Here is a 166,337-nt window from a genome sequence, read left to right on the forward strand (position 1 = left end):
CTCCACCGCCTCGCGGCAGGTGTGCAGGGATTCCTCCGGCCGCCCCGCGTATTCCTGTACGCGTGCGACCTCGCTCAACGCCCGTGCCTGGGACGCCCGCCGGCGTTTGAGGCGCGGCGAGGTTGGGGGTCCCCCCGGACGGAGTCTGGGGGAGGGCGGGGAGGGGACAAAGCCCGCCGCAGGCGCGTCCTGGCTCATGCGCGGACCTCCGCCGGTCGCAGCGGCAGGCGTACGGTGAACTCCGCGCCGCCGTCCGGGCCCTCGGCCAGCAGCACCGTGCCGCGGCTGCGGTGTGCCGCCTGTTTGACCAGGGCAAGGCCCAGGCCGCGACCCGCGCCGTGTGTGGACCAGCCGCGGCGGAAGACCTCGTCCGCGGCCGCCGGGTCGACTCCCGCGCCGGTGTCGGCGACCCGCAGCAGCAGTTCGTCGTGATCCGCCCGCGCGGTGACCGTGACCCGGGCCCGCTGCGGCCGCGCGGAGGCGGCCTCCGACGCCGCGTCGACCGCGTTGTCGATCAGGTTGCCCAGGATCGTCACCAGGTCGCGCGCCGGAAGCGACGGCGGCAGCAGACCGTCGTCGATACGGCTGTCCTCCGCGAGGACCAGCTCGACGCCCCGCTCGTTCGCCTGCGCCGCCTTGCCCAGCAGCAGCGCGGCCAGCACCGGCTCGCCGACCGAGCCGACGACGCGGTCGGTCAGGGCCTGCGCCAGCTCCAGCTCCGCCGTGGCGAAGTCGACCGCTTCGTCCGCGCGGCCGAGTTCGATGAGCGAGACGACCGTATGGAGGCGGTTGGCCGCCTCGTGCGCCTGCGAGCGCAGTGCCTGCGTGAAGCCGCGCTCGGAGTCCAACTCGCCCGAGAGCGCCTGGAGTTCGGTGTGGTCCCGCAGCGTGACCACCGTTCCGCGCTGCTCGCCGCCGACGACCGGGCTGGTGTTCACGACGATGACCCGGTCCGCGGTCAGATGGACCTCGTCGACCCTCGGCTCGGCCGACAGCAGCGCGCCGGTGAGCGGGGCGGGCAGGCCGAGGCTGTCCACGGACCGGCCGACCACGTCCTCGTCGAGCCCCAGCAGCTCCCGGGCCCCGTCGTTGACCAGCGCGATCCGTCGCCGGCCGTCGAGCATGACCAGCCCCTCGCGCACGGCGTGCAGCGCGGCCTCGTGGTAGTCGTGCATGCGGCTCAGCTCGGCCGCGTTCATGCCGTGCGTATGCCGCCGCAGCCGCGCGTTGATCACGTACGTACCGAGGCCGCCCAGCGCGAGTGCCAGGCCCGCGACCCCGAGCAGCCCGGCGACCTGCTTGCTCACCTGCTCGCTGATCTTCTGGATGGTGATGCCCGCGCTGACGAGCCCGGTGATCTTCCCGTTGTCGTACACGGGCGCCACTGTCCGTACGGAAGGCCCGAGCGTGCCCAGGTGCTTCTCGCTGTAGATCTTGCCCTTGAGCGCCTCGTCGATGCTGCCCAGGTACTTCTTGCCGATCTCGCCCGGCTCCGGGTGCGTCCACCGGGTGCCGTCCGGAGCCATGATCACGACGAAGTTGACGCCCGCGTCGCGGCGCAGCCGTTCCGTGTACGGCTGGAGCTGCTCCGTCGGATGCACGGAGCGCGCTGCCGCGATCACCGAGGGCGACCGTGCGACGGCGGTGGCGGCGGCCCTGGACTGGCGGCGCGCGGTCTCCTCCGCCTGGGAGCGGTCGGTGACGTACGTGAAGAGGGCGCAGCCCGCCACGATCGCAGCGACCAGCACGACCTGCATCGCGAAGAGCTGGCCTGCGAGGCTGCGTGGACGGGGTATGCGCATGGAGTAAGTCTGCCTGGCCGATTTTGTGTGAACGAAACGAACGTAAGGGTGACCGGGGTCACAGGGTGGGCGATAGTCACGGCATCCATAGGGACATGGATGAACCTGAACAAGGAGGACCCCGTGGCTACTGGAGCCGTCAGGCGGGACCGTACGCACTATCTCTATTTCGCCGTGATCATCGCGGTGGTGCTGGGCATCGTCGTGGGCCTGGCAGCCCCTGAGTTCGCCGTCGAGCTCAAGCCGCTGGGTACCGGCTTTGTGAACCTGATCAAGATGATGATCTCGCCGATCATCTTTTGCACGATCGTGCTGGGTATCGGTTCGGTACGCAAGGCCGCCAAGGTCGGCGCCGTCGGTGGCATAGCGCTGGGCTACTTCCTGGTCATGTCGATGGTTGCGCTCGGCATCGGACTGGTCGTCGGCAACATCCTTCAGCCCGGTGAGGGCCTGGCGCTGACCGACGCCGTCAAAGACGCGGGCCAGAGCCAGGTCTCGGCGGAGGCCAAGGACACGACCGAATTCCTGCTCGGGATCATCCCGACCACGATCATCTCCGCCTTCACCGAGGGCGAGGTCCTGCAGACACTCCTCGTCGCACTGCTCGCCGGTTTCGCGCTGCAGGCAATGGGCTCGGCCGGTCAGCCGGTGCTCCGCGGTGTCGAGCACATCCAGCGGCTCGTCTTCCGCATCCTTGCCATGGTGATGTGGGCCGCGCCGATCGGTGCCTTCGGCGCGATCGCCGCCGTGACCGGGTCGGCCGGTCTGGACGCTCTCAAGAGCCTGGCCGTGCTGATGCTCGGCTTCTACGTGACCTGCTTCCTCTTCGTCTTCATCGTGCTCGGCACGCTGCTCCGGGTGGTCGCGGGTCTCAACATCTTCACGCTCTTCAAGTACCTGGGCCGCGAGTTCCTGCTGATCCTTTCCACCTCCTCGTCCGAGTCCGCGCTCCCGCGGCTCATCGCGAAGATGGAGCACCTGGGCGTGAGCAAGCCGGTGGTCGGCATCACCGTTCCGACCGGCTACTCCTTCAACCTCGACGGCACCATGATCTACATGACCATGGCCTCGCTCTTCATCGCCGACGCGATGGGCAACCCCATGTCGATCGGGGAGCAGATCGCGCTCCTGCTCTTCCTCTTCGTCGCCTCCAAGGGCGCGGCGGGCGTCACCGGCGCGGGCCTGGCGACGCTGGCGGGCGGACTGCAGTCGCACCGGCCCGAACTGGTCGACGGCGTCGGCCTGATCGTCGGCATCGACCGCTTCATGAGCGAGGCGCGCGCCCTGACCAACTTCGCGGGCAACGCGGTGGCGACGGTGCTGGTCGGGACATGGACGAAGGAGATCGACAAGTCCCGGGTCGACGAGGTGCTGGCCGGACGGTTCCCGTTCGACGAGAAGACCCTGCTCGACGACACCCGCGGCGACGCGGCGCCGGAGGCCGGCGCCGAGGTGCCGGAGCCGCGCGAGGACGACGGGGTGCCGGTGAAGGTCTGAAGGCCCGCCATTCATGAGGGCGTGGCTTTTATGAGGGCCTGACATTCCAAGGGCATGACCTTCAGGTCCGACAGGAGCAGGGGCCGGCGCGCTCGGGGCGCCGGTCCCTGCTCTGCCGTATGGCCGGCCAACACCGGGCGGCAGCGCATACGGTGAGGCAGGTGAGCGAGACCTGGCAGCCGGCCGATCCCGGTGTTCTTCGGCTTCCCTCCGGGCGGCTCGTTCGGGGGCGTGGCCTTCGGCGCCCCCTTCCTGACGGGCCGCTGCCCGCGTACGGCGTCCATCTGCTCGGGAAGCAGCCGCCCGAGGTCGACTGGGAAGCCCGCTGGCTGCGCTGGCCGGACTTCCGGCTGCCGAGCAGCCCGGCCGATGCCCGTGCCGTTCTCGGCGAGGCATGGGAGCGGGCCGCGGAGGAACGCGTCGAGGTCGCCTGCGGCGGCGGCCGCGGGCGCACCGGCACGGCGCTGGCGTGTATCGCCGTTCTCGACGGGGTGCAGGCCGAGCTGGCGGTGGACTTCGTACGCCGGAACTACGATCCCCGCGCCGTCGAAACCCCCTGGCAGCGCCGCTACGTTCGCCGTTTCGCGGACTGACCGGGACGCCCTGACCCGCAGGCTGCTGGGCGTCCCGGACCCGGAGGTACGACCGGAGTAATCACTGCCGGCCCGTCACTGCTGGATCGGATTGCCGTCCGTCCCGCAGACGTATCCCGCGACAATGCAGTTGGCCACCCGGCGCTTCAGCTCACCGTCGTCCCAGGCGTTGAAGAAGTCGCCGTGGAAGGTGTAGCCGGGCTGATCGGTGACGTTGACACCGTTCCTGGTGCCGGCGAGCGTCAGCCCGCCGCCGTTCACCGGCCAGGTGATCAGCAGCTCGAGGCGCGGTACGACCACGGGGTGCGAGGCGGGACAGGTCTGCCCCACCGCGTACGCCATATGGTCCCGGTGGTTGGCGCTGTCCAGGTTCTTCCCGTCCCAGCAGGTGGGGAAGTCCAGATAGTTCTCCAGCTTGGTGCCGGGCGGGCAGTTGATGAAGTCCCGGCTGGACTCGGGCCGGCCCACGCACGACCAGCGCGCGGCGGGGTTCTGGTCGGGGTTGGCGGCCAGGGCGTTGCCGACGACGTACCGCAGACCGCGCGGGTGGGCCACGGCCCTGGTGTGATCGGTGATGCCCTGGTAGTAGACGGTGACCCGCTCGGGGGCCACGGGGGCTCCGTTCTTGTAGAGGGTGGGCGTCCAGTACGAGGAGAGGTCCACGGCGGGCGTGCAGTTGGTGGTGCCGGCGGCCAGCGACTGGAGCGTCGAGGAAGCGTTGGCCGTGCGGTTTCCGTAGAACTCATGGATGTGCGAGCGACCCGCCTGGCCGGGGAAGACGATCGGGTCGTCGCCCTTGCGGTGGCTGGAGAGGCAGTCCGCGCGGAATTCGCTTCCGCGCACCGGGGCCGCCGCCTGGGCGACGATCGCGGCGGCCTGTTCAGCGGTGAAGGTGTACGCGTGCCCTGAGTGCCCGCTGTGCCCTGTGTGGCGCGGGGCGGCATCGGGGGCCGGTAAATCGGTGCCTCTCGTGGTCAACCAGCCCGCCGTGACCAGGAAGATCACGGCAGCGGTGCTCGCGAGCAGTCGACGGAGCATGGTCGGGTCCTCCTGGTCGGTTCAGTCGAAGGGGATGCGTACGACGGACTGGTTGCCGACGCCGACCGTGCTGGCGCCGTTGCCGATGGCGTTCCAGACCTCGACCTGCACCTTGCCGCCTGCCAGGTCGCCGAGCGATCCGGTGGCCGACTTGAGTCCTCTGGCCTGGGTGTAGTGCTCGTAGCCCGTGACGGGATCGGTGGCGAAGTAGCTGTACGTCTCCGTCCGGTCCCAGGTGCCGTCGCCCTTACGGTCGTAACTCACCCTGATCTGCTGGCCGTTGGCGACCGTGGAGCCCGCGTCGACGAAGAGGTCGAACTGGGTCGAGCCGCCGTTGTACTTCCGGGTGATCCCGGTCGAGGTGAAGACCTGCGGGTTGTGCGGGGTGCCGTCGTAGTTGGCGCCGCCCGCCGAGGCCAGGCTCACCGAGGCGGCCGATGCCGCCGGATCGCCCGCGCCGCCTCCCGTACGCAGATACAGCTGCGAGGAGCCGGACGGCGGCGGGGTGGTGGGCGGTTCCGTGGTGGGCGGGGTGGTGGGGCCTCCGGCGCCCTTGGTCCAGACGGCGATGTAGTCGACGAGCATCGGGCGTCCGGGGACGGTCGCGGCGGTGGGCGTCTTGCCCGCCAGCGCGTCGGGGAACGCGCCGCCGATCGCGACATTGAGCAGGACGAAGTAGCCCGCGTGGTTGGTCATGTTCGCCCAGGTCCCGGCGTCCACGCGGTTCTCGGCGACGCTGTGGAAGAGCTGGCCGTCCACGTACCAGCGCAGCTCATTGGGGGAGGCGGAGCGGTCCCACTCGAAGCGGTAGGTGTGGAAGGCGGACTGGCAACTGGCCCCGGGGCAGGCGCGGTTGTTGGCGACGCCGCTGGTCTCGTTGCAGGGGCCGCCGGGGTTGACGCCGCAGTGGAGCACGCCCCAGACGGAGTTGATCCCGTTGACGTTCTCCATGATGTCGAACTCACCGATGGACGGCCAGTTCCAGTAGTTGCCGCGATAGGGGGAGCCGAGGGCCCAGAACGCGGGCCAGTAGCCGAGTGCGGCCTGGCCGGTGACATTGGGCATCTGGATCCGGCCCTCGATACGCAGGGTGCCACCGGCCGGGGCCTTGAAGTCGGCGCGCTTGGTCTCGATCCGACCGGAGCTCCAGTTGCCCGCGCCGTCGCGGAGCGGGGTGATACGGAGGTTGCCGCCGCCGTCGAGGGAGAGGTTGTCGGGGTTGTTGGTGTAGTTCTGGATCTCTCCGGTGCCCCAGTTTCCGGGCCCGTTGGGGTAGGCGTGGCCGAGGTCGATCTGCCAGTTGGCAGCCGAGGGCAGGGTGCGGTTGGCGCCGTTGAAGTCGTCGCTCCACTGGAGATTCCAGCCGGGCGTCGGGGGTACGTCGCCGCGCGCCTGCCCGGCGCCGGTGACGGCGATAAAGCCGGCGAGGGCGACGGCAAGGGCGACGATCACGGTGAACAGGGGGGTGCGTCTGATGCGGCTCGTGCTCAAGGAACACCTCCGGGAGGGTGGTGCCACGGGTCATTGAGAGCGCTCTCAGAGAGTTTTGTAGATGTAGACAGTGCGGGCGTCAATGGCTGCACACCCTTAACTTCCTGAATGCAGAACCCACTTGGGTTACGTGCCTGATGGGAGGGGGTCGGGCTCAGCTCCCGACCGGAAGCTGTTCATCCGGTGAGTTGCGCGGGCCCTCGCCCGAGGCGTCCAGGACCGTCAGTTCCGACTCGCTCAGGACCAGGTCCGCGGCCGCCGCCGAGTCGCGGATGCTCTCGGGGCGGCTCGACCCCGGGATCGGGATCACCGAGGGAGACCGGGCCAGCAGCCAGGCGAGGGCGACCTGTTGGGGGCTCGCGCCGTGATCGCGTGCCACCTGGTGGAAGGCGGCGTACGGGCCCGGGGTGGACGGGCCGCCCGAGGGGCCGTCCAGGGAGCTGCGGGAGATGCCGCCGAGCGGGCCCCATGGCAGGAAGGCGATGCCCAGCTCCGCGCAGAGCAGCAGCTCGGCCTCGCTGTCGCGCACCGCCGGGGAGTAGCGGTTCTGGACCGAGACAAGGCGGTCGCCCAGCATCCGGCGGGCCAGGCGGATCTGGTCCGCGTTCACATTGGAGATCCCGGCCAGCCGGATCGTGCCCTCCTCCAGGAGGTCGTGGAACGCTCCCAGCGAGTCGGCGAAGGGGACGGCCGGGTCCGGCTTGTGCAGTTGGTAGAGGCCGATCGTCTCGACGCCCAGCCTGGCCAGCGAATTTCTGGCGGCCCGCTTCAGATGGCGCGGGTCCCCGTCGACCGTCCAGTCGCCGTCGGGCGTCCGGCCGCGGCCGCCCTTCGTGGCGACCAGGACGGCGTCCGTGTCGCCCCTGTACAGGGCGAGCGCGCGGGCGACGAGCAGTTCGCCCGGACCCGGCTCGCCGCCCGGGGCGTAGTACGAATCGGCCGTGTCGATCAGCGTCACGCCCGCGTCGAGCGCGGCATGCACCGTGGCCAGGGCCTGTCGCTCATCGGGGTGCCCCTCGATGGACAGCGGCATCGCGCCGAGCCCGATCGCGCTCACCTGAAGATCACCGAGTGCGCGGTACCGCATTACCGGACCTCCTTGCCGAAGCCAAGGGTCTCCGCGACGGCGTCCCGCAGCCATTCCGAGGAGTGGAGGAATGTGTAACCGAGCTCCGCTGCCCGCGAGTTGTCCATTGCGTACGAGCGCGCGAAGGAGAACGGCGAGGTCGCACCCACCTCGACCGGAAGGAATTCCGCCGTTCCTCCCACCTCGTGCTCTATCGCCGCGCAGATGTCGTCCGTCGTGAGCGTTCCGTACGCATTCGCATTCACCGGTCCTGTGAATTCCTGGCCGGCTGTCCACGCCAGGAAATCGGCGATCTCCTCGACGTACACATACGTCGCCGGATGATTCTCGGCGGGCACGGCGATCGGCTCGCCCGCCCGGATCCGGCGGGCGTAGTGGTCCACGCGCCCGGTGAAGTCGTCGTCCCCGCCCAGCACATGCGCCACCCGTACCGACACAAACGGAAACGCAGGATCCCGAGCGAGGACCGCCTCCGCCTGCCGCTTCCCCTCGCCGTAGTGCGCATCACGGAACTCCGCATCGTCCCAGGGTGCGTGCAGATCCACCTGCACCGTCAGCGGGTCGACCGCCTCCTCGCGCACCAGGGCGGTGGAGTGCTCGTACTCGTACACCTCGACCGTGGAGGTCATCACAAAGCGCCGGGTACGGCCCGCGAAAACCCGCCGGGCGATCTCCGCCTGCCGCGGTGTATAGCAGACCTGGTCGAAAACGACATCGAAAGTACGCGAACCGAGCGCCGCCCGCAGCGAATCCTCGTCGTCGCGGTCCGCGATCAGATGGACAACCGTCTCGGGCGGGGTGGAGGACCCGCGATTGATGACCGTCACCCGGTCGCCCGTATCCAGCAGCCGCTTGATCAGCCGCTTTCCGAAATAGCGGTTGCCGCCGATGACGCATATCTCGCGCATTCCCAACTCCCTCTCGTCGTACGTCAAGTGTTACGTTTACGAACCACATCCTGAAGGGGGAGTCATGGGAGATCCGGCCGCTCTGCCGAAAGAACCACGGCATCTGCGTCCCGCCACCAGCGAAACCTCGGCGGCCGCCTTCGACCCTGTCGACCGGCAGATCCTGGAGCTCGTCCAGACCGACGGCCGGATCAAACTCAGCGAGCTCGGCCGCCGCGTCCGGCTGAGCCCGGCGGCGGTGACGGAACGGGTCCGCCGGCTGGAGGCCTGCGGCGCGATCACCGGATACGGCGCGCATGTCTCACCGGCCCGCCTGGGCTTCGGCATCCAGGCCTTCATCCGCGTCAATCCCCACGGCGGCTACAACCTGAAGCACCCGAGGACTCTGGAGCTGCTGGCCCGCCCAGAGGTGATCGAGGCGCACCATGTCGTGGGCGAGGACTGCTGGATCATCAAGGTCGCGGTGACCGACACCGTCCATCTCGAAGACGTACTGGAGCAGACCTCGGCGCTGGGACGTACGACGACATCGATCGTGCTGACGTCGCCGCTGGAACGGAAGCCACTGCTCCCACCCCACTGACCTAGGGCCTGTCGTTCGGATCAGGCCCTAGATGGTTACCTGTTGGTGAGTACCTGACTTATTTGTCGGTACTTGTGGGTGAGTGTGCGGGCGAACAAGCATGGCGGCCATGTCCACCACGAACACCCCGCTCCCTTCCGTCACCGTCCTCGGCCTCGGCGCCATGGGCCAGGCCCTCGCCGGCGCCCTCATCGGCGCGGGCCACCCCACCACGATCTGGAATCGCTCTCAGGGCAAGGGCGATGACCTTGTGGCACGCGGCGCGGTCCGCGCCGCGACCGCCGAAGAGGCCATACGTGCAAGCGAGTTGATCGTCGTCTGCGTCGTCGACTACGACGCCTCCGTCGCGATCCTCGCCCCGCTCGCCAACGCCCTCGCGGACCGCGTTCTGGTCAACCTCACCTCGGACACCCCCGAGCGCTCCCGCGAGGCGGCCGCCTGGGCGGACACGCACGGCATCGCCTACCTCGACGGCGCGGTCATGGTGCCGACCCCGCTCATCGGCTCGCCCGACGCCCTGCTCTTCTACTCCGGCTCACAGGAGGCGTTCGAGCGCTACGAGCCCACACTGAAGGCGCTGGGCGGCAAAGCCGCCTTCGTCGGCACGGACCCCGGACTCGCTGCGCTCTACGACCTCTCGCTGCTCGACTTCTTCTACGGCAGCATCTCCGGCCTGGTCCACGCGTACGCGCTGGCCACGGCCGACGGGGTCAAGGCCGCCGACATCGCCCCGTATCTGAGCACCATCGTCCAGATCCTGCCGCCGATCGCGGAGTACACGGCGGCCAACATCGACGCGGGCAGTTACCCGGGGGCGCAGGCCAACCTCGGCATGATGGCCGCGGGGGTCGAGCACATCCTGCACGCGGCGCGGACCCGCGGGCTCGACGTCTCCCAGTTGGAGGCCGTCAAGTCCGTCGCCGACCGGGCGATTGCGAAGGGCCACGGCTCCCACGACTGGGCGAGCACGTACGAGGCGGTCACCGAGCCGGTCACCGAGCCGGTCACCGAGCCGGTCACCGGGTAGTCCTGCGCACTTACGCCGAATGGCCTTCCCAGTTGCCCGCTCCCCACCCCCGCCGCAGTGTTACCGGCGTACCAACTCCCGGCCCTGGGCTCTCGGCGAGGACTGATCATGCAAGGACGCCTGGCGCTGGACTCGGTGCTGTACCCCTTGTGGGACCAGCCCCGGAGGACCGCAGTCGGCCGTCCGCTCCCGTGGCTGCTGACAGTCGCGGTGGTTTTCACCGCCGCTCAGCTGATCCTGGTGGTTCCCGGCTCAGGGCTCGGCTGGGACGAGACCGTCTACGTCAGCCAAGTCGGAGGGAACGCCCCGCCCGCGTACTTCAGCGCGCCGCGCGCGCGGGGGATTTCCTACCTCGTCGCTCCGGTGGCAGCCCTGACCGCCTCCACCACCGCGATCCGGGTCTACCTTGCCCTGCTGTCCGGCGGCGGGCTGTTCGTCTGCTTGTGGATCTGGCGCAGGCTGCTGCCCGTCCCCGTGCTCGCCTGCGCGGGTGCACTGTTCTCCAGCCTGTGGATCACTCTGTTCTACGGCCCCCAGGCGATGCCCAACCTGTGGTGTGCGCTCGGGGCACTGGCCGCCGCCGGCTGGTTCCTCCGCGCCGTGCCCCGTCCCGTGGAACGCCGGGCGGTCATCGGTGTCGGGTCCGCTGTTGCCGTCGTTGTGCTCATGCGCCCTGCCGACGGGCTGTGGCTGGCGCTGCCGCTGGCCGCGTCGGCCCTGCTGGTTCCGGGGTGGCGCCGTCCGGCGGTGTTCGCCGCGGTCGTGATCGGGTTACTGACCGGGGCCGCGCCCTGGGTCGTCGAGGCGTACGCGCACTACGGCGGTCTGAGCGCCCGGATCCACCGGGCCGGCGAGATCCAGGGCGGCCTGGGCTGGCACATGGCCGTGGACGACCAGGTGCGGGCCCTGGACGGACGTTCGCTGTGCCGCCCGTGCGACGTGCCCTGGAAGCACCCGGTGGCCGCTGCGTGGTGGTTCGCGCTGCCGGTACTCACGGCGGTGGGCATCGCGGCGGCCTTCCGCGCACACCTGGGCTCACGCACGCGCCTGCTCCCAGGTACCCACCTGGGCTCCCGCGCGCGCCCGGTCCCGGGTACGCACCTCGGCTCACGCACGCACCGAGGCCCGGCCGCGGTGCTGGCGACCTGTACCGCGGCATCGCTCGCGCTGCCGTACCTCTTCCTCATCGACTACGCCGCGCCGCGTTTCCTCCTTCCCGCCTACGCGCTCCTGGCGCTCCCGGTGGCCGAGTGCCTCGCCTTCCTGGTCGTCTTCCTGTTCACCGCCATCCGGCCGTCACTTAGGCCGGTCGGCGCCGGAGTCCTCGTCCTGGCCCTCACCTGCCACCTCGCGGTTCAGTACGGGGTGCTCCGCCACATGCTGGACGTCAATCGCACCTTGCGTGCCCAGTACTCGGCGACCGCCGCCGGGCTGCACCGGCTGGGCGTACGACCGCCCTGCATGGTCAGTGGTCACGACGCCGTCCCCATCGCCTATTACGCGGGGTGCGCCTCACGCCAGCCCACCGGCCACGACGCCAGCATCACGCCCGCCGGAATCGAAGCCGCTGCCCGCCGCATGCCCGTGGCCGTCGTCGTGGCGGGCGGCAGCGCGCCTCCGCCGTACGCGCGCATGTGGCGGGCGACGGCCTTGCCTCACGTACGCGGCCGTGAAACCTACCGCGTCTATCTGCCGCCAACCCTGGCCGGCACCTCGACGAAGAAGGAGCCGCTCCCGTTGCCTTGACGCCGACGTCAAGGCTTACGGTCGAGGACATGCGAATCGGCGAGCTCGCGGAGCGGGCGGGAACCACCACCCGCACCCTGCGCTACTACGAGTCCCGCGGGCTCCTGCCCGCCCGGCGCGCGGTGAACGGCTACCGCACGTACGACGAGGACGACCTGCGGCTGCTCCAACAGATCCGGACCTTGCAGGACTTCGGGTTCGACCTGGAGGAGACACGGCCGTTCGTCGAGTGCCTGCGCGCCGGGCACCCGGCGGGGGACTCGTGCCCCGCCTCGATCGCCGTGTACCGCGCCAAGCTCGGCGAGCTGGACACGCTCATCGAGCAGGTCCAGTCGGTACGCGCCCAGGTGGCCGCGCAGCTCGCGCGTGCCGAGGCGGAGCTGCCGGGCGGGCCCGAGCCGCTTTGTGAGCTGACCCATGTGACCGACGGAGGGGAAGACGAATGATCCACGCAGCAGGCGTCGCCGAAGTGACGGACGCCGACTTCGACGAGGAGGTCCTGGGGGCCGACCGCCCGGTCCTGGTGGAGTTCACCGCGGACTGGTGCGGCCCATGCCGCCAACTCGCCCCGGTGCTGAGCGCCCTGGCGAGCGAGGAGGCCGACCGGCTCAAGGTGGTCCAGCTCGACGTGGACACCAACCCGGAGATCACGACGCGGTACGCCGTGCTGTCGATGCCGACGCTGATGGTGTTCCGCGAGGGCGAACCGCTGAAGTCGATGGTGGGCGCCCGCCCCAAGCGCAGGCTCCTCCAGGAGCTGGAGGACGTGATCTAGGTCCTGTCCGTCACGGTGTTCCGCGCTACTCGCCGCGCGGGACCAGCACTTCACGCGCGTCGGCCCACGCGGCCTCGCTCAGCAGCGGCTGCCACCGCGTGAACAGCCGGAGCAGCGGTCCGCCGTGCCGGGACCAGAACGTGGCGTCCGCCCGCGCCAGGTCGAGTTCGTTGACCGCCGTCAGTTCGGCGAAGTCCTGACGGCGGCGCAGGGGCGGCGTGTACGTCTCGCCCGTGAAGCGGTCCCGGAAGGCCGCGTCCTCGTCCGCGAGCGTTGCGTACGACGCCCCGCGGTCGCAGCTCGCGTAGAAGTACACGAGCTCTTCCGCCTCCGTGCCGATCACCGCAGCCAGCTCCGACCGCCTCTCCAGTGGCAGCAGACTGGTCGCGAAGCCGTCCGTTCCGTAGAACGCATGGCACAGGCCCGCCAGTTGGAGTTCCGGCCGTGCGCCCCACTCCGACAGGCGCTGACGGACCCGGTCCAGGTGCGCCAGCAGCGTGCCGCCCGGATGCTGCATCCCCTCGGCGCCGTGCTCCCGCAGCAGTGCGACCGCTTCCTCCGTGCTCCCCGATATGTCCACGGACAGAAAAATACCCCGGAACCGAATTGACGGCCGGGGTCTTTCTCTGCGTATATTAAGTGTTTCCGTGTTCACGCGCACTGAATACGCGGAGAAGTAGAATAAGGGCACTGTATCGCGTCAGGAGCTGAATTGTCAAGCGAGGAATTGCGGCAGGAACAACAATTCGTCTCCCTCGCCCACGAGCGGCTCGACCAGCTCAGGGCCGGGGCCGAAGCCGCCATGAGCACCACGATCGCCCAGGTCAGCACCGGTCTTCAGGCGCGCGTGGAGCGCGATGTCGGCGTGCGTGAGCACTCCGCATCGCTCGCCGCGCTGAATGCCGCCGACTCCGGGCTGTGTTTCGGGCGAATCGACCGGCGCGACGGCATCACGTACCACATCGGGCGTACGGGAATCCGGCGGGACGACGCCGAACGGACTCCGTTGCTGATCGACTGGAGGGCCCCCGTCGCGCGGCCTTTTTATCTCGCGACCGGATTTGAGCCGATGGGTCTGCGCCGCAGGAGGCACATCACCACCCAGGGGCGCACCGTCACCGCGCTGCACGACGAGATCATGGATCTCGCCGACACCACCCGCACCGGATACGAGTCCCACGACGCCGACGAGGTGCTGCTCGCCGCGCTGAACAGCGCCCGGACGGGCCGGATGGGCGACATCGTGTCGACCATCCAGGCCGAGCAGGACCACATCATCCGCGCCCCCCAGCGCGGAGTGCTCGTCGTCGAGGGCGGGCCGGGGACCGGGAAGACCGCGGTCGCTCTGCACCGGGCCGCGTATCTGCTGTATGCGAACCGGGAGCAACTGGCCAAGCGTGCCGTGCTGATCGTCGGGCCCAACCCCGCCTTCCTCGGCTACATCGGCGAGGTGCTGCCCTCGCTCGGTGAGACGGGCGTGCTGCTTGCGACCGTCGGCGAGTTGTTCCCCGGTGTCAAAGCCACCGGCACGGACAGCCCCGCCGCCGCGGCCGTCAAGGGCCGGGCGGACATGGCCGGTGTACTGGCGGAGGCCGTACGGGACCGCCAGCAGGTGCCCGAGAAGGACGCGCCGATCGTCATCCCGCACGACGACGGGGAACTGCGGCTCGACTGGGACATGGCCGTCGAGGCACGGCACAAGGCCTGGGAGACCGGCCTGCCGCACAATCTGGCGCGCCCGCACTTCGTCTTCCGGATCATCGACGACCTGACCACCCAGCTCGCCGACCGGATCGGCGCCGACCCCTACGGCGGCCCCAACTTCCTCGGCCCCGACGACATCGCCCAGCTCGGCAAGGGCATCGCCGCCAGTGCCGAGGTGCACGCCGCCATCGCGTCGCTGTGGCCCCCGCTCACCCCGCAGGACTTCCTCGCGGACTATCTCGCGAATCCCAGGCATCTGGCCCAGGACGACGCCGAGTTGATCCGGCGCACCGGCGGCGGCTGGACCGCGGCCGACGTTCCCCTCCTCGACGAGGCCGCCGAGCTCCTCGGCGAGGACGACTCCGCCGCCCAGGCCGCAGCCGAGGCCGAGCGGGCGCTGCAGATCGCCTACGCACAGGGCGTCCTGGACGTCTCGTACGCCTCTCGTACCTACGAGTTCGAGGACAAGCACGACGACGAGTCCGAGGTCCTCGCCGCGCACGACATCATCGACGCCGAGCGCATGGCCGAGCGCCAGGAAGAGGCCGACCACCGCAGCGCCGCCGAGCGCGCCGCCGCCGACCGGACGTGGGCCTTCGGGCACATCATCGTCGACGAGGCGCAGGAGCTGTCGGCCATGGCCTGGCGGCTGCTGATGCGGCGCAGTCCCACCCGTTCGATGACTCTGGTCGGCGACCCGGCGCAGACCGGCGACCTGGCCGGATGCGATTCCTGGCAGAAGATCCTCGCTCCGTACGTCGAGGACCGCTGGGAGCTGGCCCGGCTCGGCGTCAACTACCGTACGCCCGCCGAGATCATGGAGTACGCGGCCGAGCGGCGCCGGGCCACCGACCCCGCCTTCGAGCCGCCGCGCTCCATCCGCGCGACCGGGGTACGGCCCTGGGAACGCACCGTGCCGCTCGCCGAGGTGGCCGGGATCGCCGCCGACGAGGCCCCGGAGGAGGGCAGGCTCGCGGTGATCGCCCCGCGCGAACTGCACGCCCGGCTCGCGGACATCGGCGACGACGGGCCGCTGGATCTGTCCCGGCCCGTCGTCCTCATCGACCCCCGCCAGGCGAAGGGCCTCGAATTCGACACCGTTCTCGTCGTCGACCCCGACCGGATGAGCCCCAACGACCTCTATGTGGCGCTCACCCGGGCAACCCAGCGGCTCGGAATCGTCAGACCGGCCGCAGCCACACCGTAGCCAGCGGCGGCAGCGTCAGCTGGATGCTGGTCGGCCGGCCGTGCGACGGGACCGACTCCGGCTTCAGCGGGTCCGGGTTGAGCACGTCGCTGCCGCCGTAGCGTGCCGCGTCCGTGTTCAGGACCTCCGTCCATGCCTGGACCGCTTCCGGCACGCCCAGGCGGTACTCGTGGCGCACCACGGGGGAGAAGTGGCTGACGGAGAGCAGCGGCGCGCCCGTGGCGTCGTAGCGCAGGAAGGCGAAGACATTGTCCTCGGCGGCGTCGCCGTCCACCCAGGCGAAGCCGACGGGGTCGGTGTCCTGCTGCCACAGCGCGGGGGTCGCCCCGTACACGGTGTTCAGATCGCGTACGAGGTCCCGTACGCCGCGGTGGTCCGCCTCCGCGGCGTACGAGGGATCCAGCAGCCACCAGTCCGGGCCGTGGCCCTCCGACCACTCCGCGCCCTGGGCGAACTCCTGGCCCATGAAGAGGAGTTGCTTGCCGGGATGCGCCCACATGAAGCCCAGATAGGCGCGGTGGTTGGCGCGCTGCTGCCACCAGTCGCCGGGCATCTTGCCGACCAGCGACCGCTTGCCGTGGACCACCTCGTCGTGCGAGATGGGCAGGACGTAGTTCTCGCTGTACGCGTACACCATCGAGAACGTCATCTCGTTGTGGTGGAACTTGCGGTGCACCGGCTCGTGCGTGGCATAGCCCAGCGAGTCGTGCATCCAGCCCATGTTCCACTTCAGGCCGAAGCCGAGGCCGCCGAAACCACCCGGGCCCACATGGTGGGTGGCGCGGGTGACGCCGTCCCAGGCCGTGGACTCCTCGGCGACGGTGACGACGCCGGGGCAGCGCCGGTACACCGTCGCGTTCATCTCCTGGAGGAAGGCGACCGCGTCCAGGTTCTCCCGGCCGCCGTGCTCGTTCGGAGTCCATTCGCCCTGCTCGCGGGAGTAGTCGAGATAGAGCATCGAGGCGACCGCGTCCACCCGCAGCCCGTCGATGTGGAACTCCTGGCACCAGTACGTGGCGTTGGCGACCAGGAAGTTACGCACCTCCTTGCGGCCGTAGTCGAATTCGAGGGTGCCCCAGTCGGGGTGCGCGGCACGGGCCGGATCCTCGTGCTCGTAGAGCGTGCGGCCGTCGAACTCGGCGAGCGCCCAGTCGTCCTTCGGGAAGTGCGCAGGCACCCAGTCCACGAGCACGCCGATCCCGGCCCGGTGCAGGGCGTCCACCAGATGGCGGAAGTCGTCGGGGGTGCCCATCCGGGAGGTCGGGGCGTAGAAGCCGGTGACCTGATAGCCCCAGGAGCCGCCGAAGGGATGCTCGGCGACCGGCATCAGCTCCACATGGGTGAAGCCCAAGTCCTTGACGTACGCCGGGAGTTGGACGGCAAGCTGGCGGTAGGTGAGGCCGGGCCGCCAGGACGCGAGATGCACCTCGTAGACGGAGAACGGCGCCTCGTGCACCGGCCGGTCGGCGCGATGCGCCATCCACTCCTCGTCGTGCCACACATGGTGGGACTCGGTCACGATCGAGGCGTTCGCAGGCGGTACCTCCGTGCGCCGCGCCATCGGGTCGGCCCGCAGGGTGTGCGAGCCGTCCGGGCGGGTGATGTCGAACTTGTAGAGCGCGCCGTCGCCGACGCCCGGCAGGAACAGCTCCCACACGCCCGAAGAGCCGAGCGAGCGCATCGGACACCCGGTGCCGTCCCAGTAGTTGAAGTCACCGACGACCCGCACCCCGCGGGCGTTCGGCGCCCACACCGTGAACCGGGTGCCTGTGACCTGCTCGTGCGCCATCGGGTGCGCGCCGAGCGCCTTCCACAGCTCCTCGTGCCGTCCTTCGCCGATCAGATGCAGATCGAGCTCGCCGAGCGAGGGCAGGAAGCGGTACGGATCCTGCACCTCGATCTCGGTGCCGTCATCGTCGTAGGTGACAAGGAGCTGGTACTCGGGGACGGTACGCAGCGGCAGCACACCCGAGAAGAAGCCGTCGCCCTCCTCGTGCAGCTCGGCGCGCAGCCCCTTGGCGAGCACGGTCACCGACTGCGCGTACGGACGCAGTACGCGCAGCTCGAGACCGCTCCGGACCAAGTGCGCCCCGAGCAGGGAGTGCGGATCGTGGTGGGAGCCGGTCAGCAGCCGCTCCCGGTCCCCGTCCGTGAGCGGCCGCGCGGCCCGTACACCATGGCTGCCGCCCGCCCGCGGCCGTGGCGCGGCCGTCTGCTTGCGGGGCCCGGCATCGGCCACCGGCTTGGGGCGGTGGGGGTCGGAGGAACTGCGGGACGGGGGTCGGGCGGTCACGGGGGTCTGCCTCCTCGGGCGGAATCAGTTGGTGGCGGCCAGGCGGTCGACGGCCGCCATCGGCACCGGAAGCCAGTCGGGGCGGTGGCGGGCCTCGTAGACGACCTCGTACACGGCCTTGTCCGTCTCGTACGCACGCAGCAGTTCGGGTTCGGTGCGCGGATCGGCGCCCGCGGCCTCGGCATAGCCCTCGCAGTACGCCGTACGGCAGCGTTCCGCCCAGGACGGGTTCCATGGCCGGTGGGTGCGGGCCGCGTAGTCGAAGGAGCGCAGCATGCCCGCGACATCTATCACCGTGGGCTGCGGCCTGCGGCGCTCGGCGAGCGGGCGCGCGGGCTCGCCCTCGAAGTCGATGACCGACCAGTGACCGTCGGCGTGGGAGCCGCCGCCGCGCAGGGTCTGCCCGAGATGGAGGTCGCCGTGGACGCGCTGGGCGCGCCAGACCCGGCCGCGCCTGCCCAGTGCGGCGATCGCGTCGAAGGCGGCACGCAGCCGCGGCACATACGGCAGCAGTGCGGGCACCGCCTGTGCGGCCGCGTCGAGACGCGCCGTCATGGCCGCCGCCAGATGTTCGGTCTGCGGCCGCCGGAGCATCACGGTGGGCAGCTCTTTCGCCAGAGCCGTGTGCACCTCGGCGGTGACCCGGCCGAGCGCGCGGGCCTCTTTGGCGAAGGAGTGCCCGCCGGCCAGTGAGTCGAGCGCGAGCAGCCAGCCGTCCCGCGAGCCGCGCAGGAACGGCTGCAGCACACCGAGCGTGTACGGCTCCGGTGCGGTGGCCTCGTACCAGGCGACGGGCGCGGGCACCCGGCCGCACCCGGCGCGGGCCAGCGCGAGTGGCAGCTCCAGATCGGGGTTGGCGCCCGGGTGGACCCGGCGGAAGAGCTTGAGGATGTACGCGTCGCCGTACACCAGCGAGGAGTTGGACTGCTCGGCCTCCAGCGGGCGCGCGGCGAGCCCGCCGGGGATCACCGGAGCCTGGTCGAAACGGTCGAAGCGCAGGGGTCCCAGGGCGCCGGGTGTGCGCAGCCGCTCCAGGATCAGCTCGGCCAGCCGCGGGTCGTGCAGACCCTCGTAGACCGTACGCCCGGCCAGCGGGCCCTCGGTCACATGGCCGATCAGGGCGGGCGCGAGATGCGGCGGCAGTGTCGCGCGTACGCCGAGGAGGAGTTGGTAGCAGTCCTGCGAGGACGGGGCGGGCAGGCCGGGCTGCTGGACGCGTACGAGCAGATGCAGGAGTCCCGGACCGGCTTCGGTGTCCAGCGGCAGCAGCTCGGTCGCGGAGACGAGCGAGAAGCCGGTGACGGGATGGCCCTTGCCGGCGAACCAGCGCTGTCTCGGCAGCCAGGCGTGCAGCAGGGGCGCGAGTGACGGGAGAAGAGCTACGGGAGTCCGGGTGGATGCAGCCTCCGACATGGCATCGCGTCCTTTCCCCGGGTACACCACGAATGCGCAGAGTGTCCCGGATTACAGCTGTGGCTGTCCGGCGGCGCGCGGGGATGAGGAGGAGAGTGCCCGGTGCGGGGCGGGGGAAACCGCCCCGCGGGAGGCACCTCTCGTTACCTGTGGGTCAGGTGGCAGCTGCTTCCTTCCGCAGCCGGAACCAGTAGAAGCCGTGGCCCGCGAGAGTCAGCAGATAGGGCCACTGGCCGATGGCCGGGAAGCGCACCCCGCCGATCAGCTCGACGGGATGCCGTCCGCTGAACGCCCGCAGATCGAGCTCGGTGGGCTGCGCGAACCGCGAGAAGTTGTGCACGCAGAGGACGAGATCGTCCTTGTACTCGCGGGTGAAGGCGAGCACCGCCGGGTTCGACGAGGGCAGTTCGGTGTACGAGCCGAGACCGAAGGCGCGGTTCTGCTTACGGATCTCGATCATCCGCCGCGTCCAGTGCAGCAGCGAGGACGGCGAGGCCATCGCGGCCTCGACATTGGTGACCTGGTAGCCGTAGACCGGATCCATGATCGTGGGCAGATAGAGCCGGCCGGGGTCGCACGAGGAGAATCCGGCGTTGCGGTCGGGGGTCCACTGCATCGGGGTGCGTACGGCGTCGCGGTCGCCCAGCCAGATGTTGTCGCCCATCCCGATCTCGTCGCCGTAATAGAGAATCGGCGATCCGGGCAGCGAGAGCAGCAGCGCCGTGAAGAGCTCGATCTGATTGCGGTCGTTGTCGAGCAGTGACGCGAGCCGGCGGCGGATGCCGATATTGGCGCGCATCCGCGGGTCCTTGGCGTACTCCGCGTACATGTAGTCGCGCTCTTCGTCCGTGACCATTTCGAGGGTGAGCTCGTCGTGATTGCGCAGGAAGATGCCCCACTGGCAGTTCTTCGGGATCGCCGGGGTCTTGGACAGGATTTCCGAGACGGGGTAGCGGGACTCGCGCCGTACGGCCATGAAGATGCGCGGCATCACCGGGAAGTGGAAGGCCATGTGGCACTCGTCGCCGCCGGCCGGGAAGTCGCCGAAGTAGTCGACGACGTCCTCAGGCCACTGGTTGGCCTCAGCCAGCAGCACGGTGTCGGGGTAATGGGCGTCGATCTCCTTGCGCACCCGCTTGAGAAAGGAGTGGCTGGCGGGAAGGTTCTCGCAGTTGGTGCCCTCCTGCTGGTACAGATACGGCACGGCGTCGAGGCGGAAGCCGTCGATGCCCAGGTCGAGCCAGAAGCGCAGCGCCGAGATGATCTCCTCCTGCACCGCCGGGTTCTCGTAGTTGAGATCGGGCTGGTGGGAGAAGAAGCGGTGCCAGTAGTACTGCTTGCGCACCGGGTCGAAGGTCCAGTTGGACGTCTCGGTGTCGACGAAGATGATCCGGGCGTCCTGGAACTGCTTGTCGTCGTCCGCCCAGACGTAGTAGTCGCCGTACGGCCCGTCCGGGTCGCTGCGGGACTCCTGGAACCACGGGTGCTGATCGCTGGTGTGGTTCATGACGAAGTCGATGATGACGCGCATGCCGCGCTGGTGCGCGGAATCGACGAACTCCACGAAGTCGGCGAGGTCGCCGAAGTCGGGGAGGACAGCGGTGTAGTCGGAGACGTCGTAACCGCCGTCCCGCAGTGGGGACTTGAAGAACGGTGGCAGCCAGAGGCAGTCGACCCCCAGCCACTGCAGATAGTCCAGTTTGGCGGTGATGCCCTTGAGGTCGCCGATGCCGTCGCCGTTGCTGTCCTGGAAGGACCGCACCAGGACTTCGTAGAAGACGGCCCGCTTGAACCAGTCGGGGTCGCGGTCCTTGGCGGGTGTGTCCTCGAACAGGTCGTGGACGGGCTCATTGACGATCATGATGTGGGTGACCCTCCGATCGGCGGGGACGGTCGCAGGACGACGATGTGCGCGGGCGTGACGCCCGGCTCTAGGCGCACATAGGTGGCTCTGCCCCAGTGATAGGTCTCGCCGGTGAGCTCGTCGCGCACCGGTGCGCTCTCGTGCCAGTCGAGGCCGAGGTGCGGCATGTCCAACGAGACCGTGGCCTCCTGGGTGTGGTGGGGGTCGAGGTTGGCAATCACCATGACGGTGTCGCCGGTGTTCGAACCCGAAGGGCCCTCGGCGGATTTCGAGTACGCGATGACCGCCTCGTTGTCGGTGGGGTGGAAGTGGATGTCCCGCAGCTGCTGGAGCGCGGGGTGGCGCCGCCTGATCCGGTTGAGCGCCGTGATCAGGGGCGTGATGGTGCGGCCCGCGCGCTCGGCCGACTCCCAGTCGCGCGGCCGCAGTTGGTACTTCTCCGAGTCCAGATACTCCTCGCTGCCGTCCCGCAGGGGAACGTTCTCGCACAGTTCGTATCCCGCGTACACGCCCCAGGACGGCGACATCGTCGCGGCCAGCACCGCCCGCACCTCGAAGGCCGGGCGACCGCCGTGCTGGAGATAGGCGTGCAGGATGTCGGGGGTGTTCACGAAGAAGTTGGGACGCATGTACGAGGCGGCGTCGCCGGAGAGCTCGGTGAGGTAGTCGGTGAGCTCCTGCTTGGTGGTGCGCCAGGTGAAGTACGTGTACGACTGCTGGAAGCCGATCGCGGCGAGGGTGTGCATCATCGCCGGACGGGTGAACGCCTCGGCCAGGAAGAGCACGTCGGGGTCGGTGCGGTTGATGTCCGCGATCACCTTCTCCCAGAACACGACGGGCTTGGTGTGCGGGTTGTCGACCCGGAAGATCCGTACACCGTGGTCCATCCAGAAGCGCAGCACGCGCAGGGTCTCGTTGACCAGACCGCGCATGTCGGTGTCGAAGGCGATCGGGTAGATGTCCTGGTACTTCTTCGGCGGATTCTCGGCGTAGGCGATCGTGCCGTCGGCGCGGTGGTGGAACCACTCGGGGTGCTTGTCCACCCAGGGGTGGTCGGGCGAGCACTGGAGCGCGAAGTCCAGGGCCACCTCCATGCGCAGGGCCCGCGCGGTCTCGACGAAGTGGTCGAAGTCTTCGAAGGTGCCGAGGTCGGGGTGGAGCGCGTCATGGCCGCCGTCGGGGGAGCCGATGGCCCAGGGGACGCCGACATCGTGGGCGCCGGGGGAGAGGCTGTTGTTCGGGCCCTTGCGGTAGGTGGTGCCGATGGGGTGGACGGGCGGCAGATAGACGACGTCGAAGCCCATCGCGGCGACGGCGGGCAGCCGCTCGGCGGCGGTGCGGAAGGTGCCGGAGGCGGGCGGCGCGCCCTCCTCGACGACGGCGCCCTCGGAGCGGGGGAAGAGCTCGTACCAGGAGCCGAACAGGGCCCGCTGCCGCTCGACAATCAGGGTCAACGGGCGGGATGCGGTGACCAGTTCGCGCAGCGGGTGGCGGTCGAGCGCGGCGGTGGCGTCGGGGGCGAGGGCCGCGGCGAGCCGGGCGGCGGCGGAGCGCTCCTCGTCGCGCAGGGCGTCGACGGCGGCGAGCACGGCCTCGCGGCCGTCCCGCTTGGGCACCCCGGCGGCGGCGCGCTCGTACAGCTCGGCGCCCTCGGCCAGCACCAGTGCGGTGTCGATACCGGCGGGGATTTTGATCCGGGCGTGGTGCCGCCAGGTGGCGACCGGGTCGCTCCATGCCTCGACGGCGTAGGTCCAGCGCCCCTCGGTGTCCGGGGTGACGTCGGCGCCCCAGCGGTCGGTGCCGGGGGCGAGTTCCCACATGGGGGTCCAGGCGCCGGGGCGTCCGGTGGGGTCGCGCAGGACGACATTGGCGGCGACCGCGTCATGCCCTTCGCGGAATACGGTGGCGGTGACCCGGAAGGTCTCACCGGCCACCGCTTTTGCGGGCCTCCTCCCGCAGTCGACTTGGGGACGTACGTCCAGGACGGGGATGCGACCGATCATGGGATCACCTGAGGGCTGTGCGGGCAGGGCGGATTGAGCCGGTTGTGCATTCATGCGTGGTTTGTGGGTTCTTTGTAGCTGCTCAGTCGACGACTGGCGGGCTGCGGGCATGGCCGCTCCTGTCCGCGTTCACTCGGGTGGGCGGAAAGAATGTCGAGAAGGGGTGCGGTGGCCTGCGTACCGGATGAGCCTTCCCACGGTCGTCGGGTGGGCAATCCGGTGGTTTGTTAACTACTAGGACGTAGGTGCTCGCACAAGAGAGGCGGGACTCGGAGAGGGCCCCGTGCACAAGACGGGGCGCGGGCCCCGACGCATCTCGCGTCGGGGCCCGCGCCCCGCACCGCCTCACTGCACCGAGCCTCAGCTCGGGCGCGCGCCCCAGCTGGGCTCGGGCCTCCTCGCCGCGCTCATGACTGCTCTCCCGACCACATCTGCCACGGCTGCCGCGCCACCCACTCGTCCACCGGCGCCGGCTTCACCGACAGCGCCGCCGCCAAATCGCTCTCGTCGCCCGCCATCAGGCAGGGCTCCAGGCCCGCGGCCATGTAGTGGTAGATCCCCGAGACTCCGGCCGCCGACTCCGTGCCCAGGATCTGGGCGAGCCCCTGCTCGAAGATGCCCGGCTCCAGGGGCACATAGCGGATCTCGCGCCCCAGCCCCTGCCCGAAGGCCTTCGCCAGCTGGTCGCCCGTCAGCGTCTGCGCACCGCCGATGTCGAAGGTACGGCCCGCCACGCCGTCCACGGTGAGCGCCGCGTAGACCGCCTCCGCCATGTCCCGGTGCGAGATCCACGCGGTCGGCGTGTCGGCAGGCAGCGGATAGGCGAGCACGCCTTCGTTCACCAGGGCCGGGCCGTTCCACGGGCTGAAGAGGTTGTCCAGATACACCGGCGGGCGTACGACGACGACCTCGACGCCGCTGTGGGCGAGGCTCTCGCGGAACACCGTCTCGGCGAGCCGGCGGGTCTCGAAGGCCACCACATTCGTGCTGCGGTCAGGGATACGGGTGTTGGTGTTGTAGACCAGCCGGCCCACCCCGGCCTCGCGGGCCGCCTTCGCTATGTGCTGGGCGTACCGCATGACCTTCTCGGCCTGGTACACCAGCGGCATCACCACCGCCGCGTGCGTGGCCCCTTCGAAGAGCTGGCGTACATCTTCGTAGCGCCCGAGGTCGCCGCTCGCGACGGAGATGCCGGGCAGCTCCGGGCGATCGGCCTCGGGCTTGCGGCTCAGCGTGCGGACGCGGTGCTTCCGTTCGGCCAGCAGGCGGGCTGTCGCACCTCCCTGGAAACCGGTCGCCCCCACGACCGCTACGCGCATCGGAATGTGATCGGACATAAGTCTGAAGAGCCCTTCGATAGGGTGTGGCTGCTGCCGTGAACGGCTCTTCCAGGCTCGCTTCGGCGGCTTCGGCCGATCAATTAACAAACCGGGGCGGGGGTTGAAGGATCGTCCAATGGAACCGACGGGGATGGAACCGAAGCGCGAAGGCGACGACCTCCTCAGCGAGCTGCTCAAACCCCTGCGTCTGACCGGGGTCTTCGACAGCCGCTGGCATGTCAGCGCCCCCTGGGCCATCGAGGGCGACGCGGAACAGAGCTGCGCCGTACTCCACTTCATCACCGAAGGCGGCTGCTGGATCACCGCAGAGGACCAGACCCCGCTCGAACTCCACGAGGGCGACCTCGCCGTCTTCCCCACCGGCACCGCGCACCGGCTCTCGGACCGGCCCGAACGGCGGGGCGTCGCGCTCGGCACCGTACTGCCCGAGCGTGCACCCGGCACCTCCGGTGAGATCAGGATCGAGGGCGAGGGACCGGAGAGCCGGCTGCTCTGCGCCGGGCTGCACTACGACGCGTCCGTGGCCACCCATCTCTACACCGCGCTGCCCTGGGCACTGGTGCTCGACCGCTCCCAGGTGGACAAGGAGCCGCTGCTCCGCGACACGCTGCGGCTGCTCGCCGCCACCGACCGCCCGGTCGGCCCCGGCGACCGGCTGATCACGCTGCGCGCCTTCGAGATGGCGCTGGTGCTCGCACTGCGGCCGCTTCTGCGCGAACTGGCCCGCAACCCCTCCGCGCTGCCGGTTCTGCGCCATCCCGGTATCAGCAGGGCCATGGTGATCATCGCGACCCGGTTTGCCGAGCCCTGGACCATCGAGTCGCTCGCCCGCGGGGTCGGCATGTCCCGCTCCGCGTTCACCGCGGCTTTCCGTGAGCTGGTCGGGGAGGCGCCGGCCCGGCATCTGACGGGGCGACGGATGCAGGAGGCGGCCCGGCTGCTCGGCGAAACTTCGCTGCCCCAGTCGGCCGTGCCGGAACGCGTCGGCTACCAGAGCTCCGTCGGTTTTCACCTGGCCTTTCGCAAGTGGTACGGCATGACGCCGGGAGAGTACCGATCGGGAAGCCCCTCAGCTGCATGACTGGCCGGTTCTTAATCACCGCTGGACGGTCGTTCATTGCCCGCCGTCCATGGCTGGAGCGAGGCTCAGCTCTGTCGGGGGACATTCCGTTTGAGGAGAGACGTTGACCAGGTCCGGCCAGGAATACCTCGCATCGCTGTGTGACGGGCGTGAGGTGTGGCTCGACGGCGAACGGGTCAAGGACGTCACCCGCCATGCCGCCTTCCGCAACACCGCGGCGTCGGTCGCGCACCTCTACGACCTGGCGCACGACTCCGAGCACACCGCCGCCCTCACCGCCGGCGGCGTCCACCGCGCCTTCGCCGTGCCGCGCTCCTACGACGACCTCGTCGCGCGCCGCACCGCGTTCAAGGTGTGGACCGAGTCGAGCTTCGGCTTCCTCGGGCGTACGCCCGACTACATGGCGGGAGGGGCCGCGGGCTTCGCCGCCGTGCCCCAACTCTTCACCACCGACTCCTTCGACGGCGCCGACAACGCTCTCGCGTACCACCGCAGGCTCGCCGAGGGGGACCTGTACTCGGCCTTCACCATCACCAACCCGCAGTCCGGCGAAGGCGACGACGACCTGGTGGTGCGCGTCGTCGCCGAGAAGGACGGCGGGATCGTGGTGAGCGGCGCCAAGATGATCGGCACCGGGGCCGTCTTCGCGGACGAGGTGCTGGTCGGCACGATCGAGCCACTGGCTCCGGAGGACGTCGAGCACGCGCTCTGCTTCTCGGTGCCCGTCGACACACAGGGCCTGAAGTTCGTCTCGCGCACGTCGTACGAGGCACAGGCCCGCAGCGTCTTCGACAACCCGCTCTCGTCCCGCTTCGACGAGAACGACGCGCTGCTCGTGTGCGACAACGTCTTCGTGCCGTGGGAGCGGGTGCTGACCTACCGCAATGTCGATGCGACCGCGGCGATGTGGTGGGGAACCCCCGCGTTCCTCAACTTCGGCCACCAGGCCGCCACCCGTTTCTGGACCAAGCTCGAATTCCTCACCGGCCTCGCCATCCTGCTGACCCGCGCCAACAACACGTACCAACTCCCGGCCGTCACACAGTCGGTCGGGCGGCTGCTCGGTATGGTCGCCCAGGCCAAGGCCTTCGTGCTGGCGGCCGAGGCCAGTCACGAGCAGGTCGACGGCGGCCGCGGCGGTGTCATGCCCGGCCGGGAGATCTCCTTCGCCCAGCGCATCATGGCCGGTGAGCTCTACCCCCGCGCCGTCCAGGAGATCAAGCTGCTCGCGGGCGGCGGCGTCATCCAGCTGCCCGCGTCCGGCGCTGATCTGCTCCACCCCGAGCTCGGCCCCGTCGTGCGGAAGTATCTGAGCGCGCCCGGCAGCCCGGCCGAGGACCGGGTCAAGCTGCTCAAGCTGGTGTGGGACGCGCTCGGTTCGGAGTTCGCCGGACGCCATGAGCAGTACGAGCGCTTCTACCACGGCGCACCGCACGTCTATCTGACCATGCAGACGTGGGCGGGCGGCGCGGAGAGCTGCGAAGAGCTGGCCCAGGCCTGTCTCGACGGCTACGGACTGGACTCAAGGACCGGCCAGTGACCTCGGCGCGACCGGGCGCCGCGCTCGCGCTGCTCGCCTCCACCCAGCTGCTGCTGATCATGGACACGGCGATCATCAATGTCGCGCTGCCGTCTGTGGGGGACGAGCTGGGCTCCGGCTCGGCCGGACTGTCCTGGGTGGCCAACGCCTATCTCATCACCTTCGGCGGGCTGCTGCTGCTCGGCGGGCGCATGGCCGATCTCCTCGGCCACCGGCGGCTCTACCTGTCCGGCCTGGGACTGCTGGCCGCCGCCTCGGCGGCCGGTGGGCTCGCGGGGACGGCGGGCGCGCTGATCGCCGCGCGGGCCGTGCAGGGCGTGGGGGCCGCCCTCGCCGCCGCCGCCGCGTTCGCGCTGCTGCTCAACCTCTTCCCGGACGGGCCCGGAAGGCACAAGGCGCTCGGGGCCTTCGCCGCGATGGGCGGACTCGGCGGGGTCCTTGGCACCGTGCTCGGCGGAGTGCTCACCGATCTACTCGGCTGGCGCTCCACGTTCTGGCTCAATGTGCTCCTCGCCCTGGTTCTCGGGCTGCTCGCACTGCGCGTTCTCAACGGGGGGATGCGCAGCGCACAGACCGGCTTCGACCTGGGCGGAGCACTCACGGCCACCGGCGGCCTCGGGCTGGTGGCGTACGCACTCGTCGGCGCGGGCGAGTCCGGGTGGACCAGCACCCGGACCCTCTCCGCCGGCGGTGCGGGTCTCGTCCTGCTCGCGGCCTTCGCCGTACTGGAGTCGAGGATCGCGAGCCCGCTGGTGCCCCCCGCCGTGCTGCGGCGGCCCGCGCTGCGGGACGCCAACATCCTCAGCGCACTGGCCCAGATGGCGCTGTTCCCGATGTTCTTCCTGGTCAGCCTCTATCTGCAGCGCGTTCTCGAACAGTCTCCGCTGACCGGCGGACTCGGACTGCTGCCGCTCTCGCTGGTCGTCGTCGTCGTCGCCCCGCTGACCGGCCGCCTCATCTTCCGGATCGGGCTCAGGGCCACCATGACCGCCGGGTTCGGGCTCCTGTTCGCGGGCATGGTGTGGCTGGCGCTCGCACTGACCGCCGACGGCACCTTCGCCGGTACGGTCCTGGCACCCAGCCTGGTTCTCGGCGTCGCCCTGCCGCTGGTCATGGTCACCACCAATGTGGCCGCCACCGCCGAGGCCGCGCCCGAGGAGACCGGGCTGGCGTCCGGACTCATCAACACCAGCCAGCAGTTCGGCTCGGTGCTCGGCCTCGCCGTCCTGGTGGCTGTCGCCACCGCCGGGGGCGGACCGTCGGCCGCCGCCCAGACCTCCGGCTTCCGCTCCGCGCTCCTGGCAGGTGCCGCCGTCGCGGCACTGGCCGCCCTGCTCTGCGTACGACTGCGGCTGCCGGGGCCCGCCATGGCGCCACCGCGCCGGGACCGTGTGGGCGGCGCCGTGGAGTGACCGTATGCGGCGAGTGCGTGCGGCGTACGCGTACGCATGCGGCGAAAGCGTCCGGTGACCGCGTGACGCGAGCAACTTCGCCGCATCCCACCCACTGACCGATGTTGCCCGAGGGGGGCATTCCGTTGACCCTGTACGACCTTGTCGCGCCCGGTCTCCAGTTGCGCTGCGACCCGCGCTACCGGATATCCGAGATACGCGAGGCCGACCCGCTCGGCGCCGACGCGTTGCTCGCCGCGCTGCCCGCGATGAACGCCGATGCCGATGTGGCCGCGCTCACCGTCGCCCTGCGCACCCTGGTGCCCGACCCCGACCGGGTCGCCGCACTCGGCGTCACCGATGCGCTCGCGGCCATGCGTGACCTCGGCATCCTTCTCGGCTCGCTCAAACGGCACGGCACCGAGCCCGTGGCCGCGGTGCCCGAAGTCCTGCCGGTGCTCGAAGAGCTGAGCCGGCGCACCGACATGGTGCCGCGCGACACCGTGCACCACTACACGACCTGGAACCCTCTCGGCGCCCGTCGGCGGATGTACACCGGCGACATCATGGAGAGCAATCTCCAGGACGCGGTCCGGATGGTCTTCCCCAGCCTGGTGGCAGCACTGGACACCTGCGCGGAACTCGCCCGCAGGGAGCCGTACGAACCGGGCTTCGCCCTCGCGCTCGACCGCACCGCCCAGCATGTGCAGTCCATGGTCGACTCCATCGACTTCACCGTCGCCAATGTCTCGCCGGTCTTCTTCGCCCAGGAGATGCGCTCCTACTTCGAGGAGATCGACATCGCGGGCGTCGACTACCTCGGCCCGGCCGCCGCCCAGGTCCCGCTCTGGCTGGTCGATCTGACGCTGTGGCAGTGCGACCGCAGCGGCCCCGCCTACGACGCCTTCCTCGACGACTCGGTGCGCTACAGCCTCCCGTCCTGGCGCGACCACTACGCCGCGCACAAGGGCGGTACCTCCGCCGTCTCCAAGCTTTCGGCCGCCATCAGCTGGGAGGCGGCCGATCGGCTGCCGCCGCAGCTCGCCGCATCCGCCGTCTCCCTCGCGCGCGTGCTGCGCATCCTCAAGACCTTCCGGGCGCGCCATATGACCATCGCCCGCAAGGCGTACAGCGAGGACGTGCGGCTGTACGAGGTGGGCAGCGGCGGCGCCCCGATCGAGCTGCTCCGCTCCGTGCTCGATCTGACCCGGGACAACGAGACCCTCGTGCGCCGTTCCATCGAGCGATCACGTACCCCCGTTGCCTGACCGTCCCTGGAGGTCCCCATGACGCACATCATGATCGCCGGCGGTGGAATCGCCGGGCTCAGCGCGGCACTCGCCCTGCACACCGCCGGATTCGAGCGGATCACCGTCGTCGAGACGGTCCGCGAGATGCAGCCGGTCGGCGCCGGGCTCAACATCATGCCCAACGCGGTGCGCGAACTCGACGCGCTCGGGCTGCTCGACCGGCTGGAGGAATGTTCCGTACCCACCCGCGAGCTGCGCTACTACCACCGCAGCGGCGGCCTCATCTCCCGCGAGCCGCGCGGCCTCGGCGCCGGATACCACTGGCCCCAGCTCTCCATCCAGCGCGGCGAACTCCAGCTCGCGCTCGCCGACGCGGTGCGCACCCGGCTCGGCCGCGGCGCGATCGTCGGCGGTGTCAAGGTCACCGGCGTCGACCCCCTCGCCGACGGCCGCCCCCGCGTCCAGCTGGAGCACCGCGACGGCGCCCGGCGCGGCAGGGCCTCCCTCGAACCCGACGTCCTCATCGGCGCCGACGGCATCCGCTCGGCGGTGCGCGCGGCGCTCAACCCGGGCGAGGGCGAGCCGCCGTGGAACGGCATGCTCGTCTGGCGCGGCGTCTCGTGGATGCCCGTCCACCAGATCGGCACCTTCATGTTCATCGCGGGCGACGACCGGCAGAAGGCCGTGGTCTACCCGATGACCGAGCCCGCCGGGGACACCGGCGACGTGCTCGTCAACTGGGCACTTGCGATGCCCGCCGACTCCGCAGGCGACGCTACGCGCGGAGACTGGAACCGGCAGGTCCCCGTCGAGAAGTTCCTGCACCACTACGAGGGCTGGGACTTCGACGGCGTCAGCGTCCCCCAGGTGCTCCGGGCAGCCGAAGGCGCCTACGAGTACCCGATGGTGGACCGTGAGCCGCTGGAGCGCTGGTCGGTCGGCCGTACGACGCTGATCGGCGACGCGGCCCACGCCATGTACCCGATCGGCTCCAACGGCGCTACCCAGTCCGTCGTCGACGCGCGCGCACTCGGCCACGCCATGGCCCTGCACACCGACCCGGCCGACGCGCTGGCCGCGTACGAGGCCGAACGCAGACCCGCCATGACCGAACTCCAGCAGGCGAACCGCCGTCTCGGCCCCGAGGTCGTCATCAACCTCGCCCACGAGCGCGCCCCCGGCGGCTTCACCGACATCGACGAGGTGATCCCGAAGTCGGAACTCGAAGAGATCGCCGCCCGGTACGCGGCGACCGGGGCCTTCGACCCGGGGACCGTCAACCAGGGCTCCCCCTACCATTTGGCGGTGCGTTCGCCGCGTTGAACTGCGCCGAATGCCCCGGCGCCCGCCCGTGGGCCGGGCGCGCGCCGTGTTGAGGAGGGCGGGGTACCACTACCGTCTGTGGGGACGGAAAAGGACGCACACCGTCGTGCGTCCCCTCGGATGCGTACCTCCCCTGCGAAGGTGGAACCCGTGAAGGCCATTCGTCGATTCACCGTCCGCCCCGTCCTCCCCGAACCACTCCTCCCGCTCAGCGAACTCGCGCGCAATCTGCGCTGGTCCTGGCATACCGAGACCCGCGACCTCTTCCAGGCCGTCGACCCCGAAGGCTGGCAGGCGGCGGGAGGCGATCCCGTGCGGCTGCTCGGATCGGTGTCCGCCGCACGGCTGGCGGAGCTGACCGGGGACCGGCGCTTTCTGCGCAGACTCGCCGCCGTCGCCGACGACCTGGACGACTACCTGCACGGTCGCAGGTGGTACCAGGCACACAGTGGCGCCCCTGGGGACCATGACCCCGAGGGCTCCGAATTCCCCACAGCGGTCGCCTACTTCTCACCCGAATTCGGCGTCACCGCCGCACTGCCCCAGTACTCCGGCGGCCTGGGCATCCTGGCCGGCGATCACCTCAAGGCCGCCAGCGACCTCGGCGTGCCGCTGATCGGCGTCGGGCTGCTCTACCGCCACGGCTACTTCCGCCAGTCCCTGTCCCGCGAGGGCTGGCAGCAGGAGCACTATCCCCTCCTGGACCCCAACGAACTGCCCGTCAGCCTGCTGCGGGAGCCCGACGGGGCACCGTGCCAGGTCTCCCTGGCGCTGCCCGGCGGTCGCTCGCTGCGCGCGCACATCTGGATGGCGCAGGTCGGCCGCGTACCGCTGCTGATGCTCGACTCGGACGTCGAGGAGAACGGCCCCGGCGAGCGCGATGTCACCGACCGGCTGTACGGCGGCGGCAGCGAGCACCGGCTGCTGCAGGAGATGCTCCTCGGCATCGGGGGCGTACGGGCGGTGCGCGCGTACTGCCGTCTCACCGGCCACCCCGCGCCCGAGGTGTTCCACACCAACGAGGGGCACGCCGGCTTCCTCGGCCTGGAGCGCATCCGCGAACTGGGCGAGCCCCCCGAGCGCGGCGGCCAGGACCTCGACTTCGACGCAGCGCTCGAAGCCGTACGTGCCGGGACCGTGTTCACCACCCACACTCCCGTGCCCGCCGGGATCGACCGCTTCGACCGCGAGCTCGTCGCCCGCCACTTCGGTGACCGCGGCGAACTGGCCGGGGTCCCGGTCGAGAAGGTGCTCCAGCTCGGCATGGAGACCTACCCAGGCGGCGAGCCCAACCTCTTCAACATGGCGGTGATGGGGCTGCGGCTCGCGCAGCGCGCCAACGGCGTCTCCACCCTGCACGGGGCCGTCAGCCGCGGCATGTTCGCCGGTCTGTGGCCCGGCTTCGACGCCGCGGAGGTGCCGATCACCTCCGTCACCAACGGAGTGCACGCGCCGACCTGGGTGGCGCCCGAGGTGTTCCGGCTCGGCGCGGGCCAGATCGGCGCGAGCCGAGCCGAGGACGCCCTGTCCGTCGGCGGCTCGCAGCGCTGGGACGCTGTCGCGGACATCCCGGACGCCGACATCTGGGAGCTGCGGCGGGAGCTGCGCGAACAGCTGGTCCTGGAGGTACGGGAGAGGCTGCGGGCCTCCTGGCGCCAGCGGGGTGCGGGAGCCGCGGAACTGGGCTGGATCGACGGGGTGCTCGACCCCGACGTGCTCACCATCGGTTTCGCGCGCAGGGTCCCGTCGTACAAACGGCTCACGCTCATGCTGCGTGACCGCGACCGGCTGATGGAGCTGCTGCTGCACCCCACCAGGCCGGTCCAGATCGTCGTCGCGGGCAAGGCGCATCCGGCGGACGACGGCGGCAAGCGTCTCGTCCAGGAGCTGGTGAAGTTCGCCGACGACCCGCGGGTGCGTCACCGGATCGTCTTCCTTCCCGACTATGGCATGGCGATGGCGCAGAAGCTCTATCCGGGCTGCGACGTCTGGCTGAACAATCCGCTGCGGCCGCTCGAGGCGTGCGGCACGAGTGGGATGAAGGCCGCGCTCAACGGCTGTCTCAACCTGTCCGTGCTCGACGGCTGGTGGGACGAGTGGTTCGAGCCGGACTTCGGCTGGGCGATCCCGACGGCCGACGGCTCGGCGACGGACGACGACCGGCGTGACGAGCTGGAGGCGGGCGCGCTGTACGAGCTGATCGAGAACCGGGTGGCGCCGCGCTTCTACGACCGGGGTGCGGGCGGGCTGCCGCAGCGCTGGATCGAGATGGTCCGCCGCACGCTGACGACGCTGGGCCCCAAGGTGCTCGCGGGCCGCATGGTGCGGGAGTACGTGGAGCGTCTGTACGCGCCGGCCGCCCGGGCGCACCGGTCCCTGAATGCCGATACGGCACGGGAGTTGGCGTCCTGGAAGGGCCGGGTGCGGGTCGGCTGGCCGCATGTGGCCGTCGACCATGTGGAGGCACTGGAGCAGTCCGCGGCCGGGGGCACGGCGGAGCTGGGTTCCACGCTGGCGCTGAGGGTGCGGGTCGCACTCGGCGCACTCCAGCCGGACGACGTGGAGGTGCAGGCGGTGTCCGGCCGCGTCGACTCCGACGACGCGATTGCCGACGCCCAGGCCTTCCCGCTGAAACCGGCGGGCGGACCGGACCTGGAGGGCCGCTGGGTCTACGAGGGCCCGCTCTCGCTGGACCGTACGGGCCCGTTCGGCTACACGGTGCGCATCCTGCCGGCCCACCCGCTGCTCGCGACCAGCGCTGATCTGGGTCTGGTTGCGCTGCCGACGGAGGGGACGGGGGAGGGCGCGGGTGTGCTGATGCGCTGAGGCGGCGTTCCGGGGCGGCACGGTGCACGGCACCGTGCCGCCCTTTTTTCACGCCGTGAACTCAAAGTCTTGACGTGTTCATGGGATGCCTTTAGTTTCCTCACCCATTACGGGTTCACTCCCACGCTCAACGTTCATATGGGTGAACCCGTTGGAGAGCGACCCCCCACCGGAAGGCAATCCCACCCATGCGTACCGGATCACGCGCGCTGCGCAGACCAAAAGCGCTTCTGCTCGCCCTCGCCGCCGTCCTGGCGTCAGTGCTCGCCGCTGCACTCATATCCCCGGCCTCGGCCGTGAAAGACACTTCCGGAGCGGCCCAACAGGCCGCCGCACCGGCGAACTTCACCCACCCCGGCGTGCTCGTCAGCCGCCCGCAGCTCGACTTCGTGAAGACCAAGGTCCAGGCCGGCGCCCAGCCCTGGAAGGCCGCCTACGACCAGATGCTCGCCAGCAAGTACGCCTCGCTCACACGCACCGCCAAGCCCCGCGCCGTCGTCGAGTGCGGCTCGTACTCCAACCCCAACTACGGCTGCACGGACGAGCGTGAGGACGCCATCGCCGCGTACACGCTGGCGCTGGCCTGGTACATCGGCGGAGACAGCCGCTACGCCAAGAAGTCGATCGAGATCATGGACGCCTGGTCCGCCGTGATCAAGGACCACACCAACAGCAACGCCCCGCTGCAGACCGGCTGGGCGGGCTCCTCCTGGCCGCGGGCCGCGGAGATCGTCAAGTACACGTACAGCTCCTGGCCGAACTCCGGCCGCTTCGGCACGATGCTGCGCAACGTCTATCTCCCCAAGGTCATCAACGGCTCGCACTCCAACGGCAATTGGGAGCTGAGCATGACGGAGGCGGCAATCGGTATCGCGGTCTTCCTGGAGGACCGGGCGTCGTACGACAAGGCCGTCACCAAGTTCCGAGGCCGCGTCCCGGCGTACATCTATCTGACCACCGACGGGTCCCTGCCCAAGACCGCGCCCGGCTCGGGCCTCGACACACGTGACAAGATCGTCAAGTACTGGCAGGGCCAGTCGACGTTCATGAACGGGCTCAGCCAGGAGACCTGCCGCGACCTGACCCACACCGGCTACGGCTTCTCCGCCATCTCGCACATCGCCGAGACGAGCCGCATCCAGGGCCAGGACCTCTACCCGGAGATCGCCGACCGGCTCCGCCATGCGCTGGGCCTCCACGCCAAGTACCAGCTCGGCGAGCCGGTTCCGTCGAACCTCTGCGGCGGCAGCCTCAAGGACAAGCTCGGCCCGATCACCGAGGTCGGCTACAACGCCTTGCACAACCGGATGGGCTTCGACATGAGCAACACGCAGCGCCTGACGGAGCAGCAGCGGCCCGCGGGCTCGAACAACCTGTTCGTGGCGTGGGAGACCCTGACGCACGCGAACAACCCCGCCTAGAACGCATGAAAGCTGCCCGGGGGCTCGGCCCCCGGGCAGCTTTCATGCGTCAAGGCTCAGATGGTTCGGTCGGTTCAGAAGGTGAGCTTGACGCTGTTGATGTAGCCGGTGTCGTAGGCTGCCTTGTCCTGGACGCGGAGCTTCCAGGTGCCGTTGGCGACCTCGGAGGCGGCGTTGACGGTGTAGGTGGTCTGGACGTTGTCCGCCGAGTCGGAGGAGCTGAACGGCTTCAGGTTGTAGACCGTTCCGTCCGGGGCGAGCAGGTCGACGACCAGGTCACCGCGCCAGGTGTGGATGATGTCCACGCCGACCTTGAGGGTGCTCGGGGCGTTGCCCGTGCGCCCGGTGACGGTGACCGAGGAGGTGACCGCCGCGCCGTTGTCCGGGATGGCGACATCAGCGGTGTTCTCGAAGACCGTGCCCGGGTTGGGGTCGCCGCCGCCGGGGCGGGCGCCGACGTTGATGCCGGCCCACGCGTCGGTCACGGACTTGACCTCGGCGCTGGTGGCTCCGTACAGCTCCGTCGCGACCGCGATGGTGCCCGCACGCGCACCGGCGTAGTCCGTGGTGGAGTTGAACTTCGTGGTGAGCGCCTTGAACCAGATCAGCGCGGCCTTGTCGCGGCCGATGCCGGTGACGGGCAGGCCGTCGGAGGTCGGCGAGTCGTAGTTGACCCCGTTGATGACCTTGGCGCCGCTGCCCTCGGATGCCAGGTAGAACCAGTGGTTCGCCGGGCCCGAGGAGTAGTGGACATCGATGTTGCCGATGCCCGCGTACCACGAGTCCTTGGACGCGCCGTCCTTGCTCGGCTTGTCCTGGTAGCGCAGCGGGCTGCCGTCGCCGTTGATGTCGATCTTCTCGCCGATGAGGTAGTCGCCCTTGTCCGTGGCGTTGTTGGCGTAGAACTCGACGGCGGAGGCGAAGATGTCACTGGTCGCCTCGTTGAGACCACCGGACTCGCCGCTGTAGACGAGCTTGGCGGTGGCGGCGGTGACGCCGTGTGTCATCTCGTGCCCGGCCACGTCGATCGACGTGAGCGGCTTGGCGTTGCCCGAGCCGTCGCCGTACGTCATGCAGAAGCAGCTGTCCTGCCAGAACGCGTTGACGTAGTTGTTGCCGTAGTGGACCCGGGAGTACGCGCCGACGCCGTCACCGCGGATGCCGGAGCGGCCGTACACGTTCTTGTAGTAGTCCCAGGTGAGCCCGGCGCCATACGCGGCATCGGCGCCCGCGGTCTCCAGGTTGGAGGCCTGGCCGTTGCCCCAGACGTCGTCGGGGCCCGAGTACAGCGTCCCGGTGCCCGAGCTGCCGTGGTTGAGGTTGTACGTCTTGTGGCTGCCGCGGCCGGTGTCGGTCAGGTTGTACGTCGACCCCGACTGTGTGGAGCCGAGCGTCACCGAACCGCTGTACTGCGTGTTGCCGGTGCCGTTCTCGATGGCCTGCCACTCGAAGAGCTTCGCACCGGTGGTGGCGTCGGTGACGACATGCAGCTCGTTCGGGGTGCCGTCGTCCTGGAGGCCGCCGACGACGGTCTCGTACGCGAGAGTCGGCGTGCCCTTCGCCATCCACACCACCTTGCGCGGCGCGCGGTCGGCCTTGGTCTTCTGTGAGCCTTGCGCCTTGGCCGCGCCGAGTGCCTGCTTCTCGGCGGTGGCGGGGGCGACATCGGCGCTGGTTTCCACGTTCTTCAGGGTCGCTCGCGACGCTTTGCTGACCGACTCGGTGGCGCCCGCCTTGGTCTCGGCGACCACCAGGTCACCGCCGAGGACCGGTAGTCCGGCGTAGGTGCGCTCGTAGCGGGTGTGCGTGGTGCCGTCGCGGTCCGCGGTCACGTCCCGGACGACGAGCTTCTCCTGGGCGGTCAGGCCCAGTTCCTTGGCGGTGGCCGCCGTGGTGGCGCTCTGCTTGCGTATCAGCTCGGCGCGCTGGGCGGGGGAGAGATTCAGCGGCAGGGCGCCGGGGTCGGCCTTCCCCGCTTTCGCCGCCGCCGGCACGGCGGTTGACGCCGGGTCGGCCGAGGAGGTGCCGGTCTGGAATCCGACCGCCAGGAGGGCGGCGGTGGCTATGAGAGCTCCGGTCGCGGTGGTGCGCCGGCGAGGCGTGGGTCTCACGCGAACTCCTTCTGCGAGGGGGGTACCGGCGACTGGGTAGGTCGGCCGGGCAGAGCATGCGGAGCATGTGGAGCGTGGATCGGGGGAAGAGTGCCAGCAGAGAACGCCTGCTGTCAGGACCGCGTCAACAGGTTGGCCGGAAATCGTCCGTTGCCCGAATGGTCATGTTCGTTAAGCGGACGTTTCGCCGATCATCACCGCGAAGCCGTCGAGCGTTCGAGCCAGCCCGAATTCGAAGAGCGTTTCAAGGTCCAGATCGAACTCGTCCTGTGTGAACAGCGTGTTGAGCAGGGGATAGCTCCCCGTCGCGGTGATCACATCGAACTGTGGCTCGTTCCGGGCCATCCACTGCTCGTCGGACATGCCCGTGTCCTGCTGGGCCTGCATCTCCAACTCGACGGCCATGGCCATCCCTTGGACATAGGCGAAGAGCACCAGGTGCGTATGGATCATCTGATGCGGCGTCAGGCCGGTGTTCCGCAGGGCACCCAGCATCCACTCGGTGTACTTCATCGCGTTCGGCGAAATGACCGGCCGCGTGAACGACGCCATCGCCTGCGCCATCCACGGATGGCGGCTGTAGACGGCCCGCAGCCAGCGCGCCGCGTGCTCAAGCCCCTCGCGCCAGTCGGCCGGAACCGGTCCCATCACTTCCTCGCCGCAGACCGCGTCCGTCATCAGCCGCACCAGCTCCCCCTTGCCCGGGACATGCCGGTACAGCGCCATCGTGGAGGTGGAAAGCGAGGTGGCGATCCGCCGCATGGAGAGCGCGGGCAGTCCCTCGGCGTCGGCCAGCGCGATCGCGGTACGCACGATCCGGGCCCGGGTCAGCCCCGGCTCGACGGGGACGCCCGGCGGGTGCGCGGCGGCCTGCGTGACGACCGTGCCGACGCCGGGCACGGCCCGTACAAGACCCTCCTGGCGCAGGGCCGCGAGGGCCTTGGTCGCGGTCGCCATCGCCACGCCCCACTCCTTCGTGATCGCCCGCGTGGAGGGGACGCGATCGCCCGGGCGGAGGGTGCCGGCGGCGATGCGCCGGCGGAGCTCGGCGGCGATACGGAGGTAGGGCGGCTCGGTCTGCATGGCGCGTCAGTGTACTAGTGCGCCCTTGACGTCGTACGCCCCTGTGAACTGAGCCTTTACCGGCCCTTGCCCCGGACCGCACTAGGGTGCACCAGCCACTTGTTTGCGGTGTACGCAACCGGCTGCTTCGCTCCGGGCATGACACCCGACGTACCCACCGCGGGCCGCCGTGAATGGACCGCCCTCGGCGTTCTGATGCTGCCCCTCCTGCTCGTCTCGATGGACGTCTCCGTCCTCTACTTCGCGATCCCCGCCATCAGCGAGGACCTGCGGCCGGGCTCCACGCAGCAGCTGTGGATTCTCGACATGTACGGCTTCGTGCTCGCCGGACTCCTCATCACCATGGGGGCGTTGGGCGACCGCATGGGCCGACGCCGGGTCCTCCTCGCGGGCGCGGGGATCTTCGGTATCGCCTCCGTGACCGCGGCGTACGCGCACTCACCCGGCGCGCTGATCGCCGCGCGTGCACTGCTCGGCGTCGGCGGTGCGTGCCTGATGCCGTCCACGCTCGCGCTGATCCGCAACCTCTTCCGCGACGACAAGCAGCGGGCCACGGCGGTCACCCTGTGGACGACGGTGATGGCCACCGGAATCTCCCTCGGCCCGGTCGTCAGCGGCGCGCTCATCGAACACTTCTGGTGGGGCTCCGTCTTCCTGATCAACCTGCCCGCGATGGGGCTGCTGCTGGTCCTCGCGCCGCTCCTGCTGCCGGAGTTCAGGACGGCGGCGCACGGGAAGTTCGACGTGCTGAGCGCCGTCCTGTCGCTCGGGGCGCTGCTCCCCGTGATCCACGGCATCAAGGAGCTCGCCAAGCACGGCTACGCGCCGCTGTCCGCGCTCGGCGTCACGGCGGGCCTCGCGGTCGGCGTCCTCTTCGTCCGCCGCCAGGCCCGGCTCGAGCACCCGATGGTGGACCTGGCGCTCCTCCGCCGCCGGGCGTACGGGGGTTCGGTGCTGGTGAATCTCCTCGCGATGGCCGCGACGGTGGGGTTCGCCGTCTTCATCACGCAATACCTCCAGTCGGTGCTCGGCAAGTCCCCCTTCGAAGCGGCGCTCTGGAGCCTCGTCCCGTCGGCGGGCGTGATGCTCGCGGCCCCCACGGGCGCGGTGCTCGCACGTCGCGTCGACCGGGCGTACGTGATGGGCGGCGGCTTCCTCGTCTCGGCGGCGGGCTTCGCGTGGCTGACGCAGGTGCGTACGGACTCGGCCTTCTGGTGGGTCCTGACGGCGTGCGCGGTCTACGCGTCGGGCCTCGTCACCGCGATGACCCTCGCCAACGAACTGGCCCTCGGCGCAGCCCCACCGGAGCGCGCCGGCGCGGCGGCCGCGGTCCTCGAATCGGGCCAGGAGTTGGGCGGGGCGCTGGGCATGGCGATCCTGGGCTCGATCGGCGCGGTGGTGTACAGCCGCGACATGACGGGCGGCCCGGGTCCGGTCCGCGAAACCCTGGGCGGCGCCCTGTCGGTGGCGGACCACCTCCAGCCCGGCCCGGCGTCAACGCTGCTCGCAACGGCGAGGGATGCCTTCACCCACGGCATGGGGTTCGCGGCGGCGGGGGCGGCGGGGCTGATGGCGGGGGCGGGGGCGGTGTCGGTGGGTCTGCTGAGGTCGAGGAGGCGGGTGGCGTGAGGGTGGTTTGTTCCCCCACCCCGCCCCTTCCCGAAACCCTGCGGGCCTGGACGGGTACGGGGGCTGACGCCCCCACGCCCCTGGGCGGCAGCTTCGCGCCGCAGGGGGGGGCATCCCCCGCCTTGCGGCGGCATCGCGCCGCAGGGAAAGCAAGCCCCAAGCCCTGCAGTGCTGCACGCCTGTGCACCGGGCTCGTTCAGCGAGCAGGGGGACGCGTAGGGGTCGTGTTCTGGACGTAAAGCGGCGCAGCTCGCGCGGAGCGCGGTGAGGAAAGCAGTCCAGGACACGAGCCCCGTAGCGGCCCGAGACGGCACCCACACGGCACCGGGTCACCGGCGCCCCGAACCCCCGCGCCCAGCGGACGCGCCCGGAACCCGCGCCCCGGCAGACGGCGCCCGCGCCCCGGACCCCGCCCGGCCGTTACCCCACCACGCTGTCCCGCCACGCCCTGTGCAGCCCCGCGAATCTGCCTTCCCCCGCGATCAGTTCGCCCGGCTGCCCGTCCTCCACCACCCGGCCGCCTTCCATCACCAGCACCCTGTCCGCGATCTCCACCGTCGACAGGCGGTGCGCGATCACCACCGCCGTGCGCCCGTGCAGCACCGTGTCCATCGCGCGCTGCACCGCCCGTTCGCCCGGGATGTCCAGCGAGCTCGTCGCCTCGTCGAGGATCAGCACCGCCGGGTCGGCGAGCAGCGCCCGCGCGAAGGCGACCAGCTGCCGCTGCCCCGCCGAGATGCGGCCGCCCCGTTTGCGTACGTCCGTGTCGTAGCCGTCCGGCAGGTCCGCGATGAAGTCGTGCGCGCCGATCGCCTTCGCCGCGCGCTCGATCTCCTCGCGGCTCGCGTCCGGCCGCCCGATCGCGATGTTCTCGGCGACCGTCCCGGAGAAGAGGAACGCCTCCTGGGTCACCATGACCACCCCGCGCCGCAGTTCGGGCGTGGCCAGATCCCGCAGGTCGACGCCGTCCATCAGCACCCGCCCCTCGCTCGGGTCGTAGAAGCGGGCGAGGAGCTTCGCGAGGGTGGACTTGCCCGCCCCGGTCGAGCCGACGACCGCGACCGTCTGCCCGGCCGGGATCGTCAGATCGAAGCGGGGCAGCACCTCGCCGCCGGTGCGGTAGGCGAAGCGGACGCCGTCGAAGACGACCTCGCGCCCAGGGTGGTCGGAGGCCAGGGCGGGCAGCACCTTGGGGCTGCGGGCCTCCGGTACGGACGGGACCTGGGCCAGCAGCCCCGCGATCTTCTCCAGCGAAGCCGCCGCGGACTGGTAGGAGTTGAGGAACATCCCGAGCCGGTCGATCGGGTCGTACAGCCGCCGCAGATACAGCACGGCCGCGGCCAGTGCACCCAGCTCCAGCGTGCCCGCCGCGACCCGGTAGGCACCCCACAGCACGATCCCGGCCACCGCCGTGTTGGCGACGAGCCGCGAGCCGACGACATAGCGCGCCATCTCAAGGAGCGCGTCACCGTTGCTGCGCTCGTGACGGTGGTTGAGGACCCGGAACTCCGCGTCGTTGGCCCGCTCGCGCCGGAACGCCCGCACCGGCCGGATCCCGTTCATCGTCTCCGCGAACTTCACGATCACCGCGGCGATCGCCGTGGAGCGCGTGCTGTAGACGGCCTTGGCGCGCCGCTGGTAGAGCCGTACGAGCAGATACAGCGGTACGAAGGAGAGCACCGCGAGCGCGCCGAGCCCGAGGTCCAGCCACAGCAGCATCGCCGAGATGTAGACGAAGGCGAGGATCACCATGATCAGCTCTTCGAGGCCTTCGCTGAGCAGCTCCCGCAGGGATTCCACATCGGTGGTCGACCGCGAGATCAGCCGTCCCGAGGTGTAGCGCTCGTGGAAGTCGACGCTCAGTGCCTGGGAGTGGCGGAAGATCCGGCCGCGCAGGTCGAGCAGCACGTCCTGGTTGACGCGGGCCGAGGTGCGGATGAAGGCGTAGTGGAGCACCCCGGCGCCGAGCGAGCACACGGTGTACCCGGCGGCGACGGCGATCAGCGGCCCGTAGTCGTCCCGGCGGAAGGCGGGCACGCCCCGGTCGATGGCGTACGCGATGAGGAGCGGCCCGGCCTGGACCGCGGCCTGCTGGAGCAGCAGGAGCAGCCCGGTGACGACGACGCGTGCGCGGCGGGGTGCGAGAAGCGACCTCAGTAGCGCACCGGTCGCCCCCTTGGGCGCGGGCAGGGCGTCCCGGTCGAAGGGATCGCCCCCGCCGGGCGCGCTCACGGGCCCCGGTGCGGTGGGCGCGGAGCCGGTACGGGCCGTCTCCTCGCCGTCGTCGGCATACGGCGTCGTGGTCGTCGACGACGTCATCGAACCTCCTCCTCGGCGTCGGCACGGACGGCGTCGGCGTCCGCCCCCGACATCAGCCACGCGTACTCCGCGTTCGTACGCAGCAGTTCCTGATGCGTACCGACCGCGGCGATCCTGCCCTCCGACAGCAGCGCCACCCGGTCCGCCAGCATCACCGTCGACGGGCGGTGCGCCACCACCAGGGCCGTCGTGTCCTCGAGCACCCGCCGCAACGCCGCCTCCACCAACGCCTCCGTATGCACATCGAGCGCCGACAGCGGGTCGTCGAGCACCAGGAAACGCGGCCGGCCGACCACCGCGCGGGCCAGGGCCAGCCGTTGCCGCTGACCGCCCGAGAGGCTGAGGCCCTGTTCGCCGACCTGGGTGTCGACTCCGTGCGGCAGCGAACCGACGAATCCGGCCTGCGCCACCTCCAGCGCGCGCCCCAACTCACCTTCGGCCGCGTCCTCCGCGCCCATCAGGACGTTCTCGCCGACGCTCGCCGAGAAGAGCGTCGGCTCCTCGAAGGCCACCGACACCAGCTCGCGCAGCCGCTCCCGCGGCATCGCCGCGATGTCGTCCCCGTCGAGCGTGATCCGCCCGGCGGTCACCTCGTGCAGCCGCGGTACGAGCGCGGTCAGCGTGGTCTTGCCGCTGCCGGTCCCGCCGACCAGGGCCATCGTCTCGCCGGGCCGTACGCGCAGATCGATGCGGGCGAGCACGGGCGGCGCGTCGGCGGGCGCGTCCGGGTAGCCGAACTCGACGCCCTCGAACCGCAGCCCGGCCTCGCCCTTGCCCTTGCCCTCATCCCCGTCCTCGGCCACCGCCCCGGCCGGGACCGCCGCGTCCGACTCCTCCTGCGCGTCCGACTCCTCCTGCGCGTCGGACTCCTCGTCCGCGTCCATCACCTCGAAGTACCGCTCCGTCGCCGTTGCGGCCTCCTGGCTCATCGCCAGCAGAAAGCCGATCGACTCCACCGGCCATCGCAGGGCCAGCGCGGTCGACAGGAACGCCACCAGCGTGCCCGCCGACAGAGCACCGTCCGCGACCTGGACCGTGCCGAGCACCAGCGCCGCGCCGATGGCCACCTCGGGGATCGTCGTGATCAGCGCCCAGATCCCGGCCAGCAGCCTCGCCTTGCCCAGCTCCGTGCCGCGCAGCCGCTGCGCGAGCGCCCGGAAGGCGTCCGCCTGACTGCGGTGGCGGCCGAAGCCCTTGACGATGCGGATGCCGAGCACGCTCTCCTCGACGACTGTCGTCAGATCGCCGACCTGGTCCTGCGCCCGCCGCGCGACGAGCGCGTACCGCGACTCGAAGCGCGAGCAGAGAATCACGAGCGGCACGAGCGGCGCGAGGAGCACCAGGCCCAGGCTCCACTGTTGCCCCAGCAGAATGATGAACCCGACCAGGATCGCGGTCGCGTTGACCAGCAGAAAGGTCAGCGGGAACGCCAGGAACATCCGCAGCAGCATCAGATCCGTCGTGCCGCGCGAGAGCAGCTGGCCCGATGCCCAGCGGTCGTGGAAGGCCACCGGCATCCGCTGGAGATGCCGGTAGAGGTCGGCCCGCATCGCCGCCTCGACCCCCGCGAGCGGCCGGGCCACCAGCCACCGTCGCAGCCCGAAGAGTCCCGCCTCGCAGAGGCCGAGCAACAGCAGCGCCAGCGCCCCGAGCCAGACCCCGCCTGGATCCCGCTCGGCCACGGGGCCGTCGACGATCCACTTCAGTACGAGTGGAATGACCAGGCCCAGACAGGAGGCCACTATGGCGACAAATGCCGCACTGAACAGTCGGGTTCGGATGGGGCGTACGTACGGCCACAGCCGCAGCAGTGAACGTACGGCGGACCGGTCCTCGGCAGTTGAATGTTGTTCGGACATCAGGCGCGAGCCTACGGTTCACCACTGACATCGCTCATCTGGTTTTGGTGCCCGCGGGGGCAATTATGGCCACTGACTCCCCGGTGTGTACCGAACACGGAAAGTTGCCACAACGCACGCGCCGACGCTCTAATCTCGGTCTCTCCTGTCGCTGCACCGCACACCGGCTACCGGGGGAAAGCATTGGATGTCGCAGCCATTGGCGCCCGCCTCGCCACCGGCATCGTCCTGCCACTGGTCAAGAAACTCTTCGTCCAGGACGGCAAGGGCGCAGGGCTCGTCGACAAGCCCGTGCGGATATCGAAGATCATCTCCTTCAGGGGCGAACAACAGACCGTCAGCAAGCCCGAGGTACGCAAGATCTGCGCCGCGCTCGTGGCACGTGCCTGGCCGCGTGCCGACCTTCCGGGCACGACTCAGGTGGACCTCACCGAGGCACTGACCGAGACGGTGTACGCCCTCGGGGATCTCGACATGGACGACATCCAGGCCGTACAGCTCGGACATGAGAGGCTCGCCCGAAGGCTCCGCACCACCGCGGCCGCCACACCTGAGGGACGGCGGGCGACAGGTGACCTCGAGCCCTCCGCGCAGCGTCTCCTGGAGATCCTCACCGAGCAGGTCTGCCTGCACATCCTGCACTTCTTCACGCAGCGGTCCGCGTTCGTCCCCAGGACCCTGGTGCAGCAGAGCCTGCTGCTCGCCGAAGCGATCGCCAAGATCGACGCGCTCGGCCCCGACGCCCGTGACGAGGCGTTCGAGCAGGACTACGCGCGCTACATCGTCGCCAAGCACAGCAATCTGACGATCTACGGCCTCAAGGTGGAGAACGCCGACGAGTGGCCGCTCGACGACGCGTATCTGCCGCTGGAGGCCGAGCTCTCCGGGCCGCGCGCCGACGACAGCCGCATACCGATCCCGGCCGACAAGTCCCTGGTCGGCCGCAGCCGTGTCATGGTGCGCGGGGTCGCAGGCTCGGGCAAGTCGACACTCGTCCAGTGGCTGGCCATCACGACGGCCAGGCAACGTCATCTGGAGGGCCGCGCCCATCTCACCGACCGTGTCCCGTTCGTGCTCCCGCTGCGTACCGTCATGCGCGCTGGCGCTGCCCTGCCCAGGCCGGACCAGCTGCTGCCAGCCGTCGGGGCCCCCATCACCGCGCCGCAGGGCTGGGCGGAGCGGGTGCTGCGGGCCGGGCGCGGACTGCTACTGATCGACGGCATCGACGAAATCCCGGACGAGGACCGGGAGTCGGCGCGGGTGTGGCTGCGCGACCTGATCGCAGCGTTCCCCGGCAATCAGTGGCTGGTCACCGCGCGGCCCTCCGCGGTGCGCGAGGCCTGGCTGGCCCGCGACGGATTCATCGAGCTGTCGCTCACCCCGATGCGGCATGCGCAGGTCGCACGCTTCATCAGACGCTGGCACCAGGCGGCCGGGGCCGAGGAGGAACTCGGCCGGCGGCTGCTCGAGTTCGTACGCACCCGGCAGGACCTGAGCCAGCTGGTCACCAACCCGCTGATGTGCGGGCTCATCTGCGCTCTGCACCGGGAGAACCCCAACTATCTCCCGTACGGGCGAAAGGAGTTGTACGAAACCGCGCTCTCCATCCTGATCGCGGAGCGCAACGCCAAGAAGCCCGACGGCGCTCAGCCGTACGGCAATCTGCAGCTCACCAAGGAGCCGCAGATCGAGCTGCTGCAGGCACTGGCGTACTGGATGATCCGCAACGGCCGCTCCGAGATTTCGCAGCCCGACGCCGTCACGCTGATCGAGAAGACCGTGCAGTCGATGCCGCAGGTCGCGGAGAAGGGCACCGCGGGGGAGATCTTCCAGTTCCTGCTGAAGCGCTCGGGCCTGCTGCGGTCTCCCGAGGAAGGAGCCGTCGCCTTCGTGCACCGGACCTTCCAGGACTTCCTCGGTGCCAAGGCCTTCGTGGAGAACCGCGACTTCGGTGTCCTCGACCGGCACGCCCACGAGGACCAGTGGGAGGACGTCATCCGCATGGCCGTCGCCCACGCCCGCCCTCACGAGCGCGACGAGATGCTGATGCGTTTGCTGTACGAGCACGATCCCAGGTGGCTGGCCATCGGGGAGGCGCGCCGTGTGCTCATCGCCGCTGCCTGCCTGGAGCAGGCGACGAAGCTCCACAACCCGGACGTGCTCGACCAGGTCCGCGCCCGCACCAATGAATTCCTGCCGCCGAGGGCGGCGCAGACACAGTGGATTGCCTCGCTCGGCCCGATCGTCCTGTCGCTGCTCACGGGACCCGACCAGCTCGCGAACGAAGAGCAGGCCATGAATGTCGTCATCACGGCGTCGCTCATCAGAACGGACGCCGCCATAGCTGTGCTGTCCCGCTTCCGCGAGCACAGCTCGATGCCTCTGCGCACCCATCTGGCCTGGTCCTGGGACAAGTTCGACACCCGGCTGTACGCGGACGAGATCATCGCCCATCTTCCGCGCGAGGGCGTTTTCGCGGCATCCGATGTCGAGCAGCTACAGATCCTGCGCGACCTGGGCGGTCGCGCCCACATTCACTACCTGGAGACCTACGAGCCCGACGACCTCACCGAGAACATCAACCCGGAGGTGCTGACCAGGCTGGGCCTGCAGACCGGCTACCGCACCATGAGGGGCCGCCGCTGGCTCTACGCCTTCCCGAAGCTCGAAACCCTGATCCTGCCGCAGCAGCCCGACGACGACCTCAGGCGCTCCATCCCCGAGCAGGTGCGGATCGTGATCCAGCCGCCGTCGAGCGCGACGCCGGTCTTCTGACCTCACTGCCTGACCCTCAGCAGCAGCACCGACCGCGCCGGCACCGTCACCGTCTCCCCGCCCCCGAACACCGTCCCCGGCGCGGACTCCTGGTCCTCCCGCGAGGTGTCGACCACCAGCTCGTACGCCTGCGCCCATGGGGGGCCCGGCAGCCGGAAGTCCGTCGGCCCCTCCGCCGAGTGCAGGACCGTCAGGAAGCTGTCGTCCGTCACCTCCGCTCCACGCGCGTCACGTCCCGGGATGTCGCGGCCCGACAGATACAGCGCGAGCGCCGACGCCGGGGCGTACCAGTCCTGTTCCGTCATCTCCGTGCCGTGCGGGGTGAACCAGGCGAGGTCCCGCAGGCCGTCCGCCGGGTGGGCGCGGCCCGAGAAGAAGGCGCGGCGGCGCAGTACCGGGTGGGCGTGGCGCAGGGCCAGCAGCCGGGTGGTCAGTTCCAGCAGTCCGTGCGGGCCCGGGCGGTCGAGCAGGGACCAGTCCAGCCAGCTGACCTCGTTGTCCTGGCAGTACGCGTTGTTGCTGCCGCCCTGCGTACGGCCCATCTCGTCGCCCGCCACCAGCATCGGCACGCCCGTCGACAGCAGCAGCGTGGTCAGCAGATTGCGAACCTGGCGCCGCCGCAGCGCGTTGATGCCAGAATCGTCCGTCTCGCCCTCGGCGCCGCAGTTCCAGGACCGGTTGTCGTTGGTGCCGTCGCGGTTGCCCTCCCCGTTGGCCTCGTTGTGCTTCTGCTCGTAACTGACGAGGTCGCGCAGGGTTAACCCGTCGTGCGCGGTGACGAAGTTGATGGAGGCGTACGGCCGCCGTCCGCCCCACGCGTACAGATCGCTCGATCCCGAGAGCCGGTACCCCAGGTCTCGTACGTCGGGCAGCGCGCCGCGCCAGAAGTCCCGGACGGCGTCGCGGTAGCGGTCGTTCCACTCCGTCCACAGCGGCGGGAACGCACCGACCTGGTAGCCGCCGTTGCCCACGTCCCACGGCTCGGCGATCAGCTTCACGCGCCGCAGCACCGGGTCCTGGGCGATCACCGCGAGGAAGGGGGAGAGCATGTCGACGTCGTGCATCGAGCGGGCGAGCGCCGCCGCCAGGTCGAAGCGGAAGCCGTCGACGCCCATCTCGGTCACCCAGTAGCGCAGTGAATCGGTGATCAGCCGCAGCACATGCGGCTGCACCACATGCAGGGTGTTGCCGCAGCCGGTGTAGTCCGCGTACGTGCGCGCGTCCGACTGCAGCCGGTAGTAGCCACGGTTGTCGATGCCGCGCAGAGACAGTGTCGGACCCAGCTCACCCGCCTCCGCCGTGTGGTTGTAGACCACGTCGAGGATGACCTCGATCCCGGCGGTGTGGAGCGCCTTCACCATCCGCTTGAACTCGCCGACCTGCTCCCCCCGCGTGCCGCTCGCCGAATACGCCGCGTGCGGCGCGAAGTAGCCGATGGAGTTGTAGCCCCAGTAGTTGCGCAGCCCGCGCTTGAGCAGATGGTCCTCGTGCGCGTACTGGTGCACCGGGAGGAGTTCCACGGCGGTGACCCCGAGCCGTACGAGATGGTCGATCGCCGCCGGGTGCGCAAGCCCCGCGTAGGTGCCGCGCAGCCCCTCGGGGATCCCCGGATGGAGCTTGGTGAAGCCGCGTACATGCAGCTCGTAGATGACCGAGTCGGCCCATGGGGTCTTGGGCCTGCGGTCGTCCGCCCAGTCGTCGTCATCGTGGACGACGACACCCTTGGGCACATACGGAGCCGAGTCCCGGTCGTCGCGCACGGTGTCCGCGACATGCTGCTGCGGCCAGTCCCGCACATGCCCGTACACCTCGGCGGGCAGCTCGAAGTCTCCGTCCACCGCCCGTGCGTACGGATCCAGCAGCAGCTTCGCCGGATTCCAGCGGGCGCCCGTCCACGGGTCCCAGCGTCCGTGCACCCTGAAGCCGTAGCGCTGCCCGGGCCGGATTCCGGGCACGAAGCCGTGCCAGATCTCATGGGTCAGCTCGGTGAGCGGCAGCCGCGTCTCGACGCCCGCGTCGTCGAACAGGCACAGCTCGACCGCCTCCGCGCCGCCCGCCCAGAGCGCGAAATTGGTCCCCGCGACCCCGTCGGGACCGACCCGGAAACGTGACCCGAGCGGCGTCGGCGCCCCCGGCCACACCGCCGGCCTGCGGGAACCCGGCTCCCGATGGAGGCCGTTGACCCCGGCTGCGGTTCCGGCTGCAGTTCCGGCCGTGTCCACCGCCGTTCCGGCCGCGGTTCCGGCCGCGGTTCCGGCCGTGTCCCCGGCCGCCAGGAGTGGGCCGGGCACATCGCCCCGCGCCCCCTCCTGCACTGTCTCCTGCTCGGCTGCGCTCGACACCTGCCGGCCTCCCGCGGCTCGTCGGGCCCCGCTGACCCCAGGGTTGCCCACGGCGTCCCGGCCGTGTCACCCCACGCGTGGTCCTCCCACCTGTTCTGCCCGCAGCGCTCTTGTCCCAACATGGCCCCGCACTCACGTTTCCCCTGGAGGGGCGCTGTCGTTGGGCGGTACGTGAGACACGTACTGAAGCGGGCGGGGCGCGGCGCGGCCGTCGTCCTGACATGGGCAGGACTGATCGCCGGGCTGACCGGCTGCACGGGCGAGGCGCTCGACATCGGCAACAAGCCGCGGTCGCCGCAGGACACGATCCGCGTCACCCCCGAGGACGGGACCAAGGGGGTCGGCCCCGACGGCCCCGTCGAGGTGCGGCTGCCCAGCGGGCGGCTGGAGCGGGTGAAGGTGACCCAGGTCGAGGACGACCGGCCCACCGAAGTCCACGGCGCGATCTCCGAGGACGGCCTGCGCTGGAACCCGGACCAGGGCACCCGGCTCGAACTCGCCGCCAAGTACAGCGTCGACGTGGTCGCGCTGGACGGGCACGGCCGCCGCTCGGCCCGGCACACCACCTTCACCACGCAGGTCCCCGGCCGCCGCTTCATCGGCTACTTCAAGCCGGAGAACCGCTCGACCGTCGGCACCGGCATGATCGTCTCCTTCGGCTTCAACCGGGAGATCGAGGACCGCGCGGCCGTCGAGCGCGCCATCCGCGTCACCTCCGAGCCGCCGGTCGAGATCGCCGGCCACTGGTTCGGCAAGGAGCGGCTCGACTTCCGCCCGCGCGAGTACTGGAAGCCGGGCACCAAGGTCACGGTCGATCTGCGGCTGCGCGACATCCAGGCGGCGCCGGGGGTGTTCGGCATCCAGCAGAAGACCCTGTCCTTCACCATCGGCCGCTCACAGGTCTCCCTGGTCGACGCCGCGGCGCACACCATGGAGGTACGGCGCGAGGACGGGATCCTGGCGATGCTGCCGATCACGGCGGGTGCGCCCAAGGCGACCACGTACAACGGGAAGATGGTGGTCACGGAGATGTACGACGTGACCAGGATGAACGGTGCGACGGTCGGCTTCAAGAAGAAGGACGGCAAGGGCGAGTACGACATCAAGGATGTGCCGCATGCGATGCGGCTGACCGACTCGGGCACCTTCATCCACGGCAACTACTGGGCCGCGCCCGAGACCTTCGGCTCGGCGAACGTCTCCCACGGCTGTGTCGGGCTGCGCGACGAGAAGGGCGGCAGCGCGGACGCACCGGCCGGCTGGTTCTTCGACCGGACCCTGATCGGCGATGTGGTCGAGGTCGTCAACTCGAAGGACAAAAGGGTCGATCCCGCCAATGGTCTCGGCGGCTGGAACCTCGACTGGAACGCCTGGACGGCGGGCTCCGCGCTGCACTGACCCTCGCTGACCTGCTGGGCCCGTACCCCTATCAGTTGAGCTCGCCGGACAGTTGGGACTGAACGGTGACATTCGCGGGGAGATTCAACCACCAGGGGTGTGATTATCTATCGCCGTGCGTGCGTGAGGCGCGCGGGGGTGCGGGCCGTGGCGGGGCCAGGCCGTGCGAGGGGAGAGACCATTTTGAACGGGCAGCCGATATCGGGGGCATCGGCCCGGGCCGGTCGTGGACGAGGGCGTGGGGGCGCCGGTCTGCTGGCTCTGGTGCTTGGCGTTTTGCTGCTGCTGGTCACGGCCTGTGGGGGCGGGGACGACAAGAGCAGTGACGACAAGGGCAAGAAGGACAGCGGGAAGGTCGAGAACGCGGCCTCCCAGGCGGTGGTGACCATAGCGCCCAAGGACGGCGCCTCCTCGGTCGCCACCAGCGGCGCGCTGAAGGTCAGCGCCGCGAAGGGCAAGCTGACCGCGGTCACGGTCGCGGACGACAAGGGCGCCGCGGTCGAGGGCAAGATCTCCGCGGACGGTGCCAGTTGGCAGCCGCTGCAGCATCTGGCCGGCTCCACCAAGTACAAGGTGCATGCCGTCGCCAAGGACACGGACGGCCGTGAGTCGGCGAAGGACACCAGCTTCACCACGCTCGTACCGAAGAACACCTTCATCGGGCAGTACACGCCCGAGGAGGGTTCGACGGTCGGCGTCGGCATGCCGGTCTCGATCAACTTCACCCGTGGCATCACGGACCCCGCGGCCGTCGAGAAGGCCATCAAGGTGACCGCGGAGCCGTCAGTGCCGATCGAGGGCCACTGGTTCGGCAACGACCGCCTCGACTTCCGCCCGGAGAAGTACTGGGCCGCGGGCACCAAGGTGACCGTGAAGCTCAACCTGGACGGCGTCGAGGGCCGCCCGGGGGTGTACGGCAAGCAGTCCAAGACGGTGAAGTTCACCATCGGCCGCAGCCAGGTCTCCACAGTGGACGCCAGCGCGCACCGGATGAAGGTCGTCCGTGACGGCAAGCAGATCAAGGACATCCCGATCACCGCGGGCGCGCCGTCGACCACGACGTACAACGGACAGATGGTGATCAGCGAGAAGTACGAGGTCACCCGGATGAACGGCGCCACCGTCGGCTTCGGCGGTGAGTACGACATCAAGGACGTGCCGCACGCGATGCGCCTGTCCAACTCGGGCACCTTCGTGCACGGCAACTACTGGGCCTCGTCAGGGACCTTCGGCTCGGCGAATGTCAGCCACGGCTGTGTGGGCCTGCGGGACGCACGGGGCGCGGGGGACAGCAGCACGCCGGCGGCCTGGTTCTACAACACCTCGATCACCGGTGACGTGGTGATCGTGAAGAACTCCAAGGACAAGCAGATCTCGCCGGAGAACGGCCTCAACGGCTGGAACATGCCCTGGGCGGAGTGGATCAAGTAACGCCCTTCGCGTACGGGCCCGGTGCTGTGAGGCTGGATTTCCTGGGGGAAGCCCTCAGACCCCCCACGCACCGGGCCCGCCGCCGTTAACGGGGGCTAACCTCGCCCTCATGACTGTTTCTCTCGAGGTCTCCGAAGGCGTCGGCACCATCCGTCTCGACCGCCCGCCGATGAACGCACTGGACATCGCCATCCAGGACCGGCTGCGCGAGCTCGCCGAGGAGGCGACCCGCCGCGAGGACGTACGGGCCGTGATTCTGTACGGCGGCGAGAAGGTGTTCGCGGCCGGTGCGGACATCAAGGAGATGCAGGCCATGGATCATGCGGCGATGATCGTACGGTCCCGGGCCCTGCAGGACTCCTTCACCGCCGTCACCCGTATCCCCAAGCCCGTCGTCGCCGCCGTCACCGGCTATGCGCTGGGCGGCGGCTGCGAGCTGGCGCTGTGCGCCGACTTCCGGATCGCCGCGGACAACGCGAAGCTCGGCCAGCCCGAGATCCTGCTCGGCCTGATCCCGGGCGCCGGCGGCACCCAGCGGCTCTCGCGGCTGATCGGCCCTTCCAAGGCCAAGGACCTGATTTTCACCGGCCGGATGGTGAAGGCGGACGAGGCCCTCGCGCTCGGTCTCGTGGACCGTGTCGTGCCCGCAGACGAGGTGTACGAGCAGGCGCACGCCTGGGCAGCGAAGCTCGCGCAGGGGCCCGCGCTGGCGCTGCGTGCCGCCAAGGAGTCCATCGACGCGGGTCTGGAGACGGACATCGAGACGGGTCTCGCCATCGAACGCAACTGGTTCGCGGGCCTGTTCGCGACAGAGGACCGCGAGCGCGGGATGCGCAGCTTTGTCGAGGAGGGCCCCGGTAAGGCCAAGTTCCTCTGAATTCAGGCCGGTTGGGCACTTCCGTCTCCGGCGTCAACCCCGTGTGTGGCTTAGCTGAGCCTTAAAGCAGCCTTAAGCGGCGTCGGCCCGCTGCGCTTGGCGATCATTTGTAAGCGCAGCGTTAATGCAGCTCAAGGTGGGTATGAGAGCTAGCATGCGGCCAGAGTCATATGCCATCAGCTCTCCCCGGAACGGCCGATTCCGGGGGCCCTATTCCAACGGAACGGCCCCGGAAGCCGCTTGTTACGGCCATGATGGGGGCATGGCGGGCCTCGAAGGTGTGGAGCAACCGCGGCAGCGCGGCAGCGCTACCGCAGCGCGGTGGGTGCCTGCCGTCGAGGACGAAGAGGCGCTGAGGGCGCTCGACTTGTTCGGCAATCCCACGGACGAGGAAGTCAGGCTGCCCTCCCGCCCCGAGTCCGCCGCCACCGCACGCCGGCTGACCCAGTCCGTGGTGCTGCGCCAGTGGGCGCTCTCCGCGCAGACTGCCGAGCACGCGGTTTTACTGGTCTCGGAGCTCGTCGGTAACGCCGTCCGCCACACCGGAGCCCGGGTCTTCGGGCTGCGGATGCTGCGCCGCCGCGGCTGGATCCGGATCGAGGTCCGCGACCCCTCGCGCGGTCTGCCCTGCCTGATGCCGGTTCAGGAGATGGACACCAGCGGCCGCGGGCTCTTCCTCGTCGACAAGCTCTCCGACCGGTGGGGCGTGGACCTGCTGCCGCGCGGCAAGACCACCTGGTTCGAGATGCGCGTCTCCGACCGCTGACGCCGCCGGCGAAACCGGCATCGGGAAACACAGAAGCCCCCTGAGCGGGGGCTTCTGCGGAGCGCCGTGGATTGGGGGGGTGTATCCACGGCGGCTTACGACGACCTGGCCCGGGTCAATGGGGGTCGTGTCACCGACTATGGCAGACGGGGGGCGCCGCCGCCAAAAGTCCTCACTGGGGCATATGGCGCAAAGAGGTGCATCTCCAAAGTGGATCGTAGGTGAGATGGACCACCCGCCTGGAAAATAGTGCATGAGCATGCGCTCTGACGGGTGTTTCAATGATCCACTGATGGGTGGAGTGGCGCTGTCGGTCACGACCTGCGGGCGTCCCGAGTTGGGTCAATCGTTATCTTTCGGGCATTTCGCCCCTACTGTGCTTTCCCGTGACCTCGATCGACCGCCGCAGCGCACTGCGCGCCGCCGCGGGGGCAGCCGCCGCGGGCGCCCTCGCCACGAGCTGCTCCGACGGCGGTCCCGCACCGGCGCCACCCGCCGCCCCGACGCTGCCGACCCGCGATCCGAGTCCCGCCCCTGCCCCTCGTGCCCCTCGCCGCTTCCCGGGGCAGCCCGCCCAGATCACGCACGGCCCGCGCGACCGCGACCGGGTGGCCCTCAGCTTCCACGGCCAGGGCGATCCGGCCATCGCCAAGGCCGCACTCGCCGAGGCCGAACGTGCCGGAGCCCGGATCACCGTGCTCGCCGTCGGCAGCTGGCTCGACCAGTACCCGGACCTCGCCCGCCGCATCCTCGACGGCGGCCATGACCTCGGCAACCACACCCAGCGCCATCTCGGCATCTCCCAGATGTCCGAAGCCGACGCCTACGCCGAGATCACCGACTGCGCCGAGCGGCTGCGGCGCCTCACCGGCTCGATCGGCACCTGGTTCCGTCCCTCCCGCGCGAAGGACGCGACTCCTCTCGTCACCCGGCTCGCTGCCCGGGCGGGCTACCCGCATGTCCTCTCGTACGACGTCGACTCGCTCGACTTCACCTCGCCCGGCGCCACGGCCGTCGTCCGCAATGTCACCGGGCAGATCCGGCGCGGATCGGTGGTGAGCCTGCATTTCGGTTACCCGGACACGGTCGACGCACTGCCCGCCCTCCTCGACGACCTCGACCGCCGCGGCCTGCGCGCGGTGACGACCACGGAGCTGCTGATCTGATGCACTCGATGACTCCCCCCGCCAAGCGGACCACCGTGCTGCTCGCCGGCGTCTTGCTCGCCCTCCTCGCGGGCTGCGGCTCACCCACCGACCGGACGGAGGCGCACGGCACCAAGCCCGCGGCGCTGCCCGCCAGGCCCAAGCAGGCCGCCCCGGCCGGGCTGCCCGGCATGCCGCCGGTCCTCGACCCGAAGGACATCTACTCCGCCGACCGGCCGAACCAACTCTCCGCGGCCGTCCGGGGCTTCCCCTCCCGGGTGTACGTCCCCAACACCAACTCCAACACCGTCTCGGTCATCGACCCCGCGACGTACAAGGTCATCGAGACCATCCGGGTCGGCGTCCAGCCGCAGCACGTCGTCCCGTCCTGGGACCTGAAGACGCTGTGGGTCAACAACAACCGCGGCCACACACTCACTCCGATCGACCCGGCAACGGGCGTCGCGGGCAAGCCGGTCTACGTGCACGACCCGTACAACCTCTACTTCACGCCCAACGGCAAGTACGCCATCGTCATGGCGTCCATGGACCGACAGCTCGTCTTCCGCGACCCCCACACCATGCGCAAGATCAAGACCACTCCGGTGTCCTGCTTCGGTGTCAACCACGCGGACTTCTCGGCCGACGGCCGGTACTTCGTCGTCTCCTGCGAGTTCTCCGGCGAGCTGCTGAAGGTCGACACGGAGAAGATGGAGGTCATCGGCCAGCAGAAGCTGCCCTTCCGCGGCGCGATGCCGCAGGATGTGAAGCTCTCGCCGGACGGGAAGACCTTCTACATCGCCGACATGATGGCCCACGGCGTGTGGGTGCTGGACGGCGAGAAGTTCACGACCCCCGCGCTGCTGCCGACGGGCAAGGGAGCCCACGGCGTCTACGTCAGCCGCGACTCCAAGGTGATGTACGTCTCCAACCGGGGTGAGGGATCCATCTCCATCTTCGACTTCGCGCAGAACAGGCTGACGAAGAAGTGGTGGCTGCCGGGGGGTGGCAGCCCGGACATGGGCGGTGTGTCGGCGGACGGCAAGGTGCTGTGGCTGTCGGGGCGTTACAACTCAGAGGTGTACGCGCTCGACACCGCGACCGGCAAGGAGCTGGCCCGTATCCCTGTGGGCGCGGGCCCGCACGGCCTCGCGGTCTTCCCCCAGCCCGGGCGCTACTCACTGGGCCACACGGGCGTCTTCCGCTAGTGCGGGTGCCGGGGCTCCGCCGGGCCTTCCGGCGGAGCCCCGGTTACGGGAGCTCCGCAGGGCACCGGCTCACCACAGCACCGGCAGCCGTTCCGGCAGCCGCTTGATGAAGCCCGTACGCCACACCAGCTGCTCCTCCGGCACCGCAAGCCGCATCCTCGGCAGCCGGTTCACCAGCGCGGACAGCGCCGTCTCGGCATGCAGGCGGCCCAGCGCCGATGCAGGGCAGAAGTGGCGGCCGGCCCCGAAGGAGAGGTGCGGGTTGTGCTCGCGCTCCAGGTCGAGGCGCTCGGGGGCATCGAACACGTCGGGGTCGAAGTTCGCCCCCTCGACCAGGACCAGCACCAACTCGCCCTTGCGGACCAGGACATCACCGAGCTGTACGTCGTCGAGGGCGAGCCGCGGCAGTCCGTCGCCGATCGACAGATTCCAGCGCAGCAGTTCGTCGACGGCGGGCCCCATCCGCTCGGGGTGGTCCCGCAGATGGCCGATCTGCTCGGGGTGCTGGAGCAGTGCGAGGACCGCCAGGACCAGGAAGGCGGATGTGGAGACCGCGCCCGCGCCGAACAGTGACACGGCGACGGTCGCGAGCATCTCGTCCGTCAGATGCGCGGACTCCTCGTCCGCGCGCAGGGCCGCCAACTGTCCGAGCAAGCCCGAGCGTTCCGCCTCGGGGGCGTTGAGCCGCTCGACCATGTAGTCGAGGTCCTTGTACCAGTTCAGTCCCGCGCCGTCGAAGGACTGGGGGCTGGTCATGAAGGCGATGTCCAGGCCCGACATCAGCCGTCGCCAGTCCCTGAAGGGGACCCCGATCACCCTGCAGTGCAGCGCGGCCGAGAACGGGTCGGCGAAAGCGGCCCGCAGATCGACCGGTGGGCCCTCGGTGAGCAGACCGCCGATCAGCTCGTCGGCGCGACTGCGCAGCCAGCCCCGCAGCCCGTCGTTGGCGCGCGGGCTGAGCGCCCGCATCACGGCGCTGCGCAGACCGGCGCTGTCGATGTTTCCCATGTTGTTGACGACTTCGGGCGGGATCGTCAGCGCGTACTGCCGGGGCGCCCCGCGGGCGGCGGTGTCCTTGAGGCTGAACCGCTCGTCCTCCAGGACCTGTTTGGCCAGTCGATGGCTGCTGACCAGCCACGCTCCGTCGCCGGCGATCGTACGCACCCGGGCCACGGGCTCCTTCTCGCGCAACCGGGCACACTCCGCGGGGAGTACATCGCCCCGCCGGGAGAACGGGATATCAAGCTGCTCGCTGTCGGCTGTGACCGTCACTGTTGACATCACCCTTGCGCCGCTTGTCCCTGGGAGCCCTGTGCTCCTGGTGTGGCGACGACGCCATGAAGTTATCGTCCGGCGGCGGAGAGTGACGAAGGCTGCCCACGGATTTGGCGGGAACAGATTCCAGCGGGGCTGAAAAATATCTTCCACCCTGCGGAAGGGTAGTTGAAAGCTTTTCTGTCAGCCGGCCACGAACAGGGCCTCGGAACCCACCGGCCGGAAGCCCGCCGTCTGGAAGGTGCGCACGCTGCGGGCGTTCCCCGGCGACTGCTGGGACCACACCACCGAGTCCGGCACCAGATGGCGCGCCGCCAGCGCCAGCGCGAGTCCCAGGCCCTGCCCGCGCGCCGACTCGTCCACCTCTATGGCGGTCTCCCAGCGCCCGGCGAGCCCCCGGCCGAGGAGCACCACCCCGCCGTCGGCGGCCCAGACCCGTACGCCGTCGCGGTACTTCAACGCCCGGGCGACGCGGGGATGATCGGGGTCCTCGATCTCGCGCAGCTCCATGTCTGGCCTGCCCGGCAGCGCCTCCGCGACCGTCACCAGGTCGATGGTGTTCATCGAGCGGCCGGTGCGTGCCAGCATCGCGGCCAGGAACGACGGGTTCATTGCGGCGGCCAGCCGGTCGGAGTCGGTGGCGGCGAGCTCGGCGCGTACCCAGTCGGGATCCTCGTCCGTGAAGATCACCGAGTGCGCGGTGAAGGCCATCACCCCGGCGTCGCGGGGGTTCGGCTGCGCGATCACGGTGGTACAGCCGTCCGAGGGCGGGAATTCCCCGGCAGCCGCCGCAGCCATGATCCCCGCCAGTGCCTCGCTCATACCGTGCCCCTCTTCCTTGCGTGTACCAAGTCTCGCCCTTCAGGACGTACGAAGGGTGCGTGCGGGTGAGACGAACGGGCCGATAATCTGACCTCGTCAGTAATGCACCAAGAAGGGGCGGAAGCAGTGGTGGACATCGAAGAGGCGCGCAAGGCGTTCGAGCGTTACGACCTGGACGGCGACGGCAAGATCACGGCGGCCGAGTACAAGAGCGTGATGGCGCAGCTGGGCGACTTCAATGTCACCGAGCCGGTCGCCGAGGCAGTGATCAAGTCGAAGGACGCCAACGGCGACGGTCAGCTGACCTTCGACGAGTTCTGGGCCTCGCTGAACAAGGCCTGACCCTCCCCGAGAGCCGGCGCGGCGGTCCTGGGCGCGGGTCCCGGGTGTCAGTCCTGGGCCGCCAGGGCCGCCTCCAGTGTCGGCAGCGTACGGAACACCTCCAGCACCCCGCCCGCCCGGAACACCCGCAGCACCGGGGGCTGGTCACACACGACCCACAGCCGTCCGCCGCTCTCCGCGATGCGCCGCCGTGCCCGGCACAGCAGCGCGAGGCCGGAGCAGTCGAAGAACGCGACATGCGTCAGGTCGACCACCACCTCGTGGTCGCGGATGGCGGTGACCACATCCAGATACGCCCCGACCAGGGTGGCCGCGGCAATGTCGATCTCACCGTGCAGTTCGACGACCGTACGGTCGCCGCTGCGACAGACCTGTCCGTAGGGACCGGGAAGCGGAGCGCGTAAGTCGGACGGCCTGGATGTCAGCCCCTCGGTCATGGCTGTGTCTCCTTGGTGCGACTAGCCGGTACGGGCCACCGGGGGCCTGGATGAACAGGCTGTGACGTTAGTGCGAAGGCTCGGGCGGCCGGAGGAGAAAAAACGTTCGGAGCTCGAAAAACTCCCCCGTGCGGGTGAACTCCTGTGAACTTCCTTGACTTACTGAGGACTTGGCTGACGCGGCTCAGCACTCGATGATGTTCACCGCGAGCCCGCCGCGTGCGGTCTCCTTGTACTTGACCGACATGTCGGCGCCGGTCTCCTTCATCGTCTTGATGACCTTGTCGAGGGAGACCTTGTGGCTGCCGTCGCCGCGCATCGCCATCTTCGCCGCAGTCACGGCCTTGACCGCCGCCATGCCGTTGCGCTCGATGCACGGGATCTGGACCAGACCGCCGACCGGGTCGCAGGTCAGGCCGAGGTTGTGCTCCATGCCGATCTCGGCGGCGTTCTCGACCTGCTCGGGGGTGCCGCCGAGCACCTCGGCGAGCGCGCCCGCGGCCATCGAACAGGCCGAGCCGACCTCGCCCTGGCAGCCGACCTCGGCGCCGGAGATGGAGGCGTTCTCCTTGAAGAGCATGCCGATCGCGCCCGCGGCGAGCAGGAAGCGGACCACGCCCTCCTCGTCGGCGCCGGGCACGAAGTTCATGTAGTAGTGCAGCACGGCCGGGATGATGCCCGCGGCGCCGTTGGTGGGGGCGGTGACGACGCGGCCGCCCGCGGCGTTTTCCTCGTTCACGGCCATCGCGTAGAGGGTGATCCACTCCATGGCGTGGGCCAGCGGGTCGCCCTCGGCGCGCAGCTGGCGGGCGGAGTTGGCGGCGCGGCGGCGGACCTTGAGGCCGCCGGGCAGGATGCCCTCGCGGGACATGCCGCGCGAGACACAGGCCTGCATGACCCGCCAGATCTCCAGCAGGCCCTCGCGGATCTCGTCCTCGGTGCGCCAGGCCTTCTCGTTCTCCAGCATCAGCGCGGAGATCGACAGGCCGGTCTCCCCGGCGAGCCGCAGCAGCTCGTCGCCGGTGCGGAAGGGGTGCTTCAGCACGGTGTCGTCGAGCACGATCCGGTCCTCGCCGACAGCGTCCTCGTCGACGACGAAGCCGCCGCCGACCGAGTAGTACGTCTTCTCCAGGACGAGGGTGCCCTCGGCGTCGTACGCGAAGATCGTCATGCCGTTGGCGTGGTACGGCAGCGCCTTGCGGCGGTGCAGGATCAGGTCCTTGTCGAAGTCGAAGCCGATCTCGTGCACACCGAGCAGGCTGATCCGGCCGCTGGTGCGGATGGCCTCGACCTGGGCGTCGGCGGTCTCGACGTCGACGGTGCGCGGGGAGTTGCCCTCGAGGCCGAGCAGGACGGCCTTGGGGGTGCCGTGGCCGTGGCCGGTCGCGCCGAGCGAGCCGAAGAGCTCGGCGCGTATGGAGGTCGTGTGGGCCAGCAGGCCCTCGTTCTTGAGGCGCCGGGCGAACATACGGGCCGCCCGCATAGGGCCGACCGTGTGCGAGCTGGACGGGCCGATGCCGATCGAGAACAGGTCGAAGACCGAGATGGCCACGGGGAACTCCTAGCGAGGGTTGGTAGACGCCGTTGTCTGCCGGGTATTGCAGAACGCGGTACGCGGTGCGGGGCACCGCGCTCACGTCCAGTGTGCGCGGTGCCCCGTTTGTTTTGCTTAGGGCTGTTACAGCCCAGGGTAAAGCGGGTGCTTCGCGGCGAGCGCCGAGACCCGTGCGCTCAGCACCTCGGTGTCGTACGAAGGCTTCAGCGCCTCGGCGATGATGTCCGCGACCTCGTGGAAGTCCTCGTCCTGGAAACCGCGGGTGGCCAGCGCGGGGGTGCCGATCCGCAGACCCGAGGTGACCATGGGCGGTCGCGGGTCGTTCGGAATGGCGTTGCGGTTGACCGTGATGCCCACCTCGTGGAGGCGGTCCTCGGCCTGCTGGCCGTCCAGCTCGGAGTTGCGCAGGTCGACCAGGACCAGGTGCACGTCCGTGCCGCCCGACAGGACGGAGACGCCGTGCTCCTTGACGTCGTCCTGGATCAGGCGCTCGGCGAGGATGCGGGCACCGTCCAGCGTGCGCTGCTGGCGCTCCTTGAAGTCCTCGGAGGCCGCGACCTTGAAGGAGACCGCCTTCGCCGCGATGACGTGCTCCAGCGGACCGCCCTGCTGACCGGGGAAGACCGCGGAGTTGATCTTCTTGGCGAGCTCCTGCGTCGACAGGATCACACCGCCGCGCGGACCGCCGAGGGTCTTGTGCGTGGTGGTGGTGACGACATGCGCGTGCGGCACCGGGTTGGGGTGCAGTCCGGCGGCGACGAGACCCGCGAAGTGGGCCATGTCGACCATCAGATACGCGCCGACCTCGTCCGCGATGCGGCGGAAGGCGGCGAAGTCCAGCTGACGCGGGTACGCGGACCAGCCGGCCACGATCAGCTTCGGCTTGGACTCCTTGGCGAGGCGCTCGACCTCGGCCATGTCGACCTGGCCGGTCTGCTCGTCCACGTGGTAGGCGACCACGTTGTAGAGCTTGCCGGAGAAGTTGATCTTCATGCCGTGCGTCAGGTGACCGCCGTGGGCCAGGCTCAGGCCCATGATCGTGTCGCCCGGCTTGAGCAGCGCGAACATCGCGGCCGCGTTCGCCTGGGCGCCCGAGTGCGGCTGCACGTTGGCGTGCTCGGCACCGAAGAGGGCCTTGATGCGGTCGATGGCGATCTGCTCGACGACATCGACGTGCTCGCAGCCACCGTAGTAACGGCGGCCGGGGTAGCCCTCGGCGTACTTGTTGGTGAGGACGGAGCCCTGGGCCTCCATGACCGCGACCGGAGCGAAGTTCTCCGAGGCGATCATCTCGAGGGTGGACTGCTGGCGGTGGAGCTCGGCGTCGACAGCGGCGGCGACGTCCGGGTCCAGCTCGTGGAGAGGGGTGTTGAGAAGCGACATCAGGCGATCCCTACGGTCGTGGTCAGCCGGAGAACTCGGTGTACTCGTCGGCGGAGAGCAGATCCTTCGGCTCCTCCGCGACGCGCACCTTGAAGAGCCAGCCACCCTCGAAGGGGGCGGAGTTCACCAGGGACGGGTCGTCCACGACGTCCTGGTTGGCGGCGACGATCTCACCGGTGACCGGGGAGTACAGGTCGCTGACGGACTTGGTCGACTCCAGCTCGCCGCAGGTCTCGCCCGCGGTCACCGTGTCACCGACCTCCGGGAGCTGTACGTACACCACGTCGCCGAGCGCGTTGGCCGCGTGCTCCGTGATGCCGACCGTCGACACGCCGTCCTCGGCGGCCGACAGCCACTCGTGCTCCTTGCTGTAGCGCAGCTGCTGGGGGTTGCTCATGGCCTGAATTCTCCTGTACGCGGGGGAGTGCTGGTGAACGGGCGGGGTGGTGCTGAAGATCACTTCTGGCGCTTGTAGAACGGCAGCGCGACAACCTCGTACGGCTCATGCGTACCGCGGATGTCGACGCCGACGCCCTCGCTGCCCGGCGTGGCGTGCGCCGCGTCCACATAGGCGATGGCGATCGGCTTGCCCAGAGTCGGCGACGGGGCGCCCGAAGTGACCTCGCCGATCACCTCGCCGCCGGCGACGACGGGCATACCGGCGCGCGGGACCCGGCGGCCCTCGGCGATCAGACCGACGAGCTTGCGCGGCGGGTTGGTCTCGGCGCGCTCGGCCGCGGCCTGCAGGGCCTCGCGGCCCACGAAGCGCCCGTCGTTGCTGGTCTTCTCGAACTTCACGACCCGGCCCAGGCCAGCGTCGAACGGGGTCAGCGCGGTCGTCAGCTCATGCCCGTACAGCGGCATGCCCGCCTCCAGGCGCAGGGTGTCGCGGCAGGAGAGTCCGCAGGGGATGAGACCGACCGGGGCACCGGCCTCGGTCAGCGCCTGCCAGAGCTTCTCGGCGTGCTGGGGCTCGACGAAGAGCTCGAAGCCGTCCTCGCCGGTGTAGCCGGTGCGGGCGATCAGGGCGGGGACGCCCGCGACCGTGCCGGGCAGACCCGCGTAGTACTTGAGACCGTCGAGGTCGGCATCGGTGAGCGACTTCAGGATGCCGGGGGACTCGGGGCCCTGGACGGCGATCAGGGCATACGCGTCACGGTCGTCGCGGACCTCGGCGTCGAAGCCCTGCGAGCGCTCGGTCAGCGCGTCGAGGACGATCTGGGCGTTGCCCGCGTTGGCGACGACCATGTACTCGCTCTCGCCAAGGCGGTAGACGATCAGGTCGTCGACGATGCCGCCGTCCTCGCGGCAGATCATCGTGTAGCGGGCGCGGCCGACGCCGACGGAGCCGATGTTGCCGACCAGCGCGTGGTCGAGGAGATCGGCGGCCTTGGGACCGGTGACGGTGATCTCGCCCATGTGGGAGAGGTCGAAGAGTCCCGCCTTGGTGCGGACGGCGTTGTGCTCGTCGCGCTCACTGGCGTACCGCAGCGGCATGTCCCAGCCCGCGAAGTCGGTCATGGTCGCGCCCAGCGACCGGTGCAGGGCGTCGAGGGCAGTGAGACGGGGGGCGTTGCTCATAGATGTGGCTCCCAGGGCAGGCCGACGAGGACGATCCTCCCCATCTGTCATCGGAACCTGAGAGGTTCGTCGCAACCGCACGTACAGGTGGTTGCGACTTGCACCTTGGGTGGAGCCGCTCGGTGGCGGCTCGCTTTTCAGATCTGCCTCATCACACGCGGTACGGGGCCTGAGAGATTCAAGGGAGGGACTTGCTCCTTCGGCGCCCGGCGCACACAGTGGCCAGGACTCTCCCGCGTGGATTCAAGCGGCCGGTATGCAGTTGGCGCGCACATCATTGCACGCATCGTGGCGGAGCGGGGTCCGAGGCTCTCGGCCGGTCCCCGGCGGGCCTCGGCTGCAAAACGGTTGTGCCGCATTACCGTTTCTTTACACTTCATGGGCAAGGGTGGGTGACCCGGACATGGGGGAGGGTGATGACGTTGCGGCGGTCCGAGGCCTATGCGACGACCGCGGGGGTGTCGGCCCGGCCGGACGTGCCCGCCCGGCGGCTGCTGGGGGCGCCCGCGCCCGTGCTGCGTGATCTGAGGGACCGCTCGGGGCGCGGCCCGCGCACCCTCGTCTTCGCCGCCGGTGACGTGGTGGTCGTCTCCGGTCTGCCCGGCAGCGGAAAGTCCACGCTGATCCGGCGTGCGGCGAGCGGCCGCGGCATCGACTCGCAGGACACCCGCGACCGGTGGGACGCCCGGATGCCACGGCTGCTGCCGTACGCCGTCTACCGCCCGCTGGTGCGGATCGCCCACTACGCCGGACTGCGGCGCGCGCTGCGCTCCGGCGAGAGCGTCGTCGTGCACGACTGCGGTACCCAGGCCTGGGTACGGCGCTGGCTGGCCCGCGAGGCGCGCCGCCGCGGCAGCGGACTCCATCTGGTGCTGCTCGACGTGACCCCCGCGGTCGCCCGCGCGGGGCAGCGGGAGCGCGGCCGGGGAGTCTCCGGCTATGCCTTCGCCCGGCACCGGCGCGCGGTGGGCCGCCTGATCGCCGCCGCGGAGGCGGGCCGGCTGCCGGCGGGCTGCGCTTCGGCGGTCCTGCTCGACCGCGACGCGGCGGGCACGCTGGGCCGGGTCGGCTTCCAGTAAGCCGGGGGAGGGGGCGCCTAAAATCAGCCCAGCCGGCGTTTGAGGCGCGGGGTCCGGGGCGGAGCCCCAGGCGGGTCCACCGGCGCGCGGCATTAGGGTCGGTGGCGCAGACCGTACGACGCCGGGGGAGAAGGACCGCACATGCAGACACCGGAGCACGCCCATCCGCATCCCTACGGCGGCTGGCCGGTCAACGAGCTCGAAGAGGTGCTCGCCGCATCCCTCGGCAATGCCTCCGCCGGTGGCCGCCTCGTCGAGGTGCTCGGCCGCAGCCAGGTCTGGGTGCCGCTGCCCAGCGGCGGCAGCCCCGACCACCCGAATCTCGATCTGCCCACGATGGAGATCGAGGGGGCCGCATACGTCCCGGTCTTCAGCTCCGAGCAGCAGTTCATGGCCTGCGTCGGCAGCCATATGTCCTTCACCGTCGCCCCCGCCCGCGAGTTCGCCCGCGGACTGCCCCCGCAGCTCGGCATCGCCGTCAACCCGGGCGGCACCGTCGGCGCCCCGCTGCCGCCGCCCGCCGTCGCCGAACTGTGCCGCGCCGGCCGCAATCCCCTGGACGGTCCCGCGAGCGGCGGCCGGGTCCGCCTCTTCGAACCGGACTGGCAGGAGGAGCCGGTGGACTTCCTGGCCGCCGCGGCCGGCGAGTTCGAGTCCTCCGGGGTCGTGCTGACGGCCCGCCGCGCGCTCGCTTCCATCGAGGGCGACGCGCCGACCCTGTTCATCGGCGTCCAGGTCTCCTCCTGGGAGGGCGCGGACCGCAACGCCCCGATGGACGCGCTCGGCCGGGCGCTCGGCCGGGTCCAGGTGCCCTGGGCGGTCAATCTCGTACTTCTGGATGTCGCGCAGGACCCAGTCGGAGAGTGGATGCTTGAGCGAGTGCGGCCCTTCTACCTACGACAGCACGTGTAGTGGTCAAGTCGTTGTCAGGACTGCCGTTTAAGCTGGATCGGTCGATCTAAGAGGGGCGGAACCCAGGGTGAGTGCGTCAGGCACCGCGGCGGCGGGGCAGGTCGAGCACATGCTGCGGCAGGTGACACCCGGACGCTATGACGCGTACGAGGCCCTGCTGCAGGCGATCGCCGACCCCGCGGGCAGCAGACTCTGGATGCTGCTCTGGCACGGCCAGGCCGGCTCGCCCGACGCCCAGTACGGGAACATGGAGGTCGACGGCATCGGCTACGCGCCGTGCGTGACCTCCGCCCAGGAGCTCTCCGTCTCCGGCTGGAACCGCGCGCACGAAGTCATCAGCGGCCCCGACATCGCCCGCGCCCTGTACCCCGAGCGCTGGGGGATCTGGCTCAACCCGCACGCCCCCGGCGGCGGCGTCGGCATCCCCTGGCTCGATCTGCGCCGGATCGCCACGGGCCTCGACCGGATGCCCGCCGGCCCGCTGCGGCTGTCCGAACCGGCCATCGAGATCCCGCACTTCTACGGCCTGCTCTCGCAGAACGCCCACCGCACTTCCGCGGTCCGCTCGCTGCGCCGCGCCTGGGTGCAGCCCGCGCTCGGCGCTCCGTATCTCGCCATCGGGCTCGATCTGTACGACACGAGCAGGCAGTCCGTGGACACGGTGCGGGCGATGATGCAGCAGTCGATCGCCGCGGTCCCGGACGGGCTGCCGGTCTCCACGGTCGCGATGTCCGACGAGTACGACCCGGTGACGATGTGGCTGCGGGCGAACGCCCGGCCCTTCTACGACCGCGACGCCCACGGCGGTTCACCGGCCGGCGGCGGCTACGGCTACCCCCCGCCCCACGCTCGCTGAGACTGACCTATTTCTATGCTCCGCACCGTTGTTCGGGATGGGATTGTGCGCTCCCAAGGTTCATAGGGCCTTGCAATCGAATGAATCGCCACTGTCCGCATGGCAGGGCATCCGTCAACTTTTGTCCTGTATGCGGTATTTGGCGTTCCGCTCAGTCGGTGGCTCCGTCCGTATAACGGAAACCCCCTCCCCTCATCACGTTTGAGCAAACATTCCCCGGGGGGGCTGGCGGGTGATCGCGAGAGCGTTGAAGACTCCCGGCAGGCGCGGGGCGTCGGACATGTGTGCAGTTGAGTTCTATGGCTCACAGCGCCCCTCCCACCTGAACTACCCGCACCACACGTAATACGGCAGCCAGACGCCCGCACCGTCGACCCGGTGCGGGCGCCAGCGCACCGTCGGCAACCGCCGACACGGGCAAGCACGAGGGACGATGACCGCACCCATAGACACCACTGGATCGCAGACCGACGTTGCGCCCGAGGCAGTACTGAAGGGCGTCGAGGCCAAGCAGATCGAGGGCCGTTCGCTCGGGCAGATCGCCTGGACGCGTTTCAAGCGCGACAAGGTTGCCGTCGCAGGCGGCATCGTCGTGGTGCTGCTCATCCTGATGGCCGCGCTCTCGAGACCGATCCAGTCGATGCTCGGGCTGGACCCGAACCAGTTCCACCAGGACCTCATCGACCCGAACACCACCCTGCCCAAGGGGGACTTCGGCGGAATGAGCTGGGATCACCCGCTGGGTGTGGAGCCGAAGTTCGGCCGCGACATCTTCTCCCGCATCCTCGAGGGCTCCTGGGTGTCCCTGGTGGTCGCCTTCGGTGCCACGGTTCTCTCCAACGCGATCGGCACCATCCTCGGTGTCGTCGCCGGTTACTACGGTGGACGGGTCGACACGGTCATCAGCCGCCTGATGGACACGTTCCTCGCGTTCCCGCTGCTGCTGTTCGCCATCGCCATCTCCGCCACGCTGCAGGGCGGCGCCTTCGGCCTGGAAGGCCTGCCGCTCCACCTCCTCGTACTGATCTTCGTCATCGGCTTCTTCAACTGGCCGTACATGGGACGGATCGTCCGGGGTCAGGCGCTGGCGCTGCGCGAGCGGGAGTTCGTGGACGCCGCGCGCGGGATGGGGGCACGTGGCCCGTACATCCTCTTCAAGGAACTGCTGCCCAACCTCGTCGCGCCGATCATTGTCTACTCGACGCTGCTGATCCCGACCAACATCATCTTCGAGGCTTCGCTCAGCTTCCTCGGCGTCGGGATCCAGCCGCCCCAGGCCTCCTGGGGCGGGATGCTCAACCAGGCAAAGGACTTCTTCGAGGTCGACCCGCAGTACATGGTCGTGCCCGGCCTTGCCATCTTCGTCACCGTGCTGGCGTTCAACCTGCTCGGTGACGGCCTCCGGGATGCGCTCGACCCACGCAGTCGCTGACGTCTGCCGGGCTGAGCCCCAACCAAGTTTCCGACAACGAAGGGGAACCGACCATCATGCGAAGGTCAGCAGTGGCCGCACTCGCGGTCATCAGCAGCGCGAGCCTTTTGCTCGCGGGCTGCAGTAAGGCCGATGACAAGTCCGGGGGCGACGGCAAGGCCGCAGGTGCCAACGCCGCCACCAAGGGCATGGTCAATGTCTCCGACAAGAAGGGCGGCACGGTCACCTATGCGATGGCCGACGCCCCGGAGTCCTTCGACCCCGGCAACACGTACTACGCCTTCATCTACAACTTCAGCCGGCTGTACGCCCGTCCGCTGATGACGTTCAAGCCCGCTCCGGGCGAGGCGGGCAACGAGCTCGTCCCCGACCTGGCCGAGGGCAAGGGCACGCCGTCCGAGGGTGGCAAGACCTGGACGTACAAGATCCGCGCAGGCGTCAAGTACGACGACGGCACCGTGGTGACCTCGAAGGACGTCAAGTACGCCGTCGAGCGCTCCAACTTCGCGCGTGACGTGCTCTCGCTCGGCCCGAACTACTTCCAGCAGCTGCTGGCCGACCCGGCCAAGTACAAGGGTCCGTACAAGGACAAGAGCGACAAGGGCCTCGCCTCGATCGAGACCCCGGACGACAACACCATCGTCTTCAAGCTCAGCAAGCCCTTCGCGGACTTCGACTACCTGGTCAGCGCCCCGCAGACCGCTCCGGTGCCGAAGGCCAAGGACAAGGGCGTGGACTACACCAAGTCCGTCGTCTCCTCCGGCTCCTACAAGTTCGAGAGCTACCAGGAGGGCAAGCAGGTCACCCTGGTCCGCAACCCGAACTGGGACGCCAAGACCGACCCGCTGCGCAAGCAGTACCCGGACAAGATCGTCCTGAACCTGAAGGTCTCGCAGTCGACCATCGACAAGGACCTGCTGGCCGGCACGATCCACGCCGACCTGGCGGGCCGCGGTGTCGACACCCAGACCCAGGCTCAGGTCCTCGGCAAGCCGGACCTGAAGGCGAGCACCGACAACACCGCCGGTGGCCGTCTCGTCTACACGGCGATCAACACCCAGGTCGCGCCGTTCAACAACGTCGAGTGCCGCAAGGCCGTTCAGTACGCGATCGACAAGGTCTCCGTGCAGACCGCGATGGGCGGCTCGATCCGTGGTGACGTCGCCAGCACCGTGCTGCCGACCGACGTCAAGGGCTACGAGAAGGCCGACATGTACGCCACCGAAGGTGGCAAGGGTGACGCGGCCAAGGCCAAGGAGCACCTGAAGGCCTGCGGCCAGGAGAAGGGCTTCAAGACCGTCATCTCCGCCCGCAGCGACCGTCAGAGCGAGGTCGACTCGGCCACCGCGATCGTCGAGGCCCTCAAGAAGGTCGGCATCGAGGCGAGCATCAAGCAGTACCCGTCGAGCAAGTACTTCTCCGACTACGCGGGCGTCCCGACGTTCACGAAGAAGGAGGGCATCGGCCTCATCATGATGCAGTGGGGCTCCGACTGGCCGACCGGCTACGGCTTCCTGCAGCAGATCGTGCACGGCAAGGCCATCGGCAAGTCCGGTAACACGAACCTCTCCGAGCTGAACGACCCGGCGGTCAACAAGCTCCTTGACGACGCCATCGCGAACACCGACGAGGCGGCCCGTAACAAGGCCTACACCGAGGTGGACAAGAAGGTCATGGAGCAGGCGGTCATCGTCCCGCTGTCCTACTTCAAGGTCCTGCTGTACCGCTCGCCGAACGCCACCAACCTGGTGTCCACGGCTGCCTTCAGCGGTCAGTACGACTACCTCAACATCGGCACCACGAAGTAGCAGCCCCGGAAGGCAGGTGAAGGCATTGGTGCCCGCGGGCTTCGCAGCCCGCGGGCACCAGCGCCGGTCCCCGTGATCTCGTACATCCTCCGCCGGATAATCGCAGCAGTGATCCTGCTGCTGGTTGTCACCGCGGTCACCTTCGGCATCTTTTTCGTGCTGCCGAAGCTGGCCGGCCAGACCGTCGATCAGCTTGCCCAGCAGTACATCGGCAAGAACCCCACGCCCGAAGACATCGCGGCGGTCAAGCAGAACCTTGGTCTGGATCAGCCCATTTACGTCCAGTACTGGGACTTCATCAAGGGGATCGTCGTCGGCGCCGACTATGACCTCGGCCCCACCACCGCGCACTGCGGCGCGCCCTGCTTCGGCTACTCCTTCAAGGACCACGTCGAGGTCTGGCCCCAGCTGACGGACCGTCTGCCGGTCACCATCTCGCTGGCCAGCGGAGCGGCCGTGATCTGGCTGCTCTCGGGTGTCACCGCGGGTGTCATCTCCGCGCTCAAGCCCGGATCCATCTTCGACCGCGCCGCCATGGGCATCTCGCTCGCCGGTGTGTCGCTCCCCATGTTCTTCACCGGCCAGCTCGCGCTGCTGCTCTTCAGCTACAAGCTGGAGATCTTCGGCAGAACGTATGTGCCGTTCACCGAGAACCCGGCTCAATGGGCCAACACCCTGTTCCTCCCGTGGTGTTCGCTCGCCCTGCTCTACTCCGCGATCTACGCCCGGCTCACCCGCTCGGGGATGCTGGAGACGATGAACGAGGACTTCATCCGAACCGCGCGTGCCAAGGGTCTGCGTGAGCGCAACGTGATCGCCCGGCACGGGCTGCGCGCCGCGCTCACCCCGATCATCACAGTGTTCGGTATGGACCTCGGTCTGCTGCTCGGCGGTGCGCTGATCACCGAGCACGTGTTCTCGCTTCACGGCATCGGCGAGTACGCGGTCCAGGGGATCACGGCCAACGACCTGCCGCCGATCCTCGGCGTCACCCTCGTGGCCGCTTTCTTCGTCGTGATCTGCAATCTCCTGGTGGACCTGCTGTACGCCGCCGTCGACCCGCGCGTGAGGCTCTCGTGACCGAACTGTCCAAAACCGGTGCCGCCGTGGGCGAGCCGGTGCAGTCCGGGGACTCGCCCGCCCCGGACGCCTTCCTCGAAGTACGCGACCTCAAAGTGCACTTCCCGACCGACGACGGCCTGGTCAAGTCCGTCGACGGGCTCAGTTTCCAGCTGGAGAAGGGCAAGACGCTCGGGATCGTCGGCGAGTCCGGGTCCGGCAAGTCCGTGACCTCGCTCGCCGTGATGGGCCTGCACCGCCAGGGCGCCCGCGGCAAGAACGTGCAGATGTCCGGCGAGATCTGGCTCGGCGGCCAGGAGCTCGTGTCCGCCGACCCGGACGAGGTGCGCCGGATGCGCGGCCGCGAGATGGCGATGATCTTCCAGGATCCGCTGTCCGCGATGCACCCGTACTACACGGTCGGCGCGCAGATCGTGGAGGCGTACCGCGTCCACAATGACGTGAGCAAGAAGATCGCCCGCAAGCGAGCGATCGAGCTGCTCGACCGGGTCGGTATCCCCGAGCCCAACAAGCGCGTCGACAGCTATCCGCACGAGTTCTCCGGCGGTATGCGCCAGCGCGCGATGATCGCGATGGCGCTGGTCAACAACCCCGAGCTGCTCATCGCGGACGAGCCGACCACTGCCTTGGACGTCACCGTCCAGGCGCAGATCCTCGACCTGATCCGGGATCTGCAGAAGGAGTTCGGCTCCGCGGTCATCATCATCACCCACGACCTGGGCGTCGTCGCCGAGATCGCCGACGACATCCTGGTGATGTACGGAGGCCGCTGCATCGAGCGCGGTCCGGTCGACGACATCTTCTACGCCCCGCAGCACCCCTACACCTGGGGCCTGCTGGGTTCGATGCCGCGTATCGACCGCGAGCAGACCGAGCGGCTCATCCCGGTCAAGGGCGCGCCGCCCAGCCTCATCAACGTCCCCTCCGGCTGCGCCTTCAACCCGCGCTGCCCGTACGCGGATGTGCCCAAGGGCGGGATCACCCGCACCGAGCGCCCCGAGCTCCACGAGGTCGGTGCCCGGCACTTCTCCGCCTGCCACATGTCGCAGGAGGACCGCACGCGGATCTGGACCGAAGAGATTGCGCCGAAGCTGTGACCGATACGAAGAAGACCGCTGACGACGTCTCCCTCCCGGAGCAGGCCACCGAGTCCCCCGAGCCGCTGCTCAAGGTTCAGGGCCTGGTCAAGCACTTCCCCATCAAGAAGGGGCTGTTGCAGCGACAGGTCGGCGCCGTGAAGGCCGTCGACGGCATCGACTTCGACGTACGCCGCGGCGAGACCCTCGGTGTCGTGGGCGAATCGGGCTGCGGCAAGTCGACGATGGGGCGGCTGATCACCCGGCTGCTCGAACCGACGGGCGGCAAGGTCGAGTTCGAGGGCACGGACATCACGCACCTCGGCACCGGCGGCATGAGGCCGCTGCGCCGCGACGTGCAGATGATCTTCCAGGACCCGTACGGCTCGCTGAACCCGCGCCACACGGTCGGCTCGATCGTCAGCGCGCCGTTCCGGCTGCAGGGTGTCGAGCCCGAGGGCGGGATCAAGAAGGAGGTCCAGCACCTCCTCGAGCTGGTGGGCCTCAGCCCCGAGCACTACAACCGCTATCCGCACGAGTTCTCCGGCGGCCAGCGCCAGCGCATCGGCATCGCGCGGGCGCTCGCACTGAAGCCGAAGCTGGTCGTGGCGGACGAGCCGGTCTCGGCGCTGGACGTCTCCATCCAGGCGCAGGTGGTGAACCTGCTGGACGACCTCCAGGACGAGCTGGGCCTCACGTACGTGATCATCGCCCACGACCTGTCGGTCATCCGGCACGTCTCGGACCGTATCGCGGTGATGTACCTCGGCAAGATCGTCGAGCTGACCGACCGCAAGTCGCTGTACGAGGCGCCTATGCACCCGTACACCAAGGCTCTCCTCTCCGCGGTCCCGGTGCCGGACCCGCGGCGACGCGGCGGCAAGAGCGAGCGCATCCTGCTGCAGGGCGATGTCCCGTCGCCGATCTCCCCGCCGTCGGGGTGCCGCTTCCACACCCGGTGCTGGAAGGCGACGCAGGTCTGCAAGACGCAGGAACCGCCGCTGATCGCGCTGCGCACGGGCCACCAGGTGGCCTGCCACCACCCGGAGAACGCGGAGGACCAGGCGCCGCAGGACGTGGTGCTGCTGTCGTCGCGCGAGGCGATCGAGGTCGTGGAGTCGTCCCCGAAGACGGCCGTGGCCACGGACGAGGACGCCGCTGAGGCGGGCCTTGCCAAGGCCGAGACTGCGCCTGCGGCGGGCGTTGCCAAGGTGGACGACGCCGCGGACAAGGCCGCCGCTGCGGCCGACGAGGCCGAGGCTGCGCCTGCCGCGGATGCGGAGGCGACGGCGTCCGACGCCGACGAGGCCGAGCCCGCCGAAGGCGAGACCGCCGAGGTCAAGGCCGAAGGCGACGCCGCCGACAAGGCCGAGCCCGCCGAAGGCGCGGAGACGCCCGACGGGGGTGCCACCCCCACCTCCGGGGACGCGGAGGGCAGCGGCAAGGAGTAGACCCGGCACAATCGTCCGGTGCTCCTAGAACTGTTCACGCCCTCCGTCCAGCACGCGCTCGACCTCGCCGGGATCTTCGTATTCGCGATCTCCGGCGCACTGCTCGCCGTACGCAAGAACTTCGACGTCTTCGGCATCGCAGTGCTCGCCGAGGTCACCGCGCTGGGCGGAGGGCTTCTCCGTGACCTGATCATCGGGGCCGTCCCGCCGGCGGCCTTCACCGATACCGGGTACTTCCTCATGCCCCTCGTGGCGACGGTCCTCGTCTTCTTCCTGCACCCGCAGGTCGAGCGCATCCAGGTCGGCGTCAATGTCTTCGACGCCGCAGGACTCGGCCTGTTCTGTGTCACCGGCACCACCAAGGCGTACGAGTACGGGCTCGGCCTGACCTACTCAGCGGTCCTCGGTCTGGCGACAGCCGTCGGTGGCGGTGTGCTGCGCGACGTGCTGGCCAACGAGGTGCCCTCGCTGCTGCGCTGGGACCGCGATCTCTACGCCGTCCCCGCCATCGTCGGAGCGACGATGGTGGTGCTCTGCATCCAGTTCGACGTACTGAACTCGGTCACCAGCGGACTCGCCGTGGTGACGGCGTTCCTCCTGCGCCTGCTCGCGATGCGTTTCCACTGGCGGGCACCACGCGCCTGGAACCGTCGCTCGTCGGCCGTCGAAGAGGGCTAGCGGAGCGCAAAAAGCTACCGCTCAGTAATTTCTTGTTGTACGGTTACTGCTATGGCACAGGCAGTTCAGGCATCCATCGGGGACAGCGAGTTCGACCGCGACACCGCCGTCACCCTGCGCGCACCGGGCGTCTATGACGCGGAGCTCTCGGCGGGCTGGACCATCCTCCAGGCCGTCAACGGCGGCTACCTGCTGGCCCTGCTCGGCCGTGCGCTGGGTGACGCGCTGCCGCACCCCGACCCGTTCACGGTCTCGGCGCACTATCTGAGCGCGTCGCAGCCGGGCCCCGCGGTGATCCGCACCGAGACCATACGTACCGGGCGCACGCTCTCGACCGGCCAGGCCTCGCTCGTCCAGTACGACGAGGACGGTGCCGAGGTCGAGCGCATCCGCGTCCTCGCGACGTACGGCGATCTCGTCGCGCTGCCCGACGACGTACGCACATCGGCGAAGCCGCCCGCCATGCCGGCGCTTCAGGACTGCCTCGGGCCGTCCGACGGTCCCGCGCCGAGGATTCCCGGCAGTTCGGCGATCACCGAGCGCCTGAACATCAAGCTCGACCCGGCGACCGTCGGCTGGGCCGTGGGCGCGCCCTCGGGCAAGGGGGAGATGCGCGGCTGGTTCTCCCTCGCTGACGGCCGCGACGCCGACCCCTTCTCTCTGCTGCTCACGGTCGACGCGCTGCCGCCGACGTCGTTCGAGCTGGGACTGAAGGGCTGGACCCCGACCGTCGAACTGACCACGCACGTCCGCTGCCGTCCGGCGCCGGGGCCGCTGCGCGTGTCGATCACGACGCGGAATCTGGCGGGCGGTTTCCTGGAGGAGGACGCGGAGGTGTGGGACAGCGCGGACCGCTTGGTGGCGCAGTCGCGGCAGCTGGCGAAGGCGCCGCGGGGCTGACGCAGGCGGGAGCTGGGAACTTCATTCCCTTGCGGTTATATAACCATCAAGGTATGTTGAAGGCATGCCCATACCGTTCGACGTGCTCGCGGAGCCGAGTCGGCGCAGGATCCTCGATCTGCTGCTGGAGCGTCCGCACCTGGTCGGGGAGCTCACCGACCGGCTCGGCCTCAGCCAGCCCGGCACCTCCAAGCACCTGCGGGTGCTGCGGGAAGCGGGTCTGGTGCGGGTCCGGCAGGACGCACAGCGCCGCTGGTACGAGCTGACGCCCGAGCCGCTCGCGGAACTCGACGCCTGGCTCGCGCACTACCGCCACCTGTGGTCCGGTCGCCTCGACGCCCTCGAACGGCATCTCGACGCGATGGAGGACGACTCCTCATGAACCCGCACTCCGACACCCTCACGACGGCGGACGGGCGGACCGCACTGCGGATGGAGCGCCGGCTGGCGCATCCGCCGCAGCGGGTCTGGGACGCGATCACCCAACCCGCCCACCTCGCCCAGTGGTTCCCCTCCGAGGTGACCGTCGACCTGCGGCCCGGCGGGACGATGGGCTTCTTGTTCCCCGGCGACACCGAGCCGGCCATGAACGGCCGGGTCACCGACGCGCAGGAGCCGCACGTCTTCGCCTTCACCTGGGGCGAGGACCATCTGCGCTGGGAGATCACCCCCGAGGGCGAGGGCTCGCTGCTCACCCTCGTCCACACCTTCGGCGACCGCTTCGGCGGGGCGAGCTTCGCGTCCGGCTGGCATCTGTGCATGACCGCGCTGGCGCAGCTCCTGGACGGCGAGAAGGCCGACGTCGCGGGCGACCGCGGCGGCGAACTGCACGAGGCGTACCTCGCACAGTTCGACCTGGGCCGCGGCGTGGTCGAGGACACGGCCGAGGGCCGCCGCGTCCGTATCGAACGCCAACTGGTGCGCCCGGCGGAGAAGGTCTGGGCCGAACTCACCGCAGGCGCAAAGCCGCAGAAGGGCTCGCCGGCGCCGGAGGGCTTCGCCTCCCCGAAGACCCCACCGGGCCCGGTCACCGAACTCCACGCCCCGGACCTGCTCGCCTACGCCTCCCACCCGGACGGCGAGGTCCGCTGGCACCTCACCAAGGGCACGGGTCACGGCCCCCGCCTGATCCTGACCCAATCGGGCCCACGCGACTTCGACGCGGAGGCGGCGCTGTCGGCGTGGCAGACCCGCGTCGACGACCTGGCCTCGCGCCTACTGAAGCCCTAGGTCCTGTCGTTTGGATCAGGCCGGATCAGTGAGCGGGGTCTGGGGCGTGCGATCGCAAGGCGGAGGAGGGAGCCGACGCGGAGCGTCGGCGACTGACGACAACGCGGCGAGCGTGCGTGCCAGGGCACGCGAGCCCGGCAAGATCCGAAAGACACCCCCCAGGGGATGGACCCCCGTCACACCGTCCGCCCCAGCCACGCCGCCAGCCTCCCGTACTCGTCCGCCCCTTCCGGTGCCTCCCGGACCTCTCCGAACGGCACATCACCGCCCCGGCTATCCGCCGGGAGCACCTCGCGGGCGATCGGGAGAATGATCCGGGCCAACTCCTCGTCCAGGGGCAGCGGATGGCCCAGTGCCTTCGACAGGTCCCATGTGTGGGTCAGCGTCTCCATCACATAGCCGCCGACCGCCCCCGCACCCGGCACCGAGCCCCAGGGGACCGTGACCTCTTGGGACAGCTTCGCGCCGTCCGCCCACGCCGACGTGAAGCGGGCGCGTGCCGCCTCGTACGCCGTCGTCCAGGCGTCGTCCGCGACGCCGTCAACCCGGGCCGGCACTGACAGGCCGTCACCGCCCTCGCCGATGAGGGCGATCCGGTGCGTACCGCCGACGACATGGGACAGCAGAGCCCGTACGTCGTACTCCGTACACGGCGTCGGATCGCCCAGTCGCTGCGGCGTCACCAGCTTCAGCAGGCTCGCGAACTGCTCGGCCGCACGCTCGTACAGGGGGCGCGGATCGTTCATGGTGTCCAACTCCTCATCACCGGTCTCGCTGACGAACCGCACTCTCCACGGATAACCTGACATCTCCCGTCAAGTTTTCCGGAGACCCTCACACCCGTGAAATCAGACCGGCTGCTCTCGATCCTTCTGCTCCTCCAGACCCGCGGTCTGGTCCCCGCCGCCGAGCTCGCCGAGCGGCTCGAAGTCTCCGTACGCACCATCTACCGGGACATCGACGCGCTCTCCGCTTCCGGCGTTCCCGTCTACGCCGAGCGCGGCCGCCACGGCGGCATCGCGCTGCTGCCCGGCTTCCGTACCGACGTCACGGGACTGACCGCCGACGAGTCCCGTGCCCTGTTCGTCCTGGCGGCCCAGGGCGCGCACGCGGCACTCGGCCTCGACGAGGCGCTCGGCTCGGCCCTGCGCAAGGTGATGGCCGCGCTGCCCGAACCGCACCGGCCCGCCGCCGAGTTGACGAGCCGGCGGATCCTCGTCGATCCGGCCCGCTGGATGAGGACGCCGCGGCCCGCCGTGGACCTCGACATACTGAACTCCGCCGTCTTCACCGACCGGCGGCTGCGGCTCCGCTACCGCCACAGCGGTGCGACCGAGCCGCGGACGTACACCCTCGATCCGTACGGACTCGTTGTGAAGGCGGGTGTCTGGTACCTGGTCGCCGACCACCGGACCCGGCCCCGGCTGTTCCGCGCGGACCGGGTGGTTGCCGCCAGGCTCACCGACGCGCCTGTGCGGCGCCGCGCGGGCCAGGAGCTGGCAGACGTCTGGGAGGTGCTGCGCCGTCAGGTCGAGGAGCGCCCCGCCGGCGTACGGGTGAGGGCGCGGGTGAAGGCCGACCGCCTGGACCTGTTTCTGCGGATCCAGGCGAGCCAGGTCGCCGCCGAGCCGGTCACCGAGGGGGAGTGGGCGTACGTCGAACTCGCACTCCCGGCCGTCATGGCGGCCCGCGCACTGCTCGCCTTCGGCGAGGGCGTCGAGGTCCTTTCACCGCCCGAGGCCCGCGAGGAGCTGGCCCGCGCCGCTGCCGCGGTCGTCGAGCTGTACGGGCCGGGTGCCGTCAGTCCAGCCAGTGCCGGCGGCCCAGGCTGATCAGCCGCAGCTGACGGCGCGCCACCGAGGCGACGTGCTCCTCGCCCTCCGGCCCGGCCTCCAGGAAGTTGCTGGCCGTGATCACCATGTGGTCCACATACACACTGGCAAGCATCGTCAGATCCGCCTCGCTCCAGCCCGCACCGTCCGACTCCCGGGCGAACGCTGCCGCCACCTCGTCTGCGAACCGCCGCAGTTGCGCGCCGATCGCCTCCCGCACGGGCTGCACACCGCCGTGCCGCTCGCGGGCGATGAAGCGGACATGCCCGGGGGACGTACGCACCAGGCCGGCGATGAGCGCGACGGTCCTGTCGATACGTACATCGTCACCGGTCTCGGCGAGCGCCTCGCCGATCGTGGCGTGCAGGCTGCCGAGCGCCTCCTCGACGAGCGCGACGCCGAGGTCGGCCATGTCCCGGAAGTGGCGGTAGAACGCGGTCGGTGCCACACCCACGGCCCGGGTCACCTCGCGCAGGCCGAGGCTGCTCAGGCTCTGCTCCTCCAGCAGCTGCAGCGCGGCGTCCAGGAGGGCCTGACGGGTCTTCTGTTTCTGGGCCTGGCGGATCCCGATGGTGTGACTCATGCCATTCAGTAAACAACCGTTCTCCAAAGAAGGGAAGTGTAGACTCAGGAGTCAGTGAACAATCGTACTCACAAGTGTTCACCGAAAATTCGAAAGGAAGACGATGATCGCCCTCGTCGCAGCGCTTCTCCTCCTGGGAATCATGCTGGGCGCCGTGGCCCAACTTCCCCTCTCCGTAACCGTCGTGGCCTGCACCGTCATCGGTGTCTGGCTGCTCGTCTTCGCCGTGCGCGAGCGCCGCGCGCGCCACAACTGACCCGGAAGGAGCCGAACCACCATGCAACTCACCGCAACCGCACGCCCGGCATGCATCGAGAGCACCGAGGGGGATGCCGCCGCCCGGGAGACCTCCCAGACCGCCAAGCCTTCCGAGCCCGGCGCCAAGCCCGTGGCCCGGCGGGACGCCGACGGAATGGCCGTCGCCGCCTTCGTCCTCGGTCTCGTCGGCCTGCTCGTCATGAACATCGTGCTCGGCCCGATCGCCGTCGTCCTGGCCGCTCTCGCCCTCTGGCGCGGCACCGCGCGCCGCGGTCGTGCCCTGCTCGGACTCGCCCTCGGCCTGGCCGACCTGGCCGTACTCGCCGTACTGGTCACCGTCAACGGAACCGTCGTCTGGGGCATCGGCGGCTGACACCCGCAGCAGCGGAAGCAGCACCCGCGGCCGGGGAAAAGGGCACCCGCACGCCCGTGCACCCCTGCGCCGCGTCCGCGCCCCCGCCATGCCTCGTAGAATCGGGGCCACCATGGCTTACCTCGACCACGCTGCGACCACTCCGATGCTGCCGGAGGCCGTCGAGGCGCTGACCGCGCAGCTCACCGTCACCGGCAACGCCTCCGCCCTGCACGCCGCCGGCCGCCGGGCCCGGCGCGCGGTCGAGGAGGCCCGCGAGAACCTCGCCGAAGCGCTCGGCGCACGGCCCAGCGAGGTGGTCTTCACCTCGGGCGGCACGGAGGCCGACAACCTCGCCGTCAAGGGCCTGTACTGGCAACGGCGCGACGCCGAACCGGCCAGGACCCGCGTCCTGGCCAGCCCCGTCGAACACCACGCGGTCCTCGACGCCGTCGACTGGCTCGGCGAGCACGAGGGCGCGACCATCGAGTATCTGCCGGTCGACGCGTACGGGCGGGTGCACCCCGAGGCCCTGCGCGAGGCCATCGAGCGCAATCCCGACGATGTCGCGCTCGCCACCGTGATGTGGGCGAACAACGAGATCGGCACCGTCATGCCGGTCACCGAACTCTCCGCCGTGGCAAGGGAGTTCGCCATCCCGCTGCACGCCGACGCGGTCCAGGCCTTCGGTCAGCTCGACATCGACTTCGCCGCGTCGGGCCTCGCCGCCATGACCGTATCCGGACACAAGATCGGCGGCCCGTACGGCATCGGCGCCCTGCTGCTCGGCCGTGAATACACCCCCGTCCCCGTCCTGCACGGCGGCGGCCAGGAGCGCCATGTCCGCTCCGGCACCCTCGACACCCCCGCGATCGCCTCCTTCGCCGTCGCCGGGCGCATCGCCGCCGAACGCCGCGAGGACTTCGCCCGCGAGATCGGCGCCCTGCGCGACGAACTGGTCGACGCCGTGCGTACGGCAGTCCCCGACGCGATCCTCGGCGGCGACCCGGACGACCGCCTCCCGGCCAACGCCCACTTCACCTTCCCCGGCTGCGAGGGCGACTCCCTGCTGCTGCTCCTCGACGCCCAGGGCATCGAATGCTCCACCGGCTCGGCCTGCACGGCGGGCGTCGCGCAGCCCAGCCATGTCCTCCTCGCCACCGGAACCGACCCGGACCTGGCCCGCGGGACGCTCCGCTTCAGCCTCGGCCACACCTCCACCAAGGCCGATGTGAAGGCGGTCGCGGAGGCCATCGGCCCGGCGGTGGAACGGGCCCGTACAGCAGGACTCAGCTAGGGCCTCGGCGGCTTTCGAGGCCTGCGCGGCCTACTCGGCCTTGCGCGCCGTCGGCATCGCCTGGCGTACGAGCGCGAGATAGCGGTTCCAGTCCCAGTGCGGCCCGGGATCGGTGTGGTCCGTCCCCGGCACCTCCACATGCCCGATGATGTGCTCCCGGTCGACGGGTATGTCGTACCGCGTACAGATCCCGGCCGTGAGCTGCGCGGACGCCCGGTACATCGCGTCCGTGAAACCGGACGGGCGGTCCACGAAGCCTTCGTGCTCTATGCCGATGCTGCGTTCGTTGTACGAGCGGTTGCCCGCGTGGAAGGCCACATCCAGCTCGCGGATCATCTGGGCCACATGCCCGTCCTTGCGTACGACATAGTGCGCCGCGGCCCCGTGTCCCGGGTCCTTGAAGACCCTCAGCGCCGTCGGATAGCTGCCCTGGACGACATGGATGACCACCATGTCGATGCGGTAGTCGTCGGGCCGGTCCGCGAGCCGCCAGTTCGCCCGGGACGCAGCAGTCCACTCCGCGCCCGGGTGGTCGAGCTCGCCCTCCTTGCGCGGCTTCGCCATCCCCGGCAGCCGCCACCAGGCACGCCGCAGCTCGTCGTGCGCCAGCACGCCGACGCCCACCACCACGGCCCCGCCGCCGATCAGCACGGCCCGTCGGCTGACGCCCCGCCCCTTGTCCGGCCCCTTGCCCCGCTTGGTGCCGGGCTTCGATTCACTCCCCATGCGTTCCCCAACGCTTACTCGCGAGCTTTCGGTTCCCAGCTCCCCTTACCCTGGTATGGCTATGACTCCTCAGACTCCCCAGCGCCCCCTCCGTGTACTCGCCGCCATGTCGGGCGGCGTGGACTCCGCCGTCGCCGCCGCCCGTGCCGCCGAGGCCGGGCACGACGTCACCGGTGTGCACCTGGCGCTCTCCGCGAACCCGCAGTCCTTCCGTACGGGCGCGCGCGGCTGCTGCACCATCGAGGACTCCCGCGACGCACGCCGCGCCGCGGACGTCATCGGCATCCCCTTCTACGTGTGGGACCTCGCCGAGCGCTTCCGCGAGGACGTGGTCGAGGACTTCATCGCGGAGTACGAGGCCGGCCGCACCCCCAACCCGTGCCTTCGCTGCAACGAGAAGATCAAGTTCGCGGCGCTGCTGGACAAGGCGCTCGCGCTCGGCTTCGACGCCGTGTGCACCGGCCACTACGCCACGGTCGTGACCGGCGAGGAGGGCAGCCGCGAGCTGCACCGCGCCAGCGACATGGCCAAGGACCAGTCGTACGTCCTCGGCGTGCTCGACGAGCGGCAGCTGGCGCACGCGATGTTCCCGCTCGGCGACACCCTCACCACCAAGGGCGAGATCCGGGCCGAGGCGGAGCGCAGGGGCCTCGCGGTCGCCAAGAAGCCCGACAGCCACGACATCTGCTTCATCGCCGACGGCGACACCCAGGGCTTCCTCGCGAACCGCCTCGGCACGGCCGAGGGCGACATCGTCGACGAGTCGGGCGCGAAGCTGGGCACGCACGACGGGGCCTTCGGCTTCACGATCGGCCAGCGCAAGGGTCTGCGCATCGGCCACCCGGCGCCCGACGGCAAGCCGCGCTATGTCCTGGACATCTCCCCGGTGAACAACACGGTGACGGTGGGCCCGGTCGAGGCCCTCGACGTCACGGCTCTCACGGCGATCAAGCCGCGCTGGTGCGGGGTGGCCCCGGCGGGCCCCGGAACGTACACGGCGCAGCTGCGTGCCCATGGCGGCGAGACCTCGGTGAGCGCCGAGCTGGTCGGCGACGAGCTCCAGGTGTCCTTCACCGAGCCGGTGCGGGGCGTCGCACCCGGCCAGGCGATCGTGCTGTACGACGGCACGCGCGTGGTCGGCTCGGCGACGATCGCGACGACCGAGCGGGCGGGCACCGCGTCGGTCGCGTAGCGCCGGACCCAGGCCCTGTCCGGCCTGATCGACCGGACAGGACCTAGACGGCGAAGAACTCCGTCAGGACCGGGGCCAGCACCTGCGGCGCCGCCTCGTGCGTCTGGCCGGTCAGCGTGCGGTGCCGCCCGCGCGGCAGGGCGGAGGACACGGCACGCGCCGCGTCCCGCAGCCAGCCGGGGCTCGCCCCGCCGTCGACGACCATCACGCGCTGGGTGACGGAGTGCAGCACGTCGACGGGCACCTGTCCGTTGCCCATCACCTCGTGGTCGTAGGGGAGGGTGTGCGCCACCGCTTCCTTCTCGGCCCACATCGGGGTCTGCCGCATGCCCTCCACATCCTCCGGCGGTATGCCGGTCTCCTTCAGGAAGAGCGCGAGGGCATCGTCCGGCCGCCCCTGGGCCACCAGCTCACCGAGCTGTGTGCCATAGGCGGCGGGCTCCTCACGGGTCGCCGGATCCGTCGTGAACGGCGGCTCGTACACCGAGAGTTGAGTGATCGGCAGCCCGGCGGCCGCCGCCTTCAGGGCCAGCGCCGCGCCGGAGGAGAGGGCGTGCACGGAGGCAGTGCCGCCCGCCGCGGCGATCACGGCGCCGAGATCCTCGATCTCGCGCTCCACGGCGTAGGGAGCGGTGTCCCCGCTCGCGCCCCGGCCGCGCCGGTCGTAGGTGAACACGCTGAAGGCCGACGCGAGCAGCGCGGCCAGCGGCGCGTCACTCGCCGCGGTGCACAGCGCCCCGCCGACCAGAACCAGCGGCCTGCCCTCGCCCTGCTGCTCGTACGCGATGAGCGTGCCGTCACCCGACTTGACCGTGTTCAGCGTGCTGCCCATGCCGTCCATAAGAACACTGACCTGCGCACGGCGCAGAACTAATCGGCAGGGCGCGAGATTTCTTCGGTCAGTCCTGGACGACCTCGGTGTCGTAGAAGCAGAAATGCCCCTCGATCTGCGCCACTTCGTCCTTGGGGTCGGGATACGCCCACACCACGTCGTCCGCGTCCGGCAGCGACCAGTAGGAGGCCGTTCCCTTGAACGGGCAGTAGGTGTGCGTCTCCGAGGGCTTCAGCAGGTCGGTTCGTACGTCCTCGGCGGGGAGGTAGTAGCGCACGGGGCAGCCCGTCTCACGCAGGACGAGCGGGCGACGGCTCTCCGCGATGATCTCGTCGCCGCGTGCCACGCGTACATGAACAGTGCTCTGCTCGATCGTGATCGTGTGTCCTTCAGCCATACCGAGCACAGCGTCGGCCGGGCCCGACTTCTTCCCCCGTACCGTGATCCCATGGATATCTGCGTCTTCCTCTCCGCCGCCGACCTCGACGAGCGCTACACCCGCCCGGCCCGCGAGTTCGCCGAGCTCGTCGGCAAGGGCGGCCACACCCTGGTGTGGGGCGGTTCCGAGAGCGGGCTGATGAAGGTCGTCGCGGACGGCGTCCAGCAGGCGGGCGGGCGCCTTGTCGGTGTCTCGGTCGACTTCCTGGCGGCGAAGGCCCGTACGAACGCGGACGAGATGGTGATCGCCAAGGACCTCGCAGAGCGGAAGGCGCTGCTCCTCGACAGGGCCGATGCGATTGTGATCATGGTCGGCGGTACGGGAACGCTGGACGAGGCCACCGAGATCCTTGAGCTGAAGAAGCACGGCAAGCACACCAAGCCGGTCGTCCTGTTGAACACCGCGGGCTTCTACGACGGTCTGAAGCTGCAGTTCCAGCGGATGGAGGACGAGGGCTTTCTGCCGCTCCCGCTGACTGACCTGGTCTTCTTCGCCGAGGACGCCGTCTCGGCCCTCGCCTACCTGGAGCTGTGACATCAGCGGCTGCCGCCGCGGGCTCCAGGCTGCAGTAATGCGAGCATGTCCCGTATGGCTACACATCTGATCACCGGGGCAGGCTCCGGCATCGGCGCGGCCGTCGCGCGCCGCCTGCACGGGCGCGGCGACGAGCTGATCCTGCTGGCACGCGACGCGGGCCGCGCCAAGGAACTCGCCTCCCAGTACGAGGGCGCCCGTACGCTCGTCGCCGACCTTGCAGACCCCGACCGCATCTCCAGGTCGCTCGGCATGCAGCCGATGCCGGACCGGCTGGACTCCCTGCTGCACATCGCGGGCATCGTCGACCTCGGTCCGATCGCGGAACTGCGCCCCACGACCTGGCACCAGCAGCTCAACGCCAATCTGATCTCTCCGGCCGAGCTGACCCGGCTCTTCCTGCCGCAACTGCGGGCCGCCAAGGGCCATGTGCTCTTCGTCAACTCCGGCGCGGGCCTCAACGCCCATGCGGAATGGGGTGCTTACGCCGCCTCCAAGCACGGCCTCAAGGCGCTCGCCGACTCGCTGCGCCACGAGGAGCACGGCAACGGCGTCCGCGTCACCTCGGTCTATCCGGGCCGCACCGCCAGCCCGATGCAGGCCAAGGTGCACTCCCAGGAGGGCAAGGAGTACGACGCGTCCCGCTGGATCGACCCGGAGTCCGTCGCGACGACGATCCTCACGGCGATCGACCTGCCGCGCGACGCGGAGATCAACGACCTGACGGTGCGACCCGGGCGATGAACGCATTCCCATGGGGCCCCGCGACCGGGGTCGGATCCATGCCCGGCGGTGACGCACGCGAGGCCGCTAAGACCGTCGCCGGTTCCTTCGAGGACTTCCCGCATCTGCCCGAGCTGCCCGCCCGCGGGCCCGGTGCGGACATGATCGGGCGGACCATCGGGCTGCTCGTCGAGATGTACGCGCATGTCGAGCCCAGCGGCTGGCGGATCAGCGACCGGCCGGGGCGCGACACCAGGCGGGCCCGCTCGTGGCTCGGCGAGGACCTTGACGCGCTCGAGGAGTTCATCCAGGGCTACGAGGGGCCGCTCAAGGTCCAGGCGGTGGGGCCGTGGACGCTCGCCGCCGCACTGGAGCTGCGGAGCGGCGAGGCGGCGATCGGCGATCCGGGCGCCGTCCGGGACCTGGCGGGCTCGCTCGCCGAGGGGCTGCGCTCGCATCTGGCGGACGTACGCCGCCGGGTGCCCGGCGCCCAGGTGCTGCTCCAGCTCGACGAGCCGTCGCTCACCGCCGTACTGCGAGGACAGATCAGGACCGCCAGCGGGTATCGCACTCACAGGGCGGTGGACCGTCAGGTCGTCGAGGGCATGCTGCGGGATGTGATCGGGGTGAGCGAGGAGCCCGTCACCGTCCACTCCTGCGCGCCGGACGTGCCGTTCGCGCTGCTGCGCCGGGCCGGGGTCGCGGGCGTCTCGTTCGACTTCGGTCTGCTCACCGAACGTGACGAGGAACAGATCGGTGAGGCGGTCGAAGACGGTACGAAGCTGTTTGCGGGCGTCGTGCCGTCCACTGACGCTCCATTGTCAGACCCTGCCGGTAGCGTCATGGGTGTCAGGACGTTGTGGCGCAGGCTGGGGCTGAATCCGGGGACTCTCACGGAGTCCGTGGTGATCACCCCGTCGTGCGGGCTCGCGGGCGCCTCACCGGCGTACGCACGCGCGGCGCTCGCCCACTGCGTCCGGGCCGCGAGATCACTCGCGGACAACCCTGAGTAACGGGTGCTTGGGAAACGGGAGGACGAAACGGTGGCTGGCGAACAGCAGGGATCGGTGCCCGCCGAGGCACGCGAGAAGCATGCCCGGCTGGCCGAGGAGGTCGAGGGGCACCGCTTCCGGTATTACGTGAAGGACAGCCCGGTCATCAGCGACGGCGAGTTCGACAAGCTGCTGCGCGAGCTGGAGGCGCTGGAGGAGCAGTACCCCGAGCTGCGCACGCCCGACTCGCCGACCCAGAAGGTCGCGGGGCAGTACGAGACGGAGCTGGCGAAGGTCGAGCACCGCGAGCGGATGCTCTCCCTGGACAACGCCTTCGACGACGAGGAACTGGCCGCCTGGGCCGAGCGCGTCGCGCGTGACGTCGGCTCGTCGGACTACCACTTCCTGTGCGAGCTCAAGGTGGACGGCCTCGCCGTGAACCTGACGTACGAGAAGGGCCGGCTGACCCGCGCGGCGACCCGTGGCGACGGCCGCGTCGGCGAGGACATCACCCCCAACGTCCGTACGATCTCGGACATTCCGGACCGGTTGAAGGGTGACCGCATCCCCGATCTCGTGGAGATCCGCGGCGAGGTCTTCTTCCCGATGGACAAGTTCCAGGAGCTCAACGCCCGCCGCGTGGAGGCCGGGGAGCAGCCGTATGCCAACCCGCGCAACTCCGCGTCCGGTTCGCTGCGCCAGAAGGACCCGAAGGTCACCGCGACCCTCCCGCTGCACATGGTGGTGCACGGCATCGGCGCGCGTGAGGGCTTCGACATCGACCGCCAGTCGCAGGCGTACGACCTGCTGCGCGAGTGGGGCCTGCCCACCGCCAAGCACTACAAGGTCGTGGACTCGCTCGAGGGTGTAAGAGAGTTCATCGCCTACTACGGCGAGAACCGCCACTCCATGGAGCACGAGATCGACGGCGTCGTCGTCAAGGTCGACGAGATCCCGCTCCAGGGGCGGCTCGGCTCCACCTCGCGGGCGCCGCGCTGGGCCATTGCGTGGAAGTACGCCCCGGAGGAGGTCAACACCAAGCTGGTCAACATCCGGGTCGGCGTCGGCCGCACCGGCCGCGTCACGCCGTACGCCCAGGTGGAGCCGGTCACGGTCGCGGGCTCCGAGGTCGAATTCGCCACCCTGCACAACCAGGACGTGGTCAAGGCCAAGGGTGTGCTGATCGGCGACACGGTGGTGCTGCGCAAGGCGGGCGACGTCATTCCGGAGATCCTCGGCCCGGTCGTGGATCTGCGGGACGGCAGCGAGCGGGAGTTCGTGATGCCCTCCGAATGCCCCGAGTGCGGGACCGCGCTGCGCCCCATGAAGGAGGGCGACGTCGATCTGCGCTGCCCCAACGCCCGCTCCTGCCCGGCCCAGTTGCGTGAACGTCTCTTCTATCTCGCCGGCCGCAAGTCGCTGGACATCGAGAACTTCGGCTACGTGGCGGCGGCCGCGCTCACCAAGCCGCTGGAGCCGCCCACACCGCCGCTGACCGACGAGGGCGATCTCTTCGACCTCACCATCGAGCAGCTGCTGCCCATCAGGGCGTACGTCCTGGACCAGGACAGCGGACTGCCCAAGCGCGATCCCAAGACCGGCAACGAGAAGGTCGTCAGGGTCTTCGCCAATCAGCAGGGCGAGCCGAAGAAGAACGCGCTGGCGATGCTGGAGAACATCCAGGCGGCCAAGCAGCGCCCGCTGGCCCGGATCATCACGGGTCTGTCGATCCGTCATGTCGGCCCGGTCGCGGCCGAGGCGCTGGCCCGGGAGTTCCGGTCGATCGAGCGGATCGAGCAGGCCAGTGAGGAGGAGCTGGCGGCGGTCGACGGGGTGGGCGCGACCATCGCGGCCTCGCTCAAGCAGTGGTTCGAAGAGGACTGGCACCGCGAGATTCTGCGCAAGTGGCGGGCGGCGGGCGTCCGCATGGAGGAAGAGGGCGCAGGCGAGGACGAGGGGCCGCGGCCGCTGGAAGGACTGACCGTCGTTGTCACCGGCACCCTGGCCAACTACACCAGGGATGGCGCAAAAGAAGCCCTCCAGAGCCTCGGCGCGAAAGTGGCCGGTTCTGTTTCGAAGAAAACGAGCTTCGTGGTCGTGGGTGACAGCCCGGGTTCCAAGTACGACAAGGCCATGCAGCTGAAGGTGCCGGTTCTGGACGAGGAGGGCTTCGCCGTACTGCTCGAACAGGGCCCGGACGCGGCTCGTGAGGCTGCTGTGCCGGCAGAGGCGTAACGGAGGGGGCGTGCGCGGGGCTTGGGAGGGGCTCGTCCGGGGTCCCAGAGGGGGCGCACGGGGCGGGAATCGGACGCACGATTCCGCCTCTGAACGACCGGTACAGGTCACCCGTTCAGCGCATACCAGATGGATAAGGGTGGCCGGGTCGCATTCGGGCAAGAGCTGTAGAGCGCTGCCCGTCCGAGCCTCCTGCGGCCTACTGTTGAGATGTGCGCCTGTCGTGCACGGCTGCGTGGTGGGATTTCAGTCGTGGTGGCATGACAACGGGAGCCATCGCGAGGCATCGGCACCGCCGGCTGTGAGAGGGACGGGAATGAAACCGACCGAGAGCGCCGCCCCGGTCTCACGGCCGCGTGGATTCGCGGCCCTTGCGGGCATGACACCGGGACTGCCTGTCGCCGCCGTCGTGTGCGCCGCCACCCTGCTCGCCATCGGAATCGTCAGCACCGTACGGGACGGGCAGGCGCTCTTCCCCAGTTCCACGGTGGGCTGGTCGCTCGCCGTCCTCACCGGGATCATCGTCGGCCATCTCGTCGCGCTCGGCCGCGACCGCTGGTGGGGCGGCACCGGCTCCGGCGCCGCCCTCACCCTCGCCGTCCTGCTCCTGTTCGGCTGGGTGCCGGCCGGACTGGTCAGCCTCGCCGTCGTCGCCCTGGTCGGCGCAGCCCGCAGAAACCGCTGGCGCCAGGGCCTGTTGCACGGCTCCGTGGACATTCTCGGGATCGGCGCGGCCGCTCTCGTCCTTGAGCTCTTCGGGGTGGAGCCGAGCGTCGCGGCGCCCTGGGTGCCACTCGACTGGGGTACCGAGGCCGCTCCGGAAGTGGTCCTGGCGGCCACCGCGTATCTCGCGGTCACCCGGCTGCCGCTGTGGTACGTCATGGCGCCCCAGGGCGGCGGCCTGCCCACCGTCGCCCGTACGGCCCTGCTCAGACAGGGTCTTGTCGCGGTCGCGCTGCTCGGCATAGCCCCGCTGATCTGCGTTGTCGCAGCCGCCCTGCCGGTGCTGCTGCCGCTGTTCGCCGTACCGCTGATCGCCCTCGACTCCACGCTGTGGATAGCCCGGGCCAGGGCGGAGGAGCAACTGCGCGACCCGCTGACCGGGCTGCCGAACCGTCAGTGGCTCCTTGAGCGGACCTGGTCCGCCCTCGCGGACGCCGAGGGCAGCGGTGCCCGTTCCGCTCTCGTACTGATCGATCTCGACCGCTTCCGTTCCGTCAATGACACACTCGGCCATCTCGCGGGGGACCGGCTGCTGCTCCAGATAGCCGACCGCCTCAGGCTCGCCCTGCCCAGAGGCGCCGAGGCGGCCCGGCTCGGCGGCGACGAGTTCGCCGTACTGCTCCCGACCGCCGACTCCACCACCAGCGCCCAGCGCGTCGCCCGCCATCTGGTCGCCGAGCTGTCGTCACCCCTCGATCTGGACGGGCTCACCCTCGTCCTGGAGGCGAGCGCGGGCGTCGCCGTCTTCCCCGAGCACGCACTGGACGCCGAAGGGCTGCTGCGGCGGGCGGACGTGGCGATGTACCAGGCGAAGCGGGACCGCACGGGTGTCGAGGTGTACGAGTCCAAGCGGGACAGCAACACCCCCGACCGGCTCGGCCTGCTGGGCGATCTGCGCCGGGCGCTGGACGCCGGCGACGTGGAGCTGCACTACCAGCCCAAGGTCCGCTTCGACGGCCATGTCGCGGGGCTGGAGGCGCTGGTCCGCTGGGTCCACCCGGAGCGCGGCCGGGTCCCTCCGGACGAGTTCATCGCGATCGCCGAGTCCTCGGGCCTGATGCCGCACCTGACGGAGTACGTGCTGGACACGGCCCTCGCCCAGGTCGCCAAATGGCGCGCCCAGGGGCTGAACGTGCCGGTGGCCGTCAATGTCTCCCCCCGCGACGTCCACACCCCCGGCTTCGCCGGATCCGTCGCCGCCCGCCTCGCCCGCCACGGGGTCCCGGCGGGCTCCCTCCAGCTGGAGATAACCGAGCACGTCCTCCTCGAGGACCCGCAGCGCGCCGCCGACACCCTCGCCGGGCTGACAGACCACGGCGTGAAGATGTCCCTCGACGACTTCGGCACCGGCTACTCCTCCCTCGTACATCTGCGCAAACTCCCCGTCAGTGAGCTCAAGATCGACCGCTCCTTCGTGGCCCGGCTCGCCGTCGACACCGAAGACGCCGAGATCGTCCGCTGCACCGTCGACCTGGCCCACTCGCTGGGCCTGCTGGTCGTGGCCGAGGGTGTCGAGGACGACGAGACCTGGGAGCGGCTGCGGGACCTGGGCTGCGATGCCGTCCAGGGCTGGCTGGTCGCGGCCGCGATGCCGCCGCAGGAGACCACCGCCTGGCTGCGGGCCCGCGGCGAGCGCGGCTGGCACCGCGCGGCCGAGCTGCCCGCCGCCGCCTCGGACGCCGACGAGCCGTCCGGCCAGGTCGTTCCCTGATTCGGCGGGGTCCCGGGCAGCACCGAAGTGAGGCCGTGGAGGTCCCGGCCGCATAACCGTTTCGTGGGCAGCGGCCCGTGCCCCATAGGATTGGGCTCAAAACCACACACTCACCCCTGAGGATCGCTGCATGCCTGGCATTACGCGCGAGGAGGTCGCCCACCTCGCCCGGCTGGCGCGTCTGGAGCTGAAGGACGAAGAGCTCGACCACTTCGCCGGACAGCTCGACGACATCATCGGCGCGGTCGCCCGCGTTTCCGAGGTCGCCGACCAAGACGTACCCCCGACCTCCCACCCGCTGCCGCTGACCAATGTCATGCGCGCGGACGAGGTTCGTCCGTCGCTCACCCCCGAGCAGGCGCTCTCCGGCGCCCCGGCCCAGGAGCAGCAGCGTTTCAAGGTGCCGCAGATCCTGGGGGAGGACTAATCACGATGACGGAGAGCAACGTCAACATCATCAGGCTGACGGCCGCCGAGGTCGCCGCGAAGATCGCTTCCGGCGAGTTCACGGCCGTCGAGGTCACCGAGGCGCACCTGGCCCGGATCGACGCCGTCGACGAGAAGGTGCACGCCTTCCTGCACGTCGACCGTGAGGGCGCGCTCGCGCAGGCCCGCGCTGTCGACGCCAAGCGTGCGGCCGGCGAGAAGCTCGGCCCGCTGGCCGGTGTGCCGCTCGCGCTGAAGGACATCTTCACCACCGAGGGCATCCCGACCACGGTCGGCTCCAAGATCCTCGAGGGGTGGATCCCGCCGTACGACGCGACGGTGACCAAGCGGCTCAAGGCCGCGGACGTCGTCATCCTCGGCAAGACCAACATGGACGAGTTCGCCATGGGGTCATCGACCGAGAACAGCGCGTACGGTCCCACAGGCAACCCGTGGGACCTGACCCGTATCCCCGGCGGCTCCGGCGGCGGCTCGTCCGCCGCCCTCGCCTCGTACGAGGCCCCGCTCGCCATCGGCACGGACACCGGCGGCTCGATCCGCCAGCCCGCGGCCGTCACCGGCACGGTCGGCGTCAAGCCCACCTACGGCGGCGTCTCCCGCTACGGCATGGTCGCCTTCTCCTCCTCCCTCGACCAGGGCGGCCCCTGCGCCCGTACGGTCCTGGACGCGGCGCTGCTGCACGAGGTCATCGCCGGTCACGACCCGCTCGACTCGACGTCCATCGACGCCCCGGTCCCGCCGGTCGTCGAGGCCGCCCGCAACGGCAGCGTCGATGGCATGCGCGTCGGCGTCGTCAAGCAGTTCCGCGGCGAGGGCTACCAGGCCGGTGTCGTCCAGCGCTTCGACGAGTCCGTCGAGCTGCTGCGCGGACTGGGGGCCGAGATCGTCGAGCTGGACTGTCCGTCCTTCGACCTGGCGCTCTCCGCGTACTACCTGATCGCGCCGTCCGAGTGCTCCTCGAACCTGGCACGCTTCGACGCCATGCGCTACGGCCTGCGGGTCGGCGACGACGGCACGAAGTCCGCCGAGGAGGTCACCGCGCTCACCCGTGAGGCGGGCTTCGGCGACGAGGTCAAGCGCCGGATCATGCTCGGTACGTACGCGCTCAGCTCCGGCTACTACGACGCGTACTACGGCTCCGCGCAGAAGGTGCGCACGCTCATCACCCGGGACTTCGAGAAGTCCTTCGAGCAGGTCGACGTGATCGTCTCGCCGACCACGCCGACCACCGCCTTCCCGATCGGCGAGCGCGCCGACGACCCGATGGCGATGTATCTCGCGGACCTGTGCACCATCCCGACCAACCTTGCAGGCAACGCCGCGATGTCGCTGCCCTGCGGCCTCGCGCCGGAGGACGGCCTGCCGGTCGGACTGCAGATCATCGCCCCCGCCATGAAGGACGACCGGCTGTACAAGGTCGGCGCGGCCGTCGAGGCGGCCTTCGTGGAAAAGTGGGGACACCCGCTGCTCGAGGAGGCTCCGTCGCTGTGAGTGCCATGACGAAGAAGGCGAAGAACTTCAAGAAGTCCAAGTCCGGTGTGTATCTGTCGCTCGGCACCACCGCCTTCGGTGCCATCAGCGTCGCCAAGCAGGCCAAGATGGCCCGCAAGGACAACGACGTGCTGCGGCTGATCGACGCCGGCATCTCCGCCGCGGCCATCGTCACCGGCCTGGCCATCCTCTACCGGGAGCTCAAGCGCCTCGGTGACGACGACGTCCTGCTGGGCTGAGAAGGAAGTTTCACCGTGACCGTCACTGAACTGGTGTCGTACGAGGACGCCCTCGCCGCCTACGACCCCGTCATGGGCCTCGAGGTCCACGTCGAACTCGGCACCAAGACCAAGATGTTCTGCGGCTGCTCGACCGAGCTGGGCGCCGAGCCCAACTCGCAGACCTGCCCGACCTGTCTCGGCATGCCCGGCTCGCTCCCGGTCGTCAACGCGATCGGCGTCGAGTCGGCCATCAAGATCGGCCTCGCGCTGAACTGCGAGATCGCCGAGTGGTGCCGCTTCGCCCGGAAGAACTACTTCTATCCGGACATGCCGAAGAACTTCCAGACCTCGCAGTACGACGAGCCGATCGCCTTCAACGGCTATCTGGACGTCCAGCTGGAGGACGGCGAGGTCTTCCGCGTGCAGATCGAGCGCGCCCACATGGAGGAGGACACCGGCAAGTCGCTGCACGTCGGCGGCGCCACCGGCCGTATCCACGGCGCGTCCCACTCGCTGCTGGACTACAACCGCGCCGGCATCCCGCTGATCGAGATCGTCACCAAGCCGATCGAGGGCGCGGGGGAGCGTGCGCCGGAGGTCGCCAAGGCGTACGTCGCTGAGCTGCGTGAGCTCATCAAGGCGCTCGGTGTCTCCGAGGCCCGCATGGAGCAGGGCCAGATGCGATGCGACGTGAACCTCTCGCTGCGCCCGCACGGCGTCGAGAAGTTCGGCACGCGCTCCGAGACGAAGAACGTCAACTCGCTTCGCAGCGTGGAGCGTTCTGCCCGCTTCGAGATTCAGCGTCATGCGGCTGTGCTGTCGTCCGGCGGCACGATCATCCAGGAGACCCGCCACTTCCACGAGGAGGACGGCTCCACTACGTCCGGCCGGGTCAAGGAAGAGGCCGAGGACTACCGGTACTTCCCGGAGCCCGACCTGGTCCCTGTCGCGCCTGCGCGCGAGTGGGTCGAGGAGCTCCGTTCCTCGCTTCCCGAACTCCCGCGGGTGCGCCGGAACCGGCTCCGCGAGGAGTGGGGCGTCTCCGAGCACGACATGCAGTCGATCCTCAACGCGGGCGCGGTCGACCTGATCGTCGCCACGATCGACGCGGGCGCCGACGCGGCATCCGCGCGCAAGTGGTGGATGGGCGAGCTGGCTCGCCGCTCCAACGAGGACGGTGTCGAGCTGTCCTCGCTGCCCATCACGCCGGAGCAGGTCGCACGGGTCGCGCAGCTCGTTGCCGCCGGTGAGCTCAACGACAAGCTGGCCCGCCAGGTCATCGAGGGCGTACTCGCGGGCGAGGGCGGCCCGGACGACGTCGTCGAGAAGCGCGGCCTCAAGGTCGTCTCGGACGAGGGCGCGCTCGGCGCGGCGGTCGACGAGGCGATCGCGGGCAACGCGGCGATCGCCGACAAGATCCGCGGAGGCAAGGTCGCGGCGGTCGGCGCCCTGGTGGGAGCGGTCATGAAGACGACCCGCGGCCAGGCCGACGCGGCACGTGTCAAGGAACTGATCCTGCAGAAGCTCGGCGTCGAGGCCTGACCTCGCACATCGCGCAGCGGCAGACCCAGGGGCGGCTCACACCGGACGGTGCGGGCCGCCCCTGGCGTGTGCGCGGTGCGGGCGCCGGACCTCCGGGGCGGCCACGTGCACGGCGTCGACCGCCGGCGGCGTCGCACACCCACCCGCACGCCGCCTCAGTGGCGTATGCCCAGGCCCGGCAGCCACAGTTCGCCGCGGTCCTTGCAACTGACGTCCCGCGCGCGCAGTTCCTCCGGTTCCTTTGTGCCCCGGGCCCGCAGTTCCGTCACCGCCAGGCGGGCCACCGCTGCCACCTCCGGCCGTTCCGGCTCCAGGAAGTCCGTCTGCCACCAGCCGCGGTCGCGGGACTGCCAGCCGCGTGAGCGCATCAGCTGCGCCCGCTCCGGGCTGTCCTCGCCGTCCCGGTCGTCGACCGAGACGTGCAGCCCGTCCTCAAGCGCGTACGAGATCTGCAGCTGGCGGCCGCGGTCCGCCCCGCTGGTCACGCTGAAGCTCGCCCAGTCGTCCCCGACCTGCACCGAAAGCTGCTCGACCCAGGCCGTGAGCAGCAACTCCAGTGCGCTCTGGAACTGTTCGAGGCTGGATGCCATCCGCCCGCCGGGCCGCTCGATGGGGCGAACGCCCGGACCGCTGCGGTCCAGCTGCCAGACGTACGGCAGGAAGGCGAAGTCGTGCGGCTCGTCGGCCGACCAGGCGCCGCCCCATTCGAAGGTCCGCCGCTCGTCGTTCTCCAAGGTGTCCGTGTCGTGGACCGACAGCTGCGCGCGGTGGCGGGTGCCCGCGAGCAGCACCACCCTTCTGCCGTCCCGCCAGCGGATGTTGGGGCCTTCCGCCGAGCCGCCGTAGAGCGTGGGCTCCCCGATCCGGGCCACTATCGCGGCGTACACCTCCCGGAAGGCCTCCCGCCGGTCGCGCAGCGAGGCCCCCGGGTCGTAGGCCAGCACCGGAACCGGGGCGCGGCCGAAGTACGGATCGGGTGTGTCATGGAGGGTGAGGGCGAACTCCGCGGCGTCGCCCGGCCAAAGGATCGGCTGGTTGGTCCCCGTGTTTTCCATGTCACCCATCGTGCCAGCCGCGACTGACAACGTTGGCCGCACGCATGGTGATTTACGGTCCCGGAACGGCCCTGGTACGGGTAACGGCCGGTAACGCCCAGCGGTCGGCCGCCGTCACCAGTTGGCGGGCTCGGCGAGGGCGTAGGAGGACGCGATCCGGGCATGGTCGTGGAAGACCGAGAGCACCCTGGGCCCGGTGGGCCGGCTCTCGCGCCAGCCGGTGCAGTAGATCCCCGACGACCACCGGATCGAGTTCGACGTCTTCGGCAGGACCTTGACGCCCGTCCTGCTCACCTTCTTCGTGCCGTTGACCCAGATCTCGATCGCGCCGTTCGTCTCCGAGAACTTCAGCCGGGTGACGATACGGATCCAGGTGCCGCGCAGGCTCGTGATCTTGCCGATCGTCCCGCTGAAGCCGCCCGAACCTCCGTACCTCAGCTCGTCGTTCTGGATGAACATGAGCTCCCAGGGGCCGGAGGGATTCTCCGGCGACCACTGCTGGAACGTCACGTTCTGGTTGTGGAACTGCCAGTTGGGCGCGACGTAGACCGCCTGGCCGTAATAGCGGTCCTGGCCGACGACCTGTGTGCCGGACTGGACCGTCTCGGAGTGGTAGCCGCCGCCTTCGTCGAGGTAGGTCTGCTTCGCCTCGATCGCGGACCCGCCCTTGTAGACGGGGCTGCCGACGTTCCGTAGAACGCCTTTCTTCTGGGGCTTCTGCGGGTAGTTGGCCCAGCCTTCGACCGTGCCGGTGTCCTGGAAGAACACACCGGCCGGCAGGGCGCGAGCCGCGGATGTGCCGGACGCCGTCGCATGGACGGGCTCGGCGACCGCGAGCCCGCCCACCAGTGCGGCCGTCGCAGCCGCGGCGCACAGCGCCTTGATGCGTGTCCTCAACATGCGATCACTCCTTCATCCGCGCCAGGCTTGGTCTAGACCTAGCGGCAACGTAGCGAGGGGTGACTGTCATGTCCAGGCCAGAAATCGGCCGCGGCCCGGGACCGCGCGGCTTGGACTCTTCTCACGGATTCTTGGACGTTCACCGATGCGCCGTCCCTGGGACTTCCTCATGTCATCCGCCCTCACTACGTTCCGGGCGGTAACAGCGGAATCGGGAGGATCATTTGACCACGGACATGTCACGGCGGCGTCTGCTCGCACTCGGGGGAGGCGCACTCGGCGCCGCGGCGGCCGGGTCGCTGCTGCCCCCGTCCCTCCAGGCCGCGCTCGCCGCCGAGCCCGCGCCGGGCGGACTGCACGCCGTCAAGCACGTCGTGATCCTCATGCAGGAGAACCGGTCCTTCGACCACTACTTCGGCACCCTGCGCGGTGTGCGCGGCTTCGGTGACCGCAACGCCGTCGAACTCCCCTCCGGCAGGCCCGTCTTCGAGCAGCCAGGACCGCTCGGCAGCACTGTGCTGCCCTTCCCCGTCCGGGGAGCCGCCGAGACGCAGAAGAAGGACCTCCAGTACATCGGCGCCCTGGACCACTCCTGGAGCGGCGGAGCCAAGGCCTGGGCCGGCGGCTGGATGAACAACTGGGTGTCCGCCAAGTCGGCCGCCACCATGGCGTACTACGACCGCCGGGACATTCCGCTGCACTACGAGCTCGCGGACACCTTCACCATCTGCGACGCGTATCACTCCTCGATCCATACGTCGACGAGCCCGAACCGCAACCACCTGTGGAGCGGGAAGACCGGCTTCGAGGCGAACGGCAAGCGGGCCGTCGGCAACGACGCCTACGACGAGGGCACCCATCCCGGCTACGACTGGGGCACCTACGCGGAGCGGCTGGAGAAGGCCGGGCGGAGCTGGAAGACGTACACCGAGTGGGAGAACTTCACCGACAACCAGATCGAGTTCTTCACCACCTTCAAGGCGATCGCCCGCAAGGCGCTGGCCAGGACCGGCGGCCACACGTTCATGGAGTCGTTCTACGCGGCCGTCCGTGACACCCAGGACACCACCGAGCGCGACCGCCTGCTCGGCCTGCTCGAGGAAGGGGTCGCCGGGCTCACCACGGCCGAGCGAAGCCTGTTCGAGCGCGGGCTGCGGCGTGTGCCCACCGGCACGCTCGCCGCGGAGTTCGCCAAGGACGTTGCGGCGGGGACGCTGCCCGCGGTCTCCTACCTGGTTCCCTCCGCGATCGACTCCGAGCATCCGAGCGTCTCCTCGCCCATCCACAGTGCGACGATCGTCTACAAGGTGCTCGACGCCCTCGGCTCGCACCCCGACGTCTGGCGGCACACCGTCGTCCTGATCAACTACGACGAGAACGACGGCTTCTTCGACCATGTCCCGCCGCCGGTCGCGCCGCCCGAGGTCACCGACGAGCAGTGGGACGGCAAGCCCACCGGGCTCGGCGCCCGCGTGCCGATGCTGGTCGTCTCGCCCTGGTCGGTCGGCGGCCATGTCTGCTCCGAGGTCTTCGACCACACCTCCGTGATCAGGCTCCTGGAGAAGTGGACCGGCATCGAGGAGCCCAATATCAGCCCCTGGCGGCGCGCCGTCACCGGCGATCTGACCTCTGCCTTCGACTTCCGGCGTGGCCGGCCGCAGCCCGATGTGGACCAGCCGGGTGCGATCCCGCCGTTCACCGGGCGCTGGCGGCCCCTGCCGCCGCTGGTGCAGCACATGCCCGTACAGGAGGAGGGGACCAGGCCCGCGCGGCCGCTGCCGTACCAGGCCGACGCGCACGGCAAGGTCACGGGCGGCGGCAAGGTCTTCACGGTCGCCCTCAGCAACAGCGGCCGGTCGAGCGCGCACTTCGCGCTCTATCCGTATGCCGGTGAGTTCCCCCTGCCGCAGCACAAGGACGTAAGGGGCAGGGCGCAGTGGTCGGTACCCCTTACCCAGGACGCCTACCGCTTCACGATCACCGGGCCGAACGGTTTCCGCCGTGAGTTCGCGGGCAGCGTGGGTGGCGGAGCCGCGGTCTCCTCGGCCGTCGACCACCGCGACCGCGATCTCCACCTCACCCTGCGCAACGGGAGCAGCAAGCCGGTCACCTTCACGATCCGGCCGCTCGCCTACGTCGACGAGGCCGACCTCGAGGACTGGACCCGGACCGTCACGGTGAAGCCGGGCCGCAGCCGCAGCGTCGTCCACTCGGCCGCCGATGCGCACGGCTGGTACGACATCGAGGTGACCGCTGACCGCGAAGCCGGCTTCCGTCGCCGTTTGATGGGTCACATAGAGAACGGGCGAGCGAGCGTCTCAGGCTGACGGAAGATCTACGAGACCGCAGGTGAACGGGGGTCCGGGAGCTGAATCCGGGCCCCCGTTCACTGCTGTGAGGAAGGCCACGAAAGGGGCAAAGGATCACGTTCTGCTGCGAGAGTGTCCCTTCGTAGGTTTCGTAGGTCATGAGTTCTTTGCGGGCTGTTCCCGATCAAAGATCCACGAACCACCCAGGGAGCAAGTCCGTTGGCAGCAATCGCCCGGTGGTGCGTCACGCACCGACTCGTAGCCGTCGCTCTCTGGCTTCTCGCTTTCGTCGGCATCGCAGCCGCCGCGGGCGTCGCGGGCACCGCCTACTCCAACGACTACGAAGTCCCGGGCACCGAGTCCGGCCGTGCCACCGCCCTCCTGCAGGAAGGCTTCCACGGCCAGGGCGGCGACAGCGACACCATCGTCTGGCACACGGACACCGGCAGCGTCCGCGCCGAAGGCGTCCGGCAGCCCGTCTCCCAGATGCTCGACAAGGTCGCCAAGCTCGACGGGGTCGCCTCCGTCACCAGCCCGTACGGCAACGAAGGCATCGGCCAGACCAGCGGGGACGGGCACACCGCCTACGCCACCGTCACCTTCGACCAGCAGGCCGACACCATCCCCAAGGCGCAGGCCGAGGCGGTCGTCGCCACCGCGAAGGCCGCCGAGACCGATGTGCTCCAGGTCGAGCTGGGGGGCAGCGCCATAGCGCTGAGCGAGGGGTCGAGTGGGCATGTGGCCGAGATCGTCGGCGTGGTCGTCGCCGCCGTCGTCCTCTTCCTCGCCTTCGGCTCGCTCGCCGCCAGCCTGCTCCCCATCGCCACCGCGCTGGTCTCCGTCGGCACCGCCTTTGCGGGCATCGTGCTGCTCGGACACGTGATGACCGTCGCCGACTTCGCGCCGATGCTCGGCATGCTGATCGGGCTCGGCGTCGGCATCGACTACGCGCTGTTCATCGTGACCAGACACCGCAAGGGGCTGCGACGCGGACTGCCGGTGGCCCAAGCGGCCCGGGAGGCCGTCGCCACCACCGGCCGCGCGGTCGTCTTCGCAGGTGCCACCGTGTGCATCGCGCTGCTCGGCATGCTCATCCTGCGGCTCAGCTTCCTCAACGGCGTCGCGATCGCGGCCTGTCTGACCGTCGTCCTCACCGTGGCGGCGTCCGTGACCCTGCTGCCCGCGCTGCTGTCCTTCATCGGCATGCGGGCGCTCAGCGGGCGCGAACGGCGCCGGCTCGTCGAACACGGCCCGCGGCCCGAGCTGCCGACCGGCTTCGCCGCCCGCTGGTCCGCCTTCGTCGAGCGCCATCCCAAACTGCTCGGAGCAGTCGCCGCGGTGGTCATGCTGGTGCTGGCCCTGCCGACGTTCTCGCTCCACCTCGGCACGTCCGACCAGGGCAACGGCCCCTCCACCTCCACCACCCGCCAGGCGTACGACCGGCTCGCCGAGGGCTTCGGGCCCGGCGTCAACGGACCCCTCACCCTCGTCGCCCACCTCGACGGCGCGGACGACCGGCTGGCGATGGACAAACTGCCCGACGCCCTGCGCGGCGCCAACGCCATCGAATCCGTCGGCCCGGTGACGTACAACGGCAGCGGCGACACGGCGGTGCTCACCGTCGTACCGGACTCGGCCCCACAGTCGAAGGCGACCAGCGAACTCGTCGACCGGCTGCGCGACGACGTCCTGCCCTCCGCGTCGGACGGAACATCCCTCCAGGTCCATGTCGGCGGCGTGACGGCGAGCTACGACGACTTCGCCGAGATCATCGTGGGCAAACTCCCCCTCTTCGTCGGCGTCGTCATCGCCCTCGGCTGTCTGCTACTGCTGCTCGCCTTCCGCTCGATCGGCATCCCGCTCAAGGCCGCCCTGATGAACGTGGCCGCCGTCGCCTCCTCCTTCGGGATCGTCGTCGCGATCTTCCAGTGGGGCTGGGGCAGCGAACTGCTCGGACTCGGCAGGGCGGGCCCGATCGAGCCCTTCCTGCCGGTCATCATGGTCTCGGTGCTCTTCGGGCTCTCCATGGACTACCAGGTGTTCCTGGTCAGCAGGATGTACGAGGAGTGGCTGGAGACCGGCGACAACCGCCGGGCGGTACGGGTCGGGCTCGCCGAGACCAGCCGCGTGATCAACTCCGCGGCCGTGATCATGATCTCGGTCTTCCTCGCCTTCGTCCTCAGCGGCGACCGGGTCATCGCGATGTTCGGCATAGCGCTCGCGGCGGCGGTCGCGCTGGACGCGTTCGTGCTGCGTACGCTCCTGGTTCCCGCGCTCATGCACATGCTGGGCGGCGCGAACTGGTGGCTGCCGCGCTGGCTCGACCGCCGGCTGCCGCGTATCAGCATCGAACCGCCCGAGTGCCGTGTGCATGCGAAGATCCCTGGGCAGCGCGCGAGCGAGGACGGACAGCTCGTGCCGTAGAGGCGTAAACGGGCCGGAGGACAACGATGTTCGCGATATCCCTGGGCGACGACGGAGCCGAACTGCGCCCCCTTGAGCCGTGGCGGGCCGAGGAGTTCCTCGCCCACATCGACCGCGGACGGGAGTTCATCGGCCAGTACATCGGGCTCGCCGCGGCCGCGCACGATCTCGAGTCGGCGCGCGGCTTCCTGCAGTCGTACGCGGAGAAGCAGGCCGCGGACGGCGGGCGGATCTACGGGATCTGGCTGGACGGAACCCTCGTCGGAGGGGTGCTCTTCCGGGTCTTCGACACGGCTCTGGAGTACTGCGAGGTCGGCTGCTGGCTGGAGCCGTCGGGGGCGGGCCGCGGTCTGGTCACCCGGGCCATCCGGGTGCTGATCGACTGGGCGGTTCTGGAGCGGGGGATGCACCGCGTCGAGTGGATGGCCTCCGCCGCGAACGCGGCGAGCATCAACGTCGCGAAGCGACTGGGGATGACACGGGACGGTGTGCTGCGGGAGGCCTATCCGTACCGGGGTGTACGGCACGACATGGAGGTCTGGTCGATGCTGGCTCCGGAGTGGCGGGAGCTGCGGGCGGCGGAGGCCTCCCGTCGTTAAGGGGACTCTCAGACAGGCGGCCTAGCGTGCGGCGCATGAACCCCACGGAGACCGAAGAGACCACCGATACGACCGAGCCGACCGAGGCGAAGACGGTGAAGGACGAGGGCGTCGAGCCGGTCGGGACCGACGCCGAGGCCGAAGCCACGGATGCCGAGGGCGTGGACGAGGCCGACGCCGAGGAGACGCCTCGCGCATCGTCCGGCCTCGGAGCCGCCGCCGCGGGCATCGTGGCCGCCGGTCTCGGTGTCGTAAGCCTCAGCGGCACCTGGGTCGGGAAGGTCGCCTCCGAGCGACAGACCCTGATCGGCCAGATCAAGACCTCGCAGGGCGGCACCCCTGCCCAGCAGATCTCCGCGGTCTACGGCGACGCCTGGCACACCACCGCCCTGGTCAACGGCATCTTCGCGCTGCTCGCCCTGATCGTCGGCGTGGCCGTGCTCGCCTGGCCGCAGAAGACGGGCTGGGTGCGCGCCTTCGCCGTGGCCGGAGTCGTACTCGGCGTCCTGGGAATGATCGTCTCCGCCGGTATGTACTTCGACTTCTTCCTGTCGCTGCCCACCACCGGCTCCTAGGGCCCCGGAAACTCGTTGGTGCGTCCATCCGCCCGGTGCTGCAATGAGCGGATGGATCACGAAGCTGTGCTCACCCTGTTCGACCGGCGGATGCGACAGCACACACAAGGCGGCGAACGGAACGGCGACGTGGTGCGGCAGGCCGGCGCCGACGGCGACTGGAACGGCGTCGTCTGGTCCGGCCTGGACACCGCCACGGCCGACGCCGCGATCGCCGAGCAGGTGCGGTACTTCACCGGCCTCGGGCGGGACTTCGAGTGGAAGCTGTACGCGTACGACCGCCCCGGTGACCTCGGCACCCGGCTGAAGGCCGCGGGCTTCACGCCCGAGCCCGAAGAGACGCTGATGGTGGCCGAGATCGCCGATCTGCCCCTCGCCGCCGATCTGCCCGAGGGCATCGAGCTGCACCCGGTGACCGACCCGGCGGGCGTGGACCTGATGGCGGACGTGCAGAGGCAGGCCTTCGGCACGAGCAGCACGCGGTACAGGGATCAGATGCTCGCGCAGCTGGCCCAGACCCCGGACACGCTCAGCATGGTCATCGCAATGGCAGGTGACCTGCCGGTGTGCGCGGCGCGGATGGAATTGCACCCGGGCACCGAGTTCGCCAGTCTCTGGGGCGGCGGCACCGTGCCCGCCTGGCGGGGCCGCGGCATCTACCGGGCGCTGATCGCCCACCGGGCCCGTATCGCCGCCGCGAGCGGCTACCGCTTCCTCCAGGTCGACGCCTCCAGCCAGAGCCGCCCCATCCTGCAGCGGCTCGGCTTCGCCGCGCTGAGCACCACCACTCCCTACGTCTACGAGACGGCGACGAGCCCCCGGCCCGAGGCCTAAGGCCCTCGTCGGCAGGGGCCTTAGGGCGCGGGCGCAGCTGTCGAGGCGCGTCTAAGGACCCCGCCCCCGCCAAGATGCGGAACTCTCCCGATGTGGCGGACCCCCCTGGGAAACGACAGTTGAGGCATCGCAAGACGCCGAGACAACTCGCAACCAGGGAGTACGACATGTTCGAGTACAAGATGCACGAGCTGCGGCTGGCCGATCTGCTGCGTGAGGCCGAGGCCGAGCGCCTCGCACGCCAGGTGCGTAAGGCCCGCCGTGCCGCCAGGCGGTCCGCCAAGGACGCCGGGGAGGGCCGGGTGAGTCACGAGAGTTCCCGCTACGAGCGCGCCGCGTGATGTGGCGAGACCGCGCGTGATGACTGTTGTACCGATCAAGGGTGCCGCGTTGTCAGAGGGCTGTGCGATGCTCGGCGACGTGGAGACCAGGTCCGTCAGCCCGGTGTTCGTCGGCCGCGCCGGTGAACTGACCGCGCTCAATGATGCGCTCGCCCGCGCCGCCGGTGGCACTGCGGGCGAGCCGCAGGCGTTGCTCATCGGCGGTGAGGCCGGGGTCGGCAAGACCCGGCTCGTCGAGGAGCTGCTCACCGAGGCGTGCCACAGCCAGGCCGTCGTCGCAGTCGGAGGCTGTGTCGAGATCGGCGCCGACGGGCTACCGTTCGCGCCCTTCTCGACCGCCCTGCGCGCGCTCCACCGTCAGCTGCCCAAGGAGCTGGCGGCGGCCGCGGCCGGGCAGGAGGACGAACTGGCGCGGCTGCTGCCCGAGCTGGGGGAGACCACGGTCGCCCACAGCCGGCACGACGAAGAGAGCATGGCCCGCCTCTTCGAGCTCACCGCGCGGCTGCTTGAGCGCGTCGCCGCGGACCGCACGGTCGTCCTCGTCCTGGAGGACATGCACTGGGCCGACGCCTCCACCCGCCATCTGCTCGCCTATCTCTTCCGCACACTGCGCCGTGGCCGGCTCGTCGTGATCGCGACCTATCGCTCCGACGATGTCCACCGGCGCCATCCGCTGCGGCCCTTCCTCGCCGAGCTCGACCGGATGCGCACCGTGCAGCGCATCGAGCTGACCCGTTTCAACCGCGGCGAGGTGCACCGGCAGATGGCCGGAATCCTGGCCACCGAGCCCGAACCGGCCATGGTGGACCGGGTTTTCGAGCGCTCGGACGGCAACGCCTTCTTCGTCGAGGAGCTCGCCTGCAGCATCGCCGGGGACTGCCTCACCGGCCTGTCGGACTCCCTGCGCGACATCCTTCTCGTACGGATCGAGGCACTACCCGAGGACGCCCAGCGCGTCGCGCGGATCGTCGCCGAGGGCGGCTCGACCGTGGAGTACGGACTGCTGCTCGCCGTCGTCCGGCTGGGCGAGGACGACCTCATCGAGGCGCTGCGGGCCGCGGTCGGCGCGAACATCCTGCTGGCCACGCCCGACGGGGACGGCTACCGCTTCCGGCACTCCCTCGCGCGCGAGGCCGTCAGCGACGACCTGCTGCCCGGCGAGCGCTCCCGGCTCAACCGGAGGTACGCCGAGGCGCTGGAGGCCGATCCCTCCCTCGTACGGGACGAGGAGCGGGCCACGCGGCTCGCCAGCTACTGGTACCGGGCGAACGACGCCGCGAAGGCCCTTCCCGCCGTGCTCGGCGCCTCGGTCGAGGCCCGGCGGCGGCACGCGTACTCCGAGCAACTGCGGCTGCTGGAGCGGGCGATGGAGCTCTGGGACGGCGCACCGGACGAGGTGCGCGCGGCGCTGCGGCCCGTCGACTACGCGGAGGCGTACCCACCCTGCGGCTGCGATCCCGCCACCACACCGCTGCGCTTCCTCGACCTGATGGCGGAGGCGTCCGTCGCGGGGCGGCTGAGCGGTGAACGCGAACGCGCGCTGAAGATCACCAAGCGCGGACAGCGGCTGGCGCAGGCCGAGGACGACCCGCTGCGTACCGCCTGGTTCACCGTCCAGCGCTCCCTGTTGGTCTCCTCGCTGGGCCGCGGCGACGGCTGGGCGGAGCTCGCGGAAGCGCAGGAACTGGTGCGCGGACTGCCGCCGACAGCCGTCCACGCGGAGGTGCTCACTGAGGCAGCGGCCTGGGGCATGGTGCACGATCCCGGGCCGGGGAGCCTCGCGACCGCCGAGCGCGCCGTGGAGTACGCGCGCATGGTCGGCAAGGAGGACAACGAACTGCGTGCCCGCCTCATCCTCGGCAGCCTCATGGTCGACGCGGGCCATGTCGACGACGGGCTCGCGCAGATGTACGCGGTCAAGGATCGGGTCGTCGCCCTCGACCTGCCCTCACTCGTGGGGCGCACCCATGTGAATCTGCCGTCCGTGCTGGAGGGGATAGGCCGCTCACGGGATGCGATGGACATCCTTGCCGAGGGTGTCGAACTCTCGCGCAAGTACGGCCTGTCGGACACCGAGGCGTGGGTTCTGAACAACCTGGCCGAGTCGTACCAGTCGCTGGGGCGCTGGGACGAGACGGCCGAGGCGGCGGACCGGGCGGCGAGGATCGCGCTGAGTCCCAAGCCGCGGGGGTACGCCGCGTTCAGATCCGCCGGCCTGGCCCTGGCGCGGGGCGATGCGGGGAAGGCGGCCGCGTATCTGGAGGCGGCGCGCAAGCACTTCGGGCCCCATGACCCGATGCCGCAGAGCTCCATACCGCTGCACACGCTGACGCTGAGCATCGCGGCGGCGCAGGGGCATGTGCTGGACGCGCGGGCCGAGTTCGAGCGGGCCGCGACGGCGGGCTTCCCGCCGGGCACCCAGCGGTACGGCTGGCCGCTGCTGCGGGCCGCGGCGGCGCTGGAGGCGGACACACGGGGGCTGCCCGCCGCGGAGCCCGGTCGGGCCGAGGCGCTGGACCGGATCCGCCAGGCGGCCAGGACCCTGGTCACGGCGGTGCCCCTGTGGATCGCCCACGAGCGCTGGACCCGTGCGGAACTGCTGCGCGCCGCCGGCGAGGACACGGCCGCCGACTGGGCCGAGGCGGCGACGGCCTTCGAGGCGCTGGAGCGGCCTTACGACCTGGCGCAGGTCCGCCACCGCTGGGCGGAAGCGCTGCTGCAGTCGGACCGCGTGAAGGCCACGGATCTGCTTCGCCGGGCTGCGGCGACGGCCCGCTCGCTCGGGGCGCGCCCGCTGTCCGAGGACATCGCCCTGCTCGCCCAGCGGGCCCGTGTCTCCCTCACGGACGAGCCGTCCCCGCCGGCCGCCGCGTTGCCGCCGGGGCCGGCGCTGGGGCTGACGCGGCGCGAGGAGGACGTCCTGCGCCTCGTCGCGGTGGGCCGCAGCAACCGGCAGATCGCCGAGGAGCTCTTCATCTCGCCGAAGACGGCGAGCGTCCATGTCTCCAACATCCTGGCCAAGCTGGGTGTCTCGGGCCGCGGCGAGGCGGCGGCGCTGGCGCACCGCTTGCGCCTCTTCCCGTCGGCGGGGGAGCCGAGCCCGGCGGCTTCGGCGTGACGGTTGGGGGGCGGGGGTGGGGGCGGGATACGCCTCCGGGCGCACGCCTTGCGCCTGGGTGCCGCCTGCCGGGTGCCTGCGGTGCTTTCCCCCACCCCGCCCCTTCCCGTAACCGGGGCTCCGCCCCGGACCCCGGACGCCGTTCGGGCGTGTCCTCAAACGCCGGACGCTGAAGTACAGCCCCGCCGGCGGACGGGCCGAACCCGCCGTCAGGCGGCCGGGCGGTCCCCTGGGCCAGGGGCGGGCCCAGACGCACCGTCGGGCTTCCGGGGCCGCATCGTCACCTTGCCCGAGGTCAGGTCTATCGGGCCGCGGGCAGGGTCACTGTCGCCGATGTCGAAACGCGTCAGCGCCAGGCGGTTGTGTTCCTCCTCGGTGTGCTTGCGGCCCGGTGCGAAGAACTCCTCGAAGACGTTGAACACAAGCCGTTCACCTCCTACTTCACCTCCAGCTGGAGGATCTTGTCGTCCCCCGGCTCGGGTGTGCCCCGGGTGTCCGTCTCGCTCGTCACGAGCCAGAGCTTCGCGCCACCCGCCGAGAGAACCGTGCGCAGTCGGCCGTACTTCCCGTTCAGGAACGACTGGGGCTGCGCCGAAGGTTCCGCGCCCGCCAGCGGGATGCGCCAGAGCCGCTCGCCCCTCAGCGATGCCATCCAGATCGAGCCCTCGGCGTACGCGATGCCGCTCGGTGACGCGTCCGCCGTCCTCCACTGGGCCACCGGGTCCACGAAGCCGGGCTTGCCGCCCTTGCCCTCCACCTCCGGCCAGCCGTAGTTCTTGCCCGGCTCGATCAGATTGAGCTCGTCCCAGGTGTTCTGCCCGAACTCCGCTGCCCACAGGCGCTTGTCGGAGTCCCAGGCGAGTCCCTGCACATTGCGGTGACCCCAGGAGTAGACGATGGAATCGGCCTCGGGATTGCCGTGCACCGGCTGGCCGTCCGGGGTCATCCGCAGGATCTTGCCGCCCAGCGACTTCTTGTCCTGGGCGAGCCCCCCGTCACCTGTCTCGCCCGTCCCCGCGTAGAGCATCTTGTCCGGGCCGAACGCGATCCGCCCGCCGTTGTGGATGCTGCCCTTGGGGATGCCCCTCAAGATCGTGTCCGGCGCGCCCAGTTGCTGATCGGCCGGTTTCTGGTCGTCGTACAGCATGCGGGCGATGCGGTTGTCCGACGCGGTGGTGAAGTACGCGTACACCTGGTGGTCCGAGGCGAACGACGGGGAGACGGCCAGCCCCAGCAGCCCGCCCTCGCCGCCCGGTGAGACCCCTGGCACCGAGCCGATCTGGGTCTTCTTGCCGGTCTCGACGTCGACCCGGGTGATCGTCCCCTCGTCGCGCGAGGCGACGAGCAGATCGCCCTCGGGCAGCGCGGCGACGCCCCATGGCGACTTCAGGCCCTCGGTCAGGGTGGACACCACCTTCACCGAACCCTTTGCGGGCGGGCCCGTGGGGCTTGGCGAGCCGACCGCTCCGGACGAGGAGGCGGCCGGGGCCGAGGCCGACCCCGTCCGACCCGCCGGCGTCTTGTCGTCACCGGACGAGCACCCGGCTACGAGCAGAAGCACGGCAGTGGCCAACACGGCCGTCACAGCAGGACGTTGCACAGTTCTGATCCCTTCGACGGCTGCTTGAGCTGCCTGACTACTGTTCTTACACCGCAGACGCCGCGCAGGTTCCCGATCACCGGAACATTGCGGTGCACTCAGTCCCAGGATCCCCTCGCCCCCGGCAGTCCCGCTATCTCAGCCACATCCCGCCCGGTCAGCTCCAGCCCCGCCGCCCCCGCGTTCTCCAGTGCCCACTCCTCGCGCTTCGCCCCCGGCACCGCCACCACATGCCGGCCCCGTCCCAGCACCCACGCCAGCGCCACCTGCGCCGGCGTCGTCTCCCCGCCGTGCCGTTCCGCGATCCGCCGCAGGCCCGCCACCACCGGCTGGTTCGCCGCCATCATCTCGGCCGTGAACCGAGGATGCCGCGCCCGCATGTCGTCCGGCTCGAAGCCCTGGCCCGGCGTGAGTGTGCCGGACAGGAAGCCGTTGCCCAGCGGCATGGCGGCCAGGAAGCCCACACCCCGGGCCTCGCACCACGGCAGCAGCCGCTCAAGTGCCTCGGGCGACCACACCGAGAGCTCCGCCTGCACGGCGCTCACCGGGAACACCTGCTGCACTCGTTCGAGCTGCCGGATCGTTCCGTCGTACAGACCGGCCCGACCGCGCCGTGCCGCTCGCGCCCCCACCGCGCAAAGCCCCAGCGCCCGCACCTTCCCGGCGCTCACCAGTTCCGCCATCGCGCCCCAGGTCTCCTCGACCGGAACCTCCGGATCCGCCCGGTGCAGCTGATAGAGGTCGATCACATCCGTCTGAAGCCGCCGCAGCGAGGCGTCGCAGGCCCGCTTCACATACCCCGGCCGCCCATTGGCCACCACGTGCTGATCGCCGACGAGCAGTCCGACCTTCGTCGATACGAACCCGTCCCGGCGCCGCTCCTTGAGCACCCGGCCGATCAGCAGTTCATTGGTGAAGGGCCCATACATATCGGCTGTGTCCAGCAGGCTGGAGCCGGCGTCGAGCGCGGCGTGCACCGTACGCAGCGAGCGGTCCCCGCGCTGCTGAGAGCTGGTGTAAGCCCAGCTCATCGGCATACAGCCGAGCCCGATCGCGCCCACTTCGAGCGCCGCCGCACCGATTGTCCTGCGCTCCAACTGCCCGTACCCCTCCCTTGGCCGCTGACCAAACTAACCAATGCCGTTCGGCGTCCTTCGCATAGCCTCCTGACCATGACTGCAGACGTGTGGCTACCGATTCCGGCCGACGAGATCGAGGGGCTTCCCGACCCCTCCGACTCGGGCCTCAATTACCTCTTCTGGGACGGGGGCGCGGACTTTCCCACCGATCCCGCCGACTGTGTCTTCTACGCCGTCCCGTACATGAAGGGCATGGAGATCGCGGTCCGCCCGCTCGCCGCGATGACGTCCGTGCGCGTCGTCCAGACCCTGTCCGCCGGGATAGACCATGTGGAGCCGGGACTCGGCTCGCTGCCCTCCGGCGTACGCCTGTGCAATGCCAAGGGCGTACATGAAGCGTCGACGGCCGAGCTCACCCTGGCCCTGATCCTCGCCTCCCTGCGCGGTTTCCCCGGTTTCGTACGCGGCCAGGACAAGGAGGAATGGCGCGCGGGCTTCTATCCGGCGCTCGCCGACAAGTCGGTGCTCATCGTCGGCTACGGATCGATCGGCGCCGCGATCGAGGACCGGCTCGCGCCGTTCGAGTGCGCGCGGGTGGCGCGCGTCGCGCGCTCCGGCCGCACCACGGAGCGCGGCGAAGTGCGCGCACTCACCGATCTGCCCGTTCTGCTCCCGGAAGCGGACATTGTGATCCTTTCCACCCCCCTCACCGAGCAGACGAAGGGCCTCGCGAACGCGGGCTTCCTGGCCCGGATGAAGGACGGCGCGCTGCTGGTCAACGTCGCGCGGGGCCCGGTCGTCGACACCAAGGCGCTGCTCGCCGAGGTGGAGAGCGGACGTATCACCGCCGCGCTGGATGTCACCGACCCCGAGCCGCTGCCCGCCGGACACCCCCTGTGGCACGCCCCCGGCGTGCTCATCAGCCCCCACGTGGGCGGCTCCACCTCGGCTTTCATGCCGCGCGCCAAGCGGCTGCTCGCCGGACAACTCACCCGATTCGCCGCGGGCGAGCCCGTTCGCAACGTGGTGTTCACGACGGAATAGCTGCCCGGCCCGTCCGTTTCGGGCACTCTGTGAAGTCACGGTCGGGCACTCTGTGAAGTCACCCGGATGCGCCGCGTGCCGTCCGTGCCACTGATCGTCACGGAGAGTAGAGGGGCTATGTCCCTGAGTGACCATCCTGGTGTATCGTCCCGACTTGGGGGCTGCACCGGGCAAGGGGCGGTGCTGCAACGCGACCTGACTGCCGATCAGACTTCGAGGGGGGCGTACGGGCGATGCACGGCCAATGGACGAACGATCCGACGCGGCAGGACCGCCGACGGCGACCCTCGCGTGCTGCGAAGCGGAGACGCGGTCCGGCGACGGCCAGGCCGACGGCGGTGCTCCCCGGGGCAGCCCGGTGAGCGCCCCGGCTGCGCTCCTGGCCCGGCAGGTGCTCCCCGGCGGCGGCACGGGGCTGCGCTCCCAACTCCTCCTCGCCGGCGTCTGCGCCGCGTACGGCGTGGGCGCGGCACTCGACTGGGGCTCGCACGAAGTCGCCCTGGTCATGGGCGACTTCGGGCTGAGCGCGGCAGCCCTGATCGCCGCCGTCTCCTGCTTCCTCTACGCCCGCGCGAGGCAAAGCCGTTTTCGGCCCGCCTGGCTGCTGTTCGCGCTCTCCTCCGCGATGGCCTCCGGCGGGAATGCCGTCTGGGGGTGGTACGAGGTCGTGCTGGACCGTGAGGTGCCGAGCCCGTCCGTCGCCGATCTGTTCTTCCTCTGCTTCGCGCCGCCCGCCATCGTCGGCCTCCTCGTCCTGGCCAAGCGCCCGGTCACCCGGGCCGGCTGGGTCTGTCTCGCGCTGGACGCCTGGCTGATCGGCGGCTCACTCCTCACGCTGTCCTGGAGCCTCGCGCTGGCGCATACCGCGCACGTGCAGGGCGAGAGCGTGGCCCCTGCCGCCCTCGCGCTCGCCTATCCGCTGCTCGACATCGTGCTGGTCAGCATGGTGCTCGCGCTGCACTTCCGGCGCTCGTCCACCAACCGTTCCGCCGTCAACACCGCCATCGCCGCGCTCGCGCTGACCGTCCTGTGCGACGCCCTGTTCACCTCGCCGCTGCTGCGCGAGAGCTACCGCTCTGGCCAGCTCCTGGACGCGGGGTGGTTCGCCGGTTCGCTGCTGCTCGCGTACGCCCCCTGGGGTGCACGCCGTACGGTCGAGCCCACGCGGGCACCGCGCGGCCCGCGCCATCCCAGCCGCCCCGTCGCGGGCTCGCTGGCCGCCCTCACGCCGTATCTCGCGGCCGCGGTATGCACGCTCGGGATCCTCTACAACGTGATCGAGGGCCGCCGTGTGGACCGGGTCGTCGTCCTCACCGGCTGCACCGTCGTGCTGGCCCTCGTCGTCCGCCAGGGCATCATGCTCCTCGACAACATCGCCCTCACCCATGAACTGGCGCAGAAGGAGAACCACTTCCGCTCGCTGGTGCAGGGGTCGAGCGATGTCATCATGATCGCCGCGCCGACCGGGATACTGCGCTATGTCAGTCCGGCCGCCTCCGGTGTCTACGGCCGCGAGGCGGAGGAGCTCATCGGCTCCGAGCTGGCCTCCCTCATCCACCCCGAGGACCTCGGCAGGGTGGTCCATGAGGTGCGCCGGTTTCTGGCGGCTCCTCCGGCGGAGGAGCCCACCACCCGCATCGAGTGCCGCTTCAGGTCCGGCACCGGCGACTGGCTCAATGTGGAGTCCACGGTCAACCGCCACCAGGGCGGCCTGATCTTCAACAGCCGTGATGTCACCGAACGGGTCCGTCTCCAGGCGCAGTTGCAGCACAACGCCGAACACGACCCGCTCACCGACCTGCCCAACCGCGCCCTGTTCACCGAGCGCGTCCGCCAGGCGCTGACCGGCCGCCGCGCGGGCGACTCCGGCACCGCCGTGCTCTTCATCGACCTCGACGGCTTCAAGGGGGTCAACGACCGCCTGGGCCACCAGGCGGGCGACGAGCTGCTGATCCAGGCGGCCCGCCGCCTCCAGGATTCGGTACGGACCGGGGACACCGCCGCCCGCCTCGGCGGCGACGAGTTCGCGGCCCTCATCATCGGCGACGGCTCACGCGACCAGTCCGCCCGCGAGTACCAGGTCACGGAGATCGCCGACCGGCTTCGCCTGACCCTCTCCCAGCCGTACCGCATCGACGGCAGCGAAGTGCGCGTGGCCGCCTCCATCGGGGTGGCCTTCGCCGAGCCGGGCATCACGCCCACCGATCTGATGCGCAACGCCGACCTCGCCATGTACCGCGCGAAGGCCGCGGGCAAGGACCGCGTCGAGCTGTACGCGCCGCAGATGCAGGCCGAGGTGGTACGCCGCTCCGAGCTGGCCGCCCGGCTGCGCAGCGCTCTGCACGAAGGTGAGTTCGCGCTCCTCCATCAGCCCGTGGTGAGCCTCGCCACCGGCCGGGTCGCCGCCGTGGCCGCCCAGGCCCGCTGGCGCTCCGCCCAGGGCATCCTGTTCACCCCGGCCGAGTTCCTGCGGGTCGCCGACGCCACGGACACCCAGGAAGGCACCCGTACCGCCGAGCTCGGCCGCTGGCTGCTGGAGGAAGCCGTGGAGCAGGCCGCCGAGCGCGGCAGGCTGGGCCATGACGTGCCCGTCTCGGTCCGGCTCTCGGCCCGCAGGCTGCTGGACAAGTCCTTGCCGCACGGCTCCATCGAGGCCCTGCTCACCCGGCACGGGCTGGCCTCGGGGGCGCTGATCATCGAGCTCGCGGACAGCGATCCGCGGATCTCGTTCGACGATCTGGAGCAGCGCCTGGTCGCGCTGCGCAGACTCGGCGTACGGATCGCGCTGGACGGCTTCGGCAGTGGTTACGCCGCGATCAACGCGCTGCGCAGGCTCCCCGTGGACCTGCTGAAACTGGACAGGGGTCTGGTGGAGGGCGTCGTCGAGTCCGCCCGGCTGCACAAGATCACCGCGGGGCTGCTGCGGATCGCCTGCGATCTCGGCATGCAGTCCGTGGCGGACGGCGTGGACGTGCCTGAGCAGGTGCTGGCCCTGCGCGCGATGGGGTGCACGCACGGCCAGGGCATGGCGTTCTCCGGGGCCCTGGACGAGTACCGGCTGCGCCGTGCCCTGGTGCGCGACGAGTTCCCGGTGCCCGGCGGGATCGCCCTGCCCGTCCTGACCGGCGGCGCGTTTCCCGCCCGCAATGGCTCAAATAATGAGACGCGCGTCCCACCCACTTGACACTCATAGTGCGCCGGGGGGAAGGTCAGTGCCATGCGCACCCGAATTCTCGTACTTGGAAAGCGCGTCGGCTGAGCAGGGCCTCATGAAAGTCCTGCAGACCCCTCCCGACGCGCTCCCCTCGCCTGCCTCACGGCACGAGGGGTTTTTTGTTGCACTGGAACACCCCAAACCCTCGCAAAAACCCTCAGCTTCGAGAAGAGAATGCCGATGACCGAGCAGGCCACCGGGGCCCACCATCCGCAGCCGCGGGCCCGTACCGGCGGACACCAGACCGCCGCAGTTGAGCACGTCACGGGCGCGCAGTCCCTCATCCGTTCTCTCGAGGAAGTGGGGGCCGACACGGTGTTCGGCATCCCCGGCGGCGCCATCCTCCCCGCGTACGACCCGATGATGGACTCCACCCGGGTCCGCCACATCCTGGTCCGTCACGAGCAGGGGGCCGGCCACGCCGCCACCGGCTATGCCCAGGCCACCGGCAAGGTCGGCGTGTGCATGGCCACCTCGGGCCCCGGCGCCACCAACCTGGTCACCCCGATCGCCGACGCCCACATGGACTCCGTCCCGCTGGTCGCGATCACCGGCCAGGTCTCCTCCAAGGCGATCGGCACCGACGCCTTCCAGGAGGCGGACATCGTCGGCATCACGATGCCGATCACCAAGCACAACTTCCTGGTCACCAAGGCCGACGACATCCCGCGCACCATCGCCGAGGCCTTCCACATCGCCTCGACGGGACGCCCGGGCCCGGTCCTGGTCGACATCGCCAAGGACGCCCTGCAGGCGCGGACCACGTTCCGCTGGCCGCCGCAGACCGACCTGCCCGGCTACCGGCCCGTGACCAAGCCGCACGCCAAGCAGATCCGCGAGGCCGCCAAACTGATCGTCCAGGCCAAGCGCCCCGTCCTGTACGTCGGCGGCGGCGTCCTCAAGGCCGGCGCCACCGCCGAGCTGAAGGTTCTCGCCGAGCTCACCGGAGCCCCCGTCACCACCACCCTGATGGCGCTGGGCGCGTTCCCCGACAGCCACCCGCTGCACGTGGGAATGCCGGGCATGCACGGTGCGGTCACCGCCGTCACCGCGCTGCAGAAGGCCGACCTGATCGTCGCCCTCGGAGCCCGTTTCGACGACCGTGTCACCGGCAAGCTGGACAGCTTCGCTCCGTACGCGAAGATCGTCCACGCCGACATCGACCCGGCCGAGATCGGCAAGAACCGCACCGCGGACGTCCCGATCGTCGGTGATGCCCGCGAGGTCATCGCCGATCTGGTCCAGGCCGTCCAGGCCGAGCACAGCGACGGCCACACCGGCGACTACAGTGCCTGGTGGAAGGACCTCAGCCGCTGGCGCGAGACCTACCCGCTCGGCTACGACCAGCCGGACGACGGCAGCCTCTCGCCGCAGCAGGTCATCCAGCGCATCGGCGAGCTCGCCCCCGAGAACACCGTGTACGCCGCGGGCGTCGGCCAGCACCAGATGTGGGCCGCGCACTTCATCCAGTACGAGAAGCCCGCCACCTGGCTGAACTCCGGCGGCGCGGGGACCATGGGATACGCGGTCCCGGCCGCGATGGGCGCCAAGGCCGGGATGCCGGACCGCACGGTCTGGGCGATCGACGGCGACGGATGCTTCCAGATGACCAATCAGGAGCTCACCACCTGCGCCCTGAACAACATCCCGATCAAGGTCGCGATCATCAACAACGGCGCGCTGGGCATGGTCCGCCAGTGGCAGACCCTCTTCTACAACAAGCGCTACTCCAGCACCGTCCTGCACGCCGACGAAACGGGCCACCACGTTGCCGGTTCCCAGGTCGGCGCCAGCACCTCGGCGCGCCAGGGCACCCGCGTCCCGGACTTCGTCAAGCTGTCCGAGGCCATGGGCTGCCACGCGATCCGCTGTGAGTCCCCGGACGACCTGGACAAGGTCATCGCCGAGGCGAACGCGATCAACGACCGCCCCGTCGTGATCGACTTCATCGTCCACGAGGACGCGCAGGTCTGGCCGATGGTTGCCGCGGGCACCTCCAACGACGAGGTCATGGCGGCGCGCGGCGTCCGTCCCGACTTCGGCGACAACGAAGACGACTGAGAGCCGTAGGAAGAGGTACGACGAACATGTCCAAGCACACGCTCTCGGTCCTGGTCGAGAACACCCCGGGCATCCTCGCCCGCATCGCCGCGCTGTTCTCCCGTCGCGGGTTCAACATCGACTCGCTCGCCGTGGGAGTCACCGAGCACCCCGACATCTCCCGCATCACGATCGTGGTGAATGTCGAGGACCTGCCGCTGGAGCAGGTGACCAAGCAGCTCAACAAGCTCGTCAACGTTCTCAAGATCGTCGAACTCGAGCCCGGCGCCGCGATCCAGCGTGAACTCGTTCTGGTGAAGGTCCGCGCCGACAACGAGACCCGCTCGCAGATCGTCGAGATCGTCCAGCTGTTCCGCGCCAAGACCGTCGACGTCTCGCCCGAGGCCGTCACGATCGAGGCCACCGGCGGTGCCGACAAGCTGGAGGCCATGCTCAAGATGCTGGAGCAGTTCGGCATCAAGGAGCTCGTCCAGTCCGGCACGATCGCCATAGGGCGCGGCGCCCGGTCCATCACGGACCGGTCCCTGCGAGCCCTCGACCGTTCCGCCTAGCGAGACCCCTCACCTTCCTCGCCCCCTCCCGCCGTACGGTGGGACGTACACCTGCACACCAAGGAGATATCCCAGTGGCCGAGCTGTTCTACGACGACGATGCCGACCTGTCCATCATCCAGAACCGCAAGGTCGCGGTCATCGGTTACGGCAGCCAGGGCCACGCCCACGCGCTGTCGCTCCGTGACTCGGGTGTCGACGTCCGGGTCGGTCTGCACGAGGGCTCCAAGTCCAAGGCCAAGGCCGAGGAGCAGGGCCTGCGCGTTGTGACGCCCGCCGAGGCCGCGGCCGAGGCCGACGTCATCATGATCCTCATCCCGGACCCGATCCAGGCCCAGGTGTACGAGGAGTCCATCAAGGACAATCTGAACGACGGCGACGCGCTGTTCTTCGCCCACGGTTTCAACGTCCGCTTCGGCTTCATCAAGGTGCCGGCCGGTGTGGACGTCGCCCTTGTCGCCCCCAAGGGCCCGGGCCACCTGGTCCGCCGTCAGTACGAAGAGGGCCGCGGCGTTCCGGCGATCGCCGCCGTCGAGCAGGACGCCTCCGGCAACGCGTTCGCTCTGGCGCTCTCGTACGCCAAGGCGATCGGCGGCACCCGCGCCGGCGTCATCAAGACCACCTTCACCGAGGAGACCGAGACCGACCTGTTCGGTGAGCAGGCCGTCCTCTGTGGTGGTACGTCCGCGCTGGTCAAGGCGGGCTTCGAGACCCTGGTCGAGGCCGGCTACCAGCCCGAGATCGCGTACTTCGAGTGCCTCCACGAGCTGAAGCTCATCGTGGACCTGATGTACGAGGGCGGCCTGGAGAAGATGCGCTGGTCGGTCTCCGAGACCGCCGAGTGGGGCGACTACGTCACTGGCCCCCGCATCATCACGGACCAGACCAAGGCCGAGATGAAGAAGGTCCTCGGCGAGATCCAGGACGGCACGTTCGCCAAGAACTGGATGGACGAGTACCACGGCGGCCTGAAGAAGTACAACGAGTACAAGACGCAGGACGAGAACCACCTCCTGGAGACCACCGGCAAGGAGCTGCGCAAGCTCATGAGCTGGGTGGACAACGAGGAGGCGTAAGCCCGCAGGCCGGGGGGCGGGACAAGAGTGTCCCGGCCCCCGCGCCCGTGTTCCGCCGCGATCGAGAGCTTCTCCACTCTGTCCAGCCACGGACGGGTGATCCTGCCTTCGAGGCGTAAGACGCGCCGTGTGGCACCACTACACTGAAGCCCATTCCCGCGCCGATCGCTTTTCGGCCGGGGATCCGGGGGTTGCCCCCGGGAAGGGCAGCACTTCTCCATACATACGCGTCAGGCCCACAGTGTCGTGCGTCTTCCACGCGGCTAGCCCCCTCCACCGCCTGCGGCCGTCGGGACGGCCGTCCGCACTGGACTTGTGAGGACTCACGTGAGCTCGAAACCTGTCGTACTCATCGCTGAAGAGCTGTCGCCCGCCACCGTCGACGCGCTGGGCCCGGACTTCGAGATCCGGCACTGCAACGGCGCCGACCGCGCGGAGCTGCTCCCCGCCATCGCCGATGTCGACGCGATCCTCGTGCGCAGCGCCACCAAGGTCGACGCCGAGGCCATCGCCGCCGCGAAGAAGCTGCGCGTCGTCGCCCGTGCGGGCGTCGGTCTGGACAATGTCGATGTCTCCGCCGCCACCAAGGCCGGCGTGATGGTCGTCAACGCCCCCACGTCGAACATCGTCACCGCCGCCGAGCTCGCCTGCGGTCTACTGGTCGCCACCGCGCGCAATATCCCGCAGGCCAACACGGCGCTGAAGAACGGCGAGTGGAAGCGTTCCAAGTACACCGGCGTCGAGCTGAGCGAGAAGACCCTCGGCGTGGTCGGCCTCGGCCGCATCGGTGTTCTGGTCGCGCAGCGGATGTCCGCCTTCGGCATGAAGGTCGTCGCGTACGACCCCTACGTGCAGCCCGCGCGCGCCGCGCAGATGGGCGTCAAGCTGCTGACGCTCGACGAGCTGCTCGAGGTCTCCGACTTCATCACCGTCCACCTCCCCAAGACCCCCGAGACGCTCGGCCTGATCGGCCACGAGGCGCTGCACAAGGTCAAGCCGGCCGTCCGCATCGTCAATGCCGCGCGCGGCGGGATCGTCGACGAGGAGGCGCTGTACTCGGCGCTCAAGGAGGGCCGGGTCGCGGGCGCGGGCCTGGACGTGTACTCGAAGGAGCCGTGCACCGACTCCCCGCTCTTCGAGCTGGACCAGGTCGTCTGCACCCCGCACCTCGGTGCGTCCACGGACGAGGCGCAGGAGAAGGCCGGTATCTCCGTCGCCCGCTCGGTGCGTCTCGCGCTCGCCGGTGAGCTCGTGCCGGACGCGGTCAACGTCCAGGGCGGCGTGATCGCCGAGGACGTGCGCCCGGGTCTGCCGCTCGCCGAGAAGCTCGGCCGGATCTTCACCGCGCTCGCGGGCGAGGTCGCGGTCCGTCTCGATGTCGAGGTGTACGGCGAGATCACCCAGCACGACGTCAAGGTGCTCGAACTGTCCGCGCTCAAGGGCGTGTTCGAGGATGTCGTCGACGAGACCGTTTCGTACGTCAACGCCCCGCTGTTCGCGCAGGAGCGCGGTGTCGAGGTCCGGCTGACGACGAGCTCGGAGTCCCCGGACCACCGCAATGTCGTCACCGTCCGCGGCACGCTCTCGGGCGGCGAGGAGGTCGCGGTCTCCGGCACGCTGGCCGGTCCCAAGCACCTCCAGAAGATCGTCGCCATCGGTGACTACGACATCGACCTGGCCCTCGCCGACCACATGGTCGTGCTTCGGTACGAGGACCGTCCCGGCGTCGTCGGCACGGTCGGCCGGATCCTCGGCGAGGCCGGACTGAACATCGCGGGCATGCAGGTGTCGCGTGCGGAGGAGGGCGGCGAGGCGGTCGTCGTGCTCACCGTGGACGACACGGTGCCGCCGGCGGTGCTCACGGAGATCGCTGACGAGATCGGCGCGGCTTCGGCGCGCACGGTGAACCTCACCGACTGACGCACGTGTACGTGGAAGGGCCCGGCTCACCGAGTGAGCCGGGCCCTTCCGTGTACGGCCAACGATCAGTGCGCGTCGACCAGTTCGGCGGCAGTCGCCTCCTCCTCCGCGGACGCGTCCTCGGCCGGTGCCTTCCGCAGCAGCACCGCCGCGAGCACCGCCGCCGCGATCAGCAGCACCCCCGCGCCCACCGACGCCAGCTGCATGCCGTGCGTGAACGCCTCCCGGGCGACGCCCAGGACCGAGTCGCCGAGCCTCCCCGGCAGTTGCCCGGTGACCGCAGACGCGCCGCCCAGCGTTTCGCGGATCGTGTCCAGTTGGTCAGCCGGTACACCCTGGGGCGCGGAGTCCGCGAGGTCCGCGCGGTAGACCGCCGTACCGATGGAGCCGAGGACCGCCATGCCCAGTGCTCCTCCGAACTCCTGGCCCGTCTCGAGCAGGGAGGCGGCCGAGCCGGCCTTCTCCATCGGGGTGGCGGACAGCGCCAGGTCCGAGACCAGGGCCATGACGGTGACGATGCCGCAGCCGATGACCGCCGCGCCGGCCAGCAGCAGCCAGAGCGAGTCCGTGCCGCTCAGGGTGAGCAGGGCGAACCCCGCGGCGGCGATGAGGAATCCGGCCGCGATGACATAGGCCCGGTCGATCTTCTGGGCGAGTGCGGAGGCGGTCGGGGCCGCGGCACCGACAGCCAGGGACGGGGCCATGCTCCACAGTGCGGCCTCCATGGTGCCCATGCCGAGCACGGACTGGAGGTACTGGGTGGTGAAGTAGGCCGAGCCCATCATCGCGAAGGCGGCGATGGTGTTGAGCGCGATCCCGGAGCCGAAGACGCGGCCCCGGAAGAGCTCCCGGCTGATCATCGCGTCGGTGCGGCTCCGCTGGCGGCGTACGAAGAGCGCGCCGACGGCCAGTCCGGCCGCGATGCACAGCGCCATGGCGAGGCTGAAGCCCTCGGCCGCGATCTCCTTCAGGCCGTACACCACCGGCAGGACCGCACCCATCGACAGCGGCACGCTCAGCAGGTCGAAGCGGCCGGGGGCCGGGTCCTTGAACTCCGGTACCAGCACTGGCACCAGGACCAGCAGAAGCAGCATCGCGGGGACATTGATCAGGAAGACCGAGCCCCACCAGAAGTGGTTGAGCATGACGCCGCTCATCACCGAACCGAGGGCGATACCGCCGGCCATGGCGCCCGACCAGATGCCGATCGCCTGGCTGCGCTGCTTGTCGTCCTGGAACATGCTGCGGACCAGGGCCATGGTGGAGGGCATCAGGGTGGCTCCGCCGATGCCGAGCAACGCCCGTGCGGCGATGAGCATTTCGGCGCTCTGCGCGTACGCCGCGCCGACCGAGGCGATCCCGAAAGCCGTGGCCCCGATCAGCAACAGCTTGCGTCGGCCGATGCGGTCCCCGAGCGAGCCCATGGTGATCAGCAGCCCGGCGAGGGCGAAGGCGTAGATGTCGAAGATCCACAGCTGCTGGGTGCTGCTCGGATCCAGTTCGCGGCTGATCGCCGGGATGGCGAAGTAGAGGACCGAGACGTCCATCGAGACCAGGAGGAGGGGCAGCAGGAGGACGACGAAGGAAGTCCATTCCCGGCGGCCGGCGCGAAGTGCGGTGGAGTTCGTCATGCAGAGGAATGTACGGGCGTCTTAAACGCTTGTCTAGTACGCATGTGTAAAACATAGGTCTAGGACGCTTGTATGTCGGGGCGGTACGCTGCTGACATGGGACATCGTGAGGATCTGCTCGAAGGCGCGAAGCGCTGCCTGCTGGAAAAGGGCTACGCCCGGACGACCGCGCGCGACATCGTCGCCGCATCCGGCACCAACCTGGCCTCCATCGGCTACCACTACGGCTCCAAGGAGGCGCTGCTCAACCAGGCCTTCCTCGCGGTCACGGAGGATTGGGGCGACGCGGTCGGACCGGCCCGTCGCGAGGAGGTGGAGGCGGCGAAGGATCCCGTTGCGCGCTTCCAGAAGACCTGGGAACAGATCATCGCCTCGTACGAGGCCAGCCGCGCCGTCTGGAAGCTCCAACTCGAAGTCGTGTCGCGGCTGGACGACGACGAGAAGCTGCGCGAGGCGATCCGTGTGCCGCAGGCCGAGGGCCGACTGGGCCTGGCCGAGGAGTTCGCGGGTGTGGACGCGGCGGCGGACCCCGAGAAGGCGCGGGTGGCAGGCCTGTTCTACCAGGCGCTGGTGGCCGGCGTGATGATCCAGTGGCTGGTCGACCCCGAGACCGCGCCGTCCGCGGAGGACCTCACGGACGGGCTGCGGGCGATCCTGGAGAACAAGTCCTGACGTCCCGGGCGTCGCAGACGACTGTGTCGCCGGGGTTGAGCGTCGGCGACTGACGACAACGCAGCGAGCGTGCGTGCCAGGGCACGCGAGCCCGGCAAGATCCGAACGACAGGCCCTAGCGAAGTCGCTCGGCCAGGAAGTCTTCCCAGGTCCGCTTGCCCGCATCGGCCCCGTCGAGGGACAGGTTCTCGCCCGCCCGGTACGCGCGGCCGGCCTTTCCCGGGATCCGTACCGGCATCATCAACCGGCGCTTGCCGCGCGCCTGCAGATACGGGCGGCACAGCTCGGCCATCCCGTACACCGTGGGCCCGGCCAGGTCGGGCACCGGGCCGGCCGGCTTGTCGAGCGTCAGTTCCACGAGACGGGCCGCCACCTCGCCCGAGTCGACCGGCTGGAAGCGGAGGCCACCCGGGACGGGTATGACCGGCAGCTTTGCCATCTTCTCCACCACGGTCAGGACCAGGTCGTGGAACTGGGCGGCACGCAGCGTCGTGAACGGTATGCCGGATTCGGCAATGGCCTGCTCCGCGCCCAGCTTGGACGTCAGCCAGCCCACCGGGACCGTGTCCGCCCCGATGACGGAGATGTACACCAGGTGCTGCACCCCGGCTCGGGACGCGGCCCGCACCAGGTTCCGGGTCGCCTCGTCATCGCCCTTGGGGCCGCCCGCGAGGTGCAGGACGATCTCGACGCCCTCCACGGCGGCCTCGATGCCCTCGCCCTTGAGCAGGTCCCCGGCCACGTACTCGATGCCGTCCGCGGACTCGCGGCGGTGGCGGCTGAGGATCCGTACGTCGCGGCCGGCCTCGCGCAGAAGCGGGACGACGTGGCGCCCCAGAGTGCCCGTACCGCCGGTGACCAGGATGGTTGACGTCATGGCTTCTCCAAAATCGCGCGGTCCGGGAGTCGGCCTCCCGGTACCTTCAGCTGGGTTTTGTGGATCTATTGCTCTGACCCCCGGCGACAAAGGAATGTGACACCGTGGACGAACGCGATGTGCTGGCAGGGCGTTTCGAGGAGCACCGACCCCATCTGCGAGCGGTGGCCTACCGGATGCTCGGCTCGTTGAGTGAGGCCGACGACGCCGTTCAGGACGCCTGGCTGCGACTCAGTCGCGCCGACACCAGCGACGTGGAGAACCTCGGCGGGTGGCTGACCACAGTGGTGGCGCGCCTGTGCCTGAACATGCTGCGCTCGCGCGAGCACCGCCGCGAGGAGCCTCTCGACGTGCAGGTCTCCGACCCGGTCGTCAGCCCCGAGTCCGGGGCCGATCCCGAGCAGGAAGCGCTGATGGCCGACTCGGTCGGCCTTGCACTTCTCGTGGTGCTCAACACGCTGGCTCCGGCCGAGCGGCTCGCCTTCGTACTGCACGACATGTTCGCCGTGCCCTTCGACGAGATCGCCCCGATGATCGAAAAGACCCCCGCCGCGACGAGGCAGTTGGCGAGCCGCGCCCGCCGCCGGGCCAAAGGGGGTACCCCGGTGCCCGACGCCGATCTGACCCGTCAGCGTCGAGTCGTCGACGCATTCCTGGCCGCAACCCGCGGCGGGGACTTCGACGCGCTGGTCACCCTGCTTCATCCCGGTGTGGTGCTCCGAGCCGACAAGGCAGTCATCCCCACGCCCGAGCCCGTTGTCATCCACGGCGCCCACACCGTGGCCAAGGGCGCGATGGCCGCCATGGAACGCGCCCAGTCCACCCGACTGGCGCTCATCAATGGCGCGGTCGGACTCGCGATGGCCCCTCTCGGACGGCTGTTCCTTGTTCTCAGCTTCACGATGACGGATGACAAGATCACCGAAATCGAGGTGATCGCGGAGCCGGACCGCCTCGGCCGGCTCGAACTCGCCGTTCTCGACGACTGACCCGTCTGTGCCTGCGCCTGGAGGCGGCTACAGCCGCGCCGCCTTCAGGGCCATGTGCAGCAGCAGCCGGTCCTCGCCCTCGCCGAGGTCGAGGCCGGTGAGCTGCTCGACGCGGGAGAGCCGGTAGTAGAGCGTCTGCCGGTGGATACCGAGCGCGGCCGCCGTGCGGCCCGCCTGGCCCGAGTGGTCGAGGAACACCTCGGCGGTGCGGGCCAGTTCGGCGTGGGAGCGGTCGAGCAGTTCGCGTACGGCGGGGTCGTGCGCGCGGTCGGCGGGGAGCGCGGTCAGCATGCGGTACGGGCCGATCTCCGACCAGTCCGCGACTGGGCCGAGCCCGGTCTCGGCCCGTGCCGCGCGGGCCGCTGAAGTCGCCTCCAGCCAGGCGGTATTGAGGTCGGTGAGCCCGCGGCGGGGGGTCGCGAACCCGGCCGTCGCCTCGGCCGCGCCCGCCGAGGCACGGAGCCGGTCCGCGGCGGTGCGGACGGGGGAGAGCGCGTCGGCCGACCGCAGGCGTACGAGCACGGCGAGCGCATACGGGTCCGGACCGTCGTCGTCCCCGGCGGCCGCGCCCCTCGGGCCACCAGGCTGTCCGGCCCGAGCGCCGCCGCCTGCCGCGCCGTTCGCCCCGGCGCTGTCGGCCTCGCCGTCCGCCGCCCCGCGCGCGCGGCCGCCCGGCGAGCCCGGTCCCACGCGCACGGTGCACAGCGCCGCCGTCCCCGGCAGCGACCGCGACGACGGGGCATCGGCCGCCGCCCACGGTGTCACGCACACCACCGTGTGCAGCCCCTCCGCGCCCGCTTCCCCCAGGGCCGTACGCAGTGCGGCCACCGCCATGTCGTACTGCCAGCCGCGCTCCGCCGTCAGGACCGCGCGCAGCTCCCGTGACAGATCCGCCCCCGCCCGCTCCTCGTCCGCGAGCAGCGTGCCGATCCGCGCCGTGACGTCCATCGCGGCGGCCAGCTGCGCCTCGGTGGGGCCGGGTGCCGCGTCGAGCAGCCATACGTAGCCGAGGACGATGCCCCGATGGCGTACGGGAAGACAGATCCGGTCGCGGAAGACCCCCGCGTCCGGGGCTGCCGGGATGCGGACCGGGCCCGTCGCGCGTGCGATGCCGAAGCCCTCGAACCAGGCGCGGACCGCAGGTGTCGACTTGCGGGTCAGGATCGAGCGGGTCCTGACCGGGTCCATCGCGGTGTCGTCGTCGCTGTCGTGCGCGCCGAAGGCGATCAGCCCGAAGTCGCGGTTCTCCAGCGTCGCGGGGACGGCCAGTAGTGCCGAGATCTCGTCGACCAGGTCTTGGTAATCGCCCTTCACCCGGACATTCTCGCACCCCTCTCAGACATATGTCTGAGATCCGGGCCACGGATGCGTGACAGCTGTCGATGGCACAGGATCGGAGCGATCCTTAGGTTTCACGGTGGTTCTTCGTGCCGTTCCCGATTCGTTCGGTTCCGGCCTCCTTCTGCCCCTGTTTCCGTGGAGGTGCCCCCGTGCTGGGTCCCGTGATCCTCGCCGCGTCCCGCAGCGACAAGATGCGCCGCTTCGTCTCGGCCGCCCCGGGGACCAAGCAGGTCGTCGCCCGGTTCATCGCCGGTGAAACGGTTGAGCAGGTCATTCCGATCGTCAAGGAGACCGTCGCCAAGGGCCTCGAGGTCACCCTGGACGTCGTCGGCGAGGACATCACCACGCGCGAGCAGGCCTACGCCGCCCGCGACGCCTACATGGAACTGATCGAATACCTCGAGGACCTCGGCCTGGGCACGAAGGCCGAGATGTCGGTCAAGCTGTCGATGTTCGGCCAGGCGCTGGAGGGCGGCCACGAGCTGGCGCTCGCCAACATCCGCCCCGTCGTCGAGGCCGCCGCCTCGATCGGCACCACGGTCACCCTGGACGCCGAGGACCACACAACCCTCGACTCGATGTTCGCCATCCACGAGGAGCTGCGGAAGGACTACCCGCAGACCGGCTGCGTGATCCAGGCGTACCTGTTCCGCACCGAGGACGACGCCCGCCGCCTCGCCGCCGCCGGAAGCCGCGTCCGCATCGTGAAGGGCGCCTACAAGGAGCCCGCGACCGTCGCGTACCAGGACAAGGCCGAGATCGACAAGGCGTACGTCCGCATCCTGAAGATCCTGATGGAGGGCGAGGGCTACCCGATGATCGGGTCCCACGACCCGCGCCTCATCGCCGTCACTCAGGAGCTTGCCCGCCGCGCCGGGCGCAAACTGGACGAGTACGAGTTCCAGATGCTGTACGGCATCCGCAGCGACGAGCACGTCCGGCTCGCGGCGGAGGGCCACCGGATGCGCGTCTACACGGCGTACGGCACCGACTGGTACGGCTACTTCATGCGCCGTCTCGCCGAGAAGCCCGCCAACCTGCTGTTCTTCGTCCGGTCGATGATCACCAAGGGCTGAGCCCTCCCACCCCTCATAAAGGAGTAACGGAACTCATGGACGCTGTCACCCAGGTCCCCGCCCCGGTCAACGAGCCGGTGCACGGCTACGCCCCCGGTTCCCCCGAGCGCGCCCGTCTGGAGGCCAAGCTCAAGGAGCTGTCCGAGAACCCGATCGAGCTGCCGATGACGATCGGCGGCGTGAAGCGGATGGGCGGCGGCGAGCGCTTCGACGTCGTACAGCCGCACAACCACAAGTCCGTCATCGGCACCTTCGCCGGGGCCACCCAGCAGGACGCGCAGGACGCGATCGACGCCGCGCTGGCCGCCGCTCCGGCGTGGCGTGCGATGGACTTCGACGACCGCGCCGCGATCATCCTGCGCGCGGCCGAGCTGCTGGCCGGTCCGTGGCGCGAGACGCTCGCCGCCTCCACCATGCTGGGCCAGTCGAAGACCGCGCAGCAGGCCGAGATCGACACCCCCTGTGAGCTCGTCGACTTCTGGCGCTTCAACGTCAAGTACGCCCGCGACCTGCTCGCCGAGCAGCCGCCGGCCAATTCGCCGGGTGTGTGGAACCGTCTGGACCACCGCCCGCTCGAGGGCTTCGTCTACGCGATCACGCCCTTCAACTTCACCGCCATCGCGGGCAACCTGCCCACCGCCCCGGCCCTGATGGGCAATGTCGTGGTGTGGAAGCCGTCCCCGACGCAGACGCACGCCGCCGTGCTGCTGATGCAGCTGCTCGAGGAGGCGGGCCTGCCCAAGGGCGTCATCAACCTGGTGACGGGCGACGGCATCGCCGTCTCCGACGTGGCGCTGAACCACCCCGACCTGGCCGGTATCCACTTCACCGGCTCGACCAAGACCTTCCAGCACCTGTGGAAGACGGTCGGCAACAACATCGAGAAGTACCGCTCCTACCCGCGCATCGTCGGTGAGACGGGCGGCAAGGACTTCGTCGTCGCCCACCCGAGCGCCGACCGCGCGGTGCTGAAGACCGCGCTGACCCGTGGCTCCTTCGAGTTCCAGGGCCAGAAGTGTTCGGCGTCCTCGCGTGCGTACGTCCCCGCCTCGATCTGGAACTCCGGCTTCAAGGAGGAGTTCGCGGCCGAGGTCGACGGCATCAAGATGGGTGACGTCACCGACCTGTCGAACTTCGTCGGCGCCGTGATCGACGAGCGTGCCTTCGCCAAGAACAAGGCCGCGATCGACTGCGCGAAGGAGGACCCGAGCTGCACGATCGTCGCGGGCGGGACCTACGACGACTCGGTCGGTTACTTCGTCCGCCCGACGGTCGTCGAGTGCTCGGACCCGGCCAACGAGGTCTTCACCACCGAGTACTTCGGCCCGTTCCTCGCGATCCACGTCTACGAGGACGACCAGTACGACGCGATGCTGGAGCAGATGGAGTCGGTGTCGGCGTACGCCCTGACCGGCGCGGTCATCGCCAACGACCGTGCGGCGGCCGCGTACACGATGGAGAAGCTGCGGTACGCCGCGGGCAACTTCTACATCAACGACAAGTCCACCGGCGCGGTGGTCGGCCAGCAGCCCTTCGGCGGCGGCCGCGCCTCCGGCACCAATGACAAGGCGGGTGCCCCGCAGAACCTGATGCGCTGGACGCTGACCCGCGCGATCAAGGAGACGCTGGTGGCGCCGACGGACTACTCCTACCCGCACATGGGCTGACACGCCTCGCGTGAACCCTGAACCCCGCCCCCGTCCCGGCCCCCACGCCGGGACGGGGGCGGTTCACGTTGTGCGGGTCTACGCTGCTGGAAGGGGGTGCCGGAAGGAGGGCGTGATGCCAGGTTCAACGACGTTGAACGCCGGGCACGGGGTCGATCCGGTCGAGCACACCGATGCCGTGCGCCTCGCCTCCGTACTGCGGGAACTGAGCGGTCTGCTGACCGTGGACGGACCGAACCGGCTTACTGATGCGCAGGTCAGTGCCTTGTGCGGGGGACAGGTGCATCACCGGCAGGAGTTCGGCGAGTGGGTCGCCGGGCTTGCGCGGGAGCTGAACCGGAAGATTACGGCGTAGCTGTGTCCGCCTCCGCCTCCGGATCCGACTCCGCGAGGCGCTTGATCGCCGAAAGCCGGGTGTCCCAGTCCGAGGCCACACGGTCCATCCACCGCGCCGTGACGCCCAGCCGCGCCGGCAGGACCGTGTAGCGCGCCTCGCGGCCCTCCCGGTGTCCGGCCACCAGGCCGGCCCGGGTGAGGACCGCGAGGTGCTTGACGATCGCCTGCCGGCTGACCGGCAGCTCCGTCGCCAGGACCGTGGCGGTCGCCTCGCCGTGCGCGGCGAGGGCGTCCAGTATCCGGCGGCGGGTCGGGTCCGCCAGGGCGGACAGGACCTCCGTCACGGCATCCTGGTCCGATTCCGTCGTCATGCGGCAAGCTTCTCCGCGTACTTCTGGAGGTTGCCGACCACCTCGGTCCAGCCGGCCGAGTGGCCCTCGTATCCGGCCGTGTCGACCTTGTCCTCGGGGATGGCGATGGCGGCGAAGCCGGTCTCCACCACGCGCAGGTGCGTGCCGTCGCCGTCCGGGGTGAGGGTGAACTCCACCAGGGTGGAGTTGCCTTCGACGGCCTGCTCCCCGGGGAAGGCGCTCGCCCAGCGGTACGAGAGGTGGTGCGGCGGGTCGACCTTCACGATCGTGGTCGGGAACTGTCCGTACGTGCCGTGGTCGAGTTCCATGGTCCCGCCCGGCCGCAGGTCGACCGGGGTCGGCTTGCCCTGGCCGAACCAGGAGCCGATGTGCTCGGGCTCGGTGAGCACGGCCCACACGCGCTCCACCGGTGCGGCGATGGTGATCTCTCGTTCGATGCGGTCCTTGCTCATGATCCCTGCCTCCTGGTCGGGTATGACGTGCTACCCAATGGTTGCACGTCACTGCCGAAAGGTGCAACCCCTCGGTTGCACTAGCGGTCGCGGGCGGAGGTGGCCTGAGAAGATGCGGAGCATGAGTGAGTCGCTGCGCACCGCCCACACCTTCGAACTCGGCCCCGCCGAACTCCTCGAAATCCGCACCCTGTTGACGGACGCGTTCCACGGCGCCTTCAGCGACGACGACTGGGACCACAGCCTGGGCGGCATCCATGCGCTGGTGCACGAGGACGGGGAGCTCGTCGCGCACGGCAGCGTGATCCAGCGCCGCGTGATCCACGGCCACCGCTCGCTGCGTATCGGATACGTCGAGGGGGTGGCGGTCCGCGCGGACCGGCGGCGGCGCGGCCTCGGCGGACTGGTGATGGAGACGCTGGAGCGGGTGATCGACGGCGCGTACGAGTTCGGGGCGCTCTCCTCGTCCGACGCCGGCGCCGAGCTGTACCGGGCCCGCGGCTGGCAGGTCTGGGAGGGGCCGATCGCCGCGCAGGGCCCGGGCCGGATCGTTCCGCTGCCGGACGAGGAGGGCAGTACCTACGTCCGCCCGGCGGCGAACCGTCCGCTCCCGGACCCCGGCCGCGAACTCACCTTCGACTGGCGCGACGGCGACGTCCTCTAGGTCCTGTCCGGCAGCGGCTCACAGCGCCCCCGCGTCCCGCGCCGTCCACACCGACGGATACAGCGGACGGAATCCGAGCTCGTCCCGGATCCGTACGGTCGACACCACCCCGAGCCACGGGTCGGGATCGGTCCGCTCCGCCAACTCCTCAGGTACGGCGGTCCCGTTGAGCTGATGCAGCTCCACCGCCGTCACCGGAGCGTCGTCCGCGATGTTGTACTTGCGGCCCGCAGCCCCCGGCGCGTACAGCAGGCGCAGCAGACCCTGCGCCACATCCGCGTGGTGCACCATCGGCAGCCGCTGGTGCCCGGCCCAGTGTCCGGCCCACATCAGGGACTGGGCCAGATGCGGATCGCCCTCGCCGTACACGAAGGCCAGGCTGCCGATCCGTACATCGAGGCCCTGCTCCCGGTGCAGGGCCAGCAGCCCGGCCTCCGCCTCGGCCTTGGACGCGGCATACGCACCCCACATCGGCCCCCCGGGCAGCGGCTCGTCGTCCTCGACCAGCGGCCGCCCGCGGCCCGTGCCGTACGCGAGATTCGTGCTGACCTGGACGAACCTGCCCGTCCCGGCCTCCAGCGCGGCCCGCCCGAGGCTGAGGGCGGCATCCCGGTTGACCGCCCACGCCTCCTCGTCGGGTACCCCGCGGAACGCCGCCGCGATGTTCACCACCGCATCCGCACCGGCCAGCGCCTTGCGCACACTCGCCTCGTCCCGCAGCTCACCGACCGCGATCTCGGCGCCCAGCCCAGCGAGGGGCTCGCCTCGCTCCTCGTCCCGCACCAGCACCCGGACCGTGTCGCCGGGCGCGGTGCGCTGCAGCAGCCGCGGTACGAAACGCCGCCCGACCTCACCCGTCGAACCCGTCACCAGCGTCAGCATCACGCTCTCCTCTCGTCGTGCCACCCACACTGGGCGGCGCCGCCGCGGCGCGGGAGAGACGCGTCCATCCAGGGACCGGCACTCCCTGGATACGGCCTGGATACGGATCAGCCGCCCGGCCATGCTGGAGGGGTGGACAGAACCGAACTCGCCGACTTCCTGCGCCGCCGCCGTGCCCGGCTGGACCCGTCGGACGTCGGGCTGACGGCCGGCGCCCGCCGCCGCACACCCGGGCTGCGCCGCGAAGAGGTCGCCCAGCTCACCGGGATGTCCACCGACTACTACACCCGCCTGGAGCAGGCCCGCGGCTCGCGCCCCTCACGCCAGATGCTGTCCGCGCTGGCCAGAGCGCTGCGGCTGAGCGAGGACGAGCGCGACCATCTCTTCCATCTCGCGGGCGAGGAGCCGCCGCGCGAGACACAGGGATCGTCGCTCCATGTCCGGCCAGGTCTGCTGATGGTGCTCGACCGGCTGTACGACGCTCCCGCGCAGGTGATGAGCGACTGGGGCGAGGTCCTCGCGCAGAACGCCATGGCCGTCGCACTCGCCGGTGAGGCGGAGCCCGGCCGCAACATCATCCACCGCTACTTCACCGATCCGCGTACGCGCGAGCTCTTCCCGCCCGAGGACCGGGAAGAGCACGCGCGCACCCATGCGGCCCAGCTGCGGGCGGTGCTCGCAGCCCGGCCGCAGGACCCGGGACCGGCCGGTCTGGTGGCCGAACTGCTCGACCGGAGTGCGGAGTTCGCGGCGCTCTGGGAGCAGCACGAGGTGGCGGTCCGGCGTTCGGCGGTCAAGCGCTTCGTCCACCCCGTGGTCGGCCTGCTGGAACTGGACTGCGAGGTGCTGGCCGTTCCCGGCCAGGGCCAGGTCCTGGTCGTGCACTCGGCCCGGCCGGGGACGGAGGCCCACGAGCGGCTGGCGCTGCTCAGGGTCGTGGGCCTCCAGGACCTGACGGTCAGCCGCTGACGGACGCCGCCCCGGTCTCGATGTGGCCGGTGTACCGCCGCGACCACGTCGAGTCCGCATCGGCCGTGACCGTGAAGTCGTACCAGCCGTTCTGGTAGGCCACCTGCAATGGTCCACAGCCGTGCGGGAAGAGATCAGTGAACACCTGCTGAACTGCGCATTCGATCGCGAATCTGAATGGATGAATGGGGCTTCGCCGCGCGTCCCCTGCGCCCTGTGCTGGAAGGGATCCCGGGCCAGTGATCACGGCCTCACACAGGGAGCAGCCATGCCAGAGAAACGCAGAACGAGACCCGTCCGGCGAATCCTCCTGATCTGTTGCGCGAACGTCTTCGCGGCGACGGCCCTCGTCGGCCTGGGGGCCGCGGAAGCCGGAGCCCAGGTGGCGACGTGCTTCGGCGCCCCGGTGACGACCACGACCACGACCGGGACGCCGGGCCCGGACGTGATCGTCGGCACCGCCGGCGTTGACATCATCGACGGGCTCGGCGGCAACGACCTGATCTGCGGTCTGGGAGGCGACGACCTTCTGAGAGGCGGCCCGGGCAATGACCAGCTCGACGGCGGCGACGGCAATGACGGGCTGGTCGGCGACAGCTTCGACGTGACCGGCGTGACCACCGCGACCGGAAGGGACCGTCTGTTCGGTGGCGCGGGCGACGACGGCATGGTGGGAGACAACTCCGCGGGTTTCCAGGGCGTGGCCAGTGGCGCAGCGCCCGACTCCTTGTACGGCGGGCCGGGCGACGACAGCCTGACCGGCGACACCAGCGGGGAGTCCGCTTCCGGCGGTGCGAACGACCGTCTCGAAGGCGGCGAGGGCAACGACGCCCTCATCGGGGACTCGGTGGCCTTCTTCGACGTCTCCGGGGCCGGCGACGATGTGCTTCTGGAAGGCCCCGGCGAACTCGGCGATGCGACGGGCGACAGCGTCTCCATCGTGGGGAACGCGAACGGGGCCGGCGGTGACGACATCGTGGACCTGGGCGCGGACGGCGGCACGATCGCGACCGGCGACCATGCCGCTTCCGGGGGCACCGCGATCGGCTCCGGCAACGACCGGATCTTCGGCGGCAGCGCGGGCGAGTTCGCGATTGTCGGAGACAGCGGCTTGGGAGACCCCACCGGAGCGACCGCCGGGCGTGATGTGATCGTCGGGCGCGGCGGGGACGACGTCCTGTACGGCGACAACGTCGACCAGACCGGCGCATCGGTCACCACGGTGGGCGGGACCGACAGCATCGACGGCGGAGCCGGCAACGACACCCTCAGGGGCGGTCCCGCCGCCGACGTCCTGAACGGCAACGCCGGTACGGACGACTGCGACGGCGAAGCGGGCGCCGACTTCGAGACCAACTGCGAGATCTGACCGCGGACCACGGACCTGGGGGGCATCTCGCCTCGGCGGAGCGCTTACGCCTTGACGAGCATCTTCCCCAGGTTCTCGCCCCGCAGCATGCCGAGGAACGCCTCCACAATCCGCTCGAAACCCTCGACGACCGTGACATCCGGCGCGATGTGCCCGCTCTGCAGATGCGGTACGAGGAAGTCCTCGAACTCGCTCTGCACATCGGTGTAGTTGCGTACCAGCACCCCCTCCAGCCGCAGCGACTTCTCGACCACGGCGAAGAGATTGCGGGGCGCGGCCGGCGCCTCGGCGGTGTTGTACTGGGCGACAGCGCCGACCCAGGCGATCCGCCCACGATCCCGCAACGAGGCGATAGCGCCCTCCAGATGGTCGCCGCCGACGTTGTCCACGTACACGTCGATGCCCTCGGGCGCCGCTTTCGCCAGCAGCTCGCGCACCGTGCCGTCGTGGTAGTCGAAGGCTGCGTCGAAGCCCAGGTGCTCGGTGAGGTGCGCGACCTTCGCGGCCGAGCCCGCGCTGCCGACGATCCGTCCTGCGCCCAGGAGCCGGGCGATCCGCGCCACGGCGGTGCCGACGCCGCCCGCTGCCGCGGACACGAACAGGTCGTCTCCGGGCTTCAGTTGAACGGTCCGGGTGAGGGCGACATAGGCGGTGAGGCCGGTCCCGCCGAGGATGCTCAGATACGCGGAGAGCGACACACCGTCGTACGGCTTGATCTTCCGGCTGCCGTTCGTCCCCAGCGTCACCAGCGAGTGCGTACGCCAGCCCTGGCGGTGGAAGACCAGGTCTCCCTCGCTCAGCCCCGGGTCGAGGGACGCGACGACACGGCCGAGGGCGCGGCCCTCAAGCGGGGCGTTCAACTCGAAGTCCCCGTCCATCATTTCGCGGTGGTACGGGTCCACGGACCAGTAGAGATTCTCCACCAGCGCCGTGCCCGGCCCGGGGGCGGGCTCGGGAGCCTCGACGAAGGTGAAGTGCTCGGGGGAGGGGAAGCCGGTGGGGCGCGCGGTCTGCTGCACGGTGATCATGTGCAGGACCCTAGGGAGGAATCACACGGCCGGGCAGTGGGTTGCGTCGATGGAACGGCCTTATCCATCAACACTCCTCATACGACGAGGTGGGAGCCCCGATGCCCGATCTGGCACCTCACGAGCTGCGCATACTGATCGCCGTCGAGCGCGAGCGCGGATTCTCGGCCGCTGCCGCCGCCCTCGGCATGACCCAGTCCGCGGTCTCGCACTCGGTGCGCGCCAGTGAGCGCAAGATCGGGGCGGTGCTCTTCGAGCGCGGCCGCCGGGGCGCGACCCCGACCGCGGCCGGGACCCGGACCGTCGCGCACGCCCGCAGGATTCTGCGTCTCCTGGAGACGCTGGGTGCCGAGGCGCGCGGTGCGGAGGCGGAGACGGTGGCGGGACCGCTGCGCATCGCGGCCTTCCGCAGTGCCGCCCTGCATCTGCTGCCGCCCGCGCTGGAACGACTCACCGCACGCCACCCCGGGATCCAGCCCGAGGTGCGGATGGTGCGCGAGCTCGGCCGCGGCACGGCGGGGGAGGTCGCCGACGGGCACGCCGACCTGGGCATCGCGACGATCGGGACCACCTCTCCCGTACCGCCGGAGCTGGTCGGGGGAGTGCTGGTGGAGGAGGGGTACGCCCTGGTCCACCCGGCCGGGCACCCGGCGCCGCGCTCGCTCCCGCTGGTCGACTGGGCCGAGAACTGCACCTCGTACACGCGGGAATGGTGGGCGGAGCAGGAGTGGCTGCCGAAGGCGACCGTCCTGGCGGAGGACGACGGAGCAGTGCTCTCGATGGTGAGCAGTGGCTTCGGGATGGCCGTGATGCCGGAGCTGTCGCTGACCGGAGCGCCGGCCACAGTCGAGATCACTGATCTCGGACCGGAGCGCCCGACCCGCTCCGTCGGCTATGTCACCACCCCTGAGCTGGCGCGCAGTGTCGCTGTCAGGGCTCTGATCCGCGAGCTGAGAGCCCTCTCCCGGTGATCGCCGTCTCAGATAGTAGGAAGTCCGACTAATTGTGGAGACAGAAGCGCGTACCTGTCCTAGCTTTGTAGAAGCCGAACGTCTCGCTCGATCCAGCGAATGGCGGTCGTGAGCACGTGCCCCTGAGCAGGCAACCCCTGCGGCACCGCTCGCCGCCCCTTCCGGCGCCTCGAATCACGTTGATTTCAAGGAGTCGATCACCATGCCCGCTGAGACCGCACGCCGCGTCCGCCACTCCTCCCGTACGAGTGAGTCCGACCGCAAGAATGCCGCCGCCGCCCTGCAGCGAGCCCTCGACCGCAGGGACAACGGCGGCTCCACCGGCCACTGAGCTCTTTCAGCTCTTTCATCCTGCGGTCTTTCATCCTCCGGCACCGTCCGGATGGTGGACGCTACATGTCACGGGGTGGGACGCGGAGTAGGGTGCCGACATGTCTCGCAGCATCAATCTCGCAGTGATCCCCGGTGACGGCATCGGCCAGGAGGTCGTGGCCCAGGGCCTTAAGGTCCTGACGGCCGTCCTCCCGCAGGATGTGAAGCTGGAGACCAAGGAGTACGACCTCGGCGCCCAGCGCTGGCACCGCACCGGAGAGACCCTCCCCGACGCGGAACTCGACTCCCTCAAGAACCACGACGCGATCCTGCTCGGTGCGATCGGCGACCCGTCCGTGCCGTCCGGTGTGCTGGAGCGCGGGCTGCTGCTCAAGCTCCGCTTCGCCTTCGACCACTACGTCAACCTGCGTCCGTCGAAGCTGTTCCCGAACACCGCCACGCCGCTGGCCGGCCGCCCCGACATCGACTTCGTCGTCGTCCGCGAGGGCACCGAGGGCCCGTACACCGGCAACGGCGGTTCGCTCCGTACGGGCACGGAGCACGAGGTCGCCACCGAGGTCAGCCTCAACACGGCGTACGGCGTCGAGCGCGTCGTCCGTGACGCGTACGAGCGGGCCAACTCCCGCCCCCGCAAGAAGCTGACGCTGGTTCACAAGAACAACGTCCTCGTCTACGCCGGTCACATGTGGAAGAACATCTTCGACCGGGTCGGCAAGGAATACCCCGAGGTCACCACCGACTATCTGCACGTCGACGCGGCGACGATCTTCTTCGTCACCCAGCCGGAGCGCTTCGACGTCATCGTCACCGACAACCTTTTCGGTGACATTCTCACCGACCTCGCCGCCGCCGTGACCGGCGGTATCGGCCTGGCCGCGTCCGGCAACATCAACCCGACGGGGGCCTTCCCGTCGATGTTCGAGCCCGTCCACGGCTCGGCGCCCGACATCGCGGGCACCGGCAAGGCCGACCCGACGGCCACGATCCTGTCCGTCGCCCTCCTGCTGCGCCACCTCGGCTTCGAGGCCGAGGCCGTGCGGATCGAGGATGCCGTCACCGCCGACCTGGCGGGACGCGACGGCAGCACGGTCCGTACGACGGACGAAATCGGCGACGCGCTCGCGGTACGAGTAGCGGGCTGACCCGACGCTTTCAGTAAGCCGCCGGGTCGCAACGCACCCGGCGGCTTCTCCTGTGCGGCCTCCGGGTGCCACCATTCATCCCTGGACCGCCTTCACCCCGTTTCGTGCACGGTGCCCCGCGAGCGATAATCGAACGCGGGCCGCGGCATGCGGGAAAGCTCGGACGTCCTAGCAGTCGCAGCGGCGTGAGCGCGGTCCGTCACAAACAACCGGTGAAGGACACTGCACTCATGACGACGCCCACGATCGAGCTCAAGCCCTCCTCGTACCCGCTGTCCGACGCGGAGCGCGAGGCGATCCTGGTGAACCCCGGATTCGGCCGCCACTTCACCGACCACATGGTGACGATCAAGTGGACGGAGGGGCGTGGCTGGCACGACGCACAGCTCGTCCCGTACGCGCCGCTGTCGATCGACCCGGCCAATATGACCCTGCACTACGCGCAGGAGATCTTCGAGGGCCTCAAGGCATACCGCCGGCCCGACGGCTCGGTCGTGACCTTCCGCCCCGAGGCCAACGCCGAGCGCTTCCAGAGGTCGGCCCGCCGCCTGGCGATGCCGGAGCTGCCGGTCGAGACCTTCATCGCGGCGTGCGACGCGCTGGTCGAGCAGGACAAGGCATGGGTCCCGGCGCACGGCGGCGAGTCCTCGCTCTACCTGCGCCCCTTCATGATCGCGACCGAGGTCGGCCTGGGCGTGCGGCCCGCCAACGAGTACCTCTTCATCGTCATCGCCTCGCCCGCGGGCGCCTACTTCCCCGGCGGCGTCAAGCCGGTCTCCATCTGGCTGTCCGAGGACCGGGTGCGCGCCGTCCCCGGCGGCATGGGCGACGCCAAGACCGGCGGCAACTACGCCGCGTCCCTGCTCGCCCAGGCCGAGGCCGCCGCGAAGGGCTGCGACCAGGTCGCCTACCTCGACGCCGTCGAGCACAAGTGGGTCGAGGAACTGGGCGGCATGAACCTGTACTTCGTGTACGGGAACCGCATCGTGACCCCCGAGCTCACCGGCTCGCTGCTCGCGGGCATCACCCGTGACTCGCTTCTCCGGCTCGCCAAGGACCTCGGCTACGAGTCCGAGGAGGGCAGGGTCTCCATCGACCAGTGGAAGGCCGACACCGAGAACGGCACGCTCACCGAGGTCTTCGCCTGCGGCACTGCCGCGGTCATCACGCCGGTCGGCCTGGTGAAGTCCGCGGGCGGCGAGTGGAAGCAGTCCGGCGGCCAGCCGGGCGAGGTCACGCTGCGGCTGCGCAAGGCGCTGCTGGACATCCAGACGGGCAGGGCCGAGGACGTCCACGGCTGGACCCACGAGCTGGGCTGACACGCGCCGGTCAGCAACGGGCCCGCCCCCTGCACGGCAGGGGGCGGGCCCGAGTGCTTGGCGCGGCAGGGTCAGGCAACGGCCACTTCCGGCTCGGGCGTGCGCTCCCGCGCCTGTGCCCGTCCGAGTCCCATGGCCAGATAACTCGCGCCGCCCACCAGGCCCGAGAAGACGAAGCTGCAGTCCACTCCGCCCGTCAGCGACAGCAGCCGACCCTCGTACAGCGGGGTCGAGACCGCCATCAGGCCGACCGCCGCGCCGATCGCCCAACTCGCCGTGGCCCGGGCGTTCCAGCCCGCGCGGAACCAGTAGATGCCGCCCCGCGCGCGGCGGTTGTAGACCTGGAGCGCCTCCGCGTCGTACTCGCCGCCGTTGCGGACATGGGCGATCATCGTGATCACCGCCCACGGCGTGCCGATCGCCGTCAGCAGCAGCACGAACGACGTCATCGCCGACTGCGCGTTCCACGCGAAATGGCCGAGGAAGACGAAGAAGGTCGCCACCGCCGCGACCACCAGCGTCGCCCGCGTCCGGGTCGCGCGCGGCAGGATCGCGTCCAGGTCTAGGCCCATCGAGTAGAGCATCAGGCCGGCGTTGCCGACCGAGCCGGCCGTGGCGGCCAGGAGCAGCGGGACCAGGTACCAGACGGGTGACGCGGCCACCAGCGGGCCCGCGTAGTCGAGCGAGGCGCGGGCCGCGAGTGCCGTGTACGTGCCGAAGAGCTGGGGGATCAGCAGACCCGCGACCAGTCCCACGCAGGTCGCCCGCAGCACCCGCTTCGGCTGGTGCTTGAGGGGTGAGATGTAGCGCGTGTAGTCGCCGAGCAGCGTGATGAAGGCGATCGGGCCGCTCAGACCCGCGGCGACCGCGGACAGCAGCCAGGTCGGCCAGAAGGAGCCCAGGAGGTACGGGGTGTCCGGCGGGGCGGCCGTGGTGAGGTCGGGGGCGTACGCGATCAGGCCGAGCAGGAGCAGCGCCGTCATGCCGATCGCCAGGACCTTGCTGAGCCGGAGCAGCAGGCGGTAGCCGTACACCGCTCCGACGACGGTACACGCGGCGAGCAGCGCGTATACGAGCGTGTGCGCGACCCCGCCGGTCGGCAGTCCGGCGATCCGGGCCAGCGTCCCGATCATCACGTCGCCGCCGATCCAGAGCGTCAGCGCGGTGTACCCGAGCGACAGCAGCAGCCCGACGACGGAGCCGACGAGCCGCCCGCGTACGCCAAAGGCCGCGCCGCTGGAGGTCGACAGGTTCGTCGCGGTACGCAGCGACACGAGCGCGAGCGGCGCGGTGACCGCGACTCCGGCGACCGTGCCCGCGACGATCGAGGTGACCGCCGGCCACAGGCCGAGACCGAAGGAGACCGGAAGCCAGCCGAAGACGATGACGCCCAGGCAGAGGTTCGATCCGAGAAGGATCGAGATGAGATCCCGGGGGGTGCTGGTGCGTTCCGCCTCCGGGATGGTGTCCACTCCGCGCTGTTCTATCGGCATGGGCTGCCCCTGACGCTCGACTGTTTGAGTGCTGCTCAATGTGACTCAAGGCGTGGTGGTCGGTCAATGCTTCCGTGAAAAGAAACTCGTGGTTAGAGTGGTGTTCAAACAGGAGGTGTGGTGACGTGCGACTGACCCCGACCGAGCGCGACCGGCTGCTGATCTTCGGCGCCGCCGAACTGGCGCGGGCCCGCCGGGCCCGTGGTCTGAGGCTCAATGTCCCCGAGGCGACCGCGCTCATCGCGGACACCGTCTGCGAGGCGGCCCGCGACGGACGCAGGCTCGCCGAGGCGATCGAGGCCGCGCGCAGCGTGCTGGGTCCCGACGACGTACTGCCCGGGGTGGCGGACGTGGTCACCGAGGTTCATGTGGAGGCCGTCTTCGACGACGGATCGCGGCTCGCCGTGGTCTCCAGCCCCATCGGCGGCGGCGGTCTTGGAGCGCAGGCACCCGGCGCGGTCGTCCCCGGGCCCGCGGACGCCGAGCCGGAGCCCGCCCTGCGGCTCACCGTCCGCAACACCGCGGCCGTCCCGGTCAGCGTCACCTCGCACTTCCACTTCTTCGAGGCCAACCCCCGGCTCGACTTCGACCGGGCCGCGGCCTACGGCATGCGCCTGTGCGTCCCCGCCGGGTCCTCCGTCCGCTTCGGCCCGGGCGGCGAGGCCGAGGTCGGCCTGCTGCCCATCGGCGGCGACAGGATCGCGATCGGCTTCGCCGGGCTCGTCGACGGCCCGCTGGACGGGCCGGGCGCGAAGGAAGAGGCCCTGCGGCGCGCGGCGGCCTGCGGCTACCTGGGAGCGGAGGGCCGCTGATGGACCCGTACGAGTACGCATCGGTGCACGGGCCGCGCGCGGGTGACCGGGTCGTCCTGGGCGACTCCGGACTCGTCGTCCGCGTCGAGTCGGACGCGCAGAAGCCCGGCGACGAATTCCTCGCCGGCTTCGGCAAGACCGCGCGCGACGGACTGCACCTGAAGGCCGCGGCCGTACGCGAGACCTGCGACGTCGTGATCAGCAATGTGCTGGTCATCGACCCCGTGCAGGGCATCCGCAAGGTGTCCGTCGGCATCCGCGAGGGCCGGATCGCGGCGATCGGGCGGGCCGGGAACCCCGACACCCTCGACGGTGTCGACGTCGTCGTCGGCACGGGCACGTCGATCGTCTCCGGCGAGGGCATGATCGCCACAGCCGGTGCCGTCGACACCCATGTCCATCTGCTCTCGCCGCGGATCATGGAGGCCTCGCTCGCCTCCGGTGTCACCACCGTCATCGGCCAGGAGTTCGGCCCGGTCTGGGGCGTCGGCGTCAACTCGCCGTGGGCCCTGCGCCACGCCTTCAACGCCTTCGACGCCTGGCCCGTCAACATCGGCTTCCTCGCCCGCGGATCGTCCTCCGACGACGCCCCGCTCGTCGAGGCGCTCGCCGAGGGCGGCGCGTCCGGCTTCAAGGTCCACGAGGACATGGGCGCGCACACCCGCGCCCTCGACACCGCGCTGCGGGTCGCCGAGGAGCACGACGTCCAAGTCGCCCTGCACAGTGACGGCCTGAACGAATGCCTCTCGGTCGAGGACACGCTGAAGGTCCTCGACGGCCGTACGATCCACGCCTTCCACATCGAGGGCTGCGGCGGCGGCCACGTCCCGAACGTGCTCAAAATGGCGGGCGTGCCGAATGTCATCGGCTCCTCAACCAACCCGACCCTGCCCTTCGGCCGGGACGCGGTCGCCGAGCACTACGGGATGATCGTCTCCGTACACGACCTCAAGACCGACCTTCCCGGCGACGCGGCCATGGCCCGCGACCGGATCCGGGCCGGGACGATGGGCGCGGAGGACGTACTGCACGACCTCGGCGCGATCGGCATCACCTCCTCGGACGCGCAGGGCATGGGGCGCGCGGGCGAGACGGTACGCCGCACCTTTGCAATGGCCGGGAAGATGAAGGCCGAGCTGGGCCCGATGGAGGGCGACGGCGCGCACGACGACAACGCGCGCGTGCTGCGCTACATGGCCAAGCTGACGATCAACCCCGCGATCGCGCACGGCCTCGCGCACGAGATCGGCTCCATCGAGGTGGGCAAGCTCGCGGACATCGTCCTGTGGAAGCCGCAGTACTTCGGGGCGAAGCCGCAGCTCGTACTGAAGTCGGGCTTCCCGGCGTACGGAGTGACGGGCGACCCGAACGCCGCCACCGACACCTGCGAACCGCTGGTCCTCGGGCCGCAGTTCGGGTCGTACGGAGCGACGGCCGCGGACATCTCGGTCGCCTTCGTCGCCAAGGCGGCGACCGAACTGGGCTCCGACATGATGCCGACGCGCCGCCGCCGGGTCGCCGTCCGCGGCACCCGCGGCATCGGCCCGGCCGATCTGCGGCTCAACTCCCGTATCGGCGACGTGGGGGTGGACGGCCGCACCGGCCTGGTCACGCTCGACGGCGACGCGCTGCGGTCCGAGCCCGCCGACTCGATCTCCCTCAACCGCCTCTACTTCCTCTAGCCCCAGCCCTCTAGTCCTCTAGGAGTCCGACCCATGAGCTTCCGTATGCCGCCCGAGTGGGCCCCGCACGAGCGCACCTGGATGGCCTGGCCCGGCCCGAACATCACCTTCACCGGGGACGACCTGGCTGCGTCCCGCCGGGCGTGGGCGTCCGTCGCCCAGGCCGTACGCCGCTTCGAACCGGTCACCATGGTCGTCGGCCCCGGCCAGTCGGAGGAGGCCCGCGCGCTGGTCGGCCCGGACATCGACCTCGTCGAGCGCGAGCTGGACGACGCATGGATGCGCGACATCGGCCCCACCTTCGTCACCGACGGGACGCGACTGGCCGCCGTGGACTGGGTGTTCAACGGCTGGGGCGCGCAGCAGTGGGCCACCTGGGACCACGACGCGAAGATCGCCCGCCATGTCGCTGACCTCGCGGGCGTACCCGTCCACAGCTCGCCCCTCGTCAACGAGGGCGGCGGCATCCATGTCGACGGCGAGGGCACGGTGCTGCTGACGGAGACCGTGCAGCTCGGCCCCGAGCGCAACCCCGGCTGGTCGAGGGACGAGGTCGAGGCCGAGATCCACTCGAAGCTCGGCACGACCAAGGCGATCTGGCTGCGCCGCGGCCTGACCGCGGACTACCCGCCCCACGGCTTCGGCACCCTCGGTCACGTCGACATCGTCGCCGCCTTCGCAGGCCCGGGCGTCATAGTCGCCCACACACAGCCGGACCCGGCCCACCCCGACCACGAGCTCTGCAAGGAGAACGTGGAAATGCTCAAGCTCCAGACGGACGCCCGGGGCCGCCGCATCGAGATCGTCGAGATCCCCGCGCCGACGGCCCTGCGCGAGGAGGACGGCGGCTGGGCCGACTACTCGTACATCAACCACTACGTCTGCAACGGCGGCGTGGTGCTGTGCGCCTTCGACGACCCGCGCGACGAGATCGCGGCGGGCATCTTCCGCAGGCTCTACCCCGACCGCACGGTGACGCTGGTCGACGCCCGGATGATCTTCGCCGGGGGCGGCGGCATCCACTGCATCACTCAGCAGCAGCCGAGGGTCTGATGGTCCGTCCACCCGCCGGTTCGCGATCAGGTAGAACATACGGGTGAACGTGTTCCTGAAGGTGGTTGTCGCCGTATGACCCCCGCCCCCCGCCGTCGCAATATCGCGCCGCCACGGGAGTCCGTGCTCGTCGCCGCCATGGCCACCATCGCCGAGCGCGGGCTCGACGGGCTGACCATGGCCGGGCTCGGGCGTGAGGTGGGGATGAGCAGCGGGCATCTGCTCTATTACTTCCGCACCAAGGACGAGCTCCTTCTCCAGACACTGGAGTGGAGCGAGGGCCGCCTCGGTGCGGAGCGCAGTGCGCTGCTCTCCCGGCAGGGTCCCGTGCGTGAGCGGCTCGACGCGTATGTCGATCTGTACGTGCCCGACGGGCCGCGCGATCCCCACTGGACGCTCTGGCTCGAGGTCTGGAACCGCTCGCAGAACGCCGACGCCGACGCCCGCGCTCGCCAGGCCGCCATCGAGGGGGCCTGGCACCGGGATCTGGTCGCGCTGATCGCCGAAGGGATCTCGCGCGGCGAGTTCCGCTCCGTCGACCCCGACCGCTTCGCCGCCCGGCTGCGTGCCCTCCTCGACGGGTTCAGTGTCCATGTCGCCGTCGGCATACCGGGTACCGGGCGGCCCCAAGTCCTCGCTCATGTGAAGGAGTTCATCGAGGACTCACTGCTGCCCTGATCGGTCCATGAACGCAACGTACGCAAGTACTCCCGATCGTTGCTTACTGCACCCTTGTCCGCCTCCCGGCCCCTCCGGCACGGTTTCGGATCATGGGACGAGAGCATTGGAAAAAGATCTGGGTCGGCTCCGCCGGCAACATGGTCGAGTGGTTCGACTGGTTCGTGTACGCGAGCTTCGCCACCTACTTCGCGGGGGCGTTCTTCCCCGACGGGAACGACACCGCCAAGCTCATGAACACCGCCGGCATCTTCGCCGTCGGCTTCTTCATGCGCCCCGTCGGCGGCTGGCTGCTCGGCCGCGTCGGTGACCGCAAGGGCCGCAAGGCGGCGCTGACCCTCACCGTCAGCCTGATGTCCGCCTCCGCCGTCCTCATCGCGATCGCGCCGACCTACGGGGTGGCGGGATACGGGGGCGCGGTGGTGCTGCTCGTGGCCCGGCTGCTCCAGGGCCTCTCGGTCGGCGGCGAGTACGCGGCCAGCGCCACCTACCTGACCGAGGCGTCCGCGCCCCAGCACCGGGGCTTCGCCTCCAGTTTCCAGTACGTCTCGATGACCGCGGGCCAGATCGTCGGCCTCGGCCTGCAGATCGTGCTGCAGCGCACGATGTCGGACGACGCGCTGCACAGCTGGGGCTGGCGCATCCCGTTCATCATCGGGGCGCTGGGCGCGGCGATCGTCTTCTATCTGCGGCGCAACATGCTCGAGACCGAGGTGTACGAGGAGTCCGGCGACGACACCCCCGCCGGGGACAAGGGCACGATCAAGGCGCTGTGGGCGCACAAGCGGGAGGCGTTCCTGGTCATCGCGCTGACGATGGGCGGGACGGTCGCCTACTACACATACACGACCTATCTGACGAAGTACCTCTCCAATTCGGCCGGGCTGCCGAAGCAGACGGCGACGCTCGTCTCGTTCTGCGCGCTGATCGTTTTCGCCTGCCTCCAGCCGCTCGCGGGCAAGCTGTCCGACCGGATCGGCCGCCGTCCGCTGCTGATCACCTTCGCGGTCGGCTCGACGTTCCTGACGGTCCCGATCATGACGCTGCTCAAGCACGCGGGTTCGTTCTGGCCGGCGCTCGGGCTTTCGCTGCTCGCGCTGGTCGTGATCACGGGCTACACGTCCATCAACGCCTGCGTGAAGGCGGAACTGTTCCCGACCAGCATCCGCGCACTGGGAGTGGCGCTGCCGTACGCGATCGCCAACGCGCTGTTCGGCGGGACGGCGGAGTATGTGGCGCTGTGGTTCAAGGACGCGGGGGTGGAGTCGGGGTTCTACTGGTACGTGGCGGGGTGTGCGGCGGTGTCGCTGGTGGTCTACCTGACGATGCGGGAGACGCGGGACATTGATCTGAAGCGGGTCGCGGTGCCGGACCAGGAGGTGGAGACCGTCCCTTCGCGGGTGGCCTGACGCCCTTCGCGCGTGTCCTCAAACGCCGGCGGGGCTGAATGTGCGGCCCGGCCGCACATTCAGCCCCGTGGGGGTCCCCCGGACGAAGTCTGGGGGAGTTTGAGGCGCGGGGTCCGGGGCGGAGTCCCGGGGGCACCCCGACCGCATCGTGAGACTCCCGTCCACCCCCGCCCAGGCTGTGGCAGACTGCCACCGTGCTCTCGTACGCCATGATTATCGGCAAGAGCGCGCCGGTCCGCAGTGACCGCTGACCCGTGGACAGTAACCCCCCACGACAGCGACACCGTGCCCCAGACCCGCGCGCAGACCTCTCGCACCCGCGAGGGGTTTTTTCGTTTTACGGCCCCACCCCGGCCCAGGAACGAACCGCGCGAAGATGGGGGCAAGTGGAGCCAGAACTTCCGGAGCCACGAACCCGACAGGAGTCAACTCAGCCATGACCACGGAGACCGACGACAGCTTCCATGTCTTCGACACGACGCTCCGCGACGGAGCCCAGCGCGAGGGCATCAACCTCACCGTCTCGGACAAGCTGACCATCGCCCGGCACCTGGACGACTTCGGCGTGGGCTTCATCGAGGGCGGCTGGCCCGGTGCCAACCCCCGGGACACGGAGTTCTTCTCCCGCGCCCAGCAGGAGATCACCTTCCAGCACGCCCAGCTCGTCGCCTTCGGCGCCACCCGCCGCCCGGGCGCCAGGGCCGCTGAGGATGCGCAGGTCAGGGCCCTCCTGGAGTCGGGCGCTCCGGTGATCACGCTGGTCGCCAAGTCGCATGACCGGCATGTCGAGCTGGCCCTGCGCACCACCCTCGAAGAGAACCTGGAGATGGTCCGCGACACCGTCTCCCACCTGTGCGAACAGGGCCGCCGCGTCTTCGTGGACTGCGAGCACTTCTTCGACGGCTACCGCGCCAATCCGGAGTACGCCAAGTCCGTCGTCCGCGCCGCGGCCGACGCGGGCGCCGATGTCGTCGTGCTGTGCGACACCAACGGCGGGATGCTCCCGGCCCAGATCCAGGCCGTCGTCTCCACCGTCCTCTCGGACACCGGCGCACGCCTCGGCATCCACGCCCAGGACGACACCGGCTGCGCCGTCGCCAACACCCTCGCCGCCGTCGATGCGGGCGCGACGCACGTCCAGTGCACCGCCAACGGCTACGGCGAGCGCGTCGGCAACGCCAATCTCTTCCCGGTCGTGGCCGCGCTGGAGCTCAAGTACGGCAAGACGGTCCTCCCCGAGGGCTCCCTGGCCGAGATGACCCGGATCTCGCACGCCATCGCCGAGGTCGTCAACCTCACGCCCTCGACCCACCAGCCCTACGTCGGCGTATCGGCCTTCGCCCACAAGGCCGGACTGCACGCCTCGGCCATCAAGGTCGACCCCGATCTGTACCAGCACATCGACCCCGAGCAGGTCGGCAACACCATGCGGATGCTCGTCTCCGACATGGCGGGCCGCGCCTCCATCGAGCTCAAGGGCAAGGAGCTCGGCATCGACCTCGGCGGTGACCGCGAGCTCGTCGGCCGGGTCGTCGAGCGGGTCAAGGAGCGCGAGCTCAGGGGCTACACCTACGAGGCCGCGGACGCCTCCTTCGAGCTGCTGCTGCGCGAGGAGGCGGAGGGCCGGGCACGCCGTTACTTCCGTACCGAGTCCTGGCGCGCCATCGTCGAGGACCGCCCCGACGGCACCCATGCCAACGAAGCGACCGTGAAGCTGTGGGCCAAGGGCGAGCGCATCGTCGCCACCGCCGAGGGCAACGGCCCGGTCAACGCCCTCGACCGGGCGATGCGGGTCGGCCTGGAGAAGATCTACCCGCAGCTCGCCAAGCTGGAGCTGATCGACTACAAGGTCCGCATCCTCGAAGGCCGGCACGGCTCCGAGTCCACCACCCGCGTCCTGATCACCACGGGCGACGGAGGCGGCGAGTGGGCCACGGTCGGCGTTGCCGACAATGTCATCGCCGCCTCCTGGCAGGCACTTGAGGACGCGTACACATACGGACTGCTGCGCGCCGGGGTCGAGCCCGCCGAGTAGTAACCGCAGGGCTCAGGGCTGGAGCCGCCACTTCTGGTTGGCGGCTCCGGTGCAGGACCAGATCTGCGCCCGGGCCCCGTTCGCCGACGAATTGTCCGTCACATCAAGGCATTTGTCGGCCGGGGCGTTCACCAGGTCGCCGGTGGACGCCTGCCATTGCCACTGCTGTGCGCCCGAGCCGTTGCACCCGTACAGCTGGACCTTCGTGCCGTCCGCCGTCGATCCTCCGGTCACGTCGAGGCACTTGCCGAGCGCCTGGACGGTGCCGTCGGAGCGGATCGTCCAGCGCTGGGCGGCCGAACCGTTGCAGTCCCAGAGCTGGACGGCCGTGCCGTCCGCGCCGGCGCCGCCCGCCACGTCGAGGCACTTCCCGGCCAGGCCGACGAGGCTGCCGGTCGTGTCGGAACCGCCGCCCGCCTGCGTGCCCGACCAGGTGAAGGTCGCGGACGTCTTGCCGGGCAGGGAGTACGTGGCGTGCTGGCCGCCCCAGTTGACGGTGAGGGACTGCGCCGACGAGGAGTCGTTGTACGCGATCAGCGCCTTCGAGCCGTCGGGGTTGCGCCAGGCCACGTTCGGCACGGCCGAGCTCGCGGTGGAGGCGATCCGCTGCGCGCCGGGGCGGACGAACTTCGTCAGATGCCCCATCGTGTAGTACTCGATCATGTAGTCGACCTGGCCGTGCCGCCCGTCGCCGTTGTGGACGGTGATCAGCCCGTCGCAGACGCCGCAGCCGCCGTTGTGCGGACCCCGGTTCTGGTCGACGGCCAGGGACCACTTCGTCACCGACTTCGCCCAGTTACGGGTGTAGTCGATGATGTCCGTCATGTCCTCGCGCTGCTGATTGGCGATCCACGTACCGCCCGAGTGCTCGGTCTGGAAGGCGTCCAGCTGCGGGTACTGGTTGTGCACATCGGTCTGCTTGGAGACATTGCCGCCGTATCCGTGCCAGGCGATCCCGCCGAAGTTGGGGTGGCTGCGCACCGCCGCGTCGTTCACCGTGGCCGCGGCATACGCGTCGTACGTGTCCCAGTTCCAGTCGTGCGCAAGGACCTTGGTCGCAAGGCCCGCGGACTGGAGCTTGGGCAGCAGCTCGCTCTTGGTGAAGTAGGCCAGACCCGAGGCGTTCCAGCTCATCGACGGATAACTGTCGCAGCAGGTGGGCTCGTTCTGAGCGGTGACATAGTCGACCGGGATGCCCTGGTCGCGGTAGGCCTGGAGATACTTCACGAAGTAGTTGGCGTAAGCCCCGTAGAACTCCGACTTCAGCCAGCCGCCGTTGAGCTGCCCGCTGTCCTTCATCCACGCGGGCGCGGTCCACGGTGATGCCACCGTCGTCAGCGCCGGGTTGAGCTGCTTGGCCTGCTTGGTCAGCGGCAGGACGTCGGCGAGATCGTGTGCGACGGAGAACTTCGACAGCGACGGATCGGTCTGTCCGGCCGGGACGTCGTCGTAGGTGTAGCCGAAGCGGGCCAGGTCGGAGCCGCCCATCGGATTGCGCACGAAGGAGAGCCCGATTCCCTCGGTGGGGGAGAAGAGCTTCTTCATCGTGTCGTCGCGGGTCGCCTGGGACAGTGCGCCGCTGCTCTTCATCAGCCAGGCCGCTGTGTCGGTGAAAGAGGCTCCGCCGCCGGTGAAGGTCTGGAAGCGGGTGTTCTCGTCGACGGTGATGCTGGTTCCCGAACCGCCGCTTCCCGGCTGGAAGGTGAGGGGCGTCTGCTGCTGGAGCCCGCGTGTGACATGACGGCCGCCGGCGTCGTCGGTCGTGGTCAGCCAGATGTTCACCTGCTCGCCCGCGGCCTGCGCGGAGCCGGTCGTCAGACCGGTGAGTCCGGCCGCGGCCAGGGCCGATGCCAGCAGGATTCTGATCGTTCTCGTACGTCGTGCCATGGGCTGGGCCTCTCTGGCAGTGATGTGGGGGACGAGGCGTGAGTGAACTGCCAGTGGCTACGGCCGTCAAGGGTTTGCGCATTCAGGATCTGAACGCATAACAGCCAAGATCCGCCCCGAAGTTGGGATCGGACCAATCTCGACGTGAAGTATTGACGGCACTCTTGCTCGAGGGTTAACTCACCGCCCAGGCCTCGGTACCGGTTCCGGGACCGGTTCCAGTACCTGCTCAAGTCCTCGACGCGGAGGCCTCCGATGCGAGTCACGATCGCCGACGTCGCACGTGAGGCGGGGGTCAGCAAGACCACCGTGTCCCGTGTCCTGAACACCAAGGGCGAAGTGGACGTCGGCACGGCCGCCCGCGTTCGTGAAGTGATCGCAAGCCTCGGCTATGTGCCCAGCAGCGGCGCCGTCGGACTGGCCCGCGGCAGCAGCCGTACGGTCGGAATGCTCACGCCCCCGCTCACCTGGCCGTGGATGGGCGAAGTCCTCCAGGGAGTCGTCGACACCGTCGAGGCCGCGGGCTACGGACTGCTGCTCTTCACCTGCAATCGCGGCCCCGAGTCCGTGGAGCACTTCACCAGTCAGGTCTCTGCCCGCGCCTTCGACGGACTGCTGGTGATCGAACCCGAGAACACCCTCGACACGATCACCGCGATGCACCGCGAGGGTCTCCCGGTCGTCCTCATCGACGACCGCGGCCACCACCCCGAATTCCCGTCCGTCGCGACCACCAACCGCGAAGGCGGCGCGTCCGCCGCCCGCCATCTGCTGGCCACGGGCCGCACCCGCCCCCTGATCGTCACCGGCCGCCGCCACTTCGGCTGCGTACGCGACCGGCTGGACGGCTTCCTCGACGTCCTGCCGACCGAGCTGATCGCCGAGGGCGACTTCACCGAGCTGTCGGGACAGCTCGCGGTCGAACGGCACCTCGCCGAGGGTGTCTCCTTCGACTCGGTCTTCGCGCACAACGACCTGAGTGCGGCCGGCGTGCTGCGGGCCCTGCGCGCCGCGGGCCTGAGCGTGCCCGACGACATCGCCGTCGTTGGCTTCGACGACATCCCCGTGGCGCAGCACACCGAACCGCCGCTGACGACCGTGCGCCAGCCGATGCGCGAGATGGGCGAGACGGCGGCGCGGATGCTGCTCGCCCACCTCGGCGGTACCCCTGCTCCGGACGAACCGGTCGTCCTCCCGACGGAGTTGGTCGTCCGCCGATCCGCGCCGACGCCCTGACTTCGCGCCCCGCCAGAGCGTCCGCCCCGTTCCGTACGCAGCCGTCATGTGTCCGCCGTCCGTACCGAAGGAGCCGCAATGCCACCCCGCACCCGCATGCGCACCCGCTTCAGAAGCAGAGCAGGAACCGGCACGGCGGTCCTCGCCGCGACCGCCGTGCTCACCGGCCTCCTCGCCGCAGCCGTCCCCAGCGCCGCCGCCGACGACCCCGCCCCTGTCGCCGTCGACCGCTTCGAGGGCGAGATCCCCTTCGCGAACCCGCCCGCCGAGGGGATCTTCACCTGGGGCAGCGACGCCGACGACCAGCCCAAGCTGGAGTTCAAGGAGCGCGCCGACGCCCCTGAGGGCGCCAAGGTCCTCGAAGGCAGCTACGACATCAGCGGCTGGGGCGGACTCACCCACGACTTCGCCTTCGACAAGCCCGCCCACGACTGGACGGCCCACAAGGGCATCCGCTTCTGGTGGTACGGCCAGAACACCGCCCCCCTGCCGCCCGGTTCCGGCAAGCGCATCAACTTCGAGCTCAAGGACGGCGGCGCCAACGGCGAGGCATCCGAGCTGTGGACCACGTCCTTCACCGACGACTGGGAGGGCTGGCACCTCGTCGAGATCCCCTTCTCCGACTTCCACTACCGCGCCGACTACCAGCCCGTCGGCGGCATCGACCAGATCCTCGGCCTCAACGAGGTGTGGGGATATGCGCTCACTCTGCCCACGGGCGCGCCCGGCACATTCGCGATGGACGGCGTCGAGCTGTACGGAAAGGCCGACCCGACGCTGAAGGCGAAGGTCATCACCGACGCCGCCGTGTATCCGGTCGACGAGGGCGGCACCGCCCAGGTGAAGATCTCCGTCGCCACCACAGGCTCCGGCCCGATCGACGAGCCCGTGACCGTCGCGTACACGACCGAGGGCGGCACCGCCGAAGCGGGCACGGACTACGCGCCGGTCTCCGGCACCGTCACCTTCCCGGCCGGATCGGTCTCCGGTACGTCCACGACCGTCGCCGTCGCCACCAAGAAGGACCCTGCGGCCGAGTCCGCCGAGACGATCCCCCTCAAGCTCACCGTCACCGGCGCCAAGCCCCCGGCCGAGACCCCGCAGGTCGTCGTGGACGCCCACGGGCTTCCGTATCTCGACGCCAGGCTCCCGGTGAAGAAGCGCGTCGCCGACCTCCTCTCCCGAATGACGCTCGCGGAGAAGGCCGGTCAGATGACCCAGGCCGAGCGCAATGCCCTCAAGTCCCAGGGCGACATCGCCAGTTACGACCTCGGCTCGCTGCTCTCCGGCGGTGGCTCCGTACCCACGCCCAACGCCCCCGAGGCCTGGGCCAGGATGGTCGACGCCTACCAACTGCGCGCCCAGGCAACCCGGTTCCAGATCCCGCTGATCTACGGCGTGGACGCGGTGCACGGCCACAACAACGTCATCGGGTCGACGATCATGCCGCACAACATCGGCATCGGAGCCACCCGCGACCCGTCCGTCGCCGAGAAGACCGGCGCGGTGACAGCGAAGGAAGTACGGGCCACCGGCATCCCGTGGGACTTCGCGCCCTGCCTCTGCGTCACCCGCGACGAGCGCTGGGGCCGCTCCTACGAGTCCTTCGGCGAGGACCCGGCCCTGGTCACCGCCATGGAGACCGTCATCAAGGGCATGCAGGGACCGCCGTCGGGCAAGGACCTCGACCGCAATGACAAGGTGCTGACCACGGCCAAGCACTACGTCGGCGACGGGGGCACGGAGTACGGCTCGTCCACCACCGGCTCTTACAAGATCGACCAGGGCATCACCAAGGTCACCCGTCAGGAGCTGGAGGCAGTACACCTCGCGCCGTTCGCGGAGGCGGTGAAGCGCGGCACAGGCTCGGTCATGCCCTCGTACTCCTCGCTGGACATCATCGGCGACGACCAGGGCCCGGTGAAGATGCACGCCAGCGCCGAGATGATCAACGGCGTGCTCAAGGACCGCATGGGCTTCAAGGGCTTCGTCATCAGCGACTGGCAGGCCATCGACCAGATTCCCGGCGACTACGCGAGCGATGTGCGCACGTCCATCAACGCCGGACTCGACATGATCATGGTCCCGACGGCCTACCCCGACTTCCACAAGACCCTGCGGGACGAGGTGAACGCGGGCCGCATCAGCAAGGCCCGGATCGACGACGCGGTCTCCCGGATCCTCACCCAGAAGTTCGCCCTGGGTCTCTTCGAGAAGCCGTACGCCGACACCGCCAACCTGGGCGCGATCGGCTCGGCGGAACACCGTGCGGTCGCCCGCGAGGCCGCCGCCAAGTCCCAGGTCCTGCTGAAGAACGACGGCGCGGTCCTGCCGCTGAAGCCGTCCCAGAAGGTGTACGTCGCCGGGTCCAACGCCGACGACCTCGGCAACCAGGCCGGCGGCTGGACCGTCACCTGGCAGGGCTCCTCCGGAAAGATCACCACCGGCACGACGATCCTGGAGGGCATGAAGAAGGCCGCACCCGGAGCCGTGACCTACTCCAAGGACGCCTCCGCGCCGACGGACGGCCATGACGTCGGTGTGGTCGTGGTCGGCGAGACCCCGTACGCCGAAGGCATCGGCGACGTCGGCAACGGCCACGACCTGGAACTGAGCGCCGCGGACAAGGCGGCCGTCGACAAGGTCTGCGCGGCCATGAAGTGCGCGGTCCTGATCGTCTCCGGCCGCCCCCAGCTCATCGGCGACCGCGTCGGCGACTTCGACGCGCTCGTCGCCTCCTGGCTGCCGGGCACTGAGGGCGACGGCGTCGCCGATGTCCTCTACGGCAAGCGGGCCTTCACCGGGCAGCTCCCGGTCACCTGGCCCAGGTCGGCCGCCCAGCTGCCGATCAATGTCGGGGATGCTGCGTACGACCCGCAGTACCCGTACGGCTGGGGCCTGACCACCCTGAAGAAGCCGCCGGCGGGCGGGGAGCTCACCCTCAAGGCGATCGCCCTCGCGGCGAGGATCCTCGAGGCCACGGGCCGCGCGGACTCACCGGAGGCGCGTGCGCTTGTCTCCCAGGCCCGCCTGCTGGTCCAGGCGAAGATCGGCCAGCATGTGACGGCGGCGGTCGCGAAGCCGTTCGCGGAGGCGGACCACCTTCTGTTGACGGGCGACGTGACGGGGGCGGTGGCCAAGCTGACGGCGGCGTACAGGCTGGCTTAGCCCCCACCCCGCCCTCCCCCAGACTCCGTCCGGGGGGACTCCCAACCTCCCCGCTCCTCAAACGCCGGAGGGGCTGAATGTTCAGCCCGTCCGGCGTTTGAGGACTACGGCCGAAGGCCGTACCGGGGGTCGGGAAGGGGCGGGTAGGGGAACAAGCCCGCCGCAGGCGCTGGGTCCGGGGCGGAGCCCAGGGCGGGCCCGGTCCGCGGAGCCCCGGCATTAAGGCTCACGCTTGTCCGGATTCGCACACATTCCGGTAGCGTCGAGTGTATGAAGACCCGGCTGCTCACCGCCCTGTCCGGTCTGCTGCTCGCCTTCTCCGCGACCGCCCTCTTCGCGGCGCCGGAAGCGCAAGCCGCCACCGGCCCCGAAACCGTGGCCGCAGCGCTGAAGAAGAGCCCGGTCTATGTCGATCCCCGCGCCTCCGGTCAGCTCTCCAAGGCGGATGCCGACGCCCTGACGAAGAAGATCAAGGACGCCGACAAGCCGCTCTTCATCGCCGTACTGCCGAACGCCGCGGAGTTCCCGCCGGACTCGGTCCTGCGGAACCTCCGCACCGAGACCGGCATCACCGGCCTGTACGCCATCCGTCTCGGCAACGGCTTCAATGCGGGCGCGGACCGCAGCGTCATGTCCAGCCAGGCCGTGCAGAACCTGGTCACCGCGGTCAGGACGCCCCCCGGCGCCGACGCCGCGACCGAGCTGAACAACTTCGTCGACCAGGCCCTGCCCCAGCTGCGCGGCAGCGCCCCCTCCTCCTGGGGCGTCGGCTCCGACGGTGGCGCCGACACCGGAGCCCTGATCACGCTCGGCGTGGTCGTGGCCGCCGGCGGCGCGGGTGCGTACACGATTGTCCGCCGCAAGCGCATGAAGAAGGCCGAGGAGGAGCGGGCCGCACTCGACAAGCTGCGCGTCGTCGTCGACGAGGACATCACCGCCTTCGGCGAGGAGCTCGACCGGCTGGACTTCCACCCCTCGGAGAAGGGCGCGGACGACGCCATGCGCGCCGACTACGAGCGCGCACTCGACTCGTACGACCAGTCCAAGTCCCTGATGGGCGCGGCCGAACACCCCAAGGACGTACGCGCGGTCACGCAGGCCATCGAGGACGGCCGGTTCTCACTCGCGGTCCTGGATGCCCGCCGCACGGGCCAGGCCATTCCGGAGCGCCGGGCCCCCTGCTTCTTCGACCCGCGCCACGGCCCCTCGACCACGGACATGACCTGGACCCCGGGAGGCGGCGCCGCGCCCCGCGAGGTCCCGGTCTGCGCGGCGGACGCGGTTCGGCTGGAGGACGGCCAGGACCCCATGGCCCGTACCGTCGAAACGGCGTCCGGCCGCCGCGCGTACTGGGAGGCAGGCCCGGCGTACGGCCCCTGGGCGGGCGGCTACTTCGGTGGCGGCCTCCTGCCGGGCCTGCTGGTCGGCACGGTGCTGGGCAGCATGCTCTCGACCCCTGCGTACGCGGCGGACTACGGCGGCGGCGACTTCAGCGGCGGTGACTATTCCGGGGCGGACTTCAACTCCTCCGACTTCGGCGGAGGCGACTGGGGCGGCGGCGGAGGCTTCGACGGCGGGGGCGGATTCGACGGAGGCGGTGGTTTCTGATGCGGAACAAGACGTGGAACGTCGAGATCGTCATCACGGAGAACGACCACGTGACCAAGGCCGAGGCCAGGCTGCGTGGTCAGAACGCGGAACTGATCGTCGGAGAGGGCACGGCACACCGCAATCGCTCCGACGAGGACGTCCCCCACATCGGGGACGAACTGGCCGTGGCCCGCGCCCTCAGCGAGCTGACCCATCGGCTGGTGAACGAAGCGGCGACGGAGATCGAGACCCACACGGGCAAGCCGGTCACGCGCCTTCGCGCCTGAGTCAGGCGGTGCGACTGTCGACGAAGGCGGCCCAGGCGCCGGGGGTCACGGTGAGGACGGGCCCGGTGGGGTTCTTGGAGTCGCGGATGTGAACGGCGAGGGGGTGCGCGGCGACCTCTACGCAGGCGCCGCCTTCGTCGCCGCTGTAGCTGGACTTCCGCCAGTCGTAAGCGACTTCGACGCAATCCCCGCCTTGGTCGCTGCTGTAACTGGACTTGAACCAGTTCATGACTCTCCTAGCAGTTCGTCCAGCAGGCCCATGCTCTCCGTGGGGGAGAGGGCCTGCGAACGCAGCATCCCATATTTCTGCTGGAGGACACTGACCTTGTCTGGATCATCATGCAGGAAGCTGACCAGCTGCCCCTCGATATAGGCCAGTTGATCGTGGTCGGGGGTCTCCAGCAGCACCATGGGGCCAGCCAGCCCGGCGTGTACCTCCCTGTCGGTCGGCATGATTTGCAGCCCCAGAAAAGGGAGTTCGGCGCAGTGCCGGAGATGCCGGATCTGCTCGCGCAGCACGGAGCGCCCCCCGATGGGGCGGTGCAGCATGACTTCCTCCAGCAGGAAGTTCGCCATTACTCGGGGCTTGCGCTGAAAGACGTTCTGTCGGGTGAGTCGGGCCGAAACCCACTCCTCCACCTCGTCCTCGTCTAGCGGCGGGTAGAGGCAGGAGAAGACCGCTCGGGCGTACTCCTCCGTCTGGAGCAGCCCCGGCACGACGTGGTCCTGGTACGAGAGCAGGGTCAGGGCCTCCTGCTCATGGCCGACGTAATCCTGGGCGAACGCCGGAAACCGCTCCCGCTCCGGTACCTTCGCCACCGCCGTCTGCAGCGCCCGCTTCGTATCGAGGAGCTCGTCGAGGACCTCCGCCAGGTCCAGCTTCAACGGTCTGCGCCCCTGCTCGATCGACGCGATCGTGTCCTCCCCGACGCACAGCCGCTCCGCGAGCCCCGCCTGGGTCATCCGCGCCGCGTTCCGGAAGACGGCGAGCTGCGCGCCGATCACATGCCATGAGGTGACCCGCTTGGGCCGCTTCGCCGAGTGCATGGTGTCCCCTCTTCCCGTCACGGGATGCGTTTGACCCGTCACAAGCCGTACAACTCGGCTGTACGACTCGGCGCACCGAGCCACATGGGGGGCATAAATCGAACTCACCACGGAAAGTGATCGAACAGCAACTATCTGTGATTGACCGTGATCGTTTGTGCGTGCTTCTCTCGGCCGCATGTCAAACCGAATGAGGCTCAAAGCCTTTGCCGCCGCGGCCGTTGCCGCTGCCCTTGTGTCCGCCGGACCACTGTCCGCGTCCGCCGAGCCCTCCGCCCCCACCCCGGCGCCGCTGTACCACTCGGCGAAGGCCATGAAGGGCCGCTACATCGTGTCGCTCAATGCCGCCGCCGACCCGGACACGGTGGTGAAGCAGCTCGGCCTGAAGTCGCAGTACTCGTACAGGTCCGCGCTGCGCGGCTTCGCCGCCCCGCTCACCGCACTTCAGCTGAAGAAGGTGCGCACCACGCCCGGCGTAGCCGCGGTCGAGGAGGACGCCGAGGTCTTCGCGCTTCCCGTGGAGTCGGCCAGGGCGAAGCGCGCACTGGCGGCGTCCTGGGGCCGCGACCGGATCGACCAGCGCCGTCTGCCGCTGAACAACCAGTACAACGTGAAGGGCACCGGCAGTGGTGTCACCGCGTACATCCTCGACACCGGCATCGACTACGGCCACAGCGAGTTCGGCGGGCGCGCCACGTACGGATACGACGTCATCGGGGACGGGCGGCGTGGCCGGGACTGCCAGGGGCACGGCACGCACGTGGCGGGAACGGTCGGCGGCAAGACCTACGGTGTCGCGACCGGGGCGACGCTGGTGAGCGTGCGCGTACTCGACTGCGAGGGCAGGGGCACCTGGTCGGGGATCCTCGCCGGGTTCGACTGGGTGGCCCAGAACGCCGAGCAGCCCGCCGTGCTCAACGCCTCCCTCGGGGGCGAGAAGTCCGTCGCGGTGAACAACGCGGCCACCGCGGTCTCGGACGCGGGCGTCCTGCCCGTCATCGCGGCGGGCAATGACGCGGTGGACGCCTGCAATATCTCCCCGGCGTCAGCGGACCGCGTGGTCACGGTCGCCGCGTCCAACCGCTCCGACGAGGAGACGGACTTCTCCAACTACGGCGAATGCGTCTCGCTCTACGCTCCCGGCGCCTCCATCGTCTCGGCGAAGCTCGGCGGCGGCAGCATCGCCTTCGACGGCACTTCGATGGCCTCTCCGCATGTCGCGGGTGCTGCCGCGCTGTACAAGGCGAGCAACCCGACCGCGACACCGGGCGAGGTCGCGGACTGGCTCGACGCCTGGTCCACCAAGAGCGTCCTGACCAACGTCACCGAGGGCTCGCCCAACAAGCTTCTCTACACGGACGGTCTCTGAGACCGGGCCGGGTATGACCGAGCGCCCGCCCCGGCCGCGGGGGACGGCAGGGCGGGCGCGCTCAGGGGGCGAGGCCGAGGATCAGGCGGCGGCCTTGATCGCGGAGATGTCGAAGGTCAGCTTGACCTTGTCGCTGACCATCACGCCGCCGGTCTCCAGCGCGGCATTCCAGGTCAGGCCCCAGTCGGAGCGCAGGATCTCGGCGCTGCCCTCGAAGCCGACGCGCTCGTTGCCGTAGACGTCGGTGACGGAGCCGTTGAACTCCAGGTCGATGGCGAGCGGGCGCGTGACGTCCTTGATCGTCAGGTCGCCGGTGATGCGGTACGTGTCGCCGCCCAGCTGCTCGGCCTGGGTCGAGCGGAACGTCATGAGCGGGTACTGCTCGGCCTCGAAGAAGTCGCCGCTGCGCAGGTGGCCGTCGCGGTCGGCGATCCCGGTGTCGATGCTGTCGATCTTGACGTCGATCTCGGCGGTGGAGTGGTGCGGGTCCGTGCCGTTCAGGTGCAGGCTGCCGGAGAAGTCGCCGAACGAGCCGCGCACGTTGGTGACCATGGCGTGGCGAACGGTGAAGCCGACGCTGCTGTGGGCCGGGTCGATGCTGTAGTCGCCGGTCAGGGCGGCCAGCGCCGGGTCCACCTCGAGGGTGGCGGTGGCGGTTGCAGTGGTGTCGGCCTTGCGGTTGAAGAGACCCATGACGCACTCCTTGGGGGACGTGTTGGCGTGTTGTTTAAGCTTCAACGACCTCGACTGTAGATGCATTCCCTTCAAAGTTCAACATCTTCTCGAGAGGTTCACCCGGAGGTCGCAGCAGCCCTCTGGCGGACGCGCGTAGAACTCGGGCACCATCTGTCTGCTCCACCTGCACAGCCGTCCCACCGGAATGCACGGTCCTCAACGGTCATCAGCAGGAGGGATCCCCCGCCATGAGAATCCGCCCCATGCTCGTCTCGCTCGCGCTCGTCACCGGTGCGCTCTTCGCGCCCGGGTTCGGCGTCATCACAGGCGCGACGGATGCTCACGCCGCCACCAAGATCAGCCATGCCACCGCGACCTCGATGTTCCGCTCGTCCGGGATCACCTGGTCCTCGTCGGGCGGCTGCTCCGACCGCAACAACCCCTCATGTACGTCCTTCGAGCAGCTCAACCTCGCCACGGCGAAGGGGGCGCAGACCCTCAAGAGCGCGAGCGGCTGCGCGCTCAACATCACGGGCGGCACGGAGACGGGGCACGCGGGCGGCACGTACTCGCACTGGAACGGCTACAAGCTCGACTACAGCAAGTACACGTGCGTCGGGAACTACATCAAGAACACGTTCACGTACATCGGGGCGCGGCCGGGCGACGGGGCTCCGCAGTGGAGGTCGGGGTCCGGGAACGTGTACGCGGACGAGGGCAGTCACTGGGACGTGACGTACTACAACTGCGGCGGCTGCTGAGTCCTTCGGGTCCGTCGTCCATCGCCGGGCGGGCCGGCTTCAGCCCGCCCGGCGACCGGGGACCGTCAGGACCCGACCGTCACCGTGAACCGCCTCGGGTTGCCGTCGTGCGCCGCGCCCGAGACGTCCGGCTGGCCGTCCGGGCGCACGTCGTCGTACGGGAACGCATAGCCGATCGGGGTGTTCGCGTGGACGACCCGCGACCAGTGGTTGGTCGCCGGATCACGGTAGTAGTCCGCCGAGGTCGCCCCGTTCGGCTGGTCGGGGTGCGTCAGCAGCGTCGTCCGGTTGAAGGCGGCGGCGACCCTCGCCAGCAGGCCCTTCTTGTCGTCGGGGTCGTCGGGGTTGTTGGCGAAGGGCCCGTGGTTGCAGGTGAAGATGTCCTTCGACGCCGGCTTGGCGAAGGTATGGCCGCCGGTGAAGGTCAGGACGTCCCCGCTCACGCGACCGGTGAACACGCCGCGTCCTCCCTGGAGGTCGACCTTGAGATCGGTGGAGCGGTACTTCTCCCAGACCCTGTCGATATAGCCGTCGAAGACGTCCCGGAAGGGCATCTCGGCCGGCCGGTCGAAGAACGGCGCCATCACGGTCTGCGGTGAGATCACCCGCAGCACCTCGCCGTCCGAACCGCGGATGATCAGCTTGTCCCAGGGCTGTCCGTCGCGGGCCGCCTGCGCGGTGAGCTCGTCGGCGATCTTCTGCAGTGCGCCGTTGGGGAGGGGCGCGACAGTGTGGGTCTGGTCGCCTTCGAGAGTGAGGCCGATGGGGAGGGCGGTCACCAGGTCGACGTAGCTGATGTTGGCGAACAGCTGCTGCGAGTTGAAGGTGAACTCGCAGAATGACCAGGTGCGCCCGTAGTTGGGGTCGGCCTTCGTCGCGAAGGCGGGCTCGACGAGGGAGGGCCCGGGGTTGAGGAAGAAGTCCAGCTTGTCGTCGCGTACGAAGTAGACGCGCGCGCCGTACATCTGGGGGAGCGTGAGCACGACCGGGCCCGCGCCGGCGCCCTTGAGGGGGATCGCGCAGTCGACGGGAAGCGGAGTCTGCGGCGCGGAGGGGGAGTCGGGCCGGTAGACGCTTCCGTCGGGGCGCAGCAGCACCCATTGGTTGGAGTCCTGCGCGTGGCCTGTGACATAGGCGTGGACCGTGCCGGGCAGCGACCTGTTCTCCAGGGCCAGTTCGCAGGTGGGGGGCGCGGCCTTGGCCCGGGGGCTGAGAGCGCTTCCCCAGGCTGGATAGGTAAGTGCGGTCGCCGCGGCCGCTGTTCCTGTCAGGAACATACGTCGGGATATCACGGATGTACTCCTGGTGTTGTGGGGGGAGGCCCACTCTTGCGACGGGTGGGGCACCAGTCAAGAGTTGTGACTGAGAGCGCTCTCAAATTCTTTGCCGGCTTCACAAACTGACGGGCCTCGGAGCGACTTGGACTAACGCGCGGCGGTTGTTGGACTACTGGCCACCGGAGCGCACGACTTCGTTGACGGTGGCGAGAGCGGGGGGCTACTCAGGCCCCATGCCACGAAGACTCCGTGCGGCCTGCGCGCTCGCCGCCGTCTCATCCGCCGTGTTCGCCCTGGCCGGGCCCGCACTCCCGGCCGCCGCGGGCGAGGACGAAGCCCCCGCCGTCATCAGCTCCGGTCAGCTCTCCGTCGCCGTCGCGGGCGACTTCCCGCGGGTCCTCTCGTACACCGACCGGGCCGGTGGGGCGACACTCCTCGGGAGTACGAGCGCGGTCACCGAGGTCACCCTCAACGGCAAGGCGTACGCCGTGCAGTTGAAGGGCGCGCCGGCCGTCACGGCGTCGAGCGCCGCGTACACCCTGACCTTCGCCGGGCTGCCCGGAGTCGAGATCGACGCGGCGCTGACCGTCGCCGGGCGGGCCGTGACCTTCAAGGTCACCGCGGTCCGCGACACCGAGGCCTTCCGCGTGGGCACGATCGACATCCCCGGGCACGACCTCGTCTCGGTCGGCAGTACGGACGCCGGTGCCGAGACCGCGTTCACCCGGCTCGATCCCGACTCGACGAGGACCGCCGACGTCTTCGGGAAGGTCACGGACCGGACGGCGGCGGACGCGGCACCCGTCGGCGCCTCGTACGCCCTCGTCAACACCGGCTCCCTTGCGGCCGCCGTCGAGTCCAACTCCAGCTTCGACAAGCCCAGCGGCGCGACGGGCGGCGACGACGCCCGCTTCTGGCACCAGGCCCGCAAGGCGGCCGACGGCAGTACGCGCGTCGGCGTCTGGTCGGGGCAGTGGACCTACCGGGGTGCCGGCGCCCCGAGCCCGGAGAGCGGCAAGGACCTGCCCTGGGCGAAGGTCGTCGTCACCCCCGACGCCAACGGCGACAAGAAGGTCGACTGGCAGGACGGCGCGGTCGCCTTCCGCTCCATCGGGGTCAAGGCCCCGGGCAGCGGGCAGACGCCCGACCGGGTGATCACCCATATCCCGTTCAACTTCGCCAGCCAGGCCACCCACCCCTTCCTCCGCACCCTGGACGACGTCAAGCGGATCTCGCTCGCCACCGACGGCCTGGGCCAGCTGGCGCTGCTCAAGGGCTACGGCTCCGAGGGCCACGACTCCGCGCACCCCGACTACGGCGGCAACTACAACAAGCGCGCCGGAGGACTCACCGACCTCAACACGCTGCTGAAGGACGGCAAGAAGTGGGGCGCGACCTTCGGCGTACATGTGAACGCCACCGAGTCCTACCCGGAGGCCAAGAACTTCAGCGAGAGCCTCGTCGACAAGACGAAGCCCGGCTGGAACTGGCTGAACCAGAGCTACTACATCGACCAGCGCCGCGACATCAACAGCGGTGATCTGGCCCGCAGATTCCAGCAGTTGAGGGACGAGACCGACCGCAATCTCTCCCTCCTCTACATCGATGTGTACTACACGCACGGCTGGATCGCCGACAAGACGATGCAGGCCGTACAGGCGCAGGGCTGGAACGTCGGCACCGAGTGGGCCGACAAGTTCGAGCGGGCCTCGCTCTGGTCGCACTGGGCGAACGACCTGGACTACGGAGGGGCCACCAACAAGGGCCTCAACTCCCAGATCATCCGCTTCATCCGCAACGGCGAGAAGGACGTCTGGAACAACCACCCCGTCCTCGGCCAGACGGCCCTGGAGGACTTCGAGGGCTGGACGGGCGAGAGCGACTGGAACGCCTTCTACGCCAATGTCTGGCAGCGCGATCTGCCCGCCAAATACCTCCAGCAGGAGCAGATCACCCGCTGGAACGGCAATGACCTGACCTTCACCGGCGGGGTCCGGGGCACGGTCGAGAACGGCCGCCGCACCTTCTACGACCACGGCCGCAAGGTCCTCGACGGGGACGCGTATCTGCTCCCCCGGGATGGCGGCAGGAAGCTTTACCACTACAACAAGGCCGGTGGCAGCACCAGTTGGGCCGTCGGCGGCGCATCCTCGTATACGGTCTACAAGCTCACCGACAACGGACGCGTGAAGACCGGCACCGTACGCCCCGTAGGCGGCAGGATCAGTCTCACCGCGGCCGCCGGACAGCCCTACGTCCTCTACCCCGACCGCGCGCCCGCCCCCGCGGACCCGCAGTGGGGCGAGGGCGGCCCGGTCGCCGACCCCGGCTTCAACGACACGGGCCTGGACGACTGGACCAAGCGCGGCACGGTCGCCCGGGACACCGACGACCACGGCCGCAACAGCGCGGCGCTCAGCGGGACGTCAACAGCCTCGCTCTCCCAGCGGCTGACCGGACTCACGCCCGGCGCCCGCTACACCGCGTCCGCCTGGATCGAGGTCCAGCCGGGCAAGGAGCGGCGTACGACCCTGTCCGCCGGAGGCGCGTCCGTCACCGTCGAGCGCTCGACCGCGAAGGACCAGGTCGCCGCGTCCGACCGGCACGACACGTACTTCCAGCGGGCCAAGGTGAACTTCACCGCCTCCGGCGACGGCACGGCCACCCTCAAGGCCGAGGCGGCGAGCGGCAGTCCGGCGACGGTGCGGATCGACGACGTACGCGTGGTCAAGAACGCGCCCGCGACCAGGCCGGGCACGGTGGCTTACGAGGACTTCGAGGCCGTCGACCAGGGCTGGGGCCCCTTCCTCAAGGGCGACGCGGGCGGCGTCACCGACCCGCGCACCCACATCGCGCAGAAGCACGCCCCGTACACCCAGGCGGGCTGGAACGGGAAGCTGATCGACGACGTGCTCGGCGGCGGCGAGTCCCTGAAATCCCATGAGGAGAACGCCGGTCTTGTCTACCGCACGGCGCCCTGGACCGTGCCGATGACCACCGGGCACAGCTACCGGGTCGAGTACGACTACCAGTCGAGCCATGCGGGCGCGTACGAGTGGGTCACCGGCTACGACCGCGGCACGGACGCAGTCGAGACCCGTCGCACGCCGATCGGGCAGCAGCGGACCACCGGGCACTTCACCGAGACCGTCACGGCGGGCTGCGGCGACACCTGGACCGGGCTGCGCAAGCGCGACGACGCCCCGGACGGCGCGGACTTCGTCCTCGACGGATTCACCGTCACCGACCTGGGTCCGGCCGCCGAGCAGGCGGCCTGCGGGACGCTCAGCGTCGAACCGGCCGCCGAGACCCTTGAGCCGGGACGGAAGAACGAGGTCAAGGCGGTGTTCACCAACTACGAGGCGCAGCCCGCGACCGGTGTTGCCGTCGGTCTCGCGCTGCCCGACGGATGGACGGCTGAGCCCGCCGGGCCTGTCTCCTTCGACTCGGTCGCGCCGGGTGCGAAGGTCACCGGCAACTGGCAGGTCACCCCGCCGGCGGACGCCAAGTACCAGACGTACACGCTCGGTTCGCAGGCCACGTACACCGTGGGCACCTCCGCGCGGAAGCTCGCCGCCTCGACATCCGTACGCACGCTTCCGCCACCTCCCACCGCCGACGCCTGGGCCAGTGACATCGACTGGACGGCCGCCGAGAACGGCTGGGGGCCAGTCGAGCGCGATGTCTCCAACGGCGAGACGGGGACGGGCGACGGCGGACCGCTGAGGATCGGGGGAGTGGCCTACGCCAAGGGGCTCGGCACGCACGCCCCGGCGAAGGTCCGCTACTACCTGGGCGGGCAGTGCACGACCTTCACCGCCGATGTGGGTGTGGACGACGTCCAGACCTCACGCGGCAGCGTGGAGTTCAGCGTGCTGGCGGACGGCGCCGAGAAGGCGAAGTCGCCGGTCCTGAAGGCCGCCGACGCCGCCTGGCAGCTGACCGCGGACGTCACCGGTGCCTCCTATGTCGATCTGGTCGTCGGCGACGGCGGCGACGGGAACGGCAACGACCACGCGGACTGGGGAAGCGCCGGCTTCCGGTGCGGTGCGTGACTGTGGCGCACCGCCGTCCGAGCGACGGGTCCGTTCTCAAACGCCGGACGGGCTGAACCTTCACCCCTCCGGCGATTGAGGAGCGGGGTCCGGGGCGGAGCCCCGGCGGGCCCCTGAGCGGCGCTTGCCCCTCGTGTTGAATGCGGAAACCGAGGGGCAAGCGCTTTCCATTTCCCACTGTCATGCCCATTGAAAGCCCCATGTGAGGCGTGCTAGACCAACGGGCAACCGGTCTAAACCACTTCTGTTCCGGAGGCTCCCGTGCCGATCTCGTCCGCGTGGTCACGCCGTACATTTCTCGGGATGATGGGAGCGAGCGCTTTCACTCTTGCCTCTCCTGGACTCGCGATGGCCGACGACGAGTACGAGACCCTGCGGCAGCGCTGGCTGGAGATCAGCCTCGGGACCGGCTACGACCCGACCGCCGAGCCGTACGCATCACGCCTCGCCGAGACCGGACGGCTCGCCGCCGGATTCCGTACCACCATGGCGCCGACCGACACCTCCCTGTGGCCCGGCTACGCCTTCGACCCGCCCGCCGGTATCACCCAGAGCTACAGCCGCCTGTGGACCATGACCCAGGCCTACGCACAGCAGGGCACCGGCCTCACCGGTGACGCCGGGCTCCTCGCCGACATCGTCCGCGGCCTCGACCACCTCGCCGCGAAGATCTACAACGCCTCCACCACCCGCTACGGCAACTGGTGGGAGTGGCAGATAGGCAGCCCCCGCCTCCTCATGGACATCGTCGCCGTCCTGCACGACAAGCTCACCGCCGCGCAGCGCGAGGCCGCGTTCGCCGCCGTCGACCACTTCATCCCCGACGCGATGCTCGGCAGCTACAGCGGCACCTCCACCGGCGCCAACCGCGTCGACCTCTGCCGCTCCGTCACCCTGCGCGGAGTCCTCGGCAGAGCCCCGGCCAAGATCGCACTGGCCAGGGACGCCCTCTCGCCCGTCTTCCCGTACGTCACCAAGGGCGACGGCCTCTACGCCGACGGCTCGTTCGTCCAGCACACCTGGGTCGCCTACTCCGGCACGTACGGACAGGTCATGCTCGACGGCCTCGGCCGGCTCTTCGCCCTGCTCGCGGGCTCGACCTGGGCCGTCACCGACCCGAACCGGCAGATCATCCTGGACAGCGTCGAGCACGCCTACGCGCCGCTGATCTACGACGGGCTGATGATGGACAGCGTCAACGGCCGTGCCATCAGCCGGGGTTACCTCAAGAACGACGACCGCAGGATCATGCGCAGCGACCACTTCCACGGGCAGGGACTGATCGCCGCGATCGCGCTGCTCGCGGGCGGGGCGTCGGCCGCCGAGCGGGAGAGGTGGCACGCGAGGATCAAGGGCTGGATCGAGCGGGACACCATCACCCCGATCCTCACCGGCGGGCAGTTCGGCGTGGCCGACCTCTCCCGGCTGCACGCGGTCGCCGCCGCGCCCGTGCCCGCCGCGCCCGAGCCGGCCGGCCATCAGCTCTTCGCCTCCATGGACCGGGCCGTGCACCGGGGGCTCGGCTGGGCCGCGAACATCTCCATGGCCTCGGAGCGGATCGCGTACTACGAGTGCGGCAACGGCGAGAATCCGCGCGGCTGGCACACCGGCGCCGGAATGCTCTCCTGGTGGACCCCGGACAACCGCGGCCAGTACACCGACTGGTTCTGGCCCACCGTGGACTTCTACCGGCTGCCCGGAACGACCGTGTCGACCAAGCGACTTGCCGACCGGGCGGGCGGCGAATGGGGCGAGCCCAAGCCCGCCGCGAAGTGGGTGGGCGGGGCGAGCGACGGGAAGTTCGCGGCCGTCGGCCAGCATCTGCTCGGCCTCGGCTCCACCCTTCAGGCCCGCAAGTCGTGGTTCTGCGTCGGGGACACGGTCATCTGCCTGGGCGCGGGCATCACCAGCACCGACGGCGTGCCCGTCGAGACGGTCGTCGACAACCGCAACCTCGGCGCCGACGGCACGAACGAGCTCCACACCGGGCGGGGCTGGGCCCACCTCGAAGGCCACGGCGGCTGGGTCTTCCCGTGCGGTACGGAGCGGCTGCGCACCCTGCGCGAGGAACGCACCGGCGCCTGGAGCGACATCAACACCACCAGCTCCACCGAGCGGGTCACCCGGCGCTACCAGACCCTCTGGCTCGACCACGGGACCGATCCGGTGGACGCCTCTTACGCGTATCTGCTGGTGCCCGGGGCGGGGCGCCGGGAGCTCGCCGCCCGCGCACGGGACGAGCGATGGCTGGAGATCCTCGCCAACAGCAAGGCCTGCCAGGCCGTCGCCGTCCGCTCCCTGGGACTGACCGCGGCGAACTTCTGGCAGCCCGGTACGGTGGGTCCGCTCACCGCGACAGCACCCGCGAGTGCCCTCGTTCGGAGCAATCGGCACACTGCGAGCCTTCACTTCAGCGAGCCGCCGCGCACGGGGGTGCCGCTGGAGATCACCTGGCATCACCCGGTGCGTAAGGTGACCAGCCACGACGCGTCGATCGAAGTGCTCTCCACCGGACCCTCGCTGCGGCTGCGGATCACCGGTGGCACGGCCGGAGGCACCCACCACTGTGAGGTGGCTCTCAGGTGAACGGCTTGTTGAACCTCCACAAAGCTTGGTGGCACTGAGCTGGTACTTGGGCTGCAGTGGGCAAGCGTTCTGTTCGGTGGTGACAGGAGAACGCTCCGGAGACTGTGCGGAGTCGACGGGACAGTTTTCTTGGTCGGATCCGTAGGGTCGATGCATGACCGTTTTGGACGAGACCACCAGCGAGCCGAGTGATGCCCGTGGGCGTGTGGCGGAGTTGCATGCGCTGCGCGAGGAGGCCCGTCGTGGGCCGAGTGAGCGGGCGACCGAGGCGCAGC

At 69.9% G+C, this 166,337-nt stretch carries 136 protein-coding genes and 1 riboswitch; of the genes, 89 read left to right on the forward strand and 47 right to left on the reverse strand.

The window, feature by feature from the left end:
* Positions 1–194: 194 nt before the first annotated feature.
* Positions 195–1,802 carry a sensor histidine kinase gene (locus ABZS64_RS16500; protein WP_355829279.1) on the reverse strand — a complete coding sequence of 536 codons (1,608 nt, stop codon included), beginning with the start codon at positions 1,800–1,802 and terminating at the stop codon, positions 195–197.
* Positions 1,803–1,925: 123 nt separating this feature from the next.
* Between ABZS64_RS16500 and ABZS64_RS16505 the strand changes: the two genes are divergently transcribed.
* Complete coding sequence (locus ABZS64_RS16505; protein ID WP_355829281.1) at positions 1,926–3,299, forward strand: cation:dicarboxylase symporter family transporter; 1,374 nt, start codon at positions 1,926–1,928, stop codon at positions 3,297–3,299.
* Between the two features lie 161 nt (positions 3,300–3,460).
* Positions 3,461–3,892, forward strand: a complete 432-nt coding sequence (locus ABZS64_RS16510; protein WP_355829284.1) for a protein-tyrosine phosphatase family protein — start codon at positions 3,461–3,463, stop codon at positions 3,890–3,892.
* Between the two features lie 75 nt (positions 3,893–3,967).
* On the opposite strand, the gene ABZS64_RS16515 is transcribed toward ABZS64_RS16510, so the two are convergent.
* The 4 genes from ABZS64_RS16515 to ABZS64_RS16530 all read right to left on the reverse strand — a co-directional run bounded on the left by ABZS64_RS16515 (position 3,968) and on the right by ABZS64_RS16530 (position 8,416).
* Positions 3,968–4,930 (reverse strand): DUF1996 domain-containing protein, encoded by a 963-nt coding sequence (locus ABZS64_RS16515; protein WP_355829287.1) that lies wholly within the window; start codon positions 4,928–4,930, stop codon positions 3,968–3,970.
* Between the two features lie 21 nt (positions 4,931–4,951).
* Complete coding sequence (locus tag ABZS64_RS16520; RefSeq protein ID WP_355829631.1) at positions 4,952–6,382, reverse strand: glycoside hydrolase family 16 protein; 1,431 nt, start codon at positions 6,380–6,382, stop codon at positions 4,952–4,954.
* A gap of 193 nt (positions 6,383–6,575) precedes the next feature.
* A complete protein-coding gene (locus ABZS64_RS16525; RefSeq protein WP_355829290.1) occupies positions 6,576–7,508 on the reverse strand; it encodes an aldo/keto reductase in 933 nt (310 codons plus the stop codon).
* Positions 7,508–8,416: an NAD-dependent epimerase/dehydratase family protein gene (locus ABZS64_RS16530; RefSeq protein WP_355829293.1), complete on the reverse strand. Its 909-nt coding sequence runs from the start codon at positions 8,414–8,416 to the stop codon at positions 7,508–7,510. Before ABZS64_RS16530 ends, ABZS64_RS16525 begins: the two co-directional genes overlap by 1 nt.
* 64 nt (positions 8,417–8,480) lie before the next feature.
* Between ABZS64_RS16530 and ABZS64_RS16535 the strand changes: the two genes are divergently transcribed.
* The 5 genes from ABZS64_RS16535 to trxA all read left to right on the forward strand — a co-directional run bounded on the left by ABZS64_RS16535 (position 8,481) and on the right by trxA (position 12,547).
* The gene (locus ABZS64_RS16535) at positions 8,481–8,999 is read left to right on the forward strand and encodes an Lrp/AsnC family transcriptional regulator (RefSeq protein ID WP_355829296.1); all 519 of its coding nucleotides are present in this window, start codon (positions 8,481–8,483) and stop codon (positions 8,997–8,999) included.
* Positions 9,000–9,099: 100 nt separating this feature from the next.
* Positions 9,100–10,026 (forward strand): NAD(P)-binding domain-containing protein, encoded by a 927-nt coding sequence (locus ABZS64_RS16540; RefSeq protein WP_355829298.1) that lies wholly within the window; start codon positions 9,100–9,102, stop codon positions 10,024–10,026.
* Between the two features lie 108 nt (positions 10,027–10,134).
* Positions 10,135–11,772, forward strand: a complete 1,638-nt coding sequence (locus ABZS64_RS16545) for a hypothetical protein (protein WP_355829301.1) — start codon at positions 10,135–10,137, stop codon at positions 11,770–11,772.
* 29 nt (positions 11,773–11,801) lie between these two features.
* Entirely contained in the window at positions 11,802–12,218 is a 417-nt protein-coding gene (locus ABZS64_RS16550) for a MerR family transcriptional regulator (RefSeq protein ID WP_355829304.1), read from the forward strand.
* Entirely contained in the window at positions 12,215–12,547 is a 333-nt protein-coding gene (trxA, locus tag ABZS64_RS16555) for a thioredoxin (RefSeq protein WP_355829307.1), read from the forward strand. Before ABZS64_RS16550 ends, trxA begins: the two co-directional genes overlap by 4 nt.
* 25 nt (positions 12,548–12,572) lie before the next feature.
* Here the strand turns inward: trxA and ABZS64_RS16560 are convergent, their stop codons facing one another.
* Positions 12,573–13,127: a DUF6817 domain-containing protein gene (locus ABZS64_RS16560; RefSeq protein WP_355829310.1), complete on the reverse strand. Its 555-nt coding sequence runs from the start codon at positions 13,125–13,127 to the stop codon at positions 12,573–12,575.
* A 132-nt stretch (positions 13,128–13,259) separates the two neighbouring features.
* On the opposite strand from ABZS64_RS16560, the gene ABZS64_RS16565 reads away from it, so the two are divergent.
* Complete coding sequence (locus ABZS64_RS16565) at positions 13,260–15,458, forward strand: UvrD-helicase domain-containing protein (RefSeq protein WP_355829312.1); 2,199 nt, start codon at positions 13,260–13,262, stop codon at positions 15,456–15,458.
* On the opposite strand, the gene glgB is transcribed toward ABZS64_RS16565, so the two are convergent.
* The 5 genes from glgB to ABZS64_RS16590 form a co-directional block, all read right to left on the reverse strand.
* Positions 15,433–17,697: a 1,4-alpha-glucan branching enzyme gene (glgB, locus tag ABZS64_RS16570; protein WP_355829634.1), complete on the reverse strand. Its 2,265-nt coding sequence runs from the start codon at positions 17,695–17,697 to the stop codon at positions 15,433–15,435. The genes ABZS64_RS16565 and glgB overlap by 26 nt on opposite strands.
* A gap of 78 nt (positions 17,698–17,775) precedes the next feature.
* A complete protein-coding gene (locus ABZS64_RS16575) occupies positions 17,776–19,164 on the reverse strand; it encodes a maltokinase (RefSeq protein ID WP_355829315.1) in 1,389 nt (462 codons plus the stop codon).
* Between the two features lie 154 nt (positions 19,165–19,318).
* Complete coding sequence (gene treS / locus ABZS64_RS16580; protein WP_355829318.1) at positions 19,319–21,025, reverse strand: maltose alpha-D-glucosyltransferase; 1,707 nt, start codon at positions 21,023–21,025, stop codon at positions 19,319–19,321.
* Entirely contained in the window at positions 21,022–23,031 is a 2,010-nt protein-coding gene (locus ABZS64_RS16585; RefSeq protein ID WP_355829321.1) for an alpha-1,4-glucan--maltose-1-phosphate maltosyltransferase, read from the reverse strand. Before ABZS64_RS16585 ends, treS begins: the two co-directional genes overlap by 4 nt.
* A 407-nt stretch (positions 23,032–23,438) precedes the next feature.
* Positions 23,439–24,368, reverse strand: coding sequence for an NmrA family NAD(P)-binding protein (locus tag ABZS64_RS16590; protein WP_355829324.1), 930 nt, complete (start codon positions 24,366–24,368; stop codon positions 23,439–23,441).
* 118 nt (positions 24,369–24,486) lie between these two features.
* Between ABZS64_RS16590 and ABZS64_RS16595 the strand changes: the two genes are divergently transcribed.
* The 7 genes from ABZS64_RS16595 (at position 24,487) to ABZS64_RS16625 (ending at position 35,203) form a co-directional block, all read left to right on the forward strand.
* Positions 24,487–25,452 (forward strand): AraC family transcriptional regulator, encoded by a 966-nt coding sequence (locus ABZS64_RS16595; RefSeq protein ID WP_355829327.1) that lies wholly within the window; start codon positions 24,487–24,489, stop codon positions 25,450–25,452.
* 103 nt (positions 25,453–25,555) lie between these two features.
* Positions 25,556–26,992: a 4-hydroxyphenylacetate 3-hydroxylase N-terminal domain-containing protein gene (locus ABZS64_RS16600; protein WP_355829330.1), complete on the forward strand. Its 1,437-nt coding sequence runs from the start codon at positions 25,556–25,558 to the stop codon at positions 26,990–26,992.
* The gene (locus tag ABZS64_RS16605) at positions 26,989–28,404 is read left to right on the forward strand and encodes an MFS transporter (RefSeq protein ID WP_355829333.1); all 1,416 of its coding nucleotides are present in this window, start codon (positions 26,989–26,991) and stop codon (positions 28,402–28,404) included. The genes ABZS64_RS16600 and ABZS64_RS16605 overlap by 4 nt, the downstream gene beginning before the upstream one ends.
* A gap of 101 nt (positions 28,405–28,505) precedes the next feature.
* Positions 28,506–29,651 carry a monodechloroaminopyrrolnitrin synthase PrnB family protein gene (locus ABZS64_RS16610; RefSeq protein WP_355829336.1) on the forward strand — a complete coding sequence of 382 codons (1,146 nt, stop codon included), beginning with the start codon at positions 28,506–28,508 and terminating at the stop codon, positions 29,649–29,651.
* An 18-nt stretch (positions 29,652–29,669) separates the two neighbouring features.
* A complete protein-coding gene (locus ABZS64_RS16615; RefSeq protein ID WP_355829339.1) occupies positions 29,670–30,956 on the forward strand; it encodes a flavin-dependent oxidoreductase in 1,287 nt (428 codons plus the stop codon).
* A 150-nt stretch (positions 30,957–31,106) separates the two neighbouring features.
* Positions 31,107–33,782 carry an alpha-glucan family phosphorylase gene (gene glgP / locus ABZS64_RS16620; RefSeq protein ID WP_355829342.1) on the forward strand — a complete coding sequence of 892 codons (2,676 nt, stop codon included), beginning with the start codon at positions 31,107–31,109 and terminating at the stop codon, positions 33,780–33,782.
* Positions 33,783–33,970: 188 nt separating this feature from the next.
* Positions 33,971–35,203, forward strand: a complete 1,233-nt coding sequence (locus ABZS64_RS16625) for an alginate lyase family protein (RefSeq protein WP_355829345.1) — start codon at positions 33,971–33,973, stop codon at positions 35,201–35,203.
* 74 nt (positions 35,204–35,277) lie between these two features.
* Here the strand turns inward: ABZS64_RS16625 and ABZS64_RS16630 are convergent, their stop codons facing one another.
* On the reverse strand, positions 35,278–37,314 hold the full coding sequence (locus ABZS64_RS16630; protein ID WP_355829348.1) for a M4 family metallopeptidase: 2,037 nt from the start codon (positions 37,312–37,314) through the stop codon (positions 35,278–35,280).
* 171 nt (positions 37,315–37,485) lie between these two features.
* Complete coding sequence (locus ABZS64_RS16635) at positions 37,486–38,397, reverse strand: TetR/AcrR family transcriptional regulator C-terminal domain-containing protein (protein WP_355829351.1); 912 nt, start codon at positions 38,395–38,397, stop codon at positions 37,486–37,488.
* A 138-nt stretch (positions 38,398–38,535) separates the two neighbouring features.
* On the opposite strand from ABZS64_RS16635, the gene ABZS64_RS16640 reads away from it, so the two are divergent.
* Positions 38,536–40,026 carry an MFS transporter gene (locus ABZS64_RS16640; protein WP_355829354.1) on the forward strand — a complete coding sequence of 497 codons (1,491 nt, stop codon included), beginning with the start codon at positions 38,536–38,538 and terminating at the stop codon, positions 40,024–40,026.
* Between the two features lie 420 nt (positions 40,027–40,446).
* Here the strand turns inward: ABZS64_RS16640 and ABZS64_RS16645 are convergent, their stop codons facing one another.
* The gene (locus ABZS64_RS16645) at positions 40,447–42,345 is read right to left on the reverse strand and encodes an ABC transporter ATP-binding protein (protein ID WP_355829357.1); all 1,899 of its coding nucleotides are present in this window, start codon (positions 42,343–42,345) and stop codon (positions 40,447–40,449) included.
* On the reverse strand, positions 42,342–44,204 hold the full coding sequence (locus ABZS64_RS16650; protein ID WP_355829360.1) for an ABC transporter ATP-binding protein: 1,863 nt from the start codon (positions 44,202–44,204) through the stop codon (positions 42,342–42,344). The genes ABZS64_RS16645 and ABZS64_RS16650 overlap by 4 nt, the downstream gene beginning before the upstream one ends.
* A 183-nt stretch (positions 44,205–44,387) precedes the next feature.
* Here ABZS64_RS16650 and ABZS64_RS16655 point away from each other — a divergent pair, with 183 nt between their 5' ends.
* Complete coding sequence (locus ABZS64_RS16655) at positions 44,388–46,979, forward strand: NACHT domain-containing protein (protein ID WP_355829363.1); 2,592 nt, start codon at positions 44,388–44,390, stop codon at positions 46,977–46,979.
* Between the two features lie 2 nt (positions 46,980–46,981).
* Here the strand turns inward: ABZS64_RS16655 and glgX are convergent, their stop codons facing one another.
* Positions 46,982–49,120 (reverse strand): glycogen debranching protein GlgX, encoded by a 2,139-nt coding sequence (glgX, locus tag ABZS64_RS16660; protein WP_355829636.1) that lies wholly within the window; start codon positions 49,118–49,120, stop codon positions 46,982–46,984.
* 372 nt (positions 49,121–49,492) lie between these two features.
* On the opposite strand from glgX, the gene ABZS64_RS16665 reads away from it, so the two are divergent.
* From ABZS64_RS16665 to ABZS64_RS16690, 6 genes are all read left to right on the forward strand, one after another.
* Positions 49,493–50,719: an Ig-like domain-containing protein gene (locus ABZS64_RS16665; protein ID WP_355829366.1), complete on the forward strand. Its 1,227-nt coding sequence runs from the start codon at positions 49,493–49,495 to the stop codon at positions 50,717–50,719.
* Positions 50,720–50,902: 183 nt separating this feature from the next.
* Positions 50,903–52,150, forward strand: coding sequence for an Ig-like domain-containing protein (locus ABZS64_RS16670; protein WP_355829369.1), 1,248 nt, complete (start codon positions 50,903–50,905; stop codon positions 52,148–52,150).
* 109 nt (positions 52,151–52,259) lie between these two features.
* Complete coding sequence (locus ABZS64_RS16675; protein ID WP_355829372.1) at positions 52,260–53,027, forward strand: enoyl-CoA hydratase-related protein; 768 nt, start codon at positions 52,260–52,262, stop codon at positions 53,025–53,027.
* Between the two features lie 262 nt (positions 53,028–53,289).
* The gene (locus tag ABZS64_RS16680; protein ID WP_355829375.1) at positions 53,290–53,793 is read left to right on the forward strand and encodes an ATP-binding protein; all 504 of its coding nucleotides are present in this window, start codon (positions 53,290–53,292) and stop codon (positions 53,791–53,793) included.
* A 386-nt stretch (positions 53,794–54,179) separates the two neighbouring features.
* A complete protein-coding gene (locus ABZS64_RS16685; protein ID WP_355829378.1) occupies positions 54,180–54,959 on the forward strand; it encodes a polysaccharide deacetylase family protein in 780 nt (259 codons plus the stop codon).
* 8 nt (positions 54,960–54,967) lie between these two features.
* Complete coding sequence (locus ABZS64_RS16690; protein WP_355829381.1) at positions 54,968–56,146, forward strand: beta-propeller fold lactonase family protein; 1,179 nt, start codon at positions 54,968–54,970, stop codon at positions 56,144–56,146.
* Positions 56,147–56,215: 69 nt separating this feature from the next.
* Here ABZS64_RS16690 and ABZS64_RS16695 read toward each other — a convergent pair whose 3' ends face one another.
* Together ABZS64_RS16695 and ABZS64_RS16700 are read right to left on the reverse strand one after the other, a co-directional pair.
* Positions 56,216–57,310: a cytochrome P450 gene (locus ABZS64_RS16695; protein WP_355829384.1), complete on the reverse strand. Its 1,095-nt coding sequence runs from the start codon at positions 57,308–57,310 to the stop codon at positions 56,216–56,218.
* Positions 57,311–57,604: 294 nt separating this feature from the next.
* Positions 57,605–58,243 carry a GNAT family N-acetyltransferase gene (locus ABZS64_RS16700; protein ID WP_355829387.1) on the reverse strand — a complete coding sequence of 213 codons (639 nt, stop codon included), beginning with the start codon at positions 58,241–58,243 and terminating at the stop codon, positions 57,605–57,607.
* 126 nt (positions 58,244–58,369) lie between these two features.
* Here ABZS64_RS16700 and ABZS64_RS16705 point away from each other — a divergent pair, with 126 nt between their 5' ends.
* Positions 58,370–58,585 carry an EF-hand domain-containing protein gene (locus ABZS64_RS16705; protein WP_355829390.1) on the forward strand — a complete coding sequence of 72 codons (216 nt, stop codon included), beginning with the start codon at positions 58,370–58,372 and terminating at the stop codon, positions 58,583–58,585.
* Positions 58,586–58,632: 47 nt separating this feature from the next.
* Here ABZS64_RS16705 and ABZS64_RS16710 read toward each other — a convergent pair whose 3' ends face one another.
* From ABZS64_RS16710 to gcvT, 5 genes are all read right to left on the reverse strand, one after another.
* Positions 58,633–59,022 carry an STAS domain-containing protein gene (locus ABZS64_RS16710; protein ID WP_355829393.1) on the reverse strand — a complete coding sequence of 130 codons (390 nt, stop codon included), beginning with the start codon at positions 59,020–59,022 and terminating at the stop codon, positions 58,633–58,635.
* A gap of 184 nt (positions 59,023–59,206) precedes the next feature.
* Positions 59,207–60,574, reverse strand: a complete 1,368-nt coding sequence (locus ABZS64_RS16715; protein ID WP_355829395.1) for an L-serine ammonia-lyase — start codon at positions 60,572–60,574, stop codon at positions 59,207–59,209.
* A 126-nt stretch (positions 60,575–60,700) separates the two neighbouring features.
* Positions 60,701–61,960, reverse strand: coding sequence for a serine hydroxymethyltransferase (gene glyA, locus ABZS64_RS16720; protein WP_355829398.1), 1,260 nt, complete (start codon positions 61,958–61,960; stop codon positions 60,701–60,703).
* Between the two features lie 22 nt (positions 61,961–61,982).
* Positions 61,983–62,357 carry a glycine cleavage system protein GcvH gene (gcvH, locus tag ABZS64_RS16725; protein ID WP_355829400.1) on the reverse strand — a complete coding sequence of 125 codons (375 nt, stop codon included), beginning with the start codon at positions 62,355–62,357 and terminating at the stop codon, positions 61,983–61,985.
* A 59-nt stretch (positions 62,358–62,416) separates the two neighbouring features.
* The gene (gcvT, locus tag ABZS64_RS16730; protein WP_355829403.1) at positions 62,417–63,541 is read right to left on the reverse strand and encodes a glycine cleavage system aminomethyltransferase GcvT; all 1,125 of its coding nucleotides are present in this window, start codon (positions 63,539–63,541) and stop codon (positions 62,417–62,419) included.
* 148 nt (positions 63,542–63,689) lie between these two features.
* Positions 63,690–63,787: riboswitch (glycine riboswitch) on the reverse strand.
* A gap of 170 nt (positions 63,788–63,957) precedes the next feature.
* Here gcvT and ABZS64_RS16735 point away from each other — a divergent pair.
* The 12 genes from ABZS64_RS16735 (at position 63,958) to ABZS64_RS16790 (ending at position 76,043) form a co-directional block, all read left to right on the forward strand.
* Positions 63,958–64,620: an AAA family ATPase gene (locus ABZS64_RS16735; RefSeq protein WP_355829405.1), complete on the forward strand. Its 663-nt coding sequence runs from the start codon at positions 63,958–63,960 to the stop codon at positions 64,618–64,620.
* A gap of 141 nt (positions 64,621–64,761) precedes the next feature.
* The gene (locus tag ABZS64_RS16740) at positions 64,762–65,532 is read left to right on the forward strand and encodes an enhanced serine sensitivity protein SseB (protein ID WP_355829408.1); all 771 of its coding nucleotides are present in this window, start codon (positions 64,762–64,764) and stop codon (positions 65,530–65,532) included.
* 67 nt (positions 65,533–65,599) lie between these two features.
* Entirely contained in the window at positions 65,600–66,388 is a 789-nt protein-coding gene (locus tag ABZS64_RS16745; protein ID WP_355829411.1) for an enhanced serine sensitivity protein SseB C-terminal domain-containing protein, read from the forward strand.
* A 433-nt stretch (positions 66,389–66,821) separates the two neighbouring features.
* Complete coding sequence (locus ABZS64_RS16750; RefSeq protein ID WP_355829414.1) at positions 66,822–67,820, forward strand: ABC transporter permease; 999 nt, start codon at positions 66,822–66,824, stop codon at positions 67,818–67,820.
* Between the two features lie 56 nt (positions 67,821–67,876).
* A complete protein-coding gene (locus tag ABZS64_RS16755) occupies positions 67,877–69,628 on the forward strand; it encodes an ABC transporter substrate-binding protein (protein WP_355829416.1) in 1,752 nt (583 codons plus the stop codon).
* Between the two features lie 72 nt (positions 69,629–69,700).
* The gene (locus tag ABZS64_RS16760) at positions 69,701–70,708 is read left to right on the forward strand and encodes an ABC transporter permease (RefSeq protein ID WP_355829419.1); all 1,008 of its coding nucleotides are present in this window, start codon (positions 69,701–69,703) and stop codon (positions 70,706–70,708) included.
* Positions 70,705–71,805 (forward strand): ABC transporter ATP-binding protein, encoded by a 1,101-nt coding sequence (locus tag ABZS64_RS16765; RefSeq protein WP_355829422.1) that lies wholly within the window; start codon positions 70,705–70,707, stop codon positions 71,803–71,805. Before ABZS64_RS16760 ends, ABZS64_RS16765 begins: the two co-directional genes overlap by 4 nt.
* Positions 71,802–73,235, forward strand: coding sequence for a dipeptide ABC transporter ATP-binding protein (locus ABZS64_RS16770; protein ID WP_355829424.1), 1,434 nt, complete (start codon positions 71,802–71,804; stop codon positions 73,233–73,235). The genes ABZS64_RS16765 and ABZS64_RS16770 overlap by 4 nt, the downstream gene beginning before the upstream one ends.
* An 18-nt stretch (positions 73,236–73,253) precedes the next feature.
* A complete protein-coding gene (locus ABZS64_RS16775; RefSeq protein WP_355829427.1) occupies positions 73,254–73,913 on the forward strand; it encodes a trimeric intracellular cation channel family protein in 660 nt (219 codons plus the stop codon).
* A 51-nt stretch (positions 73,914–73,964) separates the two neighbouring features.
* Positions 73,965–74,813 (forward strand): thioesterase family protein, encoded by an 849-nt coding sequence (locus tag ABZS64_RS16780; RefSeq protein ID WP_355829430.1) that lies wholly within the window; start codon positions 73,965–73,967, stop codon positions 74,811–74,813.
* A 64-nt stretch (positions 74,814–74,877) separates the two neighbouring features.
* Positions 74,878–75,195 carry a metalloregulator ArsR/SmtB family transcription factor gene (locus ABZS64_RS16785; protein WP_355829432.1) on the forward strand — a complete coding sequence of 106 codons (318 nt, stop codon included), beginning with the start codon at positions 74,878–74,880 and terminating at the stop codon, positions 75,193–75,195.
* Positions 75,192–76,043, forward strand: coding sequence for an SRPBCC family protein (locus ABZS64_RS16790; RefSeq protein WP_355829434.1), 852 nt, complete (start codon positions 75,192–75,194; stop codon positions 76,041–76,043). Before ABZS64_RS16785 ends, ABZS64_RS16790 begins: the two co-directional genes overlap by 4 nt.
* 176 nt (positions 76,044–76,219) lie before the next feature.
* Here the strand turns inward: ABZS64_RS16790 and ABZS64_RS16795 are convergent, their stop codons facing one another.
* Complete coding sequence (locus ABZS64_RS16795; protein ID WP_355829437.1) at positions 76,220–76,789, reverse strand: TIGR03086 family metal-binding protein; 570 nt, start codon at positions 76,787–76,789, stop codon at positions 76,220–76,222.
* Positions 76,790–76,885: 96 nt separating this feature from the next.
* Between ABZS64_RS16795 and ABZS64_RS16800 the strand changes: the two genes are divergently transcribed.
* On the forward strand, positions 76,886–77,875 hold the full coding sequence (locus tag ABZS64_RS16800) for a YafY family protein (RefSeq protein WP_355829440.1): 990 nt from the start codon (positions 76,886–76,888) through the stop codon (positions 77,873–77,875).
* Here ABZS64_RS16800 and ABZS64_RS16805 read toward each other — a convergent pair.
* The gene (locus ABZS64_RS16805) at positions 77,844–78,458 is read right to left on the reverse strand and encodes a TetR family transcriptional regulator (RefSeq protein WP_355829442.1); all 615 of its coding nucleotides are present in this window, start codon (positions 78,456–78,458) and stop codon (positions 77,844–77,846) included. The genes ABZS64_RS16800 and ABZS64_RS16805 overlap by 32 nt on opposite strands.
* Positions 78,459–78,561: 103 nt before the next feature.
* On the opposite strand from ABZS64_RS16805, the gene ABZS64_RS16810 reads away from it, so the two are divergent.
* The 3 genes from ABZS64_RS16810 (at position 78,562) to ABZS64_RS16820 (ending at position 80,365) form a co-directional block, all read left to right on the forward strand.
* Entirely contained in the window at positions 78,562–78,714 is a 153-nt protein-coding gene (locus ABZS64_RS16810) for a hypothetical protein (RefSeq protein WP_355829445.1), read from the forward strand.
* 21 nt (positions 78,715–78,735) lie between these two features.
* Positions 78,736–79,089 carry a DUF4190 domain-containing protein gene (locus ABZS64_RS16815; protein WP_355829447.1) on the forward strand — a complete coding sequence of 118 codons (354 nt, stop codon included), beginning with the start codon at positions 78,736–78,738 and terminating at the stop codon, positions 79,087–79,089.
* A gap of 112 nt (positions 79,090–79,201) precedes the next feature.
* Positions 79,202–80,365 carry a cysteine desulfurase family protein gene (locus ABZS64_RS16820; protein WP_355829450.1) on the forward strand — a complete coding sequence of 388 codons (1,164 nt, stop codon included), beginning with the start codon at positions 79,202–79,204 and terminating at the stop codon, positions 80,363–80,365.
* Positions 80,366–80,395: 30 nt separating this feature from the next.
* Here ABZS64_RS16820 and ABZS64_RS16825 read toward each other — a convergent pair whose 3' ends face one another.
* Positions 80,396–81,091, reverse strand: coding sequence for an N-acetylmuramoyl-L-alanine amidase (locus ABZS64_RS16825; protein WP_355829453.1), 696 nt, complete (start codon positions 81,089–81,091; stop codon positions 80,396–80,398).
* 61 nt (positions 81,092–81,152) lie between these two features.
* Between ABZS64_RS16825 and mnmA the strand changes: the two genes are divergently transcribed.
* A complete protein-coding gene (gene mnmA / locus ABZS64_RS16830) occupies positions 81,153–82,283 on the forward strand; it encodes a tRNA 2-thiouridine(34) synthase MnmA (RefSeq protein ID WP_355829456.1) in 1,131 nt (376 codons plus the stop codon).
* A 43-nt stretch (positions 82,284–82,326) separates the two neighbouring features.
* Here the strand turns inward: mnmA and ABZS64_RS16835 are convergent, their stop codons facing one another.
* Positions 82,327–83,115: an alpha/beta fold hydrolase gene (locus ABZS64_RS16835; RefSeq protein ID WP_355829459.1), complete on the reverse strand. Its 789-nt coding sequence runs from the start codon at positions 83,113–83,115 to the stop codon at positions 82,327–82,329.
* Positions 83,116–83,182: 67 nt separating this feature from the next.
* On the reverse strand, positions 83,183–83,512 hold the full coding sequence (locus ABZS64_RS16840; protein ID WP_355829462.1) for a DUF427 domain-containing protein: 330 nt from the start codon (positions 83,510–83,512) through the stop codon (positions 83,183–83,185).
* Between the two features lie 51 nt (positions 83,513–83,563).
* Between ABZS64_RS16840 and ABZS64_RS16845 the strand changes: the two genes are divergently transcribed.
* From ABZS64_RS16845 to gatB, 9 genes are all read left to right on the forward strand, one after another.
* Positions 83,564–84,088 (forward strand): TIGR00730 family Rossman fold protein, encoded by a 525-nt coding sequence (locus tag ABZS64_RS16845; RefSeq protein WP_355829465.1) that lies wholly within the window; start codon positions 83,564–83,566, stop codon positions 84,086–84,088.
* A 45-nt stretch (positions 84,089–84,133) separates the two neighbouring features.
* Positions 84,134–84,832 carry an SDR family oxidoreductase gene (locus ABZS64_RS16850; RefSeq protein WP_355829468.1) on the forward strand — a complete coding sequence of 233 codons (699 nt, stop codon included), beginning with the start codon at positions 84,134–84,136 and terminating at the stop codon, positions 84,830–84,832.
* Positions 84,829–85,824, forward strand: coding sequence for a methionine synthase (locus ABZS64_RS16855; protein ID WP_355829471.1), 996 nt, complete (start codon positions 84,829–84,831; stop codon positions 85,822–85,824). Before ABZS64_RS16850 ends, ABZS64_RS16855 begins: the two co-directional genes overlap by 4 nt.
* Before the next feature lie 30 nt (positions 85,825–85,854).
* Entirely contained in the window at positions 85,855–88,038 is a 2,184-nt protein-coding gene (gene ligA, locus ABZS64_RS16860) for an NAD-dependent DNA ligase LigA (protein ID WP_355829474.1), read from the forward strand.
* Positions 88,039–88,354: 316 nt separating this feature from the next.
* Positions 88,355–90,472 carry a bifunctional diguanylate cyclase/phosphodiesterase gene (locus ABZS64_RS16865; protein WP_355829477.1) on the forward strand — a complete coding sequence of 706 codons (2,118 nt, stop codon included), beginning with the start codon at positions 88,355–88,357 and terminating at the stop codon, positions 90,470–90,472.
* Between the two features lie 130 nt (positions 90,473–90,602).
* Positions 90,603–90,899 carry an Asp-tRNA(Asn)/Glu-tRNA(Gln) amidotransferase subunit GatC gene (gatC, locus tag ABZS64_RS16870; RefSeq protein WP_016642027.1) on the forward strand — a complete coding sequence of 99 codons (297 nt, stop codon included), beginning with the start codon at positions 90,603–90,605 and terminating at the stop codon, positions 90,897–90,899.
* Positions 90,900–90,904: 5 nt separating this feature from the next.
* Positions 90,905–92,410, forward strand: a complete 1,506-nt coding sequence (gene gatA / locus ABZS64_RS16875; protein ID WP_355829480.1) for an Asp-tRNA(Asn)/Glu-tRNA(Gln) amidotransferase subunit GatA — start codon at positions 90,905–90,907, stop codon at positions 92,408–92,410.
* Positions 92,411–92,415: 5 nt separating this feature from the next.
* Positions 92,416–92,649, forward strand: a complete 234-nt coding sequence (locus ABZS64_RS16880) for a hypothetical protein (protein WP_355829639.1) — start codon at positions 92,416–92,418, stop codon at positions 92,647–92,649.
* Positions 92,650–92,664: 15 nt separating this feature from the next.
* Positions 92,665–94,173: an Asp-tRNA(Asn)/Glu-tRNA(Gln) amidotransferase subunit GatB gene (gene gatB / locus ABZS64_RS16885; RefSeq protein ID WP_355829483.1), complete on the forward strand. Its 1,509-nt coding sequence runs from the start codon at positions 92,665–92,667 to the stop codon at positions 94,171–94,173.
* A gap of 155 nt (positions 94,174–94,328) precedes the next feature.
* Here the strand turns inward: gatB and ABZS64_RS16890 are convergent, their stop codons facing one another.
* Together ABZS64_RS16890 and ABZS64_RS16895 are read right to left on the reverse strand one after the other, a co-directional pair.
* A complete protein-coding gene (locus ABZS64_RS16890) occupies positions 94,329–95,228 on the reverse strand; it encodes a hypothetical protein (RefSeq protein ID WP_355829486.1) in 900 nt (299 codons plus the stop codon).
* Positions 95,229–95,342: 114 nt separating this feature from the next.
* Positions 95,343–96,128, reverse strand: a complete 786-nt coding sequence (locus ABZS64_RS16895) for a heparin lyase I family protein (protein ID WP_355829489.1) — start codon at positions 96,126–96,128, stop codon at positions 95,343–95,345.
* 224 nt (positions 96,129–96,352) lie between these two features.
* On the opposite strand from ABZS64_RS16895, the gene ABZS64_RS16900 reads away from it, so the two are divergent.
* The 7 genes from ABZS64_RS16900 (at position 96,353) to ABZS64_RS16930 (ending at position 106,328) form a co-directional block, all read left to right on the forward strand.
* The gene (locus tag ABZS64_RS16900) at positions 96,353–98,455 is read left to right on the forward strand and encodes a phosphocholine-specific phospholipase C (RefSeq protein WP_355829492.1); all 2,103 of its coding nucleotides are present in this window, start codon (positions 96,353–96,355) and stop codon (positions 98,453–98,455) included.
* 201 nt (positions 98,456–98,656) lie between these two features.
* On the forward strand, positions 98,657–100,861 hold the full coding sequence (locus ABZS64_RS16905; protein ID WP_355829495.1) for an MMPL family transporter: 2,205 nt from the start codon (positions 98,657–98,659) through the stop codon (positions 100,859–100,861).
* Positions 100,862–100,887: 26 nt separating this feature from the next.
* A complete protein-coding gene (locus ABZS64_RS16910) occupies positions 100,888–101,460 on the forward strand; it encodes a GNAT family protein (RefSeq protein WP_355829498.1) in 573 nt (190 codons plus the stop codon).
* Between the two features lie 26 nt (positions 101,461–101,486).
* Positions 101,487–102,035: a hypothetical protein gene (locus tag ABZS64_RS16915; RefSeq protein ID WP_355829500.1), complete on the forward strand. Its 549-nt coding sequence runs from the start codon at positions 101,487–101,489 to the stop codon at positions 102,033–102,035.
* A 51-nt stretch (positions 102,036–102,086) separates the two neighbouring features.
* Positions 102,087–102,869 carry a GNAT family N-acetyltransferase gene (locus ABZS64_RS16920; RefSeq protein ID WP_355829503.1) on the forward strand — a complete coding sequence of 261 codons (783 nt, stop codon included), beginning with the start codon at positions 102,087–102,089 and terminating at the stop codon, positions 102,867–102,869.
* Positions 102,870–103,036: 167 nt separating this feature from the next.
* The gene (locus ABZS64_RS16925; protein ID WP_355829506.1) at positions 103,037–103,210 is read left to right on the forward strand and encodes a hypothetical protein; all 174 of its coding nucleotides are present in this window, start codon (positions 103,037–103,039) and stop codon (positions 103,208–103,210) included.
* 19 nt (positions 103,211–103,229) lie between these two features.
* On the forward strand, positions 103,230–106,328 hold the full coding sequence (locus ABZS64_RS16930) for an AAA family ATPase (protein WP_355829509.1): 3,099 nt from the start codon (positions 103,230–103,232) through the stop codon (positions 106,326–106,328).
* A gap of 209 nt (positions 106,329–106,537) precedes the next feature.
* Here ABZS64_RS16930 and ABZS64_RS16935 read toward each other — a convergent pair whose 3' ends face one another.
* The 3 genes from ABZS64_RS16935 to ABZS64_RS16945 form a co-directional block, all read right to left on the reverse strand.
* Entirely contained in the window at positions 106,538–106,750 is a 213-nt protein-coding gene (locus ABZS64_RS16935) for a DUF6191 domain-containing protein (protein ID WP_355829511.1), read from the reverse strand.
* A gap of 14 nt (positions 106,751–106,764) precedes the next feature.
* Entirely contained in the window at positions 106,765–107,913 is a 1,149-nt protein-coding gene (locus tag ABZS64_RS16940) for a PQQ-dependent sugar dehydrogenase (protein WP_355829514.1), read from the reverse strand.
* 113 nt (positions 107,914–108,026) lie between these two features.
* Complete coding sequence (locus ABZS64_RS16945) at positions 108,027–109,025, reverse strand: aldo/keto reductase (protein ID WP_355829517.1); 999 nt, start codon at positions 109,023–109,025, stop codon at positions 108,027–108,029.
* A 75-nt stretch (positions 109,026–109,100) separates the two neighbouring features.
* Here ABZS64_RS16945 and ABZS64_RS16950 point away from each other — a divergent pair, with 75 nt between their 5' ends.
* The 6 genes from ABZS64_RS16950 to serA all read left to right on the forward strand — a co-directional run bounded on the left by ABZS64_RS16950 (position 109,101) and on the right by serA (position 118,873).
* Positions 109,101–110,051, forward strand: coding sequence for a 2-hydroxyacid dehydrogenase (locus ABZS64_RS16950; protein ID WP_355829519.1), 951 nt, complete (start codon positions 109,101–109,103; stop codon positions 110,049–110,051).
* A gap of 358 nt (positions 110,052–110,409) precedes the next feature.
* The gene (locus tag ABZS64_RS16955) at positions 110,410–113,235 is read left to right on the forward strand and encodes an EAL domain-containing protein (protein WP_355829641.1); all 2,826 of its coding nucleotides are present in this window, start codon (positions 110,410–110,412) and stop codon (positions 113,233–113,235) included.
* Between the two features lie 204 nt (positions 113,236–113,439).
* A complete protein-coding gene (locus ABZS64_RS16960; protein WP_355829522.1) occupies positions 113,440–115,326 on the forward strand; it encodes an acetolactate synthase large subunit in 1,887 nt (628 codons plus the stop codon).
* Positions 115,327–115,352: 26 nt separating this feature from the next.
* Positions 115,353–115,877 (forward strand): acetolactate synthase small subunit, encoded by a 525-nt coding sequence (ilvN, locus tag ABZS64_RS16965; protein WP_355829525.1) that lies wholly within the window; start codon positions 115,353–115,355, stop codon positions 115,875–115,877.
* Positions 115,878–115,951: 74 nt separating this feature from the next.
* A complete protein-coding gene (gene ilvC, locus ABZS64_RS16970; RefSeq protein ID WP_355829528.1) occupies positions 115,952–116,953 on the forward strand; it encodes a ketol-acid reductoisomerase in 1,002 nt (333 codons plus the stop codon).
* 327 nt (positions 116,954–117,280) lie between these two features.
* A complete protein-coding gene (gene serA, locus ABZS64_RS16975) occupies positions 117,281–118,873 on the forward strand; it encodes a phosphoglycerate dehydrogenase (RefSeq protein ID WP_355829531.1) in 1,593 nt (530 codons plus the stop codon).
* 65 nt (positions 118,874–118,938) lie between these two features.
* On the opposite strand, the gene ABZS64_RS16980 is transcribed toward serA, so the two are convergent.
* A complete protein-coding gene (locus ABZS64_RS16980) occupies positions 118,939–120,504 on the reverse strand; it encodes an MFS transporter (RefSeq protein ID WP_355829534.1) in 1,566 nt (521 codons plus the stop codon).
* 96 nt (positions 120,505–120,600) lie between these two features.
* On the opposite strand from ABZS64_RS16980, the gene ABZS64_RS16985 reads away from it, so the two are divergent.
* Positions 120,601–121,176 carry a TetR/AcrR family transcriptional regulator gene (locus ABZS64_RS16985; protein ID WP_355829537.1) on the forward strand — a complete coding sequence of 192 codons (576 nt, stop codon included), beginning with the start codon at positions 120,601–120,603 and terminating at the stop codon, positions 121,174–121,176.
* 115 nt (positions 121,177–121,291) lie between these two features.
* On the opposite strand, the gene ABZS64_RS16990 is transcribed toward ABZS64_RS16985, so the two are convergent.
* Positions 121,292–122,053: an NAD(P)H-binding protein gene (locus tag ABZS64_RS16990; protein WP_355829539.1), complete on the reverse strand. Its 762-nt coding sequence runs from the start codon at positions 122,051–122,053 to the stop codon at positions 121,292–121,294.
* 104 nt (positions 122,054–122,157) lie between these two features.
* Here ABZS64_RS16990 and ABZS64_RS16995 point away from each other — a divergent pair, with 104 nt between their 5' ends.
* Positions 122,158–123,042, forward strand: coding sequence for a sigma-70 family RNA polymerase sigma factor (locus ABZS64_RS16995; protein WP_355829541.1), 885 nt, complete (start codon positions 122,158–122,160; stop codon positions 123,040–123,042).
* Positions 123,043–123,069: 27 nt separating this feature from the next.
* Here ABZS64_RS16995 and ABZS64_RS17000 read toward each other — a convergent pair whose 3' ends face one another.
* A complete protein-coding gene (locus tag ABZS64_RS17000; RefSeq protein ID WP_355829544.1) occupies positions 123,070–124,356 on the reverse strand; it encodes a helix-turn-helix domain-containing protein in 1,287 nt (428 codons plus the stop codon).
* 176 nt (positions 124,357–124,532) lie between these two features.
* On the opposite strand from ABZS64_RS17000, the gene ABZS64_RS17005 reads away from it, so the two are divergent.
* From ABZS64_RS17005 to ABZS64_RS17015, 3 genes are all read left to right on the forward strand, one after another.
* On the forward strand, positions 124,533–125,459 hold the full coding sequence (locus ABZS64_RS17005) for a proline dehydrogenase family protein (protein ID WP_355829547.1): 927 nt from the start codon (positions 124,533–124,535) through the stop codon (positions 125,457–125,459).
* A gap of 35 nt (positions 125,460–125,494) precedes the next feature.
* On the forward strand, positions 125,495–127,126 hold the full coding sequence (gene pruA / locus ABZS64_RS17010; RefSeq protein WP_355829550.1) for an L-glutamate gamma-semialdehyde dehydrogenase: 1,632 nt from the start codon (positions 125,495–125,497) through the stop codon (positions 127,124–127,126).
* Between the two features lie 115 nt (positions 127,127–127,241).
* Complete coding sequence (locus ABZS64_RS17015; RefSeq protein ID WP_355829553.1) at positions 127,242–127,481, forward strand: hypothetical protein; 240 nt, start codon at positions 127,242–127,244, stop codon at positions 127,479–127,481.
* On the opposite strand, the gene ABZS64_RS17020 is transcribed toward ABZS64_RS17015, so the two are convergent.
* The gene (locus ABZS64_RS17020; RefSeq protein WP_355829556.1) at positions 127,471–127,833 is read right to left on the reverse strand and encodes a metalloregulator ArsR/SmtB family transcription factor; all 363 of its coding nucleotides are present in this window, start codon (positions 127,831–127,833) and stop codon (positions 127,471–127,473) included. The two genes, ABZS64_RS17015 and ABZS64_RS17020, sit on opposite strands and share 11 nt — an antisense overlap.
* Positions 127,830–128,285 (reverse strand): SRPBCC family protein, encoded by a 456-nt coding sequence (locus ABZS64_RS17025; RefSeq protein WP_355829559.1) that lies wholly within the window; start codon positions 128,283–128,285, stop codon positions 127,830–127,832. Before ABZS64_RS17025 ends, ABZS64_RS17020 begins: the two co-directional genes overlap by 4 nt.
* A gap of 121 nt (positions 128,286–128,406) precedes the next feature.
* Here ABZS64_RS17025 and ABZS64_RS17030 point away from each other — a divergent pair, with 121 nt between their 5' ends.
* The gene (locus tag ABZS64_RS17030; RefSeq protein WP_355829562.1) at positions 128,407–128,949 is read left to right on the forward strand and encodes a GNAT family N-acetyltransferase; all 543 of its coding nucleotides are present in this window, start codon (positions 128,407–128,409) and stop codon (positions 128,947–128,949) included.
* An 18-nt stretch (positions 128,950–128,967) separates the two neighbouring features.
* On the opposite strand, the gene ABZS64_RS17035 is transcribed toward ABZS64_RS17030, so the two are convergent.
* Positions 128,968–129,831, reverse strand: a complete 864-nt coding sequence (locus ABZS64_RS17035) for an NAD(P)-dependent oxidoreductase (RefSeq protein ID WP_355829565.1) — start codon at positions 129,829–129,831, stop codon at positions 128,968–128,970.
* Between the two features lie 132 nt (positions 129,832–129,963).
* On the opposite strand from ABZS64_RS17035, the gene ABZS64_RS17040 reads away from it, so the two are divergent.
* Positions 129,964–130,800 carry a helix-turn-helix transcriptional regulator gene (locus ABZS64_RS17040; protein ID WP_355829568.1) on the forward strand — a complete coding sequence of 279 codons (837 nt, stop codon included), beginning with the start codon at positions 129,964–129,966 and terminating at the stop codon, positions 130,798–130,800.
* Here the strand turns inward: ABZS64_RS17040 and ABZS64_RS17045 are convergent.
* Positions 130,790–130,945: a hypothetical protein gene (locus tag ABZS64_RS17045; RefSeq protein WP_355829648.1), complete on the reverse strand. Its 156-nt coding sequence runs from the start codon at positions 130,943–130,945 to the stop codon at positions 130,790–130,792. The two genes, ABZS64_RS17040 and ABZS64_RS17045, sit on opposite strands and share 11 nt — an antisense overlap.
* Before the next feature lie 123 nt (positions 130,946–131,068).
* Between ABZS64_RS17045 and ABZS64_RS17050 the strand changes: the two genes are divergently transcribed.
* Positions 131,069–132,169, forward strand: coding sequence for a calcium-binding protein (locus ABZS64_RS17050; protein WP_355829570.1), 1,101 nt, complete (start codon positions 131,069–131,071; stop codon positions 132,167–132,169).
* 44 nt (positions 132,170–132,213) lie between these two features.
* Here the strand turns inward: ABZS64_RS17050 and ABZS64_RS17055 are convergent, their stop codons facing one another.
* The gene (locus ABZS64_RS17055) at positions 132,214–133,197 is read right to left on the reverse strand and encodes an NADP-dependent oxidoreductase (protein WP_355829572.1); all 984 of its coding nucleotides are present in this window, start codon (positions 133,195–133,197) and stop codon (positions 132,214–132,216) included.
* Positions 133,198–133,298: 101 nt separating this feature from the next.
* Here ABZS64_RS17055 and ABZS64_RS17060 point away from each other — a divergent pair, with 101 nt between their 5' ends.
* From ABZS64_RS17060 to ABZS64_RS17075, 4 genes are all read left to right on the forward strand, one after another.
* The gene (locus ABZS64_RS17060; RefSeq protein WP_355829575.1) at positions 133,299–134,168 is read left to right on the forward strand and encodes a LysR family transcriptional regulator; all 870 of its coding nucleotides are present in this window, start codon (positions 133,299–133,301) and stop codon (positions 134,166–134,168) included.
* 202 nt (positions 134,169–134,370) lie between these two features.
* Complete coding sequence (locus ABZS64_RS17065; RefSeq protein WP_326652808.1) at positions 134,371–134,499, forward strand: hypothetical protein; 129 nt, start codon at positions 134,371–134,373, stop codon at positions 134,497–134,499.
* A 100-nt stretch (positions 134,500–134,599) separates the two neighbouring features.
* Complete coding sequence (locus ABZS64_RS17070) at positions 134,600–135,643, forward strand: 3-isopropylmalate dehydrogenase (RefSeq protein WP_355829578.1); 1,044 nt, start codon at positions 134,600–134,602, stop codon at positions 135,641–135,643.
* A 230-nt stretch (positions 135,644–135,873) separates the two neighbouring features.
* Positions 135,874–136,962: a branched-chain amino acid aminotransferase gene (locus ABZS64_RS17075; RefSeq protein ID WP_355829581.1), complete on the forward strand. Its 1,089-nt coding sequence runs from the start codon at positions 135,874–135,876 to the stop codon at positions 136,960–136,962.
* Between the two features lie 71 nt (positions 136,963–137,033).
* On the opposite strand, the gene ABZS64_RS17080 is transcribed toward ABZS64_RS17075, so the two are convergent.
* Positions 137,034–138,455 carry a cytosine permease gene (locus ABZS64_RS17080; RefSeq protein ID WP_355829584.1) on the reverse strand — a complete coding sequence of 474 codons (1,422 nt, stop codon included), beginning with the start codon at positions 138,453–138,455 and terminating at the stop codon, positions 137,034–137,036.
* A 125-nt stretch (positions 138,456–138,580) separates the two neighbouring features.
* Here ABZS64_RS17080 and ureA point away from each other — a divergent pair, with 125 nt between their 5' ends.
* The 6 genes from ureA (at position 138,581) to cimA (ending at position 146,124) form a co-directional block, all read left to right on the forward strand.
* Positions 138,581–139,267, forward strand: a complete 687-nt coding sequence (ureA, locus tag ABZS64_RS17085; RefSeq protein ID WP_355829587.1) for an urease subunit gamma — start codon at positions 138,581–138,583, stop codon at positions 139,265–139,267.
* Positions 139,267–140,949, forward strand: a complete 1,683-nt coding sequence (locus tag ABZS64_RS17090) for an urease subunit alpha (protein WP_355829590.1) — start codon at positions 139,267–139,269, stop codon at positions 140,947–140,949. The genes ureA and ABZS64_RS17090 overlap by 1 nt, the downstream gene beginning before the upstream one ends.
* Before the next feature lie 33 nt (positions 140,950–140,982).
* Complete coding sequence (locus ABZS64_RS17095) at positions 140,983–142,002, forward strand: agmatine deiminase family protein (RefSeq protein ID WP_355829592.1); 1,020 nt, start codon at positions 140,983–140,985, stop codon at positions 142,000–142,002.
* Between the two features lie 75 nt (positions 142,003–142,077).
* Entirely contained in the window at positions 142,078–142,680 is a 603-nt protein-coding gene (locus ABZS64_RS17100) for a TetR/AcrR family transcriptional regulator (protein WP_355829595.1), read from the forward strand.
* Between the two features lie 92 nt (positions 142,681–142,772).
* Entirely contained in the window at positions 142,773–144,089 is a 1,317-nt protein-coding gene (locus ABZS64_RS17105) for an MFS transporter (protein ID WP_355829597.1), read from the forward strand.
* A gap of 436 nt (positions 144,090–144,525) precedes the next feature.
* On the forward strand, positions 144,526–146,124 hold the full coding sequence (gene cimA, locus ABZS64_RS17110) for a citramalate synthase (RefSeq protein ID WP_355829600.1): 1,599 nt from the start codon (positions 144,526–144,528) through the stop codon (positions 146,122–146,124).
* A 12-nt stretch (positions 146,125–146,136) separates the two neighbouring features.
* Here cimA and ABZS64_RS17115 read toward each other — a convergent pair whose 3' ends face one another.
* Positions 146,137–148,011, reverse strand: coding sequence for a ricin-type beta-trefoil lectin domain protein (locus tag ABZS64_RS17115; RefSeq protein ID WP_355829601.1), 1,875 nt, complete (start codon positions 148,009–148,011; stop codon positions 146,137–146,139).
* 255 nt (positions 148,012–148,266) lie between these two features.
* On the opposite strand from ABZS64_RS17115, the gene ABZS64_RS17120 reads away from it, so the two are divergent.
* The 4 genes from ABZS64_RS17120 to ABZS64_RS17135 all read left to right on the forward strand — a co-directional run bounded on the left by ABZS64_RS17120 (position 148,267) and on the right by ABZS64_RS17135 (position 154,292).
* Positions 148,267–149,247: a LacI family DNA-binding transcriptional regulator gene (locus tag ABZS64_RS17120; protein WP_355829604.1), complete on the forward strand. Its 981-nt coding sequence runs from the start codon at positions 148,267–148,269 to the stop codon at positions 149,245–149,247.
* 78 nt (positions 149,248–149,325) lie between these two features.
* Complete coding sequence (locus tag ABZS64_RS17125; protein ID WP_355829607.1) at positions 149,326–152,415, forward strand: glycoside hydrolase family 3 N-terminal domain-containing protein; 3,090 nt, start codon at positions 149,326–149,328, stop codon at positions 152,413–152,415.
* A 270-nt stretch (positions 152,416–152,685) separates the two neighbouring features.
* Positions 152,686–154,023: a hypothetical protein gene (locus ABZS64_RS17130; protein ID WP_355829609.1), complete on the forward strand. Its 1,338-nt coding sequence runs from the start codon at positions 152,686–152,688 to the stop codon at positions 154,021–154,023.
* Positions 154,023–154,292, forward strand: a complete 270-nt coding sequence (locus tag ABZS64_RS17135; RefSeq protein ID WP_355829612.1) for a DUF1876 domain-containing protein — start codon at positions 154,023–154,025, stop codon at positions 154,290–154,292. The genes ABZS64_RS17130 and ABZS64_RS17135 overlap by 1 nt, the downstream gene beginning before the upstream one ends.
* Position 154,293: 1 nt before the next feature.
* Here ABZS64_RS17135 and ABZS64_RS17140 read toward each other — a convergent pair whose 3' ends face one another.
* Both ABZS64_RS17140 and ABZS64_RS17145 read right to left on the reverse strand, forming a co-directional pair.
* The gene (locus ABZS64_RS17140) at positions 154,294–154,521 is read right to left on the reverse strand and encodes a DUF397 domain-containing protein (RefSeq protein WP_355829614.1); all 228 of its coding nucleotides are present in this window, start codon (positions 154,519–154,521) and stop codon (positions 154,294–154,296) included.
* Complete coding sequence (locus ABZS64_RS17145; RefSeq protein ID WP_355829616.1) at positions 154,518–155,339, reverse strand: helix-turn-helix transcriptional regulator; 822 nt, start codon at positions 155,337–155,339, stop codon at positions 154,518–154,520. The genes ABZS64_RS17140 and ABZS64_RS17145 overlap by 4 nt, the downstream gene beginning before the upstream one ends.
* Positions 155,340–155,529: 190 nt before the next feature.
* On the opposite strand from ABZS64_RS17145, the gene ABZS64_RS17150 reads away from it, so the two are divergent.
* Positions 155,530–156,708 carry a S8 family peptidase gene (locus ABZS64_RS17150; protein WP_355829643.1) on the forward strand — a complete coding sequence of 393 codons (1,179 nt, stop codon included), beginning with the start codon at positions 155,530–155,532 and terminating at the stop codon, positions 156,706–156,708.
* 81 nt (positions 156,709–156,789) lie between these two features.
* On the opposite strand, the gene ABZS64_RS17155 is transcribed toward ABZS64_RS17150, so the two are convergent.
* Positions 156,790–157,401 (reverse strand): YceI family protein, encoded by a 612-nt coding sequence (locus tag ABZS64_RS17155; RefSeq protein ID WP_355829619.1) that lies wholly within the window; start codon positions 157,399–157,401, stop codon positions 156,790–156,792.
* A gap of 230 nt (positions 157,402–157,631) precedes the next feature.
* Between ABZS64_RS17155 and ABZS64_RS17160 the strand changes: the two genes are divergently transcribed.
* Entirely contained in the window at positions 157,632–158,144 is a 513-nt protein-coding gene (locus ABZS64_RS17160; protein ID WP_355829622.1) for a hypothetical protein, read from the forward strand.
* 65 nt (positions 158,145–158,209) lie between these two features.
* Here ABZS64_RS17160 and ABZS64_RS17165 read toward each other — a convergent pair whose 3' ends face one another.
* Positions 158,210–159,421, reverse strand: a complete 1,212-nt coding sequence (locus ABZS64_RS17165; RefSeq protein WP_355829646.1) for a glycoside hydrolase family 64 protein — start codon at positions 159,419–159,421, stop codon at positions 158,210–158,212.
* 233 nt (positions 159,422–159,654) lie between these two features.
* Here ABZS64_RS17165 and ABZS64_RS17170 point away from each other — a divergent pair, with 233 nt between their 5' ends.
* Both ABZS64_RS17170 and ABZS64_RS17175 read left to right on the forward strand, forming a co-directional pair.
* A complete protein-coding gene (locus tag ABZS64_RS17170) occupies positions 159,655–163,476 on the forward strand; it encodes an endo-alpha-N-acetylgalactosaminidase family protein (protein WP_355829625.1) in 3,822 nt (1,273 codons plus the stop codon).
* Between the two features lie 303 nt (positions 163,477–163,779).
* Positions 163,780–166,062 carry a polysaccharide lyase 8 family protein gene (locus ABZS64_RS17175; RefSeq protein WP_355829628.1) on the forward strand — a complete coding sequence of 761 codons (2,283 nt, stop codon included), beginning with the start codon at positions 163,780–163,782 and terminating at the stop codon, positions 166,060–166,062.
* The last annotated feature ends 275 nt before the right edge of the window (positions 166,063–166,337 follow it).

The sequence above is a fragment of the Streptomyces sp. NPDC005408 genome (assembly GCF_040606445.1).
GTDB lineage: Bacteria > Actinomycetota > Actinomycetes > Streptomycetales > Streptomycetaceae > Streptomyces.

What these genes read in the sequence shown, in the direction of transcription:
- ABZS64_RS16850 (WP_355829468.1), top strand. Translation starts at nt 84,134, where the DNA reads ATGTCCCGTATGGCTACACATCTGATCACCGGGGCAGGCTCCGGCATC.
- ABZS64_RS16645 (WP_355829357.1), bottom strand. Translation starts at nt 42,345, where the DNA reads ATGACGTCGTCGACGACCACGACGCCGTATGCCGACGACGGCGAGGAG.
- ABZS64_RS17035 (WP_355829565.1), bottom strand. Translation starts at nt 129,831, where the DNA reads ATGCTGACGCTGGTGACGGGTTCGACGGGTGAGGTCGGGCGGCGTTTC.
- ABZS64_RS16780 (WP_355829430.1), top strand. Translation starts at nt 73,965, where the DNA reads ATGGCACAGGCAGTTCAGGCATCCATCGGGGACAGCGAGTTCGACCGC.
- ABZS64_RS17160 (WP_355829622.1), top strand. Translation starts at nt 157,632, where the DNA reads ATGAGAATCCGCCCCATGCTCGTCTCGCTCGCGCTCGTCACCGGTGCG.
- ABZS64_RS17030 (WP_355829562.1), top strand. Translation starts at nt 128,407, where the DNA reads ATGAGTGAGTCGCTGCGCACCGCCCACACCTTCGAACTCGGCCCCGCC.
- ABZS64_RS16865 (WP_355829477.1), top strand. Translation starts at nt 88,355, where the DNA reads ATGAAACCGACCGAGAGCGCCGCCCCGGTCTCACGGCCGCGTGGATTC.
- ABZS64_RS17130 (WP_355829609.1), top strand. Translation starts at nt 152,686, where the DNA reads ATGAAGACCCGGCTGCTCACCGCCCTGTCCGGTCTGCTGCTCGCCTTC.
- ABZS64_RS16755 (WP_355829416.1), top strand. Translation starts at nt 67,877, where the DNA reads ATGCGAAGGTCAGCAGTGGCCGCACTCGCGGTCATCAGCAGCGCGAGC.
- ABZS64_RS17165 (WP_355829646.1), bottom strand. Translation starts at nt 159,421, where the DNA reads ATGTTCCTGACAGGAACAGCGGCCGCGGCGACCGCACTTACCTATCCA.
- ABZS64_RS16855 (WP_355829471.1), top strand. Translation starts at nt 84,829, where the DNA reads ATGAACGCATTCCCATGGGGCCCCGCGACCGGGGTCGGATCCATGCCC.
- ABZS64_RS17115 (WP_355829601.1), bottom strand. Translation starts at nt 148,011, where the DNA reads ATGGCACGACGTACGAGAACGATCAGAATCCTGCTGGCATCGGCCCTG.
- ABZS64_RS16895 (WP_355829489.1), bottom strand. Translation starts at nt 96,128, where the DNA reads ATGTTGAGGACACGCATCAAGGCGCTGTGCGCCGCGGCTGCGACGGCC.
- ABZS64_RS17020 (WP_355829556.1), bottom strand. Translation starts at nt 127,833, where the DNA reads ATGACGACGGAATCGGACCAGGATGCCGTGACGGAGGTCCTGTCCGCC.
- ABZS64_RS17150 (WP_355829643.1), top strand. Translation starts at nt 155,530, where the DNA reads ATGAGGCTCAAAGCCTTTGCCGCCGCGGCCGTTGCCGCTGCCCTTGTG.
- ABZS64_RS17055 (WP_355829572.1), bottom strand. Translation starts at nt 133,197, where the DNA reads ATGATCACCGTGCAGCAGACCGCGCGCCCCACCGGCTTCCCCTCCCCC.
- ABZS64_RS16920 (WP_355829503.1), top strand. Translation starts at nt 102,087, where the DNA reads ATGGATCACGAAGCTGTGCTCACCCTGTTCGACCGGCGGATGCGACAG.
- ABZS64_RS16710 (WP_355829393.1), bottom strand. Translation starts at nt 59,022, where the DNA reads ATGACCGAGGGGCTGACATCCAGGCCGTCCGACTTACGCGCTCCGCTT.
- ABZS64_RS16985 (WP_355829537.1), top strand. Translation starts at nt 120,601, where the DNA reads ATGGGACATCGTGAGGATCTGCTCGAAGGCGCGAAGCGCTGCCTGCTG.
- ABZS64_RS16610 (WP_355829336.1), top strand. Translation starts at nt 28,506, where the DNA reads ATGTTGCCCGAGGGGGGCATTCCGTTGACCCTGTACGACCTTGTCGCG.
- ABZS64_RS17125 (WP_355829607.1), top strand. Translation starts at nt 149,326, where the DNA reads ATGCCACCCCGCACCCGCATGCGCACCCGCTTCAGAAGCAGAGCAGGA.
- ABZS64_RS16615 (WP_355829339.1), top strand. Translation starts at nt 29,670, where the DNA reads ATGACGCACATCATGATCGCCGGCGGTGGAATCGCCGGGCTCAGCGCG.
- ABZS64_RS16735 (WP_355829405.1), top strand. Translation starts at nt 63,958, where the DNA reads ATGACGTTGCGGCGGTCCGAGGCCTATGCGACGACCGCGGGGGTGTCG.
- ABZS64_RS16820 (WP_355829450.1), top strand. Translation starts at nt 79,202, where the DNA reads ATGGCTTACCTCGACCACGCTGCGACCACTCCGATGCTGCCGGAGGCC.
- ABZS64_RS17145 (WP_355829616.1), bottom strand. Translation starts at nt 155,339, where the DNA reads ATGCACTCGGCGAAGCGGCCCAAGCGGGTCACCTCATGGCATGTGATC.
- ABZS64_RS17105 (WP_355829597.1), top strand. Translation starts at nt 142,773, where the DNA reads ATGGGACGAGAGCATTGGAAAAAGATCTGGGTCGGCTCCGCCGGCAAC.
- ABZS64_RS17070 (WP_355829578.1), top strand. Translation starts at nt 134,600, where the DNA reads ATGTCTCGCAGCATCAATCTCGCAGTGATCCCCGGTGACGGCATCGGC.
- ABZS64_RS16625 (WP_355829345.1), top strand. Translation starts at nt 33,971, where the DNA reads ATGCGTACCGGATCACGCGCGCTGCGCAGACCAAAAGCGCTTCTGCTC.
- ABZS64_RS17170 (WP_355829625.1), top strand. Translation starts at nt 159,655, where the DNA reads ATGCCACGAAGACTCCGTGCGGCCTGCGCGCTCGCCGCCGTCTCATCC.
- ABZS64_RS16880 (WP_355829639.1), top strand. Translation starts at nt 92,416, where the DNA reads ATGACGAAGAAGGCGAAGAACTTCAAGAAGTCCAAGTCCGGTGTGTAT.
- ABZS64_RS16825 (WP_355829453.1), bottom strand. Translation starts at nt 81,091, where the DNA reads ATGGGGAGTGAATCGAAGCCCGGCACCAAGCGGGGCAAGGGGCCGGAC.
- ABZS64_RS16795 (WP_355829437.1), bottom strand. Translation starts at nt 76,789, where the DNA reads ATGAACGATCCGCGCCCCCTGTACGAGCGTGCGGCCGAGCAGTTCGCG.
- ABZS64_RS16550 (WP_355829304.1), top strand. Translation starts at nt 11,802, where the DNA reads ATGCGAATCGGCGAGCTCGCGGAGCGGGCGGGAACCACCACCCGCACC.
- ABZS64_RS16530 (WP_355829293.1), bottom strand. Translation starts at nt 8,416, where the DNA reads ATGCGCGAGATATGCGTCATCGGCGGCAACCGCTATTTCGGAAAGCGG.
- ABZS64_RS16540 (WP_355829298.1), top strand. Translation starts at nt 9,100, where the DNA reads ATGGCGGCCATGTCCACCACGAACACCCCGCTCCCTTCCGTCACCGTC.
- ABZS64_RS16840 (WP_355829462.1), bottom strand. Translation starts at nt 83,512, where the DNA reads ATGGCTGAAGGACACACGATCACGATCGAGCAGAGCACTGTTCATGTA.
- ABZS64_RS17155 (WP_355829619.1), bottom strand. Translation starts at nt 157,401, where the DNA reads ATGGGTCTCTTCAACCGCAAGGCCGACACCACTGCAACCGCCACCGCC.
- ABZS64_RS16525 (WP_355829290.1), bottom strand. Translation starts at nt 7,508, where the DNA reads ATGCGGTACCGCGCACTCGGTGATCTTCAGGTGAGCGCGATCGGGCTC.
- ABZS64_RS16585 (WP_355829321.1), bottom strand. Translation starts at nt 23,031, where the DNA reads ATGATCGGTCGCATCCCCGTCCTGGACGTACGTCCCCAAGTCGACTGC.
- ABZS64_RS16785 (WP_355829432.1), top strand. Translation starts at nt 74,878, where the DNA reads ATGCCCATACCGTTCGACGTGCTCGCGGAGCCGAGTCGGCGCAGGATC.
- ABZS64_RS17060 (WP_355829575.1), top strand. Translation starts at nt 133,299, where the DNA reads ATGCCCGATCTGGCACCTCACGAGCTGCGCATACTGATCGCCGTCGAG.
- ABZS64_RS17080 (WP_355829584.1), bottom strand. Translation starts at nt 138,455, where the DNA reads ATGCCGATAGAACAGCGCGGAGTGGACACCATCCCGGAGGCGGAACGC.
- ABZS64_RS17100 (WP_355829595.1), top strand. Translation starts at nt 142,078, where the DNA reads ATGACCCCCGCCCCCCGCCGTCGCAATATCGCGCCGCCACGGGAGTCC.
- cimA (WP_355829600.1), top strand. Translation starts at nt 144,526, where the DNA reads ATGACCACGGAGACCGACGACAGCTTCCATGTCTTCGACACGACGCTC.
- ABZS64_RS16680 (WP_355829375.1), top strand. Translation starts at nt 53,290, where the DNA reads ATGGCGGGCCTCGAAGGTGTGGAGCAACCGCGGCAGCGCGGCAGCGCT.
- ABZS64_RS16790 (WP_355829434.1), top strand. Translation starts at nt 75,192, where the DNA reads ATGAACCCGCACTCCGACACCCTCACGACGGCGGACGGGCGGACCGCA.
- gcvH (WP_355829400.1), bottom strand. Translation starts at nt 62,357, where the DNA reads ATGAGCAACCCCCAGCAGCTGCGCTACAGCAAGGAGCACGAGTGGCTG.
- ABZS64_RS16545 (WP_355829301.1), top strand. Translation starts at nt 10,135, where the DNA reads ATGCAAGGACGCCTGGCGCTGGACTCGGTGCTGTACCCCTTGTGGGAC.
- ABZS64_RS16690 (WP_355829381.1), top strand. Translation starts at nt 54,968, where the DNA reads ATGACTCCCCCCGCCAAGCGGACCACCGTGCTGCTCGCCGGCGTCTTG.
- ABZS64_RS16980 (WP_355829534.1), bottom strand. Translation starts at nt 120,504, where the DNA reads ATGACGAACTCCACCGCACTTCGCGCCGGCCGCCGGGAATGGACTTCC.
- ABZS64_RS16990 (WP_355829539.1), bottom strand. Translation starts at nt 122,053, where the DNA reads ATGACGTCAACCATCCTGGTCACCGGCGGTACGGGCACTCTGGGGCGC.
- pruA (WP_355829550.1), top strand. Translation starts at nt 125,495, where the DNA reads ATGGACGCTGTCACCCAGGTCCCCGCCCCGGTCAACGAGCCGGTGCAC.
- ABZS64_RS16595 (WP_355829327.1), top strand. Translation starts at nt 24,487, where the DNA reads ATGGAACCGACGGGGATGGAACCGAAGCGCGAAGGCGACGACCTCCTC.
- ABZS64_RS16810 (WP_355829445.1), top strand. Translation starts at nt 78,562, where the DNA reads ATGATCGCCCTCGTCGCAGCGCTTCTCCTCCTGGGAATCATGCTGGGC.
- ABZS64_RS16805 (WP_355829442.1), bottom strand. Translation starts at nt 78,458, where the DNA reads ATGAGTCACACCATCGGGATCCGCCAGGCCCAGAAACAGAAGACCCGT.
- ABZS64_RS16910 (WP_355829498.1), top strand. Translation starts at nt 100,888, where the DNA reads ATGTTCGCGATATCCCTGGGCGACGACGGAGCCGAACTGCGCCCCCTT.
- ABZS64_RS17140 (WP_355829614.1), bottom strand. Translation starts at nt 154,521, where the DNA reads ATGAACTGGTTCAAGTCCAGTTACAGCAGCGACCAAGGCGGGGATTGC.
- ABZS64_RS17175 (WP_355829628.1), top strand. Translation starts at nt 163,780, where the DNA reads ATGATGGGAGCGAGCGCTTTCACTCTTGCCTCTCCTGGACTCGCGATG.
- ABZS64_RS16845 (WP_355829465.1), top strand. Translation starts at nt 83,564, where the DNA reads ATGGATATCTGCGTCTTCCTCTCCGCCGCCGACCTCGACGAGCGCTAC.
- treS (WP_355829318.1), bottom strand. Translation starts at nt 21,025, where the DNA reads ATGATCGTCAATGAGCCCGTCCACGACCTGTTCGAGGACACACCCGCC.
- ABZS64_RS17015 (WP_355829553.1), top strand. Translation starts at nt 127,242, where the DNA reads ATGCCAGGTTCAACGACGTTGAACGCCGGGCACGGGGTCGATCCGGTC.
- ABZS64_RS17135 (WP_355829612.1), top strand. Translation starts at nt 154,023, where the DNA reads ATGCGGAACAAGACGTGGAACGTCGAGATCGTCATCACGGAGAACGAC.
- ABZS64_RS17050 (WP_355829570.1), top strand. Translation starts at nt 131,069, where the DNA reads ATGCCAGAGAAACGCAGAACGAGACCCGTCCGGCGAATCCTCCTGATC.
- ABZS64_RS16635 (WP_355829351.1), bottom strand. Translation starts at nt 38,397, where the DNA reads ATGCAGACCGAGCCGCCCTACCTCCGTATCGCCGCCGAGCTCCGCCGG.
- trxA (WP_355829307.1), top strand. Translation starts at nt 12,215, where the DNA reads ATGATCCACGCAGCAGGCGTCGCCGAAGTGACGGACGCCGACTTCGAC.
- ABZS64_RS17025 (WP_355829559.1), bottom strand. Translation starts at nt 128,285, where the DNA reads ATGAGCAAGGACCGCATCGAACGAGAGATCACCATCGCCGCACCGGTG.
- ABZS64_RS16675 (WP_355829372.1), top strand. Translation starts at nt 52,260, where the DNA reads ATGACTGTTTCTCTCGAGGTCTCCGAAGGCGTCGGCACCATCCGTCTC.
- ABZS64_RS16500 (WP_355829279.1), bottom strand. Translation starts at nt 1,802, where the DNA reads ATGCGCATACCCCGTCCACGCAGCCTCGCAGGCCAGCTCTTCGCGATG.
- ABZS64_RS16535 (WP_355829296.1), top strand. Translation starts at nt 8,481, where the DNA reads ATGGGAGATCCGGCCGCTCTGCCGAAAGAACCACGGCATCTGCGTCCC.
- ABZS64_RS16930 (WP_355829509.1), top strand. Translation starts at nt 103,230, where the DNA reads ATGACTGTTGTACCGATCAAGGGTGCCGCGTTGTCAGAGGGCTGTGCG.
- ABZS64_RS17120 (WP_355829604.1), top strand. Translation starts at nt 148,267, where the DNA reads ATGCGAGTCACGATCGCCGACGTCGCACGTGAGGCGGGGGTCAGCAAG.
- ABZS64_RS16575 (WP_355829315.1), bottom strand. Translation starts at nt 19,164, where the DNA reads ATGTCGGAGGCTGCATCCACCCGGACTCCCGTAGCTCTTCTCCCGTCA.
- ABZS64_RS16835 (WP_355829459.1), bottom strand. Translation starts at nt 83,115, where the DNA reads ATGGGCAGCACGCTGAACACGGTCAAGTCGGGTGACGGCACGCTCATC.
- ABZS64_RS16890 (WP_355829486.1), bottom strand. Translation starts at nt 95,228, where the DNA reads ATGGAAAACACGGGGACCAACCAGCCGATCCTTTGGCCGGGCGACGCC.
- gatC (WP_016642027.1), top strand. Translation starts at nt 90,603, where the DNA reads ATGCCTGGCATTACGCGCGAGGAGGTCGCCCACCTCGCCCGGCTGGCG.
- gcvT (WP_355829403.1), bottom strand. Translation starts at nt 63,541, where the DNA reads ATGAGCAACGCCCCCCGTCTCACTGCCCTCGACGCCCTGCACCGGTCG.
- ABZS64_RS16700 (WP_355829387.1), bottom strand. Translation starts at nt 58,243, where the DNA reads ATGAGCGAGGCACTGGCGGGGATCATGGCTGCGGCGGCTGCCGGGGAA.
- ABZS64_RS17090 (WP_355829590.1), top strand. Translation starts at nt 139,267, where the DNA reads ATGGACCCGTACGAGTACGCATCGGTGCACGGGCCGCGCGCGGGTGAC.
- ABZS64_RS16815 (WP_355829447.1), top strand. Translation starts at nt 78,736, where the DNA reads ATGCAACTCACCGCAACCGCACGCCCGGCATGCATCGAGAGCACCGAG.
- ABZS64_RS16960 (WP_355829522.1), top strand. Translation starts at nt 113,440, where the DNA reads ATGCCGATGACCGAGCAGGCCACCGGGGCCCACCATCCGCAGCCGCGG.
- ABZS64_RS17095 (WP_355829592.1), top strand. Translation starts at nt 140,983, where the DNA reads ATGAGCTTCCGTATGCCGCCCGAGTGGGCCCCGCACGAGCGCACCTGG.
- ABZS64_RS16925 (WP_355829506.1), top strand. Translation starts at nt 103,037, where the DNA reads ATGTTCGAGTACAAGATGCACGAGCTGCGGCTGGCCGATCTGCTGCGT.
- ABZS64_RS16515 (WP_355829287.1), bottom strand. Translation starts at nt 4,930, where the DNA reads ATGCTCCGTCGACTGCTCGCGAGCACCGCTGCCGTGATCTTCCTGGTC.
- ABZS64_RS16950 (WP_355829519.1), top strand. Translation starts at nt 109,101, where the DNA reads ATGACTGCAGACGTGTGGCTACCGATTCCGGCCGACGAGATCGAGGGG.
- ABZS64_RS16750 (WP_355829414.1), top strand. Translation starts at nt 66,822, where the DNA reads ATGACCGCACCCATAGACACCACTGGATCGCAGACCGACGTTGCGCCC.
- ABZS64_RS17075 (WP_355829581.1), top strand. Translation starts at nt 135,874, where the DNA reads ATGACGACGCCCACGATCGAGCTCAAGCCCTCCTCGTACCCGCTGTCC.
- ABZS64_RS16740 (WP_355829408.1), top strand. Translation starts at nt 64,762, where the DNA reads ATGCAGACACCGGAGCACGCCCATCCGCATCCCTACGGCGGCTGGCCG.
- ABZS64_RS16590 (WP_355829324.1), bottom strand. Translation starts at nt 24,368, where the DNA reads ATGTCCGATCACATTCCGATGCGCGTAGCGGTCGTGGGGGCGACCGGT.
- glyA (WP_355829398.1), bottom strand. Translation starts at nt 61,960, where the DNA reads ATGTCGCTTCTCAACACCCCTCTCCACGAGCTGGACCCGGACGTCGCC.
- ABZS64_RS16640 (WP_355829354.1), top strand. Translation starts at nt 38,536, where the DNA reads ATGACACCCGACGTACCCACCGCGGGCCGCCGTGAATGGACCGCCCTC.
- gatA (WP_355829480.1), top strand. Translation starts at nt 90,905, where the DNA reads ATGACGGAGAGCAACGTCAACATCATCAGGCTGACGGCCGCCGAGGTC.
- ilvN (WP_355829525.1), top strand. Translation starts at nt 115,353, where the DNA reads ATGTCCAAGCACACGCTCTCGGTCCTGGTCGAGAACACCCCGGGCATC.
- mnmA (WP_355829456.1), top strand. Translation starts at nt 81,153, where the DNA reads ATGACTCCTCAGACTCCCCAGCGCCCCCTCCGTGTACTCGCCGCCATG.
- ABZS64_RS17065 (WP_326652808.1), top strand. Translation starts at nt 134,371, where the DNA reads ATGCCCGCTGAGACCGCACGCCGCGTCCGCCACTCCTCCCGTACGAGT.
- ABZS64_RS16650 (WP_355829360.1), bottom strand. Translation starts at nt 44,204, where the DNA reads ATGTCCGAACAACATTCAACTGCCGAGGACCGGTCCGCCGTACGTTCA.